The organism is Flintibacter sp. SJQ-8 (assembly GCF_054108085.1).
Genome location: NZ_JBPJWR010000016.1, coordinates 565,184 through 788,203 on the forward strand (window position 1 = coordinate 565,184; position 223,020 = coordinate 788,203).

Here is a 223,020-nt window from a genome sequence, read left to right on the forward strand (position 1 = left end):
CATTCACTACCTTTTCTACGATCAATTCGGCGGCCTGCTCCAGATGGCTCCGGGCGGCCTGCTTCATGGTCTGGCACTCCTGGGCGGCCTGGTCCAGCACCTGCTGCTTCCGCTGGGCCGCCTGGGCCTCGGCCTGGGCCATCATCTGGCGGGCCTGGGCCTCGGCATTGGTCCGGGCCTCCTCCAGCGTCCGCTGGGCCGCCCGCTGGGCCGTCTGCAGCTTCTGCTTGCTCTCCGCCGCCGCCGCGTCTTTGCGCTGCTTGGCCTCCTGCTCGGTCTGCGTCACCTTTTCAATGGCTTCCACTGACACGATTTTCACCACCTTTGTCTTTCGCTTGTTCTTTAGTTAGGAAAACTGCTGATAAACATATTCTATAGGGTATTGCCCAAAAATGCAAGTCTATTTAGGAAACTGCTGATAAACTATTTTCTATAGGATATTGCCCAAAAATGCAAGTCTATTTTTGCCTTTGATTCTTTTTCAACTTTATGTTTTCTAAAGGTTCTGTTATTTTTTCGTCGTTTTTGATTCTTTTCGGCGTTGTACTGGTTTACTTTTCCCTTTTCACCACAAACCAGACATTTTTACATCTTTGTCTAAAATGCTCGTGAAAGAAAGATAGTCTTTGACTGCATTTTCACAATCAAAGGCTATCAAATCTTCGTCTAATTTTCGTCGATGTGATTCCTTGCGCTTCAGGGCCTTCCGGCGCAAACTGCCCCGTCAGCGCGGCCAGCTTTTCCCGGGCGTTTGCCAAACCAAGCCGCTGGGCCAACTCGGCCCCGGTTTCTCCCGCTTCCGGGATGGTCCATATCCGCTGAATGTCGTTCTCCAGGCACTTCTCACTCAGGCCGCCGGTGGCCGCTGCCCCCTGATAGTTCTCTGGCAGACGGACAGACAGCCGGGTCCCATAGGGCTCTACCGCCTGGCTGAGCTGGGCGAACAGGTCCTCCACCGACTCCGCAAAGCGCCCGTCGGCATAGGAGCCGTTTTTCACGATCTGGTCCAGCTTGCCCTGGGTGGGGAACCAGCACTGGTCCAGCATGATCTCGTCAAAGCCCAACTGGGCCAGCTCCCGGCACAGCCCAATGAGATAGCTCCGGGCCTTCTCCGAATCTGGATTCAGCCACCGCAGCCCCAGTTCGTCCCGCCAGTTGCCGTAGCTGGCCTTTAAAGCCACGCTGTTGTTCTGATAGGGCACGGTGTTGTCCCGAAAGGCGCACACCCGGGCAATGGTATACACGTCCCCTCGGTTCCAGTCCTCCAAAGCGCCGTTGATGGTCTCATCCCCGGAGGACACCCGGGCAGCCAGGCTCTCCTCGCTCCGCCAGGCCAGATCGCCCTGGCTGTCCTTCATCTCTAAAATCAGGGCGTTGGCCCCCGCCTGCTCCAGCCGGGACCGGGCGGTGCCATCCTGCACCGCCGACAGGGGCAGCTCCACCGCCCGCAGGGCCTCGGTCTCGTCCGCCCCAGGTTTCTGGGCGCTCTGATCCTCACCGGACTGGTCCCCCTGGGGGCGGACCTCCAGGCTCACATCGCCGGGGTCTGGCTTCTGGTCGTCCTTCTGGTGGAAAAAGGGCAGCTCCAGCCGGACCCCCTGGTCCCGAAAGACCAGATAGCGCTGGCCAAACACCAGCACCCCCGCCAAAATGACCACCAGCACGGCCAGAATGGCCGCCACCCATTTCAGGATATCGTGAAAGGTCCTGCGGCCCCGATAGCCGCCGTATCCGCCGTTTCTCCGGCCCATGGTCCGACCTCCTTTGTATCGCCGCCGCCCACTAATAAAAGGGGCGGGCATATTTGATTCCATGCATCAATATCTATTGGAATGATAACAGCTTGTATCCCCGTTGTCCAGAAAAAAATGTCCCCGCCGAAAAAATCGGCAGAGACAGTAATAATAAGAGCCTTCCCCTGGGGCCGATTCCCCTTGTCAAGGGGAAATGTCCCGAAGGGACAAAAGGGATAGGGAAGGTGGCGCGGGCGAAGCCCGTGACGGATGAGGGGAAGGCCATCGTTCTCCTCCCGCCTGTTTTCAGATCACCATGCCCCCGTCCACCGGAAGGACCTGGCCGGTGACGAAGGCAGACTGGTCAGATGCCAGATAGAAGATGGCCCGGGCCGCCTCCTCCGCCCGGCCGATGCGGCCCAGGGGGGTCTCCTCCCCCAGGGCGTCCATGTCCGCCCGGGACAGGTGGGCGTTCATCTCCGTGTCGATGACCCCGGGGGCCACGCAGTTGACCCGGATGTGGGAGGGGCCCAGCTCCTTGGCCATGGCCTTGGTCAGGCCGATGACTCCGGCCTTGGCGGCGGAATAGGCCGCCTCGCAGGACCCGCCGGTGATGCCCCACATGGAGGAGACGGTGACGATACTGCCCTGCTGGCGGCGGACCATGTGGGGACAGACCGCCCGCATGGTGTAGAACACCCCGTCCAGGTCCACCCCCATCACCTGCCGCCACTGCCAGTCGGTGGTGTCGGTGAGCAGCTGCTGGGGCAGGGCGATCCCGGCGCAGCAGACCAGGGCGTCCAGGGGACCCATAGACGCCGCGGCCTCCACCAGAGCGTTGGCCTGGTCGGGATCGGACACGTCCCCCTCCAGGGCCACGGCCTCCACGCCCCCCGCCGACAGCTCCGCCGCCAGCGCCAGGGCCTGGTCCCGGCTGCGGCAATAGTTCAGGGCCACGTTCCAGCCCTCCGCCGCAAACACCCGGGCAGTGGCCGCCCCGATGCCCCGGGAGGCCCCGGTGATCAAAACATGCTTTGCCATGATTCCCGCCTCTTTTGTTTGAAATTTTATGATACCCGCCCTTTGTCAGGACGGGTATCGGAAAAAGTTATGCAAAGACCACTTGGACCAGGACCATGTAAAGGCCGGTGGCCCCAAAGATGGAGATCAGCTCGTTGCCCTTCCACAGGTGCAGCACCACCGCCGCCACCCCAGCAACGAGAGAGGGCAGCCAGCCCCCCAGGGTGGTGAAGGTCACGCCCTTCAGACAATAGACGATGAGCATGGCGATGACCGCCGGGGGCAGCACCCGGCCTAAGTACAGCACGATCTTGGGGGCGCTGTCCCCCCGGCCAAAGAGGACGAAGGGCAGCACCCGGGTGAGAAAGGTCACAGCGGCCATGACCAGAATGGTGGCCACGGCCTGACCGGTGGTCAGTGTCATACGCCCACCTCCTGCTTCTTGCCCGGCTTGGGCAGGGTGTCGTCCAGACGGGGACGCAGCAGCACCAGACCCAGGACAATGACACCCAAGGCAGGCAGCAGCATCTCGCCGGCCCCCACCAGCATCAGGCTGGCAATGGTGGCCACAGCGCCCAGCAGCACAGGCAGGTGGCTCCCCGCCGCCTTCCACTGGCCCACAGCGATGACCAGGAACAGGGCGGTCATGGCAAAGTCCACGCCGGTGGTGTCCATGCCCAGAGCGGCCCCCACCAGGGAGCCCAGCACCGAGCCCCCGATCCAATAGATGTGGTCCAGCAGGGCCACGGCAAAGTAAAAGTCGTGGTCCTTCACGCCCTGGGGGGGCTTGGCGGAGCTGAGCAGGGCATAGGTCTCGTCCGTCAGGGCAAAGATCACATACAGCTTTCGCGGCCCCATACCCCGCAGCTTTTCAATGAGGGACAACCCATAGACCAGGTGACGGAAGTTCACCATCAGGGTGAGGAAGGCCACCTGGGGCAGAGAGGCCCCTGTGGCCAGCAGAGACACCCCCAGATACTGTCCCGACCCGGCATAGATCACCAGACTCATAAAAAATGCCCACAGCACATTGTATCCAATGGACTGGAGCATCAGGCCAAAAGCCATGCCGATGGCCAGATAGCCCATCAGCACCGGAGCCGTCACGGGAAACGCGGCGGCAAACGTCCTCTTCATGTATATCCGTTCCTCTCTGTCTTGCGCAGTTTCCTCCTATTCTACCCGCTTTCTCCCCGCAATGCAAGCCTTTCTTCCCCGGTCTGCTAAGATTGGGTTAAGATTGGCGATTTTCGCCTTGATTTTCCCGGTACCCTCCGTATAATAAGAATTTGATACAGTTTCACCGCCAAAGGAGGCAATTTCCATGGAACCCCTTCTGCTCATCTACAACCCCACCGCCGGCAAGGGGCAGCTGCCCGACGAGCTGGCCGCCGTGCTGGATGAGTTTACAAAGGCCAATTGGCTGGTCACCGCCTATCCCACCCAGGGGAAGGGGGACGCCGTCCGGGCCGCCCGGGAGCTGGGGCCCCGCTTCTCCCGCCTGGTGTGCGCCGGAGGGGACGGCACCCTCAGCGAGACGGTCACCGGTCTGATGCAGCTGGAGGACCCGCCCATCCTGGGCTATATCCCCTTCGGCTCCACCAACGACTGCGCCGCTAACTTAGGGCTGCCCCGCATCCCTCGTCAGGCCGCCGCCATCGCCGCCGGACAGGGGGTCCCCCGGCCCAGCGACATCGGCAAGCTCAATGGCCGCCCCTTCGTCTATGTGGCCGCCTTCGGGGCCTTTACCAAGGTGGCCTACGAGACGCCCCAGGACCTGAAGAACACCTTCGGCCACCTGGCCTATGTGATGGCGGGCATCGCCTCTCTCCCCTCCATCACCCCCTATCACATGAAGATCGAATACGACGGGAACACCCTGGAGGACGACTTCTATTTCGGCATGGTCAGCAACGCCTATTCCATCGGTGGCATCCGCCTGCCCACCAGCGAGCACGTGGTGCTGGACGACGGGCTGTTTGAGGTGGACCTGGTCAAAAAGCCGGTGAGCCTGGCCGACGTGGCCAACGGCTTTCAGGCCCTGCTGGACCAGAACCAGCCCAGCGCCGGTTCCCGCATCCACTTCAAGGCCTCTCACCTCACCTTCACCTGTGAACAGCCCATCCCCTGGACCATCGACGGGGAGTTCGGCGGCAGCGAGTCGGTGAACGAGATCGTCAACTGTCAGCGGGCCCTGACCATCATCCGGGGCAGCTGAAGCGCTTCCAGTTTGATTTTTACAAAAGATCGCCGTACAGACGGGCAAGTCTGTACGGCGATCTTGTTTTGTGTCGGCGCGTTACTCTTTCACCAGGATATCGGACAGGTCCACCTCCTGGGCGTCGGCCCACAGGCGCTCCAGGTCATAGAACTTCCGGGCCTCGTCGGTGAACACGTGGACGATGACGCAGGAGAAGTCCATCAGCAGCCAGGCCCCGTCCCGGTGGCCCTCGATGTGGTGGACAGTCTCGCCCTGCTTCTCCATGGCCTCCTCACAGGCGTCGGACATGGCCTTGACCTGGGTGGTGGAGGTGGCGGTACACAGCACGAAGTAGTCGGCCAGGGTGGTCAGCTCCTGCGTCTTCAGCACCTTGATGTTCAGTCCCTTTTTGCTGTCCAGGGCCTTGGCCAGGCCCACAGCCATCTCATAAGAAGTCAATTCGTCGTTCTCCTTTGATCGTTTTTATTTTTAAGCCGCATCGGGCACGTCCTGGGACACGGGGTCGGTGGACGGCTCAGGCTGGGGGGTAGGTTCTGGGGTAGGTTCGGGAGTAGGCTCCGGTTCCGGGGTCGGCTCGGGCTCCGGGGTGGGCTCGGGCTGAGGGGTGGGTTCCGGGGTCGGGGTCGGCTCTGTGCTGGTCTGACCGCTGTTGTCCTTCGGCTCCTCCGGGGTGACGGGCTCGGAAGTGTCAGCGGGTTCCTCCTGGCTGGGTGTGGTCGTGGTGGTGTTGTTCTTCCCGCCGGAGGTGCTGGGCTTGCTGCTGCCGCTGCCGGAGGAAGAGGAGGTGGTGTTTCCGCTGAGCAGCAGCTTCCCGCTGGTCACGGCCAAGGTACCGCTGCCGGTCTTATACACCAGCTGCAGGTCGCTGCGCTGGATGTCCTGGTGATAGGGGTTCATGTGCTCGTTCAGGATCTGAAGCAGCTCGTCCGGGTCCAGGGTGACCAGCGAGGCCCCCTTATACATGAAGGAGCTGCCCAGAGGGGCGGTGGTGAAGTCCACATCTTTCTCCGCGTCCATGCCGCTGGCCAGCTGGGCAAAGGCCAGGATGTTGCCCACCGTCAGGTCGGTGGTCACGTTCTGTGAGAAGATCTTGGCCAGCTCCGGCACCTTCAGCAGGGTGGCGGGCTGGAGGCACTTCTTGGCCGCCGCCTTCAGGAAGGACTGCTGGACCTTCAGGCGGCCCACATCGCCGTCGGAGTGGCTTCCGTCGTTGTTCTTCCGGTGGCGGATGACCTGCATGGCGTCGTCGCCGCTGAGCAGGCGCAGGCCCGCCTTCTGGTGGATGTGCAGGTCCTGGCCGGGGGTGGGGTCGTCATAGTCCATGTCGAAGGGGACGTCGAACTCCACGCCGCCCACGGCATCCACCAATTTTCCGATGGCCTCCCACTCCACGATGACATAGAAGTCCGGGGTAATGCCCGTCAGGTGGGCCACCTCTTTCTTCAGGGCGGCCATGCCGTTTTTCACCTGGGTGCTCTTGTCCTTGCCCTTGTTATAGTTATACACCGCGTTCAGCCGCTTGCTGGTGGTGCTCACGTTGACCATGGTGTCCCGGGGCAGGCTGAGACCATACATCTTTTTGTTCACCGTGTCATAGGTGAGCAGGATCATGGTGTCCGTGTTGCCCCCTCCGGCGGTGTCCTTGCCCACTAAGAGGAAGGTATACACCCCGTCCTTTCGTCCGCTCTTGGCCACGTCGGGCATCTCACCGCTGACGTCGCCGGACAGAATGTCCCCGTTTTCGCTGTCCACGCTGGGCAGCTGGGGCACCCGTATCCAGCTTTGCAGAATGAAGAAAGCCGCGATGATGACCAGGGAGACGATCACCGCCGCCTGCAACAGGCGATAGCGGATGCGCTCTGCCCGGGTAAGCCCGGCCACCCACCGGCGGTACTGGGTCCAAAGGCCCGTCTTTTGATGGGGCTGTGCCATCCGCCGCCCTGATCTGTTTCTGTACTCGTTCATGTTCTCAGTCCTCTGTGGTAACTCCGTGCTGGCGCAGCCAGTCTCTGGCTTGCAGCGTGTTTTTGTGGATGGGGACCTGGCGCTGCTGCATCTCCTGGATGGTCATTTCCACTCCCAGCAGCATGGCCTTGTCCAGGTCGGTATAGGCCAGATGGCGCAGGCGCTCCACGCCGTCAAAGTCCCGGTTGGGCTCCATATAGTCGGCGATGTACAGCACCTTCTCCAGGGTGGTCATGTCCGCCTTGCCCGTGGTGTGCCAGAAGATGGCGTCATACACCGCCTGGGGCTGGCCGAACACTTCCCGGGCGATGCAGGCCCCGGTCTTGGAGTGGAGCAGCTTCACGGCCTTCTGCTCCAGCTCGTCCAGCTCCACCCCGTATTTTGCGCAGATCTCCAGCTGCTCGGGCAGTTCGTAATACTTGGTGCAGTCGTGGAGGATGCCCGCCCGGCGGGAAAGCTCCGGGTCGGCGCCCCAGCGCTGGGCCAGCTTCACCGCCTCCTCCTCCACGCCCATGACGTGGGGGATGCGCTTGGCCCGCATCATGGAATAGGAGCAGGCCCGCAGCTGCTTCAGATCCAGCCGGGTCAAATCGGCATTGGTGCCGTACAGCCGGTGCATCAGGATGTAGCCATAGACGGAGGGCAGCAGATACTTCCCGCCCCCGCCGTTCTCCAGCTGCTCCCGCAGGCGGGTGGAGGAGATGTCCACCAGCCCGGGCAGGGTAATGGTGGTGATCTTCGCGTCAAAGTTTTTTTGCAGATACTCCCGCTGGGGGGCGAACATGGCCTCCCCGTCCTGCTCCGTGCGGCCAAAGGCGCAGATGCCAGCCAGGGACAGGATGACCTCCGGCTCGTGCCACAGGTGCAGGGTGAGGAACATGTCCGTGCCCATGAGCAGCCACAGCTCCGCCTGGGGATAGGTCTGACGGATGGCGCGCAGGGTGTCGGAGGTATAGCTCTTGCCCTCCCGCTCCAGTTCCAGAGCGGACACCTCCACGTGGCCGCCCATCACGTCGGCCCACTTCTCCACCATGGCCAGCCGCTCCTCCTGGGGGGGCGTGCCGCTGGGCAGGGCCTTGTGGGGGGGGATGGCCGCCGGGATCAGCAGCAGCTTGTCAAGCCCCAGTGCCGCCACCGCCGCCTGGGCCGCCGCCATGTGCCCCAGGTGGGGGGGATTAAAGGTTCCGCCGTAAATTCCGATCTTCATGTTTACGCCGCCTTTCCGGGCAGGGTCCTCCCCCTGCCCTGTTCTGTTAACGGTCCGCGGGCTTTTTCTTCTTGTCCGGCACCAGAACGATCTTGTCCTTCTTGTCCTTATTGTGGGTTGGACGATACAGGACGAATTTTGTTCCGATGACCTGCACCACCTCGCTGCGGGTCAGGGGGGCCAGCTCCTGGGCCGCCTCACGGGGGGAGAGCATGGAGTTTTCCAGCACCCGGCCTTTGATGAGCTCCCGGGCCTCCAGCGCGTCGTTGGCCTGCTTGACCAGGTTGTCGCCGATGCCGTCCTTGCCCACGATGAGAATGGTGTCGATGTTGTTGGCCAGGCCCCGCAGCTGGGCCCGCTGTTTGCTTGTCAGTTCCATAAAGTCTGTGATTTCTCCTCTGATATTTTGTTTTTTTCGTCCCGCCCGGCAGGGCGGGGCGCTGGTTTTACTTTAAATAGTCTTTCAGCTTCTGCTGGAACAGGGCCAGGGCGCGGCCCCGGTGGGAGATGGCGTTCTTCTCCTGGGCAGACAGCTGGGCAAAGGTCTTTTTCAGCCCCGGGATAAAGAACACCGGGTCATAGCCAAAGCCGCCCTCCCCCATGGGGGCGAAGGCGATGGTCCCGGGGCACTCCCCCCGGGCGGTGATTACGTCCCCGTTGGGGAAGCAGCAGGTAATCACCGAGACGAACTTGGCCGTCCGGGGCGTCTGCCCCCGCAGGTTCTCCAGCAGCAGGCGATAGCGCCCGGCGTCATCCAGCTCCGGGCCGCCGTAGCGGGCGGAGTACACCCCCGGGGCCCCGTTCAGTGCGTCCACGCACAGGCCGGAGTCATCGGCGATGGCGGGCAGACCACTGGCCTCCATGACAGCTTTCGCCTTCAGCAGGGAGTTCTCCTCGAAGGTGGTGCCCGTCTCCTCCACGTCCACATCCACCCCGGCCTGGGCCTCGGAGCAGACCTCTACCCCCAGTTCCGACAGGATGGCGTTCATTTCCGCCAGCTTCTTTTCGTTTTTGCTGGCCAATACCAGTTTCATGTATTTCCTCCTCAGCGCTCCGCCGCCCGGTCCAGGGCCCGGTTGCGGAAGGTCAGGGCCAGGTCGGTGGAGACCATGGCGATGTCAATGATGTAAAAGGCCATCACATAGGTCACGTTGTGGCCCACGATCTTTCCGGCGATGCCGCACAGATAGCCCACGATGATAAACATTTCAAAACAGACGCTCTTGCCCTTGGCGGTGCGGGATCTCAGGGACTTGGTGATGTTGAAGGGCCAGGACAGGCCGAACGTGATGAGCATGAGCATCTCGAAAACCTGTGCCATAGTTTAGCCCTCCTCCCCCTGTCGGATGGCCGCCTGCTGGATGGCCATAATGTCCCGGATGCCCTTGGCGCACAGGTCCACCAGGCCCCGCTGCTCCTCAATGGTAAAGGAGCGGCCCTCGCCGGTGCCCTGGATCTCCACCAGCTGGCCCTGGTCGGTCATGACGCAGTTTAAGTCCACCTGGGCGGCGGAGTCCTCCTCATAGCACAGGTCCAGCAGCAGCTGGTCGTTCACGATGCCAGCGGACACGGCGGCCACGCTGCCAATCAAGGGGTCCTCCGTCAGCAGACCCTGGGCCATCAGCTTTTTGCAGGCCAGGGCCAGGGCCACATAGCCCCCGGTAACGCTGGCGGTGCGGGTGCCGCCGTCCCCCTGGAGCACGTCGCAGTCGATGGTGATGGTCCGCTCCCCCAGCTTCTTGTGGTCCACGGCGGCCCGCAGGGCCCGGCCCACCAGACGCTGGATCTCGGCGCTGCGGGGGGACAGCTTCAGCTTGGAGATATCCCGGCGGGAGCGCTCCCGGTTGGCCCGGGGCAGCATGGAATATTCCGCCGTCACCCAGCCCTCCCCCTCGGGGACGTGGGGCGGGGTCTTGTCCTCTACGCTGGCGCAGCACAGCACATGGGTGTTGCCGCAGCGGATGAGACAGGAGCCCTCCGCGAATTTGTTGATGTTGGGGATGATCTCCATGGGCCGCAGCTGGTCAAATGCTCTCTGGTCGATGCGTGCCATAGTGTTCCGCTTCCTCTCTTTTCATTCTAGTATGCCCCATCCCGGAAAAGGATGAACAGCATGTAAACTTTCTGTTTTTCCCGAAAATTCGACTTTGTTTCCACATTTCCCACCCTGGCGGTGGAAAACTTGTCTTAAATCAGCGCCTGGGCAAAGTCCATGGCGTCGAAGGGCTTCAGATCGTCGATGCCCTCGCCCACCCCGGCGTATTTCACGGGGACGCCCAGCTCCTTGGCGATGGCGATGGCGATGCCCCCCTTGGCCGTGCCGTCCAGCTTGGTCAGGACGATGCCGGTGACCCCGGCGGCCTGCTGGAACTGCTTGGCCTGGATCAGGCCGTTCTGGCCGGTGGTGGCGTCCAGCACCAGCAGAGTCTCCCGGGCACAGCCGGGCAGCTCCCGGTCCACCACACGGGAAATCTTATTCAGCTCGTTCATCAGGTTCTGCTTGTTGTGCAGCCGCCCGGCGGTGTCCACCAGCACCACGTCGCTGCGGCGGGCCTTGGCGGCGGAGGTGGCATCAAAGACCACGGCGGCGGGGTCGGCCCCCTCGTGCTGCTTGACGATGTCCACCCCGGCCCGCTCGGCCCAGATGGTCAGCTGCTCGGCGGCGGCGGCCCGGAAGGTGTCGGCGGCGCAGAAGAGGACCTTTTTCCCCTCATGCCGCAGCTGGGCACCGATCTTGCCGATGGTGGTGGTCTTGCCCACGCCGTTTACGCCGATGAACAGCACCACCGAGGGGGAAGTGGACAGATCCAGCGCCCCGTCCCCCACATTCATGGCGTCGGCGATGACCCGGCACATGCAGGCCCGGGCCTCCTCCAGGGTCTTGATGCCCTCGGCGCGCACCCGGCGGCGCAGCTCGGCCACCAGCTCCAATGTCACGTCCATCCCCGTGTCCGCCAGGATAAGGGACTCCTCCAGCTCGTCATAAAAGTCGTCGTTCAGCTCCGAGCCCAGGTGTGCCAGACTGGAAAAAATGTTGATCTTTTTCAGCTTGTCAAAAAAGCCCATGATTTCTGTTCCCTTCTGATTTTGGTGTCCCTCTCAGTCACGGCTTGCGCCGTGCCAGCTCCCCCGCAGGGGGAGCCAAGGGCAATTTTCGGTCATGCACCCCTTGCCTCCCCCTTTGGGGGAGGTGCCCAGTGCGCACACTGGGCGGAGAGGGTCAGCCAAAAAATTTATTTATCCCGTCCCACGTATACCTCTTCCGTGGAATACAGCTGTCCGTTCTGCTCTGCCAGCTTGTTGACCGCCTGCTCCCGGCCGTCCACGATGATGCGCAGGCGCACGCCCTGCCACTGGTTGGACTGGGTGCGCAGGCAAAACAGCTGACTGCCCGGCTCCACGCTCTCCCCCGTCTCCGGGGTGCGGACGCGGAGGACCAGGGCGATCATGCCGTCCGGGTCCCGCTCCTCGGTGGCGGTAAAGCTGCCCGGGGACAGGCTCCGGTCCTGGTCCGGCAGACAGAGGAGATAGTCGTCCTCCTCCAGCCGCACCAGCCAGTATGCCCCGGTGTCCGGCTCGGCCTGTTCCCGGGCCTGTTCCAGCCACTGCCGGACCTCGTCCGACTGGGCCTCCTCGTCGGTGAGCAGCCGCAGGCCATAGCTCACCTGCTGGCCCTCCCGGTTGTTCAGGGCGGTGAACTGGGGCTGGACATCCTCCGTCTTGGGGATGGCCCGGCCCAGTCCGGCAAAGACCACCTTGATGCCGATGAACAGCACCACGATCAGGGCCACATAGCCCAGAATGGGCAACCAGCCGTTTTTCTTCTCGTTTTCGTTCAATCTGATTTCCTCCGCTTACGGTCTTTCCCGCAGGTTCAATTCCCGCTCCATCTCGTTCAAGTTCAGGGACAGCATCCGGCTGACCCCCTGCTCCTGCATGGTCACGCCATACAGGGCGTCCGCCTCCTCCATGGTGCCCCGGCGGTGGGTAATGACGATAAACTGAGTTCTGTCCGCCATGGCACGCATGTATTGGGCGAAGCGGGCCACATTGTTGTCGTCCAGGGCGGCCTCGATCTCGTCCATGACCACGAAGGGGGTGGGCCTTACCTTTAAAATAGCAAAGTACAGGGCGATGGCCACGAAGGCCTTCTCGCCGCCGGACAGCAGGGTAATGGTCTTCAGGGCCTTGCCCGGGGGCTGGACCTTGATGTCGATGCCACAGTTGAGCACATCGTCGGGGTCCTCCAGCTCCAGTCTGGCCTTGCCCCCGCCGAACAGCTCCACAAACGTCTGGCCGAAGGCCTGGTCGATGAGGGCGAACTCCCGCTGGAAGATGGCCTTCATCTCCCCGGTAAGGCCGGAAATAATGCGCTCCAGCTCCCGTCTCGCCCGCTCCACGTCGTCCCGCTGGCCGGTGAGATAGGTATAGCGCTGGTTCACCCGGTCAAACTCCTCCACCGCGCCCACGTTCACCTGGCCCAGAGCGGAAATAGCTCGTTTCAGCTCCCCGATGCGCCGGTTGGCGGCGGGAACGGAGTCGAGTTCCTGCCGCTGCCGCCGGGCGGCCTCGTGGGAGAGGCCATAGGTCTCCCACAGCTTGTCCAGTAGCCGCTTCTCCTCCATGGCGGCGGCGGACTTCTTCTGGCTCAGGCGGGACACCTCGGCCTCCAACCGCAGCAGCTCGTCGCTGCGGGTCTGGCTCTCCCGGGTGGCCCGGACCCGCCGTGCCTCCAGTTCCAGCCGGGCGGCGTTCAGCCCCTCCAGCTGCTGGGCGCATTGGCGGCTCTCCTCCCGCAGGGCGGACAGGGCGTTCTGCTTCTCTTGGATCTCCTTGGAGAAGCCCTGGTTCTTCGTCTCATACTCGGCCACCAGACTCTGGCTCTGGGCCCGGTCCCCCGCCAGACTCTCCCGCAGGGCTTCCAGCTCACGGAGTCCCGCCTGGGTGGCCTCCCGCTCCGCTTCTAAAGCGGCCTGGGCGGCGGTGAGGCGGGACAGCTCCGCCGTCAGCGCCTCCGCCTGGGTCTTCAGGTCGCTCCGGCGGCGGTCCTGCTGGACCTGGGCGCTCTGGCTGTCCTGGGCCGCCCCCTCCAGTTGGGTCAGGCGGGCCTGGGCGGCTTTGGCGTCGGCGTCGATCTTGGCCGAACGGGCCTGGAGCTGCTCCAGCTCCCCCCGCAGGGCGGCCTGCCGCCGCTCCAGGTCCGTTTTCTCCCCCTGGGCGCGCTGAATGCGGCCCTGGGTGAGCAGGATGGCGTTTTCAAATTCCCGCAGCTGTTCTTGCGCGGTCTGGCGCTGATAGGCGGCAGCTGTTGCCTCCCGCTGGGCGTCGGCCAGCTGCCTGGCCCACTGGGCGGTGTGCTCGGCCAGCTCTGCCCGCCTGCCCTCCAGCTGCTCCAGCTCGTTGGCCCGACTGAGGATGCCCGCGCCCTTCACGGCGGAGCCGCCGGTCATAGAGCCGCCGGGATTTAGCATCTGCCCGTCCAGGGTGACGATCCTGAACTGATAGCCAAACTTCCGGGCTGCCGCGATGGCGTGGTCCAGGTCCTCCATCACCGCCACCCGGCCCAGCAGATTGGAAAAGATGTTCTGATAGCGCCTGTCAAAGGAGACCAGCCGGTCCGCCACCCCCACAAAGCCGGGCTGACGGGACAGGGCCTCCCCCTCCCGCAGGGCGTGGGGCCGAATTGTCGCAATGGGCAGAATGGTGGCCCGGCCGCCCTCCCGGCGCTTGAGGAACTGGATGACGGCCTTGCCGTCCTCCTCCCGGTCCACCACGATGTTCTGCATGGCCCCGCCCAGGGCGGTCTCGATGGCCAGGGCCACCCGGTCCGGGGCCTTCACCAGTCCGGCCACCGGGCCGTGGACGCCCTTTAACACGCCCCGGTCCGCCTGGTCCATCACCAGCTTCACCGCCCGTGAAAAGCCCTCCCGCTGCCGCTCCATGTCAGACAGCAGCCGGATACGGGCAGCCAGGGCGTTCTCCTCCATCTGGGCCTTCATGTGGGACTCTTTGCAGCCCTCCGCCTTTTTCCGGCGCTTCTCCTCCAGCAGAGCATAGCCCTGGGCGGCGTTGCGCCCCTGGTCCAAGGACTGCTTTGCCTCGTTCTGCTCTCTCTGGGCCTGGGCCAGCTGGGCTTCGGCATTGGCAGACTGCTCCTCCAGCTCTGCCAGCTCCCGGCGGACGGCCCCGTCCCGGTCCAGTACCTCCTGGGCCGCGGCGGCCAGGGCCGAGCGCAGGGCACGGGCGTCGGCGGCGTCCGCCTGGGCCAGGGCCTGGCTGTCCCGCAGGCGCTCCAGCTCCTGCTCCAGCTGTCCGGCGGACTTAGCGTTCTCCTCCACTTTCTCCCGCTGGACCTGGATGGCCTGGGAACCCGCAGATAGCTGGCCCTCGATCTCCTCCAGGCGGTCTTTCCGCTGGGCGATCTGTGCGGCCAGGGAATCTTCCCGGCCCTCCTGCTGCTGCAAATCGGCCCGGATGCGCCGGGCGGACTCGTCGTTGTGGGCGATGGAGCTGTTCAGCACGGCCACGGCAGACTCCAGCGCTCCCGCCTGCTCCTGGCGCTGCTGCTCCTGCCGGCGCAGGCCGTCGGCGGCCACGTCGTGCTCCTGCATCTGCCGGGCGCAGTCCTCCGCGTCGGCATAGGCGGCCTCCTGGGCGGTCTTGGCCCCGTCCCGCTGGGCCGTGGTGCTCTGCAGGTCGGTCTCCAGCTGGATGACCCCCGCCCGGATGTGCTCCAGGCTGTCCAGCCACACGGCGATCTCCAGCCCCCGCAGCTCGTCCCGCAGGGTCAGATACTTCTTGGCCTTGTCCCGCTGGACCCGCAGGGGCTCCAGCTGAAGCTCCAGCTCGTCCACCTTGTCGTTCACCCGCAGCAGGTTCTCGTCGGTGCGCTCCAGCTTGCGCTGGGCCTCCTCCTTCCGGTGGCGGAAGCGGGAGATTCCCGCCGCCTCCTCAAAGACCTCCCGCCGGTCGGTGGACCGCTGGGACAAGATCTCGTCGATGCGGCCCTGGCCGATGATGGCATAGCCCTCCCGGCCCAGGCCGGTGTCCATGAACAGCTCGCTTAAGTCCTTCAGGCGCACCGCATCCCGGTTGATGTAGTATTCGCTCTCCCCAGAGCGGTAATACCGCCGGGTGACCATGATCTCGTTCTCCTCCCGGGGCAGGCGGTGGTCGCTGTTGTCCAGCACCAGGGACACCTGGGCATAGCCCGTCTGCCGCCGCTTGGCGGTGCCGCCGAAGATCACGTCCTCCATCCGGCCACCACGCAGGGCACGGGTGGACTGCTCCCCCATGACCCAGCGCACCGCGTCAGACAGGTTGGACTTGCCGGAGCCGTTCGGCCCCACGATGGCGGTGATGCTCTGGTCAAAGGTCAGCACCGTCTTTTCCGGGAAGGACTTAAAGCCCTGGAGCATCAGCGCCTTGAGATACATGGACACACCTCGCTTTCGTGGGGGGATAAAATATCATTGTATTTTACCACACCCCCGCCCTGTTTTCAAGATTTCGCGCCGGAAGTCGACGGGAAAAGGGGAGAAAAAAATCAAGAGAGAACAGCGTATCTTTTTCGTCGTTCTCTCTTGCCAAGACATTTTTAATGTGTTATAATCAAACAAAAAAATTAAAAATTTTATATAAAAATCGTCATTTTAGACAAATGAATTTTCCGAAAATATCTTTTTTCTCATGTCCATCTGATTGGTTCCCTTCGCTCGTTGTGTATCGGAAAGGAAGTGATTCCAATGTTCTGATTTCGCCTGAAACCATCCATGTGCCGTTACTAACAACAAGCTGCATCAAGATAATAAATAAAGGAGCCTTATCATGAAGAGAAAAATGCTTGCACTGGTTATGGCATTTGTGCTTCTTATGCTGCAAGTGCCTGTCTCTGCTAATGTTTCTTCCGAAGACCCCTTTCCCGCCGATGTTATCCAGTCTGAGGCGATAGAACTTGTCAACATTGCGTTGGACCAGGGCGTCGTTCCTGGTCAGGATAGTAGCGAGATCACATCTCTGTATCTATCTGACAGCATCCCCATTTACGAGCTGCTGGCCGATAACACTTTTACTGAGGCCGACAATATCAAGTATTATGGGATTTTCGATCAGAATGATGTAGCCCGAGGCTTACTCATCGCTCGGATACAAGGTGATGATGAAACTTTGACCTGTGAGTACAATACTTTCTTCTGCGAAGAATTGACTGAGTATAAGCAGAGCGACGCTGAGATATGCTTCATTTTTGCTCAGACGGAAGTCACGATTTTTGACGGCCGCCAAAACCAAACAGTGATGCAAAGCGCGACGCTCCATGATGATTCCCGAGGTGTTTTCGGCGCGGAAACAGCAAGGACCTCTCAGCTTAAGTCACTAAACCGCAGCGTAATAAGCTCTATGACAGAGTTGAATCTTGTGAGCACGGCTGCCACCAACTCCACCGTCTCCGGTTCTGTAAGCGTACCTCTTGTCGCTCAGGCCCCGTGGGATAATGGATGCTGGGCAGCATGTGCGGTGAGCGTGGGAAGTTATCTAAAGCCGTCTGTCCACCTTACCGTTACAAATATTATGAACGATTATGCAAATGGAAAAGATGATGCAAAATCGTATAATACGATACAAGATGTGTTGGCATATGAATACGGATGTGAGACCACTCAACATGTCTTTTCAACACTCAATATGGGTACTGTAATGGATAACATTGGCGTTGGTACGAACAAGGGGAATCCAATTATTGCACGTGTTTCGTATAAAGGACTAGTCGAAGGACATTTCATTGTTGTGCGCGGTTATGTATACACTGCAGGAACGGGGACATTGGATCGCGCTACAATTATGGATCCTGCAGATGACAGCGGCGTCAGAATTTTGACTGTTACCGGAACAGGACGGTCAATGACGTTTAAGTATACACCAGTCACCAATTCTGATCCCCGTGATGTTGGTCTGTATATAACCATCGCCAAATAATAAGATAAATGAAAATAAACAGCTTGCCGAAAGATCGAATCTTGCCCATTGCCCGCCTACTGCTGGTGATTGCTGCCCCGTTCCTGTGGTATTGGCTCTTCGGTTGGGGGACTGTTCATATCATCGATTTTTCTGCCCAGGAAGTAGAATATGTTCAAATCAGCTGCTCACACTACCCTGAACGTGGGTCTATATATGATCCTGGGGAGATACAGGCACTGATTGATGAAGCAAATGCCATGCAAAACAAAGGGACCAGACTCAAGTTGCTTCTGCATGGAATCGGCATGGGTGGAAGTATTCTATATGACTGTGATTTTTACCTCACCGACGGCACAGAATTTTTATTGACCTTTGCCTCCGGCAAAAGCGGCGATCCGGTATCAGAGAAGGATCTAACTTGTTGGTATCGATTTTCGACCACCGAGGAAGACACAGTCGGTCCCATGTGTCGAGGCTCGATGGAGGTATATTTCCAGTTGTTTGAAAAATATAACCATCGTCCGGCACCGGGTGCTGAGCAAGACGCGAGATGAAGCCAGAAAGCCGTCCTCCAATGGGGGACGGCTTTCTGCACTTAAAGCAATGGAATTTCTGATTTACTGATTCAATTTCGTCCTTCTTCCGGCCCGCTCAACCGGCGATAGGTCCCCCGGATGAGGACGGCGGCCACGCAGAAGGCCAGCAGGTCGGACACGGGCATGGAGTACAGCACGCCGTCCAGCCCGAAGAACCGGGGCAGCAGCAGGGCAAAGCCCACGCCGAACACCACCTCCCGCAGCATAGACAGCGCCGTGGAGGCCCCCGCCCGGCCCATGGCTTGGAGGAAGATGAAGCAGGCCTTGTTTACGCAGGCCAGCACGATATTCACCGCCGCCCCGGCCAGGGTGGCCGCCATGGCAAACTTGGGGCTGCCGTCGGCCCGGATCACCGGGTTCATGGCCTGGCCGAACATGTAGAAGGGCAGGCCCAGGGTGATGTAGAACAGATATTCCTGGGCATAGCCAAAGGTCTCTTCGTTCACCCGGCCTCCGAACAGGGTGACGAGTGGGTCGGCAAAGGCCAGATACAGGGCGGTGAGGACCAGGCTGCTGACGATGGCCAGGGCCACAGCGCTGCCCACGCTCTTCCGGGCCCTCTCTATATCTCCCCGGCCCAGGCTGATGCTGACAAAGGCGCAGCAGCCGTCCCCGATCATCACCGCCACTGCCAGGGCCACCACCGTCAGGGGGAATACCACCGTGTTGGCGGCGTTGCCGAAGGAGCCCAGATAGCTGGCGTTGGCGATGAACAGCTGGTCCACAATGTTATAAAGCGCCCCCACCAGCAGAGAGATGACGCATGGCACGGCATACTGCCGCAGCAGCTGCCCCACCGGGCGCTGGCCCAAAAACTGATCGGATGTTTCCACAAAGCTCACCTTTTCCTTTTAAGATCAAGCTCCCGCTCCTGTCATGTGATATGGCCCCCGCCCCTGGGGGCGGGGACTGCGAAAGGAGATGGGAGAAATAAAAACAACGTGCCCCGCCCAAGCGCAACTGGAATTACGCATGGGTGCGACACGTTGTAACTTTATTTTACCGGAGCAAACTTCAAAAGGCAAAGGCAGTTTTGCACAAAGTTTCAGGCGGCTTTTTTACGCGGCTTTCCTTGTGGACCTAGTCCTGGCAATGCAAAATTTGCTCCTGCAACTCTTTTGAAAGAAGCTCACGCAGTTCAACGGGAATCACTTTTTCCGGGTCTTTATAGCGAAGTTCCGTGTACGCGTCTTCTTCCGCGGACTTTCCAAAAATAAAGTCGACAAATTCTGCATCTGTGCTGTTTTCAATCGCTTTATCATTGATCCGTAGTGTCATGGGAATAAACCTGGATGTGTCGTCGCTGGACTGGATGAGCCCTATCGTAAAGCTGAGATTTGTCACCCCCAGCTTGTATGTAATGGTCGGCGTTTTTAGATTTTTTACGACGCAGACGAGTTCCGATGTAATGGCAGGAAGCAATTCCAGATATCCAAGTTTCTTTTTTGCGTTGTTGTACGGGTGATTTTTGTCAAAAAATATTTGGTCGGTAGTCAGCGTCGCTTTCTTCGCTTTTTTATAAAAATCTTTCGCCGAAAGACTGGATTTTGTTCCCGTCAAATGCTTAAAGCGGTCCACCGGAAACGCCACCTCAAAGTGTTTATCTCCAACGACATACAGGAACACTTTTCCCGCCAGTTCTTCGCTGTAAACAGAAGCCGCATCTAAAATTTTCGTTCTGATCGCCAGTTTTTTCTTCTCTGGAAGGCGCATACTCTGACCTCTTTCGACATCTATGGTAAAAAAATGAGGAGTGATACGATTCACTCCTCAGAAATTTTAGAAAAGAGAGTTTTCTGCTGGTTGCCAGCCGCGGTGCCCAGTGAAAGCACCTAAAAGGTGTGAGTTTGTTAAGTCCCCCACATGGACTACAGCCCTTTCTGTCTGCTGCCGACCGCGATGCCCAGTGAAAGCATCTAAACGTTACGGGAGTTTACCCTGTCCCGTATCCAGCTCAACTTTTTGCGGTGCTCTCACACCGGAAGCATTGCTGCTTCTGTCTATAGTATACGCACTTTATGCCGTTTCGTCAACCAAAATCTTCAATTTTTCTCACATCTTGATCCAGCCCAAGGCGTTCGCCACGGAGCTGACCAGGATGATGGCGGCGAAGAGGGGGCAGAGGTATCGGATCATGAAGTTGAAGACCACTTTCCGGCGGAACTGGCCGCCGTTTTGGGTGACCTCCTCCTCGATCTTGTCCACGCCCACCACCCGGGACACCAGCAGGCAGGTGGCGATGGCGGCGATGGGCATCATCACGGAGTTGGTCAAAAAGTCGAACAGGTCCAAAAACTGCATCCCGAACACCGTGACCCCGGCCAGGGGGCCATAGCCCAGGGCGGACAGGCTGCCCAGGGCTACCATGATGACGCCGATGAGCAGGGTGGACTTGTGGCGCTTCCAGCCCAGCTCGTCCTCAAAGGTGGACACGGCGCTCTCCGTCAGGGCGATGGAGCTGGTCACGGCGGCAAACAGCACCAGCAGGAAGAACATCACGCCCACCACCGTGCCCATGCCCATGCTGTCGAACACCTTGGGGATGGTGATGAACATCAGAGCGGGACCGGCCTGAAGGGTGTCCGGGTCGCCGCCGGAGAAGGCGAACACGGCGGGAATGATCATCAGGCCCGCCATGATGGCGATGGCGGTGTCGAAGATCTCCACATTGGTGGTGGACCCCTCGATGGACACGTCTTTTTTCATATAGGAACCGAAGGTGATAAGGATGCCCATGGCGATGGACAGGGAATAGAACATCTGCCCCATGGCGGACACCACCGTCATCCAGGAGAAGTTGTCCAGATTGGGCACCAGGAAATACTTCACCCCCGCCAGGGCCCCGGGCCGGGTGACGGAGTAGACGGCGATGATAACGGACAGCACCGCCAGCACGGGCATCATGCACTTGGACACCCGCTCCACCCCGTTGCGCACCCCGGCATAGATGATGCCCAGGGTGAACAGGGTGAACACCACAAAGCACAGCTCCACCGACACGCCGCTGGAGATAAATTCAGAGAAATAGCCGTCCTGAGCCAGGGCGGAGCCGCCGCCCCGGAGATACTCCACCAGATACTTGATGACCCAGCCGCCGATGACCGAGTAATAGGGCACGATCAAAATGGGGATGATGGCGTTGATCCACCCGCCGAAGGCGAATCCGCCCCCCTTGCCAAAGGCGGCGAAGGCCCCCACGGGGCTCTTCTTGGTCATGCGGCCCAGGGCGGTCTCCGCCACGATCATGGTATAGCCGAAGGTAAAGGCCAGAATGATATAGATCAGCAGAAAAATTCCGCCGCCGTATTTGGCCGCCAGATAGGGAAAGCGCCAGATGTTCCCCAGGCCGACAGAGGCTCCCGCCGCCGACAGCACGAACCCCAGCTTCCCGGAAAAGGCGCTCCGCTTGTGATGATGCGTCTCCATAACTTCACATTCTCCTAAATCCGTTTTTACGCCTGGTTTTATTCCGCGCTTCCCCAGCTGATCGAATCTACCATGTTCCCCGCCCCCTGCGGGGGCGGAGGACCAAAAGAGAACCAGGCGTATTTTTCAAACAAGTTTGTTCAGTTTAACATAGTTATCCGAAGAACGCAATCTCTGTTTTATGGAACTTTTCAACTTTAGTAAGGCAGAGAGACTGAACACGTTTCCGCCTAAAAGCGCCCGATTTTCCAGTCTGAAATCGCTGTCCCGGCAAATCCGGCTCAGAGACTGAAAAAGCGTAGGGAAAATCCCCGCGCTTTTTCTCGGTCATTTCGCCCCAAACATCGCTGCATACAGCTGCTCCTTCGCCTGCTCCGGGGACTCTTCCAGAGCCACTGCGAATTCTTCGCTGAGCAGCTGCTCGGTCTTTCGTTTATATTGCTCGTCTGTGGTGGTCAGCCGCTTTCCCCTGTTCTGCTCGGTCTGTTCCTTCAAACTCAGCTCCTTCAGCAGCCGCAGCCGCCCGTTCAGGCCCTCTGCGGAAAGCAGCTCGTGGTAATACGAGACCAGCTCCTGGCGTTTTTTGATACCGGAAGGGCTGACCTCCAGCTGATTCAGACGGTCCAGGTAAGTATATGCCTCCTGCCGGGTGATGACGGACCGGAGATATTCCTCCTCTTTGGTGGGGACATAGCTGTGCTCGTCGCTGGTGGTAAAGGGCGGACGGAGGGTGTAATATTCTTCGTCGCTGTTTTGCAGAAAGCCCAGCTTTCCGATGGCCTCGATCCGGCAGACGCCGTTGTTTCGATACATCACATATTGGCCGACGTCATACTTCATGCAGTGGGCGCACTCCTTTCCCTGTATTTTTTCTTATTCTGTGACTATTTTATAACAAAATCGTTCTTTTTTCAAAGGCGATATTGTACGAAATCCGCGTAGAGAAAAGCGTGCAAAATGCCAAGAGCTTTATGTTTTTTCCCGCTCCGCCAGCAGTCCCACCGTTCCCCGCTGCGGGTCCCAGGCCGCATGGGAGATGCGGTCGCAGACCACGAAGCGGCTCAGGGCCGGGAGATAGTCATAGTGTAAGTCATATTTGGAGGGAACCGGGCGGCCCTGCCGCTCCAGCACGGTTCGAAAGCCCCGCAATATCGAGAGCGCGTGGGCGGCAAAGTCCAACTGCGTCTTCGCCGCCGCGTTTTTTATCCGAAGCGCCCGCATGACCGCCTGGGCGCTGTCCCCGCTGGCCGCACAGCCCAGGCCGGGCGCGTACAGACTGCCGCCCGACGGGATCATGGTATTCACCCCCGCCCTCGTCAGGGCTGCGATGGCCGCGTCATCTATGGTGATGGGGTTTCCGTCCTGGTCGCAGGGATAGGCCCCCCGAAGCTCGCTCTCTCCAAACACCTCCGGCCAATTCTTCAGGCCGGTCTCCCAGGCCCGCTTACTGGTCCACGCCTCGCTCTCCCCGCTGTCGGGGTGCTCCGCCACGTCCAGGAAATAGGCCCGGTCCGGCTCAAATCTGGCATACAGCAGGTGGCTCCCCGGCTTGGCAAAGCGTTTGCCCTCTTTCACCACCGGCTCAGTGTCGGTCTCCTTTGCGGACAGGTGCAGGTGGACGATGCCATACAGCATATTCTGATAGTCCCGGCTTCCCTGGCCATACAGCCCCCTGCTTTGAAAGCAGTTCACGTCCACGCCGCCGCGTACCCACTCCGCCAGCTTGTCCAGGGCCTCCCGGACGGAGGGCGGCAGCCGGGGCAGCTTCTCCTCCAGCTCCCGGGCCATCAAGACCTCCCGCTCTCGCGGCACGATGTACTTTTCAAAAAACGTGTATAATTTAATCAGCAAAGTGGTCAGATCGTCTTTCTTTCGATATTTCACGCCGTAATGCTCCAGCTGCTCCAGCGCAAACCGCCGCAAATCCGCTTGAAAGTCCATATTTCAGTGTCACCTCACAGTTGATTTTTTGATAAAATTCTGATAAAATTGCGATAGTATTGATAGGCCCATCATCACACAAGGAGGCGTTACCATGATCAATATCAGGCCCGTTTCGGACTTGCGCAACAAATTCCCCGAAATTGAAAACACGGTGCTGAACACCGGCGAGCCCGTTTATCTGACGAAAAACGGGTATGGCTCCATGGTCGTCATGAGCATCGAGCAGTATGCTGCCCTGACTGACGAGGTGGAACTGAAGCTGAACGAAGCAGACCGCGCCGCGGAGCGTACCGACGTTCGTTATTCCGGGGACGAAGTATTTGACCGCGTGCGGGGACGTATTCATGGACGGAAAACCTGAGCATTCTGCGCCTTTCTTTTTCCTCCTGGTCGTGATATACTTTGCTAAAGTGATTCTTGTCCAGGTCCACGTATGCCCGCAGCGATGCTGCGCGCCCGAGGTAGGGGTTTTTATGAGTAAGAACATGCAGGAAAACAGACTTGTCGAAGCGCTGACCCGAAATTCTCTTTATACCTTTGAATTCGATGTGTCCATCGGTCTGGTGGAAGAGGAGATCGTGGACAGAAACGGCGTCAACTTCACAAAGATATTGGGGCTCTCCGTCCCCTGCTCCTTCGACGCCATGATGGAGCGGGCCTTTGGCCAGGCTCTGGAGTGCCGCTATACCTCTGAGTCCTCCATCACCACTCTGTCCCGCCAGGCCCTGTTGGACGCCTTTGACCACGGGAAGACCAAGCTGGAGGCCAACCTCCACTACGCCGCCTGGGATAAATACGTGCGCATCACCTATCTGTTGTCCCGGGAGGCTGAAACCGGCCATGTCCTTGCCTATGTGATCTGCGACGACGTCACCGACCTGGAGCGGATGCGCGGCGACTCCCTCCATCTGGACAACACAAATTTAAAGCGGGAACGGGACGCCCTGACCAAGGAGCGAAACGACCTGACGGAAGAACGGGACGATCTGACCCACAAGAACACCGATCTCACCGAAGAGCGGGACGTGCTCAGCGAGGAGAACGGCGAGCTGACCCGCGCGGCGGACGCGGTACACTTCATTCTGAACGCCGGTTCCTTTGTGTGTACCTATAACTTGCAGGGAAACACCATGCTGGGCATCAAATACTCCCAGGCCATGCGCAGGCTGTATGGCTATTCCCAGGAGGGCGAGTTCCCCGACCTGTGGGACTCCTGGATGGACTGCATCCTGCCGGAGGACCGCAGCTATGTGGAAAACAGTTATTTTTCCGCTGTCAAGGACTACTCCGGCCAGACCCTGTACGACGTGACTTACCGTGCCCGGCAGAAGGACGGCGCCATCCGCTGGCAGCGCGCCGCGGCCTCGGTGCTGCGGCGGCCAGACGGGACGCCCATCGCCGGATACGGCCTGGTGATGGACATTGACGAGCAGAAGCGGGCGGCGGATCTGATCGACGCGGCGCTGGAGCAGTGCGACCTGTCCGGCGTTCAGGTCCTGCTGGTGGAGGACAACGACCTGAACATGGAGATCGCGGAGACCTTTTTGACCGACGCCGGGGCCTCCGTCACCAAGGCCTTCAACGGCCAGCAGGCGGTGTACGCCTTCTCCAAAGCGCCCGCCGGGACCTTTGACATCATCCTGATGGACGTGATGATGCCGGTGATGGACGGATACGAGGCGACAAGGCGCATCCGCAGCCTGAACCGCCTGGACGCCAAGACCATCCCCATCGTCGCCATGACGGCCAACGCCTTTGCCGAGGACGTGGAGGAGTCCCGCAGCGCCGGGATGAACGAGCACATCTCCAAGCCCCTGGACATCGGAAAAGTGAAAATGACCATTGCGCGCTACATCGGGCGGAAAAGATCATAACGCGCATAACGGCATAAGCAAAAGCGAGACATGAACGAATCATGTCTCGCTTTTTGGTGGACCTGATCGGATTCGAACCGACGACCCCTACAATGCGAATGTAGTGCGCTCCCAGCTGCGCTACAGGCCCGTATTTTCTTTTTGAAGGACTTTTATCATTATAGCAGATTTTCTGGAATTGTAAAGCAAAATTTTTTGCCCGGCCAAATTTTCGTCTGGCCGGGCAATTTTCAAGCTGTCTCTTCAGGCCGGATGTCCTGGGAGGGGGCCGGTTCCGGCTCCTGGGGCTGTTCCGGCTCTGCCGGGCTTTCCTGGGAGACGTCCGGGGGCTGGGCGCTCTCCTCGGGCTGCGGCGCAGGCTCCGGGAGCTGCTCCGGCTGCTGGACGGCCTCCTCCGGCTGGGGTTCGGGGGCCTGGCCGGGGCAGACGGCCTGGACCACCCAGCGGGTGGCGTGGCCGTTTCCCGTGCAGGTGGACAGGGTCAGCACCTTGTCATACGTGTGGGGCGTCACCCCGGTGTTCAGGGCGGACAGGGCCAGACAGCTGTCCAGAAAGCTCTGGCGGCTGCTGTCGCTGCGCAGCCCCAGGCGATAGACATCGCTGTCCACGCTCACCTCTCCGGCGGCGAAGATCTCATAGCGGTGGGTGCCGCTGTCATCGGTGAGGTACACATAGGGGTGGGCCTGCCAATAGCTGCGGCTTTTGTACTGGCTCAGGGTGCCGAACATGGAGCGGTTGTTCATCCGGTGGCCGTAAATAATGGTGTTGAAGTCGCTCAGGTCGCTGCTGTTCCGGCACTCCATGAAGATGGCCCCCACGGAGTTCTTCCCGCCCCGCCAGGTGTGGTCAAGATAGTAGCTGTTGTCCGTCCCCTGGACCACGGGATAGGACACCCGGGTGCCGGGGATGAGGATCCAGCCCAGCACGTCCGGGTTCTGCTGCCGCAGGGCGGAGAAGTCCATGTCTTTCAGCGCCTGGGCGTAGGGGTCCTGCCACACGGGGACCTCCTCCGGGGCCTCCCCCGCCCCGTCGGTGCTGGCGGAGCTTGAAACGCTCCCGCTCCCGCCGGTAAAGTCCACCACCGGCAGGTCGGACAGGTCGGGCAGCCCGGCCAGCTCCTCGGCCTGGGCGTATGTCTCGTCCCCCTGGCGGTACTGCACCAGCTGGAGGGCCGTTCTGCCCAGGCAGAGGGCGCAGATCACCGCCAGCAGGGCGGCCAGAGCTTTTCGGAATTTCGGTTTCATGGTCTCTCCTCCCGGGGGTACTGGAATAGCAAGGGCCCGGACCAAAGTCCGGGCCCTTGTTGTGCTTTGGTTTTGGCTTAGCCGTTGTCGTCCTTGCGCTTCTTGCCGGTCAGGTTCAGCCAGACCAGGCCAGCGCCGGAGGCCACAGCGGCCATCACCCACAGACCCATGGCGTCGCCGGTCTTGGGCACGTCGGCCTTGGGGGTATCCTCGTCGGGGATGTCCACAGGGGCCTGGGGCAGGTCGGTCTTGGGGGTATCCTCGTCAGGGATCTCCACGGGCTGCTCAGGCAGATCGCTCTTGGGCACGTCGTCGTCCTTGATCTCGGTGTCGGGGGTGGGCTTGGGTGCGGGCCGGTCGTCGTCCCGGTCATCCCGGCCGCCGCCGCCGTTGTTGTTCACGGTGAGCACATAGTTCACCACGAACTGGTGGGGGGCCTCCCGGGTGGTGCCGGTCAGGTCAGCGGTCTGCTCCGCAGGGCTGGCCAGGTCGAAGGTATAGCCGCCGTGGCTGGCAGTGGCAGACGCATTGATGGTCTGGCTGGCCTTGGTGGTATCCTGCACCTGGGTGGTCTCGCTGTCCTGATAGGTGACGGTGCCGTCCGTGGTCACGGTGTAGTTGTAGGTCACGGTGTAGAAGTAGTTCACGATGGTGGGAGCCTTGGGGGTCCACTTAGCGGTGAACACGGTGCGCTGGTCAAAGGTGCCGTTGGTCATGGCGTTACCGGGCTGGGCCTTCCAGCCGGCGAAGTCATAGCCGTTTCTGGTGGGCTGAGGCACGGGCTGCTGGTCGTTCAGGCCGGTGTTCTTGACCACAGTGTAGTTCACACCGTCCTGAGAGTTCTTCCAGGTGCCGCCCTCCAGGTCGAACACCACGGTCACCATGTGGCGCACATACTCGATGGTACCGTTGGCACCAGCGGGGAGGATTTTATCCTTGTGGCTGTAGCGCTCCGGATTGTAACCCTCGTAGCCAGCACCCTTCTTGGCGTACTCCTCCATGTTGGCGCTCTTGCCGTAGGTCACCTGGATGGTTTCAGTCAGGGTCTTGTCCTCATCCTTGGTCTCGGGGCCGTTGTCCAGCACGGTGAAGAACACGTGGTTCAGGGTGGTGGACTGGGGATTGTTCACGGTCTTCCGATACTCCAGCGTCACATCGTAGTTCTGGAACTTCTCCATCTTGGGCATCTCGCTCACGGGGTTGCCGTTGACCTTCAAGCTGTTGCTGACGAAGTCGTTGAAGGTGAAGCCGTTATAGTTGTCATAGTCCGCACGCTTGAAGGGGACGGGAGCGTCCACTTCTCCGGTTTGTTTGCCGGAACTCTGGGGAACGCTGCTGGGGGTCCCGTCGGTGACGGTGGTATAGGTGGCGGTGATGGAGTAGGTGGGCTTCAGGTAGTACTTGATGATAACGGTAGCGGTGGGCTGACCATTCTCGCTCTTCGTGATCGTACCGGTCAGCTTGTCGTGATTCACATCGAAGCTGGCGCCGCTGCGATACCAAGTGTTGCCCGCCTTGTCCACGATGATCTCGGGGACATACTCGTTGCCACTCACGTCATAGTTCTTACCCACATAGTCGGTATAGGTCTTCTCCATAACGTCCGCAGCCAGGGCAAATTTGGGGTCGTTGCTCTCGCTCTGATACTTCACGACTACGCTGTTCTTGTCGCGCTCTTTGTAGTACAGATCGATCACGGTCTTTTCCTGGAAAGTGCCGGTCATATTGGGCTCGCTCACCAGGTCATAAACCACATAGTCCTTGGTGATGGACTTGACAACATATTTTTCACCATTTTTTGCGGAACTCAAATCATAGGCAGTGCCAATGGTTCCAGGCACAGAAACGGATTTATTCAGTTCCTCGTTGGTGCCCTCTTTCAGGTAATTCACAATTACAGTGCCGTCGCCATTCTTCGCATAGTGGAAGGTGACCTCGGTATTCTTTTTGATCTTACCCTCAGCGGGGTCGCCAGTCGCTTCCACAAAGTGATAGCCAGCGGGGGCGGCCTTCTGTTCGGCCTTATAATCCTGGCCGTAGAAGTAGTCGTTCTTAACGATGGTGTCAAAACCGTCGTGGGTGCTCTTGTCGGAGAACTCATACTTCACAGTCAGGGTGTAGGGGATCTGCTCGGTCTTGATGTCTACATGGTGGTTGGCCTGGATGTTTCTGATGCTGTAGCTGTACACGCCGTTGGCATCCGCATTGGCGGTCACGGCCTTGGGCTCGTCAGTACCGGCCTGGTCGGTCACGCTCGCCAGCTTATAGCCGGGCTTCAGCTTGAAGTTCACAGAGCCGTTCTTGCCCTTGCTATAGGTGAAGTTGTCGCCATTGATTGCAGTCACACCAGCGCCACCGGTCACAGTCACTCTATATTCATAGTGCTTATAGGTGATGGTGATATTGGGCGTAGCCTCGGCGTTCTTATTCAGCTGAATGGACTCAGGGCTGCGGCCAGTCTCGGTGTAGGTATCCACATTCTTGGCAGGAACGCCAGCGGCCTGGATCGTCTCCTCGTGCTCACCACGATAGGTATCGACGGCGGTGTTGGCATCAACAAGGGTCTCATTGCTGTCGGGGTCCACGTTATAATACTTGTGGGTCACAGTGTACTCAACGGGGGTCTTGGTGTCGTGGTAGAAGTACAGGGTGACGGTGGTGGTTTCCTGGCTGGGGGTGATGTCGGTGACAACCTCGCTGCCCTTTTCCAGTTTGCCGGTGCTGCCGGGGGCCACGGCCACCTGGTAGTCATACACAGTCTTGCCGTCATACTTCGTATAGTCGCCGGACTGGATGTTATACTGAACATCCCCGTCCTCATCCACATAGACGGTGCCGGTCAGGCTGATGGCATCCTTGTTATCGGGCTCGGCTTTGGGCTTGCCGTCCACGCAGGTGTAGTAGTAAGCCTCAACCTGATAGCTGGGCTTGATGGTCCAGGAGCCCTCGAACACCACGTCGTCGGTCAGATCGAATGTTCCATTCTCCTTGAATTCCACATTGCCGCTCTTCACGGTCCAGCCGGAGAAGTTGTACTTGTCGGAGGTGGGATTCTCAATGCGGGTCTGCTCAGAACCCCGCTTGAACCACTGCTTCTCGGGCAGGTCCATATTGGGGTTCAGGTCCTCGGGGGTGTTGTCGTACACATACTCCACGCTGTTCACATACTCCTTGGCGTAGTAGTGGACCAGCGTGTGGGCATCGGCCTTGTCGGTCACGTCGAGCGTATCGCCCTCAAAGATGGGATAAGTGCCGTCCTCCTGGACTTCGGTCAGCTTCTTGCCGTCCAGCTCAGAATACTGATAGACATACTTCACATGCTCGTCGCTGGTATCCAGGGCCTGGTTGGGGGCGTACACCTCAAGATCGGTCATGCCGTAGTCCGTTACCTTGCTCTGGAAGGCGTGGGGCTTCTGGACAGAATCGGTGATCTCGCTTGCGTTGCCGTTCTCGTCAAGAACCTTGAACTGCTCCTCCAGAGTGGACACCTTGTAAAATCCCTCGGGGATGTTGAACTGACCAGTGTACGCGGTCTTATTGCCATTCTGCTCAATGCCATACTGGAGATAAGTGGGATTGTTCAGCTTGATACCGGTGTAGTTGCCAGCATCCTCACTGGGGTCCAGCTTCACGCGATAGGTGTACTGGATAACGGTATTGCTGAACGAATCCTTATTGGTGGGGGTCCAGCGCAGGGTGCGGCCATCGCTGTCCAGCGTAATGTTGCCCTTGACGGTCTCAAAGTCCTCGTTCTCCTTGGGGCCATCCTTGGCGCTGCCGCTGACATAGGTCATCTCGTCGCCCATGGGGTCCACGATCATGGCGGAAATGCGGGTGGACAGCTCGGTAAAGGCGGAGTTCAGCGCTTCGGCATTATTGGCGTAGATATACTCGCCGTCGCCCTTGGCCATTTCTTTCAGCTTCGGGTTGTCCAGGGCAAAGCCCACGGTGTACACGTCATTTTTCTTGTTTTTAATAAAGTCTCTATAAGTGCTAGAGGTGTATCTATTGCCATATTCGCCGCCAGCAGTTGCTTCGCCGTCGGACAGCAGGACCAGAACCTTCTTGGTCACGGTGCTCTGATTCTGATTCAGCAGGTCGATACCCTTGTCCACACCGGCCATGATGTTGGTGCCGCCATCGGCAACCACATCGTTCAGGCTGTTTTCCTGCTTGGCATCGTCAGAAAAAGAGACGTACTGAACGTTAGCGCCCGCGGGCAGAGAATTCTCCAGTGCGGTCATTGCCGCCTTGGCAGACTCCAGACGGGTCTCATAGTTGACCCACTTGCCGTTCTCGTCCTTATACCGGCAGGGCAGCCAGTCGGTAGCATCACCCCAGCCGCCTGGAACCTCGTGTCTGACTTCTTTCTTTGTGCAGGTCAGCTGCCGTTCATAATGGCCGCCCAAAAGGCTGTCATCCTCTACCCAAACGCGCTGGTAGCACCACATACTATGCTCGTGGTCGCCCTTGTCGTGGTCAGGGTCGGTGCAGAACATCATGGAGCCGGACTTATCCAGGACGAACACCACGTCCAGGGGCTGCTGCTTGATCCTAGTGTCGCCGATGTCGGCGCGAACCGTGACTTCCCACTCGGTGTCGCCCACCCGCTCGGCGGTCTTGGTCAGGTTAATGCCGTGGCCGTTGACGTTTTCAACCGTGTCGGGCTTCAGGGGGTCGGGCTGGTTCTCAGCAACGTCCTCCTCAGCGAAGGCGCTGATCTGGACCAGGCTGAGGGTCATGACCATGGCCATGAGCAGGGACAGACCTCTGCGTCCAAGGCCCTTGAGCGAATACGCTCTTTTCTTCAATCGTTTGTTTCCCATTATTTCGTTCTCCTCCTCATTTTTTGCAACAGGAACGGAATACTGGCGGCCGGGCTGGCATGGCGTAATGCTTTAGCCCCCATTGCTTTGCGTCCCGCTCTTTCGGGCGGTTTGCCGTGGTCAGTGTCTTTCAGTGGCCCTGTGGGCCGGGGTCGCTGGGGTTTTGCCTGGGGTGGGGTCAGCTGCTCTTTTCCATCTGGCTGGCGCTCTCTAGGGCGCTGTCCATGAGAAGCAGCAGCTCCAGCACGCTGCGGAATCGCTGTTCGCCGCCGCCCTCCAGCCAGGCCACAGAGCCCTGCCAGCTGGCGTTCTGCCGGAAGATGACCCTGACGGTGAAGGTGGCGATTTTGCCCGTCCTGGGTCCTGTTCCGACTGCTGCGCTGCCCTTTCCCGCGGCGCTTGCGCCGAAGGCCCGGGGGGTGCTGAAAGCCTGGGGAAACTTTGTGGCGTCCAGCAGCCGCTCCATTTTCCGCAGGAAGTGGATGGCGCTGTGGAACTGCTCGCCGCTGTGCAGCTGGGGGTGGTAGAGCCGCCCGTCCAGCACACCGTCTTCATAGGAGTCGATGCACACCAGGGTGTTCCGGTATTCATTCGCCTGGACTCGGTTCTGCACGCTGTCAAGTCCTCCCCTCTCTTTAGGATGGCAACAGTATATCATATGATGGTTACAAAACCCGTTACATTTTGCTTTTCAACTCGCGGGCACAGAAAAAATCCTGCACAAATTATACCCAAACTTTTTGGGCAACTGGTACAATTAGGGGGTGTTTTTTGTGAGTAGGGTGTCATTTGGGGGAATTGGGGGGATTTGTGGGTACAAAGGCTATGAAAAAGGCCCGCCAGACGGCGGGCCCTCTCTCCACACATTCAATTCCCCATTCTCCGCCGCAGCTGCTCCGGGTTATCGGCGTAATTCAGCGCCGTCTCTCGGGTGATGCGGCCGGCCTGATACAGGTCCAGGATGGACTGGTCCATGGTCAGCATGCCCTCGCTGCCCCCGGCGGCGATGGCGTTGTCGATCTGGTGGTTCTTCCCGTCCCGGATCATGCTGCGGATGGCGCTGTTCATCTGCATCACCTCGAAGGCGGGGACCTGTTCCCCGTCCACGTCGGGCAGCAGCTGCTGGGACACCACCGTGCGCAGCACCGAGCTCAGCTGTACCCGGATCTGGGCCTGCTGGGCGGGGGGGAAGGAGTCGATGATCCGGTCAATGGTGTTCACCGCCCCCCGGGTGTGAAGGGTGGCGATGAGCAGGTGGCCGGTCTCGGCGGCGGTCATGGCCGTCTGGATGGTCTCGTGGTCCCGCATCTCCCCCAATAAGATCACGTCCGGGGCCTGGCGCAGGCAGGCGCGCAGGGCGGAGAGATAGTCCTGGGTGTCGATGGCGATCTCCCGCTGGCTGACGATGCTCTTCTGGTCCCGGTGGAGGTACTCGATGGGGTCCTCCAGGGTGATGATGTGGCAGTTCCGGGTGCGGTTGATCCGGTCCAGGATACACGCCTGGGTGGTGGACTTGCCGCTGCCCGCCGTGCCGGATACCAGCACCATACCATAGGTCAGCTCGGCCAGATCCATCACCTGGGGCGGGATGTGCAGGGCCTGAAAATCCGGTATCTCAAAGGCCACCACCCGCACCACCGCGGCCATAGACCCCCGCTGGCGATAGGCGTTCACCCGGAACCGGGCCAGTCCCCGGACGGAGAAGGAGAAGTCGTCGTCCCCCCGGGCCAGAAAGCCGTCCATGTCCCGCCCGGCCAGCTGATAGATGGCCCGCAGCAGCTCCTCCGTCTTGGGGGGCAGCAGCCGCTCGTCGTCCAGGGGCAGTATCTGCCCCTCGACCTTGGCGCTGGCCGAGCCGCCGGCCACAAAAAACAGGTCGGACGCCCGGCGCTCCACCGACTGGGTCAAATAGTCCATCAGCTCCGCCATGGGGATCGCCTCCTTTTGAAATGTAAGATCATGTGCTCCCGTCCCAAAGGTCCAGGTCCTCGTCCGCCTGCCAGTCCGCCGTGAAGACGGCCTGCCAGGCGAGGATCTCATGGCTCTCCCCCGTCAGCCGCACCCGGACCTCCAACGTCTGGGCGTCGGAGATGGGGCAGGCATAGGAAAAGACGCCCTCCCCCTCCGCCGTCACGCCGTCGGGGCGCTCCCCGGCCCGGAGCTGGGACAGGATCTCCTGGGCCTGACAGTCGGCCTGGTAATAGCCGGTGACGGCGCTCCAGCTGTTCTGGGCCAGCCGCCGGTCCGCCTGGGCCTGGGTGAGGAACAGCATGGCGAACACCGTGAGACACAGCACGGCGAAGATCACCAGCAGGGAGCTGCCCCCAACCACGGGCGCGGGATTTTTTCCCTCTCTCATGCGCTCTCTCATGTTCCCGCCTCCTGCCAGCAGACCTCCAGGGAGAACAGGCTCTCCCCGTTTTTCTCCGCTATGTCGATCTGTGCCCTGCCCAGCAGGGGCTGATCGCTCTCAACGGGCTGAACGGTGAGGGTATAGGTCGGCTCCTCCGCCGTCTCCTGCCAGGTCTCGTCCAGAGGGATGATCCAGCGCTGGCCGTCCAAATTGCCGCCCAGCTCTGCCGCAGCCTGGGCCAGGTCGCCATTCCGGGCTTTCAAGGTGTCGGCGGCGCTCTCTGCCCACAGCACGGCCCGGTCTGTGGCCTCCACCCGGCGGGATATCCCGTCGGCCAGCACAAAGGCCCTTAAGCACAGGGCGGCGGCCAGGGCGAAGACCAGCACCATCACTGTCTGCTCCATCAGCGCCAGGGGCGCACGGCTTTTCATGGCGTCGCCTCCCCGTTCAGGGGCAGATACAGGGCCAGGTCGGCCCGCTCCCCCCCGTCATAGCACAGGGCGGCCCGCAGCAGGCCGTCCTCCCGGGACAGTTCTAAATCTTCCGCAGGCAGCACCTGGGCGCCGTCCTCCGGGCCCATGCCGCTGCCGGGCTGGGCGTACAGCTCCATGAGCCAGCCGTCGTAGCAATAGACCCAGGTGGTGTAGACCTCACCGCCCTCCTCCTGATCGAAGGCCAGGGCGGGCGTGCCCTGTAGATCGGTAATTGTCACCGGGCCCTCCGCCTGACGCACCCGGGTGGCCAGATATTGGGCCCCGGTGCGTCGCTGATAGCTGTCCTGGTCCCGCTGGGCCAGGCCCTTGTACACCTTGGCCCCCGTCAGCAGGACGGACAGCACACAGACCGCGAACAGGGCAAACACCCCCAGGGGCAGCAGAGCGGACATATGCAGTTTTGTGTTTTGCTCTCTCATGTCTCCCGCTCCAGCACGGTGATGTCGGGCATCAGATTCGACCCCTCCACCTGATAGAACACCGCATAGCGCGACCGGTCGATCTGCACGCCCCAGTGCTCCTCTATGTAATCCAGATCCGGGGGATAGGCCCCCTGAGCGGCGTAGCAGGCCACCGCCGCCCGGCGGAGGGTCTCCTCCAGCTGACGGCGGCTCTGCTCCCCGCTGTCCGCGTTCAAATTACCCATGGCCCCAAAGAAGATGGCCAGGGCGCAGCATACCGTGGCCGCTCCCCCCACCAGGGAGAGCACCGCCCGGCATCTCTCTCGTCTCGTTCCCATGGCCGCTCACCCGATGGCGGACATGATGTGCATCAGGGGCAGCATCACCGACAGGAGGATGACCCCCACCAGCACAGAGGTCACGCCCACCAAGGCGGGCTCCACCCGGCTGACCCGGTCCTCCAGGGCGTCCTCCCCGGCCTGACCCAGGCGGCGGGCGATGTCCTCCATCACCCGGTCGCCGGAGCCGCTGCGCAGCCCCAGGGCCAGCAATCGGCACTCCGCCGGGGGCAGCACTTCGGACTGGCGCACCGCCTGGGAGAGCTCCTCCCCCCGGTCCAGCCGGTCCAAGCAGTCCCGGCACCGGGCCTGGGCCCCGGGGACGTCCTCCAGCAGGTCGGCGGCCTGGGTGAGGGCGTCCTCTAAGGGCAGACCGCTGGCCATGCCCATGGACAGGGCCTGGGCAAAGCGGCCATCGCTGATCTTCCGGGACACGCCCCGGTCCCCAAAGCGCCGCCGCCACCGGGAGATTAGCCCCTGGCGGAAGCCTTCAGACAGGGAGAACAGGGCCAGAAACACCCCGGCGGCGGCCAGCAGCAGGCACAGCACAGGCATCCCCCGGTCCAGCACCCGGCCCAGGGCCAGCAGCCCTCCGGCCACGCCGGTCAAGCTGCCGCCCAGCCCGGCATAGACCTGGTCGAACACCGGCAGCACCTTCGTCAGCAGCACCACGATGACCCCCAGCATGATGAGCATCAGAATACAGGGGTACAGCAGGGCAGAACGCAGGCGGCGGTCCAGGCTCATGCGGCTCTCATAGTGCCGGGCCAGGGCGTTCAGGGCCTCCTCTGTCCGCCCGGCGGCCTCCCCCACCTCCGTCAGGGCGCAGAGGTAGTGGGGAAAGCGCCCGCTGTCTTCCAGGGCCTGGGCCAGAGAGGCCCCGTCATCCACCCGGCGGGCCAGGTCGGCCAGCAGCTTGGCCAGGGCCGGCTCCTCCTGCTGCTGGCCCAGCAGGTCCAGGCCGTCCGCCGTGCCCACCCCCGCGTGGAGCAGCAGGGCCAGCCCGCCGCACAGGTCCATTAAAGTTTGGTTGGAAAGGGGCTTCTCCCTCATAGCGGTCTCCTTCGCGTTTCCCGGCTGCCCGGGCAGAAATTTTGTTGCAGTTACGGTGATTATACCACCTTCGACCTGTTTCAACAATAGGCCGCAGGGAGAGACAGAAAAATCGGGCCCGCGGTGTTCCGCAGGCCCGATTCCAGAGTGTTATCTTTAATAGAAGTATTTCGCGGAGTAGTGGGAGCCGTCCCCGATGTAGGCCATGATGGACGCGCTCTGCTTTCCGGAGGAGGCGAAGGTGGGGTCCATGCGCTGCCAGGTGGAGCCGTCGAAGTAGATGGCTCCGTCCACCCAGCCGTTCTCCTTGGTCCACACGCTGATCCAGGCGTGATAGGCCGTTCCGGCGTAGCCCACCACCAGCTTGCAGGGGACGCCCTGGCTGCGGAGCATACCCGTCATCAGGGCGGCATAGTCAAAGCAGATGCCCGTCTTTTTGGCCAGCACCGTGTCCAGCACGGGGAGATATCCGCTCTTCACGCTGGCGGCCAGTTCCTTGTCATAGGTGATGTTCTTCACCACATAGTTGTACACCAGCTCCACCTTCTTCAGGGGGTCGGTGACGCCCTTGGTCAGCTCCGCCGCCTTGGCCACGGTGTTGGGGGCCTCGGCATAGTTCACATACTGGTTGGGGTGGGTGAAGGGGGCAAACTCGTCGGTCATGGTCGCGTTGAAGGTGGCGGAGACCACGGCGGCATACTTGCTGCCCTCGGTGTTCTGATACACCGTCACCTGATAGCTGCCGTTGCCGTCGGACAGGGGGAAGGTGGCCCAGCTGCCCGCCGTCAGGTTGTATGTATAGGTGGTGGTGGGGCCCTTCACCTGGGCCTTCAGCCGCTTGTCCGTCTGGGCGGTGTACTGTACCATCACATAGCCGTCCTTGGTGTTGGAGTAGTCCACCACCGCCTTGTCGTTCTTCTTGGCCAGGGTCCCGGGGGCGGAGGTGGTCAGACTGGGGTCGATGGCCCCCGGTCCGGCAGCTAGGGCCACCATCTCGTCCTCCAGGGTGACTTCCTGAGAGGACGCGTCTCCGCTCTGGTCGGCCGCAGAAGCGGCGGCCATGGCCTGCACCGCGTCTCCGGCGGTATTCTGGGCGCAGCCGGACAGCATCATGGCTGCCAGGGCCAGGGCCAGCACTCGTTTCCACATATTACGCATCGCACATTCCCTTCTTTATCTCTCACGGGAGGCTGTAAATCGACAGGATCTACTTTTTCTCTTATACTATACTATAGCTGCGGCAGAATGAAAAGAGGGTTTCCGCATTTTTGTTACATTTTTTATTTTTTCTTCCTTTTTCATGCTTTTTCGTATTTCTAGTTGTCATTTCCAATCTTTTGTAGTATATTAAAGTTGAATTTCGAACGATTCTCTAGGATGACCGGTCTGTCATGACCGTTTTCTTTTGTGGAGGTACTGGACCATGTGCATCACCTCGCTAAAAGTGAATATGCTGGGCGGCCTCTCCATCCAGTCCGGCGGCGCAGAGATCAACGACAGCGACAACCGCTCCCGCAAGGTGTGGCTGCTGCTGGCCTATATGATCTATTGCAGAAAGCGCCCCGTGACCCAGGAGGAGCTGGTCCGGCTGCTGTGGGATGACGGGGACAACGTGACCAACCCCGCCAACGCCCTGAAGACCATGTTCCACCGGGTGCGCACCACCCTGGACCGGCTGGGGGACTCCGCCGGGCACATCCTCATCGTCCGCCAGGGGGGCAGCTACGCCTGGAACTGCAAGGTGCCCCTCACCCTGGACGTGGAGGAGTTCGACGAGCTGTGCCAGGCAGCCTCTGACGCCACCCGCCCCAAAGAGCGGCTGGAGCGCTATCTCAAGGCCCTGGAGCTGTATAACGGGGACTTTTTGGCCCACTTCTCCTCCGACCCCTGGGTGGTGCCCGTGGCGGCCTATTACCACAACATCTATCTCCAGGTGGTCCACGAGGTACTGCCCATGCTGGAGGAGGCGGACCGCCGGGAGGAGGCCGCCCTGCTCTGCCGCCAGGCCATCCAGCTGGACCCCTACTGTGAGGAGCTCTATTGGCACCTGATGCGCAATCTGCTGGACCTGGAGCGGCAGAAGGAGGCCATCGTGGTCTATGAAGAGGTCACCCAGCTGCTCTATGACAACTTCGGCGTGAACCCCTCCGACGAGCTGCGGGCCCTCTACCGGGAGGCCATGAGCTCCGTCAGCGACCAGCCCCTGCCCCTGCAGGAGATCCAGGAGCGGCTCACCGAGGCCGACCCGGACCGGGGGGCCATGGTCTGCCAGTTCGATTTCTTCCGCACCCTGTACCAGATGCAATCCCGTTTAGTCGCCCGCAGCGGCGACGCGGTGCACATCGCCCTCATCTCCGTCCAGGGGGAGGACAACGAGCCCCTGCCCAAGCGCAGCCTGAACCGGGCCATGAAAAATCTGCTGGACCAGATCCGCTACAGCCTGCGCCGGGGGGATGTGGTGGCCCCCTGCAGCGTGTCCCAATACATCCTGATGCTGCCCCAGGCCAACTATGAAAACAGCTGCATGGTCTGCCAGCGCATCCTCCTCTCCTTCGCCCGCCGCTACCCCCACTCCCCCGCCAAGCTCCACTACAGCGTTCAGCCCCTGATCCCGCTGATGTGATATCTCCACGGACCGCCGATCTGGCGGTCCGTTTTTTGCGGAACGGATTGCCGCGTCGGGCGCTACCCTCCTCGCAATGACAAGAACGACAGCCGTCATTGCGAGGAGCAAAGCGACGTGGCAATCCGTCCCCCTTCCCGCAACTGTCTGTTGCTTGTGTCTTTCCCCAATATCTGCTATTCTGTGGAAAAGGAGGCGGATAATCATGGAACCGAAGGATGTGATCGCCGCGCTGCGGCAGAAGCACGGATTTTCTCAGCAGGCCCTGGCCGACCAGGTGTTTGTCACCCGCCAGGCGGTGTCCCGCTGGGAGAGTGGGGAGACGGTGCCCGGGCCGGACACGCTGAAACTGCTCTCCCGGCTGTTCAATGTGTCCATCAACACCCTGCTTGGCTCCCCTCAAAAGCTGATCTGCCAGTGCTGCGGAATGCCCCTGGAGGACAGTATCCTCAGCCGCGAGCCGGACGGGACCCCCAACCAGGACTACTGCCAGTGGTGCTATGCCGACGGAGAGTTTGCCTACACAGACCTGAACACCCTCATCGACTTCTGTGCCGGACACATGGCCAGCCCCGCCTGGCCGGAGGATCAGGTCCGGGCCTATTTACAGGCCACCCTGCCCACGCTCAAACACTGGAAACACCCCCAATAAGCGCGCAAAAGCAGCACCCGCCGAAACGGGTGCTGCTTTGCTGTCTTCTGCAAGAGAGTTGATTTCAGCCCTTGACCTCGGTCTCGAAGGGCTCGCCCAGAGTGACGGGGCCGCCGATGTAGGTCTTGACCACTTTGCCGCCCTCCCGCACCGCGGTGGCGGTGACGGTACCGGCGGGCTGGATGTAGCTGCGGCTGAAGGTGCCTTCGGTCATGTCCCGGCTCTGAGCCAGGGCGGAGGCCAGGGAGCCGGACCCGCAGCTGCCCTCCCACACCAGGGTGTTGGTGGCGGGCACCTTCACCAGGGGGGTCATGTGCAGGGTGTTGGTGTCCAGGAAGATGACGCCATAGGCGTCCAGGCCGGGGATGTCCTGGAACAGAGGCTCGGCCTGGTCAAAGATGGCCTGGCTGGGCTCCACGTTCTCCAGCACCAGGTGGGCGATGCCGCCCAGGTGGACCAGGGTGCCCTTGTGCCCGGCGAACTCCACATTCTTCAGCCACTGGGGCAGGGGCATCTCCGCCCGGGAGGTCCCGGCGGCCAGGTCGGTGTCCACGGTGACGATGTGGTCGCAGCCGCTGGTCTCGATGCGCACATGGGCGGGGGCGCCCAGCTTCTTGGCCGTCAGCAGGCCGAAGGCCCGGGTGGCGTTGCCGCAGAACTCGCCGCCCATCATCTCCATGCGCCCGTCGCCCCCCTCCTGGGGGGTGCAGACAAAGCCCACTTGCTCAGCTTTATATTCAGGCACGGCCATCAGCTGGGCGGCGACGTCCGCCCGGCGGCTCTTCTCCACGGGGTCCAGCACAAACAGGGTGATGTTGCCCGCCGGGTCGGCGCGCAGTACGTTCAGCTTCATAGTGACACACGCTCCTTCTCTTTTTCGGTCCCGCCCAAAACAGGGCGGGCGTTCAAACAAAAAAACGGGGGCAAGGGCAAAGCCCTTGCCCCCGAGGGGAAAACAAGTGTAAGGGGAGGATTACTGGAAGTCGGGGATATACTCCTTGATCAGCTCCAGCAGCTCGCCGCTGTAGATCATTTCCTTCACAGCCTGGATGTCGGGCCAGATCTCACGGTCGATCTCGAAGAAGGCGACCTTCTCGCGGACCTTGTTGTAGATGGCCTGGTGCAGGGGGGTGATGCCCTGGCCGTGGCTGTTCAGGCGGCGGCGGATGTCGATGGCCTGGCAGGAGGTCATCAGCTCCAGAGCCAGACAATCCAGGGTGTTCTTCACGATCATGCCAGCCTTACGACCAGCGGTGGTGCCCATGGACACGATATCCTCCTGGTTGGCGGAGGAGGGGATGGAGTCCACGGAGGCGGGGTGGGCATAGATCTTGTTCTCGGACACCATGGAAGCGGCGGCATACTGCACGATCATATAGCCGGAGTTCACGCCGCCCTCGACGGTCAGGAAGGGGGTCAGGCCGTTGGACAGAGCGGCGTTGACCATACGCTCGATACGGCGCTCAGAGGCGTCGGCCAGCTCGGAAGCGGCGATGCCCAGAGTGTCGAAGGGGATGGCCATGGGCTCGCCATGGAAGTTGCCGCCGGAGATAACAGCCTCGTCCTCCAGGAACATCAGGGGGTTATCGGTCACGGCGTTCAGCTCGATCTCCACCTTGTCCAGGACATAGTCCAGGGCGTCACGGACAGCGCCGTGCAGCTGGGGGATGCAGCGCAGGGCATAGGCGTCCTGCACGCGGTCGTGCTGGCAGTTGTCGATGATCTCAGAGCCCTCCAGCAGCTTGGCCATGTTCTCGGCGACCAGCATCTGGCCCTTCTGACCACGGACAGCGTGGATACGGGGATCGAAAGCGTTGCGCAGACCGGTCAGGCCCTCAAAGTCCAGAGAGCCGATGATGTCGCCCATCTGAGCGGCGCAGATGGTGTCATACAGAGCCAGGGAGCCGACGGAGGTCATGGCGCAGGTGCCGTTGGTCAGGCCCAGGCCCTCCTTGCTGACCAGGGTGTCCAGGGTCTTGATGCCAGCCTTGGCCATGGCCTCGGCGCCGGACATCTCCACGCCCTCGAACTTGGCGCGGCCACGGCCCAGCAGAGGCAGGGACATGTGAGCCAGAGGAGCCAGGTCGCCGGAGGAGCCCAGGGAGCCCTTCTGGGGGATGATGGGGGTGACGCCCTTGTTCAGCATCTCGATCATCATCTCGACCAGCAGAGGACGCACGCCGGACACGCCCACGCACAGAGCGTTGGCGCGCAGCAGCAGCATGCCGCGGGCCACCTCGTCGGCATAGGGCTCGCCCATGGCGGTGCAGTGGCTGAGGATCAGGTTGGTGGACAGCTGGTTGCTCATCTCGGCGCTGACGGCCACCTTCTGGAAGTCGCCGAAGCCGGTGGTGATACCATAGGCCACGCGCTTCTCAGCGGCGATCTTCTCGGCCAGGGCGCGGGACTTCTTCATGGCCTCCAGAGCGGAGGGGGCCAGCTCGACGGTGGCGCCGAAGCGGGAGACAGCGACGAAGCTCTCCAGGGTCAGGCTATGGCCGTCCAGGACCACATTCTTGATAGCTTTGGGGTTGTACAGCATTCTAAAATTACTCCTTCCAAATTGGGGCGGCATTTTTTTCTGCGCCGCCTTCGTCTGCAGTAACTAGCTTTGGTATCCCGCCCGGAAAATATCCGGGCGGGATACATGAGCATTTTAAGGAATTACACGAACTGGGACAGGACGATGGCGCCGATCATCAGGGGGATGTTATAGTGCAGGAAGGTAGGCACGCAGGTGTCCCAGATGTGGTTGTGCTGGCCGTCGGCGTTCAGGCCGGCGGTGGGGCCCAGGGTGGTGTCGGAAGCGGGGGAACCGGCATCGCCCAGAGCGGCGGCAGCGGACATCAGGATGATGGTAGCGGGGATGGAGAAGCCCATCCGCTGGCACAGAGGAACGTACAGGATGGCAACGACGGGCACGGTGCTGAAGGAGGAGCCGATACCCATGGTGACCAGCAGGCCGATCAGGGTGATCACGGTGGCGGCGATCCACTTGTTGCCGCCCATGACGGCGATCGCGGCCTCGACCAGCTCGTTAACAGCGCCGGTGGCCTTCATGACCTCGGCATAGCCGCCGGCAACCAGCATGATGAAGCCGATCAGGCCCATGATGCGGACGCCGCCGTCAAACTGCTCGTCGATCTTGTTCCACTTAACAGCGCCGCCGACGATCATGATGGCAACACCGGTCAGAGCGGCCAGAGCCAGGGAGTCGGCCAGGACCTGGACCACGACCACGCCCAGGATGGCGACCAGGGTCACGGCGTGAGCAGCGGTGAAGCGGTCGGAGGCGGCATCGGAAGCGGCAGTGTCGGCAGCGACCATCTTGTACTCACGGGGCTTGCGATAGGTGACGAACACGGCGATCAGCAGGCCGACCAGCATGCAGCAGCCCAGCATCCAGTTGTAGTGGGAAACTTCGCTGACGGAGGTCTCCATGCCGTTGGCGGTCATGTTGTCGGCGATGATGCCCATGAAGATGGCACCGAAGCCGAAGGGGATGGAGATGTAGGGGGCCTTCAGGCCGAAGGACAGAGCGCAGGCCACGCCGCGGCGGTCGACCTTCATCTCATTGAACATGGCCAGCATGGGGGGGATCAGGATGGGGATGAAAGCGATGTGCACGGGGATCAGGTTCTGAGACAGGCAGGCCACAGCGGCCAGGATCAGCAGCAGCACAGAGGCGCTCTTGCCGCCCATGATCTGGGACAGCTTCTTGGAGGCCATGTCGGCCAGACCGGTGGAGGCGATGGCGGTGGCGAAGGTGCCCAGCAGCACATAAGCCAGAGCGGTGTTGGCGTTTCCGGAGAAGCCGTCGCACAGGATGCCCATCGCGTCGGGGATGGAGATGCCGCCCAGAACAGCGCCGGTCATAGCGGCGATGATCAGGGACATCAGCACGTTCAGCTTCAGCAAGCACAGGACGCAAAGGACAACGACGGATACCAGAACGGGATTCGTTAATAATGACATGTTATTACCCCTCTTTTCAATTCGTTCTTTTCCCTTCTTCTAAAAACAGCGGTTTCATGCGTTTGCGATTCGACCCTTTGACCTTATCTCTCTCCCGCGCGGGCTAGCACCACCGGGCTTTGAGAGGCTTAAAATCTATCGGGTCTCCTCTCCTCTGTTCTTAACGATTTTTATTATAACCGATGTTTTAGATAAATTCAATAAAAACTTTTCGATTTTTACTTTATTCTTTATGCAACATCACAGCAATTAGGTGATTCACTAGTACACTGCATTGTGATATCGTCTATACAAGAACAGACCGGCAGAGAAGAGAACTCCGCCGGTCTGTTAGAAAACTCTGTTCTGTATTTATATTCACCCGTTCGCTGCCTGACGCAGCACCGCCAGCAGCTCCTCCGTCACGGCCCCGTTGGTGCCCATGACGTCGCCGCCCATTTTCAGGGAGGGGGCCGCTCCGTCCACCGTTACCACGGCTCCGCCGGCCTCCTGAACGATGAGAAGACCCGCGGCATAGTCCCAGGGCTTCAGGCTGTTCTCCACATAGGCGTCCAGCCGGCCCGCCGCCACATAGCACAGATCCACAGAGGCCGCCCCCACCCGGCGGATGTCGTGGCAGCGGTCATACACCGCCCGCAGACACCGGAAGGTCCGGTCCGCCGCCTCCCGCTGGCTGGGGTTGGTCCCCACGTCCACCAGGCAGTCGGCCAGGCGCTTCGCCCCGCTGACGTGGATGGGCTCCCCGTTCACAAAGGCCCCGCCGCCCCGCCGGGCGGAAAATAACTCCCCGGCATAGGGATCGTATACCAGGCCCAGCTCCACTTGCCCTTTATCCGCCAGGGCCAGGGACACGGCGCTGTGGCGGAAGCCGTGGACCAGGTTCATGGTCCCGTCCACCGGGTCTAAGATCCACATGGGCTTTTCAAAGTCCAGGCCGCTGTTGTCCTTCTCCTCCCCCATCAGCTGCACTTCCGGGGCGAGCTGAGCCAGCCGCTCCTTTAAAAAGGTCTGTACCGACAGGTCCACCTCGGTCACAAAGTCGGTGACCCCCTTGTGCTTCATGTGGCTGGCCTTGGTCCGGTCATAAAAGATCTGTCCGGCCTCCCGCACCGCCTGCTCCACCTGTGCCAGAAAAACGGGGTCCTGAATGTTCATATGGATTGCCTCCTATATAAAATGCTTCTCTTTATCTTTTTCTCTTTAACAGAAACAGGATAAACAACGGGATGAGATTTAGCAGCAGCAGCGACGGGATCTCTATGGTCAGCCTGTGGTATATTTTAGGAAGCATTTCCAGTTCCACTGCTTCTCCAAATTCGTACCACACGTTCACCATCTTGAGTTCCGTTAAAACTGCCAGCGCTCCAAACATCAAACTGCCAAATGTAAGAACATGGGGCATCATCTGCTTTTTCTTCCCTGCCGCAAAAACGTTGACACAGGCCAGGAAAAATGCGATCCGCATATAAATCCTCCAGGTGACATTCCACATAAAACCACCCCGTTTTTTATTTTTTATCCTCCTGGATCAGCAGCTTCAATGCCTCCACACCCACGTCGATGGCGGCGGAGGTGTCCAGGGATTCCTTCTGATCCAGTCCGGCGGCCTCCCGCTCCTGGTTCCAGATGACGTGGAACACCGCTCCGCAGCGCACACGGCGGGCGGCGGCCACAGTGAACAGGGCGGCCCCCTCCATCTCCGAGGCCAGCACCCCCAGCCGCTTCCACGCCTGCCACTTCTGCTCCAGGTCATAGGACACGGGCATCCGGCCCGGGGAGTGCTGGCCATAGAAGGAGTCCTTGCTCTGCACCACCCCGGCGTGCCAGGGCTTGCCCAGGGCCTTGCAGGCCCGGACCAGGGCATCCACCGCCTGATAGTCGGCCACAGCGGGCCACTCGATGGGGGCATACTCCCGGCTGGTGCCCTCCATGCGCACCGCCCCGGTGGCCACCACCACGTCGTCGCTCTGGACGGACAGCTCGATGCCGCCGCAGGTGCCCACCCGGATAAAGGTGTGGGCACCCAGATTGGCCAGCTCCTCCATGGCGATGGCGGCGGAGGGCCCGCCGATGCCGGTGGACACCACGCTCACCCGCTCCCCCAGCAGCTCCCCCGTCCAGGTCTCGAATTCCCGGTTGGTCTTTACATGCACCGCCCCGTCAAAGCGCTGGGCAATGGCCCTGCACCGGCCCGGGTCGCCGGGGAGGATGCAGTATTTGCCCACGTCCCCCTGGGCGCACTGGATATGAAACTGGACGGAACGTTCCTTTTCGTTCATGGCGGAGTCCTCCTTGTCTCTTTTTTCTCATGCTATCATATCTAGGTGGGGTTTTCAACGGCGGTTTTCAGACTTCTCCCCCTTTACGGCGATTTTGTTTGCTGATATAATAAAGAAAAGAAAATAGTCCCGGCCCACGGGCCGGGACCTGCTGTGATCTTCCATCTCATCAGGAGGTGTCCGCCGTGTCTATCCCCAGCTGGGCAAAGCGTATTTACCGCAGAGTCCGGGAGCAGTTTCTCCGCATCCCAGAGACGCCACGCAGTCTCATCGTCTCCGCCCTGTTCCTGTGCGGGGCCTATCTGGCCAGCGGCATTCTGATCAACCACACCGGGGGCGAAAACAACTCCGCCCTGGTCTTTGTGCTGGCGGTGGTCATGATCTCGCTGCTCACCGAGGGGTATGCCTATGGCATCGTCTCCTCCATCATCGGCGGCTTCTGCATCAACTTCTTCTTCATGGTGCCATACGCCGCCTTCTCCCTGAGCTACGCGGGCTATCCGGTGGCCATGATCTCCATGGTGGCCATCTCCTGCGTGGTGTGCGCCCTGACCACCCGGACCAAAAACCAGCGGGCGGAGGCCATCCGCCAGGAAAAGCGCACCAAATCCCTGTACGAGCTGAACGAGCGGCTCAACGCTGAAAAGGCGGCCATCCAGCTGGAGTCCGCCCGGGAGACCATCCGGGGCAACATCCTCCGGGCGGTGTCTCACGACCTGCGCACCCCCCTCACCTCCATCTCCGGCGCGGCCTCGGTGCTGCTGAGCAGCCCGGAGGTCTCCCCGCAAAACATAGCCATGCTGCGGGACATCAAAAACGACGCCGACTCCCTCATTATTATGGTAGAGAATCTGCTGTCCATCACCCGCATTCAAGACGGCAACATCCCCCTGAAAAAGCACGAGGAGATGCTGGAGGAGGTGGCCGGGGACGCCATCCTCACCACCCGCCGCCGCTTTCCCGACTGCCACGTGGAGCTGGACCTGTCCGAGGACATCCTATATTTTCCCATGGAACCCATGCTGGTCAAGCAGGTGATGGTGAATCTGCTGGAAAACGCCATCCGCCACTCCGGCGACACCCAGCACATCACCCTGCACCTGTTCCGCCAGGACGACTGGGCGGTGGTGGAGGTCCGGGACCGGGGCAAGGGCCTGTCCCCCGAGATCTGCCAGGCCGTGCAGGCCGGCAAGCAGCTGGACAAAAAGCTCTCCGGCGACACCTCTCGGGGTATGGGCATCGGCCTGTCCGTCTGTCAAAGCATCATCAAGGCCCACGGCGGCTTCTTCGCCGCGGGCAATAACCCGGAGGGCGGGGCGGTGTTCCGCTTCGGTCTCCCTATGGAGGAAACGAACCATGCCTGAAAAACGCGTCATCCTGGTCATCGAGGATGACCACGCCATCAGCAACTTTATCTGCCGCGCCCTCACCGCCAACGACTATAAGGCCATCCCCGCCGCCAGCGGCAAGGAGGGCCTGTCCCTGTTCTTCTCCCACAGCCCGGACCTGGTCCTCCTGGACCTGGGGCTGCCCGACATGGACGGGCTGGAGGTGCTGGAGCAGTTCAGCGACCTGCCCCAGGAGGTGCCCACCATCATCATCTCCGCCCGTGACCGGGAGTCGGAAAAGGTCAAGGCCCTGGATATGGGGGCGGACGACTATGTGGTCAAGCCCTTCGGCGTGTCCGAACTGCTGGCCCGCATCCGCACCACCCTCCGCCGGGCCGACCGCATCAAGGTCAGCCAGGGCATCCAGCGGGACGTGTATCAGGTGAAGGACCTGGTCGTGGACATCTCCAAGCACCAGGTCACCCTGGGCGGCCAGCTGATCCACTTCACCCAGAACGAGTTTAAGATCCTGGAGCTGCTGGCCATCCACGCCGGGAAAGTGCTCACCTATGACTTCATTTTGCAGCACGTGTGGGGCCCTTACAGCGGCAACAGCAGCAACCAGATCCTGCGGGTGAACATGGCCAACATCCGCCGCAAGCTGGGTGAGAACCCCTCCGAGCCCAAGTACATATACACCGAACTGGGCATCGGCTATCGGATGCTGGAGGATTAAGAGATTATTTTTCAAGCCGCGAAGCGTGTGCTTCGCGGCTTTTATTTTGGACGTTGGGAACGGATTGCCGCGTCAGGGCTGCGCCCTTCCTCGCAATGACAGCAAAACTGACCCGGATATGTCATTGCGAGGAGCGGAGCGACGTGGCAATCCGTCTAACTCATCCCTCCTAACTCCTAACTCATCACTTCCCGCAGCCTCCCCAGCGCTTTGCGCTCCAACCTGGACACCTGCACCTGGGACACGCCTACGATCCGGGCGGTCTGTACCTGGGTCATGCCCCGGTAATAGCGCAGCAGCAGCACCTCCCGCTCCCGCTCCGGCAGGGTATCTAAAGCCGTGCGCAGGGCCAGGCGCTCGATAAGACCCTCTTCCTCGTTTCCGGCGGTGAGCATCCCCTCTAAAGTCAGGCCGTTCTCCCCCGTCTCGCTCTGGAGGGAGAGGACGGGCTCTGCCGCCGTCTCCGCCGCGGCGATGTCCTCCGGCTCCAGCCCCGTCTCCGCCGACAGCTCGCTGAGGGTGGGCTCCCGGCCCAGCCGGGCGGACAGGCGGCTCTGGGCCCCACGCACGGCGGCGGAGCGCTCCTTCAGCCCCCGGCTCACCTTCACCGGCCCGTCATCCCGGAGAAAGCGGCGGATCTCCCCGGCGATCTTGGGCACGGCATAGGTGGAAAACTGGGTGCCGTAAGCGGGATCAAAGCCCCGCACCGCCTTTAAAAAGCCCAGGCAGCCCAGCTGATACAGGTCGTCCGGCTCCACCCCCCGGCCATAATACCGCCGGACCACGCTCCAGATCAGGCCGTTGTTCTCCCGCAGCACCTGCTCGCAAGCCGCGCTGTCCCCCGCCCGGGCCGCCGCCAGCAGCTCCCCCGCAGACAAGGCTGGGGCGTTCATCGCCCCGCCCGGCGGGCGATTCTCCGCCGCATGGTCACTGTGGTCCCCTTGCCCGGAGTGGAGCGCACCTTCACCGTGTCCATAAAGCTCTCCATAATGGTAAAGCCCATGCCGGAACGCTCCTGGCTGCCGGTGGTGAACAGGGGCGTTCTGGCCTGCTCAATGTCCGCGATGCCCACGCCCCAGTCCCGCACCACGATTTCCAGGATGTTGTCCTGGCGAATACGCAGTTTCAGGACGATCTTGCCCAGGGTGTCTGGGTAGGCGTGGACGATGGCGTTGGTCACCGCCTCGCTCACGGCGGTCTTCACGTCGTTCACCTCCTCCAGGGTGGGGTCCAGCTGGGCGGCAAAGCAGGCCGCCGCCGCCCGGGCAAAGCCCTCGTTGGCCGAGCGGCTGGGAAACTCTAAAAACGCATGGTTCTCCTCTTTCATGTATGTACCTCCTCTCTGCCGCCCCGGTCACTCGAACCGGAGCATCCGCTGCAGGCCCGCAGCATGGAACACCCGGGCCGCCTGGTCCGGGGTGTTCACGATCTTGATGGCCCCCCGGATGTGGATCATGCCCTTCCAGGCCCGCAGCAGCACCGCGATGCCCGAGCTATCGGTAAAGGTCAGCCCCGACAGGTCCAGCACCAGTTCCCGGGGCAGGGCCAGGTCGATCTGCCGGTCCAGCTCCTCCATCACCGCCCGGGCCCCATGGTGGTCCAGCTCTCCGGACAGCTCCGCCCCCGCAGCACGCGGCCCTCCTCTGTACACACCACCGGCACAGCGCTCTCCTCCTTTTCAAAATGCGGCCTTTGCCGCCTGTTTTCCGCCGAGTATAGGACAGGTCCCCTGTCTGAACCTGCCATTTTTTGTCTGTTGTTCTCTTCCGCTTTACAAAATTTTCATTCTGCCCTATGATGAAAGGGAAAGGGGGGCGCGCTCCCGTGTCCAAAGAGCTTCATCTCACCTCCGGTCCCATCCTGCCCCAGCTGCTTCAGCTGTGTCTGCCCCTGCTGTGCGCCAACGTGCTCCAGCAGCTTTACAACATCATCAACTCCCTGGTGGTCACCCGCTACATCGGCGACAGCGCCTTTGCCGCCCTGGGGGTGGCGGAGAGCGTGATGAACCTGTTCATCTATGTCATCACTGGGGCCTGCATGGGGGCATCCGTCCTCATCGCCCAGTTTTATGGGGAGCAGAACCTGCCCCGGCTGCGGCAGCAGCTGTATGTCTCCGCCGTGCTCATCGGCGGCTGTACGCTGGCTGCCGTCATTTTGGTCCAGCTGTTTCTCCCCCAGCTCCTGGCCCTTATCCAGACGCCAGAGGAGCTGATGGCCGACGTGGTCCTCTATCTCCGGGTGATCTTAATTGGGATGCTGTTCACCTTCACCTATAACTACCTGGCCGCCACCCTACGGGCGGTGGGGGACACCAAGTCCGCCCTGTACTTTCTGCTGCTCTCCCTGGGGTATAATCTGGCGGCGGCCTGGCTGCTGGTGGCTGTGTTAAAACTGGGGATTTTGGGCACAGCCCTGGCCACCGCCTCGGCCCAGCTGCTGTCCTCCGGGCTGTGCTTCGTCTATATCCGCAAAATGCGGCCCTTTCTGGCCGTCCACCGGGCCGACATGCGCATGGACCCCGTCCTCATCCACCGCACCAGCAGCTATGCCGCCGTGGCCGCCCTCCAGCAGTCCAGCCTGTATCTGGGCAAGCTGATGATCCAAAGCGCGGTGAACGGCATCAGTCTCGCCTCCACCGCCCCCATCTCCGCCTTCACCGCCGCCACCCGGGTGGAGAACTTCACCCAGGCCTTTGGCATCAGCGGCTGCGAGTCCATCGCCATCTTCGTGGCCCAGAACCAGGGGGCGGGGAAGCATCGCCGGGCCCTGAGCGGCTTTGTCCGGGGCGGCGCCCTGGTCATCTCCACCGGCCTTATTTTCTCCGCCCTGCTCCACCTGTTCGCCCCCGCCTTCTCCGCCGTCTTTCTGGAGTCGGGCAGCGGAGCCCTGGCGCTGTGCAGCTCCTATCTGCGGCTGATGGGCTGGTTCTACTGGCTGTCCTTCACCGGGCACACCTTTGTGGGCTGGTACCGGGGCACCGGGCGGATGAACATCACCTTTTGGGGCACCACCATCCAGATCGTCGTCCGGGTGGTGGGGGCCTATCTCCTGGTGGGCCGCCTGGGGCTGGACGCCGTGGCCCTGGCCACCGGCCTGGGCTGGACGGTCATCGTCCTGTTCCAGTTGACCGTGTTCGCGTTGGAGCGTCGGCGTGAGGGCGCGGACAACTAAAAAAGCACAAAAAATCAGCGTGGCTGCGTTTCTGACAGCCACGCTGATTTTTATCCTGTTTATTCCGTCCTTCCGGTGAGCTTGAACCGGTTTTTGTGGTACTCCAGCAGGCCCTCCTCCTGCATCCGGCCCAGCTCCCGGGACAGGGCGCTGCGGTCCAGGTTCAGATAGTCGGCCAGCTGCTGGCGGTCAAAGGGGATAGAGAACTCCCGGCGGCCTTCTAAAGCGGCCTGACCGGCGAGATAGGTGGTCAGCCGCCCCCGCACCGTTTTGGGGGTAGCGCAGAACATCCGCCGGGACAGGGCCAGGTTCTTCTGGGTGGACATGGCAAGCAGGCCCGCCAGCAGCTTCCGCTGCCAGATCTCCCCGGCGTACTGGGGCAGGAGCAGGGCGTGGACGTCCAGGAATAAGATTTGGCTCTCCTCCGCCGCCGTCACGTCCACCATCAGCACCTCCCGGCAGAAGGCATAGGTCTCAGCGAACACCTGGCCCCGGGGGATGTGCCCTAAGATACTTCGGCTGCCCGACAGGTCCACCGTCTCGATGTTCACGCTGCCCTGTTCCACCAGGCCCAGCTCTTTCCCCCGGTCCCCGCAGCGTAGCACCGCTTCCCCCTTGTGATAGCGCCGCCGTCTGGCGTTTGACAGCGCCAGCATCCGGGCCCACTCCTCCTGTGTCACGCCGCAGCGGCGGACGATCTCGTTTTCCTCCATGTCGCGCGCTCCTCTCTCTGTCACAGGCTCACGGTATTTCCGGGCAGGGCATACTCCTCCTCCCGGGCCCGGAAGCGCTGGGAGTGGATCATATCCTCCTGCAAAAAGTCCCGCACATAGTCCACAAAGGCCTCCATCAGCGGGGACAGTCGGTGCTCCCGCTCCCACACCAGCACATATTCCGCCTTGCGGGCGGGCTGGGTAATGACCTTAGACACCAGCAGGTCGTTGGGGGTATAGGTGGTCTGGGGGAAGATGCTCAGCCCCACTCCCTGCTCCACCAGGGCCACCGCGTCCATATAGTTGGACATCTCGCACAGGATGTCCGGCTCTGCCCCGATCTCCCCGAACCACTCGTGGATGGCCTCCACCCTTGACTTTCGGCTGGGCACGATGAGGGGGCAGCCCACCAGGCTCTTTAACGGCAGCTCGTTCCCCGGCTGCTTGGCCAGGGGGTGGTCCTTGGGGATCATAGTCACCCAGGGCTCCTGCCCCACGGGGATACCCTCCAGATGCTCAGAGTCATAGGGGGCGGCGATCACCGCCAGGTCGGCTAGGCCCCGGCGCAGGCGGTCCAGCACGTCGTCGCTGCTGCCGTTCCACAGGCTGTAGCGCACCCGGGGGAACTCGTCCCGGAACCCGGCGATCCACCGGGCGCACAGATAGGGGGCACGGCCCTCCACCATCCCCAGGCACAGCTTGCCCGAGATGCCGTCCTTCATGGTGGTCAGCTCCTGGCGGGTCTTGTCCTCCAGGTCCAGCAGCTGGGCCGCCCGCTGGAGCAGAAAGCTGCCCTCCTCCGTCAGGGTCAGCCGCCGCTTACCCCGGACGAACAGCGTCACCCCCAGTTCCTCCTCCAGGCCGTGGATCTGGTTGCTCAAAGGGGGCTGGCTCATGTTCAGCCGCTCCGCCGCCCGGGTGATATTCAGCTCCTGTGCCACGGTCAAAAAGTAACGCAGCTGCCGCAGTTCCATATGCCTCATCTCCTTGGGCTTATTATATCGAAAAGATATGATAAGCACAATGCAATATGTATTTTATTTTTTATCAAAGTGGTGCTATGATAAGACCATCAAAAGGGAATACAAAAATTTCAAAACAAAAAGTCACATGAAACAAAGGAAATAGGAGGTCTTGATTCATGAAACGGAACATTTGGAACGAGCTCACCGAGATGCTGCGGATGTATTATCAGACTTTCGCCGAGAATTTCTGATGTTTCATTTCCGCCATTCACTTCAAACAGAAAGGGAGTCTTGATATGAAAAAACTGGCTGAATTCCTGAAGGATTATTACCGTACCTTCGCAAAATAAGAAACCCGCTCCCCTCAAATCCATCTTCTTCAACAGAAAGGAAGTTTTCAATATGAAAAAGCTGTCTGAGTTCCTGAAGGATTATTACCGCACCTTCGCCAAGTAACAAGCAAGCATTCTCCTCCGGCCATCTGGCCAAACTGCTTTTGCAGGTTCCATCCAAACCTATCAAAAGCCATATAAAAATACGGACCTGCGGTTCTCTCCTGCCGCAGGTCCGTGTTTTGTGCCCTTCTCTTGACAAATCCGGTCAAACTCCATACAATTAAATTATTATTGTACTGTTCAAAACGCCCCCGAAAGCCGGGGAGAAAGAGAGACCCTAATGGGAAAATTTGATGGCGTGCTGCTGGTCAGCGATTTTGATGACACTCTTTACGACTCCCACCACCAGGTGCCCGAGCGCAACCGCCGGGCGCTGGACTATTTCCGCAGCCAGGGCGGGCGCTTCACCGTGGCCACCGGGCGGGCCAGACGGACCTTTGCCCCCTACCACGACCTGGTGCCTCTGGACGCCCCGGTGGTGCTGTCCAACGGCTCGGCCATCTATGATTTTTCCAAAAACGAGATGCTGGAGCAGACCTTTCTGCCCCCCTCCGCCCCGGCGGACTTTTCCGCCATTCTGGCCCAGTTCCCCTCGGTGGGCGCTGAGGTCTATCACGCCGAGGACATCTACGCCTGGAACCCCAACTACATCACCGAGGCCCACATGAAAAAGGTGGGCGGCGGCTACACTGTCCTCCCCTTCGACCAGATGCCCACCCCCTGGACCAAGGCTGTTTTGCAGCAGGAGCGGAACGTGCTCCGCCCGGTGCAGCAGTGGCTGCTGGAGCGGTGGGGGGACCGGTATGAGGCCATCTTCTCCAACGCCTATTACCTGGAGATCACCGCCAAGGGCAGCACCAAGGGGGACTTTGTGGCCAAGGTGGCGGACATGCTGGGCATCCGGCCGGAGAACCTCTATTGCGTGGGAGACAACCAGAACGACCTGTCCATGCTCCGCCGTTCCGCCATCCCCTTTGCCCCCGCCAACTGCGCCCAAGAGGTGAAGGACTGGGGGGCCAAAGTCCTCTGTCACTGTGACGACGGCGTCATCGGGGACATCGTGGACATCTTAGACCGGCGATATTCTTAAAATAGTGCGCAAAAAACCGCTCAGGTTTCTGTTGGAAGCCTGAGCGGTTTTCTTTGTTGTTTTAGGGCATGTGCAGCCCGTAAAAACCCACCAGGGCCAGGGCCATCAGCCCGGCGGTGATGAGGAGGATGGGCAGCCCCTGGAAGCACCGGGGGCAGTGGTGAAAGCTGACCTCCTCCCGCAGACTGGCAAAGCTGGCCATGGCCACCGTGGCCCCCACGCCGCCGAACAGGGCGAACACCAGGGCCGTGCCCAGGCCATAGCTGCGCTGGCTGATGAGCAGGGCACAGCCCAGGGCGGCGCAGTTTGTCCCGATGCTGGCCAGGTTGTCGTCCATCCGCCGGGACAGCTCTGGCAGGCACACCCGGACAAACTGCCGCAGCCCGGCGATGATGCCCGGAATGAGCAGGCACAGGAACAGCAGCCGGAAGTGCTGCCAGCCGAAGCGGGTGAGCACCAGAAAGTCGGCCAGCCAGGACAGCAGGGCGGAGAGGATCATCACCGCCGTGAGGCAATAGCCGGTGCGCAGGGCGTCGATGGGGTCCTGAAAGGCCCGAAGGCGGGTGCCGATGCCCATGCAGCTGACCAGCACAAAATTTTCAGACAGCAGGGCGGCCAGCGCCACCCCGGCAAGCTCGATCACAGCCATGTCAAAGTCTCCTTTATCTTGCGGGCGTTACACTTCGCCGTCTACATAGTCCACGCTGCCGTCCGCCGCATCCAGATTGGCCACGATGGCCAGGGCGCGGTTGACGCCTGCGGTGATGGCGTTGGAGGTGGCGGTGGCCCCACTGACGGCGTCCACGGCGTTCTCGCCGGTGGTGCGCAGGGTGCCATAGCGGCCTACATAGCGGCTGAGGGCGGCGGGGGTCATGGCCCGGGTGCCCACGCCGGTGGTCTCTTTATGAGAGGTGACGGCCACGCCGGTGACCTGGCCGTTTAAGTCCACGCCCACCTCCATGGTGATGACGCCGCCAAAGCCCTGGGCCTGGACCTCCACGCAATAGCCCACCAGCTCGTTCTCCTCAGAATAGCCCGCCAGGATGCTCAGGGCCCCGTTGGCCCGATAGGGCGTCTCAGAGCTGGAAGCCGCCGCGGGCATCACCTGGGCCAGGCGCTCGGTCTGCTGTTCGGCCTCTGTCCGGGCGGTGTCCAGGTCGGTGTAGCGGTGGACGAAGAAGATCATCACGCCCATGATGACCACCACCACGCACAGGTGGCCGATGACCTTGGCCTGCTCCCGGATCTGGTCCAGGTGGTCCTCGCCGGGGGCCTTGCCCCCGTGGCCGAAGTGGAAGGACAGCTGGGGCTTGACAAAGTGGATCATACCCACGCTGCGGCGGATGCGGCGCAGCAGCTTTCGGGTGGCATAGAACCGGCCCGCGCCAAAGCGCCGGGGCATACCCAGCCGGTCCAGCAGCCACACGCAGCAATTCATGGTGAGGATGGCCCAGCCAACCCCCTCGGGATAGGAGCTGCAGGTACGCAGCAGCATGGTCAAAGTCCCACAGCCCGCCCCAAAGAGCAGCTGTCCCCGGGGCGTGATGGGGGAGGTAGTGGGGTCGGTGGCCATAAACAGGGCCCCCAGCAGCAGACCGCCGCTGAGCAGCTCCATGGCCACCCACCGGGCGACGGAGACATCCGCCGGGGCGGTGAGGGCGGCAAAAAAGGCCGCCGTGGCCAAAAAGGCCAAGGGAATGCGGGGGGAGATCACCCGGCGCAGCACCAGATAGCCCCCACCCAACAGCAGCATAAAGGCGGAGACCTCTCCCAGACAGCCCCCCTGCTGGCCCAGCAGCAGCTGACCCAGGTTGAAGGGTGGGAGCGTCCCGCTGTGGAGATAGGACATAGGAGTGGCGGAGGCCACCGCGTCCACCCGGCCCAGTCCCAGCCAGTGCAGGGGGGTGGGCCACTTGGTCATCAGCATGGGGAAGGTGGCCAGCAGCATCCGTCCGGCCAGGGCGGGGTTCATAAAGTTTTTGCCCAGCCCGCCATAGAACTGCTTGACCACCACAATGGCGAATGCGGCCCCCAGCACCGGGGCCCAGTAAGGGGCGGAGGCGGGCAGGCTGAGGGCCAGCAGCAGCCCGGTGACGCAGGCGGACAGGTCCCTGCGGGTGTCGCTCTGATGGGTAAAGCGGCGGTAGGCCCCTTCAAACAGCACGCAGCTGACCACCGACACGGCGGTGAGGAGCAAGGCCCGGGGGCCGAAGAAGAACACGGCCATGGCCAGGGCGGGGGTGAGGGCCACCAGCACGTCCCGCATCATGGCCTGGGCAGAGTCCGGGTGGCCCGCCGGAGGGGGCAGCCGGAGAGAACGGGTCAGCTCGCTCATGTGGGTTCCCCTCCTTCCGATACCAGGGCTTTGGCCCGCTCCACCTGCTCCAGCAGGGGGATGCGGGCGGGACAGACAAAGGAACAGCAGCCGCAGGAGATGCAGTCCTGGGGGTGGAGGACAGGCAGCTTGCGGGGCTGGTCCTGCTCCAGGGCCCGGTGGATAAAGGCGGGGGCCAGGTGCATGGGACAGGCAGAGACGCACTTGCCGCAGCGGACGCATACCGTCCGCTCCCCCGCTCCCCGGCGCTCTGACCGGGTGAGACAGGTGAGGGCATTTGTGCCCTTGGTCACCGGGGCGGCCAGGTCATCCAGGGGCAGGCCCATCATGGGCCCGCCCAGCAGGACCTGGTCCGCCTGCTCCCGCAGACCGCCCACCGAGTCCAGCAGGTCCTTCAGAGGGGTGCCCAGAGGGACCCACAGGTTCCGGGGCCGGGCCACTGCCCCGCCGGACACGGTGACGGCCCGGTGGGTGAGGGCGCGGCCCTGGAACAGGGCCTCCTGAATGGCAAACACGGTGGCCACATTCAGCACCACGCACTTCACGTCCACCGGCAGCTTGCCCGGGGGGACTTCCCGCCCGGTGACCGTCTGGACGATCTGGCGCTCCGCCCCCAGGGGATAGCGGGTGCCCACGGTGCGCAGCTCCACCTTGCCGCTGCTGCGGCGCAGACGGCGCTCCACCGCCTCCACCGCCTTCAGCTTGTCCCCCTCGGTGACCAGCACGGCCCGCTGGGCCCCCAGGGCCCGGGCCAGCGTGTGGGCGGTGAGGAGGATCTTGTCGCTGCGCTCCAGCAGCAGACGATAGTCGGCGGTGACATAGGGCTCGCACTCGGCGGCGTTGACGATCAGGGTGTCCACGCGGCCGGCGGCCTGGCGCAGTTTCTCCGCCGTGGGAAAGCCGCTGCCGCCCATGCCGGTAATACCTGCCTCCCGCACCCGGCCCAGCAGCAGCTCCAGGGTGACCTGCTCGGGGATCAGGGGCTCGGGCCGCCCGGACCAGTGGGTGTCCTGGCCGTCGTTCTCGATGACGATGGCGGAGACAGTGCCCAGCTTGGCGTGGGGGCAGTCCTCAATGGCCGTCACCCTGCCGGAGACGCTGGCGTGGACGGTGGACTCCAGCCCCCGGCTGATGGCCACAGGCTGTCCCACCTGCACCGTGTCTCCCGGCTTCACCGCCGGCAGCAGAGCCTGGTCCCGGCCGGAGGTCAGGGGCAGATAGACCCGCCGAGGGGGCTGCTCCAGCTGAGCGATGGGCTTACGCCGGGTATTCTCTTTGTGTGGGGCGGGATTGACCCCGCCGAAGAAGGAATGAAACATGAAAAGACCTCCAAAGAAGTCATGGATGTAGAAAAAAGCGTTCTTCTGCATCCGCTCTATCAACGACGGGCCGACACAGAGGTCGGCCCCTACATACTTGCAGAGAGACCGCGCAGATAAAACAAACAGAAAATTCACCCTAATACGCCGTAGGGGCGGACCTCCGGGTCCGCCCGCAACGACGATTGAGCGCTATAAACGACATAACTATAATCCTAATGTCCGGTACTGTCCAGAGGAAGGGACAAAAGTTTACACTTTCGTCTCATTTCCGGCCGTTTTGGCCGCGCGTTTGGCGGTCAGGCGGGCCAGGGTCCGGCAGATGACGGGAATGGGCACAGGCTTGGACAGGTGGGCATCCATTCCCGCCTTCACCGAGCTGCCCATGTCCTCGGCAGAGGTGTTGGCCGTGAGGGCCAGGATAAACACCGATTTGGCATCGGGCCGGTCCAGCACCCGGATGGCCTGGGCGGCCTGACAGCCGTCCAGTCGGGGCATCTGCAGGTCCATGAGGATCACATCAAAGGAGAAGGGGGCCGAGCGGGAGAAGGCATCCACCGCCTCCTGCCCGTCGGCGGCCCCGGTGACGATGGCTCCCGCCTCCGTCAAAAGCTCGATGAGGATGTCCCGGTTAAACAGATTGTCCTCGGCCACCAGCACATGTTTTCCGCTGAGAGAGTAGTCGGCAGCGGCGGGAGCCGGAGCGGGATCGTCCTGGGCGGAGCTGGCGTGGACAAAGGGCAGGGTGACCCGGAAACAGGTGCCCTTCCCCGGGGCGCTCTCCACGGAGATGTCGCCCCCCTTCTGGCTGACCAGATTTTTCACGATGGTCAGTCCCAGGCCGCTGCCCGCAACAGAGTTGGCCCCGAAGCGCCGCTCCCGGGCATAGGGGTCATAGAGCCGTTTTAAAAACTCCTGGGACATGCCGATGCCCGTGTCCGCTACCACGAAGAGGTAGTTTTTGTTGTCCGCCCCCGCCTGGGACAGGGTGACGGAGATGCTGTCCCCCGGCAGGGTATACTTCAGGGCGTTGGACAGCAGGTTGTCCATGATCTGGGCCAGGCGGACCTTGTCCCCCAGGACCATGGGGTATTCCACATCCATGCGGAAGGTGAAGGGCTTGTTCTGCTGCTGCGCCTGGGCCTGGAAGGGGGCCACGTGGTCGGACAGGGCCTGACACAGGTCAAATTCGTGCTTTTCCAGGGACAGCTGGCCCTGCTCCATGCAGGACAGGTCCAAGATGTCGTTGATCAGACGAAGCAGCTGGCGCCCGGCCTGGTCGATCTCCCGGGTGTATTCCGCCCGCTTTTCTTTGGTGCAGTCGGGGCGGGCGGAGAGCTGGTTCATCCCCAGGATGATGTTCAGGGGGGTGCGCATGTCGTGGCTCATGCTGGCGAAGAACTGATGCTGGGCCCGCTGGTGGGCATCGGCGGCCGCCATGGCCTCTTTCACCAGGCGGCTGTGCTGCTGCCGGTCTGTGTCCGCCAGGCGAAAGGCCAGCAGGGCCTCGCCCCGGCTGAGGGGCTGGTCCACGATGACGTTTACATTGATCCACGTAAACCCGTCGTTCGAGATGCGCTGAAAGTCGCCGCCAAAGTTCTTTATCCGGTTTTGAGCCAGCTGGGACAGGTGCTCCAAAGAGAAGCAGTCGGAAAATTCCCTGGCGGTCTCCTCGTACATGTCGGATAGAAAAGCCTGCAGCATCTCCTGATAAGGGCCCTGTTTCTCCAGATGGAAGCGGCTGTCGTGGGATTGCTTGAGCACTTCGTACCGCCCATTTCTGATGTCCACCAAATATATGGCATAGAAGGAGTTGCACAGGGCCTGGACCATGGCGCTCACCCGGATCAGGTGCTGCCGCAGCTGGTGGCCCCTGCGCCACAAAAAGAGCATGACCGCCAGGGCGGCCAGAAGTACCAGCACATAACTCACCAGGACCTGGTGCATCCCGATGATGAGGGCGGAGCGGGGCACGGTGAGGACACAACTCCAGCCGTTGCTCACGGGGGCGGAGAAATAGGTGCGGGTCTTACCCTGGAAATCGGTGATGTCCTGGCCGTTTTTCGTGCTGTGGAGCTGATTCATAGACTTGGTATACGCCTCCACCTGTTCCTGAGAGACCTCGGAGAAGGGGGTGCTGGCATACAGCAGGTGACTGTTTTTGTCGAACAGATAATAGGCGCCGCCCTCCCCCAGGTTCAGGTCCTGGTGGATGTAGGCAAAGTCCTCTTCATGCAGATTGACCAACACGGCATAGCCCGTCTTGGGGGAGACGGCTGCCACCACCACCTCGTTGATATGCTCGATGGGGCAGACGAACCGGTCGGTAAAGACCACTTCACCCGGGACGGCGGCGGCCTGGGCGTACCAGGCGGAGTCCAGATAATTATAGTCCTCCGGCACAACTGCATCGGTGTCATAGGTGAGCTGCCCGTTCATAGCCAGGGACAAAGACAGCTCTGTGTCACTGAGAGCGTGGGAGGTGGCGTTCATATAGTCAATCAGGCGGCGGGAGACCTCCTCCATGGACAGGCCCTGGTCGGTGAGCTGGTCTAAATAGGTCACGCCCACCTTGACCAGGTTTTGATAGAGCAGCAGGTTGCGCTCCTCGTCGGCCACATAGCTCTGCACCAGCTCCTCTCCCATCTGAGTGGAGTTGACGATCAGGCCCCGATAGGTGCCGTACAGCCCACCCAGAAAAAGGAGGGCCACGGTGATGAGCAGCAGCAGGATGTTTCGGCTTCCGCTGCGGATATGCTTTTTTGTCGCGTTGAATACTTGCTCCAATCGGATCGAAGTCCTTTCAGATATATACATATAGTATATTTTGCATATATATGAATGCTGCGGGGGAGATACGGGGCAGAGAACGTGCCGGGATCAGCCCTGATGTTCCGCCAGATAGGTCCGAATGGACTGGGTCACCTGGGCATAGTCCGCATCAAAGCGGGCCAGCATGGCGGGGGTGGTGTGATCCTCGCCGCTGCGCAGAGCGTCGGTGACGGTGGCGCTGGACTCGCTCAGCCGGGTCAGGCACAGGTTGAGGCACACGCCCTTCAGGGTGTGGACGGCGCGGAAGGCCTCGGGCAGGTTGCCCGCATCCAGGAACTTGTGGAAGTTGGCATAGCTGCCGTCCTCCAGAAAACGGCCCAGAAAACGGGCCACCCGCTCGTCCGAGCGCCAGATATCCATCACAGTATCAAAGTCGCCGCCGCAGCAGGCATAGAGCTCTTTTAAATTCATGGTAAAGAGTCCTTTCTATCTTGTTTCTATCTCAAATCTTGTGCGTGTTCCCCGGGCAGAAGACCGGGAACACGCCAGAGAATTGGGTCATCTGTCATCGCTCCGAGCGCCGCTGGAGGGCGGCCAGGATGTCGGGGTGGTCGGCCACGTTGATGGTCTCGATGGCGCTGTTGTTCCGCTTGCCCTGATACATCAGCCGGTCTGCCATGGCCACGGCCTCCTCCACCGATTCCATGCCGTATACGCCGCCCATGGTGATGCCAAGGTGGATATGGGGGAAGCCCGGCGGGGTGGCCCGGGCCACCTTGCTCACGATCTCCTCCAGCTTGCGCTGGAAGGCGTCATAGGGGATGCTGACCAGCAGGAGGATAAACTCGTCCCCGCCATAGCGCACCAGCCGGTCTGTGGAGCGGATGCAGCCCAGCACCGTCTGGGCCACGGTGCGCAGGGCCGCGTCTCCGGCGGCGTGGCCGAACTGGTCGTTGATCTGCTTGAAGTGGTTGCCGTCGATCATCACCACGCCGTTATAGATGTGGTCGGTCTTGGCCTGCTCCTCGTAAAAGCGGCGGTTATAGGCCCCGGTGAGCACGTCCTGGTAGAACTGCTGGTTATAGCTGTTCACATATTCCATAAAGCTGGTGCGGCCATAGGCCTCCAGCAGCAGCTCCTCCCGGATCTTATACACCATCTCCAGCACCCGGCCCTGGCCGTTCAGCTGGACATACTTGGCAAAGACGGCATAGACGTTGTCGTCCACAAATTCCAGCTTCACCGCCTGGCTCCGGCTGTGCAGGACGTTCAGGGAGATGCAGTTTTTGCACCGGTCCCCCTTGCCCCATATGGCGTGGCACTGCTGATTTTTGCAGCCCCTGGCCCCGCCGCCGGTGCCGTCGTCCAGCACCTCCATCTTCTCCGGGTCCACCAGGCGGACCACATCGAACACGCAGCGCAGCTGGTCCATCAGGGCCTGCAGCTGGTCGTCCGAATAGCACTGGCCCGTCACCTTGCCGGCGCTGGGCAGGCGTGGATCCTGCTCCGGGGGCAGGATACGGCCCAGAAGGGAGGTATACACTGGTTTCCCCCCCCGCTCGGTGAACATCACCCGCAGGATGATGGTCCGCCAGTGCAGCTCCCCGTTGTGGTCGCACAGCAGACAGCGCACGTTCACCTCCGGCTGCTCCGGGGTAGCGGCGCGGACCTTCTCCCGAATGAGCTCCATGTTTTCGGGCCCCAGAAAGCTCTGGTCCTGGCTGGCCCGGTCCACAACGACCTCGCCAGTCCCCAACTGGGCGGCCCCCCTTAAGATGGTGGCCGTTTTCAGCTCGGCATCGTAGACGAACTGGATCTCCTGCACCCCGGCGGTGAAGAACTCCTGGCGCAGCCGTTCCTGTTCCAGCAGCTTGACCTGGGACAGGATGTGTTCGCCGGGGGCCTGCTCCAGCAGCTCCTCGGTGGTGCGCAGCACCGCCTGGCGGTCCGGCTCCTCCTGAGCGCCGTCGCTGCGCATGGCATCGGCCACCTGATATTGCACGTCCTTTAAACATTGCAGCAGCAGGGGGTTGAAGGCCCCGCACTGGCCGTCTAAGATCATCTCCATGGCCTTCTCGTGGGGGATGGCCGCTTTATAGCAGCGCACGCTGGTCAGGGCATCATATACGTCGGCCAGGGCGGTGACTTGGGCGGAGATGGGGATCTCCTCGCCCTTCAAGCCGTCGGGGTAGCCCCGTCCGTCATACCGCTCGTGGTGCCAGCGGCAGATCTCATAGGCGGCGTGGATGAGGGGGTTGTCCGAGTAAAAGGGCAGCTGCTCCAGTATCTCCGCACCGATGAGCGCGTGGGTCTTGATGATCTCAAACTCCTCCGGGGTCAGCCGCCCGGGTTTGTTCAGGATGTCGCCGTCGATGGAGATCTTGCCGATGTCGTGGAGGGCGGAGGCGGTGGAGTACATGGCGATGTCGCTCTCGCTTAAGGGATAGGCGTCGGTCATCTCCACCAGGTGGTGCAGCAGCAGCTTGGTGATGACCTGGATGTGGTGGATGTGCATCCCGCTCTCGCCATTTCGAAACTCCACGATGTGGCCCAGGACGTTGATCATCATCCGGCTGTTTTTCTCGTTTTCGTATACCTGCTCCTCCACCAGGCCCACCAGCCGCCGCTGGCGCTGGAACAGCCCCAGGGTGTTCATGATGCGCCGGTGGATGAGAAAGCCCTTATAGGGCCGCTGGATATAGTCCGAGGCCCCTAAATTAAAGGCCTTCTCGATGTAGGAGGAGTCCCCCTCAGAGGAGATCATAATGACGGGGATAAACTCCAGCCAGTGGCACTTTTTCATGTGGGCCAGCACGCCAAAGCCATCCAATTCCGGCATGACAATGTCCAGCAGCACCAGGTCCAGACTGCTCAGATTCTGGCGGATGAGGGCCAGGGCCTCCACGCCGTTAGAGGCCTCCAGAATGTCATACCGGTCCTCCAGCAACTCAGAGAGCATCATCCGGTTCATGCTGGAGTCGTCTACGATGAGAATGCGGGACTTGGCCTGTGCTTGCAGTTCAATACTCATGCGGTCATCACTTTCTCTCTATATGGCCGATATGGCGGCCAAGATCATGGGCAGGGGAATGGCCCAAGTGGCTAACACAAAAATCCAGGTTACATTTTATCACATTTGTTTCCGTTTGCCACCCTTAAATTTCACAAATTCCGCCCAAAGGGCAAAAAAATATCTGGCCCCGTCGCTTTGCCCGGCAAGGGGACACGATCAGGGACGAAATTCAGAGAATTTTAAGAAACAACATATTGAATTTTGCTGGAATTGTGGTATCCTCTTTAGGTACGAAACGCGTACATCTGTTTTATCTCTCTTCTGTAACCGAAAAGGAGCTATCCCCCATGACCAAAAAGTTCTGCGGCGCCCTTTCTGCCGCTCTTGCCATCGTCCTGACCCTGTCCGCCTGCGGAAAGACGGCTCAGCCCGCCTCCTCCAGCCAGAGCACAGGCAGCAGCGTTTCCTCCTCCAGTTCCGCCAGCCAGAGCGGCGGCGCGTCCTCTTCCGGCGGCGAGGACGCCCAGCAGCCCGACGGCAGCCAGCCGGACCAGTCCCAGCCCGACACATCCGCCCCGGCGCTCACCGCCCAGGGCAGCTATGACTTCAGCCAGCCCGCCCCGGCCCGGGAGGCGGTGGACAACAGCTATTTTGACGACGCCGCCTTTGTGGGCGACTCCCGCACCGACGGCTTTCTTATCTACAGCGGCATCGGCACGGGCAAGAACCTGACGTCCAACGGCCTGTCTATCTTCAAGCTGGAGGAGAAAAAGGCCCTGACCATCGACGGAAAAGAGTATACCCTGCTGGAGGCCCTGGCCCTTCAGCAGTATGGCAAGGTCTATCTGTCCCTGGGGGTGAACGAGCTGGGCTATTACGACGACCAGGGCTTTTACGACAACTATTGCAAGGCCATCGACGACATCCGCCGCATCCAGCCCCACGCCGTCATCTATGTCCAGAACCTGATCCCCCTGAATGAGGAGGTCATCGCCCAGACCACCAAGCGGAGCTATCTCACCAACGAGCATCTGCGGGTGTATAACGACCTGATCAAAAAGGCCGCCCAGGAGAAGCAGGTGGTCTATCTGGACCTGTACTCCGAGTTCGTCAACGAAAACGGGGAGCTGCCCGCCGAGGCCAGCAAGGACGGCGTCCACCTGCGCAGCGACTGGTGCAAGCAGTGGCTGGCCTATCTCCAGACCCACACCGTGGACTTTGACACCCTGTATCCCACCGGGGAGCAGCCCCAGATCTGATCGTTTTCCATTCCGATAGACATATAGACATAGAGAGAAAGGAAGTTTTCAATATGAAATTTTTGCGGATGATGCTGGCGGCGGCCCTGTGCGCCGCAGCGCTGACCGGCTGCGGCGGCAGCGGAACAGGCGGCAGCGCCTATACCACCGGCGACGTGGATAAGATCGCCCAGGCCGGGGCCTTCTCCGAGGAGCTGGAGAGCGTGGACGGGGACACCGCCTTTGCCCTGTACGGACTGGCCGACGCGGGCCTTGACCGGGCGCAGCTCACCGACTGCGCCGTGCTGCGCTCCGCCGGGGCCACCTGTGAGGAGGCAGCCGTGCTGATCCTGGACAGCGAGGATGCCGCCCAGACCACCATGACCGCCCTGGATGGCTATATCCAGAACCAGATCGACACCAACAAGGACTATCGCCCCGAAGAGATCCCCAAGCTGGAGAGCGCCTGGACCTCCGCCCGGGCCAACACCGTCCTGCTGGTGGTGGCCGAGGATGTGAATGCGGCCATGGATGCCGTGAAGAACTAAAGCTCCAGGAAATGCCCATCCCCCGGTTCAAAAACCGGGGGATGCTGCTTTTTTAACGCCTTTTTTACCAAAGTCCGGTTGACGGGACCGGAGAAAGGGTATATGCTGGACCTACCGATTTTCATTTCGTGAAAGTCTGCGACAGACTTTCCCCTGTTTTAGGAGGAACCATCATGAATCTTGATTTTAACGCCAAGCGCGGTTTCATCTGCGATATGGACGGCGTCATCTATCACGGCAACCGGGTCCTGCCCGGCGTGGCAGAGTTTATCCAGTGGCTCCACGACGAGGAGAAGGAGTTCCTGTTCCTGACCAACAACAGCGGCAACACCCCCCGGGAACTCCAGCAGAAGCTGGCCCGCCTGGGCCTGGACGTGTCTGAGGACCACTTCTACACCAGCGCCCTGGCCACGGCGGCCTTTTTGAAGGAGCAGTCCCCAGGCTGTTCTGTCTTCGCCATTGGCGAGGCGGGCCTGCTCAACGCCCTGTACGACGCGGGCATCACCATGAACGACGTGAACCCCGACTATGTGGTGGTGGGCGAGGGCCGGGCCTACTCCCTGGACACCCTGACCAAGGCCACCAACCTGGTGTATAAGGGGGCCAAGCTCATCGGGGCCAACTCCGACGTGTCCGGCCCCATCGAGGGCGGCATCGCCCCCTCCTGCGGCGCTCTGGTGGCCCCCATCGAGCTGGCCACCGGCAAAAAGGCCTACTTCTGCGGCAAGCCCAACCCCCTGATGATGCGCACCGGCCTGCGTCTGCTCAACTGCCACTCCGCCGACGCGGTGATGGTGGGGGACCGGATGGACACCGACGTGATCTCCGGCCTGGAGAGCGGCATGTCCACCGTCCTGGTCCTGTCCGGCGTGTCCACGGAGGAGACTCTGAATACTTACTCCTACCGTCCCTCCGTGGTCCTGCCCGGCGTGGGCGACATCGTGAAGCTGGCCCGGGGCCAGCAGTAAAGCAAAACGCGAACCGCCCCCAAGCTGTTCCATCGGAACAGCTTGGGGGTGGATTTTTTATCCCGCTTTGCGGTTGTTGCCCCGATTGGACCGGTTTCCCCGGTTCCCACGGGGGCCCCGGCGGCGGCGGTGGTAGCCCCGGGCCTTGACGCAGAGGACGGGCTCGTGCTTTTTGGCGGCGCGGTAGGCGGCGGTCTCGGTGTCCAGCTCCGGCAGGACCAGCTGGGTGCCCTTCCAGTTCCCGCCGGGGGCGTGGGCCACGTCCACCCGGCACAGCAGGCGGCCATGCTCCTGGCACTTCACCCGGCTGTAGTAGACGTCGTCGTCAAAGGGGTGCCACACGCTGACCCCATAGATCTTTTTGCAGGTGGGGCAGATCACCCGCCGGGCGGCCTTGGCGTTGAGCAGCAGAGACTTGTCCGTAAACGGTCCAGGCAGAGCCTTCGGCTGGCACAGGGGGGCCAGCTCCGCCAAGGGGGTAGGCTCGGCAGGGGGCACAGTCAGACAGTCCGGCCTCACAAACTCCCCCACCAGGGCGGTATAGAGGGAGTCGTGGAGGGCGTTGTGGAACTCGAACGTATAGGGGATGGCGCAATAGGCGGCGGCCTTCTCCAGGGCGATGCAGTTTGTTACGCCCAGGGTGCGGGAAAAGGCGGCCTGCAGGTCATACTCCTGCTCCACCGTGAGCTGGGGCAGGTGATAATACGCCGCACTTTTGGCCAGAGTGGGCACATCCTGGGTGCCCCACCCGGCAAACACGGCGTCCTGGCCGCACCAGTCGTAAAAGGCCCGGTAGGCGGAGGGAAAATCCAGGGGAGAGGTGAGATAAAGGTCCTTGTCCGGCAGCTCCTTGGCCTTGTGATAGAGCTTTTTATACACCGAGGGGTGGATATAGACGTTGAAGGTGTCGATGATCCGCCCGCCCAGCCGGTCCACCTTTACTGCGCCGATCTGTAAAATTTCATCCGGGAGCCGGGGCTTATAGCCGTGGTTCCACTCTAAGTCGAAAATAATCATGTGAGCCGCTCCTGTGTTGATATCCTGAACATCATATCACAAGTGCGGCGCAGATGCAACGAGACAAGAATACCCCCGTCCCGGAAAGGCTATAAAAAACAAGTACAGCGTGCCGCACTTGACAAAAACGGCTTTTTATCAGAGAATTAAAGCGACATAATCATGCAAAAGATTCATCAGATAGACAGAATCTGTCCATGGTACTGGATATGATATGATCAGAGCTTTGAAAAACAGATGTGTGGAACATTAGCGCAAGCCAGATTTTATTGGCACCGGCAGCGAGTCGCTGCTGGGAAGCACAGCTTAGTTTGATTCACTTCGTTCAGCCTAATCTGCTCCGCTGTATAAAAGGCACACGCCGTGTGCTTAAAATACAGCTGCGCAGCTTAGCATTCACATTGTTTTGTTCCACAAGGAGGACATAAGCATGGTCTGCAAAAGCTATTCTGATCTGGAACGTCTGCTGGGGATTTCGGTAAAAGCGCTCTATTCCGTCAGCAATGCGTCCTGGAAGCATTACCGCAGCGTAAAGATCCCCAAAAATGACAGGGGAGAGTTCCGGGAGCTGCATGTGCCGGATGAGTTTTTGAAAACAGTCCAGCGCAGGATCGCGGACAGACTTCTGTCTGCCTATCCCGTCTCACCCTATGCCACGGCATACCGTCCCGGCGGCAGTACCATTGTCAACGCAAGGCCGCATGTGGGAAAAAACGTCTTGCTCAAGCTGGATATTCACCATTTCTTTGACAATATCCTCTATGCCACCGTTAAGGAAAAGGCGTTTCCGGCGGAGGACTATTCTGAGTCCATCCGAATTTTGCTGACGATCCTCTGTGTCCATAAAGATGCGCTGCCCCAGGGCGCACCTACATCTCCGGTGATCTCCAACATCATTATGCGGGATTTTGACTGCACGGTGGGCGGGTGGTGCGATGCCAGAGGGATCGCCTATACCCGATACTGCGACGACATGACGTTTTCCGGTGATTTTGACAGCCGGGAGGTCGTCAGGCTTGTGCGGACAGAGCTGCGGAAAATGGGCCTGTTTCTGAACGAGAAGAAAACCGTTCGGGCGGTCCGGGGACAGCGGCAGAGCGTGACGGGATTGGTGGTCAACGAGGGCCTGCGTATTCCGGCGGCGTACCGGAAGAAGCTGCGCCAGGAGGTGTATTACTGTCGGAAGTTCGGCGTGGCTGCCCATCTGCAGAGGATGGGCAGCGGGGAAAGGGCCGAGGACTATCTGCCAAAGCTCCTGGGGCGGATCAACTATGCCTGCTCTGTTATGCCGGACGATCAGGAACTGAGGCAAGAGAGACGCTGGGTGATGCAGCAGCTGCATACGCTGGAGAGATGAGAATATATCCGCTGATAAAAGACAAAACACCCCCGGTTCCGCAGAACCGGGGGTGTTTGCTGTCATATTGTACAAAAAACTTACTTGCGGGGGTTCTTGATAGCAGCCTGAGCGGCAGCCAGACGGGCGATGGGCACACGGAAGGGGGAGCAGGAGACATAGTCCAGGCCCACATTGTGGCAGAACTCCACGGAGGAGGGGTCGCCGCCGTGCTCGCCGCAGATGCCCAGCTTCAGGTCGGGGCGGGTCTGGCGGCCCAGCTTGCAGGCCATTTCCACCAGACGGCCCACGCCGGTCTGATCCAGGCGGGCGAAGGGATCGCTCTCGTAGATCTTGTTGGCGTAGTAGGCATCCAGGAACTTGCCGGCATCGTCGCGGCTGAAGCCGAAGGTCATCTGGGTCAGGTCGTTGGTGCCGAAGGAGAAGAACTCGGCCTCCTTGGCGATCTGGTCGGCGGTGAGGGCGGCACGGGGGATCTCGATCATGGTGCCGACCTTATACTTCATGTCGGAACCGGCGGCCTTGATGATGGCATCGGCGGTCTCCACCACGGTCTTCTTTACGAAGGCCAGCTCCTTGACCTCGCCCACCAGGGGGATCATGATCTCGGGGACCATATCCCAGTCGGGGTGCTTGGCCTTGATATTCAGGGCGGCCTTGATGACGGCGCGGGTCTGCATGGCGGCGATCTCGGGGAAGGTCACGGCCAGACGGCAGCCACGGTGGCCCATCATGGGGTTGAACTCGTGCAGGGAGGCGATGATGGCCTTGATGTCGGCCACGGACTTGTTCATGTCGTGGGCCAGCTTCTCAATATCGGCCTCTTCGGTGGGCACGAACTCGTGCAGAGGGGGATCCAGGAAGCGGACGGTCATGGGACGGCCCTCCAGGGCCTCGTACATGGCCTCGAAATCGCCCTGCTGCATGGGCTCCAGCTTGGCCAGGGCCTTCTCCCGCTGCTCCACGGTGTCAGAGCAGATCATCTCCCGGATGGCGGGGATACGGTCGGCCTCGAAGAACATGTGCTCGGTGCGGCACAGGCCGATGCCCTCAGCGCCGAACTTCACGGCCTGAGCGGTGTCGCGGGGGTTATCGGCGTTGGTGCGGACCTTCAGCACGCGGTACTTGTCGGCCCAGGCCATGATGCGGCCAAACTCGCCGGAGATGGAGGCGTCCACAGTGGGGATGGCCTCGCCATAGATGTTGCCGGTGGAGCCGTCCAGGCTGAGCCAGTCGCCCTCGTGATAGGTCTTGCCGGCCAGCTCGAACTGCTTGTTGTCCTCGTCCATCTTGATGGCGCCGCAGCCGGAGACACAGCAGGTGCCCATGCCGCGGGCCACAACGGCGGCGTGAGAGGTCATGCCGCCGCGGACGGTGAGGATGCCCTGGGAGGCGACCATGCCCTCGATGTCCTCGGGGCTGGTCTCCAGACGGACCAGGACCACCTTCTCGCCGCGCTCGGCCCACTCCTTGGCGTCCTCAGCGGTGAAGACGATCTTGCCGCAGGCGGCGCCGGGGGAGGCGGGCAGGGCGGAAGCCACGGGGGTGGCCTTCTTCAGGGCGGCGGGGTCGAACTGGGGGTGGAGCAGGGTGTCCAGGTTGCGGGGGTCGATCATGGCCACGGCCTGCTGCTCGGAGATCATCTTCTCGTCCACCAGGTCGCAGGCGATCTTCAGGGCGGCGGCGGCGGTGCGCTTGCCGTTACGGGTCTGGAGCATATACAGCTTGCCGTGCTCCACGGTGAACTCCATGTCCTGCATGTCGCGGTAGTGATCCTCCAGGGTCTTGCACACAGACTGGAACTGGGCAAAGGCCTCGGGGAACTTCTGGGCCATCTCCTCGATGGGCATGGGGGTGCGCACGCCGGCCACCACGTCCTCGCCCTGGGCGTTGGTCAGGAACTCGCCCATCAGCTTCTTCTCGCCGGTGGCGGGGTTACGGGTGAAGGCCACGCCGGTGCCGCAGTCGTCGCCCATGTTGCCGAAGGCCATGGACTGGACGTTGACGGCGGTGCCCCAGGAACCGGGGATGTCGTTCATGCGGCGATAGACAATGGCGCGGGGGTTGTTCCAGCTGCGGAACACGGCCTTGATGGCGCCCATCAGCTGCTCCTTGGGGTCGGTGGGGAAGTCCTGGCCGATCTTGGACTTATACTCGGCCTTGAACTGACCGGCCAGCTCCTTCAGGTCCTCGGCGGTCAGCTCCACATCCTGGGTGACGCCGCGCTTGGCCTTCATCTGGTCGATGAGCTCCTCGAAATACTTCTTACCCACTTCCATGACCACGTCGGAATACATCTGGATGAAGCGGCGATAGCAGTCATAGGCCCAGCGGGGGTTGCCGGACTTCTTGGCGATGACCTCCACCACGTCCTCGTTCAGGCCCAGGTTCAGGATGGTGTCCATCATGCCGGGCATAGAGGCGCGGGCGCCGGAACGGACGGAGACCAGCAGGGGGTTCTCCAGGTCGCCGAACTTCTTGCCGGTGATCTCCTCCATCTTGGAGATATACTCCATGATCTGAGCCTGGATCTCGTCGTTGATCTGCTCGCCGTCCTCATAGTACTGGGTGCAGGCCTCGGTGGTGATGGTGAAGCCCTGGGGCACGGGCATGCCGAGATTGGTCATCTCGGCCAGGTTGGCGCCCTTGCCGCCCAGCAGCTCGCGCATCTTGCCGTTGCCCTCGGAGAAAAGGTATACGAATTTAGTAGCCATTTTCCATCAATCCTTTCTTCTTATCAGCAGTTTTTCCCGCAAAAGTCCGCCCCGTCTCTCTCCAGGGAGACCGGCGGAAAAGGCCGCTGAATGCAAACGATGCTCTGTCATTATCCTGTGTATCATTGCTACGGGACCATTATAATCATTTGCAGGAAATATTGCAATGCCCATATTTGATAAATTTTAAAAGAAGGGGGCCTTTTTCTTTTGTAACCGCAAGAAAAATAAAGAAAAACCGAAAAAAGTTGAAAAACCGGCAACAATCAGGCGGGCGAATCCGGCGTAAAAAAACTGTAAATTTTTTTCGTCCCCGGCCCGGCCTAAAATTCCACCCCGCACCGGGCGGGGACGCCCCGGTCATAGGGGTGCTTTTCCTTTTGAAAATGGGTGATATAGTCTGCCCGCTCTGTCAGCTCCGGGGCCGGGTCCCGCCCGGTGAGGACCACCTCCGCCCGGGCGCCGTCCAGAAGAGCGAGCAGGTCCGCCAGGGGGAGCAGCCCGGCGTTCACCCCGTCGCACACCTCGTCCAGCACCACCAGGCCGCAATCGGGGTCGGCGGCGGCCTGTCCGGCCTGGGCGAGCAGCTCTTGGGCCCGCCGGGCCTCCTGCCGCCGCTCTTCTTCCGTCATGGCAAAGAGAAATTTCAGCTTCTCCGGCACGGGGAGCAGCGTCACCTGGGGCAGCCGGGCCAGGGCCAGACGCTCGCCGCTGTCGGCTCCCTTTAAAAACTGGGCAATAACTACGGGTCTGCCCCGCCCGGCCATGCGCAGGGCCAGGCCCATGGCGGCGGTGGTCTTGCCCTTGCCGTTGCCGTGATAGAGATGGATCATGATAGCACCCCCTTAACAGTCTTTTTCGGCCATGATCCCGCAGGAGACGGCAAAGGACACCGCCAGGGCCACCCCGGCCAGCAGGAGATAGGGGAGCAGGAGCAGCAGGGGCGGCAGCTCCTCCAGATGGGTCACCTGACTGCCGGACCACAGTTCGCCCTTGATGGAGACAAAGAGGGCGGCCACGGGCAGCAGGAGGGTGACGTACAGGGCTATCCGGGCCCGCTCCGGCCCCAGGCGATAGTTCAGGGGCATGGACACCGACAGGGCCAGCACCCCCAGCAGCAGGGTGGCGGCGATGCTCATGCCGCACTCCCACACCGCGTCCCAGTCCCCGGAGAAGGACACCACCACGCACATGGCCGCCCCAAAGGCCGCAGCGCACAGCAGCACCAGCAGGGTGAACAGATACCGGGCGGCCACCAGGTCCCGGCGGCTGAGGGGCAGGGCGGCGGCATACCGGTCCCAGTGGGCCTGCTCGTCAAAGGCGAAGGCGGACATGGGCAGCATCATGGCGATGACCTCTAAAAAGGCGGCCACAAAGCTTATCGAGAATAGGCCGGTGACGGTCAGCACCGCGTACACGGCCAGCAGAAGCAGATAGCTCTTCAGGCTCTTTTTCAGCACCAGGGCATCTTTTAAGATCAAGCCGGTCATACGGCCTCCCCCTTTCCCACAAACAGCATGATATCGTCCAGGGTCACCGGCTCCACAGAGAGCTCCGGGTGGACCCGCTGAAAAGCCGCCCGGTCCGCGACCAGGGCGTGGCAGCCAAACTCCCCCCGGCGCACCCGGGTCAGCAGCTCGGGTTCCAGGGCGGAGAGCTGGGCGGCGGAGCAGCCCACCTGGCCGTATTGCTCCAGAATATCGTCTTTGGGGGCGGACAGGATGACCTGCCCCCGGTGGAGGTAGGTGATGTAGTCGGCGATCTTCTCCAGGTCCCCGGTGATGTGGCTGGACAGGAGGACGGCGTGCTCCTCGTCGGAGACGAAGGAGAGCAGCTCCTCCAGAATGCTGTCCCGGACCACCGGGTCCAGTCCGGCGGTGGCCTCGTCCAAAATGAGCAGCCGGGGCCGGTGGGCCAGGGCGGCGGCCAGGGACAGCTTCATCTTCATCCCCCGGGACAGCTCCTTTACCGTCTTTTTCTCCGGCAGCTGGAATTTGTCCAGATAGTCCCGGAACAGCCCATCGTCCCAGGCGGGAAACACGGGGGCGAGGATGGTGGAGATGTCTTTGAGACGGAGGCTGTCGTGGAAAAAGCAGTCGTCCAGCACCACGCCCACCTCCGCCTTGGCCTGACGGGGCTGGCTCCAGGGGTCGCAGCCCAGCAGGGAGACGGTCCCCTCGTCCCGGCGGATCGTCCCCAGCAGGCATTTCAGGGTGGTGGTCTTGCCCGCACCGTTCTCCCCGATAAGGCCCATGATACAGCCCCCCGGAAGGGTGAAGGAGACGTCTTTCAGGGCAAAGCCGTCGAAGGACCTGCACAGCCCCTTGACTTCAATACAATTTGTCATAATATATCCCCTTTATACAAAATGGTGAGCATTTCTTCCAGCTCCTCCAGGGTGATGCCGCCCTTACGGGCCTCCTCCACCGCCTGACTGAGAAATTCCTCCGTCCGGCGCAGCTGGGCCTCCCGCAGCAGCTCCCGGTTTTGTGGGGCCACAAAGCAGCCCTTGCCGGGAACGTTCTCCAGAAAACCGTCCCGCTCCAGCTCCTCATAGGCCCGCTTTGTGGTGATGACCGAGATGCGCAGCTCCTTGGCCAGCAGACGCATAGAGGGCAGGGCCTCCCCCGCCGCCAGCGCCCCGGAGCAGACCTGCTCCTTCACCTGGTCGGCGATCTGCTGATAGATGGGTTTTCCGCTGGAGTTGCTTAGTATAATATCCATGTTCCGCCCCTTTCAACACGCCCGCCGCCCCCGCCCGGGGCTGGACGGAGACAGTCGGTGTGTTTGTTGGTATTATCGTATATATACTATATATACGATATAACACGCAGTGCCCTTTGTCAAGGGGGATCTCGGGGATTTTTTGCCTAAAAGAAAATACACCCGGTATCAACATGTCCTGTCAATACCGAGTGTATCGTATGATCTACTTTTTGGTGCTCTTGTTTACTCCTTGTGGTCCTCCGTCACCGCGCCGGCGCGATAGGCCTCCAGCAGGCGGCGCAGGTCGGCGGCCTGGTGTTTCAGCTCCTTGCCGATGTCCGTCTCGGCGATCTTCACCCGGTTCTCCATCCGCTCGAAGATCACGCTGTCGTTGGCGATGTCGTGGTTGTGGAGGATGGCCTCCTCCCGCCCGGCGAAGGGCTGGTGAGAGACGATGCGGATGTTCCGGGAGTTATAGATCAGGGTATACCCGGCGATGCCAGAGGTGGGCTGATAGGCCTTGCAGAAGCCGCCGTCGATGACGATCAGCTTGCCGCCGCCCTTGATGGGGCTCTCCCCCTTCTTGGTCTTCACGGGGATGTGGCCGTTGATGATGTGGCAGTGGGGGCCCTCCAGGCCAAACTCCTTCAAAATGGCCTCGCACACGGCGGGGTCGTTGTACAGGGTGTAATAGCTGTTCTTGGGCTCGGTCCAGGCGCTCTCGTCGGCGATGAGCCGCCGCTCGAAGGTGGTCATCCGGTCACGGCCAAAGATGGGGCTATTCCGGCCCGCCCATAACCACCACAAAAAGTCCATGCCGAACTGCCGCTCTGCAGAGCCGGGCTTGTCGTAATAGGCCCGGCGGGCAGTGGTCTGGGCATAGTCCAAAAACGCCCGGCCCGCGCGCTTTTTGCCCCCGATGGTAAAGGTCATCAGCTCCCCGTCGGCGGTCATGGGGATGCAGCCGTGGAAGAGCAGGTTGCCGTTGAATACCTTATACAGCCCGCCCTTGGAATACAGGAAGCGGATGTGCTTTTGCAGCTTTTCGCTGCGCTGGAACGACGCGGTGAGCTGGTCGATGACCTGGCTCTCCTCCGGGGTCAGGGTATAGGGGTCGGCGGGGTCCACGGTGGGGAAGTCGCAGTCCTCCAGAGGATACGTCTTTTCCCCGATGGTCACCGTCTTGTTTTCATAGTCGATCTTGTCCAGCAGCAGCCGGTCGTTCATGCCAAACTCCGGGCAGCGCATGACCTTCTGCCCCTCCAGCTTGAAGAGGATGACGGTGATGGCCTTGTGCATCCGGGCGGAGAGCAGCTTGTCCTTCTCGGTGTACTGGTCGGCGTCCGCCCCGGTTAGCTTCACGGCAAAGCGGTGGGTGTCGCAGTCCTTATACACCTCGTTGGCGAAGATAGACAGGGGGCGCAGGGAGATACCATAGCCCGTCTCGATGACCTCCAGGTTGTTATAGTGGATGGAATTGGCCAATACTGTGGCTACCAGGGTGCGGGAGCCGGAGGCGGCGCCCATCCACAGGATGTCGTGGTTGCCCCACTGGATGTCCACGCTGTGATACTTCCGCAGGGCGTCCATGACGATGTCCGCCCGGGGGCCGCGGTCAAAGATGTCGCCCACGATGTGCAGCCGGTCCACCGCCATGCGCTTGATGACCCCGCACACGGCGATGATAAAGCCTGGGGCCTGGTCGATGTCGATGATGGTGTCGATGATGTTCTCGTAATAGTCTCGCTTGTCCGCCTCGTCATAGTTGACGTGGAGCAGCTCGTCGATGATATAGGCGTAGTCACGGGGCAGGGCCTTGCGGACCTTGGACCGGGTATAGACCGAGGCGGCCCAGCGGCACACCTCGATGAGGCGGTGGAGGGTGATGCGGTACCACTCCTTCAGGTCGTCCCCCTGGGCGGTGATGAGCTTCAGCTTCTCCTCCGGGTAATAGATGAGGGTGGCCAGCTGGTCCCGCTCCGCCCGGGTCATGGTGGTGCCGAACAGCTCGTCCAGCTTCTCCTTCACCACGCCGGAGCAGGAGTTCAGGATATGTAAAAAGGCCTCATACTCCCCGTGGATGTCAGAGATAAAGTGCTCCGTCCCCTTGGGCAGACCCAGAATGGCCTGGAGATTGATGATCTCGGTGCTGGCCGCCTGCACCGTGGGGTATTGCTTTGCCAGCAGCCGGAGATACTCCAGCTCCTGGGGTTGAAACGTGCTCTTCGCGTTCAAAAAAAGCGCCTCCTTTTCAGGTGTGCGCGGGCGTCTTTCGCCCGCTGAAAAACAGGTCTTGCTATTCTTATTGTACACGACTGTCCCGTAAAAATACATAGAAATCAAGCAGGGATACTATGCAAAAATTGCCCAATTTGTCAACCCGTCACGGGTGCTGATCTAAAATCTCCGTCAGAATGTCCAGTGCCTGGGCCAGATGCTCCAGGTCGGTGCCGGGGTAGTTCACCACCAGGGTGTGGGGCCGGGCGGCGGCGCGCTGCTGATAGTCCGACAGAAAGGCCAGCCGCAGCCCCCGCTCCTCCGCCTGTCGGGCCAGGACCTCGTCGGGCACCTCCGTGTCCAGCTCCAGCAAAAAGTGCAGCCCGGCGTTCTCCCCCATCACCCGGCACCGCCCGGCCAGGGGACTTTCCTCAATGGCCTGGAGCACCGCGTCCCGCCTGGCCCGGTAGAATACACGCATCCGGTTCACGTGGGCGTCGAAGTGGCCGTCCTCCAAAAAGCGGGCCAGGGTATACTGCTCCATGGCGGGCACGGTGCAGGAGTAAAAGCCCAGCCGGGCCTGATATGCCTCCAGGAGAGGCCGGGGCAGGACCATATAGGCGATACGCAATGAGGGGGCCAGAGACCGGGAAAACGTGTTCATGTAAATGACCCGGTCCGCCTGGTCGATGCTGCGCAGGGTTGGGATGGGCCGCCCGGTAAAGCGGAACTCGCTGTCATAGTCGTCCTCGATGAGATAGCGCCCCGGCGCTTCCCCGGCCCATCTGAGCAGGCTCTGCCGCCGGGCGATGGGCATCACCGCCCCGGTGGGGAACTGGTGGTTGGGGGACAGGTGGAGGATGTCCGCCCCGCTGCCCTCCGCCTGGGCCGGGTCCACCCCCTGGCCGTCCACGGGGAGACAGACGCACGCCGCCCCGTTCAGGGCATACACCCGCCCGGCCTTGGAGTAGCCCGGGTCCTCCACCCCATAGACCCGGTCACGGCCCAGCAGTTGCACCAGCAGGTTATAGAGATACTCCGTCCCCGCCCCCACCACGATCTGCTCCGGGTCGGCGGCGATGCCCCGGAACTGATAGATGTGCCGGGCCAGGGCCTGGCGCAGGGGCAGGGCCCCGCTGTGGGGCATAGAGCGCATCAGCCGCTCCCCCTCCTCGGTGATGACCCGGCGCATCAGCCGCGCCCACACTGAGAAAGGAAAGCCCTCCGTTCCGCTGCCGCCGCTGGTCATGTCCAGCAGCCACCGCCGCTGGGGGGCGGCCTGCCTTGGCCGGGTCTCCGCCGCCGGGGGCCGGTCTGGCCGCACCTCCACCGGGCAGACGAAATAGCCCCGCTTCTCCTCTGGCCGGAGATAGCCCTCCGCCGAGAGCTGGGCATAGGCGTTTTCCACCGTGACCACCGCCGTCTCCAGATGCCGGGCCAGGGCCCGCTTAGACGGCAGCTTCTCCCCGGCGGCCAGCCGCCCGGACAAGATATCCTCTTTGATGCAGCGGTAGAGATAGTCATACCGGGCCAGGCTCCCCCGGCGCTCTAAGTCATATGTCAGCATGTGCCCCTCCATCTGGTCCTAGAAAAGAGTTTTGTTTTGGTCCTTTATTTCATGTCAGATATGATTAAAATACAAGTCAAGGAAAAAAGCAAGAACAAATCTTCCTGCTTTTGAAGGAGCGAGAGAGTATGACTGATTCCAAGATCCGCAAGCTGGTGCTGGCCGCCCTGATGGCCGCATTGTGCACCATTATGACCATGGTCATCCAGGTCCCCTCCCCCATGCAGGGCTATGTGAACCTGGGCGACTGCGCCGTGCTCATGTCCGCCTGGGTGCTGGGCCCCCTGTACGGCGGGGCCGCTGCCGGCATCGGCTCTGCCCTGGCCGACCTGCTGTCCGGCTATGCCCACTATGTCCCCGGCACCTTTGCCATCAAGCTGGTGATGGCCGTGGCCGCCGCCCTCATCTTCCGGGCCGCCACGAAGAAAGGCCTGTCCGCTTCCTCTGTCCTGCTGGGCCAGATCGTCGGCGGCGTGGTGGCCGAGGTCATCATGGTCCTGGGCTATTTCGCCTATGCCAGCCTGTGGCTGGGCAAGGGCCTGGCCGCCGCCGCCTCCATCCCCGGCAACATCGTCCAGGGCGTATTCGGCCTGGTGGCCGCCACGGTGGTCTACACCGTGCTCAGCCGCAGCAGAGCCGTGGTCAAAGTCTGATCTTTCCCGATACGCAAATTGCCGCCAGACGCAAAAACGTCCGGCGGCAATTTTTTATGCCTGTTTGTTGTCTTTTTCCGCCTGCTCCTCCAGCCACTGGACCATCTGGTCCATGCCCTCCAACGTGCGAGGGAAGCTGTTGGTGGCCGTGATCTGGCTCAGCGCCTTTGTCAGCGGGCCGGGCCACACCTCCACATCCAGGGTGTAGTATACCTCCCCCTCCGGCTGGTCCTCCGGCGGCGAGTGCTTCACGGGCTGGATGAAAAACCGGGTGTTCCCCTTGCTGCCATACCACACGTTGCCGTTCTCCCAGAACAGCAGAGTTGGCATCTCCATGTGTTCACTCATTGATATCCTCCTGGTTATTTAGAACGGAATCCCCCCGCCGCTAACGCGGCCCTCTTGCCCTACCCCTTTTGTCCCTCCGGGACATTTCCCCCTGACAGGGGGAATCGGCCCTTTCACAGGGGGCTGTTTTTCTCTTCTATCAGGCCCCCTTGTCAAAGGGGGCTGGCATCGCCGCAGGCGATGACTGGAGGATTCTACAACAGCATTTTTATTATGCCAAAAAAGCCGCCGGATGTAAAGCCCGCAGCATTCTTTCAGACACACCCCGCGCCCGGATGCATAGAATGGATCGTGGCACTGCCACAGTGATACGCATGTTTCGGCAAAGGAGCGCGTTTATGAAACAGTATTATCCTTCCGATTGGGAGCGGCGCTGCAGCGGCGGCGTGTACGCCTCCCTCACCGGCGGCTGCTGCCGCCCGGAGCCTCCCTGTCCTCCGCCCCCTGCGCCGCCCGGGCCTCCGGCTCCGCCGCCCTATCCTCCCTATCCCCCCATGCCCGGCCCCATGGGGCCCACCGGTCCCCAGGGGATCCCCGGGCCTGACGGGGCCACTGGGCCCACCGGCCCACAGGGTATCCCCGGCCCACAGGGCGCACAGGGACCCCAGGGACCTCAGGGCATACCCGGCCCTTCCGGGGCTGTCGGAGCCATCGGGCCTGTCGGCCCCACCGGGCCCACCGGAGCGACCGGTGCGATTGGGCCTGTCGGCCCTGCCGGCCCCACCGGGGCGACCGGAGCCACGGGAGCTGCGGGAGCCATAGGCCCCACCGGCCCTGCCGGTCCTGCCGGGGCAACCGGTGCTGTCGGTCCTGTCGGCCCCACCGGGCCCACCGGGGCGACCGGAGCCACGGGAGCTGCGGGAGCCATAGGCCCCACCGGCCCAACCGGTCCCACCGGGGCCGCGGGCCCTGTCGGTCCTGCCGGAGCCACGGGGGCTGCGGGCGCCACAGGGCCCACCGGCCCAACCGGTCCCACCGGGGCCGCAGGCCCCGCTGGAGTCGTTACCCCCGGAGAAGCGGTGACGGATCTGGCCACCGATGCCAGCCAAGCCGACATCATCCTGAAGATCAACGAGCTGCTGGGCTCCCTGCGGGGGGCCGGACTGCTGGCCAACTGACCGTCTGAACTGCGGCGCTCTCAACCAGGGAGCGCCGCAGTTTCCACAGGGAGGGAGCAAAATGGGGAACTATCGCGTCTGCGTCTACGCCATCTGCAAGAACGAGGCCAAGTTTGCCCGCCGCTGGATGGCGTCCATGTCCGAGGCGGACGACATCGTGGTGCTGGACACCGGCTCCACCGACGGCACGCCGGAGCTGCTGCGCAGCCTGGGGGCCAGCGTCACGGAGGAGACCATCTCCCCCTGGCGCTTTGACACGGCCCGGAACCGCTCCATGGAGCTGATCCCGCCGGAGGCAGACATCTGCGTCTGCACCGACCTGGACGAGGTGTTCCACCTCGGCTGGCGGGAACTGCTGGAGCGGGCCTGGTCCCCCGGCGCCGGTCAGGCGACTTATCGCTACACCTGGTCCTTCCGGCCCGACGGTTCGGAGGGGGTGGTCTTCTGGTATGAGAAGGTCCACGCCCGCCATGGCTATCAGTGGGTCCACCCGGTGCACGAGGTGCTGTGCTGGACCGGGCCGGGCAAGCCGGGACCCACGGTGGTGGCCGACGGGGTGCAGCTGGACCACCACCCGGACCCAGAGAAGTCCCGGGGGCAGTATCTGCCCCTGCTGGAGCTGTCGGTGGCGGAGGACCCGGAGGATGACCGGAACGTCCACTATCTGGGCCGGGAGTATCTGTACTATGGCCGCTGGGACGACTGCATCGCCACCCTGAAGCGGCACCTGGCCATGCCAAGGGCCGACTGGCCCGACGAGCGGGCGGCCTCTATGCGGTATATCGCCGCCGCCTATGACCGCAAGGGACAGCCGGACAAAGCCCGGGACTGGTATCTCCGGGCGGTGGCCGAGGCTCCCCACCTGCGGGAGCCCTATCTGGACCTGGCCCAGCTGCTCTACCGCCAGGAGGCGTGGGACGGGGTGCTGTATTTCACCGGCTGCGCCCTGACCATCACCCGCCGCCCCCGCACCTATATCTGCGAGGCCGCCCCCTGGGGCAGTCTGCCCCACGACCTGCGGTCCATCGCCTTTTACGCCACAGGCCGCCTGCCCCAGGCCTTAGAAGAGGCCCGCCAGGCCCGGGCGCTGGAACCGGACAACACCAGGATACGGGAAAACGTGTCCCTGCTGGAAACGCTGACCCATCCAAACTAACAACAAAAGACCGCAGCGTTTGCCGTCAGCGAGGGAGACGGATTGCCACGTCGTGGCTTCGCCCCTCCTCGCAATGACAGACACTGCGGCCTTTTCAGCGACCCCCTAACTCCTAACTCATCCCTCCTAACTCCTAACTCATCTCTCCTAACTCCTAACTCAAATTCATCCCCAGCCCCCGGAATATTTCTGTTCCAGCTGCTCTAAGTCCTTCACCACAAACAGCTCATACAGCCGGGCCAGGGCATCCCAGGTGGCCTGATCCATCACGCCGGTGACGGGCAGCCCGGCCCGCTCCTGCAGCCAGCGCACGTTCTGCTCCGAGGCCGTCCCGTGCCGCCCGTCGGGCAGGTCAGGGGACACCCCCTCCAGGTAATAGGACAGCAGCCGGAACATCAGCTGAGGCAGGGCCATGAACTCCCGCTCCTGACCCGGAGCCACCTGGCACCCCTCCCCGGGAAAAGCCCTCAAAGCCCTGGGGTCGGCCTGCTCCCGCTCCAGCCGGCTCCAGGCCCGGCTGATCTCGTCCCAGGTCCTTCGGTCCACCACCCCGGTGACGGGCCGGAGCAATTCCCGCTGGAAGAGCATCACCGCCTCCAGCGTCTTCTCCCCGAACACCCCGTCTGGGGTGAGCCTGGGCAGAAAAGGGTGCTTCTCCGCCAGTCGGGACAGCATATATTGCAGGCCCCACACCGGGCGGACCATCTGGGCGTTGTGTTCCATGTCATCCTCTCCCCTTTCGATCTGTCTGTCCCAGCCGCAGGGCATAGCCCGGGTATTGGCCCAGGTGCGCCATTTCCTCCTCCAGGGCGTCCTCCTCCCGGATAAAGCGCTGGAACATGGCGTTCCAGGTGGCCTGGCCAACCACGCCGTCTGCCGTCAGCCCCGCCCAGCGCTGGAAATTCCGCACCGCCCGCTCTGTGGCCGGGCCGAACACCCCGTCGGCTGCGACCGGGGATAGGGCATCGTCAAACTCCGCCAGCAGGGAGAGCATATCCTGCACCGCCGTCACTCCGTCTCCCCGGTCCCCCAGGCGCATGGTCCCCGGAAACTGAAACCTCAGGCGGTACATGGTCTGCCCCTGGCTGACCAGCTCGGCCAGACCGGTGACCCCCACATAGAGATAGACCAGCCGGTACCAGGTCCCCTTGCCGATGACCCCGTCCGGGGTCAGGCTGAACACCCGCTGAAACTCTTTCACCGTCTCCTCCATCTCTCGGGTGAACAGGCCGATGGTGGGATATATTTTAGGGATCGCCGGATAATTCTGTGCCACCCGGTTGAGCATCACCTGGGCGGTGAGCACCTGTGGGCCGAAGTCCCCCCGGCGCAGGGGCGTGCCGGGATAGGAGCCCGCCAGATCCCGGACGGGGGCATCCAGCACCAGTTCGATGTCATCCCCATAGTACCGCCGCAGGATGTCCATAAAGTTGTAGCCCGCCTGGGCCAGCTCCTGGCTGCCCCACTGGGACAGGCCGTCGCATTTTGTGGTGGTGCCGTTGCAGAATTTTGCACTCAGCGGCTCTACAAAGCCCACCCGGCGGATATAGTCGTCGAAAAATTCGTCCACCACCTGGCTGATGGGCTGAAAGATGTCCCTCCCCCGGATAAATTTCTGGTCATAGGCGGTGGTAGAGGTGATCTGAAAATCATAGCCCCGGCTGGGATAGAACTCGGTATACACCCGGTTCAGGGCAAAGGAGACGATGGCCAGCACGTTGGCCCGGATGGCCGCCGGCTCCCAGGTGGGGTAGATCTCGCTGGAGGCCACGTTTTTCACATAGTCGGGAAAGCTCACCGTCACGTTCTCCGCCGCCTGATCCGGGGCACCCAGATGGACGGTGATGGTGCGGGGGATATAGGGAAAGATCACCGGCATCCCGTCACCTCACAGATCCTGGGCGGGAATATCCCGCACCGTCCGCTGCTGCAGGCTGCTCTGTCCCCGCTCCAGCGGAGTCAGCTCCATGTTCTGTACCGTCTCCACGCCGGGGAATATCTGCACCCCGTCCACCTGCAGCATGGCATAGCCCGGGTGCTCGGCCCACACGCTGCACACCGAAAAGCACTTCGGGCCGTCCGCCGCCCCGGGGGCAATGCTCTCCTCAGCCGCCGGGGCCGGGATGTCCACAGAGGTAATGCGCCCGCTGCTGTCTGTGGTCTGAAGACTGAGCAGGCGGTATCGCCCGCCCTCCCCCTTCTGCAGCACCGCCACCGTGGACCCCTCCAGCGGCAGCTCCGCCTGGGTGGTGTACACCCGCACGCTCAATCTGCCCGTCCGTTGTTCCATAGTCTCTCCTCCCGTTCTGGCAGTTTGCCCATGCTATGCCCCAGAAGGCCCGTTTGTGCCGATTCTACAAAAGACAGCAAAAAGCTCCGCCGCCCCACAGACCTGCTGCGGGGCGGCGGAGCTTGATTTGATTCGGGTGAGAGAGGCGCGGCGGCTCAGCTCAACTGGAACTGGCCGGTGTACAGGCGGTAATACCGGCCCTGCTTTTCCAGCAGCTGCTCGTGGTCGCCCTTCTCCTCGATCTCGCCGTGCTCGATGACCACGATGCAGTTGGAGTTGCGCACGGTGGACAGGCGGTGGGCGATGACGAACACCGTGCGGCCCTCCATCAGGGCGTCCATGCCCTTTTGGATGAGCGCCTCGGTGCGGGTATCGATGGAGGAGGTGGCCTCGTCCAGGATCATCACCGGCGGGTCGGCCACCGCCGCCCGGGCGATGGACAGCAGCTGCCGCTGGCCCTGGGACAGGCTGGCCCCGTCCCCGGTGATGACGGTGTCATACCCCTGGGGCAGGCGGCGGATGAAGGAGTGGGCGTTGGCGCTCTTGGCGGCGGCGATGCACTCCTCGTCGGTGGCGTCCAGGCGGCCATAGCGGATGTTGTCCATAATGGTACCGGTGAACAGGTGGGTGTCCTGAAGCACCGCGCCCAGGGATCGGCGCAGGTCGTCCTTGCGGATGGAACGGACGTCGATGCCGTCGTAGGTGATAAGGCCGCCCTCGATCTCGTAAAACCGGTTGATGAGGTTGGTGATGGTGGTCTTGCCCGCGCCGGTGGAGCCGACGAAGGCGATCTTCTGGCCGGGGTTGGCGTAGACGGACACGTCGTGGAGGACCCGCTTGCCGGGCACATAGGAGAAGTCCACGTGGTTAAAGCGCACCGCGCCCTTCAGCTCCACATAGGTGGCGTCCTCCCCCTCCACGCAGCGCACCGCGCCCCGGATGGGGTGCAGGCCCATGCTGCCGTCGGGGCCGGGGTATTTCCAGGCCCAGCCCTTGTTCTCTCCGGCAAGGTCGGCGTCGGTGGGCAGTTCCACGGCGGTCTTGTCGGGCAGATTCAGCACCCGCACCAGACGCATGGGCTGGGACTTGGGCACCTTCCAGGCCCAGGTGCCCGTGCGGGCCTGACCGGAGGCCAGAGGGGTGAGCACCCCGTTTTCTTTTCTGGCCCGGACCAGGGTCACCTGGCCCTGGTCAGCCTCGGGCTGGGTGTCCATCACCTCGAAGATGCGCTCCGCGCCCGCCATGGCGGACAGCAGGGTGGTCATCTGCTGGGAAATCTGGTTCATGGGCTGGCCCACCTGCTTGGAGTAGTTCAGATAGACCACCAGGCCGCCCAGGTCAAAGCCCTGGAGGATGGACAGCAGGCCGCCCACCGCCGCTGTCAGGGCATAGCTGATGTTCATCAGGTTGCCGGACACGGGCATGATCATGGTGGAATAGAAGTTGGCCTTTTGGGCAGAGTCCCGATAGGCCTCGTTCAGCTTTTTAAAGTCGGCCTTGGCCTGCTCCTCGTGGGTGAAGGCTTTCACCACCTTCAGGCCCTCGATGGTCTCCTGAATGCTGCCGTTGACCTTGCCCAGGGCGGCCTGCTGCTGCTGATAGAAGCGGCGGCTGCGCCCGCCCAGCTTTTTGAACAGGGTCATGGTCAGGGCCAGCACCAGGGCGGTGACGATGAACAGCTTCCAGTTGATGATGACCATCATGGCCACCAGGCCCACAAAGGTGAAGCAGCTGGACAGCATAGACACCACGCTCTGCTCCAGGGCCAGCTGCACGTTGTCCGCGTCGTTGGTGAAGCGGCTCATCAGCTCGCCGTGGGGGTGGCGGTCAAAATAGGACAGGGGCAGGTTTTGCAGCTTGTCAAACAGGTCCCGGCGCAGGCGGTTCACGCCACGCTGGGCCAGCTGGACCATAATGGCCGACTGGCCATAGGTGGCCGCCGCGCTGAGCAGCTCCACGGCGATGAGCACCAGAACCGCCTTGCCCAGCCCGGCAAAGTCGGTGCAGCCCGACCAGACAAAGTCGTTGATGATGCCCCGCATCATATAGGAGCCGCCGATGTTGGTGGCCACGGACAGCAGCAGAAAGGCCAGCACGGCCAGCAGAGGCAGCTTGCTGCGGGTGAGATAGCCCAGCAGACGGCTCACCGTCTTTTTCAGGTCCTTGGGCTTTTGATAGCCCCCACGGGGGGCGCGATTGGGTCCCGGCATTATTCACCCACCCCTTCCTGCTGAGAGCGATAGATCTCCTGATAGATGCTGTTGCTGGCCAGCAGCTCCTCATGGGTGCCCTGTCCGGCAATGTGGTCGTCGTCCAGAATGATGATCTCGTCGGCATACTGCACCGAGGAGATGCGCTGGGCGATCATGATAACGGTGGTGCCCTTCAGATTCTTGGCGAAGGACTCCCGGATGGCCGCGTCGGTGGCCGAGTCCACGGCGGAGGTGGAGTCGTCCAGGATGAGGATGGCGGGCTTGCGCAGCATGGCCCGGGCGATGCACAGGCGCTGCTTCTGGCCGCCGGAGACGTTCACGCCCCCCTGGTCCAGCACGGTGTCGAACCCGTCGGGGAAGGACATGATAAAGTCATAGGCCTGGGCGTCCTTGGCCGCCTGGATCATGTCCTCCTCGGTGGCGTTGGGGTCGCCCCACAGCAGGTTCTCCCGGATGGTGCCGGTGAAGAGCACGTTGGTCTGGAGCACCATGCCGATGCGCTCCCGCAGCTCCTCCAGGGGATAGTCCCGCACGTCCACCCCGTCCACCAGCACCTGGCCGCCGGTGACGTCGTAGAAGCGGGGGATCAGGTTGACCAGGGAGGACTTACCCGTGCCCGTGCCGCCCACGATGGCCAGGAACTTGCCCGGCTCGATGGAAAAGCTGATGTGAGAGAGCACGTCGTCCCCGGTGCCGGTGGCCTGATATTTAAAGGACACATCCCGGAACTCCACCGCGCCCCGGGGGGCGGGCAGGGCGTTCTGCTCAGCCTGGGGCCGGTCCTGGATGGAGGGCTGGGTGTCCAGCACCTCCTGGATGCGGGCGGCGCAGGCCTGAGCCCGGGAGAGCTGAAGCAGGGACATGGCCACCATCATCACGCTCATCAATATCTGGAACACATAGTTCAAAAAAGCCTGAAGACGGCCCAGGTCAAAGGCGCCCCCCATGACCATCTTGCCGCCGAAATACAGCCCGGCCACGGTGGCCGCGTTCATGGCGATGATCATCACGGGCATGATGGCGATGATGCGCATGCCCACGGACAGTCCGGCCCCGGTCAGGTCATCGTTGGAGGTTTTGAACTTTTTCCGCTCGTGGTCCTCCCGGACAAAGGCCTTTACCACCCGGATGGCCACCAGGTTCTCCTGGAGGGTGTTGTTCAGGTTGTCGATCTTGGTCTGGAGGACCTTGAACAGGCGGGTGCAGGTGTACATCAAAAGGCCGATGACGATCATCATCAGGGGGATGATGACCACCAGGATCAGGGCCAGTTTAGCGTTGAGGTAGCAGCTGACGGCGGCGGCCACAATAAGCATCACCGGGGCCCGCACCAGCATCCGCAGGCCCATGGCCAGCATCATGGTCATGTTGTTCACGTCGTTGGTCATGCGGGTGATGAGGGAGGCGGAGGAGAAGCGGTCAATGTCCGCAAAGGAAAACTCCTGCACCTTGTCAAACAGGCACTGGCGCAGATTGGCACCAAAGCCCTGGCTGGCAAAGGCCGCGTATTTCGAGGCCAGCACGCCGCAGGTCATAGACGCCGCGGCCAGCACCAGCATCAGCGCCCCCAGCTTGAAGATCAGCGCCACATCCCCGGCGGGGATGGCCGTGTCCACGATCTGGGCCATGACCAAGGGGAGCAGCAGCTCGCAAATGACCTCCAGGACGATGAGAATGGGCGACTTCAGCGCCTCCTTCTTATATCCCTGGAGGTGGGTCATAAACAGGGAAAGCAAATTAAGATTCCTCCTTTTTGACTTGGGGCGCGTCAGACGCGCAGGGGCGGCGCAGGTTCTCCAGCATCCGGCGGCGCAGGGCCAGCAGCTGGTCCCGCTCCTCCCGGGTGAACCCGGCCAGCATCCGCTCAGACACGGCCTGAAAGGCCGCCTGACAGCCCTCCACCGCCGCGCGTCCCTTGTCTGTCAGCATCACCCGGTTGCGCCGGGCATCCTTCTGCCCCGGCTCCCGGCGGACATAGCCCCCTCGCTCCAGGGATTTCAGGGAGTTTGCCACGGCGGCGGGGGAGATATGCAGCAGCTCGGCCAGGTCCCGCTGGGCGTGACCCTCCGGGTCGTCGCTCTGATAGCCCTCTAAAATGGTCAGCAGCATGGGGTGGCCGATCTCACTTAACCCCCGGCGGCTGAGCTCCTCGCTTACGGCGCTGCGGTGGGCGTGGTTGATCTGCTGACTGAGCAGCTCCAGCTGATCGCTGGGTATGGGCATGACGAAGCCTCCTTTCACCGGCGGGACGGCCGTCCCGTCTTTTTCATTAACCTATTTATCATTAAGGTGCTTATCATTCTACCACGCAGTTTTTCAATGTCAACGGCTTTTCCCCATCGTTCAAATTTTGTTTATATTTTTCGGACAAGCGCCGAATCTGCCCCAGTGACCAGGGAAAAAGGTCAGCTATTTGCCCACAGATTGGGGGCTGTTCCGGCATAAAATATCCCCGGGAACGCACAGCGGCGCGCCCGGGGATGGCTTGTGTGGATGTTCGGTTTACTCCACCGTCAGCTGGCCGTCCTTGCAGTCCACGGTGAGGACCTGGCCGGGGTTCACCTGGTCGGCGATGATCTTCCGGCTGATGAGGGTCTCCACCGTGTGCTGGAGATAGCGGCGCAGGGGACGGGCGCCATAGACGGGGTCATAGGCCTCGTCGATCACGTGGGTCTTGGCCTGGTCGGTGAGGCGGACGGTGAGCTGCTTGTCCTCCAGACGGCGGTTCAGCTCGTCCACCATCAGGTCGATGATGTGGGTGACGTTGTCCTTCGTCAGGGGCTTGTAGAACACGATCTCGTCCAGACGGTTCAGAAACTCGGGGCGGAAGGAGCGCTTGAGCAGTTCGTTCACCTGGTCCCGGGCCTGCTGGCTGATCTCGCCGTCGGGCTGGATGCCGTCCAGCAGGAACTGGCTGCCCAGGTTAGAGGTGAGGATGATGATGGTGTTCTTAAAGTCCACCGTGCGGCCCTGGCTGTCGGTGATGCGGCCATCGTCCAGCACCTGGAGCAGGATGTTGAACACGTCGGGGTGGGCCTTCTCCACCTCGTCGAACAGGATGACGGAATAAGGCTTGCGGCGCACCGCCTCGGTCAGCTGGCCGCCCTCCTCATAGCCCACGTATCCCGGAGGAGCGCCGATGAGACGGGACACGGAGAATTTCTCCATATACTCGGTCATGTCGATGCGGACCAGGTTCTTTTCAGAATCGAACAGGGCCTCGGCCAGGGTCTTGGCCAGCTCGGTCTTGCCCACGCCGGTGGGGCCCAGGAACAGGAAGGAACCGATGGGCCGCTTGGGGTCGGCGATACCGGCCCGGCTGCGCAGGATGGACTCAGACACCAGGCGCACGGCCTCGTCCTGGCCCACCACGCGCTTGTGGAGGATGTCCTCCAGGTGGAGCAGCTTCTCCCGCTCCCCCTCCATCAGGCGGGAGACGGGGATGCCGGTCCAGCGCTCGATGATGCGGGCGATTTCCTCCTCGGTGACCTTATCCCGCAGCAGGGAGCGGGCCTTGCCCTCGTTGGCGATCTTCTCTTCCTCCTCCAGCTGCTTCTTCAGCTGGGGGATCTTGCCGTATTGCAGCTCGGCGGCCTTCTCCAGGTCATACTCCCGCTGGGCCTTCTCCAGGGCGGCGTTGGCCGCCTCCAGGTCCTCCCGGAGCTTCTGGACCTTGCCGATGGCCCCCTTCTCGTTGTCCCACTGGGCCTTCTTGGCCTTAAACTCCTCCCGCATGTCGGAGAGCTCCTTCTGGATCTCGGCCAGGTGCTCCTGCGACAGCTTGTCGGTCTCCTTCTTCAGGGCGGCCTCCTCGATCTCGTGTTGGATGATCTTCCGCTGGATCACGTCCAGCTCGGTGGGCATGGAGTCCATCTCAGTGCGGATCATGGCGCAGGCCTCGTCCACCAGATCGATGGCCTTGTCGGGCAGGAACCGGTCGGTGATATAGCGGTTGGACAGGGTGGCGGCGGCGATGATGGCCCCGTCGGTGATCTTCACGCCGTGATACACCTCATAGCGCTCCTTCAGGCCGCGGAGGATGGCGATGGCGTCCTCCACCGTGGGCTCATTGACCATAACGGGCTGGAACCGGCGCTCCAAGGCAGCGTCCTTTTCGATATACTGGCGGTACTCGTTCAGGGTAGTCGCGCCGATGCAGTGCAGCTCACCACGGGCCAGCATGGGCTTGAGCAGGTTGCCCGCGTCCATGGCGCCCTCGGTCTTGCCCGCGCCCACGATAGTGTGCAGCTCGTCGATGAACAGGATGATGCGGCCCTCAGACTTCTTCACCTCGTTGAGCACGGCTTTCAGCCGCTCCTCAAACTCGCCCCGGTACTTGGCGCCGGCGATCAGGCTGCCCATATCCAGGGCGAAGATGGTCTTGTCCTTCAGACTGCCGGGCACGTCGCCCTTCACGATCCGCTGTGCCAGGCCCTCGGCGATGGCCGTCTTGCCCACGCCGGGCTCACCGATGAGCACGGGGTTGTTCTTGCTCTTCCGGGACAGGATGCGGATGACGTTTCGGATCTCGTCGTCACGGCCGATGACGGGGTCCAGCTTGTTCTGGCGGGCCCGCTCCACCAGGTCGGAGCCATATTTCTTCAGGGCGTCATAGGTCTCCTCCGGGTTGTCGCTGGTGACCCGCTGGTTGCCCCGGACGGAGGCCAGGGCCTGCATCACCTTTTCCTTGGTGACGTTATAGGTGCGGAACAACTCCTTCAGGGCGCTGTTGGCGCTGTCCAGCAGTCCTAAAAACAGGTGCTCCACAGAGATATATTCGTCCTTCATGGACTTGGCCGTCTCCTCGGCGGCGTTCAGGGCCCGGTCCACATCCTGGGCCACATAGACCTTGTCCGCCTCCCGGCCGCCTCCGGAGACCTTGGGCAGCTTGTTTACTTCCGCCTGCACCGCCGCCAAAAAGCTGGGCACGGTCATGCCCATGGCGGTGAGCAGCTGGGGGATAAAGCCCTCCTGATCGGCCACCAGGGCAAGCAGCAGGTGCTGCTGCTCGATCTGCTGCTGGCCATATTGCTGGGCCAGGCTCTGAGCGCCCTGGATGGCGGCGAGGGATTTTTGCGTCAGTTGGTTCATATTCATGGAAGAAACCTCCTTGGTTCTGGTTTCCGAATGGATCTTAAATTTTAGCACTCGTTAACTTTGATTGCTAATTTCATTGTATAACAAAACCCTCTCGCTGACAAGAGGGTTTTGTAAAAACCTTCGTGGGTTTGTGGGGAAAATTACTGGGTAATCACTGGATGGAGATGCTGCGGCGCTCCGGCTTCACGGCGGAGGCCTTGGGCAGGGTCAGCACCAGCACGCCGTTTTCAAAGGCGGCTCGGATGCCCTCCTGCTGGATGGCGGACACGTCAAAGCTCCGGCGCACGTCGCCGGCCCGGCGCTCCCGGCACACATACTGGCCCACGTGCTGCTCCTCCTCCCGGTGGGCGGCGATGGTGAGCACGTCCTCCTTAATCGTCAGGGAGATGTCCTCCTTGCGGAAGCCGGGCAACTCGGCCTCCATGCGGTAGCCCTCCCCCTGGTCCAGAATGTCCACACAGAAGGGGACGGGCTGCTGGGGCTGGTTGGAACTATATTGTCCGGCGCGGTGGTCGGTGGGGATCAAAGTATAAAACATGGAAAAAACTCCTTTCAAGCTCTGGCCCGGCAGCGTCTCGCGGCTTTTCCCGGCCCGGAGGCCTTCTTAACTTTGTCCACAGTATACCGCCCGCCTGTGAACAATTCTTGCAGATATTATGTCTAAATTGTAAACATTAGCAGTCTCGTAATTTGAGTGCTAATATCGCAAGTGAGCCTTTCCGGCTCCCGGGGGATTTCTTTTTGGAAAAGTGTTGACATTCCCTGAAAAACATGCTATGATAGCCAACGTCCTCTGATTAGACAAGATGAGGAGAGATGTCCGAGTGGTTTAAGGAGCCGGTCTTGAAAACCGGTGACTCGCAAGAGCCGTGGGTTCGAATCCCACTCTCTCCGCCACTTTTTATCTCACAACTTCATACAAGCGCAATTGCTTGTAGCCATGCAGAAGTACCCAAGTGGCTATAAGGGGCTCCCCTGCTAAGGGAGTAGACGGAGAAATCCGTGCGAGGGTTCGAATCCCTCCTTCTGCGCCACGTCGGAGCAAGGTTTCACTTTGCTCCGACGTTTTTTAACCGTCTTTGACAAAGGTATAATAATAAATCACAACAAAAACCGAGCCAACCTACACTAAAACGCCACTTTTTGTATCAACAAAAGGGGCGTTTTTTTCATGGCTCGACAGGGAAAGGAGTGGTATCAATCAAAAATTAAAAATGGAAAGGGGGAATATTTTTCGCTGGCCGGGCCGTATGGTCTGGCCTTTTTTCATGCCACAAAAAAGGAGGTTAGCGAATGGCAGATGAAACATTGAACAAGGGCCCGGAGGGAGAAAAGCTCCCGGAGTCCCCAGCCCCGGATGGGCCCGGCGCACCGCCCGCGCCGGAACAGGCCGAACAGGTGACGCTCCCCGGTATGGGCGAGGGCGGCCCTGCTCCGTCTGGTAAGGTCATCAACCTGTCGGATGTGCGGGGTGATGATGATAAGGGCGGCAAGGCTCCCGCCGTTGAAGCGGAAAAGCCGGAAAAGCGCCGGGGCCGTCCGCCAAAGGAACAGGCGGAGCCGAAGTCTCCAAAAGCGGAAAAGACGGCCAAGCCCCGCGCAGGCCGCCCACCCAAGGGGGACAAGGCGGCCCGCGCCGAGGCTCAGCCGTCCACGCGAGACAAAGTGTCCCAAAGTAAAAAGAAAACCCCGGAAAAGGGCTCCGGCGGGATGGGCCCGCCCAAGTCTCCGCCAAAGGGCAAGGCCGGGCCCGTCAAAGCTGCGGCGGCCCCTGTCCCGGAGATCAACCTGCCGCCTACACCAGCCGAGCCGCCCCGCCCGGTTGAGGAGGGCAAGGTTGTCTATTTGAAATTGTCCGAGCTCCATGCGTTCCACACGTTCCGGGAGCATCCCTACAAGGTGCAGGACGATAAGGCGATGGATGACCTGGTGGGGACGATCAAGGAGCATGGCGTTATGACCCCCGCCACCGTCCGCCCGGAAAAGGACGGCCAGGGCTATGAGATCATCGCGGGCCACCGCCGTCATCATGGCAGTGAACGGGCCGGGCTGGATGAAATGCCCTGTATTGTCCGCAACATGACGGACTTTGAAGCCGTCCGGGAAATGCGGAACAGCAACAAACAGCGCGGGGAGCCCCTCCCCAGCGAGTTGGCCCGCCTGCTGGATTTGGAGGTGGAGGCTATCAAGCACCAGGGGGCCCGCCCCGGCAACAGCCAGGAGGAGCAGGCCCTGGGGAAACGCTCTGTTGAGATTGTGGGTGCGGATCACGATATGAACTATAAAAAAGTCATGCGTTATATCCGGCTTAATTCTCTTGTCCCGGAGCTCCTGGATATGACGGACGCCAAAAAGCTGGGCTTTATGCCTGCGGTTGAGCTGTCCTATATCCGCCCGGAAAACCAGCGATTGATCGCTGTTTCCATTGAGGGGGAGCAGTCCTCCCCCTCGGTCAACCAGGCCAAGCGGCTCCGGGAGCTTGACAAGGAGGGCAAGCTCAACGGCGATGTGATTGACGGGATTTTGAGTGAAGAAAAGAAGGAGGATCGCGGCGTGATTATTTCAACATCTGAACTGTCGAAGTATTTTGGCAAGGAGGTCACTCCCGCCAAAATGAAAGAACAGATTATGGCCCTGCTGGACGACTGGAAAGAGAAACAGCCGCCCGAACTGGCAAAGCCGGAGAAAAAGAACACTCTGGAAAAGTAACGGGGCTTTGCTTCGAGACACTTTGTCCCAAGGTGCCGGGCCCCGGAAAAGCAGGGCTCTGTGGTGATATATCCCCCGTCGCCGGGGATAAAAAAGCACAGTCGGAGGTGGGCTGTCAAGGGGGCGGAACGCCCCGCCGCTTGCGGTGGCTTGCCCTTGACGGCCTGCCCCGGCTGTGCTATCTCCGGCCACGTGGCGGGGGTATATCCTCCAGAGCCGCTCCCTTTCCCTGGATAGGGAAAGGGCGGGGGGATAGGGTTGACCCGGCCCAACAATTCAGTTACGGAGGTTTTGACGATGAAACGACCCCTTGCTTATATTACCGCCGCATGGTGCGGCGATGACGATGACAATATGGAACGGGCGGCGCGGTACTGCCGCATCGTGTACGAGGCGGGCTTTTCGCCTGTCTGCCCCGCGCTGTATCTGCCCCTGTTTCTCAATGATGCGGTGCCGGAGGAGCACAAGAACGGCATCGACATGGCCCGCGACCTGCTCCGGCGTTCCCGTGTGCTGGTGGTGTGCGGCCACTCTATCACCGAGGCGATGAAAAATGATATTGCGGTGGCCCAGCGGCTGGGGATCACAGCGACCACCCTGGACGGCATTTTGACGGTCAAGGGCCAGGGCCGCCACTAACGCGCCGGGCCCAGAGAACGGCGGCACTTGGAGACACTTTGTCCCAAGGTGCGCCGGGGAAAGGAGGGATATAGCTGGTTGACGAGGATGTTTCCAGACGTACCATAGCACTATCCATAAAGGCCAGCAAGCTGACGGCGCGGGTGCTGGCCCAGGCGCTCCAAGCGGCGGGCCGCAAAATTGCAAAGACCCGCCGGGAGCACCAGACGCCCCACGGCAGGCAAACGGTGCGCCAGCTCATGGCCCACGGAGCCGCCACAAACAGCATTGAAATTGAAGCTCCCCGGCAGTTTGACCGGGTGGCCCGCCGCTTCAATGTGGATTATGCCTTTTATAAAACCGGGCCGGACAAATACCTGCTGTTTTTCAAAAGCGGCCAGGCGGACGCGGTGACAGCTTGCTTTTCTGAATACTCCAAACGCCTGTTGAAGCGTTCCAAGTCCAGCCGTGTCCCCATCCGGGAACAGCTCAAACGGGCTGAGGATCAGCTTGCAAAGGAAAAGCCCCGGAAGAAAGAACGAGTAAAGGAGGCGGCCCGTGAGGACAGATAAACTCAAAAAGTATTTGATACCTAACATCCCCTATCTGTTTATCCTGTGGGCCTGTCTGAAACTGGGGACGGCCTACCGGCTGGCGGCGGGTGCGGATGTTGCTCATAAGCTCATGGGGCTGGGCCAGACCATTGGCCCGGCCTTTGCCGACTTTGCGCCGGGGCTTGCTCCCTTTGACTGGCTCGTTGGCATTGTGGGCGCGGCGGCGTTCCGTCTGCTGATCTACACGAAAAGCAAAAACGCCAAAAAGTACCGCCGGGATGAGGAGTATGGCTCCGCCCGCTTTGGAACGGAAAAGGATATAAAGCCCTTTGTCGATCCCAAGTTTGAGAATAATGTCATTCTCACCGGGACGGAATTTCTTACCATGAACACGCGCCCGAAAAATCCGGCCAACGCCCGGAACTTGAATTGCTGTGTCATCGGCTCGTCCGGCTCCGGCAAAACCCGGTTTTGGCTCACGCCCCAGCTTCTCCAGGCTCATTCCTCTTTCGTGGTGGTTGATCCCAAGGGCGGGGTGCTCTCCCAGGTAGGCCGCTTTTTACAGCGGCGGGGGTATAAGATCAAGATTTTTAACAGCATTGATTTTTCTAAATCCATGCACTATAACCCGCTGGCCTATCTCAAAAACGAGGCGGACATTCTCAAATTTGTGGATACGCTCATAGCCAACACAAAGGGGGACGGCAAGGAGGGCGATCCGTTCTGGACAAAATCGGAAACGCTTTTGTATTGCGCCCTGCTGTCCTATATCATTTTCGAGGGCCCCGCCGAGGATCGGAACATGAATACGCTGGTGGATATGATTTCCGGCATGGAGGTCAAGGAGGATGATGAAAACTTCCTAAACACCGTGGACTATATGTTTAAGGGCCTGGAAAAACGCAAGCCGAATTGCTTTGCTGTCAAGCAATACAAAAAATACAAGCTGGCCAGCGGCAAAACCGCAAAAAGCATTTTGATTTCCTGCGGAGCTCGTCTGGCTCCGTTTGACATCCCCCAGCTCCGGGAAATTATGAGTTATGACGAGCTGGAGCTTGACCGCATCGGAGATCGGAAAACGGCGGTTTTCTTTACTATTTCCGATACCACGCCCACCTATAACTTTATTGTGGCCCTGGCCTTTTCGCAGATGTTTAATCTTCTTTGCGAGAGGGCGGACAACGTACACGGGGGCCGTCTGCCCCATCATGTGCGGGTGCTGTGGGACGAGGCGGCCAACACGGGCCAGGTGCCAAACCTGGAAAAGCTGGTGGCGGTGATCCGCTCCCGCGAGGTGAGCCTGTGCCTGTTCTATCAGCAGTTGGCACAATGCAAGGCCATCTATGATAAGCACGCGGAGACCATTCTCGGAAATATGGACAGCGTGATCTTCCTGGGTGGCCGGGAGGCCAGCACAATCAAGGAAATTTCCGAGAACTGGCTGGGAAAGGCCACAATCTCCATGCAGACCGAGGGCCGCTCCCGCGGCCAGTCGGAAAGCTACAACCAGAATACCCAGCGGCTGGGCCGGGAACTGATGACCCCCAGCGAACTGGCGACCATGCCGGGCGACAAGTGCATTTTGCAGTTGCGGGGCCTGCCCCCGTTTTTCTCGCCCAAATACGATTTGAAGCAGCATCCCAACTATAAGCAAACGGCGGAAGCCGATAAAAAGAAAAACGCCTTTGACCTTGATAAACTCATAAACCGCCGCAGGCGGCCTGGGCTGAACGAGGCTTGTGAGGTGTACAAGGTGGCCGTGTCGGAAACTTCGCTCACAGACGAGGACGAGGACATCCTCAACTATGACGATGTGGACGATCCGGACGCTTTTGTATAAATATCGCTTCGGGACAAAGTGTCCCGAAGTGGCAACCTGCCGCCAGGAATGGCGGCTTTTTTCATGGCCGGGGCATCTCCCCGGAGAAAAGGAGGCTCTATGCAGTTTTTCGCATCTGCTATCGACACTTTACAGACCCTTGTTGTGGCCCTCGGCGCTGGCCTGGGCGTGTGGGGCGTAGTCAATCTGCTGGAGGGTTACGGTTCAGACAATCCGGGCTCCAATGCTCATGTGCGGTAAAGTAACAAATGATAATTTGATAGACAGCAGCCACTATTTCCGAAACACAGACCAATACGAAAAGCTGATGTGGGGATTTTCCTATATCAGCTTTTGTCTTTCTAAGCATTTTGGGGAAAGTGATGTATTTGTATCTTTCCTATTGACAGCCAGCCTTTGAAGTGATATATTTATCTCGACAAGCGACAAATACATCTCATCGGAGGACACCATTATGAAAAAAAGAACGAAACTCACAATTTGCCTGGGCGTGATATGCGCTCTGCTGGTAGCAATATCTTCATGGTACACGATAGCATTTAACAATTCAAGGTTTATTGTGCCTATGGATTTATCTGAATATGTTTTCAGAGTGCAAGACCTGCCTATGATTATTTCCGGCGTACTTCTTACCTTGTATATTGTGAATATTGTTGTGTTGTTTTTGGAATCTATTAAAACAAACAGGCGTAGGGAATTAACCTTGCAATCCACCAGAACAATAAATCCAAAACTGGGTTTTTTAGGTTTATTAGGATTTGCCGGATTTTTGGGATTTTGGACTTACAGCGTTGACAAGACAATTTTTCCTTTTGTGTTTTTCCTGTTTTTCGGCTTTTTCGGATTTTTCTATGAGGGAAAAATGTCAAATACTCTTATAGATGAACGATACAAAGAAAACAAAATGAAAGCGCAAAGTGTAGCGAACAAAACTTCTCTGTCCATTATTTTTCTTGCAATACTCATTTTGGGACAGGGAAAGCTCATGGATAACCTTGAATATACCTTAATTGCTCTTGTTATTGTTATAGCTCTCTCCATAGCACTTGAAATATTCCTTAGCGAATATCTGCTATATCATTATGATAACGATGAACAGTTTGATGAAAGCGAGGAATAAGCGTGCCGGATTTTGAATGTAGATTAAAAAAGTACAGGCTATTAAAGGATTTGACACAAGAGCAGTTAGCGGCACAGGTAGGCGTGCGGCGAGAAACAATTATGCGGCTGGAAAAGGCACAATACAATCCCTCACTTAAACTGGCGATTGATATTTCAAGAGTTGTTGAAGCACCGATTGAAGAAATATTCGTTTTCAAGTGATTTGTGCGGAATTATGCTTATTTTATAGGCAGTTGCGCTAATGTTAATCTGCATTGCTTGCCGCATAGCAGCTATCATGCTATTTTTGATTTACCAAGACAAAGGAGTGGAACGCATCATGTTTCTATGAAATCTAAAAACTCTCAGAAAACAGAAAGGCTTTTCACAGGAAGAATTAGCAACCAGACTTCATGTAGTCAGACAGACTATCTCCAAATGGGAGAAAAATTTGTCCGTTCCCGACGCTGATACTCTTATTCGTCTGGCTGAAATATTAGAGGTATCTGTCAGTGAATTGCTGGGTACGAAAATTGAAAATGAAAATGTCGCCAGTGATGTTGCCGAACAACTATCCAGAATAAACGAGCAACTGGCAATCAAGAACCGCCGCTCACGTCGTATCTGGAAAATTGTTGCCATTATATTAGCAGTAATCGTTCTTGTGAATATTTTTATTGCTGTCTTTTTCAGCGTTCCAGACCTCAACAGCAATACCCAGAATAACCCGCTAGCAATAAGTGATGAAACGATAAGCATAGATGAATGAAGTCGCTAAAAATAGCAAAACCAGCCGAGCCAGTCAACGGCAAGTAAATGGGCTGCACCCACCGTTGACAGCCCCGCCTGTCCTTGCCGGTGGGTAATCAAGGGGCGACAGCAGAAAATGCTGCCGCCCTTTCCCATAATTGAAGAAAGGGGGATTTTCCATGACCGAACAGGAAGCCTATCAAGAACATATCCGCTATACCCATGATACCTATTGCCGGATTGTTATTCGCCATGCGTCCTTTGACGCTGCCCGTATGCTGGCGGCGAGGTGGAGACGGGAAATCTCTCTTGAATATTTGACCGAAGAAAAGTTTGTCCCACTAAGCACCACAGACGAGTATTTTCAAGTGCCGGACTATGGCGAAACTTATCTGTTTTCTGTCCGGGGGCAGACGATATTTTTAGATAGCTGTTCCCTTGCGGCGGCTCTTGCCGGGCTGCCGGAACAGACACAAGAGGAAATCTTTTTATATTACTTCCAGCACTTGACACAGAAAGAAATCGGAGAACAAAGCGGCTGGACACGCAGCACAATCGGGCGGCATATTCAGCTTGCCTTGAAGCGGCTGAAAGAGGAAATGGAGGTGTTGTCCCATGAGTAACCGACTTCTCCCCTATGACACTATCATAAAGGCACATGAGGGCGACCCCATAGCGATACAAGCCGTCCTTGACCGATACGCTGGATATATCCGCTACTTCTCCAACATGAACGGTTATTATAACTCTGATATGGAGGACTACATCAGAACAAAGCTGATTGAAAGCCTGTTCAAGTTTCGGCTTGACCGATAACATAAAAACTGAATATCCCGCCGCCCCGCAGCGGCACATGAAGCAGTAAATCCGAAAAAGATTTGCTGCTTTTTTTGCGCCCATTTTTGGCAAATTTCCAAATGTTCCGTATTAGACAGTGAAGCCAAAAAAGATTGCCGTTTTTTTTCAGACGGCGAGCAAAACACAGTTTCCAAAACGCCTTATTGTCGGGAAAGACCACGCCGCAGGAAAAGTTCTTGCCGGAAAGTCCGTCATTTTTGCTTTTTGCGGTGTTGTAGGGAGTAAGGGGAGAACGCCGCCCGCAGCCTTTTATAAAAAAGCTGGTTATAGATTTCCCGAAAAAGTGGCAGTAGCAAGTGAACGGCAGTCCGGCAGTTTCTTAGAGCAAGATTCTACCGCAGTACCAAAATTCGCTTTTCGCTCATTTTGCTCCTGCGGGAATCTTGTTGGGGAGTGCCTTCCCCAAACCCTGCTTATGCGGCTTACGCCGCTTATCCCGCCGCAGCCATGCGGCAGCCGAAAGGAGGTTTTTACCATGCGAAAACGATACAACACGCCGCACCGCAGCCGGGTAGTCAAGACACGCATGACCGAGGAAGAATACGCCGAGTTTGCGGAAAGGCTTTCTGCTTACAACATGAGCCAAGCCGAGTTTATCCGGCAAGCCATAACCGGGGCAGCCATACGCCCCATCATAACCGTTTCCCCCGTCAATGACGAGTTGCTTGCCGCTGTCGGGAAGCTGACCGCCGAATACGGCAGGATCGGCGGCAACTTAAACCAGATAGCCCGGACGCTGAACGAGTGGCACAGTCCCTACCCGCAGCTTGCCGGGGAAGTACGGGCGGCGGTTTCCGACCTTGCTGCCCTAAAGTTTGAAGTCTTGCAGAAAGTGGGTGATGCTGTTGGCAACATTCAAACATATCAGCTCTAAAAATGCCGACTATGGCGCAGCGGAAGCCTACCTCACATTTGAGCATGACGAGTTTACCATGAAGCCCACCCTTGATGAAAACGGGCGGCTGATACCGAGGGAGGACTACCGCATTTCTTCCCTTAACTGCGGGGGCGAGGATTTCGCCGTTGCCTGTATGCGAGCCAATCTCCGCTATGAGAAAAACCAAAAACGGGAAGATGTGAAAAGCCACCACTATATCATCAGCTTTGACCCACGGGACGGGACAGACAACGGCTTGACCGTAGACCGGGCGCAGGAGCTGGGCGAGCAGTTCTGTAAAGAGCATTTCCCCGGACACCAAGCCCTTGTATGCACCCACCCGGACGGGCATAACCACAGCGGGAATATCCATGTGCATATCGTCCTCAACTCCCTGCGGATTTATGAAGTCCCGCTTCTGCCCTACATGGACAGACCAGCCGACACACGGGAGGGCTGCAAGCACCGCTGTACCAACGCCGCTATGGAATATTTCAAGAGTGAAGTTATGGAGATGTGCCACCGGGAGGGGCTTTACCAAATCGACCTCTTGAACGGCAGCAAGGAACGGATAACAGAACGGGAATACTGGGCGGCAAAGAAAGGGCAGCTTGCCCTTGATAAAGAGAACGCCGCCAGAGAAGCCGCCGGACAACCGACCAAGCCCACCAAGTTTGAAACGGACAAGGCGAAGCTGCGCCGGACGATACGGCAGGCACTTTCCCAAGCTACCAGCTTTGACGAGTTTTCTTCCCTTTTGCTGCGGGAGGGCGTGACCGTCAAGGAGAGCCGGGGGCGGCTTTCCTACCTCACGCCGGACAGAACAAAGCCTATCACAGCCCGGAAGCTGGGGGACGATTTTGACAAGGCTGCTGTCCTTGCCCTGCTCACGCAGAACGCCCACAGAGCCGCCGAAAAGCCTAAAGCCATACCGGAATACCCACATACCCAAAAGGGACGCTTGCAGGAGGAAAAAACCGCAAAAACCGCCCCGGCAGACAACACCTTGCAGCGCATGGTTGACCGGGAAGCCAAGCGAGCCGAGGGCAAGGGCGTGGGCTATGACCGCTGGGCGGCAAAGCACAACCTAAAGCAGATGGCGGCTACCGTTACCGCCTACCAGCAGTACGGCTTTTCCTCCCCGGAGGAACTGGACGAAGCCTGTTCTGCCGCCTATGCCGCCATGCAGGAAAGCCTTACAGAGCTGAAGCAGGTGGAAAAGACGCTGAACAGGAAAAAGGAGCTGCAACGGCAGGTACTTGCCTATTCCAAGACCCGCCCTGTCCGGGACGGGCTGAAACAGCAGAAAAACGCCAAAGCAAAAGCAGCCTACCGACAGAAGCACGAAAGCGACTTTATCATAGCAGACGCAGCCGCCCGTTATTTCAGGGAGAACGGCATTTCCAAGCTGCCGGGCTATAAAGCCTTGCAAGCAGAGATTGAAAGCCTTATCAAAGAGAAAAACAGCGGCTACAACGATTACCGGGCAAAACGGGAGGAATACCGCCGCTTACAGACTGTCAAGGGCAATATCGACCAGATTTTACGCCGGGAGCGCAAGCCTGTGAAAAGGCAGGAACAGGAACGATAAAAACCACCCCAAAATGTACCCGAACCCATACAGAACAAGGGGGCTGCCCCGTACTCTACCCGCAATACCAAAGGATTTTTTAACGGGCTTACAGGGCAGAAAAAACCCGAAAATGATACCGAGATGATACAGAATTACCGTCGATACCGCCACACCAGCGGAAACGGCAGAAAGGAGCGCACCCATGCCAAGAATGAGCAAGAAACGGCGGCTGGAATGGTCTTTTTTCCTGCGGCAAGTAAAAGTCGGGAATACCACCTGCGACCGTATCACATACAACGACCTCTGCCGGGGCTGTACCCATAGCTGTAAGCAGAGCTTCCGGGCGGTTATCATACTTTGCCCCCGCTACTACTCCAAACGCCGGAAAAAGGAGGACAGGGACAATGGCAGATAACCGCAAGTATTACTACCTCAAGCTGAAAGAGAATTTTTTTGACAGCGACTCCATTGTGCTGCTGGAAGATATGAAAGACGGGATTTTATATTCCAATATCCTCTTGAAGCTGTACTTAAAATCTCTGAAAAACGGCGGGAAGTTGCAGCTTGACGAGCATATCCCCTACACAGCGCAGATGATAGCGACACTGACCCGCCACCAGATAGGGACGGTTGAAAGGGCTTTAGAGATTTTCCGGCAGTTGGGGCTTGTGGAGCAGCTTGACAGCGGGGCTTTTTATATGACCGATATTGAGCTGATGATAGGACAGTCCTCTACCGAAGCCGAGAGAAAACGGGCTGCAAGGCTGGAAAACAAGGCACTTTTACCGCCCCGGACAAAAGGCGGACATTTGTCCGACATTCGTCCACCAGAGATAGAGATAGAGTTAGAGAAAGAGATAGAAAAAGAGAGAGAGGGAGAAACGGGACACCCCGCCCCCGCCGATTATGGCAGATACAACAATGTGATACTGACCGATACAGAGCTTTCCGGGCTGAAAACAGAGCTGCCCGACAAGTGGGAGTATTATATTGACCGGCTTTCCTGCCATATCGCTTCCACCGGGAAGCAGTACCAGAGCCATGCAGCCACCATTTACAAGTGGGCGCAGGAGGACGCTGCCAAAGGCAAGGCTGCCCCGAAACAGGGCATACCCGATTATTCATGTAAGGAGGGCGAGAGCTTATGAAAAACGAGATTGAAGCTATGATTACGGATATTACAACCACTACCGCCGAAGCGGAGGACTACACAGGCGAGGACGGGCTTTTATACTGCGGCAAGTGCCATACGCCCAAAGAAGCCTACTTTTCAAAAGAAACCGCCCAATGGTTAGGGCATGACCGACACCCAACAGACTGCGACTGCCAGCGGGCAGCCCGTGAAAAGCAGCAAGCCGCCGAAAGCCGACAGAAGCACCTTGAAACAGTGGAGGACTTGAAACGCCGGGGCTTTGCCGACCCCGCTATGCGGAACTGGACATTTGAGCATGACAACGGCAGAAACCCACAGACCGAAACCGCCCGCTTTTATGTGGAGAGCTGGGAAACCATGCAGGCTGAAAATATCGGCTACCTGTTTTGGGGAGGCGTGGGGACAGGAAAAAGCTACCTTGCCGCCTGTATCGCCAACGCCCTTATGGAGCAGGAAGTCCCGGTGTGCATGACAAACTTTGCAACGATACTGAATGACCTTGCCGCCAGCTTTGAGGGCAGGAATGAGTATATTTCCCACCTTTGCAGCTACCCCCTGCTGATACTTGATGATTTTGGTATGGAGCGAGGGACGGAATACGGGCTGGAACAGGTTTACAGCGTGATTGACAGCCGTTACCGAAGTGGCAAGCCGCTGATCGCCACGACCAACCTCACGCTGGAGGAATTGCAGCACCCGCAGGACACGCCCCACGCCCGTATCTATGACAGGCTGCTTTCTATGTGCGCCCCCGTCCGCTTCACGGGCAGCAATTTCCGAAAGGAAACCGCACAGGAAAAGCTGGAACGATTAAAGCAACTGATGAAGCAGCGAAAGGAGAGCCTATGACAGAAACGAAACAGACAAGCACCACCAAAACAGACCGCCGTCCGGACTGTGTAACGGAAATCCGCATGGGCAACTCCGTCCTTACCGTTTCCGGCTTCTTCAAGCAGGGCGCAACCGATACCGCAGCCGACAAGATGATGAAAGTGCTGGAAGCGGAAGCTGCTACACAAAAAACAGCGATTTGACCGACCATAAAGAAGCAGATTTGACGCTTTTGCCGCTATACAGACAGCCGCCCCATGTGGTACAATCAAGGTACGGAATAGTGGGGCTGGCTGTCGGAAACGGAGGATTTTATGTTAAGACAGACCACCCAGAAAATCACTGCCCTTTATCCAAGACTATCCCATGAGGACGAGCTGCAAGGCGAAAGCAATTCCATTTCCAACCAGAAGCGTATTCTTGAAACCTACGCAAAGCAGAACGGCTTTTGCAATCTGCGCTGGTACACGGACGACGGTTATTCTGGTGCGAACTTTCAAAGACCCGGTTTTCAAGCCATGCTTGCGGACATTGAAGCCGGAAAAGTCGGGACAGTTATCGTCAAGGATATGTCGAGGTTAGGGCGAAACTACCTACAAGTGGGAATGTACACAGAAATGATTTTCCCACAGAAAGGCGTCCGCTTCATTGCTATCAATGACGGAGTGGACAGCGCACAGGGCGACAATGACTTTGCCCCGCTGCGGAATATCTTTAACGAATGGCTGGTGAGAGATACGAGCAAGAAAATCAAAGCAGTGAAACGCTCAAAAGGCATGAGTGGCAAGCCTATCACAAGCAAGCCTGTGTATGGCTACCTCATGGACGAGGACGAAAATTTCATCATTGACGAGGAAGCCGCACCCGTAGTCAAGCAGATATACAACCTCTGTCTTGCCGGGAATGGTCCGACCAAGATTGCCCGTATGCTCACAGAGCAGCAAATCCCCACGCCGGGGACGCTGGAATACCGCAGGACGGGCAGCACCCGCCGCTACCACCCCGGCTATGAGTGCAAGTGGGCGACCAATACCGTTGTGCATATCCTTGAAAACCGGGAATACACGGGCTGTCTGGTAAACTTCAAGACGGAAAAACTCTCTTACAAAGTCAAGCACAGTGTAGAAAATCCCCTGGAAAAGCAAGTGATTTTCGAGAACCACCACGAGCCTATCATAGACACTCAGACATGGGAACGGGTGCAGGAGCTACGCAAGCAGCGTAAACGCCCCAACCGCTATGATGAAGTGGGCTTGTTCTCTGGTATACTGTTCTGTGCAGACTGCGGCAGCGTCATGTATCAGCAGCGATACCAGACGGACAAGCGCAAGCAGGACTGTTATATCTGCGGCAACTACAAGAAGCGCACCCATGACTGTACGGCGCACTTTATCCGCACCGACCTCTTGACCGCCGGTGTACTCTCCAATCTGCGGAAAGTGACCAGCTATGCGGCAAAGCATGAAGCCCGGTTTATGAAGCTCTTGATTGAGCAGAACGAGGACGGGGGCAAACGCAGGAACGCCGCCAAGAAAAAGGAACTGGAAGCCGCCGAGAAACGCATAGCCGAGTTATCCGCTATCTTCAAGCGGCTGTATGAGGACAGCGTGACCGGGCGCATATCAGACGAGCGTTTCACAGAACTGTCGGCAGACTATGAAGCAGAACAACGGGAACTGAAAGAAAGAGCCGCTGCTATCCAAGCGGAGCTTTCCAAAGCACAGGAAGCCACCGTGAACGCAGAAAAGTTTATGAATGTTGTCCGGCGGCATACCAGCTTTGAAGAACTTACCCCTACTCTGCTGCGGGAGTTTGTAGAGAAAATCGTTGTGCATGAGTGCAGCTATGACGAGAACAAGACCCGCAGACAGGACATTGAGATTTATTATTCTTTTGTTGGCAAGGTGGACTTGCCCGAATAAACGCCCGACCTATCCGACACAATGCGCAAGTGCCGGATAGGAACGGCAAAATTTTTTACACTTCTATTACTTCTTTATCGCACATAAGCAAAAAGCCAGGGCATGAAACAGCTCATGGCGGGCGGCGGCATCATCCTGCTGGGCACAACGCTGATCCCCCTGCTCTCTGGCCTGTTTTAAGGTAGCGGCTTATGGATTTTCTCACCGACTGGCTCACGGATTGGCTCAAGGAGCTTTTAATCAGCGGGATCATGGGGAACCTTTCGGGGCTCTTTGATAACGTAAACGCCCAAGTCGGAGAGATTGCGGTACAAGTGGGAACAACCCCGGCGGCATGGCACGCCGGGGTGTTCTCCCTGATCCGCCAGCTTTCCGAAACGGTAATTTTGCCGATTGCCGGAATGGTGCTGACCTTTGTTGCGACCTATGAACTGATCCAGATGCTTTTGGAAAAAAACAATATGCACGAGTTTGATGTGGCGAATATCTACAAATGGATGTTCAAAACGTCCTGTGCCATCCTTATTCTGTCAAACACATTCAATATCGTAATGGCCGTGTTTGACGTGTCCCAGAGCGTGATTGCACAATCGGCGGGGCTGATCCAGGGTTCCACGGACATTACGCCGGATATGCTGACCCAGCTTGAAACGACGCTGGAGGGTATGGATTTAGGGCCGCTGTTGGGCCTGTGGCTCCAGTCCTCCATTATCGGCGTTACCATGTGGGCGCTGAATATCATTATTTTCGTGCTGGTCTATGGCCGCATGATTGAAATATATCTGCTCACCAGCCTGTCCCCCATCCCTGTGGCGACCCTTGCCAACCGGGAATTGGGACACACGGGCCAGAACTATCTGCGCTCGCTGTTCGCCGTGGGATTCCAGGGGATGCTCATTCTGGTGTGCGTGGCAATTTACGCGGTGCTTGTCCAGGGGATCGCCACAGGCGGAGATCCCATCGGGGCGATATGGGGCACCGTTGGCTATACGGTATTGCTTTGCTATATGCTGTTCAAAACGGGCAGTATCTCCCAGCGCATTTTCGGCGCGCATTAGAGGGGAGGCGCGTATGGCAGAACATTCAACCTTGGGACAAAATGGTGCTGTTGACAAAGTCTCGCTCCGCTCCGCCCTACCAACAAAAAAAGACGCCCACTGGCGTCATCCGGCGTATTTTATCATCCGTTTCAGGTTCAATGCGGTCGCCGACAAGAGGCAGTGGTCCTCCGCTGCCTCTAAGCCTCGTCGCAAAACGCGCGCTAAGTTGTGCTCGCGCTTCTGCGCGGAAAACGAGCCCTCGCACCAGACCTGCCGCAATTTCAGCGCCTCCCGGTATTCCGGGATGGAACGGCGTTCCAGGTTGCGCTGTCGGTCTGCCGCAAAGTAGCTGACGGACACCTTTCTTGCGCCGCGTTTGTCGCTCTCGCGCAGGCATTTTTCCCGCAGCGGACAGAGCGCACAGTCCCGCTTATCCGCCTGATACTCCCAAAACAGGCCGCTGGCGCTGCGGGCCAGCCGCCTTAAACACAGATCTTTTCCAATGGGACAGAGGTACACATCACGGTTCTCGTCGCGGCAAAAATCGTCCCGCGTAAACTGGACAGACACCCGCGCGGCGGCCTTTTGCGGCCGCACGAAAAAGCCGATCCCCAGTTCACCCAGCGCCCGATGGGCCAGCGGAAAATCGTAGGCGGCGTCCGCCGTGGCAGCCTGAATTGGTACAACATTTTCATGAATATGCTCGATCAGGCCCAAAAACGGCACGGAATCGTTCACATCTCCGGCAGTCACGGTCTGGCCTACGATGATGCCGTAGTCGCTGTCCACCGCCTGATGGGCGAGGTAATGAGGCCCCTCCGGTTTCCCCGGGCGCTTCAGATGACCCGACTCCGGGTCTGTGCGGCTGACGCGCTTGTAGGTGCGGCGGTTGTCCCGTTTGATCTGCTTTGTCCGCTTTTTGCGGCGCTTTCCGGTTCGCCGCTCAAGTTCCTCCAACCCTTCCTCCTCATAATCGTCCAGCCGTTCCCAGTAAACGCCGGCCTCCTCCGCGACTTCCACCAGTTCTTCCGACGCACGGGAGGCGTTGGCCCTCACATGGGTCGAGTCCGCCCCCACCACGCGCCCGCTGACCAGACCTTTTTCGATGCACTGCCCCACGACTTCTTCAAATAACCGCCGAAACACCTTGCGGAAGGACGGTTTCCGGCGGCGCAGCTGCGAGACGGTGCTGTGATCCGGCACCCGGTCGAAGAGGTCGAGGCCCAGGTACCAGCGCAGGGCGATGTCGGTCTGGACGCGTCGCTCGATCTGCCGCTCCGACGGGATGCCGTACAGGAAACCCACCAGCAGATACTTCACGATGACCACCGGGTCGATGGCCGGACGGCCGAGTTTACGGCTGTAAAGCCGCGCCGTTTCCTCGTATACGAAAGACAGGTCCAACGCTGCCTCCAGCTTCCGCAGGAAGTGTCCCTGTGGCATCAGATCCTCGATCGTTACCATGTGCATCGCCAGCTGCATCTGCATGTTCCTCCGTTTTACTCCGCCTTGACTGCGATCCGAATCTTGCTGTAGTCGTAGCCAACCATGTCCAGAATTCTTGTCGTCAGAATCCGCATGAGTGTTTCGGCATCATAGTGTGTCTCTATGTATAGAGCTTCATCGATCTTTACCGGGCTGCGCATTTTCCCGGTCTCACTCCCTAGCAGAACCCGATTTCGTCCCAACACTTTCCCCCGCAGATCCATGAGTGCCTGACGCTGATCCGAATCTTTGCAGCAATCTTTCAGCAATTCCTCCGCAACGCTTTTCCATGTGGGGTTCTCTGTTCTACGTCCATCTGCAAAAATAACTCCGGTCGGTCGTTTTCCCTTGAATATCCCTGCACCTACATTCAACGGATATATGATCTCGTAATTCCTCGGTTTACGGCTCTCTTTTTGCCGAGACGGTACACTTTCTTTTTTCACCTCGTCGATGATCCAATCGAATTTTTCATCGATCTCGCGGATCAATTCTTCCCTAAGCTTTTGCAGTTCCTGTATGGTATTCATCCGTTTGCTCCTTCCATTATATGGCGCACGTGCTAAATATACTATACCGGAACACTTCCCTTTTGTCAACCACTTTGTCAACACGTCCAAAATGTCCCGAAGTCCCCGGCTCCCCCGGAGGGGCTGTTCCTTATGGACGGCATCGAGGGCCTGCGCTCCCTGCCCCAACACTCGGTTGATATGCTCTTGACCGATCCGCCCTATGGCACGACCCGCAACTTTTGGGATGTGCCCCTGCCGCTCCCGGAGCTTTGGGAGGCGGTGCGCTGGGCGGTCAAGCCGGAGGGTGCGGTGCTGTTCTTTGCTCAATGCCCCTATGATAAGGTGTTGGGGGCCTCCAACCTCCCTATGCTCCGCTATGAGTGGGTATGGTACAAGAGCCGGTGTACTGGCTTTCTCAACGCAAGGCGGGCCCCCTTGAAACGGACGGAGAACATTCTGGTATTCTATCAAAAGCTCCCCTATTACGATCCGCAGTTCGAGCAGGGCAAGCCCTATAAGAAAACCGCTGACCGGGGCGGCAACAGCCCCAACTATGGAAAATTTGTCCGTTCCGGCGGCGGCTCCGAGGACGGCCTGCGCTTTCCCGGAAACCTGCTGACATTCCCATCGGTACAGCGCACCGTCCACCCCACGCAAAAGCCCGTGGAGCTGTGCGAGTATTTCATCAAGACCTACACCCGCCCCGGCGAGGTGGTGGCGGACATCTGCGCGGGCTCCGGCACAACTGCCGTGGCCGCCGTCAACACGGGCCGCCGCTTTATCTGCTTTGAAACCGCCCCGGCCTTTTACGCCCCGGCCACGGAGCGCATCCGGCTGGCGCAGGCGGCTGCGGAGGCCGGGGAGAAAGGAGTCTGACTATCGGAAACTATTCTATCATCTACGCCGATCCGCCCTGGCGGTATTCTGCAAAGAACGTACAGGGGGCGGCGGAAAATCACTACCCCACAATGGGGATCGAGGAGCTATGTGCGCTCCCGGTGGCTGATCTGGCGGCCCCGGACAGCGCACTTTTTTTGTGGGCCACGTTCCCGCAGTTGCCGGAGGCCCTGCGGCTCATTAAGGCGTGGGGCTTCACTTATAAAACCGTGGCTTTTGTCTGGCTGAAGAAAAACAAAAAGGCGGACAGTTGGTTTTACGGCCTGGGCTTCTGGACGCGGGGCAACGCGGAAATCTGCCTGCTGGCGACCAGGGGCCATCCCAAACGGCAGGCCACGAATATCCATCAGTTTATCATTTCCCCCGTTGAAGCCCACAGCAAAAAGCCGGACGAGGCCCGCGACAAGATTGTTTCCCTCCTGGGCGACCTGCCCCGCGTGGAGCTCTTTGCGAGACAGACCCCGCCCGGCTGGGACGTGTGGGGAAACGAGGTGGAGAGCACCGTCCCGGACTTCGGGACACTTTGTCCCAAGGTGGGCGGCCCGAAAGGAGGTCTTTCATGCCCTATGTAAATGTACCCAACGACTTATCCAAAATCAAAACGAAAATGGCCTTTAACCTAACCAAACGCCAGCTTGTCTGCTTTGGCGGCGCGGCGGCGGTGGGTATCCCCTCCTATCTGCTGGCCCGCAGCTCTATCGGCAACACCGGGGCCATGTTCCTTATGCTGGCCGTTATGCTCCCGGCGTTTTTGCTGGCGATGTATGAGCGTGACGGGCTCCCCTTTGAAAAGGTGATTAGAAATATCATCCGGGCCCGTTTCCTGCGGCCCGGCGCGAGGCTCTATCAGACGCAGAATTTATACGCCCCGTTTACCCTGCGGGGCTCCGTGGGAAAGGAGGATGCGATTGCAACAAGCAAAAAAGCAAACACCCAGGCGCGGCCCCGCCGCAAAGGGTAAAAAACGGGCGGCCCTGTCCGCCCAGCAGACAATCCCCTATGTGCGGATGCTCCCGGACGGCGTGTGCCAGCTCCCCGGCGGGCTCTATACAAAAACCGTGGAATATGAGGACATCAATTATTCTGTGGCAAGCACCGAGGATCAGACGGCTATCTTTAGCGGCTGGAGCTCATTCCTCAATTACTTTGACAGCTCTCTGCCGTTCCAGCTTTCTTTCATTAACCGCCGTTCCCACTCCCGGAGCCGCTACAAGGTGAACATTCCCCAGGCCGAGGATGACTTTAACAGCGTCCGGGCCGAGTTTACCGGGATGCTGAAAAATCAGATTGCCCGGTCAAACAATGGGATTGAACGCTCAAAATATATTACCTTTGGCATCCCGGCGGAAAGTCTGGACGAGGCGCGGCCCCGGCTGGAGCGCGTGGAGGCGGACGTTATGAGCAACTTTAAGCGGCTGGGCGTGCCCTCCGAGCCTATGGACGGGCGGGCGCGTCTGGCCCTGCTTCACGGCCAGATGCATCCTGGGAGCCGGGAGCCGTTCCGCTTCTCCTGGGGGGATATTGCAAAGACGGGGCTCGGCACAAAGGACTTTATTGCCCCCGACAGCTTTGACTTCCGCCAGCCCCGGCTGTTCCGCATGGGCCAGTATTGGGGCGCGGCCTCCTACTTGCAGATTTTGGCGTCGGAGCTCTCTGACAAGCTCCTGGCGGAAATTTTGGAGCTTGACGCGGAAATGACCGTGACCCTCCATATCCAGACCGTGGATCAGCTAAAGGCGATTAAAACCATCAAGGGGAAAATTTCTGACATTGGAAAAATGAAAGTGGAGGAACAGCGCAAAGCTGTCCGGGCCGGATATGACCCCGACATTCTGCCGCCCGACCTTATCACATTTTCCAAGGACGCGGCGGAGCTTCTGGCCGACCTCCAGTCCCGCAACGAGCGGATGTTCCTCTTGACCTTTACCGTGGTAAATCTGGCCCCCACCCGCCAGCGGCTGGAAAATGATATTTTCACGGTGGGCGGTATCGCGCAGAAATACAACTGCACATTGAAGCGGCTGGACTGGCAACAGGAGCAGGGCTTTGTTTCCTCCCTGGCCCTGGGCGGGAATGAGGTGGAAATCCAGCGGGGCATGACTACCAGCTCCACGGCGATCTTCATTCCCTTTATGACCAGGGAGCTCCGCATGGCCGGGCCGTCCCTCTATTACGGCATGAACGCACTTTCCCACAACGTCATTATGGCGGACAGGAAAAAGCTGAAATCCGCGAATGGGCTCTACCTGGGCTCTACTGGCTCCGGCAAGAGCTTCGCGGCAAAGCGGGAGCTGCTCAACGTCTTTCTTACCATTCCCCAGGATCGGATTATCATTGTAGACCCGATGGGCGAATATGCCCCGCTGGTGCGGCGGCTGGGCGGCCAGGTGATTGAGATTGCCCCGGACAGCCCTAATCACATTAACCCTATGGACATCCAGATGGGCGGCAACGACGAGGACAGCCCCCTTTCCATGAAAGCTGATTTTCTGCTGTCCCTGTGCGAGCTGGTGGTGGGCGGCAAGGAGGGCTTACAACCGATTGAGAAAACCGTCATAGACCGCTGTGTGCGGTTGGTCTACCGGGATCTGGCCCTGGGCGTGGGGGACGGCAGGATGCCCTTGCTCCAGGACTTGTACGAGGAACTTTTGAAACAGCCGGAGCCGGAGGCCCGGCGCGTGGCGACGGCCCTGGAGCTCTACTGTACAGGCTCCCTTAACCTGTTCAACCATCCCACGAATGTCAAAACCGACTGCCGTGTGGTGTGCATCGTGCTCAAGGGCATGGGAGACAATCTCCGAAAAATTGCGATGCACGTCACAAATGAGTTTGTCAATTCCTCGGTCAATACCAACTATCAGAGCGGCATCTCGACTTGGTGCTACTTTGACGAGTTCCATGTTCTGCTCCGGGATCAGCTCACCGCCAGCTATTTTGTTTCCATCTGGCAGATGCTCCGCAAACGGGGCTGTGTGCCCAGCGCGTTGACGCAGAACGTCAAGCACCTGCTGGCCAGCCCGGAAATCCAGAATATTCTGGACAACACGGATTTTATGATCCTGCTGTCCCAGGCGCAGAGTGACCGGGCAATTCTGGCAAAACAGCTCGGCATTTCCGAGCATCAGCTTTCCTATATCACACACAGCAATTCCGGCGAGGGCCTGCTGTTCTATGGGAATGTGACCATCCCCTTTATGGATCGTTTCCCCCGTGGGGAGATTTACGATCTTCTGACCACCCGCCCGGAGGATTTGAAAGATGGCGCGGCGGGATAAGGCTGGCCCTGGGCCCCGTGTGCGCCCGGAGCAGGCCGCGCCCCAGGGGGCTCCGGGCCCGGAGGCCGGGGCTGGCACGAAAGAACAGGCCGGGGGCACTTCGGGACAAAGTGTCCCAAAGTCCAAATTCCGGCAAAAGAGCAGGCAGGAACAGGCCGCCGCGTCCAAGCTCCGTATGGAAAAGCGCGGGGAGAAGCTGGAGGCGGCAAAGGGCAAGCTGGCAAAGCAGAAACCCCAAAAGAAACCCGGCCCCGTCAAACGGGCGGGCGGGGCCCTGGGGGGCTCCGCCCACGGCTTTGTGCATGGGAAGATTTACGAGGTAGAGCAGGAAAATGTAGGCACCGAGGGGGCCCATCACTCCGAGCTTTTGGGCGAGTCCGCGTTCCGCCAGGGCTCCCGCTTCGTGGGGCGGCGCATACGGGAGCACCCGGCGCGGGCCGTCCGGAGGGCCGAGGCCCGGTATGGCAAGGCTGCGGCGGACTATCAATTTTACACCGCCGCCCAGGAACACCCGGAGCTCTCGAAAAATGCCCTGTCCCGCTACTGGCAGAAACGGCGGCTCCGCAAGCAGTACCAAAAGCGGGCAAAGGAGGCCGCCCGCCAGGGGGCCGTGGCCGCTGAAAAGACCGCCGCCGCCACCGAAAAGCTGTCGGCCCAGGCGGTGGGCTTTGTGAAGCGGCATCCCCTGGGCGTGCTCCTGGCCCTGGCCTGTGTCCTGCTCATTCTGTCTATGCAGTCCTGTTCGTCCGCATTGGTTTTGCTCGGCAACGCCGGGGCCGGGGCTGTTGGGGCTACCACCTACCCATCCCCGGACGGGGAAATCCTGGCGGCGGAGGCGGCCTACCTCAATCTGGAGGCGGAGCTCCAAAACTATCTTGATACCTACACCAGCACCCACAACTATGACGAGTACCATTTTGATCTGGATGAAATCGAACACGATCCCTATGTGCTGATCTCCATTCTCTGTGTGCTCCACGAGGGGGAATGGACGGCGGCCCAGGTGCAGGGTACGCTGGGGATGCTCTTTGACCGCCAGTATATTCTCACAGAGCGCGTGGTGGTGGAGACACGGTATGACAGCGACGACGAGCCCTATTCCTGGTATATCTGTTATGTAACGCTGGAGAATTTTGACCTGTCCCATCTGCCTGTGTATTTCATGGGCGAGGAGCAGTTGGCCCGGTACTCCCTCTATATGTCTACCCTGGGAAACCGCCCCGACCTGTTCCCCGGCTCCGCCTATGTGGATCGCTATGTGACAAACCTGCCCGCCGGATATGAGGTGCCGGGGGAATATCTGGACGATGAAACATTCGCCGCTATGCTCTCCGAGGCGGAAAAATACCTGGGCTATCCCTATGTATGGGGCGGGAGCTCCCCGGCCACGTCCTTTGACTGCTCCGGCTTTGTGTCCTGGGTAATCAATCACTCCGGCTGGAATGTGGGCCGCCTGGGGGCCCAGGGGCTCTATAACATCTGTACCCGCACCAGCTCCCCGCGTCCCGGTGATCTGGTCTTTTTCAAGGGCACCTATGACACGCCGGGCGTTTCCCATGTGGGCATCTACGTTGGGGACGGAATGATGATCCATTGTGGCGATCCCATCAGCTATGCAAACTTAAATACCAGCTACTGGCAGTCTCATTTCTACGCCTACGGGCGTTTGCCTTGAATGGAGGTTTTGAATGGCAACAGCAAAAAGTATGAAAATCCAGGCCGAGATTGATAAGGTCAAGGCCAAAATCAGCGAACAGCAGGCCCGGCTGAAAGAATTGGAGCAGAAGAAACTGGAGGCCGAAAACAGCGAGATCGTGGACATCGTGCGGGGCATGAGCATCCCCCTTGCGGAGCTCCCCCTGGTGCTCCAGAAGCTCCGGGACGATGGCACTTTGGGACAAAGTGTCCCGAAGTCCGAGCCCGCGCCTGTTACCGAGGGAAAGGAGGACAACTGAATATGAAACGCTTTCGAGTCTTGACGGCGGCGCTTTGCGCCGCTGTTCTTTTATGCGGCTTTACCCCCGCAACGGCCTACGCCGGGGGCGGCGAGGACTGGGAGGGGCTTGACCCCGTGGAGCCCGCTGTCACGGAGGAGCCGGTGATTGAGCCCGGCGAGGGCTTTTCTGAGGACGGCAATCTTGTGACCCGTGATCTGCTCTATGACAAGCATACCAACAAGCAGTTTATTACCGTCCAGACCAGCGGCGGGGCCACCTTTTACATTGTCATTGACTACGACAAGCCCGTGGACGAGGACGGCGAACAGTACCAGACCTATTTTCTGAATACGGTGGACGAGGCCGACCTGCTGGCCGCTGCCGAGGCCGCTGGCGTAGAGCTGGCCTCCTGCTCCTGCTCGGACAAATGCGCGGCGGGGGCCGTCAATACCGACTGCGCGGTGTGCGCCGTCAACATGACCGAGTGCGCAGGTGTGGAGCAAAAGCCGGAACCAGAACCGGAGCCTGTGGCCGAGCCCGACGCCGAGCCGGAAACAGAAAAAGGCAACGCCGGGATGCTCCTGCTGGTGCTGGCCGTGGCGGTGCTGGGCGGCGGGGCCGCGTTCTATTTCAAGGTGTACCGCCCCAAACAGCAGGCGGCAACAGAGCCGGAGGAGGACTACGGCGAGGAACTGGAGGACTATGACGGCGAGGAGGACGGCCCGCCCTGGGATGAGGACGAGGACGAAAACGAGGATACGGAGGACGGGGAATGAATTTCACAGCAAGCTCTTTTGAACGGATGATGAAACAAAAGCCCCGGCCCCAGGCTCCCGGCCCGGCCAAACCGCCCAGAGGCTCCGCCTGCTCCGGCTGTCCCTACTGGCGGGGCCTGCGCTGTGTCTGCTGTTATCAGAAACTTTCTCCCAGGCCGGGCGGCGGGAGGTGACGCTTTGGCCCGCGAACTGACACGGGAGGAAAAGGCGGCCATCCGCTCCCTGGTGGTGAAATGGTGCGCCAACTATGACCGGGCCTGTGGATGCCTGCCCCTGGACTGTGAGTGCTATATGCTGGGAAAGTGCTGGACAGGTGCCTATTGCCGCTACTTCCGGGAGGCCGTCCTGCCCCTTGATCCAGCTCTGGAGGCCGCCCTTACTACTGTGGGCCCCAGGCCGGATTTCAAGCCCTGCCCCATCTGCGGCGGGGCCGTGGCCCCGGACAGGCGGCAGGCATATTGTTCAGAGGCTTGCGCCTTAAAAGCCCACCGCCGCCAACAGCGGGAATATATGCGCCGGAAACGGGGGTGATCTGTTGACAATTAGCCCCCGGAAAACCCGCTGATTTCAAGGCTTTTTGGGGCCGCTTTTGGGGCGGGCCGTAGTTTTATATGCCCGGCCCTGGAATGGCCGAAATGTTGTCAACATGGAAAAACGGGACTTTGGGACAAAGTGTCCCGAAGTCCCAGGCTGTTATGCTTGAGGAGGTGTCTATGGAAAAACAGAAAGACCAGGAATTTGCACATCTGGAGGTCAAACGTCTTTGCGGCGTGTTCGGCGCGCCCCTGCCCCCTGTGGAGGAAAAGCCCGTGGATAAGGTCAAGGAGCCGCCCCGCCCCTATCGGAGTCGGGAACGGGAGGAGCGGTGACAAAGAAACGCCGCCGCCCTGTCCATCTTCATGTCATGGTGTCTGAGGAGGAGCAGGCGCTGATCCGGGAGCGCATGGCCGAGGCTGGCATCCGCAACATGGGGGCCTATATGCGGAAAATGGCCCTTAACGGCTATGTGCTCCACGTTGACCTCTCGCCCGTCCGGGAGCTGGTGTCGCTCCAGCGGCGGTGCTCAAACAATCTAAACCAGGTGGCGATCCAGGCCAACACCTACGGCGGCATCTACCCGGAGGAGATCGCCGCTCTGCAAAGGGACTATGCGGCCTTATGGGGGCCGCTGTCTGATTTACTGGAAAAGGCTCTCCGCCGTGGTGGAGCTTTGACCCTCCGGGGAGCGGTGTTTTACCGCTCCCCGGTTTTCACGACTTTGGGACACTTTGGACCTGTTGACAAACGCCTATTTTGAAAAAAGGCTTTGATTTTCCTGCCCGGTCTTTGCCAATTTTATGGCAGAAACGGCTTTTTCCTGAACTTTTTTCAAGACGGTTTTTTTAGAAAACCACTTTGTCAACAGCCCCACTTTGTCCCAAGGTGGCGAAAGCCGCATACAGAGAGGAGGGGTATTCACGGCCACAACCTACATCCGGCCTTACAAGGTAGCGGCTGGAAAAAGCGCAATCCAGACGATGGAGGAGCGGTTTGATTATGGGCTCAATCCCAAAAAGCTGGGGGCCGTGTCCGCTTATCTCTGCGACCCGTCCACAGCTCCCGCCGAGTTCCTGCTGGTAAAAAGCCAGTACCAGGCGGAAACGGCCCGGCCCGTGGAGCGCGGGGCCCTGTTCTTCCAGATCCGGCAGGCGTTCCCGCCCGGCGAGGTGACGGCGGAGGAGGCAAATAAAATCGGCTATGAAACGGCGATGCGCTGGACGAAAGGCAAATACCAGTTTTTTGTCTGCACACATACCGACAAGGGCCACATTCACAATCACATTTATTACAACTCCACGGCCTTTGACCGCTCCCGGAAATTCCATAATTTCATCGGCTCGTCCTTTGCCCTGCGGCGGCTGTCTGACCGGGTGTGCATTGAGCACGAGTTGTCCTATATCCAAAATCCCAAACTGCACAGCAAGGGCCGTTTTCTCCATTACGGTCAATGGATCGGGGAAAAGCCGCCCTCTGCCCAGCAGAGGGTGCGGCTGGCTGTCATCGCGGCCCTGGAGAAAAAGCCCGCCGACTTTGCGGCGTTCCTGCGGCTCATGGAGGAGTCCGGCTTTGCCGTCAAGCATGGGCGGGGCGGCGTGATCTCGTTCCTGGCTCCCGGCCAGGATAAACCGACCCGGCTCCGGGCTTCTACCCTGGGCGCGGGCTTTGACCCGGAGGACATCCGGGCGGTGATTGCCGGGGAGCGGCCCATCCCGGAACTCCCCCAGGACGCTCCGGCCCCGCCCCGGCGCGTTGATCTTGTGATTGACATTCAACAGCGCATGGCCCAGGGCAAGGGCCCGGCCTATGCGCGGTGGGCCAAGGTCTACAATCTAAAGCAGATGGCCGCCGCGCTCCAGTATCTGCGGGAGCAAGAACTGGCCGACTATGCCGCGCTGGAGGCCAGCACCGAGACGGCGGTGGATCGCTTTCACAAGTTGGCCGGGGAGCTGCGGGACACGGAGGCCGCCCTCTCCAAAACGGCCCGGCTTATGGAGGCCACGGTGGACTATGCCAAGACCCGGCCTGTGTTCGATGGTTACAAGGCGGCCCGGTACAGTAAAAAATACCTGGCCCAGCATGAGGCGGAGCTGGCCGCTTATCGGGCGGCAAAGGCGGCCATGAATGAAATCCTGGACGGGGCAAAGCTCCCCAAAATAGACACGCTGAAAAAATCCCGCCGGGAGCTGGCGGAAAAGAAAAAGGCCCTCTATGCCGAGTACCGCCAGGCCCAGGCGGATATGCGGGAGGCCGTGGCGGTCAAGGCGAATATTGACCACCTGCTCGGCGTGACGGACGGGCGGGAAAATAAGGCCCAGGAGCGGTAGCGACAGGCCGCAGACAACAGGCGCATAGCGCCGGGACTTTGGGACACTTTGGACCTGTTGACAAACGCCTATTTTGAAAAAAGGCTTTGATTTTCCTGCCCGGTCTTTGCCAATTTTATGGCAGAAACGGCTTTTTCCTGAACTTTTTTCAAGACGGTTTTTTTAGAAAACCACTTTGTCAACAGCCCCACTTTGTCCCGAAGTCCTGCGGGTTTGGGGAGCTCCCCAACAAGCATTTTTGCGGGCCTGCGGCCCGGCAAAAATTTCGGAGTGTGGACACACTCGAATTGCTTGCCAAAACGTGCGGGCCTCGGAAGTACCCGCGTTAAAACATCGGACTTATGTCATTTCACTCTTGTATTGTTCTATTGGATGTGCTAAAATAAAGTTGATTTTTAGAATTTGTTTTTATTTTGCAGGGAAGAGGTGACGGGATGCCAAAGGTAGCTTATTCTGAGGAGGATAGAGAGCGCATCAGAACGGAACTCGTTGCAGTTGGTCTTGAACTGATGGCAAAACAGGGCATACAGCATACTACTGTGGAGCAAATATATAAAAAGGTTGGTATTTCACGAACTTTCTTTTACTCTTTCTTTGCAACGAAAGAAGATTTGATCGTTGAAACGCTGTACTTGCAACAGCCTAAAATTATTGAGCAAGTGCAAAGACTGATGGCCGATCCTGCTTTAAGCTGGCGTGATGCCGTGAAACAATTTCTCTATGCCTGTTGTTACGGAGAGAAAAATGGCATCGCTGTTTTAACGATTGAAGAACAGCAACTCATTTTCAAACGTTTGTCAAAGGAAAGCTATCAAATATTCCGTCAAAAGCAGCTCCGTCTTTTTGGAGAAATTTTAGAAAACTTTGGTATAAAGGCGGACGCGGCAAGGATCAATTTATTTACGAATTTGAGTCTGACAGCGATGGTTGTACGCAAGGCAATTCCTGATACGTTACCTCTGTTTGTTCCCGAAGTTGCCGATGAAACAGTTGACTTTCAAATAAACGCTATTGTGGATGCCCTGGAGAAATTAAAAGCAACACCTACCGCTTGAGTGATTGAAATGAGATAATCCGTCCGAATATCATGTTTCGGCCATATATTCAGACGGATTTCTTTTTAGCCAGGATAAAAACAAATTTGGTTTTTTGCTCTTATTTTTGAGAGATAAAACCTAAAATAAAACACAAAGGAGAACACGCGATGAAAGTATTTGATCTGTTCGTAAGCAAATATCCACCGGGTAATGATTTGAGAAAACCTACTGCGGAAACGCTGGAGCAATTTCAAGAGAAAGTGCCAGCGGAGCTTCTGAACTTTTGGCAGGAATATGGTTTCGGAAATTATGGCGGAGGTTTGCTAAAAATTATTGATCCAACCGATTATATTGATACGCTCACTCTTTGGCTGGGCGAACAGGAGGGGTGCCTTCCCATTCTAATGACTGGATTTGGAACGCTTTTTATTTACCGCAAGCTGTCTGATACAGCCGATGATATGTGCCTGCTTGATATTCACAACCGCAGATCGGGCAGTTTCTCTACCAGCTTTTCCGATTTTTTTGAGCGTATTATTCCTGCCGAAAATTTTGCGGCGCAGTTTCTGAGAGTGGGTCTATTTCAAGAAGCATTTGCTAAACATGGCGGCCTTTCAGAAAACGAGATTTTCTTCTTTGCTCCGGCTTTGGCTTTTGGGGGAACTGAGTCCATTCAATATGTCGAAAAGGGAAATGCCGTTGTTCATCAGCACTTGTTGTTTGAAATGGGGGCGGATCATTCCGATGATACAGAACCGGATGATATGTGGTCGCAAGCCTATGAAGCAAATCCCCATGTGTTTGAATTGGATAATGGCGGGCTTATGGTTAGCTTCACCTTTTCGGAAACTGTGGATACCATCCTGCCAGTAGCACCAGAAACGCTATATGAGATTGAGGGAGAGACTATTTCTCTATGGGCGCTGACTTTCGTTAGTCTAACAAAAGAGGAAAACCTTGGCTTTTCGGAGTACCACAAGGCTTTGAAACAATTACAACCCTACATTGTGGAAACGAGAGGAGATCACATATTAGTTCGCGGCCTGAGTTTGGCAGAGATGGAGCATATTCTGGCAAAGCAATAAATTTGCTTTACCGCTACTTTGGGACAAAGTGTCCCGAAGTGATATAGCTACTATCAAAATTATTTCATTTATGATGCTGTGGGTATTGCCCCATCCAGTTTCATATAAACACATTCAAACATTTAGGAGGAAAAGTCATGGGATTTTTTAGCAAGTTATTTAAGGGCCCTGAAATTGACATGGAAAAGAGCAACGCAAATGCAAAGAAAATGCGTGCTCTATTTAATCAGGTTGTAGAGAACGGGGACAATTACAGACTGATTTTCGGATATACCGAGGATGTGAGCCGGTTTAACTATGGCTTTGTTCATGGGAGCAAAACAAAGATCGGAAATTTAATTGTCGGCTGGAACGAAGCCAGCCAGACGATTGTGGTTGTTCCCACAGTACCCGATCTTTCCGGCTGTGGCGATCCGACCTACTATCGCCGTTCTGAAATTTTGAAAGCCTATCGGAACAAATACCCTACCGATGCTTTTATCATTTATCCAGACAAAAAAGGATACATTGGCATCAATGCCTATGACTGGCTGGAAGATGAAAAGCTGTATGTTTATGTATCACAGGATGATGAATTGGCCGCTTTTACCGACTTCTTTATGAATCGCTTTGCAACAAAGTGAGGTAAAAGATGCCTATTGGAGAAATCGGAGCGTTCCTGCTGTTTCTTGTGATCGTGTTTATAGTTGGAAATCTATGGTTTCATTTCGTAGAAGCAATTCTGCGGCAGATTAAAAAGCTATTTACACGTCACAAAAAACCTCCGGCATGGCATCCGCTCCCCCCGGACAAGGAGGATTGAAAATGTTCGATATAGACGAGATTAGGAAACAGGCACTCGCTTCTATGAGAGAAACCATGGAAAAGAACGAGGAACGAATTAGCAAAATTGAGGTTCCCAGCTCTGAAAAAGGCGCATCTGTGTCTGCCGCCGAAGTGGAAGAACAGATTGCCGCTAATACTCAACGTCAAGTAGAAATTCTTGGACAGATGTTTGGGCCAGATAGTATGGCTCAAATGGCTGTTAATGAGGAATTGCTGCAAAAGATGGTAAATGATAAAGTTGCTGAGGCAACTTCAGCTACTGCTGGGGACTTGATGGGACAGCTTTTCGGAGAAGATATGGGCATACTTGCGGCTGCTCTGGAAACGCTGGAAATGGAAGATGCGGACGATGAGGAAGAACTCTCATTCGATCTGGAACTGGAAGAAAAGCTCTATACTACCTTGGAAGAAACAATGGCCCGGCTTGAGGCCATGCCTGAGCCAGAAGCGATCCCATATCAAAAAGACGATGTAAAATGGGAACGCTTTGGCATCCTGCTGTCCGGTATTTTATCGACCCTTAACAGTCACGATCTGGATAGTATGGATGTGGAGGAACATATTCCTGTTATGGAGCAGAAAATCGTGTCCCTTGTGCGCCGCTCCTGGGGGATAGATGGCCGGAGTGATCTGCTGGACATGATCCGTTATCTGGCGCAGGAGGGTTATATCCTGCGGTATCAGCTTTATAGTGAGGCATCTTCGCCGGAGGAACTCATGGACGAAACTATGGACGAGGATGACCGTGAGTCTACCTGCCGGGCATGGAGGTTTGCACAACGGTATAAAGGTCAATATGCTCCCGGTTTTATGGCTGGATGGGATATTGGCCGGGCGGCGATGCTGACACGCTGGGGATGCTATTTAGGCTGGCTCACAGAAAGCGAGGCTGTTGGTATTCTGTGGGATCTCTCCCAAAAGGTTGTTGAGGAACTGCATAGCTGGCGCGAATTTGCGCAATCTTATCTTTTTGGCGGTCTGATGTGGAAATTGCTATGCGGTGACAGCTCCGCAGGAAGTTACCTGGGTTATCTTGCAGACGCCGCCACAGACCTATTGACTGGAAAAGCAGAGCAGGATAACGGACAATGGCGTGATTGCCCTTGGCCTGCACAGAGAAAAATTGGTTTCACATTATAAATCTTTTTGAAAATTTGTTGCTATTCATCAGCCGCCAACGGAAACGGCATATAAAAAAACCGTTGGCTTGGCGGCTGTGTTGATGCACGCCTAAACTAAAGTTAAGCGGCGGTTTTGAAATTAACCATTTCAAGGCCGCCGCCTTTTTATATCACACGGCGGTAACAAAGGAGGTACGTCGTGTCCCGCACAATCCTTACCCGCCCCTCTAACTTATCAAAAAAAGCCAGGGCCCCGGACAAGGATATTTTAACCGTAGTTGCGAAAATTGTTATAATGTAGGTGAATATCTCAATTTATGCGCTTGCGCGGCTTTATGTCGTGCAGGCGCATTTTGTTATCCGTACTTTGAGACAAAGTGTCCCAAGGTGCGGGACGGCCCTCCCAGGTGCCGCTCCCCGCCGGCCCTCCATTTCGTTTCCCCTCAACCCGAACAAAACGAAATGGAGGACAAGCTATGACAACCATCAATCTGAAAGATTTTTATTATTGGTACATACAGGATCAATTTATCGAGGTTGCTGACGAGGTGGCCGAGGCTCTCACCGCCAGCAGACGCCAGGAGGCCGCCTATGTGGAGCGGGCCCGGTACAACAAGGCATATTATTCCCTGGACTGTGATGACGGGATCGAATATTCCGCCTGCCAGCATGAGCCCAGCCCCCAGGAGCTCCTGGATCGCAAGGAAATGTTTTTCCGGCTCTGGAACGCGCTCAACTCCCTGCCGGAGCTCCAGGGCCGCCGGGTGGATGCCCACCTCATTCTCGGTAAAAGCTATCGGGAGATCGCCCGCGAGGAGGGCGTGGATAAAAGCGCCGTTAGGTGCTCCGTCCTCTGCGGGATCAAACGCATGAAAAAATATTTGCGGGAAAATTTCTAAAAAGCATCTCCATTACCCCCTGTTTTTCTGGTGGTATATGAGAGGTAGGTTGCCTACCTCTCCACAGCAGGACGGCGGCGGCTCCGAGCATAGCGCGGGGAGCCAGGCGGCGGGTGCGCGGTGACTTCTCCACAAGAGAACGAGCGACCAACACCTGCGCCGCAGGTGGGCCGGGCCATCCCACGGCCACGATCCGCCACAGGACAGGCTGGCCGCCTGTCCCTCCGGGCCGCTGTCTCCTGCTGTGTGGGAGTGCTGCGCCGAGTATGGTTGTCTTTGGACAGGTCAAGGAAACGGGCGCGGCCTCCCTCTATCTTATGAAAGCGGGGCCTGCTTTATGAGCAGGGCTCCGGCTGGCTTCGAGACATTTTGTCCCGAAGTCCCGGTCAAAACAAGGGCCAGCACTTTCGCGGTGCTGGCCTTTGTCATTTCTGAAATAGGAGGTATTCTATGCACGCACAGACCAAATACAAAAGCGAAATGAAAACGGCTGTACTTGGTGATCGGACAATTACTATTAAAAATCTTACTCCCATTCTGCCCCCGCAGGAACGGGAAAAGCGCAGGCGCGAGGTGGAACAACAGCTTTTTGACGTGTTCCGCAAATATGCCGGACAGCGGGGGTAGTCAAAGGCATCCTTGTTGAATGGGGGCGGCAGAGGTATAATATAATTGTAGGTTGGCTCCCGTATAAACGGAAGGGAGCTAATTATGGATAATAGAATAGATGCAATTTACGGGCGGCAGTCGATTGACAAAAAGGATAGTATCAGCATTGAAAGTCAATTTGAATTTTGCCGGTATGAACTAAAAGGCGGTGAAGCGAAAGAATACAAAGACAAGGGATATTCCGGGAAGAACATAGAACGCCCCGACTTCCAGCGGCTTCTGAAAGACATCCGGGCCGGACTGATCCGGCGGGTGATTGTTTACAAACTGGATCGGATTAGCCGCTCCATTGTGGACTTCGCAAAGCTCATGGAACTGTTCAAGCAGTACAACGTGGAATTTGTCTCCTGCACCGAAAAATTTGATACGTCAACCCCGATGGGCCGGGCGATGCTCAATATCTGCATCGTGTTCGCCCAACTGGAACGGGAAAGCATCCAGATGCGTGTGCAGGACGCTTTTTATTCCCGGTGTGCCAAGGGCTACTATATGAGGGGCCGGGCTCCATACGGTTTTGATACGGAGCCCATCGTCATGGACGGTATCAAAACAAAGCGGCTGGTTGAAAACGCTGAGATGGACTACGCCGAGCTTATGTATGAAATGTATGCCGAGCCGGAGAACTCCTACGGCGACATTACCCGGTATTTTACCGAGAATGAAATCATGGTGTATGGAAAGACATTGAAGCGCGGCTTTGTGGGCCAGCTTTTGAGAAATCCGGTTTACGTCCAGGCCGATATGGATATTTACGAATATTTCAAGGCCCAGGGCGCGAAAATCGAAAGCCCGCCGGAACTGTTCACAGGTGAATTTAGCTGTTACTTGTACCAGGGCCGCGAGGGGGAGGAAAACATTCTGGTGATTGCGCCCCACAAGGGCCGCATCCCCTCGTCCCTCTGGCTGGCCGTCCAGCACAAGCTGTCCCAAAATACCACGTTCCAGAATGGCCGCAAATGCCACAATACATGGCTGGCCGGGAAAATCAAGTGTGGATGCTGTGGGTATGCGCTGGCCAGTCTGAACGCTCCAAACGGTGTCACTTATATGCGGTGCAAGCAACGCATGGAAAACAAAAGCTGTCAAGGGCCCGGCACTCTCACAAAGCACGACTTGGAAAAATCGGTCTATGAGGAAATGGTTAAGAAGATGCGGGAATTTCAAACGCTGAAAGGTAGTAAGGCGGAGGGGTACAATCCCAAACTGACCGCCGCCCGCGCTAAACTTGCCAAAATCGAGGGCGAGATTGAAAAGCTCATTGACACGCTGACCGGGGCAAACCCGCTTTTGTTGCAATACGCAAACAGCCGGATTGAAGAACTGGACGCGGAACGGCAAAAGCAGTTAAAGCTGGTGGCCGACCTCACCGCTAACTCTGTTTCTTCCTCACAGGTCGATAGCATAACGGGATATTTAAGCCATTGGGAAGATGTGAGCTTCGATGACAGGCGGCGCGTTCTTGACACGCTGGTTTCAAAAGTTGAGGCCACTCGCACCGAACTTGCTATTGAATGGAAGATCTAAAACTTTTCACTTTGCATTGTACCCTTGTCAAGAACGCTTATCTATGAAAAAGAACGCATCTGCCCACATGCTATTCCGTTAGGGCTACGGATACAAGGAGACAGATATGAAAAAGAACGATCTCGAAAAAAACAGAAGGGCCATCCGCAACAGTACAGTCGATTTTCTTATATTTACTAAGGATGCTAGTGAAGACAGCATCGAAGTCCGAGTTCAGGATGGCGAGGTCTGGCTCACTCAGGATGGTATCGCGCAGCTTTTTGATGTAGACCGAAGCGTAGTGACCAAGCATCTCAAGAACATCTTTCAGGACGGGGAGTTGACGGAAGAAGCAACTCGTGCAAAATTTGCACAAGTTGCGGATAACGGAAAAACCTATCAATATAATTTCTACGCGCTCCCTGCGATCATTGCAGTTGGCTACCGCACCAATTCTTCAAGGGCGATGCAGTTCCGGCAGTGGGCAACAAAGGTTCTGGAAACCTTTACGAAACAGGGATATGTGTTGGACAAGGATCGTCTGACCAACGGTCAGATTTTTGACGAATCCTATTTCGATCACCTGATCTCTGAAATTCAGGAGATTCGCGCCAGCGAACGCCGCTTCTATCAGAAAATCACAGATATCTATGCAACCGCCGTGGATTACTCTCTGGACAGCAAAACAACTAAGGACTTCTTCGCCACCGTCCAGAACAAAATGCATTATGCGGTGCACGGCAGCACTGCGGCAGAAATTATCATGTCCAGAGCGGATCATACCAAAGAGCATATGGGGCTGACGTCATGGAAAAACGCTCCGAACGGCAAAATCGTGAAAGCAGATGTATCCGTCGCAAAGAACTATCTACTTCAGGATGAGATGCAAGAGCTTAACGAGATCGTTACCATGTATCTCGATTATGCGACCAGACAAGCCAGACGGCACATTCCCATGACGATGGAAGATTGGGCGTCTAAGCTGGACGCATTTCTGCAATTCAACGACGCTGAGATTTTTGCAGGATAAAGGAAAAGTCACAGCAGCCATAGCCAAGGCATTTGCAGAAAGCGAATTTGAAAAGTATCGCGTCATTCAGGATAAAAATTATCAGAGTGACTTCGACCGATTGATGGCCGAAACGGATGAAACAAAACATCCAAATTGAAGCTGCCCGCCACGTCGGAGCAAAGTTCGCTTTGCTCCGACGTTTTTTATCTCTGAAAAAGAACGATGTCGAAAAAAACAGAAGGGCCATCCTCAATAGTTAAAGTAGTATTTGCATAAAAAACACTATTTTGATATAATACTATCAAGAAATTGATAAGGAGGGCTTTCCATGAAAATCAGACCATCCTCTGCTCTGCGGAATGAGTACACGCAGATATCCGAGCTGGCAAAGGCATCCGGTGAACCGATCTTCATTACAAACAAGGGCGAAGATGATGGTGTTTTTATGAGCATGGCAGCATATGAGGATCGGGAAAAAATGTTCCGACACCGCGACAAAATTTATGCTGCGGAACTCAGCAGACTGAGTGGAGAGCCTGTCTGCACGCCGGAGGAGCTTGATGTGAGGATGGAGGAGCTGTTCCGTGCCTACGAAAAGTAAACTGGTCTATCTTCCTCCTGCTCAACATGACTTCGAGGAGATTGTGAAGTATCATATTACAGAGGCAGGAACTCCCTACGCACGAAAAATCTACAGCACGATGAAAACGACCATGAACCGTCTGCGGGATTTTCCATTGATGGGGCAAACCCACCCAGATCCGATCCTTGCAGCAAGCGGCTACCGTAAACTTGTGCTGACGAAGACTTATGTTGCCATCTATAAATTGATCGGTGACACCGTCTACATTTATGCGATCGTCAATGGCGTAACAGATTATCCGCGGCTTCTGAAGTAAGCGCTGCCATCAGACGTGACATAAAATGATCTGTGCAAGGGGCGCGTTGCAAAAAGTACGCTGAATAAAAAAGACGAGCAGGCTGCCCCGAAAGAGGTCGCCTGCTCATCTTATAGATATCGTTTTTTACAGGGAGTCGCACAGCATGGCTGCGCCCACCACTCCGGCGTCGTTGCCCAGGGAGGCGCGGACCAGGCGGGTGGGCATGGTCTTGTCGAAGGAACCCTGGCGGACAAGCTCCCGCACGGGGTCCAGCAGCAGGTCGTCATCGGCATTGCTCACGCCGCCGCCCATGCAGATGACCTCCGGCTGGAGGATGTTCACCAGGTTGATAAGGCCAATGGCCACGCCGGAGCGATAGGAGTACAGCACCCGGCGGGCGGCCTCGTCCCCCTGGCGGGCGGCCTGGAAGGGGGTGCGGCCCTGGACCTTGCTCTTGTCCCCCTCGCACAGCTGCCACAGCAGGCTGTCACGGCTGCGCTCCATCTCCCGCAGGGTCATCTGGACCAGGGCGGTGGCCGAGCCATACTGCTCCCAGCAGCCCCGGCTGCCGCAGCCGCACAGGTGGCCGTTGGGGTGGATGATCATGTGGCCCACCTCCATGCCGCTGCCGCCGATGCCGGTGAACAGCTTGCCGTCCACCACCATGCCAGCGCCGATGCCCGTGCCCAGGGTCACCGTCACTGCGGGACTGCATCCCTTGGCCGCTCCGCTGCGGTATTCCCCGATGGCAGCACAGTCGGCGTCGTTGCCCAAAAAGACGGGCATATCCCACTGCTGCTGGAACAGCTGCCGCACGGGTGTGTTCTGAAAGGGCATGTTGGGGGTGCGCACTACAACGCCCGTCTTGTTGTTCACCTGGCCGGGCAGGCCGATGCCCACCGCCTTGACCTCTTTTTTCGTCACGCCGCCGGACTGGCACACCTGCTTGGCCAGGCGGACGATCTCGCCGCACAGCTGCTCCGGCGTCTGGCTGTGGTCCACCAGGTGGCTGGCCTTGTCCAATATCTCGCAGTCCTCGTTCATCAGTCCGGCCACCAGGTTGGTCCCGCCTACGTCCACGCCAATGTAATACATGCTCAGTCCTCCTCGTCGGGTTCTTCGCTCATGCTGTTCTGCTCAAAGTGCCGGTCCATGCGCTGGGTCAGCTCTAACGCAGCGTTGTGGCCCATCTTCCGGTTGCGGTTGTTCATGGCGGCCACCTCCACGATGCTGGCCAGGTTCCGGCCGGGCTTCACCGGGATGGTGATGGAGGGCAGCTTCACCCCCAGCACCTCCGTCTGCATCTGGTCCAGGCCCAGACGGTCATACACGGTGTTGTCGTTCCAGGGCTCCAGATTGATGACCATGTCGATCTGCTGCTTCAGCTTGATGGCCCCCATGCCGAACAGGCGGCGCACGTCGATGACGCCGATGCCCCGCAGCTCCATATAGTGGCGGATCAGCTCGGGGGCGTTGGCCTCCAGAGTCCCGTGGTTGGTCTCCCGGATCTCCACCGCGTCGTCGGCGATAATCCGGTGGCCGCGCTTGATGAGCTCAATGGCCACCTCGCTCTTGCCCACGCCGGACTCCCCCTGGATGAGCACGCCCTCGCCGTAAATCTCCATCATCACGCCGGAGCGGGTGATGCGGGGGGCCAGATAGTTATAAAGGCTGCCGATGAGGGCGCTCATAAAGGCGGAGGTCTGGGCCTTGGTGCGCAGCACCGTCCGCCCGTGGGCCCGGGCGGCCTCCAGACACTCGGGGAAGGCCACCAGCCCCCGGGTGATGATCAGACCGGGGACGGGATACTCCAGCAGCCGCTCAAAGCTCTCCTTGCGCTGCTCCGGCGTCATCCCCGCCACAAAGGCGGTCTCCGTCAGGCCCATCAGCAGCAGGCGCTTGGTGTCAAAATGCTCGAAAAACCCGGACAGGGGCAGACCGGGGCGGTTCACGTCCACCGTGTGCAGGGGCACTTCCTCATAGTTGGGGGCGGCACACAGGACCTCCAGGTCAAACTCCTTGATGATCTGGCCCAGGGTCACGCTGTACTTGCTCTCGCTCACGCAAAACCCTTCCTTTCCTTCGCCGCACCTAGCCGGGAGCGGCGTTTTTTTCGTCTTTCAGTATAGACGAAATCCCCCCGCCCCGCAAGATGTCCTGCAAAAAAAGCAGGATTGTAAACACCCCCATCCCCGTAGTATAATAATATAATATAGAAAAGGTGTCCGCGCATGGCGGGCAGAACGCAAGGAGAGAGGAACTATGCACACCATCGACCCCCAGAGCTGGAAGCAGGACCTGCCCGCCTTCCGGGAGAAGACGGACGAATTTTATGCCGGGACCCTGGACAAGGGCGCCTATAAGGGCTTTTCCGGCCTTTACGGCAGCTATGCCCAAAAGGGCGGCAAGGCCAGTATGCTCCGCCTGCGCATGACCGCCGGGCGGGTCACCCGGGAGAAGCTGGCCTTTGTGGCCCAGGCCATCCGCACCTATGCCGTTTCCCGGGCCCACTTTACCACCTGCCAGTCTATTCAGCTCCACGACCTGCTGCCCCAGGCCCTGTACCCCATCATGGAGCAGGCCCTGGACCACGGCATCGTCACCATGGGCGGCGGCGGCGACTTCCCCCGGAACACCATGTGCTCCCCCCTGTCCGGCGTGGAAGTTGGCGAGTATTTCGACGTGATGCCCTATGCCGAGGCGGCGGGCAATTATGCCATGAACTTTATCAAGGCGGAGAAGATGCCCCGCAAGCTGAAGATCTGCTTCTCCAACTCCCCGGCCAACCTGCCCCACGCCACCTATCGGGACCTGGGCTTTGCCGCCCGGCCTGACGGGAAGTTCGACGTATACTCCGCCGGCGGCCTGGGCAACAACCCCAAGTTCGGCGTGAAGGTGGCCGAGGGGGTCGCGCCCGACAAGATCCTCTACTACGTCCAGGCCATGTGGCAGACCTTCCGGGCCCACGGCAACTATGAAAACCGGGGCAAGGCCCGCACCCGCTATATGCAGGACGTCTGCGGCGGGCCGGAGGGCTACGCCCGGGCCTATCAGGAGCAGCTGGACGCGGTGTTCGCCTCTGGGGTGGACCTGGACCTGCACCTGACCCCTGCCCCTGTCACCAAGCAGGGGGACGGCGTGGCGGTGGCCGGGCCCCGGGTCATTCCGCAGAAGCAGCCCGGCCTGTATGCCGTGGCCTGGCACCCCATCGGCGGCCAGCCCGACCTGAACACCCTGTGCGCCCTCAGCGACGCCCTGGCGGACATGGACGGAACTGAAATGCGCCTGGCCCCCGACGAGACGGCCTATATCATCAACCTCACCGGCGCCGAAGCTGAGAAAATTCTGGCTCTCACCGGCGACGGAGCACAGACCCTGTTCGAGACCTCGGTGAGCTGCATCGGCGGCGCCACCTGCCAGGTGGGCATGTGGGACTCCCAGGCCCTGCTCCATGCCTGCGTGGACGCGGTGCGCAAGGCCGATATCCCCGACGGTGCCCTGCCCCAAGTCCACATCTCCGGCTGCCCCTCCTCCTGCGGCACCCACCAGACGGGGGTGCTGGGCTTCCGGGGAGCCTCCCGCTTAGTGGACGGCAAGCCCCAGGCCGGTTTCCTCCTCTTCGTGGGCGGCAACGCCCATCAGGGTCAGGAGACCATGGGCCGGGAAGTGGGCGTGCTGCTGGAAAAAGACGTGCCCGCCTATCTCGTAGACCTGGGCCGCACCGTGGCCGCCGCCGGACAGGATTTCAACGCCTGGTTCCAGGCAAACCCTAACGGGCCGGATGCGATTGCGGAGAAATATCTGTAATTTTTAAGCCTTCCCCTGGGGGAAGGCTAACTCCTAACTCCTCACTACAAGAAAGGCGGAACCACATGTCCTTTGTCCACTTACATCTGCATACCGAGTTCTCCCTGCTGGACGGGGCGTGCCGCATCAAAAAGCTGGTCCAGCGGGTGAAGGAGCTGGGCCAGACGGCGGTGGCCATCACCGACCACGGGGTGATGTACGGCGTCATCGACTTCTACCGGGCCTGTAAGGCCGAGGGCATCAAGCCCATCATTGGCTGCGAGGTGTATGTGGCCCCCCGGGGCCGCACCCGGTTCCAAAAGGCCCACGAGTTTGATTCCGAGTCCCGCCATCTGGTCCTCCTCTGCCGCAACGAGGAGGGCTATCGCAACCTGTCCTATATGGTCTCCCAGGCCTTTCTGGAGGGCTTTTACATCAAGCCCCGCATCGACATGGACCTGCTGCGGGAGCACTGCGGCGGGCTGATCGCCTGCTCGGCCTGTCTGGCGGGGGAGCTGCCCCGGCTGCTGCTGGCCGGGGAGTATGACCAGGCCAAGGCCGTGGCGTTGGAGATGCAGTCCCTCTTCGGCCCCGACGGCTATTATCTGGAGCTTCAGGACCACGGCATCCCCTCTCAAAAGCAGGTGAACGCCGGGCTGCGCCGCATCCACGAGGAGACGGGCATCCCCCTCATCGCCACCAACGACGCCCACTATCTCCGCCGGGAGGATGCGGAGATGCAGGACATCCTCATGTGCATCCAGATGGGCAAGACCCTGGACGACCCGGGGCGAATGAAGTTCGGCACCAACGAATTTTACGTCAAATCCGAGGAGGAGATGTCCGCCCTCTTCCCCGACTGCCCGGAGGCCATCGAAAATACGAACAAGATCGCTCAGCTGTGCAACGTGGAGTTTGAGTTCGGCAAGTATCACCTGCCTCACTTCCAGCTGCCCGAGGGCTGGGACGACGGGGAGGCCTATTTCCGCCACCTGTGTCTGGAGGGCTTTGCCCGCCGCTACCCGGGCCAGCCCCCGGAATATTTAAAGCAACTGGAATATGAGATGGCCATGATCCGCAAGATGGGCTTTGTGGACTACTTCCTCATCGTGTCCGACTTCATCGCCTTTGCCAAGGGCAGCGGCATCCCTGTGGGTCCCGGGCGCGGCTCGGCGGCGGGTTCCATGGTGTCCTACTGCCTGAATATCACCGACCTGGACCCCATGAAGTACAGTCTGTACTTCGAGCGCTTTCTGAACCCGGAGCGGGTGTCTATGCCCGATATCGACATCGACTTCTGCATCCGCCGCCGCCAGGAGGTCATCGACTACGTCAACCGGAAATATGGCCACGACCACGTGGCCCAGATCGTCACCTTCGGCACCATGGCCGCCCGGGGCTCCGTGCGGGACGTGGGCCGGGTGCTGAACATGCCCTATGCCGAGGTAGACGCCATCGCCAAGCTCATCCCCAGCGGCCCCGGCGCCCTGCACATCACCCTGGAGGAGTCCCTGAAGCTATCCAAGCAGCTGAAGGACGCCTACGACGGCTCCCCCCAGGTGAAAAAGCTCATCGACACCGCCATGGCCATCGAGGGGATGCCCCGGAACACCTCCACCCACGCCGCCGGTGTGGTCATCACCAGCCGCCCGGTGTGCGACTATGTGCCCCTGGCCACCAACGACGGCCTGCCCGTCACCCAGTACATCATGACCACCCTGGAGGAGCTGGGCCTTTTAAAGATGGACTTTTTGGGTCTGCGGAACCTGACCATTCTGGACGACGCGGTGAAGATGGTGCAGAAGCAGCAGCCCGGCTTCTCCCTGAAAGACATTCCGGAGAACGACCCCCAGGTGATGAATATGCTGTCCGAGGGCCGCACCTCCGGCGTGTTCCAGATGGAGTCCACCGGCATGACCGGGGTGTGCGTGGGCCTGAAGCCCCAGACCATCGAGGACATCACCGCCATTATCGCCCTGTACCGCCCCGGCCCCATGGACTCCATCCCCCGGTTCATCGCCTGCAAGCAGAACCCGGAGAAGATCATCTATAAGCACCCCTCCCTGCGGCCCATCCTGGCCAACACCTATGGCTGCATCGTCTATCAGGAGCAGGTCATCCAGATCTTCCAGCAGCTGGCGGGCTATTCCCTGGGCCAGGCCGACATGGTCCGCCGGGCCATGTCCAAAAAGAAGCTGAAGGACATCCAGCGGGAGCGGGCCGCCTTCCTCCACGGGGACCCGGAGCGCAGCATCGCCGGCTGCGCCGCCAACGGCATCCCCCAGGCGGTGGCCGAGAGCATCTATGACGAGATCACCGACTTTGCCAACTATGCCTTTAACAAGGCCCACGCCGTGTGCTACGCCGTGGTGGCCTATGAGACGGCCTGGTTCAAATTCTACCACCCCAAGGAGTATATGGCCGCCCTGCTCACCTCCGTGCTGGACTCCACGGAAAAGGTAGCCGAGTATATCGCCGAGTGCCGGGACATGGGCATTCCCCTGCTGCCCCCGGACGTGAACGAGTCCTATGCCGACTTCACTGTGGTGGGGGAGGGCATTCGATTTGGCCTGGTGGCCCTGAAGGGCGTGGGCCGGGGCGTGATCCAGAGTCTGCTGGAGCAGCGGGAGGCCGGGGGGCCCTTTGCCGATTTTATGGACTTCTGCGACCGGATGTTTGACTATGACCTCAACCGCCGGGTGGTGGAAAGTCTCATCAAGGCTGGGGCCTTTGACCGCATGGGCTATCGCCGCTCCCAGCTGATCCAGGTCTATGGCCAGGTGCTGGACGGCATCGCCGCCAGCCGCAAGCGGAACGTGGAGGGCCAGCTGGACCTGTTTTCTCTGGGCGGCGGCGAGAGCCAGAATCCCGCGCCCCTGCCCGCCCTCCATCTGCCCGACCTGCCCGAATACAGCCCCCAGGAGCTGATGAGCATGGAGAAGGAGACCACCGGCCTCTACCTCTCCGGCCACCCCATGGACCAGTATCGGGAGGCCGCCCGGCGGCTGGGAGCGGTGACCATCGGCTCTATCATGGCCGACTTTGACCGGGACGACGGCCCCCAGAGCTATCAGGACAACCAGCGGGTGGCCATCGCCGGGGTCATCTCCGCCTACCGCACCCGCACCACCCGGAACAACACCCTGATGGCCTATGTCACCCTGGAGGACGGCACCGGCACCATGGAGCTGCTGTGCTTCTCCCGGGTGCTGGAGGAGAGCGGCAGCTATATCCGGGAAAACAACGCCGTGCTGGTCCAGGGCAAGATCTCCGTCCGGGACGAAAAGGAGCCCCAGCTCATGGCCGACGGGGTCCAGCCTCTCAGCCAACTGGAGCTGACCCCGGTGACCGACCACGTGAATACCCTCTATCTCCGCCTGCCCAGCCGGGAGGACCCCCGCCTGCGCAAGGTCCGCCTGGCCCTGTCCTTCTTCCCCGGGGAGGAGAACGTGGTGCTCTATTTTGAGGACTGCAAAAAGCGGGTGGGCTCCCGCTGCGCCATCCGCTCCTCCCTGCTCCAGGACCTGAGGGAGCGGCTGGGCGAAGAAAATGTGGTGGTGAAATAAACCCACAAATTCTGCCCTGGCGGTGGATAATTTGGCCGCTTTCGGGCGAAATCAGGAGCTATCCCGTGGAAAAGGGCGGGCAATTCCCCGCGGCCCCACTTGCTTTTTCCACAGAAATATGCTAAATTAGTACAACACGCAGCGGTACATGCCGGTGCGGGAAGGAGGTGTCCCCCGTGGCCGAGGCCGTAAAGCAGGTGGCAAGAAACCAAAAAGCCTATCACGACTACTTCATCGAGGAGAAGTTCGAGGCCGGCATCGAGCTGGCGGGCACCGAGGTCAAGTCCATCCGCATGGGCAATGTGAACCTGAAGGACTCCTTCTGTCTCATCAAGGACGGGCAGCTGTCTGTCCTTGGGATGCACATCAGTCCCTATGAAAAGGGCAACATCTTCAACAAGGACCCCCGCCGTCCCCGCCGCCTGCTCATGCACAAGCGGGAGATCATGCGGCTGTTTGCCCGCATCAAGCAGGACGGCTACTCCCTCATTCCCCTCAGCGTCTACTTCAAGGGCCCCCGTGTCAAGCTGAGCTTGGGGCTGGCCCGGGGCAAAAAGCTCTATGACAAGCGGGAATCGGCGGCCAAACGGGACGCCAAGCGGGAGATGGACCGGGCCATGAAGTCCCGGAATCGATAAGCACTTTACGAAAAGAAAGGAATGACGCCCAATGGCTCAGAACCCTGTTGTGACTTTTGAAATGGAAAACGGCGGCATCATCAAGGCCGAGCTCTACCCCGACGTGGCCCCCAACAGTGTGAACAACTTCATCAGCCTGGTGAAGAAGGGCTTTTATAACGGCCTGATCTTCCACCGCTGCATCCCCGGCTTTATGATCCAGGGCGGCTGCCCCAACGGCAACGGCATGGGCGGCCCCGGCTACTCCATCAAGGGCGAGTTTTCCCAGAACGGCGTGAAGAACGACCTGGTCCATGACCGGGGCGTGCTGTCCATGGCCCGTGCTATGGACCCCGACTCCGCCGGCAGCCAGTTCTTCATCATGGTGGAGAAGGCCCCCCACCTGGACGGCCAGTATGCCGCCTTCGGCAAGGTCATTGAGGGCATGGACGTGGCCGACGCCGTCGTCTCCGCCAAGACCGACTGGAACTGACCGCCCCCGTGAGGACCAGCGCATGAAGTCCGTCACCGTGGACACCTTCGGCGTGGACTACCCCGAACCCGAGAAGGTCTGATTTGACGTTTCACCGCAGATAGCGGTTGAAGCCCATGTTGTTAGATTCTTGTCATTCCGAGGAGCGCAGCGACGTGGGAATCCGTTTTCCTGAACGAGGGGTACGGATTGCCACGTCGGCCCGATGGGCCTCCTCGCAATGACAGGACATGGACGGCGTGATACAAGCGGCCAAAGGCCGCTCATCCCCAAATCGAAGCCCAGCCGCAGGCGGGTTCGATTTGGAGAGGAGGCGCAAGGGAGCGGCGTGAGGAATGCCCGAAAGGGCGTTCCGAACAAAGCGGACTTTGCGCCGACGAGGGGGCGTACCGGTTTCGACGGGGACGCTGAAGCAGGAATAGCGGGCGGTGGCGCCTGGCCACCTTAAAACGGGCATTCTTTATAAATTAAAGAACAACAACGAATACGCTTACGCTGCCTAATTAAAGGCGGCCGTCTGACCGGGAAGGGCCACGAGCCCGGATCAGGCGTCGTTTAGTGGCGGACGTGCGTGCGGTAAGCTTTTGCCCGCACCATGAATCATGAAGCTCACCCGACCCCCAGGCGTGACGGCTTGCCGGGGGGAAGGGGAACAGGGAGAGCAAGACTCCCAGGATAACCGTCTGCGCCCGGAGAAGTTTTTGTGGATGTGTTTTCGGACGGGGGTTCAACTCCCCCCGCCTCCACCATAACGTCGGAGCAAGCGAGTAAGCCGCTTGCTCCGACGTTCCAATAAAAATATATATGATATGCCTCCGTAGCTCAGCTGTATAGAGCGACCGCCTCCTAAGGTTGCGTTACAACGGCCACCTCAAAAAAAACTAAATAAGGGATTGCAGTTCGACTTTGATCGGGCTATAATCATATATCAGACACGTCCATATAGCTCAGCTGGATAGAGCACACGCCTCCTAATAATCAGGTCATCAAAGTCCTGGGAGGCGGATCGCTCCATCCTTGACCATGAAAAATCGAATATGTCTCCGTAGCTCAGTTGGATAGAGCACACGCCTCCTAAGCGTGGGGCCGGCAGTTCAAATCTGCCCGGGGACGCCATAAATGCCGTAACCGCAAGAGGTTGCGGCATTTTCCTTATCTTTTTTCGCTACGAGGATTAGAACAGATTTCCTTTTTATCATTGGTTAGAGTGGAGACTTCTTACTCCCATCTGCTCAAATTTCCATCACAGGACTCGAACGATTTTTATGCCAAACTTGAAAAAACTGCTCATTTTGCTAATGAGCACTGCCGCAGCGTTTTATGTCGTCTCATGCTTTCCTGTGTATTTATGCACCAATCAGTTTTTTTGCTAACTGATTCATAATCTGTTCTCCATACTGCTCAACAAACTTTTTCGTGAAGGCATCCATGAGTTCGGGTTTAGCCTCCAATTGCTTCAGCAGAATTTCAGAGTCAGGTTCAGCAACGGCGCTTTCTGCGCGAAGCCTTTGCTCAACGCCACGCAAATCCGCGTTCGCATAAAAGGCCATTTCGAATTTCTGGGCGTTGACCTTCCGATCCTCATCCAAGATGTGTGCGTAAACTTGGGTAACCATGTCGCTTTGTGCATGACCGGTATCACCCTGCGTTGCCTTAACATCTCCCTTATTGATTTTCAGCTTATAAGTTGTGCTGGAGTGACGGAGAGAATGAAAAACAACATTTGGAAGACCAGCGGATTTTTTCAATCGTTCAAACTGATTTCCAATAATCCGATCTTCACAGGGGCGGCCCGTTTCCTGCGCCAAAACCAGATTGTAGTCGATATAGTCATCGCCCATAAACTCCTTGAGCTTGTCCTGCTTCTCTTTCCATTCCCGCAAGATAAAGGCAAGAGTTCGCGGAATCCAAACCTTACGAATGCTGCTTTCTGTTTTAGGCTTTTTCAAAACGAGCCGCGTAGAAGACTTCCCGCCCATCAAGCGCGGGAATACAAAGAGGATGTCCTTTTCGCCAACTGCGTTGATAGCCTTCTGGTCAACACGGGCCAGCTCTTTTTCAATCCAGACGAAGGCATCATCCCGAGCGATTTCTTCATCTGATATATGAACACAGTCCCATGTAAGGCCGGTGATTTCGCCCATCCGCATGGAGCAGGCAAAGGCCAGGTTGATTGCGACATACAGCTTTCCATCCGAGCAGTGGTTGAGAGCATCTCGAATAATATCGGCAGTCCAGATGGCTCTGACCTTTTTCTCCCGCTTGGGCAAGATTGCATCCTCGAACGGATTTTTACCAATAATGTCCCAGCGGACAGCCTGATGAAATGCACAGCGCATCAGCTTAATAATCTTTTCAATGGTGCATGGCGTAACAAAGTCTGTCCGTGCATGTCTGTATGGAGTTTCGATTGGAGGCGTTTTCTGCAGCTTCTGGATGAATTGGTCCACTGACCTGCGATTGATGTCCTGCACAATTTCGTCCCCAATCAACGGGTTAATGTAATTGCTGATTAAGCCATTATTAGAAGCATAAACAGACAGTCCCCATCTTTTGGTTCCATATAGTTCTACAAAGTCTCGCAGAAAATCTTTTACGGTCAGTTCACTGGGCGGAATAAAAGTGCCGTTATTGATCTCATTTTCCACCGCGGCTTTCCGCTTCAACGCCTCTTTTTTGGTTATAAAAGTTTCCCACTTCTGTTTCTTCTCACCTTTTGAGTCATCATAGGTGTAGACAACAGCATATTTCTTACCGCGTTTCTGTATTGATGCCATAGTTGTAGGCTCCCTTCCAAATCAATCGGAACCATCAAGCCATTCGTCAAAGGACTTTCTGGAAATCCTCAATTTAGTCCCTATGCGTACAGATTTGAATGCTCCGCTGGCGCACAGGTTATAAATGGAGCGTTTGCTGACGCCCAGGATCTCAGCAGCCTCTGAAACGGAATAGCTCCGTTTTTCTGCATTATTCCGATCTGTGTTTTCAAGAAATTGTTTATCAGCCACGAATAGCCTCCTTTCTGTGTGGCCGACAAAGAAGCCTACGATTCCCTACATATATCATATACGCTTTCTCTGCCGCCACATCAACAAAAAAGTAAAAAACAAGGCGTTCGATTCCAAATATTTAAGTAAGCTGTCCCAGGTCACTTCCTGCGCCGGGGCTTTCCGCCGCGTATTGCCAGGGCCTGCTATGCAGTATTTCAACCGTGGGTGAGCACACAAAGTCTCCGCACACTATCCGCGCTCCCTGTATAACCCCTGAAACAGAGTTATTCTTTTTTCAAAGTACAAAGGCGTACAGATCAGCATGGAACATCCTGCTATATCTGTACGCCCTATAAATAGGAAAATGGTGCAGGAATTTCTGCACACATTACATGCTTTCTCAAAAACTTTTGAGAAAGTAAAAGCACGCGCCCGAAACACCAAATATAGATATTCATTCTTGACTAAATCAATATATTGTGCTATCCTGTACTTGTAATTGATTTTTGTGCGTTCCCCATGTGGGATACAGATCTTGTATCTGTACGGCAAGGCTCAAAGCCCTGCATTGCACACGCAGTTAAGATTGTATTTGTGCCAGTAGTATTGCTGCGCCCATTCGGGCCAGTATATTACTGGCTTTTTTTATTTTTCGGGGTTTCCCCATCAGCGAGGATGACATTGGTTCATAGGCAACTATGGACAACAGGCGTTTTGCCCTTTGTCATGCTCGCTTTTTTGTCGCCCAAATGCCGGAAACGGCTTTGAGGATATATCAAACTACAGAAAGGCAGGTAACACGCATGAATGTAAAAAAGCGAAGGCAGGAGCCTAGGGCAAAAAGGAAATGGCCTTTGGAGAACTGGCAGCATCAGAAGGTGCCCAAATCCAGCCAAGTCCATAGTCCAATGATTCGAGTACACGCTATTCCCCGCCGAACACGGAGGGGGTGCTAAAGATGCCGGCGAGCAATGTAGCCGCCGAAAAGCGAAGTCAACCCCAAATTTTGGTGGAAACGGCGGGCCTGTCCGAAGAGAAATGGCTTGCATACCGCCGGAAAGGGATTGGCGGCAGTGATGTGGCGGCTCTGCTGGGAATTTCACCCTGGCGGACGGCAAGAGACCTCTACTTTGACAAGTTGAATATTGTAGCGGTCGAAGATAATGAGGACAACTGGGTTGCTCTGGAAATGGGGCACCTGTTGGAGCCGTTGGTGGCGAAGATATTCCAACACCGCACAGGGTACAAGGTCTATCAGATCAAAAAAATGTTCCAGCACCCACAGTATTCGTGGATGCTGGCCGATGTGGACTATTTTGTGGAATTGCCGGATGGCAGTACCGCAATTCTGGAGATTAAAACGACAAATTATAACGCAAGGGATAACTGGTGGCTAAACGGTGAAGAAACTGTTCCCGTCTATTATGAAACCCAAGGGCGGCACTATATGGCTGTCATGAATGTGGATCGCTGCTTCTTCTGCTGCCTGTATGGCAACAACGAGGAAGAAACCATTATTCGTGAAATCCGGCGGGATGAGTCCTATGAGGAGGAGATGATTTTCCTGGAGCAGTATTTCTGGGAAAACCATGTTCTTACCAGGACGCCGCCGCCTTATACCGAAGATGGTGATCTGGTGCTTGAAAGCGTGCGCCGGCATACGGGCTCCGCGGATCAGGATGCCCCCGTTGTAACGCTTGATTTGAGCCTGACAGCCAAATTGATGCGCTATCTCCAGCTCCAAGAGCAGAAGAAACTCACGGAAGCAGGCAGCAAAGAGATCGAGGCGGATATGAAGCGGCTGAAGGCGGCGCTGGTTGCGGAAATGGGCAAGAGCTGCAAGGCCGTTTGCCAACAGGATGGGGTGAACTATATTGTCACCTACAATCCAGTGAGAACGCCCGGCATTGACAAAGACAATCTGATACGGCTGAAGCTGGACCACCCTGATATTTACGAGCAGTATGTAACCGTTTCAGAATCCCGAAGGTTCAGTGTGAAAATTGATACCAAGACGGCATGAGAAAGGAGGAAAATGATTTGATCCATAGAGGAACTTATGATGGGACAATTTACTATAATCCTGCAAATAAGTTCTGCATCATCAGTGTAAAAACCGCGGAGAAGGATGTACCCGAAGAAGCCAGGTCTATCCGCCGACGCAAGGATCATCTGATTCGGTTTGTGGCAACCGGCTACGAACTGCCCCGCACAGATGCGGTAGAACTGGAACTGGATGGCGAATGGAAAAAAGGAAAGTATGGGATGCAGCTTCAGGTGGAGCAGTGGCATGAAATTGTCCCTCAAACCAAGAGTGGAGTGGAAGGCTATCTGGCCTCTGGCCTTATCAAAGGCATTGGGCCGGCGCTCGCCAAACAGATCGTATCACGCTTCGGCGTGGAGACACTGGACATTCTGCAAAATCGCCCGGAGCGGCTGCTGGAGATCAAGGGCATCACGGAGAACAAGCTGGAGGCCATCAAGACCTCATATGCAGAGAGCCGGATGTTGCAAGACCTGATGACGCTGCTCTCCCCGTTCAAGATTACACCGAAAACAGCGCAGAAGATTTATCAGTTTTTCGGCCCGGCCAGCGTGGACATTTTGAAAAAGAGTCCGTTTGAGCTTTGCCAAATATCCGGTTTTGGCTTTTTAAGGGTGGATGCCATCGTTCAGAAAAACGGAGGCGACCTGCGCGCCCCTATGCGAATCAAAGGCGCCTTGTTCTGGGCGTTGGAGGATAGCAAGGGGAAAAACGGACATTTGTTTTTGACCAGTGAGGCTTTGCAAAAAGAGGCGCTCCAATTACTCAACGCTAAAATCCCTATTCCTTCGCTTCGGCTCCATGCACAAGAGGTCAGCGATGTCCTCGAAGATATGATCCTGCATGGAGAGGTCGTATCCGTCAAAGGAGACATTTATCTTCCCCGTGTGTTTGCACAAGAGGATGAAACCGCCCGCCGGATTGCGATGCGTGTGGTGGAGCCTCCTGCTCCGGAGAAGATCGAACAAATTTTGGAGCAGGTCAAACGAGAAATTGGATTGGCGCTGTCCTCAAAACAGGAAGCGGCTGTGTATGCAACCTATCGCCACAATCTTTCCATCATCACAGGCTCCCCGGGCACCGGCAAGACAACCGTGCTGAAAACAATTTTGGAGGTCTACCGCCGCCTGCATCCCCAGGGAGAGATCGCCTTGATGGCGCCGACAGGCCGAGCCAGCCGGCGTATGGCGGAAAGCACCGGGGTTGATAAGGCCAAAACGCTGCACAGCATTTTGGGGCTCGCCAGCGAGGAAGATGAAATAAAACGCAACAACACCCAAGAGCCGCTTTCGGCCGATTTGATCATTGTGGACGAGTTTTCCATGGTGGACATGTGGCTGGCAAATAAATTTTTCTCACGCATCAAAGGTGGAGCACGGGTCATTCTTGTCGGAGACCCGGATCAGCTTCCCAGTGTAGGCGCCGGGAATGTGTTCCGCGAACTGATTGACTGCGGCCTTATCACCGTGACGGTGCTGGATCAGATTTTCCGTCAGTCCAAGGACAGCCTGATCGCCTACAACGCCAAATTCATTAACGAAGGCAACACCAAGCTGTACTACGGCCAGGATTTCGTTTTCATGGCAAGCAACAATCAGGCGGAAGCCGCTGAACGAATTGTTGCCCGCTACTGCCGGGAGATCGAGGAAAGTGGGATTGACCGGGTGCAGATCCTGTCGCCTTTCCGCTCGGATGGCGCGGCCTCTGCGGAACAGCTCAACGAAGCGATCCGCGAAGTGGTTAACCCGTTCCGTTCCGCCGAGGAAGAAATCAAAATCGGTGTCAAGGTATTCAGGGTCAATGACCGGATCATGCAGACCAAAAACACTGCCAAGGTATCCAATGGCGACCTGGGATTCATCCGCTATATCAAAAATGATGAAGATGGAACTCGCGTTGGACTTGACTTCGGTGTGGGCCGTGAGTTGGAGTACGGCATAGAGGATATGGTCAATCTGGACCTCGCCTATGCCACCACGATTCATAAAGCAATGGGCAGCGAGTACGATACGGTCATTATGCCGCTCTTAAAGGCACATACTGTCATGCTCTATCGAAATCTGCTCTACACTGGCATTACCCGCGCAAAAAAGCGTGTGGTGCTCATCGGTCAAAAGCAGGTACTGTTCATGGCAATCCATCGCAACGAGATCGGCAAACGCAACACGCTTCTGGGTGAGCGCATCCACCTGTACTATAAGGCGTACGCCCGGCGGGCCGGTATTCCCGTTCCGGCGGACTTGGAAAAAGAATTGAAGCACGCAGGCTAAAAATGTGACGCAAGGTGCAGAAAAATGCCCGGCGTCCCCTATTTATTATACAGGAAGGAGTTTATGAAGATGAGTGACAACAACAATAATGCAAAAACGATGTACGAGGCCGTTCCTGCCGCTGCGGAACTGAACAAGGTACCGGGGTTTGATCCGCTGAAGTTCCTCCGGCGTGCCGGGGACTCCATGAAATTGGACTTACCCTATCAGAAACTCTGGTTCCGAATGGCACACCCCAACGGGCGTATGCGTCTGACGGCCATGAGGATCACAGAGCAGATGGCGATTTTCGAGGCCAAGGTATTTCTGGACCGCAGTGACGCGGAGCCGTTCAGCGTGAGCGTTGCCCAGCAGACCATGCAGGATAGCAGGGACTTTGTGAAGGCAGCTCAAAATGAGGCGTTGAGCCAGGCCCTTTCGGACGCTGGATTTGGCATCCAGCTTGTGAGCGCCGACACTCATGCCGCTTCCGTACAGAAAGCGGCGCCTGTGAGTAAAACGCAGCCCTCTGCCATTACTCCGCCTGTGAGCACTGTGTTGCCGCAGGAGCCCTCCAGCGCCTCGCAGAAGGCCGCTGTTCTTTCCGAGGGTAATTCCGTTTCCGGGGGCACACAAACGCCACAGAGGGCATCTGAAAACGCAGAAACAGCAAGAACGAAGATTCAGCCTGCAGCAACTCCGGCCCATGAGCAGAGTTTGCCGGTAAGCCCTACTACAAACACGGATACGCTGCCAGCGGATTCCGCGCCAACGACAGAGCAGCCGGAAAACAGCAAGACAGCGGAGGAATTGCCAATTCATCTCCCTGCGGAAGAACTGCCAGTTCAGCGCCCTGCGGAGGATCTGACAGTCGCCAAGGAGGCACAGGAGGTCCCCGAAGCCAAAGTCGTACAAGAGGCCCCTGCATACACCCCGGATATGCCAGTAGAGGATATTCTGAAGGTGATGACGCTGGAACAGGCACAGGAGGTCGTTGTGGACAGCGGCGTATGCCGGGGGCTGACTATCGCAGAGGTGGCGAAGAAGCGGCCTGTCAATCTGCGTTTCTATTTGACTCCGGGCAACAAAAGCAAGGACAACATCGTTCGGGCTGCTGCCCAACTGGTCCTCAATTCACTTCAAAAGGCTGGTTGATGCGAAGCCCTGGCTCGGGTATGAAGGGAGGAATGACAAATGGGCTCATACCCGGATGAATTTCCTTTCGGCATCATGGAAGTTGTCAATCTATTAAACCTACGCATCAGGCGTCAACAGGCGAACAGCGTCTATGTGGACTGCCCGTTCTGCGGTGACCGCCGGGGACGGATGAATGTCAATTTCGTCAAGAATGTCTGGCGGTGCAACTACTGCGATGCACATGGCGGAATGCTGGCGCTGTATGCTGAACTTAACCATACGACTACATCCGATGCCTACTGGGAGATTGCAGAAGCTCTGTGTGACAATATCCAAGAGGAACACGCACGCTCCGGGAATGAAGCCCAACAGCGGCCGGCCAGCCCAAGCCCTTCAACTTCAGGGGCCTGGGCTGCCCCTGCCGGCCATTCTTCTTCCGAGCGAAAAACAGTACCACAGTCGAATAAGGCCAGTCCAGCGGAGATCCACCAGACGCTATCCCTGCTGCTTGCTCAACTTACGCTGCGGCCGGCACATCGGGAACATCTGCGCTCCCCTAAACGCGGGCTGTCTGATGAACAGATTGACGCACTGGGATTTAAGAGCACCCCACCGCCTTTTCTATGCCGGTCTATTACAGAACGGCTGATCAAGCAGGGCTGCAAGGTGCAGGGAGTGCCGGGCTTTTACCAGGATAACGGTGGACATTGGACTATGGCTTTTTATCAAAAGACAGCCGGCATCCTGATCCCTGCCATCGGCTTTGACGGCATGTTGCAGGGATTCCAGATCAAACTGGATATACCGCTGAAAAACAAGGATGATCCGCCGGAAAAGCCGGGAGCAAAATATATCTGGTTTTCGTCTTCCTCAAAAAAGGGCGGGACAGGATCGGGCAGCCCGGTACATCTGGCAGGAAATCCATCTGCCCGTGTCGTTTATGTGATTGAAGGTCTTTTGAAAGCAGACATCTCCCATTGCCTGACCGGGCGCACTTTCGCCGCGATTGCCGGCGCCAATAACACCAGTCCGTTGGACGCTATGTTCGCGTTGCTGGCGCAGAGTGGTACAGAGGAGATTATCGAAGCCCATGACATGGACAAGTACAACAACAAAATGACCATGGCCGGGGCATCCAAAATTTACTTAATGGCGCAAAAGCACGGCATGAATTGCCGGCGGTTGACTTGGAATCCCAATTATAAAGGGTTTGATGACTGGCAGCTGGCTTTGCGCCAGGGCAGTCAGCGGCAAAAGGAAATTGAAAAGTTGAGTTTCAAAGAGCAGTATCTGCGCGGGCTGTGCAAGCTGGCCCACATTGAGGACTGCGTGGAACAGTGGCAGCACCGGGCCGAGCAAGACATCGGACTGACAGAGTATCTGGGGCTGACAGGGGAGGAACATAAAACCTTCCTGTGCGGCGGCCGGGACGCTCTTGCCGCCCTGTTGGAGCCACAGCGGCGAAAACAAAGGTTTGTACTTTATCAACTTCAACTGGACGAAGAGAACGCGATCCCATTTGCTTTCAAGGATATTACAGCGTTAAAAGCGGCTGGTTATGAACAGCCGCCTGCGGCGATGTACTATGTGGCAGGAAGTGGAGAAATCTACTGCCCAGCGGAGGAATCGGATGACACACTTTTGAAGCGCCTGTTTGCCGACTGCCGGGAGCGGCTGCCTGAAGGCTGCCGCGGGCGGCCAATGGCGGTTTCCGATGTAGTGGAACTGAATCACGGTGCCAAGCGGGCGTATTATTATGTAAGCGGACAAGACCAGTTTAGACAAGTAAAGTTTTCCCCTATGCTCGCAAAGAAGGAAATTCCAGAAAAGACACAAGAGAGGTTTTGATGGTTGTCGTGAGTGAGACAAAGGAGAGCCAGCTTTTGGCACTCCTGGAGCAATGCGTCCATCTGGACGCTGATGTGCGGCCCCGTACAGAAAAAGGCTTTTTCACGGTGACGGTTCCGCCGCCGTGGAACGGTTCAGCGCGCAGGGCGGCTCAAGCAATACAGGATCAAATCAAGGAATGGTCAAAGCAATATCCGAATGTGGTGTGTTACTGCTTTGACGGTTACAGTACATTGGTTTATGTGCTGTAAAACAATGTGGCAAAGGCATGGGATGGGCATTGGCCTGTTCCGTGCCTTTTTATGAAACGACGGAAAGGAGATCACTATGGGATATTTTTCAGAAATGGCGCTGAACAAGCAGGAGGAGCTCGGACTTCCCGCAGAACAGGTATCGGCAGGAAACGCCTTTGAGGATGAGGAAACTTTTGACGAGCTGCCGGTGCCGTCGGCCAGCCATTCAGCGGCTTCCCCTACCGTGGAAACGCCGTCATCGCCCGCATTTGATGCAGACGATGGGGCCGAGGAATTGGCGGAAATGAACGGAGACGATGCTTCCGAGGCAGCGGACACGGATGGGGAGGATGCCGGTAAAGAGCAGGAGGCACCCGCCAAGGCCGATGCAACCACCGATGCGGACGAGGAAAAACGCCGTGCCGAGCATGAGGCGGCTGAAGCCAAGCGTAAAGCAGAATGGGAAGCCCGGCAGGCTGAAAAGAAAAAGGCCGAGCAGGAGCAGCTGGAGCGTCTGGCCGCGATGAGCGACGACGAGGTGGTGAACGCCTCCATGCAGCGGGTCAACGCAGATACAGAAAAACTGACCCGGCGCAACATGAAAGAGTGTGTGGCAGAATTTATCCAGACCAAGTGCCTGGAGGATATTGCTTTCGCACGCCTCACCATGCACCCGCGCAAGTCAATGATCCACTGTTTCCAGTACATCAGCCGCAAGGCGTGGGACTACATTCAGGATGAACTCAAAGCAAGCGGCATTCAGCCAGGTCCGGGCAGCCAAGGGTATGGCTGTGATGTTCCGGACGATTTGTGCTACCAGTGGGCAGAGGATTATTTCCGCGACCCAGACGCCAAAGAGGATCATAAGGAAGAAGAAAAGTTTGTACCGAACCCCTACTATGGAAAAGATTTCGCCAGAACCACCAAAAAGAAGCAGAAGGAAAAGAAAAAGGCAGAAGCCAAACCGAAGCCTGTGCAGAAGGAAAAGCCTGCCAACGATGGTCAACTATCGCTGCTGGATCTCGGCATGACAAAGGCAGGTTAAGGGGGGTGCAGCATGATTGCATATAAAGGATTTCTTCCCGGCCTGATTTGCAGAGGTTACCAGTTCAGGATGGGACTCAATGTAACGGAAAAGGCCAACTGCGCTCATAATGGCTTTCACTGTGCTGAGGACCCGCTGGATTGCTTGCGCTATTACGGAGATATAAACCACGCAGAATACTATATTGTCGATGCTGGCGGAGACATTGACGAAGATGGCGTCGATTCCAAAATTTCCTGTACAGAGTTGACAATTTTGAAACGGCTGACAAAAAAAGAACTCTTCCTCCATGGCCTTGCTTTTATGGCAGACCACCCGAAGCGGAAGTGGAACAGCAATATAAAAGGTGGACAAAGCTGAAGCGTGGAATGGCTATGCAGCGGTGCGCGGCGCCGACCCTATTGCAAAAGGGACTCGGAACGGCGATGTACTTGCTTTTGCAAAAGAGGACGGCACTACCGGCGGCATCCAGCAGATCGTGGTGGCGGAGATTGACGGGAAAACGCTCCAACCAGGAATTTGGTATGGAGTGGAGCTTGAAAAAAGGATGGTGAACTAAATTGAAGAAATCTGCACTTCTGGCAATGCCGAAATTGACGGCAACGCCGGAGATGAAACAGGCAGCAATAGCGGATGAGCCGAAACAGCATGAAGGCCCCTATGGCTATCGCTATGTTGAACGGACCTACTATCCATATATGAACTGCGTCGTTCAGGATGGCATCCTCAAAGCGGCTTTTTATCTGCCGGAACATCTGCGGCTGGATGGCAACAATCCTGCTTATGAAGTGTTCCTTGACAAGAAAGCGCACCAGTTTCTGACTTACGACCATTTAAGAGAAAAAATGGCGGGACGCCAAACTGGACAGGCTGAATTGGCCGGGGAGAAACTATTATGCCACCTGCTGGGCCAGTGAGAAAGATGCTGCCGTAGTACAGGACTATCTTTGTGGGGAACGCGGCGGTGATCTCGGTATCCTTGATTTTCAGAGAAATGTACGGGACGAACAGTTGGAGCAGAGGCATAAACGAATTACCGGCGCGTGGGATCAGGATCTGGCTCAGGTGCCTGAACTGCCCAAGGATTGGATGCGCTGGATTGATAAGGTGGCTGTGCGGGAAAATTTCATCTTCTATCGCTATAAACGCGGCGGAGCCCAAAACGGTTATTGTACCTTTTGTGGGAAAGAGGTCCCTATATCCGGGCATCCATATCACAATAAGAAAGGACGCTGTGCCTGCTGCCGGCATCCCATTGTATTCAAAGCCCTGGGGCGCGCCGGGTATATTCGGACAGAAAAGGACTATGCTTATCTGATTCAGCGGTGCAAGGATGGCTTTGTTCTCCGTGAATTCTGGGCAGAGAGGACTTACTGGAAAGACAGTCTGCCCTCTGGAAAGCCTTACTGGCATGAGTTTCGCCGTTCGATTTATGACCGCAGTGGAGAAATACGCTCTTACTATTGGGGCGTGTATTGCCAGCGGGAAACACGCTGGATTTCCGGTAATCCCTGCTACTATAGTTACTGTGGCAATCAGACAGGCAGGGTCTATGGCAAGAGCCTTCCCTGCATGGAACAGAAGGAGCTGTTCGGCACTGGCCTTGTGCAGTGGATACGCACCCATCCGGTGACTGATCCGGAAAAGTATTTGGCTGTTTGGAAGCGGATGCCGAAGATGGAGCAGATTTGGAAGGCAGACTTGCCGAGGCTGACAAAAGAATGCTTTGAACATTGTGATTCTGTGCGGGAACGGATACTCTATCCAAATGAGACGCGACTGATTCGAGCATTGGGATTAGACGGCCCCAAATTCCGCCGTCTGCGGCAGATAAATGGCGATACGGAAGACCTGGCATGGTTGCAGCTTGAAAAGCGGACCAATCAACGCATACCGGATGAACTGTTTCGCTGGTTTAAAAAAGAACGGATCAGCGCCAAAGATATTCTGTTCATCGCGGACCGCATGAGTCCGATTCAGATCCGAAACTATCTGCAAAAACAGAAGCCGTATTTTGACGGAAGTTGTCGGCAGGCGTTGACCACATGGCAGGACTACCTTGCTATGGCAGAGCGTCTGCATATCGACACCAGCGATGAAATTATCTATCGTGCGCGTAAATTGCGTCAGCGGCATGATGAACTGGTTATCCAGTGTGAGGCTGGAAGCCTGGAGCTTCAAGCAGAGAACATGGACAAGAAGTACCCCCATGTTCGCTCCATCTGCGAGGAATTGCAGAAAAAGTATGCCTATGCAGATGAAGATTATCTGGTCATTGCCCCTCAAAATACTTTTGATATTATCAAAGAGGGACGGATGCTTCACCATTGTGTCGGAAATGACGGCGCCGGCGAACGGTACTATGACCGCATCGAGCGCCGGGAGAGCTTCATCATGTTTCTGCGCCGAGCGGAGGAACCAGAAGATCCCTATTACACACTGGAGATCGAGCCGGACGGCACTGTGCGTCAAAAACGCACGCTGTTTGACCGCCAGCACGAGGACATCGAGCAGGCGACGGAATTTCTGCAGAAGTGGCAAAAAGTCATTGCGGCACGGCTTACAGGCCAAGATTTGAAGCTGGCCGCGCAGAGCCGCGTCCTGCGCAACGAGGAGTTTATCCAGATGAAGAAAGATCGGGTGGTCATCCATACCGGGCACCTTGCCGGCCATTTGCTGGCAGATGTGCTTTTGGCTGACTTGATGGAAAACAAAGAAATCGTGCAGCAGCAGGAGCTCCCTGCGGCTGCATGATACAGGTGCAATGGCCGGGCGTCCTTTGAGGGCGTCCGGCCAACTGTTGCAAGGAGGCTTTATGAGAAAAACATCTTTTGAGTACCACATCCACGGTTACCGCTATGCACCGGAGAGCTTCCACATCTATAAAGGACTGCCGGGGCAGGAAAAGACGGAACTCCCCCTGTCGGATGAGCAGCGTTATCAGATGGGGTATCTTTATCTGACACAGGGCATCAAGAGCGCCGTAGACTATGTGAAGCATATCGAGCGGGAGCGGGAACGCAAGTGCCGCCTGTATATGACCTACGGCTTTATGCTCAAAGAAAATCCGCGCAGTTATGTGTACTGTGCGGACCTGCGATGCAGGGAGAACGACCCGCCGGCGGTGCGCCTGCAGACCCTGCGCGCATTCCGGGAGCATCTGGCCCAGAGCGAAGGCCGTATTGAGCAGAGCGTGGAGTGCGAACTGGATGGGCGTTACCGCCCTATCCATATGCGAAAGAATTATGTGACTGCGGACTTTGACCGGCCCATTGTGGCCTGGCTGAATATCAGATAGAAGGAGAAGAAAATGAAACAGATTGGAAATTTAGCAATCGTCTGCGCCCAGCGGCCTGATGTGTTGATGCAGATTTACGGTGGGACCGTGAGCATCCATGCGGGCGAAGGGCCGGAGCGGGCCACCCTCTCCACTGCGTGGGAGGATGACGACGCCATTCAGGACATGATCAGGGAATTAAACTTTGGGCGCTATGCCGCCCATCCACGGAAGAAGGAAGAAGGTGCAGCATGATTAAAAATTTGAATCAGCTCAAACGCAGGCTGCGGCCGGGCACACGCCTGGAGGTCACCGGCCACTGCCGGCCCGGATGCATCGGCCAACTGCGGGAGGTCACATGGGTCAATACCCAGGGTGTTTACACCAAAATCCTCAATCCGCCCGATCCGCGCATCAATGCGGCAAACGATGGGCGGGGCTCCATAATGTGGTGGGGTGCAGCCAGCACCTGGTCATTTGAGGACGGTGTGTGCAGTTCATATATGAATCAAACAAAGACGGCGGAAACGCTGATTATGGCGTTCCGCGTTTTGGATGAGGAGGCGGCCTGATGGAACAGAATACTTTGAGAAAGCAGCGGGAGCTGACCGACCGGCTCAACCGCTACCGCAACGAATACTATAACTACAACAATCCCAGCGTCAGCGATGAGGTCTATGACCGGCTCTTTGACGAACTTCACAAACTGGAACAGGAGACGGGCATCCAGATGTCGAACTCTCCCACTGTCACCGTGGGCTATCCCGTGGTAGGCAAGTTAGAGAAAACCGCCCATAAAATCCCGCTTCTTTCTCTGGATAAAGTAAAAAGCAGCGTGGATTTGTGCCGGTTTATGGGCGAGCATCAGGTGATGATCATGCTCAAGTTGGACGGCCTTACCATCAAACTGACCTATGAGAACGGCGAACTGGTGGAAGCGGCCACACGGGGCGATGGTGATGAGGGTGAGATCGTCACTCACAACGCCAGAGCAATCAGTGGGATTCCAGCCCATATTCAGTACCCGGGGCGTCTGGTAGTCACCGGTGAGGCGTTTATCCGTCCCCGTGATTTCGAGCGTCTGAACACTTCGATAGTGGATGAGAATGGTGAAACCTACAAGAATGGCCGTAATCTGGCGGCTGGCTCGGTGCGCCTGCGGGATGCCGGCGAGTGCATGGAACGGTGTGTGACCTTCATGCCCTTCAATGTTCTGGAGGGTTTTGATGACCTGCCCCGCAAGTCGGAACGCCTCAAAGAAATTCGGCCGCTGGGCTTTACTCCGTGCAAGTATCTGGTGACGAAGCGGCCATTGACGCAGGCGGAGACCGAGGACGGCATCAAGCAGCTGCAGCAGTATGCAAAAGACAGCGATATTCCCATCGATGGCATCGTTGTAACCTACAATGATATTGCCTTTTCCAAAAGATGCGGGCGCACAGGACATCACTATAAGGACGGTCTGGCGTTCAAATTTGAGGACGAGCTGTTTAAGACAACACTTCGTTCCATCGAGTGGACGCCGGGACGGACTGGTGAGATTGCGCCTGTAGCCATCTTTGCTCCAGTAGAAATCGAAGGATGCGAAGTGACACGGGCCAGCCTGCACAATCTGTCCTTCATTGAGGATCTGGAGCTGATGCCGGGCAACCGCATACTGGTCAGCAAGCGGAATATGATCATTCCGCATGTGGAGGAAAACATGGACAGGGGCGGTTTCAATCTGGAAGCGGCGTTCCCGCACCAGTGCCCCTGCTGCGGTCAGCCTACCCGCGTTCATGAAACCAAAGGGCGGGATGAAAACGGCAAGGAGCGGATCATCAAGACTCTGTTCTGCGACAATGCCACCTGCGAGACACGGAAACTCAAAAAGTTTGTCCATTTTGTCAGCAAGAAGGCGATGAACATTGAGGGGCTGTCCGAGGCGACGCTGGAAAAACTGATTGGCCGTGGATGGATTCACAGCTATCTGGATCTATACCGGCTGGATCAGCACCGGGATGAAATTATCCGCATGGAGGGCTTTGGCGTAAAGTCCTGGCAGCGCCTGTGGGATGCTGTCCAGCAGAGCCGCAACACCACCTTTGAACGGTATGTGATTGCCATGGACATTCCCATGATCGGCAACACAGCCAGCGGTGTTCTCTGCCGGGAGTTCCATGGCAGTCTTGAAGAATTTCGGGACGCGGTTTATACGGGCTATGACTTCCGCCAGCTCCCGGATTTTGGAGAGACGCTGCACAACAATATCCATGAATGGTTCTGCAATGAAGAAAATTTTTGTATTTGGGAGGAATTACAGATGATGATGAACATCCAGAAGCCGGCCGCGGCCAACAATCAGGCAGTCGGCCAGGACACTCCATTTGCCGGGAAGAACATTGTGGTGACAGGCAAAGTAGAGCCCTATACCCGCGATGAGATGAACAGCCTGATCGCCTCTCTGGGCGCTGTGGCCGGCAGTTCGGTGAGCCGCAAGACCGATTATCTGGTCTGCGGTGAGAAGGCCGGCAGCAAACTGTCCAAGGCACAGGAGTTGGGCATTCGGGTGCTGACGCCGAATGAGTTTTTCAATATGGCTGGTGTGGCTTAAAAGAAAACAGGTCAAAAAATAACAAGGGAGAGGGCTGCGGGTGCGGTCCTCCCCTTCTTTATCGGCAAAGGAGATGTTTCAGCATGAAAGGCAGTTACTTTGTTCCGCAGGTGGGGCAGGTTTATCAAAACCGAAATGACAGGAGTTATCTATGCCTGTCTGTGGAAAAAAGGCCCCTATTAAACGATACCACCGCACAGATGCGGCGAACTTCTGATGGATGGACTCTGACGGCTCATGGTCTTATCCGTTATGAAGATGGAACGATTGAGTGGAATTACTCTACTGGAGGCAGATGGAGCGAATCAAAGTGAGGAGGGAGCGAAGATGAATAACGAATTTCTGCCAGCCTACAAGGTATATCAACAGGTCATTGATCTTGAACTGTACTATGCGTTTGTAGATCTTGTCGTACACACCTCTCAAGAAGAAAAAGCCTGGGAGATCTATCGAAATATTGTGGACACGCAAATCTGGCAACAAAAGGCAGAAGGACAGAATTATTTTGAAGCCTATAACCTCCGTTACCCCGGCGAGGTCCTGGAACGGTTTGAAGAGAAGCTGGGAAAAGATGTCCGCATTATTCGTGCGTTGGCGCTGGCACTGGGGAAAACCCGTGCGCTTCAGTTAGACAATATGTTTGTTGGAAATCAGCGCGGCAGTTTTCTCCAGATGATCCGGCGGACTTCCAATGGAGATGTGTACCTGCAAGGGGCTCTTTATCTGTTGGAAACAGATATGCCCCGCCGACACGCCCTGCTGGATGAACTGGCTGCCACAGAATATGCCAAGACCGAGGATGCCTTGTTTGTCCTGTCTCTGTTCGATGACCAGGAGGAAGGGTACCGCACTATGCACAGCCAGCTTCTCCGATTGCTGGGGAAAGAACGCACGCTTTCCCTGCCTGAAAACTGCGGCGTGCTGGAATGGCTGGTCCAGCATTATGCTCCGTATATCAAGTCGTATCGCGGAAAGTCAGATCTTGTTTTGCGAACACTGACGAAGTTTTTCAGAATGAACATGAAACCGGACAGCCGGGAGTTTTCAATCCTGACAGATGCCGGCTACAGCGGTGAGGAAATTATACTGACCAATTCCCTTTGTGTGTGGGCAGACAGAATCCCGGACAGGATCTCCTGGAACGGGACCACCGCAGAAAAAATCGCATCGGCGTGCTGCCAAATGCTCTTAAACCAACCGGATGGACTGTCGGAAGGGCTCTATGCCTATGTTGGATGGTTGTTTGGCCGCTATGAAAGGTTTGCTGTCCAGTACAATGGGTATCCAAATCTCTGGGAGGCGATTAAAAAAGAACTCATACCATCCGCACCACAGACAATGATCTGGATGCTGAAAACCGTCAAAAAGGAATTCCCGTATCGCTTTGACGCCTTTGACCCCCAGTACGATATTCTGGCAAAAGAAGTGCCGCAAGGCGATTACTGGGAACTGTTTACAGATCAGATGCTCTGCTCTTGTGGAAAAACGCCAATTATTCAATGGCTGGCAAGATACCGGGAATTAACGGGCGCTGATTACTGTGATGGCTTCCAGGAATGGCACCGTTCCTCCGATAGAGCTTTTGCTCTGCTGGTAGAGAGAAAAGAAATCCGGCTGTGGCAGTTTTTTGAACAGCATCAGGAAGACGGCCCCTCTGCGCAGTCGATGAAACTGCTCTTGGGATATGCCATGAATATCTCCAGCTGGCAGGGCTTCCGTTTTGTCCGGCGTCTGCTGCAGAAATACACTCCAGTGCAGCTCCAGAAGTTTTTTGGGGAGCGGTTTTTCTTTCATGAACTTTTTGTAAGGGGTAATCGGTACAGCAGCAGAGACTATGAGTTTTTTATCAAACGCTCTTTCCTGACAGAAGAGCAGCATCGGCAGCTCTTTGAATGGATCGAGGCTTCTTTTTTCCAAATGGAGCCGAAATGCTATCAAGAGTTTATCTGGTGCGCTTTACAAGATTCGGATGTGCAGCGGCTATACGACAGGCGGCTGCTTGCGTCCGTTTTGCGAAGCCTTTTATCCAGCGGGAAGTACACAGGTGGCCGTGCGGACCATCTAAAGGAAAAATTCTACAGTAAGGAAGAGCTGGAAGCCGATCAAAAAGCCGACGCTGAAAAAGCGGAACGGGAGGAACGCCTTCGCCGGGAGCAGGAGCACCAGAAGAAATGCGAACGGTTGGAGCAGACCTATGACGGTACGATGTCTTCTCTAAAAGAGTTTACAAAAAGTTTCTATTACGATAGGGATGTGAAAGAAGCCCTGGATATGGTGTACGAAAAGCTGCGGGAACAGCCTGCGGGCTGCGCGGCGGCATTTGCAGCGGACGAATTAGAACAATTTTTCAAGTTGTGCGGTGATTTGGCACGATACAATCCAGGAGACGAACAGAAAATTTTGAATATGGCAAGAACAATGATGGGAGGTCTTGCGGCATGATCTATGCGGAAAAGCATTTATCTTTGTTGTCCCGAATGGGGCGCGATGGGCTGCAGCTGCGTTTCACTGGAGAATTTCCAGAAGAAATACTGGATCAGACCTGTAAAAAAATCGAAGATATGGGTCTGCAAGAGCAGATTCGCAAGGAAGAAGCCACGCAAATCCAGAGGGAATTGATTCAAGTTCCAGAATTTGCGGAATTATATCAGGCTCTGTGCGCACATGGAATAGCGGTATCTGTTATTCAGACGATGCTCCATGCGGCAAGCAGCTATCAGGAGCACTTGTCCCAATATCCGAAGGAGCAGGTGCTGGAGGCGGCGGTGCTGGATCTCAAGCCTTCCCTGAAATTTGAGTACATGAAACACTACCAGCCGCTGGTGCGGTATGAAGAAGAGGAGCAGGCCGTCGCAGACAACCTGGATACCTTCCCTGTTCTGGAGTGGCAGGAAATCTCTCCGCTGACGGAACATCAGCGTTCAATGATGCGTCTGCCGTTTCTTGGCACTTATCTATTCAACTGGCACGACCATGAGCGGAAGGCTGTAGAGCTGTTGGAGCAGAATCTGCCCCTCCAGAAAATCCTGATGATGAACTATGTGTGGGGAGTGGAGTTGTTTCTGGATGCGGACAGTCTGAAAAATCTCAAATGGCTACAAATGCCGGATGTAGAAAAATTCCGCCGGCTGATGGAAGCCTTCGAGTATGATGCGGAAGATTTATCGGAATTCTGGACGCTCTGGCTGGAAAACCGGGCCGGACAATATGATGTCGAATGGTGGCTGAGTCAGCTGTTGCCCATCAGCAAAGAGCGGCGGCAGAAAATCCTGCAAAGCAGGCTGAGTTATCTCAATGCCCTTTACGCTGGCTGCCTTCACATCAATTTTGAACAAGTAGAGTATTTTCAAGTCCAGCTCCTTATCTATGCGGTGGAGCACAAGAAAAAGCATTTTTTGAATCTGGTGAATCAGAACAGCGAACTATTTTTCTCGCTGGGGCGGTATTCGCTTTTATTTGTGAGTGGCTTCTGCGAACGCTGTAATCTCAATTCACTGACGGTTAAGAACTTAAAGGACAGTGATTCTATTGAACGGACAACCAGCTACTTTGAACTTTTGGAAGAGGGCCAGCAATATACCTTTGAGGAGCTGCGCCTGTTGTGGCACCAAGAGGAAGTATATGTAAGACTGTACGCCAAACTCTCCCCGCTCTCCGTGGACCAGAGGATGCTCACGATCCGGCAGCTGATAAAGCGGGATCTTGTCAGCCAGAATATCGGAGACGAGGCGCTGGAACAGGTAACTCAATGCTTGCTGGAAAAGCCGTTTGGAGCTTGGTATGAGAAAGATTTCGGACACATCCGGGGACTGACGCGGCAGACTGCAATGCTTATGCTGCAGCACTATCCGGAGATTCAGGCATTTATCCCGGAATTTCGGGCAGAGGCGGATGCGGTTTTCGCGGTCAGCAACGCTTCCAAGATCACAGGCTTTTCAAACTGGAGTCAGGTGTGCGGCTCAATACTGGTTACCGATCAGAATTGGGCCTATCTGAAAGAAAACATGGGCTTTTCCGAGGAGTTCGTCCGCGAGTATCAGCCGGGGATTGTGAATTTCCTGCTCCGGGGCGGCAGCTCGATGGTCCGCCCGCTGTATAACGAATTGCAGTATAGGAACGAAAGTGAAAAAAACTGCGAGGCGCTCCGGCGTATTGTACAGGCAGAGCTGATGGGCCAGTTCTATAAACTGAAATACTTTGCTGGTGATTTGAAGCAGGAAATCCATTACCCAATTCAAGAGGCGCGGGAAGATGTCTGGAAACAGAATCTCTCTTTGACCAGACTGGGCCTTATGGCGAAAGAGGTGGATGATTTTTACCACACAATCCGCATGGGCGAGCTTCCGCACTTTACCTGCTTATCCTGCTATCAGGGCAGCCAGAGGGACTGCCTTTTGGCCGCATTCGATAGCAACAAAAAAATCATTCTGGTTTACAAAGACGAGAGCGTAGTAGCACGGGCGTGTCTCCGGCTGACGAAAGGCTCTTTCCAGCAGCCATCAACGCTCAATTTTGAATTTGCTGATCTGTCCAAAGAAGATGTTCCCACAGGCAGTCACGCATACAGTGAGAAGCTGGTGCTGTTTCTGGAACACATTTATACCTCTGGATTGAAGAAAAGTGAAGAGACGGCGGCAAAAGAAATGGTAGTGGCACTGGCAACGCAGAAAGCGGAAGAACTCGACGCAGTTGCGGTGCTGTCAAATCAGTATCGCGGATGCTATCCCAGTGGGCGGTATGTCAGCGCCCCAATCTATATCTACATCTCAAAGTCCAAAAATGGGCGCCAGTATCTTGACTCTCTGGGAGGCGCTGCAGTGACTTTGGCAGAGGAACAGTATAAGCAAGAATCGTTTTTTGTAGAACGGGCCGCACTGGACCGAGCCCATGCGGCATGACAGGAGGTTTCTTTATGATGTTTGACAGTATTTTGGTAAAAGTATCCTGCAGTGAAGAACTGCTGTATCTCCACACCATATCCCGGAGGCATAAATCCCCGTACCGCTTTGCAATCCTGCGTGATACGCTGGAGCAGTTGGAGCGGGAGCCGGGGCGTCAGATTATCGTGGCTGACTGCGGCTGCTATGCCGCCCTTCGGCTCACACGGGCACTGGACGGCGAGATGCTGGTGATCCGCTTTTCCTGGCTGCAAAGCGCCGGTGCGGACAGCCTGCGCGGCTATGAGGAGTGGGTGCGGCTGCCCTACCGCCGCTTCCACGAGTGTGTGGAGGCCGGGACGGATATGGCCGGATGGAACTGGAGCCAGCTCTCCGTGCCGGAGAAGGTGACCCGCCGCTTTGAATTTCACAGCAGGCAGAATCTCCATCAAATCGCCCAGCGACCGCTCCTGCGGCACAAGCTGGGGAAAACTCTGGAACACCATTTCCAGTGGCGGGATGCGGAGAAGATCCTCATTTATGATGACGGTGCGCCGTACAGCTTCTTCTTTGAAGAGGTCACGCCCCGGGGCACGGGAATCTGCGGCGGCATCATCCTGCATGGTGCGGATAACCTGCAGAAAGCCCAGTACAGCGTCCACACCTAATTATAGCAGGGAGGTACATACCATGACGATCATTAAAATAAATGGCGGCTTCTGGGGATGGGAGCCAATAGAGACGCTGGAACGGCTTTATCCGCTGTTTGAGCAGTACACATTGGACCCGATCTATGAGTGGTACGGGAATTTTGTAAATCGGAAGCCGGAGTGGCAGCGGTCAGAAGAGCGTCAGGCTTATCAGGGCTGCACGGTAATTTCGGGGCGGTTTCTGCATTATGGGAACTTTTTCTATATCGTCACCGATGAGGAAGAACTGATCCAGCGTTTTGAGCGCCTGGTGGCGGACAACAAGGCCACACAGGCATACCAGGACGAGAGGAAAGTCTGCTTCCCGTGCAGCGAGTGCAACCAGTGGTCGGCTGCCAGCGGGCTCTGCGGACTGACTGGCCGTTATAGACAACCCCAGTGGGAGTGTTTTGCGCGATATGTTCTGCCGAAGGGGAAAGTCGAAGGTGACGGCGCAAATATGCGCATTGAACTTCCGATCCCGGAAAAGGCAGGAAAGAAAGCGGTGCTTATCGGCCGCGGCCAATGGGAGGTTTAACAATGGATTGGAGCAAAGTCCACAGGAAACTCGCTGGCCGCTTCAGGCTTCTGGAGCGTCGAAATGAGGATGGAGATTGTGTGATCCACTGTTTCGGCTCTTTGGGCCAAACGGGAGTGAATAACGATGATGTTCGCTATATATGCGGCTTCTATAGTCTTCCCTATAGAGAGGACTGGCGCAGAGAAGAAGCCCGCGACGCCGGCGACAGTTTTTATCTCCTGATTAAGACGGATGACTGAAAAAGTGCTTTGTCTGCCCTTATCAAAAGCATAGGGCAGAATCTGTGTAAATTCATAACAGGGCCGGGCAGAGGAATATTCCTCTACCCGGCCCTTCTTTTTGGGGCTGACATGGCCCGTGTTAAATCAATCGGAATCATTTTACAGTATTTTATAATCTGATAACTGTATGTCCTTTTGAACCCAATTTTCTACTATGCTTCGACTTCATCTTCTTGTGTTTTGACATACAATATGATACTCTTTTACCATAAGCACATCTCAATTAAGCACAAAAGAAAGGTGATCTTAAAATGGCAGAAGCCGAGAGCAAGCGTCAGCGCCGTACCCCGCAAGAGAGAGCGAATGAACTGGATGAAAAAATCACGAAGATAAATCAGTCCATCAATGAGCTGGAGGAGAAAAAGAAAACTGTTGTAGAAGAGTACGATGCGAAGATCACCGCAGCAAAGGAACGCATCAAATCTCTGGAGGCAAAAAAGCAGGAGATCCTTGCTCCCAAGGCTCCCCGAAAGCCCCGTAAGACGAAAAAGCAGAAAATTCAAGAGATTGTGAAGCTGGCAATGAAAAATGGTATGTCGGTAGAGGAAGTCGCCAGCCAGCTCCATGTGGAAGTTGAAAGCTAAACAGTTTTGATAGAAAAGCAGCATCGCCTCGAATGTATCAGGACGATGCTGCTTTTTATGGTGCAGGCCGACTATTCCACGCCCCTGATTTTTCGATGATACCGTTGTAGATAAAAACTTTCCTGCTTTTTTGTTGAGAAAGGCGTCATACAGGCGTAAAGGATATGTATAAAGCAAAAAAGGAGGCAATTATCTATGTTAATTGGTGTCGATCATGGCAACAAACAAATCAAAACCGTTCATGGCGAGCCCTTTGTGTCTGGACTGCAGCAGAGTCTGACCCGGCCGTTCGGCCAGAGCCTGCAATACTGTGGTACTTATTACACACTGTCCAATGAGCGTATTCCGTTCCACAAGGATAAGACGGAGGATGACCGATTTTTTGTCCTTACACTGATTGCTATTGCAGAAGAGATAACCGCCCGGGGAATTGGTGAAAAAGAACAGCAGCACATCCAGTTGGCTGTTGGTCTGCCCCCGGCACATTTTGGCTCTCAAGCAGAGAAATTCACCGCCTACTTTCAAGGCCGCGGGCTTGTTGAGTTTATGTATGGAGACAAACACTACACCATCAGCATTGAGGATGTGGCCTGCTATCCCCAGGCATACGCAGCTGCGGCCACAATGCTACACGCCCTGTTGGATGACCCAAAGGCAGTCGTATTGGATATTGGAGGCTTTACAGCGGATTATCTGTTGTTGAAAAACGGAAAAGCCGACCTCGCTTCCTGCGATTCGCTGGAAAACGGCGTTATCCTGTTATACAATAAAATCAGGTCCAGAGGAAATGCAGAGTTGGATTTGCTGTTGGATGAGGGCGATGTGGATGCCATCCTCATGGGCAGACGGACACAGTATCCGGCCGAGGCTATACAGCTTGTGGAACGACTGGCGCAGGAGTTTGTCAACGACTTGTTCAGCACTCTACGAGAGCGGATGTTGGATTTGCGCTATTGCAAAGTGGTGTTTGTGGGCGGCGGCGCTATTCTGTTGCGCCGGCAGATCGAGGATTCCGGCAAGGTGGGAACGCCTCTGTTCGTCACGAACATCAACGCCAATGCAGCTGGATTTGAATACCTGTACCGGCTTGAAACAGTGGGCAGGTGACAATCATGACGGCCAAAAAAGAAAGGGGGCGCTTCTCCCTGCGGTTCAATATCGGTGACCCAGTGCAGCGGGCCGCAGTTGAACTGCTGGAACTACAACCGCCCCACAGTAAAGCCCAGTATATTGCAAATGCGCTTGTGTACTATAACACTCATTTTTCTGACGATCCGCAGCCGTTAAAAGTGCCAGCCATTGACCGTGCGGCCATTGAAGCGATAGTGCGAGAAATTATGCGTCAGGATGAGCAGGCTTCGGATAAGGCAGTTTCGACCGGGGAATCCTCTCCTCCAAAGAAAAATAAAATAGCCCTGCCGCCGCAGGAACAGACGACAGAGCCATCAGAGGGAGCATCCGAAGTTGATGATATGACCCGCAATCTGATCGCCAGCACCATGGCGGCTTTCCGTAGAAATGGCTAAAAAAGAGGTATGGGAGCGAAGCTGTGCCGACTCTCATACCTCTTCCTTTTCCTGTATGGCAGCAATAAAGTGATCGATAATCTGTTCCAAGTGGCGGTATTGGCTGGGTGTCAATGTGGAAATCTTCTGCTGGAGCAACGAAGTGTCTGCTTCAAGAATTTTACCACGCAGTAAATAGTCTGCGCTGATGCCAAGTGCTTCACAGATCTTCAGCATGGTTTCCGGGCGCATCGCTTTTTGCCCCATTTCCGCATACGAGATGGTTTGCGATGTGAGATGCGTCAAATTTGCCAAAGTCTCCTGTGTCATATTTAATTGTTTTCTTCGCTCCAGAATCCGCTGGCCCATTTCTTTCAAAAGCTCACTCATTCGCAATCCTCCATACTATAGTTACATTTTATCCACTATAGCATGAAAAATTAAGCGACTATAGTTGAGTTTAATCAACCATAGCATATATAATGATCGTAAGATGAAAAATTTGGAGGAAAAACAAGTGAAAATATGTTCGTGTGCGGTGATTGGTCAACACCCTACCCGCTTCAAATTCAAATACAATGAATATATGACCTCATGCAAGCGCATAAAAAAGCGGATGCATGATGTATTTGTGTCACTTTACCAGAGCGGTGTGCGCTGCTTTTTCGTTGGGGGAGCTCTGGGAGTAGACATGTGGGCAGGCGAAATCCTGTTGGATATGCAGCGCCAGGTAGAATATCGGGAATTGGATGTTGTGATGGTCTGCCCCTTCCCCGGCCATGATGTCCGATGGGACCCAAAGAGCCAGGCACGGCAGCGAAAACTCCGAGAGGGCTGTGCCAAGGTGCTGATGGGATCAGAACACCCAGGAGCCGAAGGGTATAAAAAACGCACGGAATATATGATGGGGCAGGCCGACTATGTTGTAGCTGTTTATGATAATGATCCGAAACATTACAGCGGAGTGGAGACAGCGATAGGGATCGCTGAAAAAAGAAACTTGTCAATAGTGTTGATTCATCCAGACACAGGAATTATAAACATAGTAGATCATTACAGAGAGAGGCATACGGATTAGGCAAAATATGTTACTGTTTCTCCAAAAAACTAAAAAGGTGTGCGGTTTTGGTAATACGAAGCCACCTTGACTGTCGAGGAAAAATCGGGTATCATCTGATTAGCGATAGCTAACTTGAACGAGTTAGAAAGAGGTGGGTTATGTCACATAGCAGTCTATATCTTACCAATCTTTATAACGATTTGATAACCAATACCCCTCAGACAATCACTATGGACATTCCTTCAGAAGTCGGGCAAGGCCAAATTTCTCAAACAAAAATCAAGCACGGCGTTATCCTCTCAGACTGGAAAATGTGCTATCAATCCGATATGAATGTGCAGGGTCCTGTTAGTGGAGAATATATGCAAATCATTTTCTGCCTGAATGATGGAATTTCATGGGGGATAATGAATGAGAATCGTTCTATTACTATACAGAAAAATGAGTCTTGTATCTATGCTGGACATGATGGCACAGAATATATCTGCTACAAAAAAGACAGTAACTTCTCATTCAAAAGCATTAAAATCCCAATTCCCTACTTTTCACAACTCCTTGCTGATTACTTTGACGGACAGGAAATTACAGTCTATGAAAAGAAGCTCCTGAATGGTATTGCCAAAGTCTCTGTCACACCAATTATGGAGCAAATACTGTCGGAAACAAGCAAATTTTCTCAATACCGCGGGGGGCTGGGCTATCTCTATTTGGACGGCAAACTGTTGGAGCTGCTGTCCATCTATCTGGGAGAAGTTTTGGAATTGGACATTCTGATGGGCAAAAATATTTCCATGTCCCGGACGGAGCGGACTGCCATCATGGAAGCAAAACGGATCATCGACAGCCAGCTCGCCTTTGCCCCCTCTTGTGAAGAACTGTCTCAACAGGTACATCTGAGTCTGACCAAGCTGACACGGGGATTTTCTTCCTTCTACGGTATGCCGATCCATCAATATGTTATTGAGCAGCGGTTGACACAGGCGGCGCAACTGCTGTTGGACGGAGACTGGAATGTGGGGGAGGTCGCTGCGATTGTAGGGTATGGAAAACCGAGCAACTTTGCGGCGGCCTTCAAGAAAAAATACGGTGTTGCACCCAAACATTACAGGGAGACACGCTTCAACCACACAAAGCAGTGACCTTTAACTGCTTTTGGGTGAAAATGGGCAGGTTTTGGGTCGAATTAGAAAGGCATAACTGATACAATATGCGTTGAGGTTAGTAAGTGCTAACCTCAACGCATATTGTTGTTTAGAGGAGGCAAAGCATGAAACAGAAGTTGAATGCGAAAGATTTTATCCTGATTGGCGTCCTGACCGCCCTCATGTGGATCATCTGCATGATTATCAGCACCATTATGAGTGTGGCCGGCCCAGTGACCAATGTGTTCTATCCATCCGTTGTCGCGATCCCCAATGGCATCGTGATGATGCTCTTACTGGCAAAGGTACCGAAAAAGGGCGTTTTCACCATCTGCTCCGCAATCCAGGCTATCCTGTTCCTGCTGGTGGGCGCTTTCTGGTTTATCCCCATCGGCTTGGTGATTGGCGGTGTGATCTGCGATTTCCTGGTCATGGGCCGGAAAGAAATCACCATGAAGTCCATGACCGTGGCCTACGCCCTGTTCAGCGCCATTTTTGCCTTCAGCGCCATCTGCCCCATCAAGTTCCTCCAGAGCGCCTTTGTGGGAGCCATGGAGAAGAACAATATTGCCCAGGAATACATAGACGGGATGCTGAATATCACCTCCGTCCCCATGCTGGTGGTCATCGTTGCGGCCGGCTTGGTAGGTGGACTGATTGGCGCCGTGATTGGGCAGAAGGCTTTGAAGAAGCACTTTATAAAGGCAGGGCTCGTTTCAGTCAAATAACAAGGCACAGCCCCTCGGCAGTCAATCAGACAAGCGCAGGCAAGCGGGCTGCCTGATCTCAGGGCGCGGGGCTGAAAATGGCCCCGCGCTTTGATTTGGATAGGGAGGCATTGGAATGGAAGAATCACAAATCAAACAAATCATTGAACAGCAGCCCCTTCATGGATCGGCACTGTTAGATCCCCGCTGCAAGATTTTACTTCTGGTCTGTATCGGGTTTGTCAGTTACTTTTTGGCTGGGGAGGTGGTCAGCCTTGCGCTCATGCTGGTGTATGGCCTGTTTATTGCCGTGGGGAACGGCGGAAAGTGGGCCTTGAAGATGATTGTGGTCTACATCATCGTTGCCTATCTCAACGCCCTGCTCCGCTATGTGCAGGTGCCGGTACTGAGCGTGATTATGAGCGTGTTCGGCGTGACGCTTTTGAAGCTGATTCCCATTGTGATGATGGGCCTTTGGATTTTGCGGACCACCTATATGGACGACCTGATGGTGGCGCTCCAGCGGATGCGGCTTCCCCAGGCGGTGACGATCCCGCTGGTGGTCATGTTCCGCTATATCCCCACCCTGCGGATTGAATACAGGCAGATCCGTAGCACCATGGACATCCGGGGGATCAGCGACACCTTGTGGAAACGGGTATCTCATCCTCTTGCCACCATTGAGTATATTTTAATTCCCCTGCTGATGCGGTGCCTGAAGGTCACGGACGAGCTGGCGGCCTCCGGCACCACCCGGGGGCTGGAGCTGGAGTGCAAACGGTACGCCCTGCGCCCCATTCGCTTCTCCTGGCCGGAGGTCCTGGTGTCCCTGCTGGGCGTTGTCTTTCTGGCGGCGCTGCTGTTCCTGGACCAGACCCGAATCGGGGAAATCATCTTGTGGAGGGTGTGACATGATCTCGTTTCAGAATTTCAGCTTTCGCTATGAAGAGAGCAAGGACTTTACCCTCCGTGGCATTGATATGACGGTGCAGACCGGCGAATTTATCCTCCTGACCGGGCGAAGCGGCTGTGGCAAGACCACGCTGATCCGCTCACTCAACGGCCTGATCCCGCACTTTTATCCCGGTGAGATACAGGGCGACCTTGTGATGGATGGGCGCTCCCTGCTGGAAATGAAGCCCGCACAGCTGGCCGGGCAGGTGGGGACGGTATTTCAGGACCCGCGCTCCCAGTTCTTCATGACGGACACTACGCGGGAACTGGCCTTTGGCTGCGAAAATATGGGCCTCCCCCGTGAGGAAACCATTGACCGCATCGCAAAAGCCGCAAAGGATCTGGAACTGGCGGACTACCTAAACCGGAGTATCTTTGCCCTGTCCAGCGGAGAGAAGCAGCAGATCGCCGTGGGCTCGGTCTACGCGCTTTCACCGAAGGTCTATATCTTCGATGAGCCCTCCGCAAACCTGGATTATGCGGCCACCAAACGGCTTGCGGAGATTATGGGAAAATTGAAGCGGGACGGATACACCATCTTTGTGGTGGAGCATCGCTTTTACTATCTGCGTGATTTAATCGACCGGGTATTTCTCATACAAAACGGAAAAATCGAACAGGAATTTACAAGGGAGCAGTTTTGCTCCTTACCGGAGGGAACGCGCATATCCTATGGGCTGCGGACTGCATATCCGGAGCGGGATGCGGAGCATTATCAGGAAAAAGAACGCCGCCCAATGGGGAAACACCTGCTGAGTGTGCAGGGCCTTTCCTTTGCTTATCCGAAAGAGCAGGAGGTCTTTCGGAATGTCAGCTTTGAAGCCCACGCCGGGGATGTGATCGGCATCCTGGGCCACAACGGAGCGGGCAAGACCACCCTCTTGTCCATCCTGACCGGCCTCTTGAAGCAGCGGAACGGCGAGATCACCTTTGACGGCAGAAAGCTCACCCCACGCCAGCGCCGGGCGCTGTCCTATTTGGTCATGCAGGACACGGATTACCAGCTCTTTGCCAGCAGTGTGGAGGAAGAACTCTCTCTTGGGATTCGGGAGGACTGCAAAGAGAAGGTGGACGCCGCGCTGGAGGCGCTGGAGCTGTCCGAATACCGGGAACAGCACCCGGCGGCCCTCTCCGGCGGGCAGAAACAGCGGGTCACCATTGGCGCGGCCATCGTCAAGGACAGCCCAGTGATCTATTTTGACGAGCCCACCAGCGGCCTGGACTATGACTCCATGGTGCGGGTCAGCCGCCTGATTGAGCAGTTGTCCGCTTCCGGCGTGATCGTGTTTGTGGTCTCTCACGACTTTGAGTTTATCGTCCGGACCTGTACGGAGGTGGTCCAGCTGGACGACCAGGGGGCCGTTCAAAACCACCGGCTCACGCCGCAGATGTTGAAAGCTCTGTCGGAACAGTATTTTCATTGATGGGAGGTTGAAATCATGTTTCAAAAGGTATTTGAATACGCGGGGCCGCATAAAAAGGGCCTCTATGCGGCCACAGCGGTGGTGCTGGTCAGCGTTTTGATGGGCGTCCTGCCCTTTGTGCTGGCCTACCAGGTAATTGCTCCGCTGGTGATGGGAGCGGAACTTGACGCTTCGTTTCTTATCCTGCGGGTGGCTTTGGTGCTGGTGTGCCTGGTCTTGCAGGCTGTTCTCTATGGCTGGGGGCTCAATCTTTCGCACAAGGCCGCCTATGACACGCTGCTCCGGCTGCGGACTGCCCTGCAAAAGCGGTTTGAGAAACTGCCTCTGGGCGTGATCCAGGACAAGGGCACCGGCACGGTCAAAAAGCTGTTTGTCGATGATGTGGACAGTCTGGAGGTCCTGTTGGCCCACTCCATGCCAGAGGGAATCGCAAACCTGATGGTCCCCATCGCGGTCTATGTGGCTATGTTTTTCGTGGACTGGAAGCTGGCGCTGCTGTCTCTGGCCTCCATCCCCATCAGCCTGATCGCCATGATGACCATGTACTCGGTGGGCATGAAGAAAATGGGCCCCTACTATATGGCCGGCCAGAAGATGAACAACACCATCATTGAGTACATCAACGGCATGGAGGTCGTCAAGGTATTCAACAAGGACGCGGACTCCTATGAGCGGTTTCGCAAGGATGTTTCGGATTACCGGGATTACACCTTGGCTTGGTACAAGGCGGCATGGCCCTGGATGGCAATTTACAGCAGCCTCCTTCCCTGCACTGTGATTTTGACTCTGCCGCTGGGGGCGTGGTTTGTCTTCGCCGGCTGGTCGGCTCTGCCAGACCTGATTTTGGTGCTGTGCCTCTCCCTGAGCATCGGGATGCCGCTCCTCAAATCCCTGGGCTTCCTGCCCACCATGCCCCAGCTCAACTACAAGATTTCTGCGCTGGAGCAGGTTTTGGATGCGCCGGAGCTTCAGCAGACGCCGGACAGCTTCCACGGCAAGGATGATACCATCGTTTATGACCATGTTTCCTTTGGCTACACCAAGACACAGCCCGGCCCGGACGGAAAGCCCATGGTGGTGGAGGATGAAGTGCTCCACGACATCAGCTTTACGGCCAAGGCCGGACAGAAAACGGCCCTGGTGGGAGAGTCCGGCTCGGGCAAGAGCACTCTGGCAAAGCTGTTGATCCACTACTATGACGCGCAGAAAGGCAGCATCTCCATTGGCGGACAGAAACTGTGTGACATGAGCCTGGAGGCGCTGAACAGCCGTATTTCCTATGTAGCGCAGGATCAATACCTGTTCAACACCTCTCTGCTGGAGAATATCCGCATGGGACGGTTGAACGCTACCGATGAGGAGGTCCTGGAGGCAGCGCGAAAAGCCCAGTGTATGGAGTTTCTGGAAAAGCTGCCCCAAGGTATCCACTCCATGGCGGGGGATGCGGGCAAGATGCTCTCCGGCGGTCAGCGCCAGCGTATTTCTCTGGCCCGTGCCATCCTGAAGGACGCCCCTATTGTGGTGCTTGATGAGGCCACCGCCTACGCTGACCCCGAGAACGAGGAGAAGATGGAGGCGGCGATTGCGGAACTGGTGAAGGACAAGACTCTGGTTGTTATCGCCCATAAGCTGCCTGCTATTATGAACGCCGACCAAATCTGCGTCGTAGACCACGGCAAACTGGTTGCGGCAGGAAAGCATCAGGACCTGATCCAGTCCTGCCCGGAATATCAAAAGCTGTGGAAGGCGGCCCAGGACAGCGCCGAATGGAACATACATACCGCAAAGGAGGGGAACTAAATGTTTGCACTGTTTTCAAGGATTTTGAAACTTGCTGGTCCATATAAAGGGCGTATTCAGGGCGCTTTTGCCTGCGCGTTTGTGGAGTCGATCCTGTCTAAAATGCCGATCTTCCTGGCCTTTGTGGTGTTGAGCGGCTTTGCCGCCGGAACATTGACCGGACAGACCTGCCTCTATGTGGGTCTTGGCCTCACGGCGGCCGTGCTGGTGCAGATGCTGGTCCACTACCTCAGCGACAGCCTCCAGAGCGCGGCGGGCTACCTGATGTTTGCCGAGAAGCGCATGGAGCTGGGCGGACACCTGCGGAAACTGCCTATGGGTTACTTCACCTCCGGCAATATCGGCAAAATCAGTTCTGTCCTCAGCACCGATATGGTGTTTATTGAAGAAGTCGCCATGAGCACGCTGGGCAACATGATGAGCTATCTGCTGTCCTCCCTGGTCCTGCTGGGGTTCATGTTCTATCTGAATTGGCAGCTGGGCCTGATCGCGGCCCTTGTGACCATCCTGGCGTGGCTGGTTTCCAGAGGGATGAACAAGGTTTCCCTGCGGGAAGCCGCTGGCCGCCAGGAACAGAGCGAACGGCTGACGGACGCGGTGCTGTCCTTTGTGGAGGGCATCGGGGTCATCAAGAGCTATAACCTGCTGGGTGAGAAATCGGAAGAACTGACCGGCAATTTCAAGCGGTCCAGAAATACATCCCTCGCCTTTGAACGGAAGATGACCCCGTGGACCATGGGGTTGAATGTCCTTTATGGAATCGGGATTGCCGCGATTTTTGGCCTGTCGGTCTTTCTGGAGCGGAGCGGTGTCCTTTCTCTGGCCTATGTGCTGGGCGTCCTCCTGTTCGTCTTTGACCTGTTCGGGCCGCTCAAGGCGCTTTATGGCGAGGCGTCCCGCCTGACTGTGATGAACGCCGCCCTGGACCGCATTGAGGCTGTATTGGATGAGCCGGAGCTCCCGGACACAGGGAAACAGCATATCCCGGCTCAAGCGCAGCCAGGCCAGCCGGAGGTGCAGTTCAATGATGTAGCCTTTGCCTACCAGGACAAAGAGGTGCTGCACCACATCAGCTTCTCGATGTTCCCCAATAGCATGACCGCTCTCGTGGGCCCCTCCGGCGGCGGGAAGTCCACCATCGCCAATCTGCTGGCCCGGCTGTGGGATGTGAAAAGCGGCAGTGTTGCCATCCGGGGCGTGGACACCCGACAAGTCCCCCTCGCGGAGCTAATGGATCACATCAGCATGGTATTCCAGCGCGTGTATCTCTTCCAGGACACGATCTATAACAACATCAGTATGGGCAAGCCAAACGCCACCGAGGAGGAGGTCTATGAGGCGGCGAGGAAAGCCCGCTGCTACGATTTCATCATGGCTCTGCCTGACGGATTTCAGACTGTGGTGGGAGAGGGCGGCGCAACCCTCTCCGGCGGTGAGAAACAGCGTATCTCCATCGCCCGCTGTATTCTGAAAGACGCTCCTATTGTAATTTTGGACGAGGCGACCGCCAGCGTGGACACTGACAATGAGAGCTATATTCAGGAGGCTATCTCCGAACTGGTAAAGGGTAAGACCCTGCTGGTCATTGCCCACCGTTTGAATACCATCCAGAACGCCGACCAGATTTTGGTCATCAGTGACGGACATATCTCGCAGCATGGCACCCATGAGGAATTGATGGAACAACCCGGTATTTATCAGGATTTCGTCCGTATCCGTATGAACTCTGCCGGTTGGAGCCTGTCTTGATGGAGAGGAGCTCCCCATGAAACAATTACACGCATCTGGCGAAGATTATCTGGAAGCAATCCTTGTCTTAAAGAGGAAGAAAGGCATGGTGCGCTCCGTAGATGTGGCCCGGCACCTTGATGTATCGAAACCCAGCGTGTGTCATGCGGTAGCCACCTTGAAAGAGGGCGGGTTTCTCACCATGGACGAAGACTCTTTCCTGCACCTGACCGATGTGGGCCGAGAGGTTGCCGAAAGAACTTATGAGAAGCACTGCTTTTTCATCCGTCTGCTGGTGGATGCAGGTGTAGAGCCAAAGACTGCCGAGCAGGATGCCTGCCGCATGGAGCACGCAATCAGCGATGACAGTTTTCAAAAAATTAAATCAGGGCTAAAGGACAAGTAAAAGTGGTCTGGCAGTCGAGGTTATCGGAGGTGATGTAGTGGGAAAACTGTTCATATTATCAGTCGAAGAAGATGATCTTGAAACCGCAGAGAAAATCATGGCCTTCATAGAGTCAACAGAACTGGTCATGTGTACGGATCTTTCCTCTGCCCCTCTGCGCTATAAGGCTTTATGTATCGACGCTGCGTGCCGTCAAGTGTTTTGGCAGGGCAAATTCATAGAGCTGACTCCTATGGAGTTCGATGTGTTTCATTTGCTTGCCCGGCGGCCCGGACGGGTATTTTCAAAAAGGGAGATCTATGAGTTCGCCGCCCCTGATTCGTTTGACAGCAGTTGGACGGGGATTTCCAGCATCATTTACAAGCTGCGCCATAAGCTGAACGCTGACTTTATCCAAACCGTGTATGGGAAGGGCTATAAATTCTTGCCACCGTAACACTGTTGACCATTAAAGACAAGACAATAGAAAGGCCGAATTTTAGGTAAGTAATACTTTATACATGGAGTAAATCGACAAGATTAGAGTAACGCCAGCCAGCAAGCAGATATAAAAAACGACGCTTTGGTGTGAGCAGTAATGCCCTCAAAGCGTCGTTTATATTTTGTCTGGAATGTGGCGAAGAACATCTTCTACCCTGCAAGAAAGAATGTTGCAAAGGTCATTCAGTGTTGCGGTTGAGATATTCCGGTTTTGTTTCAAAGAATCCAATGTCCCCTTGCTGAAGGAATAATCCTTTATTAAAGAATAGGTCGTAATTCCTTTTCGACGCATGGTATCCCAGAGCGGATCGTAAGTAATAATAGAGACCACCCCTTTGTGATTCCTATTATATTTGACATGTTGCATCTTGAATATTCCCGGTATGTCGGGTATAATATCTTAATTACATGATTTCATGTCCATCAATTTTTCTCATTCAAGCGCCTGACCATCAGCAGAACAGCTTCTAAATCCTGATCGTTCATCGACTTGATGCCATCTATAATCTCCTGAACTAAAATTGGATTTCGGTATTCTGTTTCCTCATCGAAAAACAAACGGGGCGTGATACCGAGCGTGTCAATCAAATAGAGCAGTTCTTTCACAGATGGCTGGGAATACCCCGTTACAATGTTATGAATATAGTTCTTGCTATGCCCTAAATCATAGCTTAACTGATACTCGGAAATCCCCTTTTTTACCCGTAACTCTGTAATACGGTTTCTAATAAAGTCCATCTCCATATACGATTCCTCCACCACCATTTCCCTCATGGTACACTTTTGTGGTGTGACATTAGGGTGCGCGTGGTGTGCTTTTTTATGCAATAGCACTTTAATGGTGTTATAATTGAGTAAAACGCCACACGGGAAAAGAGAGAAACGCATGGATCGAGAAAGAGAATCACCCCCGGAGAGGCTGCCGTTCTGTTTAGACGACACAGTTGGTGGAATAGTAAGGGCATGTCAGGAGTGCCCCGGCGTCTACTATATCGCGGCCCGGAAACAGGACGGCAGGTTTTTAGCGGACGAATACTATGTGGTGGAACGCTCCTCGCCAGCCATATCAAAAGAGGCTATGGCATACGGAAGAATGTCGGAAGAGGACTCCCGTGTGCTGCTCTATCCGTTTGCGGAGGAACGACATGGGTATAAAATTATTGAGTATGAGATCTATCGGTATCAGGTCCGGCACGGAATGTACGCAGACGGACAAACCTCGCTTCGTGATGTTGCTTTTTTCAATATGGAGTATCATCCGGAATACTTTGGGCCCTACCCGGCGCCCCTTGCCACGCCGCGGGGCCGTACTGCACGCTACAAGCCGCTGATGAACGGCGTCTTCTGGATCGAAACAGGTACAGGAGAGGAAGTCCTCGCTGTCTGCTATCCTATTTGGAACTGCGACTTCTCGGAAACCGTATTGAAGCAATCGGAGCAGTCCGAAGAGGATGTACGGGAAGGAATTGACAATACCTTGGGGTATCTGTTCTTTTCCAAGCGGGCCAGCAGTCTCGCCTTGTTTGAACTATGGGGGCAGTACGAGGAGTTAAGGACTGGCGGCCTAATCAACTACCCCGCATTGATGAACTATATCTGGGCCTATTTTCCGGAGTACGCCGCCACATACAATATGCAGAATCAGCTGGGGATGCACGATACCTTCGGCCTGTTGATGAGCGCACTGGGGACGGAGGTGGAATTGCAGAACAACCCAAATGAAGTAATTGCAATGTCAACGGCCGCCGGGCTTGATTTCCTGAATTTTTAATTGGGCTAAAAATGACAGATCAGGTGGAACAATGGACTGGGATCAAAATGAAGAGCTGGTAGAACAAATCCTTCGTACCGGCATGTACGCAAAGCTGTATGATGAAGAAACAACATACGGGTACCTGACCTATTTAACCTACCGGGTGGAGGACACGCTGTTCACTTGGAAAAAGAAAAGCGATGTGGACGGGTTTTGGGCCGACCTCACATGGGAGGAATATATCTCCTTTTTGCGGCGAGAAAAAACATTGCTCCTGGCAGCTCAAAGGGTGCTGTTCAACACTGTGATGGCTTTCCCGGCCTCCGCATTTGACTTTACATTGTCAGAGGCAGAAGTGGACTTTCCCGTAGCGCGTTATGACAGCGCCGGGATGCTCCATATGGCAAAGCTCTATTCCTTCGAGAACTGTATCTCAATCGTAGAGTTTCTGATGTTCCGAGCAGAGAGGGCGTATTATCCGCTGTGGAAGAAACAGCGGGGACCCCACTACACATGGGAGCTTTATATCGTGGAACTGCTTCACAGCCGAAGGGAATTTGTAGACCCACTATCGAGGGCCTTCCGCAACGCGCTGGTTCAACTGGACTTTCTCCCGGCGTGGCAGATGATCTATCCGACTATTCAAGAGGATGCAGAAATAGAATAACATGAAAAGACCCCGCAGATTCGGTCTGCGGGGTCTTTCGCTCTCTTATTCTGAGCTCCCCTCTTGACAAATGAAAACCGTAGTGCTATATTCAAAACAGCGTTATAAAACATTGTTTTGAATGAGGAGGAATGGCAGTGGCAAAACAAAAGGTGGGCGTCTATGACCGGGTGCTGGAGTGCGCCAAGGAGGAGTTTTTGTCCAGGGGATTTCTGGACGCTTCCTTGCGTACCATCGCCCAGGAAGCGGAGACCAGCACCGGGTCAATCTACACCCGCTTTGGGGACAAAGAGGGGCTGTTCCGCGCCCTCGCGGAGCCGGTGGTGGATGAATTTAAGGCCATGTTCCGCAAGGTCCAGGAGGACTTTCACCAATTCCCGGAGGAGGAGCAGAGGGCCGAGATGGGCCAGTACACTGCCCGCCATCAGGAAGACCTGTTGGACTACATCTACGACCACTTTGATGTATTCCGCCTGCTGCTGGACGGGGCCCATGGTACCCGGTTTTCGCGCTTCCTGGACGAACTGGTGGACATCGAGGTGGAGTACACCTACAAGTACATGGAGGTCATCGGTTGCGAGAGCGTCAAATCCGGCCTGGTGACGGAGGAGTTCATCCATATCATCGTCACCGCCTACTTCAACGGCATGTTCGAGGTGGTGCGGCACAACATGGACCGCGCCGCCGCCCACCGCTATGTCAAGATGCTCAACCGCTACCACATGGCAGGTTTCGGCACCGTGTTTGACCCTCAGCCCTGACAAAAGAGGCTGTGCCCTTGGGTGCAGCCCTCCTGTTTGCACAAAAGTTAGCAATTACTAACCAAAAGGAGGAATTTATATCATGAAACAACAAAGCCCCATGCTCCGTTTGTGGGAGCTGGGAGAGGGACAGCAGGGCGGCCTGAAGCGGGCGGTCCTGTCCGCTGTGGTGGGGGTACTGTTTGGGATGCTCCCTTACTTCGCCGCGGCGCAGATCACCCTGGGCCTGCTGAAAGGGGAGCAGAGTATGCAATACTACCTGATATGGTGTGTTGTGGCGCTCGTGGGCTTCCTGCTCCGGGCCACCCTGTATTCCCTGGCCCTGTCCCAATCCCACAAGGCCACCTTTGCCATCCTGAAATCCATCCGGGAGCGGGTGCTGGAGAAGCTGCCAAAGATGCCTCTGGGTACGATTCTGGACACCTCCAGCGGCCAGATGAAGCAGATCATTGTGGACCAGGTGGAGAGCATGGAACGGCCCCTGGCCCATCTTCTGCCGGAGATGACCGCCAATGTGCTGGGGCCAGTGTGCATCCTGATCTACCTGTTCGTACTGGACTGGCGGATGGCCCTTTTAAGCATGGTGTCCATCCCGGTGGGCATGGCTTTCATGATGGCGGTGATGGCTGGCTACGGCAAGCAGTATGAGGGCTCGGTCAAGACCACCCAGGCCATGAACAGCGCCATTGTGGAGTACATCGGCGGCATTGAGGTCATCAAGGCGTTCAACCAGGGCAAGCAGTCCTATGCCCGCTTCTCCGACAGCGTAAAGGCCAACGCCTCCTACTTCTACCACTGGATGAAGAGCTGCCAGATGCCGGTCTCTCTGGCCCGTGCCATCTCACCTACCACCATGATTACTATTCTGCCGGTGGGCTGGCTTCTCTACACCGGAGGGAGTCTGCCCATCGAGACCTTTATCACCACCATCGTCCTGTCCCTGGGCATTGCCGGGCCTCTGCTGGCCGCTATGGACTTTGTGGACAGCCTTGCCAAAGTGGGCACCATCGTGGGCTCGGTGGACGCCATCCTGAACGGGGCGGAGCAGGATCACGGGGAAGCGTCGGTGGAGTTCCGGGGCCGGGACATCAAGCTCTCCCATGTGTCTTTCGGCTACCACGCGGACAAGGAGGTGCTCCACGATGTGTCCCTCACCATTCCCGCCGGGAGCATGACCGCCTTTGTGGGGCCCTCTGGCTCGGGCAAGTCCACCATCGCCAAGCTGATCGCCGGCTTTTGGGATGTAACCTCCGGCTCCATCACCTTGGGCGGACAAGACTTGAAGCGGGTCCCACTGAAGCAGCTCTATGACCAGGTGGCCTTTGTCTCCCAGGACAACTACCTCTTTGACGAGAGCATCCGGGAAAATATCCGCATGGGTCGCCCGGCGGCCACCGACGCCGAGGTGGAGGCCGTGGCAAAGGCCGCCGGGTGCGACGCCTTTATCCGGGGCCTGGAACGCGGCTACGACACCGTGGTGGGCGGAGGCGGCGCCCATCTGTCCGGCGGCGAACGCCAGCGCATCGCCATCGCCCGGGCCATGCTCAAAGACGCGCCCATTGTGGTGCTGGACGAGGCGACCGCCTACATAGACCCCGAGAACGAAGCTGTTGTTCAGCAGGCCGTGGGTAAGCTGGTGGCGGGAAAGACCGTTCTGGTCATCGCCCACCGCCTCAGCACCATCACGGGAGCGGATCAGATCGTGGTAGTCAATGGCGGCCGCATCCAGGATGCGGGCACCCACGAAGAACTTTTGAAAAACTGCCCGCTGTATCAAGAGATGTGGCGGGCTCACATGGGCGCAAAGGAGGGAGAGCAGGCATGATCGGCGTTCTGAAAAAAATCTGGCACTTTGCCGGCGAGGAACAGGGCAATATCCGAAAGTCCATGATTTTAGGCTTCTTTTACGCGGTGTTCCACATGTTCCAGATCGCGGCCATCTATGTGGTGGTGCTGGCCCTGGTGGGCGGCTCCACAGACCCCGCCCCGGCATGGCAGGCGCTGGGGCTTCTGCTGGCCAGCATTCTGGGCCGGGCGGTCCTCAACCGCTTCAGCCAGCTCCAACAGACCCACGCCGGCTACTTCATGGTGGCGAATAAGCGTATCTCCATCGGCGACAAACTCAAGCGGGTCCCCATGGGCTATTTCAACGACCAGAGTTTGGGGGAGCTCACCGGCATCACCACCACCGTTCTGGACGAGGTGGAGAGCACCGGCCCTATGGTACTGGTTGGTATCCTGGGCGGCCTGATCAATTCTGCCGTCATGCTGCTGTGCATCCTGTTCTGGGACTGGCGGATCGGTCTGCTGGCCCTGGCGGGGATGCTGGTGTATCTGGCCCTTCTCTCCGGAATGGAGAAACAGTCCGCCAAAATCGCCCCCAAGCGCCAGCGGGACGAGGCCCGGCTGGTGGAGGCGGTGCTGGAACAGCTCCAGGGCATGAGCGTCATCAAGTCCTTTAACCTGACCGGAAAGGGTGACAAGCGGGTGCGGCAGGCTCTGGAGGACAGCCGGGCGAACAATCTGGCGGTAGAGAAGCTGTTCACTCCCTATATCTGGGGCCAGGAGATGGTTCTCCACCTGTTCAGCGTTCTGATCCTGGCCGCGTCGGTGGGGCTGTGCCTGACAGGAGCCATGTCCCTCGCCAATGCGCTGATGGCGGTCATCGTCTCCTTCCTGATTTTCTCCCAGATCCAGTCCGCGGGCAGCGGCGTGTCCGCCCTGCGTCTGGTGGGCAGCTCCATCGACCATGCAAACCAGGTGGACGACATCCCGGAGATGGATCAGCGCGGCACGGTAATCCGTCCAGAGGACCACGAGATTGTATTCGACCATGTGAACTTCTCCTATGGAAGTCGCCCCATCCTCAAGGATGTGTCTCTGACCATCCCAGATCGAACGACCACCGCCATTGTAGGGCCCTCCGGCTCGGGCAAGACCACTCTCTGCAACCTGATCGCCCGGTTTTGGGATGTGGACGGCGGCCGTGTGACCATCGGCGGCCGGGATGTGCGGGAGTACACACTGGAATCCCTCATGGAGCAGGTGAGCATGGTGTTCCAGCGGGTGTACCTCTTTGCCGACACGGTGGAGAACAATATCAAGTTCGGCTGCCCGGACGCTACCCATGAGCAGGTGGTGGAGGTTGCAAAAAAGGCGTGCTGCCACGACTTTATCTCCGCCCTGCCGGATGGATATAATACGGTAATTGGCGAGGGAGGAGCCACGCTCTCTGGCGGAGAGAAGCAGCGCATCTCCATCGCCCGGTGTCTCTTGAAGGACGCGCCCATCGTCATCTTCGACGAGGCCACGGCCAATGTGGACCCCGAGAATGAGGATCAGCTCCAAAGGGCTATGGAAGCCCTGACGAGGGAGAAGACCGTGCTGATGATCGCCCACCGGCTCAAGACCGTGCGGGGTGCGGATCAGATTCTGGTGCTGGACCAGGGCAGCGTCGTCCAAAAGGGTACCCACGACGAACTGATCCAGCAGGCGGGCATCTACCGGGATTTCGTGTCCGAGCGCACGGAGTCCAGCCGATGGACACTTTGATTGATCGCAAAAGACAAAACTGCAGTACAGATATTTGCACTGTGATTTTTGGGTGGCTATGGCATTTGCAGCAAAAAAATCGCCATGCGCAGATATGGGGAACGCTATAAAGAAAGCGTGCAGTTCCAAAACTAAAGTGGAGCTGCACGCTTTCTATTCTACTTCTTTCCTACCTTCCTAAACTCTCCCGGTAACAGTCCAGTGCTCTTTCGGAACAGCTCCGCAAAGCGGCTGGAGGTAGAATAGCCCACAGTCTGCGCAATCTGTCCAATGGACAAATCAGTATTGGTGAGAAGGTACTCCGCCTGGCTCATGCGGCGCTGCTGGATGTACTCGGTGATGGTGCAGTCGTAGACCTTCTTGAAACTGCTCTTGAGTTTTGTTGTCCCCATGCAGGCAATCTGGGTCAGACGCTCCATGGGAACTTCCGCGGCGTAATGGTCGCTCAGGTAGGTAGCGACTGTCTGAATATTCTCAATATCCTGGGTTGCCAGCCGCCCAGTGGCCGCCGGACGCTTTTTCTGATACTCCACCACCAGCGACAACGCTTCGGCTACCTTGCTCTCATAAAACAGTTTGGCGGCGATCCCATCTCCGCGGTAATTTTGAAGCTCTGTAAGGAGCCTGGACATTTCCGGGAAGTCTGTTGTCTGGTCGATCTTTCGGAATGCCTCCACCGGGTTGTGGTATTCGTCCGGATACTGCTTTTTGAGATAATCCTCATAGTAGGCGGGCATGATCTCAACGCCGATGGAGCGAATGGGAATATTTTTGTGGATCAGCACCCGGTAGGGCGAATAGCCACCGATATAGGTTTTGATACACCCGGCGGACAGCCGGCGGTACGGAGCCAATTCCTCGCCGGAGATGGAATCATAGCGGGTGATGCTCAAACACTCTGGCAGGGAGAATTCCAGCAGAGAGTCCTCGTGAAAGGAAAAGTTATGGATCTTGATGTCGTACAGATCCTTTTGCCCGTAGGTCCAGTAGGACCCCTCTCCGATTTCGGGCGATAACTTCCACGAGATACCTAAAGAACCATACTGCTGATTATCCGGGTCGGGAATAAAACCGTGCCCTTTCAACAGCGGCGCATAGTATTGCTCAATGATTTCGGGCATGACAAAAGACTCGCCTCCTCTTTACAACGATTGGACGAACTTTTGAAACGAAAAGACGAACCTCGTTTCAAATCATTGAAAGCCGCCCCAATCGAGTGTATGTTATAGGTGACGGTTAGCGAACTCTAACCAAAGAGTAGCATATCACAAAGAAAAAGTCAACATGACGCAAAAACAGGAGGAGCAAAATGAGTAATCAAGTCAATTCACTGAAGAAGGGCCTTACGGTCAAGGATCTTGTGACAACGGGTATTTTCAGTGCCATCTTTTTTGTGTTTACCCTGGTCGGCGGACTTCCGTTCGCCCCGAATCCAGTCCTGACCTTCTATATGCCGATGGGGGCGGCGCTGCTGTGCGGCCCTATTTATCTGCTGATGGTGGCTAAAGTGCAGAAGCGGTGGAGCGTCACAATCCTCGGCATCATCATGGGGATCATCTGGTTTGCCACCGGAATGCACTGGGCGTTTTCCCTGGGCTATATCGGGATGGGACTCATTGCGGACTTGGTAGCCGGCGCCGGTCACTACCGCAACAAGGCCATCAATCTGCTGTCCTATATGCTGATTTCCCTGGGAGGCATCTATACTTATGTGGTATTCTTTCTTGACCCGGACGGCTGGGCCAGCACCATGCTGAACAATGGCACGGAACAGTCCTACATCGACACCATGAACGCCTCCGCACCCTCCTGGCTCCTCGTGGTCATCATCGCCGGCACATTGACGGTGGCGGCTCTCAGCGGCTGGGTCGGCGGCAAGATGCTGAAAAAGCAGTTTGAAAAGGCTGGGATCACCGCATGATGGGCGGAGCGTCATCCCGGCGCGGGCTGTGGCTGGACCCCAGGACGAAGATATTGCTGCTGCTGTTCTGCATCCTTTCCGCTATGATGGCCCCGTCCCTATTCTACGAACTGGGCCTTGTGGTGCTGATCGGGCTGCTCGGCGTCTGCTTCGGGAAGTGGAAATATGCCTGGAAGGGTGTACTGTTCTATGCGCTGATTGTCCTGCTCACCCTCTGGATCATGGACACCATGACGGGCACTTGGCGCACCATGTTTATCGCCTTTTTGGGGCTGTTCCATAAGGTCTATCCCTGTGGGATGCTGTCCGGCATTGTCCTCTCTACCACGAAGGTCAGCGAATTCTTATCCGCCATGAACCGCATCCACGCACCGAAAAAGCTGGTGATCCCGCTGGCTGTCATGCTCCGCTATGTCCCCACCATCCAGGAGGACTGGCGGTTTATCAAGGACGCCATGCGGATGCGGGATGTGTCGCCGTCTCCCAAGGGACTGCTGACGCACCCGGCCATGACGGTGGAGTGCATTTATGTCCCGCTGATGATGGCGGCATCCAAGGCGGCGGATGAGTTGTCCATCGCCTCCATTACCCGCGGGATCGAAAACCCGAAGCCCCGGACCTGTCTGGTGCAGATTCACATAGGACCCGCGGATCTTCTGGCGGGCGTCTGCTTCGCGGCGTACCTCGCTGTGGGGCTGTACTGGAAGGGGGTGTTCGGATGATTGAACTGAAGCATGTGTCGTTTGCCTACCAGGGCCAGGAGCATGACGGCCTGCACGACATCAATCTGACGATTGCGGATGGAGAGTGCGTCCTGTTCTGCGGCCGGAGCGGATGCGGCAAGACCACCATCACAAGGCTGGTCAACGGCCTGATCCCACAATTCTATGCGGGAGAATTGACGGGCAGCGTACTGGTGGATGGACAGGAGATCAGCAAGCTGCCCATGTACCAGATCGCCGCTAAAGTCGGCTCTGTGTTCCAAAACCCCAGGACGCAGTTTTTCAATGTGGACACGGACAGCGAAATCGCCTTTGGGATTGAAAACGAGGCCCGGCCGCCCGTGGAGTTGGCGGAGCGGGTGGAGCAGGCCACCGACGACCTGCATATCAGTCCGCTCCGAAACCGCAATATCTTTGAATTGTCCGGGGGCGAAAAGCAGAAGATCGCCTTCGCTTCGGTCTATGCCATGAATCCAGAGATTTACCTGCTGGATGAGCCGTCCTCCAATCTGGATATGACATCTATCCAGGAGTTAAAAGGCCATTTGCGGCTGCTTCAAAAGCAGGGCAAGACCATCCTGATCGCGGAGCACCGGCTCTATTATCTGATGGATCTGGCGGACCGGATCGTGTACTTGGAGCAGGGCCGGATCGAGAAGGTTTTTACGCCGGAAGAGTTCCGCGGATTACCAAGGGAGGCCCGGGAACGCATGGGATTGCGGGCGGCGGACTTGGCGGAGGTGCGGCCTCCGCAAGTCCACTCGCCGGCATCTTCCCCTGTCCTGGAGCTTCGGAATGTCACGCTCCGGTATAAAAAGCGGACGATCCTGCACCGCATCAGCCTTGCCGCCGCAAAGGGTGAGGTAATCGGCGTGGTGGGCCACAATGGGGCCGGGAAAACGACCTTTTCCCGCGCCCTGTGCGGGCTCCACAAGGACTGCGAGGGGCAGTTTCTGTGGGATGGACAGGCGATGGAGCGGAAGAACAGGCTGAAACGCTCCTACATGGTGATGCAGGATGTGAACTACGAATTATTTGCCGAGAGTGTGGAGGCGGAGTGCTCTTTCGGCATCCGCAATCCGGACTTGACCTTGGCCGCCTCGACTCTGGAGGAATTGGGGCTGGCTCCCTATCGGGAGCGCCACCCCAATACGCTGTCCGGCGGGCAGAAGCAGCGGGTGGCCGTAGCGGTCAGCATGATCTGCGGAAAAGACCTGCTGGTGTTTGACGAGCCCACCAGCGGCCTGGACTTTGACAGCATGACCCAGGTGGCGGGGCTGATCCGGCGGCTGTCTGAACTGGGAAAGGTCATTTTCATTGTCACCCATGATTTTGAATTTGTCTGCCGCACCTGCTCCCGTGTTCTGCATTTTGACGAGGGCGAGATGCCCGATGATATACCCGTTGTGATGGACGCCCTCCCGAAGCTGAGAGAGCTGTTCTCTGTCAAGGTGAATGGCTCCGAAGGAGACAGAGAAGGTGGCCTGGGCCATTCAGATGGAAAGGAGAGGTAGTCTATGAAACAGAAGAAAACCAATCGTGTGGCCTTGCTGCTCCACTGGGCCGGGGAGCAAAAAGTATGGCTGTTCCTGGCCGTGCTTCTGGCGATGGCCGGGGGCCTGTGCATTGTGGTGCCCTATATTGAAATTTACCGGCTGATGGACGCCGCCTTTGGCGGAACCTGTACCGAAGAACTGGTGGTGCGGGTCGTGGCTGCTGTGGCTGCGGCGGTGGTGCTCCGCTTTGTGCTGTTCGGGGCATCTGGAGTGGTATCCCACAAGGGAGCCTACGGCGCGCTGTTCAAGGTGCGCTGTATGGTAGCGGAACACATGGCTAAGGTGCCGCTGGGGGCGCTGAACGAGCGGCGGACCGGAGACATCAAAACCGTGCTGAATGAGGACATTGAGAAGCTGGAGCTGTTTCTGGCCCACAACCTGCCGGATCTGGTGTGCTATCTGGTGGGGCCGGTGGTGGTTTTTGCCTACCTGATGACCGTCAACATCCCGCTGGCTCTGATTTCCCTGGTGCCGCTGGTGCTTGCGGCCGTGGTGATGGCGGTCATGTTCCGCAACACGGACGACCTGATGGACCGGGCCAACCGTTCCATCACCGCGCTGAACTCGGTCATGATCGAGTATATCAGCGGCATGAAGCTCATCAAGGCATATAACATGGGGAGCAAATCCTTCCAGAAATTCTCCTCCGCCATCCATGATGAAAACGCCATGTGGAACGAGACCTCCCGCCGCATGGGGCCCCCCTACGCGGCCTTTGTGGTCATCATTGAGTGCGGAATGCTGCTCATGGTGCCGCTGGGCGGGATGTTTTTCCTGAAAGGCTCCCTAACAGCCAGCGCATTCCTGCTGTTCCTCTATGTGGGGTCCATGTACCTGACGGAGATCCGTCCGCTGCAGGAGTTGGGGACCAATTTCGCCAATGTGCTGAACGCGGTCACCAAAGCGAAGGAAATCCTGGATGTCCCCATCTATGAGGGCGGCACGGATTTCCCCCAATGCCATGATATTGAACTGCGGAATGTACGGTTTTCCTACGATGACAAAACCGATGTGCTGCAAGGCGTCAATCTCAAGATCAGGGACGGAGAGAGGCTGGCCCTGGTGGGACAGTCCGGCGCCGGCAAGAGCACCATAATCGAACTGATCTCCCGCTTCTATGATGTGCAGGAGGGCGAGGTGCTGATCGGCGGAAAAAATGTCAAGGAGCTGGACTACGACACCATCTTGAGCAATGTGGCTATCGTATTTCAAAAGACTTTCCTCACCCGCGACAGTGTACTGGAGAACATCCGCATGGGGAGCAGCGCCAGTCTGGAACAAGTGAGGGCCGCCGCAAAGGAAGCCCAGATCGACGACTTCATCATGTCTCTGCCGGATGGCTACGATACCAAGGTGGGGAGCTTCGGCTCCCGGTTTTCAGGCGGAGAGAAGCAGCGGATCGCCATTGCCCGCGCCATTTTGAAAAATGCCCCAATCCTGATTTTAGATGAGGCCACCAGCGCCTCCGACCCGGAAAACCAGATGGAGATTGACAGGGCCATCCAAAATCTTTGTAAAGGCAAGACCGTCATTGTGGTTGCCCACCGCCTGAGCGCCCTGAAGATGTGTGAACGGGTCGCAGTGGTGGAGGACCACACCATCACCTGCGCCGGCACCCATGAGGAAGTCCGCAGGGATAACGCTTACTACCGGAAAGCCTGGGAGGACTATGAAAAGGCCCGGAACATTACCTATCAGTTGGAAGGGGGGCGAGGAGAATGAGAGAACACGATGTCTTGAAAAAGAACAAAAATTTTTATATTGGCGTTGGGGGAACTGTTTTGGAGGGCCTGCTCTCCGGCAGCCTGTTCCTGCTGCTTTACTCGGTCATGCAGTTTTTGTGGGCGGGACAGTTTGACCTGAACCGGGTGTTGATGCTGACCGGGGCGATTGCCGGCATCTTCCTGCTCCGTATCCTGATTTACAGCTATGGCTACACCAAAGCCCAGATCGGCGGCGCGGAAGTCAGCCAAAATATCCGGCTGTTTATGGGGGATCATCTCAAGCGTATCCCCCTGTCCCGGTTTACCCAGGGGCAGACAGGCGACTACATCAACACCATCACCAGCGATGTCAATAACTATGAAAAGATCCTGACCCACAAAATCGGGGACCTGGCGAAAAACTTTGCCTTGTCTATCATGCTGATTGTGTTTGTCATGACGATCTATGTCCCCGCCGGGCTGATCCTGCTGGTGGCGGATCTGCTGCTGATTCCCGGTTTGTGGCTTTCTTTCCGTATGGTGAAGAAGTACGGCAAAGAAAAGAATGACATCTGTGCGGAGAATGTCAGCAGCATCGTAGAGTATGTATCCGGCATCCAGACCTTCCGGGCTTATGGCGTGGGTGGCTTGAAAAACAAGACGGTCATCAGCGCCATGCGGGACTTCTGCCGCATCAGCTTTGTATATGAGGCCAAGGTGCTCCCTGTAGGAGCCGGGCTGGGCATCCTGATCTGGCTGTCCTGCCCGCTGGTCATCTGGAACGCCTATGCGCCGTGGGCAGCCGGGGCCATCGACACGGTTTCCTATCTGTTGGTCTGCATGTTGCCGCTGTTCTGTTCCAAACTTGCCAACGCCATTTTTGTAGACCTCACCAGTTACAAAAACCTGATGATCTCCAAAGGAAAAATCTTGGGCGTGATGGATGAGCCGGAGGAGAGCGGCAGTATGGAGGCACTGCGGCCCGCTACCCATGAGATTGTCTTTGACCATGTGGACTTTGCCTATGTTCCCGGAGAGCCGGTGCTGAAGCAGGCGTCCTTTACGGTGCCGGATCAGAAGCTAACCGCCATTGTGGGCGATTCCGGCTCCGGCAAATCCACCATCCTGAATTTGATTGCAAAATATTATGAGCCAGCCAGTGGCGTCATCTCCATCGGAGGGAAGCCCATCAATCATGTGGCGGCGGAGCGCGTGCTGGAGCAGGTTTCCATGGTAGATCAGGATGTGTTCCTCTTTGACGACACCATCCGGGACAACATCCGTCACGCCCGCCCCGGCGCATCAGACGCGGAGATTGAGGCAGCCTGCCGGGAGGCCAACTGTGACGGATTTATCCGCAGGATGGAAAAGGGCTATGATACCCCTACCGGCGAGAACGGCAATCTGCTCTCTGGCGGGGAGCGCCAGCGGCTGTCCATCGCCCGTGCCATTCTGAAGGACAGCCCGATTCTGCTGTTGGACGAGGCCACGGCATCCCTGGACATCGAGAACGAGCTGGCGGTCAAGCAGGCCATCGCCAATCTGCTCAAGGCGAAAAAGACCGTGGTAATGATCGCCCATACCCTTTCCATCGTCAAGAATGCGGATCAGATCCTGGTAGTGGCAGACGGAACGATCAAGGAATCCGGTACCCACGAGGAGCTGCTGGCTATGAACGGCAAGTATGCGGCCATGTGGAACGCAGAACAGAAAATCACTGTATAAATGAGAGGTCGCGTCTATGAAAAAACTCCATGCGTCGGGCGAGGACTATCTGGAGGCCGTGTTGGTACTCCAAAAGGAAAGAGGGATGGTGCGCTCCGTAGATGTGGCCCGGCACATGGGGGTATCCAAGCCCAGCGTGTGCCATGCTGTAGCTACCTTGAAGGCGGGCGGTTTTCTTACCATGGACGAGGACTTCTTTCTCCGCCTGACCGATGTAGGCCGGGAGGTAGCAGAGCAGACCTATGAGAAGCACTGCTTCTTCACACGCCTGCTGATAGAAGCCGGTGTAGAGCCGAGGATCGCGGAACAGGACGCCTGCCGCATGGAGCATGTGATCAGCGAAAGTAGCTTTCGGCATCTGAAGCAGAATATGGACAAAAAGAAATAGTCGCGGGAGGTGAAGCTGGTGACCGGGATGGCTGTGCTGCAATATGGGAATTTGTGTATTGACCCAAATCAACGCAGGGTCTATGTAAATGAACAAGTTGTGGAGTTGACCACGATGGAGTTCAATATCTTATACTATCTGGCTTTGCATCCCGGCTGGACCTTTACCCGGGAGCAGCTTTACCGATATGCGATGCCTGATGATTTTGCTTCCGGCCTCGAAAGCGTCACCAGCCGGATCTACAAGATACGGAAAAAACTAAATATCAATGCGATTCAAACTGTACATGGATACGGTTATCGCTTTCAAAAATAAAAATAATGGCTGTGAATAGATTGCCTCTAATCACAGCCATTATTCTATATTCATCAGTTATAGATGCCAGCCAGTTGCCCTTGTGCGTAGAGATAAAAATTTTCGATATATCCCATCCTTTTGTAGTAATTCGTTATGTTTCCCTTGTTGAACAACTCGCCCTTGGTCTATTACAATAATCTGGTCGGCGTTTCGGACAGTGCTCAGACGGTGGGCAATCGAGATCAGCGTCTTATCCTTTGTCAGCTCCTGGATGGCAGATAAAAGCGCCTGCTCATTCTCCGGGTCCACGCTGGAAGTCGCTTCGTCCAGAATGATGATGGGAGCATCTTTCAAAATGGCCCTGGCGATGGAAATACGCTGCTTTTCTCCTCCGGAGAGAGTGGAGCCGCCCTCTCCGATGATTGTGTCGTATCCTTCAGGGAGGGACAAAATGAAGTCGTGGCAGCAGGCCCGTTTTGCGGCCGCTACCACCTGCTCATGGGTGGCTTCCGGCCGGCCAAACCGGATGTTGTTTTCCACAGAGTCGTGAAAGAGGTACACATTCTGAAAGACCATGCTGATGTATTCCAGCACGCTGTCCGCAGTATAATCCCGCACATCTTTTCCGCCAATCCGAACGGTCCCTTCCTGCACATCCCAAAAGCGGGCAATCAGATTGCAGAGTGTGGTCTTGCCGCTGCCGGAGGGTCCTACAATCGCGCAGGTGGTGTGCTCCGGGATTTCCAGCGAAATATCATGGATCACCCGGCGGTCCCCATAGCCAAATGAGATATGTTCCAGAGAAATATCATAGTGGGACACAACCAGTTTCTCCGAGCTGGCATCCATCTTTGGAATGTCGGTGACTTCCTCCAGCCGGTCCAGTTCCGTATTGATCTTCTTGCTCAAAAAGGCGCTGTTGCCCATCGTCTCCAAGTCGGAATAGACTGTGAAAGCGCAGAACAGGAAAGTCAAGCAATAAGGCAGGCTGATCTGCCCTGCCAGATACAGCAGAGCCGCCGCCGCAATCAGCACACAGCTCATGAGCTTAAAGGTCACCCCATAGAAACGGAGGACGCCAGCCGTAGCCTTTTCCTGTCCGTAGTCCGCATCCCATTTTTCCTGGAACGCAGCGCGGACTTCCCGCTGTCCTTCGTCACCTTTAGAGAAAGAACGCAGCACCGAAATACCCCGTATGTATTCCATCACCTTACCGACCAGATGCTCTTGGGCCTCTTGGTAAATAGGGGCATATTGGGCGGCACGAAGCCTCACCCAGCGGAGAACCAGCATCCCAAGCGCCAGCCCCACAAGGCTCAATCCCGCAATCACCGGGCTGAAAAAGAACATCATCACGGACATCAGCACAGCCATGGCCACACCGCTGGTCATCTGCTCAATCGCCAGCATGGAGTACCCCTCCAAATCGGCAATCGTGGTGGTGAGCATGGCCTGAATGGTGCCCAGATTTTGTTCTGAGAAATATCCCATGGGTGCCTGTTTCAGCCGTTCTCCAATCTCCAGCCGGTAGTCCCGGAAAATGTCATAGCCAGATCCGCTCATGGTACGGTCATACATCCACTGGAAAAAGAAGCGGCCCAGTACACTGCCCAGAATTACGCCAAAAGCCTGCCCGATGATGACCGGAGAGAGTCCATCCAGATGGAGCAGAATCCAGAATACACCGAACATCATAAACCCGTTGAAGAATGATTTCAGAATATTGCAGACAATCCCTGCCACGATTTTTCCCCGGCTGTTTCCCGCAATTTTAAAGATACGGCGAATCATTTCAAACATCTTCTACACCTCCTTCCGTAGAGCCGGCGTAGTCCTGCCACATTTTCCGGTAAAGGGGGCAGTTCTCCAGAAGCTCCTCCTGAATGCCCCGGCCCACAATCTCGCCATTGGCAACAACCAATATCTGGTCGGCATTGCGGATCGTATTCAGCCGGTGGGCCACGACAATCAGAGACTTTCCCGCCACCAGCTTACTGATAGCCTGCTGGATCAGCGCCTCGTTCTCGGGATCGGCATAGGCGGTCGCCTCGTCCAAAATGATGACGGACGCCTGCTTGAGCATGGCCCGCGCAATGGTGATGCGCTGCCGCTCTCCGCCGGAGAGGCGGTCCCCGGCATCACCGGCCATGGTATCATAGCCCTGCTCTAACTGCATGATAAAGTCGTGGCAGTTGGCAGCCTTGGCCGCAGCCTCTACTTCCCCGTCGCTGGCATTAGGGTTTCCCATGCGGATGTTTTCCCGAATGGATTTATCAAAGAGAAAATTGTCCTGGGCTACATAGCTGATCTCGCCCATGAGCTGCCCGAACGGAATGTTGCGAATATCCTGCCCGCCAAAGCGGACTGTACCGGAGGTTACATCCCAGAAGCCGGCCATCAGCTTGGCAATCGTAGACTTCCCGGAGCCGGATGGACCGACTATGGCGGTCATGGTACCGGGCTGTGTCTGGAATGAGATACCGTGGAGAACTTCGGCTTCATTGTAAGCAAAATGGACATCCTCAAATTGATAACGCCGCTCCCCAAGCTCTGCGGGCTTTGTGGGGCGGACAAGTTCCGGTGTTTTCAAAAAAGCTGTGACCTGTTCCAGATTGCCCTTGATCATGCTGACCTGCTCCATGGCTTCGGATACCTTCATCAGAGGCGCAATAAACCCCAGAGGCACCACCAAGGCCACCAGAAAGACAGGGAGAGAAAGACTTCCCTCCATGTAGAGCCACGCTCCCACTGGAAGGGTCCCCAGAAGCGTAGAAGGGAGGACTGCCCGGGCCGCCGCGTTCCAAAGCCAGCACTGGCTCCACCATGCCATGGTGGAATCGTGGAAATAGCGGACAGAATCAGCATACTTTCCATAGGAAGCTGCGGATCGGTTGAACGCCTTGATGACCTGAATACCGTTGACATACTCCACCAAGGCACTGTTCATCTCGTTGGCAGAGCGCATATAGTTCTCCATGCGGGGCCCATATCCCCGCATCATGGCGGCAAAAAAGAGGGTGCCCAGCGGAATTGTCACCAGTGCGGCCAGCCCCATCCGCCAGTCCAGCAGGAAAATCAGAAGAATACTGCATAGGGGTGCGGCGATGTTGGATGGCAGTTCCGGCATGAAATGGGCCATGGAGTCCTCCAACTTCGCCACATTGTCCACGATCAGATTTTTGAAAGCCCCGGTAGGTGTTTCCAGCATGACGCCCATGGGGACCTTCGCCATCCGGTCTGTAATGGCCTCCCGGATATTTTTCAGTATGGTAAAGGAAATTTTGTGGGACATCAGGGAGGACCGCCAGGTAAGCAGCATTTTTATGATCTGGCAAACTGCGGCGCCTCCGCAGAGAAACAATACCAGCGTGGGCGTTGCAGTCCCCCGGTACAAGGCGTCCGCGAGGACAGCCACCATTAAAAATGGGCCCATGCCAAAGAGTTCTCCCAAAACAGCCAGGAAGATGGAGAGGAGCATTTTACCGTTGTTTTCTCCCACGAAAGCAAAGAGCTGCCGAATCGTTCCCGGTTCTTTCGACTTCATAACCAGCCTCCTTTCAGGCCACAAAAAATACAAGGAGGGTATTGCAATTTCAAGTGCCCTGTGCTAAAATCTGAATTACATCGTAATATTACAGTGTAATTTTAGTATAGGACGGAGGGACAGCGAATGTCAAGAGACTTTCAGCAGACACACGAAAATCTTTTGCTCTGCGCCCAAAAGCACTTTCTGGAATATGGCTTTGAGCGGGCCAGCATCCGGGAGATCTGCAAGGACGCCCATGTGACTAACGGAGCTTTTTATAACCACTTTGACGATAAGGAAGCTCTGTTCGGCGCGCTGGTGGAGCCTGTTGTCCAGGAGGTCAAGGCCATCTATGAGGCGTCGGTAAATGAGCACATGGAACTGGCAAAGACGGACGACTTGAAATCCCTCTGGAAACTGTCGGAGGAAACGCTGTCGGTCATTATCGAATACATCTATGAGCATTTTGATGTATTCCGGCTGCTTCTTATGCGGGCGGAGGGCACGCGGTATTCCTCCTTTTTGGATGATGTTGTCTGTCTGGAAACCCGGGTCACGCTGAAGTTCTTTGCAGAATTGAAATCTCGGGGCATCCAGGTCCGCGAATTGGCGGAAGAGGAGTGGCATATTCTGCTCCATGCGTATTTTGCGTCCCTGGCTGAAGTGGTCATGCACAACTTCCCCAAGGAGGCCGCGCTGAAATATGTTCACACGCTTGTCTCTTTTTTCAACTCCGGATGGCAGACAGTTTTGGGGATCTGATCCCCAAAATTTTTGCGCAATAGTTAGCATCTACTAACCAAATGATGTGGAGGTGAAACCGCAGCGTCCCCTTTGCACGGGGTTTTGCAACACTTAATTCTTTTCAGAAAGGACATATTAAAAATGGAAAACACAAAGAAGCTCACAGGTAAAGACCTAATCAATGTCGGCATTTACACAGCCATGACCCTCGTTATTTTCTTTGTTGTCGGCCTGCTTACTGCGCTGCCGGTGGTTTACCCGTTCCTGTTCATAATTTGGCCTATCGTCTGCGGCATTCCTATGATGCTCTACTATACCAAGATTCAGAAGTTTGGTATGCTGACCATCACAGGTATCATCGGCGGCATCTTTTTCTATCTGATCGGCTATGGCTGGATCGGCCTGCTCGGCTGGGTACTCGGTGGCATTCTAAGCGATGTCGTGCTCAAAATCGGCGGCTATCAGAAATTCAAGGCCACTGTTCTGAGCTATGCCTGCTTTTGCCTTGGCATCATGGGCTGCCCCGCCAATCTCTGGTTTGCCGGCGAAGCGTATTGGGAAAACATCCACACCTCCATGGGCGATCAGTACGCAAACACCTTGCAATCCCTGATGCCCTCCTGGATGCTGTATGTGGGCTTTGCGCTGCTGTTTGTGGGCGGTATTCTGGGCGCGCTGCTGGGTCATAAAATGCTGAAAAAACACTTTGAGAGAGCTGGAATTGTGTAATGGAGCAGCTTCAAGCGGTTGTTGAAAACAGAACAGGCTTTTGCTTGGACCCACGAACCAAGCTGTTGCTGATGGCCGTTGTCGCTACCGCAGAATTTCTATATAGCCACACCGCCTTTATGATCGCGGTGGCGATGATTCCCTTTGTCCTGCTGCTGACTAACCGGCAGTATAAGACGGCAACGGTGTTCTTCTGCCTGTTCGCAGCGGGGCTGTTTGTGCAGGCTATCCAGAACTCCGTCCAGTTTCCCATGATCGTCAATATGCTGGTAGTCCTGTTGGTGGGACTGGTCCTGCGGCTGTTTCCGGCCTTTGTGATGGGGGCCTACATCATCAAATCCACCACGGCCAGCGAGTGCATTACTGCGCTGGGTCGGATGCACATTGGGCGGCAGATCACCATTCCGCTCTCCGTCCTGTTTCGCTTTATCCCTACCATGCAGGAGGAGTCGGCCGCCATCAAGGACGCCATGCGGATGCGGGAGGTCCAGTTCGGGACAAAGAAATTCTGGCAAAACCCCGCCGCCCTGATTGAATACCGTTTTATTCCCCTGATGATCTCGGTGGTCAAAATCGGGGATGATCTCTCCGCGGCAGCCCTGACCCGCGGCCTGGATAACCCGGTCCGGCGCACCAATATCACAAAGGTCGGTTTTACTGGCTGGGATCTGCTGGCGGTGCTGATTGCCGGAGTTGCACTGCTCTCCACATACTTTTTCAGTCCGTGGTAAGGAGGTGATACCGTGATCGAATTGAAAGATGTTTCCTTTACTTATGAGAGCGGAGAAACCCAAAATAACCTGAACCATATCAATCTGACAATCCAGGATGGCGAAACCATCCTGCTCTGCGGAGAGTCCGGCTGCGGCAAGACGACGCTGACCCGGCTGATCAACGGCCTGATCCCGCATTATTACGGCGGGAAGCTGACCGGGCAAGTCCTTTTAGATGGGAAAGAGTTAAAAGACTATCCTCTTTATCAAATCGGTCAACGGGTAGGGTCTGTATTCCAAAACCCAAGGACGCAATTCTACAATGTAGATACGACCAGCGAGATCGTTTTCGGGTGTGAAAACATGGCCCTGCCGGTCCCAGAGATGCGGGAGCGTCTGGAGGAGACTGTCCACAGCCTCAAGCTGGAAAAACTGCTGAATCGGAGCTTGTTTGCTCTGTCCGGTGGAGAAAAGCAGAAAATCGCCTGCGCCTCTGCCGACGCAATCCACCCGGACATCTTTGTATTGGACGAGCCATCCTCCAACCTGGATATTGCCACCATCGAAGATTTAATTGGCGTGATCCGGCACTGGCAGTCTGAGAAAAAGACCGTGATCGTCGCGGAACACCGGCTTTATTATCTCGTTCCCTACGCAGATCGAATTCTCTACATGACGCACGGAAGTATTACGCAGGAGTTTACCAAAGCAGAGTTTCAAAAATTACTGCCTGATGAATTACAGGGAATGGGGCTACGGGCACTGGACCCATTCCACCTGCCTCCAGAGGCCTCGCCCAAGCCTTCCGCCCCGCAATTACATATCAAGGGGTTCCAGTTCTCCTATGAAAAGCACGGCCCCCTCAATGTGGATATTCCAGACCTGATCCTGCCCCAAGGGGAGATCATCGGCATTATCGGAAACAACGGCGCGGGAAAATCTACCTTCGCCCGGTGTCTGTGCGGTCTGGATAAGAAGGCGAAAGGTGTGCTTGAAATGGATGGGGCCTCCTATGACGCAAAGCAGCGCAGGCACATTTCCTACATGGTCATGCAGGATGTAAACCACCAGTTGTTCACGGAAGATGTGCTGGATGAACTGCTGCTCAGTATGGACATCGAGGACGAGAAAGCGGACACGGCCCACGCCAGTGAGATTCTGGACAGTTTGGATCTGTTGGACAAGGTAAAGCTGCATCCCATGTCCCTGTCCGGCGGAGAAAAACAGAGGGTGGCGATTGGCAGTGCAATAGCATCAGACAAAAAGCTCTTGATATTCGACGAGCCTACCAGCGGATTGGATTACCGGCATATGCTGGAGGTATCGGACAACTTAAACCGCCTGAAAGAGATGGGAAAGAGCCTGTTTCTGATTACACATGACCCCGAGCTTATTTACAAATGCTGCACCTATCTGTTGTTCATTCAGGGAAGCAAGGTGCTGTGGCATCGGCCGATGGATGGGAAAGCTGTAGAGCTCTTGCGGACTTTCTTCTCCCACGAGCAAGAAACAGGTGCGGTCAATGCTTCCTGATAAAAAACTGCACGCTTCCGGCGAGGACTATCTGGAGGCTGTGTTGGTACTCCAGAAAAAGAAAGGCATGGTACGCTCTGTGGATGTGGCCCGGTATATGGAGGTGTCTAAGCCCAGCGTGTGCCATGCGGTAGCTACCTTGAAGGCGGGTGGCTTCCTCACCATGGATGAGGATTTCTTCCTCCGCTTGACCGATATAGGCCGCGAAGTAGCGGAGCAGACCTACGAGAAACATTGCTTCTTCACTCGCCTGCTGGTGGAAGCCGGTGTAGAGCCCAAAACCGCCGAACAGGAGGCCTGCTGCATGGAGCATGTGATTAGCGAGAATAGCTTTCGGCATCTAAAGCAAAGTATGGACAAAAAGAAATAGTCGCGGGAGGTGAAGCTGTTGACGGGGGTAGCTGTACTGCAATATGGGAATTTGCGTATTGACCCCAATGAACGCAGGGTCTATATAAATGAACAATTTGTGGAGTTGACCACAATGGAGTTCAATATCTTATACTGTCTGGCCTTACATCCTGGCTGGACCTTTACCCGGGAACAGCTTTACCGATATGCGATGTCCGATGATTTTGCCTCTGGCCCTGAAAGCGTTACCAGCAGGATCTACAAGATACGGAAAAAACTAAATATCAATGCGATTCAAACGGTACACGGATACGGTTATCGCTTTGAGAAGTAGAAGTAAAAGGGAGCGGCCTTTGTTGATCAATGAAGGTTGCTCCCTTTTGCCATGTTGAAAATTGGAATTAAAATGGAAAAAGTGAAAACTCAGTCAGAATTTGGTCAGATTTACCGAATACAATGGAGATAAATTCTAACCATATAGGCGACTTTGAAAAACGGGAGGAATGTGTATGAAAACTAAAAATCGAAATAGCAGAGGGAATTTCAAGTTGCGTTAGGCGGTCTTATTCTTAAATGAATGAGGCCGCCTTTTCTTTTAATTCCCGACAAAATTCTACAAAAAAATCAAATTACTGAACCTGGATCATTGGCAGACCTGCTGCCCGCTCTAATGGACAATGCAGGTTCGTGTGCAAAGTGCGGTTCAGATGGCAAGGAGCCAAATGCGCATGGAGAATTTGAAACCCATGCACATAAAAAGGTTCGTCGCCCATCTGCTTACATTTCGACACACAGTTTACTATCGAATATGGTTCTTCTGCCGCCCTTTTCGGAGGACAGGGCGGGAACATCACAAGACAAGCGACAAGCCTCCTCCTGCGGGCGTCGGAAGTCGTGACGGACTTCTTTATGTGTATCACACAGCCGATTGCTCACCTTTGTGGTGCGTGGCCGGCTGTGTTGTTTTATATAGAACACAAAGACGCCCATTAGTTCGGTGCCGGTCCCCTCCAAATGTTCAAGATTCCCAAAAATTCTTGAACGATTTGGAGGACAAGACCATGCGGTATCGAAATAATGGACAGATAGAGGAAGAACTACAAATCAGATTTACAGGTTACTTAATCCAGGCAGTAAAACGCACACGGCGCGATTACCTGAACATGCTCAACCAATACAGCAACAGTGAAATACTGACCGATACAACCTATACCACAGGACAGACTTTGGAACAAGAGGTTACAGAGCACCTTCCTCTATGGGATGTGATCGAAAGTAATGCGCTCTTCTATGCCCTCAAGCGGTTGAATGAACGCGAGCGGTATGTGTTCCTGGCGCATGTTTTGGACAACTGCCCTTTTGACTTGATTGGTGTAAGACTGGGCCTGACTTATAAAGGTGCAGCCGCAGTCTATTACCGTGCTGTTCAAAAGTTGAGAAAAAGTATTGAGGGGGTGGAAAAACATGATATTTGAACAACTGTTGTTTCAGGCAAAGGAAGGTGATCTGGAGTCAATTACCGATATTTTGAATATGTATCGGCCCTTACTGCTCAAATATTCTGTAATTGACGGCCGGCTGGATGAGGATCTATACCAGGAGCAGTGCATTACATTGATGCGAGCCATCAAACTGTTCCGAATTTGAATTTATGAGAAAGGCTCCGAGACCTTTTGATCTCGGGGCCTTTCCCGTGGATTCAAACAGGATGTACTAAGAGGAAAAAAACAAGCGCACAGTAGTAGTTGGATGCTGCTGTGCGCTTATTCCGACATAACCTGTGGGCCTCACCCGAAAAGGTGAGGCCACACTGCGGTAAAACTTATCCTACCACGATTTCCTTTTTACCAGATCGCTCCGAAAAGAATCTCTGCAAAATGCTTATTGCAATTTTATTGCTCCTCTCCAGCGGCAGCCTTATCATAGTAGTAGATATAGGCGTTGTAATCCCGAAACCGAGTGATCAGCCGAATCCGGATGTACAAATGTGCCGTTTCAGAATAGAGGTTAAATTCAGTCGGATCACTGGTAGTCCCGGCATATCGGCAGAAGCGTTTCATGGTTTCCAGCGTCTTAAAGGCCGGCAACTTGAATAGGGCATTTTGAAACTCATCGATTTCTTTTACCAGCTCTGGCGGCGTCTTTTTGCCGCTCTCATTGTGCCAGGTTGTCCACCAGCGGTATCCATCGTAATCCGAACGGGAATAAGCAAGTTCGCTGACAGGGCGTTCGATGAGCTGCATTGGAGGCTTGTAGGTGTGCTTGAACACTTCTGAAAAAGTGCAGTTCTGCACCAGATAACAGGTGGACTTTTCTGCGCTTTTCTTCAGATGTCCAGACTTGACGGCATCCCACTCCGCAAGGGGCAGGGGCGTATGGGCGGCATCCCGAAGGGCCTCATCCATGCCGCAGGCTTCACAGATCTGCACATCCGCATAGCGGCTGAGGGCATTGACCATCAGGTGGGCTGCCAGAGGAGAGCCACACCGCAGGCATTTGGGAGGGGCCGCTGCATCGCCATGAGCATAAAGCTTTTTGTCTTGCTTCCAAGCGGCTTCCAGTAATTCTTTGGGGTATAATTTGATTTTCATGGTAATGTCTCCTGATTTTGAATTTATGTTCAAAATTATATCGAGGTCTTCCCCCTGCTTCATAAATTGTTCAATCTATGCAACAGATTCGCTCATCGAAAAAAGAGTTCGCAGAGTTGCAGCCAGTTCTGTGCGGTTTTTGCAGGGGAGGCGATGACTGACGCCACAGTTATGCCCTTCTGAATTCATTTTGCAGATGGTGACACTCAACGCAGAGCCGTCGTGGCAGATCCACATCCGTCTGCCAGCAGCCGGGTCTTCTGCCACAATCCAGAGCGGGCGCTGGCGGGTCATATAAGACTGATTGGCAGCCTTCCACCCGCTGTAATCAGAGTAGTGGAAGCCTGGAGCATCTAATTTGCGTTGGTTTAGCGCCAAATAGACTTCCTTGTACTTCATGCGCTGCGCCTCCCTTCCTGCAACGATAGATATTCAGCGTATCCCTCCGGGTCCAGTTCACGCAGGCGGTCTGCCCGGAAGCGGTACTCTGGATACTCACAGTAACCACTGCGCTGCGTTGCCCCGGTAGGGATAGCCAATCCGTGGCGGATCAGCCAGACCGGGAAATCGGCATCGCCATTGGTATCGATGAACGCGCAGTCTTTCCCCCGTTCCCCGTCCAGATTGACCGTCAGAGAGGCCCAGGGCTCCGCATAGCCATTTTCCCATGTGTGCATGGCAATCGCCAGGTTGCCGTCCATATAGGCAGATACCTTTAGCTGTATGGGATGTGTGGAGCCGTACTTTTCATAAGGGAAGGTAATAGGCCCTTGCCTACCCATGGCCGGCATTGGCCTTTGGGCCGGAGCTGTACTGATGTTTGGCGTCAGATCCAGTTCCCAGCATATAGCGAGAATATCAGAATCGTCCACACGGTAGTTATATTTTTTGGCATACTTGGGGTGGAAGAGAAGCTGACCGTTCTCCACAACAAATTTGCCTTCCTTGGTGCCATAGGTGTACTGGCGGCCATCCAGAAGATGTTGCACCTTTTTGGCGTCCGCTTTGATCTTTCCTTTGTCGTACCATGTGGTGTACTGCACCGCAACCTCAAGATTAGGGTTTGAATGAAAGCGGGTTTCTAAAAACTGCAGGACACGCCCGCAGACTGCCGCCCGCTGTTCGACGGTTTGGGCTAAATTAAAGGACAGTGTGAAATACGAATAGTCACGCCCGGACAACCCATAGCCGTGAAGTGTATTGCTGAAGTCGTTGCACCAGAAAAACAATTCCCAACGGGAACTTCCATAAGGCGCCGGATCTTCGGATTCATACTGATAGCAGATAAACTCCCTGGCAATGGCCGCCATGACAGAGGCCATCACAGCGTTTTTTGACTCAGCTGCCCGTTTGATCCTGCGGTGCGCCTCGTCAGGGCCGTCATCGCAAATCTGACGGTTTGCCTCCCGCTGCTCTGGGGTGTAGACATATTGGAGTCTAAGCGAATGGACATCTTCCCGGGCATAACCCCGGTCAATCCATTTTGCGCTGGAACTTTTGACAGAAGATTTGTCATGTAATATATTCATGGTGATTCTCCTTTTTGATTTGATGTAAATGCTTGTCGATAACTCGGCGAAGGCAGTCAATGAAAATTTTCATCGCAGTGACGGCCGGCCCCGCCATATTCCAGCAGGGCATAGCCGATACACCGGGCCGTCTCGCCCAAAGTGTTTTTCACGGCTTCTTCCACCACATCATCCGTATCTGGGCACTCCTGTTCGTTGTTAAGGCGTGTCAGCTCGTGGTGCAGCTCTTTCATCTGCTCTGGCGTTACCGGCTGGTCAGTTTGGACCAGTACATCAGCAAAGTCGCCGCAGCCATCAACATTCAATTCTCGGATCAGCAATACTCCCATAAACGATCCTCCTTCAACGGTCCTCGTGCCAATCATAAAGCAAAAGGTCATGGCTGGAGGCATTCGGCTGGAGGACTGCCGCCCGAAAACGATAATTTGTAAATACAAAGCCAGTGGGTTTGTGCGTGTACTGGACGGCAAGAATGTGATACTCCCGACCCATCCAGTCGGCAGATTCCAGGACCTGTTCGGTTTCATTCCCAAAATCAAGGGCAAAAATCCAGTTATCCTGACAGCTGCTCGGGTCAGAGTAAGGCTCCCCGCTCGGCAGGAACAGAAGCTTTTGTTTCATATCTTCATAACTGTGGACCCCCGGGTGTTTATTCAAGAACGCTTGTGCCAGTTGTTCCCTAAAGGTATAGAAGGGGATGAATGGCTTTTTTCCCTCGAAGTCCCCGTTTCCATCCAGAGCGATCACCTGCCCATCCGAGATGATCTCGATGATAACATCCTTTCGGATGCGGCAATCATTTTGATAATCATCCGGGGTAGAAGTGTACCATGTGCCATCAACTGTATCACGGTTGCAGTAGTAATAGGGCTGGTTTACAGATTGGAACACATCCTTGCAGAAGCCTGTGTCTTCAAACAGAAAAGTGAGCTGGATCGTTTTCATTCGAGTTCCCTCCGTAGTAATAATCATAGATTTTTCTTAGACCGCACCGTATTTTGGCTTTGGTAGGACTGCCGGTGGCGATTCTCTGACCAGAGCCAAACGCTGGCCCGAAAAACCAAATTTCGTAGTGGGTGCAGAGATGCCGCCCTTTTGTGTGGGCGCTTGAAACCGACCACATATAGGCGTCGCCGGACACCGTAAACTCCTTGGGATAGCAATATTCCCGCATTCCATCCGGCGAGAAATCATCCAGCGCCGCGGCATTCCCGGAACGGGGGTCTGCTTGCGGCTGAACGACCTCCCGGAGCCAGAGAAGAAAAGAAGGCTCCCCGGCGCTCATACCGATTCCTCCGGCTTGCCGGCCTTTTCATAGTAGACCTTGCGAGTGCCGGCGCCGCGAACTTGGAAGATAAAACCGGGCACCATCTCAGCCAGCTTGTCAGCATACATTTTGGCGCGGCCACAATCTGGGATCAGCGTAGCATAAACCAGGCCGACTCCAACTTTTCCTTCATGCAAATTTATAGCGCCATAACAGCGGGCTCCAATTTTCTTCCCATAGACGATATAGTTCATCGCTTCCCGCCCTTTCTGTTAATACCAGATGAAAGTCTGGCCGCATAATACCTGAATACGGTCCATAATGGCATCAACTTTCTTTTCGGAGAGGGGAACATCTGCATTATTCCAGTGCCGAATCAATTCTTCCAGTGTACGGTCTGGAGCTGATACACAGAAATCACAGCAAAAGTTATAGAGCGGCTGCCCGGTATAGGCTTCAAAGACGCTTTCAGTACCATCAGCAATCCGCTGTCTCTGGTTCCCACTGTAGTTGATACGGCCTAAATAGGCGGTACCATAGCGTTCACGGTAGGCATTGATGATTTTGCGGTTTAAGTCATTGTAAGTATCATCGGCTTCATCAATCCTGAGATACCCTTCACGAGCGAGGGCATACTCCCGCTGCACTTGCAGGTAGTAGGAGAGGGCGTCCATGGGTTTCGGATCATGCGTGGGATGTTTTAGTTTCATCAAAAAATCCTCCTAAAAAACAAGGGACCGGCAAACAGCAAATGCGCTGTTTGTCGATCCCTTTGTGATAGTGTCCCTTGCCAAATAGCAAGGCATTTGTCAAATAAGAAAAAGTGTAGAGTTTTATTTCTGTGGAGCAACATTGAAAGTATCAATGATACAATACTGGCAGATCAATCAGAAAAATCTTTTAGGTGCTGAATGATCCATGCTTGCAGCTCGTGTTCTCCCGCACTGCCATTTGCAATAGAGATAAACATATCCGCAAGTTCGCCGGGCTTCAGTTCAAGAACATAGCCGTTCCATTTCAGCAGCAACTGCGTCATCATTGCGCCAATCCGTTTGTTACCATCAAGAAAGGCATGATTGGAGGCCAGTCCAAACCCTATTCTGGCTATTTTCGCAAGGTCCGTTTCAAAAAGATCAAAACCGGCAAAGGTTTGCAACGGAGCATTGACTGCGGCTTCCAGACTATTTCGGTCCCGAATACCGTCCAACCCACCTGAAGCTTTGATGATCCTGCTATGGACGGCGATAACATCTTCAACCGTCACCCAAATCATTCCGCCATCCTCTTATAGTCATCAGCGAAAGAACTTAAAACCGCATCGGTATCCGCCAACATCTGCTCCCTTGAAATTTCTGCAGATGGTGTGTTAAGAGTTAAGGGAAACGGCATTCCATTATTGCGGACAAAGGCATTTGCAAAAATGTTGAATGCGGTGGATGTGGATATGCCCAGCTGCTCGCAGATGGCGGCCATTTGCGCTTTGACCTGACTATCTATTCTAAATGTCATATTGGTATCCATATAATCGACCTCCTTGCACTACAATTATACTACATATCATGTACAAATGCAACGAGTAGGATGCTTAATTGAAGAAGGCCACGGGAACCAATCGTCTTTGAGGGAGTGCTGTATCATCTATGCGGCAGCTTCTGCGGGAGGCAGCTCGTTGATGATGGGAGCGGAAAGTAAAATGGCCGTTTCGGTATCTTCCATTAACAGCCACGCACCATCGCGCCAAACACAAGAAGTTGCCTTGTTGTAAATCTCCGGGACCTTATTGGGATCGTCGATGCACTCGCGGGTAACGAGCAGGCACATGTGATCGAGATAGAAATAGTGAAGAGATTTTTCAATTTCCTCTCGTAAGGTATGGGCCAGGGCTGCAATTTCATCCATATCCTGCCGCTGAAAAGCAGCCTCGGAAATCTTTTTCAGGCACTGTGTTTGCTGAATCGCTGCATCAATGTAGGTTTTGGCCTCGTTAAACAGGCTGTGCCGGATACGAATATCACATAGAGCTACATGACGGGTGTATTCGGTGGCTGCTTTGCAGATTTGCCCCCGCAGTTCTTCATAAGGTTTTTGGTACTTTGTTTTCAGCACTTCCAGCGATACAACTTCCAGATTTCTCCGAAGGGTATCCAAATGAATTTCAAGTGCCTTGCGTAATTCTTTTTCGTCCATAGTTTTCCTCCATTTCACAACAGAAATTACTTTTGTGGGGATGCCTGCTGATCCTCCTGTAAAATATCCTGTGCGGCCTTGGATACTGCATCCCAGTAACACTCCCAATAGGTATCGCAGAGATCCAGGTAGTGGCTGATGCGCCCTTTGATGTCCGCATTGTGCAGCAGTTGTTTTTTCTGATCTTCTGTCAGAGCCAGATACTCCGGCAAAGCTTGAGCTTTATCAAGAAAATCCTCCCGTGCGCACTCATCTTCATAGGCTGCCGCCACGGTGCGTATAAATTCAGGAGCCAGCGGCAGAGGCCGTTTTTCAATGGAGAGGTAAAAGTGGTTTTCGCAGTATTCCCCATCCAGATAGCACTCATAGCTTTCTGCGGTTTCTTCCTCTGCAAACTGACTCTTTTCACGCCATTTCTCAATGCAGCCGCTCTCCAGTTCGTTTTTCAGATCGTCATGAAATTGCCGCTGGGCATCCGTTAAATTAGTGAACGGAGCCTCATAAGAGCCAAATTCCCCGTCAGTGGCCCAATGCGAGACGACGACATAAAGCGTACCTTGGGGATACGCCTGCTCGGGAACGGCCAGAGGCGTCAACATTTCAGGCGCCATGATGACCAGTTCCAGCCCTAAATCCTCCACACGCTTTGGCGCACCATAGAGTTCAGAAAAAGTCTGCTCCAGTGCGCGGCGGGCAGCGGAAAGGCACGGCGGGTCAAATTCACAATAGATGTCCGGCGTATCATTTTCAGTTTCCCGGTCATCATCCGTGCGAATTTCAAGGATGCGCCCGAAGAGCCCGCTGTACTCACTCGCTTCATTGGCGAGGACGCGGCTGCCTACTGTGTAGGTGATGTTCTCATGTGAGAATTTCTCATCCGGTTTCTTATAAATCATAGTCCATTCCTCCCTTGAAGGGGAAAAGCAAGTCCCCTTGATTCATCAATAAATGTGCCTTTATTATCCGCGTCGAAAATGACGGCACCGCTCGTAAACATGAAAATGAGCAGTGGAATAAAAGCGATATGCCTGCTGCTTTTTAGGCGGCAGCAGCCAACGGCGGATGGGCCGCTTGGCAGTACCGCAAACTGCAGGCTTTTGGCTTTTGAAGATTTTCATCATCCATATCCTCCTTGATAGACTGTACGCGAAATGGTGATCACCCTTCCTCCATGTCCTCGCCGGCCTCGATGATACCGCGCTTCCGTTTCAGCTCCGCGATTTTTCGCTTCCACTCTTTCTGCGACTGCTCGGCCCGTGCCCGTTCCGCTTGCTGATCTTCCGGGGAGAGTGCAGAAAACTCCCACTCCCGGCGATCTGCGTCAATATCCGCCATGATGCGGCGCACCAGGCGCAGAGCCAGTTCGCTCTTTGTCGGCGGCAGCTGCTCCATGGCAGCCTGCCCCTGCTGAAAAAGAAGCCGGTACCGGTCGTATTGAGCCTCGGTGATGAAACCCCATCCGAAGTCATCCTGGAGTTCCCGCTCGCTGTGGTATTGCATCACTTTCTCAAATTCAGCCTGCCGGACAGAGCATTCTTTCTCCACCGTCCGGGCATATTTTGCTTCTATGCGGCGCAGATCTTCCAGCACCTTTGTACAGGCTGCCGCCTCCATCAAATAACCATGGTCCCGCGGTTTCAGATACCTACTCATCCAGCACCTCCGTTTGCTCATCATCACAGCTTACCAAAGGGCAGGCGTAACTCTTATCAATGCTGGGCATGGTACAGCCCATATCAGGATCATGACAATCACAATTCAAGCAGGGAACCAGTGGCTCCGGCTGAAGCCGGATTCCCAAAACGATGAATTCACTCCATCTTCCGCAGTGTGGGCAGGGGATTGTCCCGTTGTACGCATGGTCGATCTGCTCTTGTGTAACGGGGGAAATCTTATGGCAGCATTCGTTCCGCACATATACGATATGAGCGGCTCGCCAGACTTCTGGACGGTATCTCTTATTGAAAGGAAGGTAGCCGCCCCATTGCGGATTGTCGAAAACCCGATCAATGTGTAGCTGAAGGGCTTCTTTTCGCAGTTCAGCGGCTGATGCCCCGATATAATTGTGTTCGCTGCACCATTGGATCAGATGCTTTAGCAGATGTGTCTCCCCATCGCGTTCGATGACAGCATCCGCCAGCCTGCACCAATCCTTTTCTTCAATCTCTCCAAGATTGGTTTTTACACCGTCCCACGGCAAATGCTTTTTATCCCGGCCGGAGCCCGTGCTGTTACAGCGGAATACGCCGTATTGCCAGCGAATATCCTCGTATGTGATAGAAGAGAAGTCTACTCCACTGGGCAGATGATAGTCCCCATATTTCATAGTTTTCAATGCCTCATAATTTTCACGACTGGTCAGACCTTGTTTTACACAGTCTGACTGCTATTGTGAATCTCTCCGGTTTGCGCGGGGCCAGCAGACGCATTGGTGTCTTGGCAGGAGCTGTCCGATGGAGGAATCTCGCCTCTCAAAACAAAAGGAAGAACTGCGTTCCAACTGGTCAGGGGAACTGGATTGCCGTCTATTTCCCGCAGAGCCTCATCCATCCAGCACTTTTCGCAGATATATACATGAGCGTATCTGCTCAAACTGTTCAGGAAAAAATACAGCCCGGAGTATAATTCGTTGCGGCCGCACCGCGGGCAGAGAAGCTGCTGTTCCGTCTCCTGCAGAGGGCAAAGACGCTCAAGAAATCTCTTTGCTTCGTCTTCAGAAAGTTTCATATTGTGTCCTCCATTGCATTTCTTAAAATTTTATTGGCACCAACTTGGCCGATGCCGGTATAAGGTCAAGCCTGTTATGAGATGGATCTCTTTGTCATTAGTGACTTGAATGAATCCTTTTTTGCGGGCCACAACCCTGACCTCCTCATTCATGTCAAGACAAAATACTTGTTCCCCGTCCATCTTCCGGAGCTCTTGCGTGGTAAGGGGAACTTCAGCGGCAAATTTGTTTTCAGGCGGTATAAGCCCAGCTACCAGCATTTGTACTGCGGTCTGAAAACCGGACTCAAAAGCCTGCTCGGCCACAATGCTGCTGCACTCACCGGCGGCAAGCTGGTACGCTTCCAAGGCGGCTATGGCTTCCGGGGAATTGCCCATTTTCTGGCGCAGGAGTTCCTCTGCCATTGAAGCATTATGGTTAAGCTGCTTCTGGTGCTCGCTTTGTGTTTTGAACACGCTCGGCTCATAATCTCCATAGTAGAGATCATGAAGAAAATCAGGGTCAGCGACAAAATCGGCTGATAAGGACTGCTTGGGCGCAGACAGACTTTCGGCGATTCGTTCCAGAGCCTTGATGAGACTGGGCAGCTGGGAATTAAAAAATCTGCGGCCATATTCTGTTTCGTGCAAATTCAAAATTCGTCACCTCCATATAGAGAAAAACCGCCAGTGCCTTCGGGCCTGTAGCGGTTTATGTGAGGCCCCAGAACAGGGACCGGCTTCTTGGTTGTTCATGAGGACAAACCGCCTGCTCCTTTAGGCGGCAGAGGTATCTGTCCCTGCAAAGTCACAACATACGATTTCGCATATTGGCGCGGTGCAATGCCAGTCATTTTTATAGTAGGCCGTGTCGATCCCTTGGTTAAACTCCAATAAAATCCCAGTCCTTTTTTCAAATGTTCTGGCACGCCCTTCCTGAAGCCAGCGATGGTCTTCCGTTCCGCTATATACGAATGGCGCGCTCATTTGCGGTATTATGAACGCACCTTCCTTTGCAATACGGGAGGCCGCCTCTATTACCATGTATTCAAATTCGCCGCTCATGTAGCTTTTGCGGTAATTGTTTGCAATTCGGCCAAACGGCGGATTTGCAATCGCGAAGTCAAATTGGCCCAAGAGGTCAGGCAGAAAGGGATCAAGAACATCCGCGCATATCCATGTGGCCTCTGGCACAACTTTTTTACCAACCTCAACATAGTGCGGATTCAGTTCTACACAGGTAATATCGGCATAGCAGCGGCTGCGGTCACTGCATTCCAGCTGTGCCGCATAGCTCAGTACGCCGATTCCAGCACACAGGTCGATAATTCTGATCGTCTTTCCGTATAGGCACGGAATCTGGAGAGTAAAATCGTTGGCAAGTCCAAAAGGAGTAAAAAATGCACCGGACTTGCTATTGATGTGCTCCGCGTCTTCCCGGAAATTTTCAAAGATAAAAAGCTTATCTTCGTGGGAAAGGTGTTCTTTCTGCAGGAGACAAACCGCCTGATCATGGAGCTGAATTTCTCTTTTGGTCAGCTTACTCATGGGTATCCTCCATTTATGTGGTTTGGTACAGTTTAGACAGTGAAACCTTCCATACTGCAGCGAAGAATGCAGTAGTCGGTCCGAAGGCTTTTCATGTGCCGCAGAATATCTTCTTTGGACTGGTAGCCCTCCAAATTCAACACCTGCCGTTCTGGACACCCCTTCTCGCTGGTCAGGTTGCAGTACCAGTACCCGCTTTTGGTCTGGTAGACCTTCCGATTTCTCTTGTGACCGGGAATCGTGAGCGTCAAATGCAGACCGCCGACGCCATACTCTGCATGAACGAGCATAAAAGTCGCTTTATACAGCTCGCGTTCTTCCTTTTCTACAAAACCGCAGAGATCAGGCAGCCTGGGGCACCTTCCAGATGTGTGGGGCATATTGCGCCGATTCCGTTGGAATTTTCCCCGGCACCAGCAATCCCGCACCTCGCATTTTTCACAATCCACAGCGCCATGAAGCGGTGGGAAATAGTGTTGCTGCTCCATCACATGGCCTCCTTAAAAACAGTCATTCTGCATTACTTTTTGGCAGGCCAAGTCCAAACCAGCTTTCAGCTGAGGCATGGCCTCCATGTATTGGGGAGTGATACCCAGGGCATCAAGCGTGTCTTGAACATCGCCGGTATAGCCGTATTCGTGGTTGGAAAGTTCAGTCAGGAACATTTCATAAATGAAATTATCTCCAGCTTTATCAGCGGCAATGGCCTCATCAAGCTCCTTGCGGTGCCGGGCAAACATTTCATGTAGCTTCGGCGCATCGCTTTTGCGGTAAAATCCACCGGTGCCAGCGATAGCATACACCTGATTCATGTCGGAAGGGCGCAGGCCGAGCCGGCGCATTCCCTCTGCGAACTGCCGTTGATCGAACGCAAAAAACATGGGAAAGGCGTTGACCTCTTCCTGCTGGCGATCCCGTAACTCCTGATAGTGGTTTTTCATACTATGCGGCCTCCTTTTTCATCCGCTGTACAGACAGCCTGACACGCCATTCATCCGGGCGGGGCTGACTGCGGCAAATCCGTTCTAAAAGGTCTTTATTCGCACAAACAGCATATTGCTTCCACTGAGGCCCTGGCCCTTGACGGGTCAGGTGCTCCAAGGCATACATCATCACAGCACCCTACCTTTCCACCTCGAATTGCCGAAGCTTTTCTAACAGCAGACGGGTGTTCTGCGCGTATTGCTCAAGGAACGGCTGATCCAAATCGAAGTTATAATATCGGTAAAACAGCACTTGGAAGGTCATCTGTTTGCATAGTTCCGGAGAGATCGAGCGCATCCGCTTACCGATTTCCGTGATAGCGGCATATTCCTGTTTCAAATACTCTTTCTCCATTCTGGGGAAATTGCGATAAAACCAGTCTTTGACGGAAACCTTTCCGCCGTTGAAATGGTACTGCTGATTGTGGTCAAAGCAGAGGCAGTATTCAAAATCACGGCCCCGCTCGCCGGGTCCTACAGAAAAGGGATAGAGCCGGCAGGTCCGTGGGCGTGCCTCGTAGATGCTGCATAATCCATCCTTCAGGAAAATACAGGAATCGTCCGGCCCCGTGGTTTTCAGCATGAAGATGGGAAAGCACTCTTGGGTCAGCGGCATAGGCTCGCAGTATCGGGTCAACACATCGTCTATGGTGCAGATGTTGGGATCACAGCCACGCAAATAGTTTGCCAACCGGTAGGCGTCCATGCTCTCCACCATCACAGCATCTTTGATATGGCGGCAGCATTGACCGCATCTGCGGCACTGATAGTCCACACAGTCTTTGGCGTGAACTGAAACTACCATTGTTTTTTGATCATCCATGACAATCCTCCGAAAAAAGGCCGTGGCGGAAAATCCGTCACGGCCCAAAACATATAGGACAAGCTCTGTTGTCCCGGTATCTTCTTACAACCGCTTTACGCGCACGCGGCCAGGCTCACCATCGGGAGCGGGTTGCAGGCCGCCAGCGGAAAAGGGGCCATTGAGAGGCAGTAATTGGAGTTAAGCGTTTCAAAGCGTACCATATCATCCGACTGATCGTGGATGGCTACCACACGGGAGGTATGATAGATCTTACCACCTGCATGAAGAAGTGCGCCCTGCCCAATCACCAGCGGACGCAGAAGTGCTCCGCGCATCACAATAGATTTTTTTGATTTCGTCATATACTTCGACCTCCATTCTGTTTGTGGTAGATAGAGGGCTACTCGCGGCATAACCTCAAAAACACAGTATGGACCTCCTCAAGAAGTTCCTGGATGCGCTTCATCGGTATTTTTTCGTGGCTGGAAATCTCCTTAATGCCATAGCCGTAACCCTTCATGCGGACAATTTTCATCTGTTGTTCAGAAATATGGGAAGCCAGATCATGGAGCATCTGCTGCATTTCAAATTCCTGCATGAGACGGTCCTGACCCGGCAGCACCTCTTCCAGCGGAACGCCATCCGAGTATAGGCCCAGATGGATGCTGATGACTTCTGTATTACGCTTGCGGCGCGCCTGTGTACGGAAATAATCGTATAAGCGAAATTTCATTTGTCGAATCGCAATAGTGCTAAAAGAATACTTTTGTGCAGATGCGCTATTACAGTAGTCCTGCACAGCCTTCAAATACGGGAAAATAACCACATCATAGAATTCATTCTCTGGAAGATGGTTGTCATTGAGAAATTTATAGACCAGGCCATGGTGTTCAGCGGCAAAATCCTGCTGCTCCTTTGTCAACGGTACTTCACACAACATAAATTTTCCTCCGTTCTAAATAAAAAAGGGATACCTCCGACTTACGCCGGAGGTGTCCCTTGATGATGTATCATGCGGCATTGCCGCAACAAAAACAGTTACGCCGGCAACTGTTCATAGTCGCCGTTGATCTCGCCGACCACATAGCTTCCATCCGGACCCGGGGCCGCAGTGGCAGATTCCGGGATCTCATAGTCGCAATCGTTGGCCCGCTGTTCCTCATTGATCAGCGCCCGCTGAATGTTGATAGTTTTGATTTGCCCCTTGAAGACATTGGCATAGGCGCGGATCTGGGCCAGCTCTTCCCCCTGGAAATCACGCAAAAGGCGGAAAGTTGCAACGCTGTAATCATTGCTGCCGTTGCTATCTTTCTTGAGGCCGATCTGGACCAGACTGCCATAGGTGGCACGCTGGCGATAGACAAAAGCCCTGTTCAGGAACTCCTTGAACGGCCTGATGCTGGTGGGCGGCAGGGAGACCAGCAGAGGCATATATTCACCACTGCGCAGCAGATAGAGATGCCTCATATTCTTGCACGCCTTGCCGCGGCCGCCATCCTTGGCCGATCCATACGCATTCATGGGGCAGGTAGCACACGCACCTCCCGGTACGCCGATCCCTGTTTTGCCATCTACAGAGGAGCAGAGCGGTTTGGTGTCTTCGTCATACTCGCTGCCTTCCGGCCACAGAGTATAGGCAGAGTGGTTGTAGAGGATGATGCCCTCCAGCGTCCGGGTATAATCCGGATTGTCGGGATCTTCCGTGGGAACTTCAAACTGCAGGGCGCCGCCGGCGGGAATCTTCACCCGCTGGAAGCTCATCATCTGAAGCCCATCCGCATCTTCTGCGATCTCATCGCGGCTGAAGTCGCCCTCCACCATCGCCGGAAGCAAGAATTTGTTCTGCTCGTTTGCGGCCACCATAGAAGTGTTCTGTTCGTACATAGTTCATTCCTCCTGTTAATTTTTTGATGGATGGCAGCCATTTAAGCGGCCATCTGGTTAATTCGGCTCCACTGCCGTGCCGGCATGGAGAGAATGTTGTAGCCGATGCCTTCCAGCGCGGTTGCCCGGTCATAGTCCTTAACATCCTGGCTGTGGCGCGTTACGGCGTTGGACAGACCATATAAGGTCAGATCGTTGCCTTCAATCAACCGCTGCAGCACACCGGAGCTTTCATCGTCCGTGATGTGAAAATCCTTGCTTACGAGCTTCACAATGCCAGGGACAGCGGCAGTATTCATGGGGGCATCCTTGGCTTCCCGCATCATGTTGACCACACGGGTAAAGCGTACCTCGTCTACTACGGCCCGCACCGTGTCCTGGATCTTCATGGCGAAGGCTTTGTCATCGGCCTCCAGCGTCTTTTCCGAATACAGCTGGTAGTTCTCCGAAGCCTCATTGACACGGCCTACATGGTTGCGGCGCGTCTGGGCGTCGTTTACCACCATACCGTTGCTGCATACCAGACGATAGACCAGCGGCTGGATGCTCACCGAGCCCAGGCCTACCTCGCTATTGCTGATAATAATACCGGACTGCACGATGTCGCCGGGTACGACCTCTGCCTCCAAGCGGGTGTTGACAACCTTGATGTACATACGGCTGTCGGTGAGCTGGCAGCTCTCGAAGTGCATCCCTTCCATCTCCTGAAGGACTGGAAGGACAATCCCGGCAATATCGAGGTTGTCTATACGCCGGTAGCGGTTGCTGAGAAACGCCCGCGCTGTGCCGTCTATGGTGCGAACCATACGCACAGCCGGCTCCCGCTGGAACCAGGCATTCACATTCTGCGCCAGCAGCTCGGGGTATTCCTCCAGCATCTTGTCATAATAGGCTGCCGGGATCTTGAGGTGCGTTCCGATCTGCCTGTGTGCGATGGCGTTGACCTCCAGCGGCTCCACGGCATAATCACCGGATTGGTCGTAAGCGTTGAGATACAGCCCGCCACCAAAAGGCTCCAACCGGAGACTCCGGGTGTCCAGCATATAATCGGCCTTCAAATCGTTCTGCCGCTGGATTTCCTGTGCCATTTCCACAAGACTGATCCCTGATTTCATGTTATTTCACTCCCTTCTCATGACGATGGCGGTCACCAGGAGACCTGGATGCCCTGCGCTGTTGTTTCAGCAGCCAGACCGTTGCTCTCAAACACTTCCACCAGACGAGGCCAGTAGACCTTTGCCGGAAAGTTGGAAAGATGTTCCTGCGGGACAAGCTCTTCACCCTGCTGGATGCAGATGTCCCCGTTCTCTTTCAGTGTGAGTTTGCTGTGGCCGCGTGAGTTCAGGTCGGCAATCAGCGTCTCCATCACTGTGCGCCCGTTATTCTCGTACCAGATACGCGGGTCGATGGGCTGCTTGTTGGGTGGGATGTCGGCCTGATCTTCCTGCTCTGTCCCTGCTTTGGACAGAGGGACGATTTTGAGCAGGTCACAGCGGATCGTCGCATCCTTGCCGAAGGTGATGTCCGCATGGTCGAACGCCTCCACATTGTAAAGGCGGATACGCCCTGTGCCGTTGCTGCGGATCAAATCCGCCGGTCTCTTTTCACACCACTCAAAGCAGGCGTTGGGAAAAGAGGAACGCAGATAAGTCAAAATCCGGTGGTTGGCATAGCGGAGCAGCAGATCGTCTGGTACAGGCCCTTCAAGCTCCGGCACCGTAAAGGTGTTCTGCGCGACACCCTCGGCATGGAGCTGGCGTTCCCTCTGCTGACGCTGACGGCGGCGCCTGGCCTGCTGCATATAGGGGAGCAGGAGGATCAGCACGACCCAAAGCCCCCAGAGGGTAAATACCCCTATCAGAAGCCACGCTTGCCAGGGTCCGCGTACCAAAGCCATGATAGCGATGACAGCACCGATCAGGATTGTGATGCTGCCGCTCAAAAGTCCTTTGTCGTTACTCATGTTGTTACCGTCCTTCCTTTTAAGTTTTGCTTGAAAACAAAAAAAGGGACCGCACCAAGCTTCAGTTCATTCTGAAAACTTGATACGGTCCCTCTTGCAGTGCCGGATTTTATTCCGGCAGGGATTCGCGGTCGCCGTCCATTACCTCGGAGGGGGCTGGAGCGGTTGCCGCCGCGTCAGAGTCATGCTGCTCATGTTCCGCTTTTGCTCTGGAAGATTGCCCAGGAAGAAAGCCAAAGTCCGTCAGCCATACTTTCAACTTTTTGACTGTGGCCCCGTCCTTTTGCCGTACATCCACCAGTTTCTGCGATCCAGTGAGCCAGATCATGCTTCCCTTTTTGACCTTGAGCCGTGTGAGCCGGGCAACCTGGTCGCCGCGGGCCCATACTTGATAGAAGTTCGGATGTTCACCTCCGGAGCGTTCCACCAAATCAAAACAAACATACGGCTGCTTTGACTGGCTCTCTTTGGGAGTAAGCTCGTGCATGACTCGGCCAAATACATAGATTTGTGCCATAACACTCCTTTCTTCGCCATCGGCGTTACTATCTATATATAAAAAGTGCCAGCGGATACCAACCCGAAAAGGGCGTGGCAATACCACTGACACTTGATACAGCATACAAACTTAACTGCGTGTGCAATGCAGGGCTTTGGGCCTTGCGGTACAGATGTTTCATCTGTATCCCACATGGGGAACGCACAAAAATCAATTACAGGTTAAGTGTAACACCGTATCTTGTGTTTGTCAAGTGATATAATACTATATATAGATATTTTAGCCCGGCGAGTTACAATATGTGGTTCATGTGGCGGTAGTAATCGTCCAACAGGTAGAATTTCAGTTCCTTGGCCCGGGGTGTACCATAGTTGAAGGTCAGCGCATAGAGATTGCCTGTTCCATCTATACCGAGGGGGCCGAGCCAGCAGTCGGCAGTGTTGCCGTTGAGATACCAGAGCTGAATGTCCTGGTAAGCATCTTCCGAAACAAGCCCTGATGCGGCCAGACGCTGGGCGTCTTCGTCTTCAATCAGGGTGGAGGAAAGAAAACGGCGGTAAAGTTCATCCGGCAGACCGAGAGCCTGTTGGTAGGTCAGCGGATTCGGGTGATTCAGCCACCAGCGGGTGACATCTTCAAAGGTGCGCAGATGTGGTTTAGCTCCAAGCGCCCGAAAGCTGCGGATGAACGATTTCACCTTGTCCGGGGATGGCGCAGAAGGGATTGGGATTTCACGCACTTCGTTGTCTGAAAAGGAAAAGGCAATCCGCTCACCGCATCTGTCCTCCAGCATGAGTGCGGAGCGGGATAATGGAGAGACCAGAAAGTGCTCCATAGCAAAGGTATGATCCAGAAACTGTTGGATTTTGTATTGCTCAATCGTGTGTGGTTTGTACATGGGGGTAGCCCTCCTTTTTAGATTCTACCTATTAAATAGGAAAAATCCCCCGTTTTTCTGCAGCAAATCAAACTTTGTAAAAATAGTGGATAGAGGAGTAAGAAAAAGAGATACGATGCTGTGGTTATGTAGCCTGCACCGTATCCCTTTCCTATTTTGCCGTAGGTTTAGCCGTTCTCCTTAGCCTGTTCCTCTTGGACAGCCGGCTCGCCAAGGGCCTCATATCCCAGGAAGCTGTTGGTGGAGAGAGCCGCGTCCAGATAGTCGTTTCCAACAGTGGGGTGGTTGCTGCTTTGAAAGTAAAAACGATACCGGGCGCCAATCTGGAACTTGGCGGACTTACTTAACAGTAAAGTGCGCTCCGCACCTTGTTCGTCTATTAGTTGGATCTTGCGATACTGCCGCATCATAGGCGAGACAACGCTGGAGCAGACGCCTTCTACGATCTCATACTGGCCCCGGGCGATGGTGCTCCATAAGCTCCTAACCAGTACCAGAGAGGCAAGAAAGATTATGCTGCCCAGTACCAGCAGGATATGGTCTGTGGTAATAATGAAGATGATTAGGCTGAGGGCAATGCTTGCGAGCCCGGCCAAAAAGGTCAACAAAATCTTTCGCCGTAGCACGAACGGGAATTGGTTCCATTGATTCTTCATGTGGTAATCCTCTCAAAAATGATTTGCTGGCGCAGGTAGAGGTTGGCAACGGCCAGCGTTACTGCCTGACTGCTCCGGCTGTTTTTCATTATGCCGGCGATATTATAGCAGGTGGTTTCGTCGTCGCCGTACACGGCCTCCATCAAGAACTGCTCATTGGGAAGATAGGCAACATCCTGCTCTACACACTTGATGATCTCGGCGGTGGACAGCAGAGCTTGCTGGGCCAGCCTCATAACACGGGTCTCATAGTCGGTACGCCGGTCTTTTTGGAATAATTTTAGCGCCTGTTGAATAGGGACTCGGCGGCCTGCCACCAGTTTGACAAATGAGATGCTCCTCATCAGCATTGATCCGCTGGCTGGAATAATGCCGAGAGAACTCAACAAATCATACAGAGCATCGTATTCCGTTTCACCACAGCCAGATACCAGCAGACCTCGGGTGAGCAGCCGATTTACGCAGGCATCCCAAGAGCGGGAAATACAATCTCCCAGAGAGGACACCAGCTTGTCACACTGGAGGGAAATATCCTCTCGTTTAGAAATTCGCCAGTTTAGGGCAGTCCAAACGACCATTTCCTGCATATCCACCATGTAAGTTTGCCCGCCCAGGCGGATGACCGGGCAGGACCGGCCACAGCCATTCGTTTCCCGATCCAGACGGCCGATTGCAGTATATAGGGTATTCTGTTCCATTCATCAGTACCTCCTTCTTTTATATATCCTTTACTGCGGAAAGGCCGCGGTTTTCAACAAATTCAGAGCAGGCTTTTCAGAAACTTGGAGTCTCTGCGCAGTTTTGCGGTGGAACGCGAGATCCATGCCCCCACATGGGAGGGCGGCACCTGATAAAGCTCCGCAATGTCTGTGACCCGCATTCCTTGAAGTTTGAGGGCAAGCGCCTCAATACCAAGCCGGGTTACACCATCGTAATCTTTTTTACAGGCATCCAGCAATGACAGAGTTTCTATCAGAGATACTTGGGTGTCAAAGGCGTCGGGCCGGGACTCCAGGGCCTCTCCGTCTGCCGCCAGTTCTCCATGTTCTCCAATAATAAGCCTGCTGAATTTTTTCTTCCTGTTGCAGATCGCCCGGCAATAGGACAGAAGCCCGTTTTTAACGACCGTTTTGGCGTAGGTAGAAAACTGGGCCCGTCCGTCATTCTTATAAGTAGACGCGGCTTTACAGAGCCAAAGGCACCCCTCTTGGAACAAGTCTCCATATTCCATACCGCAAATAGTTGGATTAACATGGATGTAGTCACAAATAACCCAATGTACGATGGGAAGATTCTGGGCAACAAGTTCCTGCTGCTGTTCTGTTAAACTGGTCATCGTTTCACCCCCCTTTAAGCGGCCGAATGCAGATTGCCCAAAGGAGCAGCGGCTTTGTAACAGAGGCGAATTACCTCATCACACATCCCGTCAGAAAACATGCCAATATGTGCCTGCTGGTCATTTAGTCCCAGTTTGGCCTGGAGCCAGATGTAGACCTCCCATTTTTCCATGTGCCGGCTCTGCTGCAGATGCTCCAGCGCCCGGTGAGCCAGGATTCGTTTGTGCCGGAGATCCCCATTTGCCAGAGTCCCCATAGGCCGGTGTGTCCGGTCATGGGCACTCACATAGGCATCACAAGCCGGCCAGCGATCACAGAGATAGATATATTTGCCCTGGGAACGGCGGTTACAGCCATAGACTGTGCTGGCGGGGCGAAGAGAGGCGTTAGCATGGCAATAAGGGCATTGGATATGTTTTTGCTTCGTCATAAAAATCATCACCTCCAAATGCGTATAGATGACGGCGCAAAGGCGTCTTTCAGTGTGAAAAAACAGTGTTAATTGCAGCCCGGGTCCAGAGAAAGTTGTCTGAGCGCACAGGCGGAAGGCTCCGGTGTGTGCCATTCGATGTACTTGGAAAAGGCGGCGTCAAAGGCGCGCCGGGACAAAATGGCAATGCACTCAGACGAATCTACAGTTTCTCCGGATAGTCTTTGGATGTCCTCGGCAGAAAGCAGCATAACCTGTCCGCACTCATCCACAGCCAGAAGAAAACCGGAACAGGGCGTTGTCCGGCCGCACATGCAGTTGCCGCAATCGCAGCTTACAAAGATAGCGTTGCGCCAGTTGCCGCGAACGGCCCGCAGAAAAGAATAAATTTTGCAGGATGATTTCATCCTCTACCTCCGTTATTCGTTTTTTCAAAAACTAAAAAAGCGGGGACCGGCCGTGGAAACCCACAGACCGATCCCCGCCGGTGATTTTAGCCAAACAGGCCCTCGATCTCGCTGGTGATACGCGGAATCACCGTGTCGTTGAAAATGAGGGTCAGGGCCGCCAGAAGAAGGGCGCCCAGCACCACGGCGATGATGATCTTAACAGCGTCCGAAATGTAAAAATCGCCGCGCTGGTTGGAAAGCGCCATACGGGCACGAAGGGCCAGTGCATTCGCCTTGTTCTGGATACGGGTGGTAAAGTTTCTCATGGTAAGACCTCCTGAAATTTTATTGTTTTGATGTTGATGGTTTTATAAAAAGACTGCTCACCGCTCAAGAACGACGAATCGGTTTGAGCATGTCCTTTTTATTGGAAATGGGCCGGCTGGGGTAGGCTTTCGACTTTTGATACAGAAGCCATCGGAAACGGCGCTTTTCTTCCCGTGCGCCGCCAGACGGGGAAAATTTTTTCTTAGGCATAAAAGTCTCCTTAAAACAAGGGCCGGCCTGTATATGACAGGCTGGCCCAGAAATAAATGACGGCAGCTGACTACCGCTACAAAAATCCGCTATAGAACAAGCACTTACCTCCTTTACACTGCAAGAGGTAGAAAAATGTGTTTTTTCTGCTTCATACATTCAGAAAAATATGAAAAAATGAATTGCAAAACAAAGAAAAATGTGGACGCCTCGAATGTGCATCATCATTTATCACGAATCTTCCGCTGTATCTTGCAGAGAAAACCATAGAGCTCTTATAGGAAACGGCCCTCACATTCAGATGTGGGGCCGTTCCATTCGCAGTCCGATTATCCAAAGAAAGCGCCCAAGGAGCCCATAACCTCGGTACAGAGGACCACCAGGTAGATAATCATGATACAGATGAGCATCATCATGGAGTAACGCTGGATCTTCTTGGGGCGCTTGGCCGCTTCCTTTTTTAAGTTGTTCTGCTCAATCTGCCTCATGTCAAAACAGATCATTTTAAAGTACATCCTCTGATCGTCGCCTCGCAATACGCCAATCAGTCCCCGGATCACATCGGACAGCATGGGGCTGCCGATGCGGGTTTCAAAATGGATGAGGGCGTTTTCATAGTTGCCGGTCTTCATATCGGCAATCGTCTGGTCCAACTCCGCGCCGAAGTCCTTGCCCGCCACCCGGCGGTAGGAAGTAAGGATCTTCAACACATCCCGGTCATTTTCCAAATTCTGCCCGATGGTAAGGGCAAAGCGAGGGATCTCATTCTCAATGAGCTTGCGCCGCTTTTTCACAAAGTCAAAAACCTTGTAATAGGTTGAAAACCACAGAGCCACGGCCAGACCAATCAGAACAGGCACCATAAGCGGTATCAAAAACGCCATCAGCAGAGAACTGAGGCCGACTGCCCCGGCTGTGACCCAGGCCCGGGCGGTGTAGACTTCCGGTGTCAGCTCCATGCCGGCAATGTCCAGCGCCCGCTGCAGTTTATTCCGCTTGAGCTTATCCAGCTTCAGGTACGGGGCGATCAGGCCGGCGATTTTGGTGAGATAGACATCCAGCAGTTTCTCGGCCTTTACGCCCTGCTGCTTGCGGGCCAGAAGCATCATACGGGAGGTACGCTTCGTGGGAATGTCTGCAAAGGCACAAGTCAGGTTATAGACAGCAAAGCCGAAACAAATCACTGCTGTGAGAGCTAAAAGCGTCATGCGCTGTCACCTCCATATTCAATGGGCCTGCTCAGTTTCATGATCTGGGTCAGGGCAAACAGGATAATGGCTGCGCAGATTGCCAAAGCGATTTTGCCCGGCGTGGTGAAGAGCAGCGTGTGAAACCAATCTTCATTCAGGAAATAAAGCAGCGGTACATTGGCGATCACAAGGAACATCATCGTGATCGCCTCCCGGCGCGGCCCCTGCATCATAGCCTCCAGCTCCGACTGCACCACACGAACATCAGAAAACTTCTGGGCGATGGTAGGCAGCGTATTTTTCATGGCCCGGTCAGACTGGCACTGAATGAGGATGTTAGCCCACTCATGGAAAACACGGTTTGGAATCTTCATTTTGAGCGAATTGATGGCACTCGTAGTATTTGCGTTAATCAACTCTGCCTCATAGACAAATGCCTCAAAATTGGCCTTCACCGGCTCATTGATGTAGGGCAGGTTTTCCTTGACTGCCCGGATCAGGTCCTCTGTGCGCAGGTAGGAAGTGGTGATGATGGAGATGGCCGTTTCCAGTTCTTCGTTCAAATGCTTTTTATAACTGGCTGCGGTGCTGCGCAGATACCAAATAGGAGCGAGTGAAAATCCGATCCCTAAAATCGGGACCATGTACACATTGCCAATCAGCAGCGCCAGGGCGCCGCCCACCGCGAACAGGATCAGAGTCAGCCGTTTGACTGCTTCATACCGGTCAGCCCGCCCGGTGCCTTTGAGGATTTGCTTTAATTCAAAGTCCTGATTAAAGAAGCCTTTGGCCGGAGTACCCATCAGAACATTCAATTCATCGGTCAGAGTGGCCGACTTGCGCTGTGACCGGAAAAGCGCATCAATGAAATCGCCCGGCCGCACACCAAACAGCGTTAGGAGTCCAGCGGCGATGAGGGCGAAGCATATGATGTAAACCCACGGCATCCGTTCAACACCTCCTTGTCGTGCTCAAGAAATTCATCCAGCTCCTTATGGGAAATCCCATTGTCCAGGAGACGCTTCTGCAATGAGCTGGACATCTCGGAAACTTTTTTGTGGCGGCCGACCACAAGGGGCCGTCCATCTGCATCAACAGTGTTGTCCAGCACATTGTAAGAGTAGAGGGTGCGGTAAATCAGCCGTTCGCCCTCACAGCATTCCCCCTCGATGATCTCCATGATTTTACGGCTTCGGTCTTCCAGCTGCTTTGTGAAGACGATGATTGGATAGGCTTCGACCATGATCTGCATCAAAACATCATCGCCCATCATATACTTTCGCTTTGCGAGCGTCATCATGCGCCGGTAAGTAGAAGCGCAGCTGTTAGAGTGGATTGTGGTGCAGACAGTATGGCCGGTACGGGAGCTTTCTGCAGCGGACAGGCTTTCTGCCGCAGACCGCATCTCACCGACGCCGATCACATCCGGGTGCTTACGAAGGACCCGCTCCAGCAGGAAGTCCTGGTTGATGTTCAAGGAAGGATTTTCGCTGGGCCGGGTGAGCAGATGGACTACGGAATTCAGAATGTTTCCATTTTCGTCCCGCTTAACCAGATCAAATTCGCGGCTGCCCTCCTCAATCGTGATGAGGCGTCGGTTGTCAGGGACCTGGGACAACAGCCATGCCATGATGGTAGTTTTGCCGGAGCCGGTGGCCCCGGCAATGCAGACGGATACGCCATAGCGGATGCAGGCGGTCAGAAAATGAAGCATTTCCGCTGTTGCACTGCCGGAGTCCAACAGCTTCTGTGCAGAAACCGTTTGTTGATTTACGATACGGATGGAAGCGTTGATCCCCACCTCCGGGTCAACAATCGGCGTCTTATCCACAGAGATACGCACATTCTTATCCAGGAATCCGATCACGCTGGGCATGGTATCGTCTATGACCATGCCGCAGGCGTTGAGCATGCGCCGGACCACATCAATAGCGTGCTGTGGAGAGGAAAACTTGTCCGGGATTTTAACGCTGCGCCCGCCGGCTTCAATCACCTCAATGTCGTTGTAGGCATTGATGTTGACCTCCTCAATACCGGGTTTGTAGATCCACTTTTTCAGGAAGGAGTACCCGGCCATGTCCTCATAGAGCTTCTCGCACAGTTCCTCCGTGGTCAGCCCCTCGATGGCGTATTTTCGCTTGACGATGTACTGCACCATCAGTTCTTTCAAAAGGGAGGAGGCGCGGTCGGTATTTCCATCGCCGGCCTCTGCAATCGTGGCGGCGTGGTTTTCCGCAAAATACCGCTGTACATCTTCCAGAATCTGTTCATAGGTAAGGTCCTGATTGGCCGCAGGAGCGAAGAAAATGTCATTGAGATTATTCATCGGCAGTTTCCTCCTCAAAATGCTCGGTTTCGTTTCCATCATCCTCTGCGGCATGGTCAGCCAGCTCCATCTGCTCCAGCGCATCCAAAACTTTGTTGAGCGAAGCTGTGTATTTGGGATTGCAGTATTTGATGGCCTGGAACATCCCGCCTTCGGTGGCGCAGCGGTCGATCTCCTTGCCATAGGGCAGAAGGCCATCCCATCCGCCGATGATATGGCCCATCTCATCCAGCGCGTGGAAAGGGCGGGCCATGCCGGCAAAGGTCATGTGCTGATCGTAGTGGAAACGCCCATCTCCCAACAAGGGCTGATGGGCCTTTAAGTAATTAACGCCCTTGAGATCAGGCGTCAGGATGCGAATGACCAGATCCCCTGACTCAATGGCGGCAGGCGTGAACACATTCGTCATATTGGAACTGCAGTCCAGAATGACGAAATCCACAAGCCTTGCGGCGGCGTTGACCAGCTGGAGTACCATGGCGTACTTGACTTCCGGGTAACTCAACGGATTTTCACCGGCAGCATAGCCCATCACTCCAATGAAGGGATAACTTTTGAGCACGGTAACATGCCCTGCCACCAAAGAGGTATCGATTTCCACGCTGCTCAGTACCTGCCCTACAGAGGCATTGGTCTGAATGATCTGCTCCGGCAGCCACACCGGAAGCATAGGAACACTGATTTCCGCATTGATGATGATCGCTTTCCGCTTGTCGCGGGTCAGGGCTTTTGCCAGAATGCAGGAAAACATACTTTTTCCGCTCCCTGGGCTGCCCCAGACGGTAATGACTTTTCCCATAGGAAACTCCTTTCCCAAGGGCGGAATGCCCTTGATTGTGCGGTAATATAATTTCGATTATCATAATCAAAATTATCAAACTGGTTTCATTCACCGCTTTCCGGTGTATTACTGGTAGGTGTCGATTGGGTATTCTCACCCGAATCTTCTGCAGAGGCGGGATCACCAGTTGCATCTGTCCCTTCGTTCTCGCCATCCTCTGTCAGCGTTTCCGGGAAGTAAATTTCCTGGAGCGTCTTGTCCTGTTCGGCCAGCAGTTCTTCAGCCAGCTGGTCATTGTTGCGGGAGATCAGGGCCACATGAGCTACGCCGTCGTTCTCCAGCTCAGTGATGATGCGGGCCTGCTCCGGGCTTGCCAGCACTGTGATGGTAGCAGACTGCTGCGGCTCTTCATCTTCTGTGGGCTCCTTGGTATTGTCCACATTGATGCCATCAGAATCCGTGACGGAAAGGACCTTGACAAAACGCAGTTCGGGTACTTCCTCCGCAGTCTCCAGGAAGTGATAGATGCGGACAATATCATTGGGCTGGAGCTTATCCGACAGTCCGGAGGCCAGCGTTTTTACGGTCAGGGAGATAGCAACCTTACCAGAGGGGATGTCGTTGAGCGCCACATCGGAGGAAATCGGGACGCTGCTCACCTTACTGGTGAGAATATAGTCGCCCGCAGCCAGATCCGCCGTCACATACAGCCCCTCCACATCCTCAAGGCTGTGAGCCACATTGGTGGGAAGGTTATAGCCGCCTACCTCCACAACCTCGGCGTTTTCTTTGGTGACCTGTTCGCCTTTGAGCACAGGCTGGGTGATGCGGACAATTTCCGTTTTCCCGTTGGTCTGCCGGGCAATGGTGGGCAGAGCCACAAAAGCAATGACTGCTGCCAATACCAGGGACAAAATACCGAAAATAAATCGGTTGTTGAGTTTCATAAGCACATTCTCCTGTCATAAAAATAGTTCAGCCAGCGTTGCAACAGAGCAGCCGCAGGCAAGAAAAGGTAAGAACGGGATGGCGATGGGCTGGCGGAGCCGGGAAAGCCTTCGGAACAGAAGGACCATCGGCATGGCAAAGACTGCGGCCACAAAGAAAACCAGAGCCATCCCGGAAGGGCCGTAAATCAGCCCAAGTATCCCACAGAATTTAATATCGCCTCCTCCAAGCCCAGTTCCACCCGTTGCCATGGCAGCAGCCAGAGGGATGCAAAAGCCAAGCAATGCCCCCGCCAAAGCCTCGGCAACGGTGGGCCAGAGCTGCCCACCGTCCCCGGCAAGGCAGACCTTGAGCAACGGAGCCAGAGCGGCGAAGGGCATAAAAAAGGCGAGCGCCCGATCCGGCACCCGCCTATACAGAATATCATAAACAGCAAAACCAGCCACAACAGAGAAAACGGTGAGCAGGTATGCCGGCCACAGGCTACTCGCGGTTGGTGTACCAATCATCATAAAGGCTCCCATCGATTGAAACATAGTCGTTCAGGTTGATGCTCAACATTCCATCAGGGGTCCAAGTGTCCCAGACCTGGGTGAAGACGGTATAATCTGTGGAATCCGGGAACCATAGCGGACTGAAATGCACAGCCCGGTTATAGGTAGAGAACTCATTGGGCTGGAAGGTGAATTTGGCGCTCCGGCCGCTGGACACCCGCTGCAGAAGGCGCAAGTATGTTTCGTACTGGAACTCGGGAAACACGGAAAATGCCGTCTGCGGATGGGTGATATGGCTGGTGGGCGCGTCGGTGGAAAGGGTGGCTGTCACATCCTGCTTGACGCCATACCCGCTCTTCATTGACTTCCCGGAGGCCGTGGGCACAATATCATCCGGCATCAGGGACATCACACCGCTGATGGAGGCAGAATAGCCGGTGTACTCGTACTCCCAATAGCCTTCATCGACCCAGTGCCCCCAGTCATCGTGGTCACACCAAACCCAAACCGGTACCCAGTAGCAGCTCCATATACCCCAGTTGGCAGTGAGCTTCTGCGGCTCATTGGGGAGTGAGGGCACGGTGTAGTTGGGGTTGGTATCCGTTGCTGTCGGATCTGGAGGGATATGTTCGTTCAAGTCCACGATCTCCGCAACAAAGGTATCTTGTGCGGTATAGGCCCCGCTGACGGAAACCGTGATGGTTACCGACTGTGGAGTGGAGGGCGTGTGCCATTTGACCCAGACCACCTGGCTGTCGCCTGCCGGGATGACTATATCGTTGACCCGGTAGGTGGTGCCGAGAATATGGAAGGTCACCGAGGCCGGATTGTCCGGTGTTAAATCTGTATCCGTCCGCAGAGTAACGGATGTGATCACATCCGTGTCTACCCGATATTCTACATCGGGCGCTTCAATTTCCCCTTCGGGCGGGCGCTCATCAAACCAGACAATGCCGACGCCCAGACTGCTGATGATGTCAGCGTTGCTCTGCTTGCTTGTGGTGCTGCCTGTCCATGCGGGCAGGCCGAGATCGCTAAATTCCAAAAACATCGACAGAGGCAGATTCTTGTGGGTGAGGGAAGTCATGGTTTTCCGAAGCGCCCCGCCAGATTTTTGGTCATACAGCGCCGCCTCTGTAGCGGTCATACAGTAATACTGGCCGTTATGCGTAAAGTATGCAATGGGCTCGATCAGCAGCTTATAGTCGCCAGCGATCATCCGCTCATAGTCCACACCGGCCGCCTGGGCAACCATCTGGCAGGCATATTCCGAACAAAAATACCGCTTGATGGCCTCAATATTGCTCTGCCCCTTACTGCTGACGATGGTGGGCATAGACTGTATTGGCCTTGTATAGTCATAACCTGCGCCTGATTGGGGAGTAAGTGCAGTGCCGGCAAGATACTGCAACTTGTTCACTTTTCCAAAGTGAACGACATTATTTTGAGATCGATTTGTAAAATCAATCGGTGAGGATATTGCGTTTCCGCTATCGGCATCCACAACGGTGATTCGCACACCATCATTTCCAGGATTCCAGAAAT

At 56.6% G+C, this 223,020-nt stretch carries 226 protein-coding genes, 4 tRNA genes, 1 other RNA gene, 6 pseudogenes and 1 riboswitch (2 of these 238 only partly in view); of the genes and pseudogenes, 118 read left to right on the top strand and 119 right to left on the bottom strand.

Going from position 1 to position 223,020, the window contains the following annotated elements; all coding sequences use genetic code 11:
- The 5 genes from ACSAMP_RS14220 to ACSAMP_RS14240 all read right to left on the bottom strand — a co-directional run.
- Positions 1–310 carry the 5' portion of a hypothetical protein gene (locus ACSAMP_RS14220; protein WP_457800888.1) on the bottom strand. 5 nt of this gene lie to the left of the window's left edge, so 310 of the gene's 315 nt are visible here — the first part of the coding sequence; it begins with the start codon at positions 308–310; its stop codon lies beyond the left edge, outside the window.
- 334 nt (positions 311–644) lie between these two features.
- Positions 645–1,751, bottom strand: a complete 1,107-nt coding sequence (locus ACSAMP_RS14225) for a putative glycoside hydrolase (protein ID WP_457800889.1) — start codon at positions 1,749–1,751, stop codon at positions 645–647.
- A 288-nt stretch (positions 1,752–2,039) separates the two neighbouring features.
- Positions 2,040–2,774 (bottom strand): elongation factor P 5-aminopentanone reductase, encoded by a 735-nt coding sequence (gene ymfI, locus ACSAMP_RS14230; RefSeq protein ID WP_457800890.1) that lies wholly within the window; start codon positions 2,772–2,774, stop codon positions 2,040–2,042.
- Between the two features lie 67 nt (positions 2,775–2,841).
- Complete coding sequence (locus ACSAMP_RS14235) at positions 2,842–3,177, bottom strand: branched-chain amino acid transporter permease (protein WP_457800891.1); 336 nt, start codon at positions 3,175–3,177, stop codon at positions 2,842–2,844.
- Positions 3,174–3,890 (bottom strand): AzlC family ABC transporter permease, encoded by a 717-nt coding sequence (locus ACSAMP_RS14240; protein WP_457800892.1) that lies wholly within the window; start codon positions 3,888–3,890, stop codon positions 3,174–3,176. Before ACSAMP_RS14240 ends, ACSAMP_RS14235 begins: the two co-directional genes overlap by 4 nt.
- A gap of 187 nt (positions 3,891–4,077) precedes the next feature.
- Between ACSAMP_RS14240 and ACSAMP_RS14245 the strand changes: the two genes are divergently transcribed.
- Positions 4,078–4,971, top strand: coding sequence for a diacylglycerol/lipid kinase family protein (locus tag ACSAMP_RS14245; RefSeq protein ID WP_457800893.1), 894 nt, complete (start codon positions 4,078–4,080; stop codon positions 4,969–4,971).
- A gap of 81 nt (positions 4,972–5,052) precedes the next feature.
- Here ACSAMP_RS14245 and rsfS read toward each other — a convergent pair whose 3' ends face one another.
- The 10 genes from rsfS to smc form a co-directional block, all read right to left on the bottom strand.
- Positions 5,053–5,412 carry a ribosome silencing factor gene (gene rsfS, locus ACSAMP_RS14250; RefSeq protein WP_457800894.1) on the bottom strand — a complete coding sequence of 120 codons (360 nt, stop codon included), beginning with the start codon at positions 5,410–5,412 and terminating at the stop codon, positions 5,053–5,055.
- A 30-nt stretch (positions 5,413–5,442) separates the two neighbouring features.
- Positions 5,443–6,939, bottom strand: coding sequence for an LCP family protein (locus ACSAMP_RS14255; RefSeq protein ID WP_457800895.1), 1,497 nt, complete (start codon positions 6,937–6,939; stop codon positions 5,443–5,445).
- 4 nt (positions 6,940–6,943) lie between these two features.
- Positions 6,944–8,146, bottom strand: a complete 1,203-nt coding sequence (gene nadD, locus ACSAMP_RS14260) for a nicotinate (nicotinamide) nucleotide adenylyltransferase (RefSeq protein WP_457800896.1) — start codon at positions 8,144–8,146, stop codon at positions 6,944–6,946.
- Between the two features lie 46 nt (positions 8,147–8,192).
- Entirely contained in the window at positions 8,193–8,525 is a 333-nt protein-coding gene (locus ACSAMP_RS14265) for a YhbY family RNA-binding protein (protein ID WP_441795355.1), read from the bottom strand.
- 67 nt (positions 8,526–8,592) lie between these two features.
- Complete coding sequence (locus tag ACSAMP_RS14270; RefSeq protein WP_441795354.1) at positions 8,593–9,180, bottom strand: XTP/dITP diphosphatase; 588 nt, start codon at positions 9,178–9,180, stop codon at positions 8,593–8,595.
- 11 nt (positions 9,181–9,191) lie between these two features.
- Entirely contained in the window at positions 9,192–9,467 is a 276-nt protein-coding gene (locus ACSAMP_RS14275; RefSeq protein ID WP_457800897.1) for a hypothetical protein, read from the bottom strand.
- A 3-nt stretch (positions 9,468–9,470) separates the two neighbouring features.
- Complete coding sequence (gene rph / locus ACSAMP_RS14280) at positions 9,471–10,199, bottom strand: ribonuclease PH (protein WP_457800898.1); 729 nt, start codon at positions 10,197–10,199, stop codon at positions 9,471–9,473.
- 134 nt (positions 10,200–10,333) lie between these two features.
- Entirely contained in the window at positions 10,334–11,212 is an 879-nt protein-coding gene (gene ftsY, locus ACSAMP_RS14285; RefSeq protein ID WP_457800899.1) for a signal recognition particle-docking protein FtsY, read from the bottom strand.
- A 167-nt stretch (positions 11,213–11,379) separates the two neighbouring features.
- A complete protein-coding gene (locus ACSAMP_RS14290) occupies positions 11,380–11,985 on the bottom strand; it encodes a hypothetical protein (protein WP_457800900.1) in 606 nt (201 codons plus the stop codon).
- Positions 11,986–12,000: 15 nt separating this feature from the next.
- Positions 12,001–15,582, bottom strand: a complete 3,582-nt coding sequence (smc, locus tag ACSAMP_RS14295) for a chromosome segregation protein SMC (RefSeq protein WP_457800901.1) — start codon at positions 15,580–15,582, stop codon at positions 12,001–12,003.
- 391 nt (positions 15,583–15,973) lie between these two features.
- Between smc and ACSAMP_RS14300 the strand changes: the two genes are divergently transcribed.
- Positions 15,974–17,119, top strand: coding sequence for a C39 family peptidase (locus ACSAMP_RS14300; RefSeq protein WP_457800902.1), 1,146 nt, complete (start codon positions 15,974–15,976; stop codon positions 17,117–17,119).
- A 23-nt stretch (positions 17,120–17,142) separates the two neighbouring features.
- A complete protein-coding gene (locus ACSAMP_RS14305) occupies positions 17,143–17,655 on the top strand; it encodes a hypothetical protein (protein WP_457800903.1) in 513 nt (170 codons plus the stop codon).
- 71 nt (positions 17,656–17,726) lie between these two features.
- On the opposite strand, the gene ACSAMP_RS14310 is transcribed toward ACSAMP_RS14305, so the two are convergent.
- From ACSAMP_RS14310 to ACSAMP_RS14330, 5 genes are all read right to left on the bottom strand, one after another.
- Positions 17,727–18,530: an MATE family efflux transporter gene (locus ACSAMP_RS14310; protein ID WP_457800904.1), complete on the bottom strand. Its 804-nt coding sequence runs from the start codon at positions 18,528–18,530 to the stop codon at positions 17,727–17,729.
- A 247-nt stretch (positions 18,531–18,777) separates the two neighbouring features.
- Positions 18,778–19,410 carry a PBECR4 domain-containing protein gene (locus ACSAMP_RS14315; protein WP_457800905.1) on the bottom strand — a complete coding sequence of 211 codons (633 nt, stop codon included), beginning with the start codon at positions 19,408–19,410 and terminating at the stop codon, positions 18,778–18,780.
- A 339-nt stretch (positions 19,411–19,749) separates the two neighbouring features.
- Positions 19,750–21,123 (bottom strand): sodium-dependent transporter, encoded by a 1,374-nt coding sequence (locus ACSAMP_RS14320; protein ID WP_457800906.1) that lies wholly within the window; start codon positions 21,121–21,123, stop codon positions 19,750–19,752.
- A gap of 327 nt (positions 21,124–21,450) precedes the next feature.
- Positions 21,451–21,963 carry a CarD family transcriptional regulator gene (locus ACSAMP_RS14325; RefSeq protein WP_457800907.1) on the bottom strand — a complete coding sequence of 171 codons (513 nt, stop codon included), beginning with the start codon at positions 21,961–21,963 and terminating at the stop codon, positions 21,451–21,453.
- A gap of 129 nt (positions 21,964–22,092) precedes the next feature.
- Entirely contained in the window at positions 22,093–23,064 is a 972-nt protein-coding gene (locus ACSAMP_RS14330; protein WP_457800908.1) for a hypothetical protein, read from the bottom strand.
- A gap of 94 nt (positions 23,065–23,158) precedes the next feature.
- Between ACSAMP_RS14330 and ACSAMP_RS14335 the strand changes: the two genes are divergently transcribed.
- Together ACSAMP_RS14335 and ACSAMP_RS14340 are read left to right on the top strand one after the other, a co-directional pair.
- A complete protein-coding gene (locus tag ACSAMP_RS14335) occupies positions 23,159–23,428 on the top strand; it encodes a type II toxin-antitoxin system Phd/YefM family antitoxin (RefSeq protein WP_457800909.1) in 270 nt (89 codons plus the stop codon).
- Between the two features lie 112 nt (positions 23,429–23,540).
- A complete protein-coding gene (locus ACSAMP_RS14340) occupies positions 23,541–24,941 on the top strand; it encodes a response regulator (RefSeq protein WP_457800910.1) in 1,401 nt (466 codons plus the stop codon).
- A gap of 54 nt (positions 24,942–24,995) precedes the next feature.
- Here the strand turns inward: ACSAMP_RS14340 and ACSAMP_RS14345 are convergent.
- The 11 genes from ACSAMP_RS14345 to ACSAMP_RS14395 form a co-directional block, all read right to left on the bottom strand.
- Positions 24,996–25,071, bottom strand: a tRNA-Ala gene (locus ACSAMP_RS14345).
- 100 nt (positions 25,072–25,171) lie between these two features.
- Positions 25,172–26,185: a class B sortase gene (gene srtB, locus ACSAMP_RS14350; RefSeq protein WP_457800911.1), complete on the bottom strand. Its 1,014-nt coding sequence runs from the start codon at positions 26,183–26,185 to the stop codon at positions 25,172–25,174.
- A 77-nt stretch (positions 26,186–26,262) separates the two neighbouring features.
- Complete coding sequence (locus tag ACSAMP_RS14355; RefSeq protein ID WP_457800912.1) at positions 26,263–31,011, bottom strand: vWA domain-containing protein; 4,749 nt, start codon at positions 31,009–31,011, stop codon at positions 26,263–26,265.
- A 41-nt stretch (positions 31,012–31,052) separates the two neighbouring features.
- Positions 31,053–31,137, bottom strand: a riboswitch (cyclic di-GMP riboswitch).
- Positions 31,138–31,189: 52 nt separating this feature from the next.
- Positions 31,190–31,624 carry a hypothetical protein gene (locus tag ACSAMP_RS14360; protein ID WP_457800913.1) on the bottom strand — a complete coding sequence of 145 codons (435 nt, stop codon included), beginning with the start codon at positions 31,622–31,624 and terminating at the stop codon, positions 31,190–31,192.
- 254 nt (positions 31,625–31,878) lie between these two features.
- On the bottom strand, positions 31,879–32,940 hold the full coding sequence (locus tag ACSAMP_RS14365) for a type IV pilus twitching motility protein PilT (RefSeq protein ID WP_457800914.1): 1,062 nt from the start codon (positions 32,938–32,940) through the stop codon (positions 31,879–31,881).
- A 28-nt stretch (positions 32,941–32,968) separates the two neighbouring features.
- A complete protein-coding gene (locus ACSAMP_RS14370; protein WP_457800915.1) occupies positions 32,969–33,382 on the bottom strand; it encodes a hypothetical protein in 414 nt (137 codons plus the stop codon).
- The gene (locus tag ACSAMP_RS14375) at positions 33,379–33,795 is read right to left on the bottom strand and encodes a hypothetical protein (protein ID WP_457800916.1); all 417 of its coding nucleotides are present in this window, start codon (positions 33,793–33,795) and stop codon (positions 33,379–33,381) included. The genes ACSAMP_RS14370 and ACSAMP_RS14375 overlap by 4 nt, the downstream gene beginning before the upstream one ends.
- Positions 33,792–34,277, bottom strand: coding sequence for a DUF4860 domain-containing protein (locus tag ACSAMP_RS14380; protein WP_441795337.1), 486 nt, complete (start codon positions 34,275–34,277; stop codon positions 33,792–33,794). The genes ACSAMP_RS14375 and ACSAMP_RS14380 overlap by 4 nt, the downstream gene beginning before the upstream one ends.
- Positions 34,274–34,597, bottom strand: a complete 324-nt coding sequence (locus ACSAMP_RS14385; protein ID WP_457800917.1) for a hypothetical protein — start codon at positions 34,595–34,597, stop codon at positions 34,274–34,276. Before ACSAMP_RS14385 ends, ACSAMP_RS14380 begins: the two co-directional genes overlap by 4 nt.
- A 6-nt stretch (positions 34,598–34,603) precedes the next feature.
- Positions 34,604–35,650, bottom strand: a complete 1,047-nt coding sequence (locus tag ACSAMP_RS14390) for a type II secretion system F family protein (protein WP_457800918.1) — start codon at positions 35,648–35,650, stop codon at positions 34,604–34,606.
- Positions 35,651–35,806: 156 nt separating this feature from the next.
- Positions 35,807–36,808, bottom strand: a complete 1,002-nt coding sequence (locus ACSAMP_RS14395) for a transglutaminase-like domain-containing protein (protein ID WP_457800919.1) — start codon at positions 36,806–36,808, stop codon at positions 35,807–35,809.
- A gap of 265 nt (positions 36,809–37,073) precedes the next feature.
- On the opposite strand from ACSAMP_RS14395, the gene ACSAMP_RS14400 reads away from it, so the two are divergent.
- Together ACSAMP_RS14400 and ACSAMP_RS14405 are read left to right on the top strand one after the other, a co-directional pair.
- Positions 37,074–38,273, top strand: a complete 1,200-nt coding sequence (locus ACSAMP_RS14400; RefSeq protein ID WP_441795333.1) for an AfsR/SARP family transcriptional regulator — start codon at positions 37,074–37,076, stop codon at positions 38,271–38,273.
- 205 nt (positions 38,274–38,478) lie between these two features.
- The gene (locus ACSAMP_RS14405; protein ID WP_457800920.1) at positions 38,479–38,925 is read left to right on the top strand and encodes a zinc ribbon domain-containing protein; all 447 of its coding nucleotides are present in this window, start codon (positions 38,479–38,481) and stop codon (positions 38,923–38,925) included.
- A 64-nt stretch (positions 38,926–38,989) separates the two neighbouring features.
- On the opposite strand, the gene ACSAMP_RS14410 is transcribed toward ACSAMP_RS14405, so the two are convergent.
- From ACSAMP_RS14410 to udp, 6 genes are all read right to left on the bottom strand, one after another.
- The gene (locus tag ACSAMP_RS14410) at positions 38,990–39,778 is read right to left on the bottom strand and encodes a histidine racemase CntK family protein (RefSeq protein ID WP_457800921.1); all 789 of its coding nucleotides are present in this window, start codon (positions 39,776–39,778) and stop codon (positions 38,990–38,992) included.
- 120 nt (positions 39,779–39,898) lie between these two features.
- Positions 39,899–41,467, bottom strand: coding sequence for a histidine ammonia-lyase (gene hutH / locus ACSAMP_RS14415; protein ID WP_457800922.1), 1,569 nt, complete (start codon positions 41,465–41,467; stop codon positions 39,899–39,901).
- A gap of 122 nt (positions 41,468–41,589) precedes the next feature.
- Positions 41,590–42,900: a Na+/H+ antiporter family protein gene (locus ACSAMP_RS14420; RefSeq protein ID WP_457800923.1), complete on the bottom strand. Its 1,311-nt coding sequence runs from the start codon at positions 42,898–42,900 to the stop codon at positions 41,590–41,592.
- Between the two features lie 357 nt (positions 42,901–43,257).
- Positions 43,258–44,055, bottom strand: a complete 798-nt coding sequence (locus ACSAMP_RS14425; RefSeq protein WP_457800924.1) for an inositol monophosphatase family protein — start codon at positions 44,053–44,055, stop codon at positions 43,258–43,260.
- Between the two features lie 31 nt (positions 44,056–44,086).
- A complete protein-coding gene (locus ACSAMP_RS14430; protein ID WP_457800925.1) occupies positions 44,087–44,365 on the bottom strand; it encodes a hypothetical protein in 279 nt (92 codons plus the stop codon).
- Positions 44,366–44,408: 43 nt separating this feature from the next.
- Positions 44,409–45,179, bottom strand: coding sequence for a uridine phosphorylase (udp, locus tag ACSAMP_RS14435; RefSeq protein ID WP_457800926.1), 771 nt, complete (start codon positions 45,177–45,179; stop codon positions 44,409–44,411).
- 185 nt (positions 45,180–45,364) lie between these two features.
- Between udp and ACSAMP_RS14440 the strand changes: the two genes are divergently transcribed.
- Complete coding sequence (locus tag ACSAMP_RS14440; protein ID WP_457800927.1) at positions 45,365–46,543, top strand: sensor histidine kinase; 1,179 nt, start codon at positions 45,365–45,367, stop codon at positions 46,541–46,543.
- A complete protein-coding gene (locus ACSAMP_RS14445) occupies positions 46,536–47,243 on the top strand; it encodes a response regulator transcription factor (RefSeq protein WP_457800928.1) in 708 nt (235 codons plus the stop codon). The genes ACSAMP_RS14440 and ACSAMP_RS14445 overlap by 8 nt, the downstream gene beginning before the upstream one ends.
- A gap of 176 nt (positions 47,244–47,419) precedes the next feature.
- On the opposite strand, the gene ACSAMP_RS14450 is transcribed toward ACSAMP_RS14445, so the two are convergent.
- Genes ACSAMP_RS14450 through ACSAMP_RS14460 form a run of 3 tightly spaced genes read right to left on the bottom strand, consistent with a single transcriptional unit; the run spans position 47,420 to position 48,894 of the window.
- Positions 47,420–48,136, bottom strand: coding sequence for a sigma-70 family RNA polymerase sigma factor (locus tag ACSAMP_RS14450; protein WP_457800929.1), 717 nt, complete (start codon positions 48,134–48,136; stop codon positions 47,420–47,422).
- Complete coding sequence (gene spoIIAB / locus ACSAMP_RS14455; protein ID WP_457800930.1) at positions 48,133–48,570, bottom strand: anti-sigma F factor; 438 nt, start codon at positions 48,568–48,570, stop codon at positions 48,133–48,135. Before spoIIAB ends, ACSAMP_RS14450 begins: the two co-directional genes overlap by 4 nt.
- Positions 48,571–48,597: 27 nt before the next feature.
- Entirely contained in the window at positions 48,598–48,894 is a 297-nt protein-coding gene (locus tag ACSAMP_RS14460) for an anti-sigma factor antagonist (RefSeq protein WP_457800931.1), read from the bottom strand.
- Between the two features lie 173 nt (positions 48,895–49,067).
- Here ACSAMP_RS14460 and ACSAMP_RS14465 point away from each other — a divergent pair, with 173 nt between their 5' ends.
- Positions 49,068–50,414: an MATE family efflux transporter gene (locus tag ACSAMP_RS14465; protein ID WP_457800932.1), complete on the top strand. Its 1,347-nt coding sequence runs from the start codon at positions 49,068–49,070 to the stop codon at positions 50,412–50,414.
- A 59-nt stretch (positions 50,415–50,473) separates the two neighbouring features.
- Here ACSAMP_RS14465 and ACSAMP_RS14470 read toward each other — a convergent pair whose 3' ends face one another.
- The 3 genes from ACSAMP_RS14470 to ACSAMP_RS14480 all read right to left on the bottom strand — a co-directional run bounded on the left by ACSAMP_RS14470 (position 50,474) and on the right by ACSAMP_RS14480 (position 52,551).
- Positions 50,474–51,127 carry a Crp/Fnr family transcriptional regulator gene (locus ACSAMP_RS14470; RefSeq protein ID WP_457800933.1) on the bottom strand — a complete coding sequence of 218 codons (654 nt, stop codon included), beginning with the start codon at positions 51,125–51,127 and terminating at the stop codon, positions 50,474–50,476.
- Positions 51,128–51,147: 20 nt separating this feature from the next.
- Positions 51,148–52,101 carry a LysR family transcriptional regulator gene (locus ACSAMP_RS14475; protein WP_457800934.1) on the bottom strand — a complete coding sequence of 318 codons (954 nt, stop codon included), beginning with the start codon at positions 52,099–52,101 and terminating at the stop codon, positions 51,148–51,150.
- A 264-nt stretch (positions 52,102–52,365) separates the two neighbouring features.
- A complete protein-coding gene (locus tag ACSAMP_RS14480) occupies positions 52,366–52,551 on the bottom strand; it encodes a hypothetical protein (protein ID WP_457800935.1) in 186 nt (61 codons plus the stop codon).
- Positions 52,552–52,767: 216 nt separating this feature from the next.
- On the opposite strand from ACSAMP_RS14480, the gene ACSAMP_RS14485 reads away from it, so the two are divergent.
- Positions 52,768–53,577, top strand: coding sequence for an HAD-IIB family hydrolase (locus ACSAMP_RS14485; protein ID WP_457800936.1), 810 nt, complete (start codon positions 52,768–52,770; stop codon positions 53,575–53,577).
- Between the two features lie 61 nt (positions 53,578–53,638).
- Here the strand turns inward: ACSAMP_RS14485 and ACSAMP_RS14490 are convergent, their stop codons facing one another.
- The 6 genes from ACSAMP_RS14490 to ACSAMP_RS14515 form a co-directional block, all read right to left on the bottom strand.
- Positions 53,639–54,226, bottom strand: a complete 588-nt coding sequence (locus ACSAMP_RS14490) for an Rnf-Nqr domain containing protein (protein ID WP_441795316.1) — start codon at positions 54,224–54,226, stop codon at positions 53,639–53,641.
- A gap of 27 nt (positions 54,227–54,253) precedes the next feature.
- Complete coding sequence (locus ACSAMP_RS14495) at positions 54,254–55,912, bottom strand: RnfABCDGE type electron transport complex subunit D (protein ID WP_457800937.1); 1,659 nt, start codon at positions 55,910–55,912, stop codon at positions 54,254–54,256.
- Positions 55,909–57,231, bottom strand: a complete 1,323-nt coding sequence (rsxC, locus tag ACSAMP_RS14500; RefSeq protein WP_457800938.1) for an electron transport complex subunit RsxC — start codon at positions 57,229–57,231, stop codon at positions 55,909–55,911. Before rsxC ends, ACSAMP_RS14495 begins: the two co-directional genes overlap by 4 nt.
- A 252-nt stretch (positions 57,232–57,483) precedes the next feature.
- The gene (locus ACSAMP_RS14505) at positions 57,484–60,018 is read right to left on the bottom strand and encodes an ATP-binding protein (protein WP_457800939.1); all 2,535 of its coding nucleotides are present in this window, start codon (positions 60,016–60,018) and stop codon (positions 57,484–57,486) included.
- 93 nt (positions 60,019–60,111) lie between these two features.
- Positions 60,112–60,474 (bottom strand): Hpt domain-containing protein, encoded by a 363-nt coding sequence (locus tag ACSAMP_RS14510; RefSeq protein ID WP_441795311.1) that lies wholly within the window; start codon positions 60,472–60,474, stop codon positions 60,112–60,114.
- 94 nt (positions 60,475–60,568) lie between these two features.
- Positions 60,569–63,034: a GGDEF/HDGYP domain-containing response regulator gene (locus tag ACSAMP_RS14515; protein WP_457800940.1), complete on the bottom strand. Its 2,466-nt coding sequence runs from the start codon at positions 63,032–63,034 to the stop codon at positions 60,569–60,571.
- Positions 63,035–63,363: 329 nt separating this feature from the next.
- On the opposite strand from ACSAMP_RS14515, the gene ACSAMP_RS14520 reads away from it, so the two are divergent.
- The 3 genes from ACSAMP_RS14520 (at position 63,364) to ACSAMP_RS14530 (ending at position 65,770) form a co-directional block, all read left to right on the top strand.
- A complete protein-coding gene (locus ACSAMP_RS14520; protein WP_457800941.1) occupies positions 63,364–64,275 on the top strand; it encodes a GDSL-type esterase/lipase family protein in 912 nt (303 codons plus the stop codon).
- Between the two features lie 53 nt (positions 64,276–64,328).
- A complete protein-coding gene (locus ACSAMP_RS14525) occupies positions 64,329–64,802 on the top strand; it encodes a DUF4358 domain-containing protein (RefSeq protein WP_457800942.1) in 474 nt (157 codons plus the stop codon).
- 173 nt (positions 64,803–64,975) lie between these two features.
- A complete protein-coding gene (locus ACSAMP_RS14530) occupies positions 64,976–65,770 on the top strand; it encodes an HAD-IIA family hydrolase (RefSeq protein ID WP_457800943.1) in 795 nt (264 codons plus the stop codon).
- 57 nt (positions 65,771–65,827) lie between these two features.
- Here the strand turns inward: ACSAMP_RS14530 and ACSAMP_RS14535 are convergent, their stop codons facing one another.
- Positions 65,828–66,787, bottom strand: a complete 960-nt coding sequence (locus tag ACSAMP_RS14535; RefSeq protein WP_457800944.1) for an exonuclease domain-containing protein — start codon at positions 66,785–66,787, stop codon at positions 65,828–65,830.
- 430 nt (positions 66,788–67,217) lie between these two features.
- Here ACSAMP_RS14535 and ACSAMP_RS14540 point away from each other — a divergent pair, with 430 nt between their 5' ends.
- A complete protein-coding gene (locus tag ACSAMP_RS14540; protein WP_457800945.1) occupies positions 67,218–68,144 on the top strand; it encodes a reverse transcriptase family protein in 927 nt (308 codons plus the stop codon).
- Between the two features lie 80 nt (positions 68,145–68,224).
- Here ACSAMP_RS14540 and ppdK read toward each other — a convergent pair whose 3' ends face one another.
- The 7 genes from ppdK to pdxR all read right to left on the bottom strand — a co-directional run bounded on the left by ppdK (position 68,225) and on the right by pdxR (position 77,348).
- Positions 68,225–70,858: a pyruvate, phosphate dikinase gene (ppdK, locus tag ACSAMP_RS14545; RefSeq protein ID WP_457800946.1), complete on the bottom strand. Its 2,634-nt coding sequence runs from the start codon at positions 70,856–70,858 to the stop codon at positions 68,225–68,227.
- A gap of 323 nt (positions 70,859–71,181) precedes the next feature.
- Positions 71,182–71,691, bottom strand: coding sequence for a cob(I)yrinic acid a,c-diamide adenosyltransferase (locus ACSAMP_RS14550; protein ID WP_457800947.1), 510 nt, complete (start codon positions 71,689–71,691; stop codon positions 71,182–71,184).
- 12 nt (positions 71,692–71,703) lie between these two features.
- Complete coding sequence (locus ACSAMP_RS14555) at positions 71,704–72,348, bottom strand: ABC-2 transporter permease (protein ID WP_457800948.1); 645 nt, start codon at positions 72,346–72,348, stop codon at positions 71,704–71,706.
- Positions 72,345–73,205, bottom strand: coding sequence for an ABC transporter ATP-binding protein (locus ACSAMP_RS14560; RefSeq protein WP_457800949.1), 861 nt, complete (start codon positions 73,203–73,205; stop codon positions 72,345–72,347). The genes ACSAMP_RS14555 and ACSAMP_RS14560 overlap by 4 nt, the downstream gene beginning before the upstream one ends.
- The gene (locus ACSAMP_RS14565; RefSeq protein ID WP_457800950.1) at positions 73,202–73,582 is read right to left on the bottom strand and encodes a GntR family transcriptional regulator; all 381 of its coding nucleotides are present in this window, start codon (positions 73,580–73,582) and stop codon (positions 73,202–73,204) included. The genes ACSAMP_RS14560 and ACSAMP_RS14565 overlap by 4 nt, the downstream gene beginning before the upstream one ends.
- A 225-nt stretch (positions 73,583–73,807) precedes the next feature.
- Positions 73,808–75,799 carry a fructose-1,6-bisphosphatase gene (locus ACSAMP_RS14570; RefSeq protein WP_457800951.1) on the bottom strand — a complete coding sequence of 664 codons (1,992 nt, stop codon included), beginning with the start codon at positions 75,797–75,799 and terminating at the stop codon, positions 73,808–73,810.
- A gap of 148 nt (positions 75,800–75,947) precedes the next feature.
- Positions 75,948–77,348 carry a MocR-like pyridoxine biosynthesis transcription factor PdxR gene (pdxR, locus tag ACSAMP_RS14575; RefSeq protein ID WP_457800952.1) on the bottom strand — a complete coding sequence of 467 codons (1,401 nt, stop codon included), beginning with the start codon at positions 77,346–77,348 and terminating at the stop codon, positions 75,948–75,950.
- Between the two features lie 128 nt (positions 77,349–77,476).
- Between pdxR and ACSAMP_RS14580 the strand changes: the two genes are divergently transcribed.
- Positions 77,477–78,001, top strand: coding sequence for an ECF transporter S component (locus ACSAMP_RS14580; RefSeq protein WP_457800953.1), 525 nt, complete (start codon positions 77,477–77,479; stop codon positions 77,999–78,001).
- Between the two features lie 54 nt (positions 78,002–78,055).
- Here ACSAMP_RS14580 and ACSAMP_RS14585 read toward each other — a convergent pair whose 3' ends face one another.
- Positions 78,056–78,349 (bottom strand): hypothetical protein, encoded by a 294-nt coding sequence (locus tag ACSAMP_RS14585; RefSeq protein ID WP_441795293.1) that lies wholly within the window; start codon positions 78,347–78,349, stop codon positions 78,056–78,058.
- A 338-nt stretch (positions 78,350–78,687) separates the two neighbouring features.
- Between ACSAMP_RS14585 and ACSAMP_RS14590 the strand changes: the two genes are divergently transcribed.
- On the top strand, positions 78,688–79,467 hold the full coding sequence (locus tag ACSAMP_RS14590; RefSeq protein ID WP_457800954.1) for a collagen-like domain-containing protein: 780 nt from the start codon (positions 78,688–78,690) through the stop codon (positions 79,465–79,467).
- Between the two features lie 61 nt (positions 79,468–79,528).
- Entirely contained in the window at positions 79,529–80,623 is a 1,095-nt protein-coding gene (locus ACSAMP_RS14595; RefSeq protein WP_457800955.1) for a tetratricopeptide repeat-containing glycosyltransferase, read from the top strand.
- Between the two features lie 165 nt (positions 80,624–80,788).
- On the opposite strand, the gene ACSAMP_RS14600 is transcribed toward ACSAMP_RS14595, so the two are convergent.
- The 8 genes from ACSAMP_RS14600 to ACSAMP_RS14635 form a co-directional block, all read right to left on the bottom strand.
- On the bottom strand, positions 80,789–81,346 hold the full coding sequence (locus tag ACSAMP_RS14600) for a peptidoglycan-binding domain-containing protein (protein ID WP_457800956.1): 558 nt from the start codon (positions 81,344–81,346) through the stop codon (positions 80,789–80,791).
- Between the two features lies 1 nt (position 81,347).
- Positions 81,348–82,502, bottom strand: a complete 1,155-nt coding sequence (locus ACSAMP_RS14605; RefSeq protein ID WP_457800957.1) for a peptidoglycan-binding domain-containing protein — start codon at positions 82,500–82,502, stop codon at positions 81,348–81,350.
- 9 nt (positions 82,503–82,511) lie between these two features.
- Positions 82,512–82,913, bottom strand: a complete 402-nt coding sequence (locus tag ACSAMP_RS14610; protein ID WP_457800958.1) for a spore cortex-lytic protein — start codon at positions 82,911–82,913, stop codon at positions 82,512–82,514.
- Positions 82,914–83,068: 155 nt separating this feature from the next.
- Positions 83,069–85,123 carry an ABC transporter ATP-binding protein gene (locus ACSAMP_RS14615; RefSeq protein WP_457800959.1) on the bottom strand — a complete coding sequence of 685 codons (2,055 nt, stop codon included), beginning with the start codon at positions 85,121–85,123 and terminating at the stop codon, positions 83,069–83,071.
- Positions 85,123–86,862, bottom strand: a complete 1,740-nt coding sequence (locus ACSAMP_RS14620) for an ABC transporter ATP-binding protein (protein ID WP_457800960.1) — start codon at positions 86,860–86,862, stop codon at positions 85,123–85,125. The genes ACSAMP_RS14615 and ACSAMP_RS14620 overlap by 1 nt, the downstream gene beginning before the upstream one ends.
- A 1-nt stretch (position 86,863) precedes the next feature.
- Entirely contained in the window at positions 86,864–87,349 is a 486-nt protein-coding gene (locus ACSAMP_RS14625; protein ID WP_457800961.1) for a MarR family winged helix-turn-helix transcriptional regulator, read from the bottom strand.
- A gap of 279 nt (positions 87,350–87,628) precedes the next feature.
- Positions 87,629–90,223 carry an ATP-dependent chaperone ClpB gene (gene clpB, locus ACSAMP_RS14630; protein ID WP_457800962.1) on the bottom strand — a complete coding sequence of 865 codons (2,595 nt, stop codon included), beginning with the start codon at positions 90,221–90,223 and terminating at the stop codon, positions 87,629–87,631.
- 154 nt (positions 90,224–90,377) lie between these two features.
- A complete protein-coding gene (locus tag ACSAMP_RS14635) occupies positions 90,378–90,764 on the bottom strand; it encodes an Hsp20/alpha crystallin family protein (RefSeq protein WP_441795283.1) in 387 nt (128 codons plus the stop codon).
- A 272-nt stretch (positions 90,765–91,036) separates the two neighbouring features.
- On the opposite strand from ACSAMP_RS14635, the gene ACSAMP_RS14640 reads away from it, so the two are divergent.
- From ACSAMP_RS14640 to ACSAMP_RS14745, 22 genes and pseudogenes are all read left to right on the top strand, one after another.
- Positions 91,037–91,123: transfer RNA gene (locus ACSAMP_RS14640), tRNA-Ser, on the top strand.
- 45 nt (positions 91,124–91,168) lie between these two features.
- Positions 91,169–91,260 (top strand) — tRNA-Ser (locus ACSAMP_RS14645).
- A gap of 137 nt (positions 91,261–91,397) precedes the next feature.
- Positions 91,398–91,538 carry a hypothetical protein gene (locus ACSAMP_RS14650; RefSeq protein ID WP_158552718.1) on the top strand — a complete coding sequence of 47 codons (141 nt, stop codon included), beginning with the start codon at positions 91,398–91,400 and terminating at the stop codon, positions 91,536–91,538.
- Positions 91,520–92,935: a ParB/RepB/Spo0J family partition protein gene (locus ACSAMP_RS14655; protein ID WP_195463646.1), complete on the top strand. Its 1,416-nt coding sequence runs from the start codon at positions 91,520–91,522 to the stop codon at positions 92,933–92,935. The genes ACSAMP_RS14650 and ACSAMP_RS14655 overlap by 19 nt, the downstream gene beginning before the upstream one ends.
- A gap of 297 nt (positions 92,936–93,232) precedes the next feature.
- Entirely contained in the window at positions 93,233–93,574 is a 342-nt protein-coding gene (locus ACSAMP_RS14660) for a DUF7768 domain-containing protein (protein WP_117570308.1), read from the top strand.
- Between the two features lie 143 nt (positions 93,575–93,717).
- Positions 93,718–94,125, top strand: coding sequence for a PcfB family protein (locus ACSAMP_RS14665; protein ID WP_233511520.1), 408 nt, complete (start codon positions 93,718–93,720; stop codon positions 94,123–94,125).
- Positions 94,112–95,947: a VirD4-like conjugal transfer protein, CD1115 family gene (locus ACSAMP_RS14670; protein ID WP_118478831.1), complete on the top strand. Its 1,836-nt coding sequence runs from the start codon at positions 94,112–94,114 to the stop codon at positions 95,945–95,947. Before ACSAMP_RS14665 ends, ACSAMP_RS14670 begins: the two co-directional genes overlap by 14 nt.
- Positions 95,948–96,046: 99 nt before the next feature.
- Positions 96,047–96,175 (top strand): annotated as a pseudogene (locus tag ACSAMP_RS14675) (Maff2 family mobile element protein); the annotation flags it as partial.
- A gap of 226 nt (positions 96,176–96,401) precedes the next feature.
- Positions 96,402–97,067, top strand: a complete 666-nt coding sequence (locus ACSAMP_RS14680) for a DUF2178 domain-containing protein (protein WP_050540877.1) — start codon at positions 96,402–96,404, stop codon at positions 97,065–97,067.
- Between the two features lie 2 nt (positions 97,068–97,069).
- A complete protein-coding gene (locus tag ACSAMP_RS14685) occupies positions 97,070–97,270 on the top strand; it encodes a helix-turn-helix transcriptional regulator (RefSeq protein WP_032747079.1) in 201 nt (66 codons plus the stop codon).
- A gap of 142 nt (positions 97,271–97,412) precedes the next feature.
- Positions 97,413–97,817 (top strand): annotated as a pseudogene (locus tag ACSAMP_RS14690) (helix-turn-helix domain-containing protein); the annotation flags it as partial.
- A gap of 160 nt (positions 97,818–97,977) precedes the next feature.
- On the top strand, positions 97,978–98,421 hold the full coding sequence (locus ACSAMP_RS14695; RefSeq protein ID WP_007054578.1) for an RNA polymerase sigma factor: 444 nt from the start codon (positions 97,978–97,980) through the stop codon (positions 98,419–98,421).
- Positions 98,414–98,614: a helix-turn-helix domain-containing protein gene (locus tag ACSAMP_RS14700; RefSeq protein WP_118300895.1), complete on the top strand. Its 201-nt coding sequence runs from the start codon at positions 98,414–98,416 to the stop codon at positions 98,612–98,614. The genes ACSAMP_RS14695 and ACSAMP_RS14700 overlap by 8 nt, the downstream gene beginning before the upstream one ends.
- Before the next feature lie 517 nt (positions 98,615–99,131).
- Positions 99,132–99,530 (top strand): plasmid mobilization protein, encoded by a 399-nt coding sequence (locus tag ACSAMP_RS14705; RefSeq protein ID WP_002569238.1) that lies wholly within the window; start codon positions 99,132–99,134, stop codon positions 99,528–99,530.
- Complete coding sequence (locus tag ACSAMP_RS14710; protein ID WP_118021152.1) at positions 99,502–101,124, top strand: relaxase/mobilization nuclease domain-containing protein; 1,623 nt, start codon at positions 99,502–99,504, stop codon at positions 101,122–101,124. The genes ACSAMP_RS14705 and ACSAMP_RS14710 overlap by 29 nt, the downstream gene beginning before the upstream one ends.
- A 184-nt stretch (positions 101,125–101,308) precedes the next feature.
- Entirely contained in the window at positions 101,309–101,521 is a 213-nt protein-coding gene (locus ACSAMP_RS14715) for a hypothetical protein (RefSeq protein WP_005927784.1), read from the top strand.
- On the top strand, positions 101,511–102,254 hold the full coding sequence (locus ACSAMP_RS14720; protein ID WP_457800963.1) for a phage replisome organizer N-terminal domain-containing protein: 744 nt from the start codon (positions 101,511–101,513) through the stop codon (positions 102,252–102,254). Before ACSAMP_RS14715 ends, ACSAMP_RS14720 begins: the two co-directional genes overlap by 11 nt.
- Entirely contained in the window at positions 102,251–103,108 is an 858-nt protein-coding gene (locus ACSAMP_RS14725) for an ATP-binding protein (RefSeq protein ID WP_457800964.1), read from the top strand. Before ACSAMP_RS14720 ends, ACSAMP_RS14725 begins: the two co-directional genes overlap by 4 nt.
- On the top strand, positions 103,105–103,293 hold the full coding sequence (locus ACSAMP_RS14730; protein ID WP_002569233.1) for a transposon-encoded TnpW family protein: 189 nt from the start codon (positions 103,105–103,107) through the stop codon (positions 103,291–103,293). The genes ACSAMP_RS14725 and ACSAMP_RS14730 overlap by 4 nt, the downstream gene beginning before the upstream one ends.
- Positions 103,294–103,404: 111 nt before the next feature.
- Positions 103,405–105,012, top strand: coding sequence for a recombinase family protein (locus ACSAMP_RS14735; RefSeq protein WP_457800965.1), 1,608 nt, complete (start codon positions 103,405–103,407; stop codon positions 105,010–105,012).
- A gap of 87 nt (positions 105,013–105,099) precedes the next feature.
- Positions 105,100–105,192: pseudogene (locus tag ACSAMP_RS14740) on the top strand (Maff2 family mobile element protein); the annotation flags it as partial.
- A gap of 11 nt (positions 105,193–105,203) precedes the next feature.
- A complete protein-coding gene (locus ACSAMP_RS14745; protein WP_117536713.1) occupies positions 105,204–106,070 on the top strand; it encodes a VirB6/TrbL-like conjugal transfer protein, CD1112 family in 867 nt (288 codons plus the stop codon).
- Positions 106,071–106,175: 105 nt separating this feature from the next.
- On the opposite strand, the gene ACSAMP_RS14750 is transcribed toward ACSAMP_RS14745, so the two are convergent.
- Positions 106,176–107,534: an IS1182 family transposase gene (locus ACSAMP_RS14750; RefSeq protein ID WP_457800323.1), complete on the bottom strand. Its 1,359-nt coding sequence runs from the start codon at positions 107,532–107,534 to the stop codon at positions 106,176–106,178.
- A 17-nt stretch (positions 107,535–107,551) separates the two neighbouring features.
- Positions 107,552–108,067, bottom strand: coding sequence for a hypothetical protein (locus tag ACSAMP_RS14755; RefSeq protein WP_291019628.1), 516 nt, complete (start codon positions 108,065–108,067; stop codon positions 107,552–107,554).
- Between the two features lie 132 nt (positions 108,068–108,199).
- On the opposite strand from ACSAMP_RS14755, the gene ACSAMP_RS14760 reads away from it, so the two are divergent.
- The 21 genes and pseudogenes from ACSAMP_RS14760 to ACSAMP_RS14860 all read left to right on the top strand — a co-directional run bounded on the left by ACSAMP_RS14760 (position 108,200) and on the right by ACSAMP_RS14860 (position 126,848).
- A complete protein-coding gene (locus tag ACSAMP_RS14760; RefSeq protein WP_457800966.1) occupies positions 108,200–108,925 on the top strand; it encodes a DNA-methyltransferase in 726 nt (241 codons plus the stop codon).
- The gene (locus tag ACSAMP_RS14765) at positions 108,922–109,518 is read left to right on the top strand and encodes an MT-A70 family methyltransferase (protein WP_117570333.1); all 597 of its coding nucleotides are present in this window, start codon (positions 108,922–108,924) and stop codon (positions 109,516–109,518) included. The genes ACSAMP_RS14760 and ACSAMP_RS14765 overlap by 4 nt, the downstream gene beginning before the upstream one ends.
- The gene (locus tag ACSAMP_RS14770; RefSeq protein WP_117536716.1) at positions 109,506–109,907 is read left to right on the top strand and encodes a PrgI family protein; all 402 of its coding nucleotides are present in this window, start codon (positions 109,506–109,508) and stop codon (positions 109,905–109,907) included. Before ACSAMP_RS14765 ends, ACSAMP_RS14770 begins: the two co-directional genes overlap by 13 nt.
- Complete coding sequence (locus ACSAMP_RS14775) at positions 109,849–112,221, top strand: VirB4-like conjugal transfer ATPase, CD1110 family (protein ID WP_199484335.1); 2,373 nt, start codon at positions 109,849–109,851, stop codon at positions 112,219–112,221. Before ACSAMP_RS14770 ends, ACSAMP_RS14775 begins: the two co-directional genes overlap by 59 nt.
- Positions 112,205–113,896, top strand: a complete 1,692-nt coding sequence (locus ACSAMP_RS14780; protein WP_457800967.1) for a C40 family peptidase — start codon at positions 112,205–112,207, stop codon at positions 113,894–113,896. Before ACSAMP_RS14775 ends, ACSAMP_RS14780 begins: the two co-directional genes overlap by 17 nt.
- Before the next feature lie 13 nt (positions 113,897–113,909).
- Positions 113,910–114,176: a DUF4315 family protein gene (locus tag ACSAMP_RS14785; protein WP_117536714.1), complete on the top strand. Its 267-nt coding sequence runs from the start codon at positions 113,910–113,912 to the stop codon at positions 114,174–114,176.
- Between the two features lie 2 nt (positions 114,177–114,178).
- Positions 114,179–114,934, top strand: a complete 756-nt coding sequence (locus tag ACSAMP_RS14790; protein WP_117570332.1) for a DUF4366 domain-containing protein — start codon at positions 114,179–114,181, stop codon at positions 114,932–114,934.
- Positions 114,935–115,111: 177 nt separating this feature from the next.
- Entirely contained in the window at positions 115,112–115,465 is a 354-nt protein-coding gene (locus ACSAMP_RS14795; RefSeq protein ID WP_117570331.1) for a cysteine-rich VLP domain-containing protein, read from the top strand.
- 182 nt (positions 115,466–115,647) lie between these two features.
- Positions 115,648–115,803: a hypothetical protein gene (locus ACSAMP_RS14800; RefSeq protein WP_022180498.1), complete on the top strand. Its 156-nt coding sequence runs from the start codon at positions 115,648–115,650 to the stop codon at positions 115,801–115,803.
- Positions 115,800–116,148 (top strand): annotated as a pseudogene (locus tag ACSAMP_RS14805) (plasmid mobilization protein). Before ACSAMP_RS14800 ends, ACSAMP_RS14805 begins: the two are co-directional and overlap by 4 nt.
- Positions 116,149–116,451: 303 nt before the next feature.
- Entirely contained in the window at positions 116,452–117,798 is a 1,347-nt protein-coding gene (locus ACSAMP_RS14810) for a relaxase/mobilization nuclease domain-containing protein (RefSeq protein WP_117579872.1), read from the top strand.
- A gap of 434 nt (positions 117,799–118,232) precedes the next feature.
- Positions 118,233–118,853: a TetR/AcrR family transcriptional regulator gene (locus ACSAMP_RS14815; protein WP_118478835.1), complete on the top strand. Its 621-nt coding sequence runs from the start codon at positions 118,233–118,235 to the stop codon at positions 118,851–118,853.
- Between the two features lie 149 nt (positions 118,854–119,002).
- Positions 119,003–119,920: a DUF4299 family protein gene (locus ACSAMP_RS14820; RefSeq protein ID WP_457800968.1), complete on the top strand. Its 918-nt coding sequence runs from the start codon at positions 119,003–119,005 to the stop codon at positions 119,918–119,920.
- Between the two features lie 137 nt (positions 119,921–120,057).
- Positions 120,058–120,543, top strand: a complete 486-nt coding sequence (locus tag ACSAMP_RS14825) for a hypothetical protein (protein WP_117536690.1) — start codon at positions 120,058–120,060, stop codon at positions 120,541–120,543.
- Positions 120,544–120,724: 181 nt separating this feature from the next.
- A complete protein-coding gene (locus ACSAMP_RS14830) occupies positions 120,725–121,885 on the top strand; it encodes a DUF1266 domain-containing protein (RefSeq protein WP_457800969.1) in 1,161 nt (386 codons plus the stop codon).
- 457 nt (positions 121,886–122,342) lie between these two features.
- Positions 122,343–122,765 carry a sigma factor-like helix-turn-helix DNA-binding protein gene (locus ACSAMP_RS14835; protein WP_117536688.1) on the top strand — a complete coding sequence of 141 codons (423 nt, stop codon included), beginning with the start codon at positions 122,343–122,345 and terminating at the stop codon, positions 122,763–122,765.
- Positions 122,766–123,215: 450 nt separating this feature from the next.
- Positions 123,216–123,392, top strand: coding sequence for a hypothetical protein (locus tag ACSAMP_RS14840; protein ID WP_022180503.1), 177 nt, complete (start codon positions 123,216–123,218; stop codon positions 123,390–123,392).
- An 84-nt stretch (positions 123,393–123,476) separates the two neighbouring features.
- Positions 123,477–124,958 carry a recombinase family protein gene (locus ACSAMP_RS14845; protein WP_117536610.1) on the top strand — a complete coding sequence of 494 codons (1,482 nt, stop codon included), beginning with the start codon at positions 123,477–123,479 and terminating at the stop codon, positions 124,956–124,958.
- A 106-nt stretch (positions 124,959–125,064) separates the two neighbouring features.
- Positions 125,065–126,106 (top strand): annotated as a pseudogene (locus ACSAMP_RS14850) (virulence RhuM family protein).
- Between the two features lie 171 nt (positions 126,107–126,277).
- Positions 126,278–126,550 carry a type II toxin-antitoxin system Phd/YefM family antitoxin gene (locus ACSAMP_RS14855; protein ID WP_441795282.1) on the top strand — a complete coding sequence of 91 codons (273 nt, stop codon included), beginning with the start codon at positions 126,278–126,280 and terminating at the stop codon, positions 126,548–126,550.
- On the top strand, positions 126,534–126,848 hold the full coding sequence (locus tag ACSAMP_RS14860; RefSeq protein WP_441795281.1) for a type II toxin-antitoxin system RelE/ParE family toxin: 315 nt from the start codon (positions 126,534–126,536) through the stop codon (positions 126,846–126,848). Before ACSAMP_RS14855 ends, ACSAMP_RS14860 begins: the two co-directional genes overlap by 17 nt.
- 126 nt (positions 126,849–126,974) lie before the next feature.
- On the opposite strand, the gene ACSAMP_RS14865 is transcribed toward ACSAMP_RS14860, so the two are convergent.
- Positions 126,975–127,925, bottom strand: coding sequence for an ROK family protein (locus tag ACSAMP_RS14865; RefSeq protein ID WP_441795280.1), 951 nt, complete (start codon positions 127,923–127,925; stop codon positions 126,975–126,977).
- 2 nt (positions 127,926–127,927) lie between these two features.
- Positions 127,928–128,893, bottom strand: coding sequence for an HPr(Ser) kinase/phosphatase (gene hprK, locus ACSAMP_RS14870; RefSeq protein WP_441795279.1), 966 nt, complete (start codon positions 128,891–128,893; stop codon positions 127,928–127,930).
- 199 nt (positions 128,894–129,092) lie between these two features.
- Between hprK and ACSAMP_RS14875 the strand changes: the two genes are divergently transcribed.
- From ACSAMP_RS14875 to ACSAMP_RS14900, 6 genes and pseudogenes are all read left to right on the top strand, one after another.
- On the top strand, positions 129,093–130,637 hold the full coding sequence (locus tag ACSAMP_RS14875; protein WP_457800970.1) for a nitrite/sulfite reductase: 1,545 nt from the start codon (positions 129,093–129,095) through the stop codon (positions 130,635–130,637).
- 65 nt (positions 130,638–130,702) lie between these two features.
- Entirely contained in the window at positions 130,703–134,182 is a 3,480-nt protein-coding gene (locus ACSAMP_RS14880) for a DNA polymerase III subunit alpha (protein WP_457800971.1), read from the top strand.
- A 176-nt stretch (positions 134,183–134,358) separates the two neighbouring features.
- Entirely contained in the window at positions 134,359–134,820 is a 462-nt protein-coding gene (smpB, locus tag ACSAMP_RS14885; RefSeq protein ID WP_147562211.1) for an SsrA-binding protein SmpB, read from the top strand.
- Between the two features lie 31 nt (positions 134,821–134,851).
- A pseudogene (locus ACSAMP_RS14890) lies at positions 134,852–135,374 on the top strand (peptidylprolyl isomerase).
- A gap of 298 nt (positions 135,375–135,672) precedes the next feature.
- Positions 135,673–136,041: a transfer-messenger RNA gene (gene ssrA / locus ACSAMP_RS14895) on the top strand.
- A 290-nt stretch (positions 136,042–136,331) separates the two neighbouring features.
- Positions 136,332–136,408: transfer RNA gene (locus ACSAMP_RS14900), tRNA-Arg, on the top strand.
- 230 nt (positions 136,409–136,638) lie between these two features.
- Here the strand turns inward: ACSAMP_RS14900 and ACSAMP_RS14905 are convergent.
- Together ACSAMP_RS14905 and ACSAMP_RS14910 are read right to left on the bottom strand one after the other, a co-directional pair.
- Positions 136,639–138,069: a site-specific integrase gene (locus ACSAMP_RS14905; RefSeq protein WP_009257964.1), complete on the bottom strand. Its 1,431-nt coding sequence runs from the start codon at positions 138,067–138,069 to the stop codon at positions 136,639–136,641.
- A 21-nt stretch (positions 138,070–138,090) separates the two neighbouring features.
- The gene (locus ACSAMP_RS14910; protein WP_009257965.1) at positions 138,091–138,300 is read right to left on the bottom strand and encodes a helix-turn-helix domain-containing protein; all 210 of its coding nucleotides are present in this window, start codon (positions 138,298–138,300) and stop codon (positions 138,091–138,093) included.
- Positions 138,301–139,240: 940 nt separating this feature from the next.
- On the opposite strand from ACSAMP_RS14910, the gene ACSAMP_RS14915 reads away from it, so the two are divergent.
- The 22 genes from ACSAMP_RS14915 to ACSAMP_RS15020 all read left to right on the top strand — a co-directional run bounded on the left by ACSAMP_RS14915 (position 139,241) and on the right by ACSAMP_RS15020 (position 161,206).
- Positions 139,241–140,305 (top strand): YqaJ viral recombinase family nuclease, encoded by a 1,065-nt coding sequence (locus ACSAMP_RS14915; RefSeq protein WP_009257966.1) that lies wholly within the window; start codon positions 139,241–139,243, stop codon positions 140,303–140,305.
- A 17-nt stretch (positions 140,306–140,322) separates the two neighbouring features.
- The gene (recD2, locus tag ACSAMP_RS14920) at positions 140,323–142,596 is read left to right on the top strand and encodes an SF1B family DNA helicase RecD2 (RefSeq protein ID WP_009257967.1); all 2,274 of its coding nucleotides are present in this window, start codon (positions 140,323–140,325) and stop codon (positions 142,594–142,596) included.
- Between the two features lie 69 nt (positions 142,597–142,665).
- The gene (locus ACSAMP_RS14925) at positions 142,666–143,730 is read left to right on the top strand and encodes a hypothetical protein (RefSeq protein WP_009257968.1); all 1,065 of its coding nucleotides are present in this window, start codon (positions 142,666–142,668) and stop codon (positions 143,728–143,730) included.
- Between the two features lie 39 nt (positions 143,731–143,769).
- The gene (locus ACSAMP_RS14930) at positions 143,770–145,560 is read left to right on the top strand and encodes a YodL domain-containing protein (RefSeq protein WP_071698921.1); all 1,791 of its coding nucleotides are present in this window, start codon (positions 143,770–143,772) and stop codon (positions 145,558–145,560) included.
- Between the two features lie 35 nt (positions 145,561–145,595).
- A complete protein-coding gene (locus tag ACSAMP_RS14935; RefSeq protein ID WP_227144128.1) occupies positions 145,596–145,811 on the top strand; it encodes a hypothetical protein in 216 nt (71 codons plus the stop codon).
- A 76-nt stretch (positions 145,812–145,887) separates the two neighbouring features.
- Positions 145,888–146,838, top strand: a complete 951-nt coding sequence (locus tag ACSAMP_RS14940) for a Cas9 inhibitor AcrIIA9 family protein (protein WP_009257971.1) — start codon at positions 145,888–145,890, stop codon at positions 146,836–146,838.
- Between the two features lie 12 nt (positions 146,839–146,850).
- On the top strand, positions 146,851–147,198 hold the full coding sequence (locus tag ACSAMP_RS14945) for a DUF7666 domain-containing protein (RefSeq protein ID WP_457800972.1): 348 nt from the start codon (positions 146,851–146,853) through the stop codon (positions 147,196–147,198).
- Entirely contained in the window at positions 147,185–147,397 is a 213-nt protein-coding gene (locus ACSAMP_RS14950; protein WP_457800973.1) for a hypothetical protein, read from the top strand. Before ACSAMP_RS14945 ends, ACSAMP_RS14950 begins: the two co-directional genes overlap by 14 nt.
- A 1-nt stretch (position 147,398) precedes the next feature.
- The gene (locus tag ACSAMP_RS14955) at positions 147,399–147,755 is read left to right on the top strand and encodes a hypothetical protein (protein WP_457800974.1); all 357 of its coding nucleotides are present in this window, start codon (positions 147,399–147,401) and stop codon (positions 147,753–147,755) included.
- 148 nt (positions 147,756–147,903) lie between these two features.
- Positions 147,904–149,592 (top strand): PcfJ domain-containing protein, encoded by a 1,689-nt coding sequence (locus ACSAMP_RS14960; protein WP_457800975.1) that lies wholly within the window; start codon positions 147,904–147,906, stop codon positions 149,590–149,592.
- 61 nt (positions 149,593–149,653) lie between these two features.
- Entirely contained in the window at positions 149,654–150,136 is a 483-nt protein-coding gene (locus ACSAMP_RS14965) for a hypothetical protein (RefSeq protein WP_009257974.1), read from the top strand.
- Positions 150,137–150,148: 12 nt separating this feature from the next.
- Positions 150,149–150,370 (top strand): hypothetical protein, encoded by a 222-nt coding sequence (locus ACSAMP_RS14970; protein ID WP_009257975.1) that lies wholly within the window; start codon positions 150,149–150,151, stop codon positions 150,368–150,370.
- Positions 150,367–150,687 carry a hypothetical protein gene (locus ACSAMP_RS14975; protein WP_009257976.1) on the top strand — a complete coding sequence of 107 codons (321 nt, stop codon included), beginning with the start codon at positions 150,367–150,369 and terminating at the stop codon, positions 150,685–150,687. Before ACSAMP_RS14970 ends, ACSAMP_RS14975 begins: the two co-directional genes overlap by 4 nt.
- Complete coding sequence (gene ligA / locus ACSAMP_RS14980) at positions 150,687–152,708, top strand: NAD-dependent DNA ligase LigA (protein ID WP_009257977.1); 2,022 nt, start codon at positions 150,687–150,689, stop codon at positions 152,706–152,708. The genes ACSAMP_RS14975 and ligA overlap by 1 nt, the downstream gene beginning before the upstream one ends.
- 327 nt (positions 152,709–153,035) lie before the next feature.
- Positions 153,036–155,150, top strand: coding sequence for a hypothetical protein (locus tag ACSAMP_RS14985; protein WP_009257978.1), 2,115 nt, complete (start codon positions 153,036–153,038; stop codon positions 155,148–155,150).
- Positions 155,147–157,606 (top strand): hypothetical protein, encoded by a 2,460-nt coding sequence (locus ACSAMP_RS14990; protein ID WP_009257979.1) that lies wholly within the window; start codon positions 155,147–155,149, stop codon positions 157,604–157,606. The genes ACSAMP_RS14985 and ACSAMP_RS14990 overlap by 4 nt, the downstream gene beginning before the upstream one ends.
- 14 nt (positions 157,607–157,620) lie before the next feature.
- Positions 157,621–158,253, top strand: coding sequence for a hypothetical protein (locus tag ACSAMP_RS14995; RefSeq protein WP_009257980.1), 633 nt, complete (start codon positions 157,621–157,623; stop codon positions 158,251–158,253).
- 22 nt (positions 158,254–158,275) lie between these two features.
- Complete coding sequence (locus ACSAMP_RS15000; protein WP_009257981.1) at positions 158,276–158,812, top strand: hypothetical protein; 537 nt, start codon at positions 158,276–158,278, stop codon at positions 158,810–158,812.
- Positions 158,813–158,814: 2 nt separating this feature from the next.
- Positions 158,815–159,054 (top strand): hypothetical protein, encoded by a 240-nt coding sequence (locus ACSAMP_RS15005; protein WP_009257982.1) that lies wholly within the window; start codon positions 158,815–158,817, stop codon positions 159,052–159,054.
- Positions 159,055–159,347: 293 nt separating this feature from the next.
- Positions 159,348–159,680 (top strand): pantoate--beta-alanine ligase, encoded by a 333-nt coding sequence (locus ACSAMP_RS15010; protein WP_071698923.1) that lies wholly within the window; start codon positions 159,348–159,350, stop codon positions 159,678–159,680.
- Between the two features lie 195 nt (positions 159,681–159,875).
- Positions 159,876–160,787 carry a ParM/StbA family protein gene (locus ACSAMP_RS15015; RefSeq protein WP_071698924.1) on the top strand — a complete coding sequence of 304 codons (912 nt, stop codon included), beginning with the start codon at positions 159,876–159,878 and terminating at the stop codon, positions 160,785–160,787.
- Between the two features lie 5 nt (positions 160,788–160,792).
- Positions 160,793–161,206, top strand: a complete 414-nt coding sequence (locus ACSAMP_RS15020) for a hypothetical protein (RefSeq protein WP_009257985.1) — start codon at positions 160,793–160,795, stop codon at positions 161,204–161,206.
- A gap of 33 nt (positions 161,207–161,239) precedes the next feature.
- On the opposite strand, the gene ACSAMP_RS15025 is transcribed toward ACSAMP_RS15020, so the two are convergent.
- Complete coding sequence (locus ACSAMP_RS15025) at positions 161,240–161,575, bottom strand: helix-turn-helix domain-containing protein (RefSeq protein WP_009257986.1); 336 nt, start codon at positions 161,573–161,575, stop codon at positions 161,240–161,242.
- A gap of 103 nt (positions 161,576–161,678) precedes the next feature.
- Between ACSAMP_RS15025 and ACSAMP_RS15030 the strand changes: the two genes are divergently transcribed.
- The 9 genes from ACSAMP_RS15030 to ACSAMP_RS15070 all read left to right on the top strand — a co-directional run bounded on the left by ACSAMP_RS15030 (position 161,679) and on the right by ACSAMP_RS15070 (position 170,842).
- Positions 161,679–162,263 (top strand): SLOG family protein, encoded by a 585-nt coding sequence (locus tag ACSAMP_RS15030; RefSeq protein WP_071698999.1) that lies wholly within the window; start codon positions 161,679–161,681, stop codon positions 162,261–162,263.
- 140 nt (positions 162,264–162,403) lie between these two features.
- Positions 162,404–163,384, top strand: a complete 981-nt coding sequence (locus tag ACSAMP_RS15035) for a helix-turn-helix transcriptional regulator (protein WP_044940849.1) — start codon at positions 162,404–162,406, stop codon at positions 163,382–163,384.
- Between the two features lie 128 nt (positions 163,385–163,512).
- Positions 163,513–164,115 (top strand): MptD family putative ECF transporter S component, encoded by a 603-nt coding sequence (locus tag ACSAMP_RS15040; RefSeq protein WP_044940852.1) that lies wholly within the window; start codon positions 163,513–163,515, stop codon positions 164,113–164,115.
- Positions 164,116–164,230: 115 nt separating this feature from the next.
- Complete coding sequence (locus tag ACSAMP_RS15045; protein ID WP_071698925.1) at positions 164,231–165,004, top strand: energy-coupling factor transporter transmembrane component T family protein; 774 nt, start codon at positions 164,231–164,233, stop codon at positions 165,002–165,004.
- Position 165,005: 1 nt separating this feature from the next.
- A complete protein-coding gene (locus ACSAMP_RS15050) occupies positions 165,006–166,472 on the top strand; it encodes an ABC transporter ATP-binding protein (RefSeq protein ID WP_071698926.1) in 1,467 nt (488 codons plus the stop codon).
- 15 nt (positions 166,473–166,487) lie between these two features.
- Positions 166,488–168,272, top strand: coding sequence for an ABC transporter ATP-binding protein (locus tag ACSAMP_RS15055; protein WP_071698927.1), 1,785 nt, complete (start codon positions 166,488–166,490; stop codon positions 168,270–168,272).
- The gene (locus tag ACSAMP_RS15060) at positions 168,273–170,021 is read left to right on the top strand and encodes an ABC transporter ATP-binding protein (protein ID WP_071698928.1); all 1,749 of its coding nucleotides are present in this window, start codon (positions 168,273–168,275) and stop codon (positions 170,019–170,021) included. It begins immediately after the preceding gene.
- Between the two features lie 16 nt (positions 170,022–170,037).
- Positions 170,038–170,406 carry a metal-dependent transcriptional regulator gene (locus tag ACSAMP_RS15065; protein WP_071698929.1) on the top strand — a complete coding sequence of 123 codons (369 nt, stop codon included), beginning with the start codon at positions 170,038–170,040 and terminating at the stop codon, positions 170,404–170,406.
- A 37-nt stretch (positions 170,407–170,443) separates the two neighbouring features.
- Positions 170,444–170,842 carry a winged helix-turn-helix domain-containing protein gene (locus ACSAMP_RS15070; protein WP_058722710.1) on the top strand — a complete coding sequence of 133 codons (399 nt, stop codon included), beginning with the start codon at positions 170,444–170,446 and terminating at the stop codon, positions 170,840–170,842.
- Positions 170,843–171,001: 159 nt separating this feature from the next.
- On the opposite strand, the gene ACSAMP_RS15075 is transcribed toward ACSAMP_RS15070, so the two are convergent.
- Together ACSAMP_RS15075 and ACSAMP_RS15080 are read right to left on the bottom strand one after the other, a co-directional pair.
- The gene (locus ACSAMP_RS15075) at positions 171,002–171,253 is read right to left on the bottom strand and encodes a helix-turn-helix domain-containing protein (protein ID WP_207731714.1); all 252 of its coding nucleotides are present in this window, start codon (positions 171,251–171,253) and stop codon (positions 171,002–171,004) included.
- Between the two features lie 56 nt (positions 171,254–171,309).
- A complete protein-coding gene (locus ACSAMP_RS15080) occupies positions 171,310–171,630 on the bottom strand; it encodes a helix-turn-helix domain-containing protein (protein WP_058722745.1) in 321 nt (106 codons plus the stop codon).
- Between the two features lie 142 nt (positions 171,631–171,772).
- Between ACSAMP_RS15080 and ACSAMP_RS15085 the strand changes: the two genes are divergently transcribed.
- From ACSAMP_RS15085 to ACSAMP_RS15105, 5 genes are all read left to right on the top strand, one after another.
- The gene (locus ACSAMP_RS15085) at positions 171,773–172,657 is read left to right on the top strand and encodes a hypothetical protein (protein ID WP_058722711.1); all 885 of its coding nucleotides are present in this window, start codon (positions 171,773–171,775) and stop codon (positions 172,655–172,657) included.
- A gap of 31 nt (positions 172,658–172,688) precedes the next feature.
- Positions 172,689–173,306 carry a hypothetical protein gene (locus tag ACSAMP_RS15090; RefSeq protein ID WP_058722712.1) on the top strand — a complete coding sequence of 206 codons (618 nt, stop codon included), beginning with the start codon at positions 172,689–172,691 and terminating at the stop codon, positions 173,304–173,306.
- Between the two features lie 131 nt (positions 173,307–173,437).
- A complete protein-coding gene (locus ACSAMP_RS15095) occupies positions 173,438–174,067 on the top strand; it encodes a TetR/AcrR family transcriptional regulator (protein ID WP_207731715.1) in 630 nt (209 codons plus the stop codon).
- Positions 174,068–174,149: 82 nt separating this feature from the next.
- Positions 174,150–175,892 carry an ABC transporter ATP-binding protein gene (locus ACSAMP_RS15100; RefSeq protein WP_058722713.1) on the top strand — a complete coding sequence of 581 codons (1,743 nt, stop codon included), beginning with the start codon at positions 174,150–174,152 and terminating at the stop codon, positions 175,890–175,892.
- Complete coding sequence (locus tag ACSAMP_RS15105; protein ID WP_058722714.1) at positions 175,889–177,619, top strand: ABC transporter ATP-binding protein; 1,731 nt, start codon at positions 175,889–175,891, stop codon at positions 177,617–177,619. The genes ACSAMP_RS15100 and ACSAMP_RS15105 overlap by 4 nt, the downstream gene beginning before the upstream one ends.
- A 158-nt stretch (positions 177,620–177,777) precedes the next feature.
- Here ACSAMP_RS15105 and ACSAMP_RS15110 read toward each other — a convergent pair whose 3' ends face one another.
- Entirely contained in the window at positions 177,778–178,740 is a 963-nt protein-coding gene (locus ACSAMP_RS15110; protein ID WP_058722715.1) for a helix-turn-helix transcriptional regulator, read from the bottom strand.
- Positions 178,741–178,928: 188 nt separating this feature from the next.
- Between ACSAMP_RS15110 and ACSAMP_RS15115 the strand changes: the two genes are divergently transcribed.
- The 7 genes from ACSAMP_RS15115 to ACSAMP_RS15145 are packed head-to-tail and all read left to right on the top strand — an operon-like array spanning position 178,929 to position 185,949.
- Positions 178,929–179,540, top strand: coding sequence for an MptD family putative ECF transporter S component (locus ACSAMP_RS15115; protein WP_058722716.1), 612 nt, complete (start codon positions 178,929–178,931; stop codon positions 179,538–179,540).
- Entirely contained in the window at positions 179,537–180,262 is a 726-nt protein-coding gene (locus ACSAMP_RS15120) for an energy-coupling factor transporter transmembrane component T (RefSeq protein WP_425503789.1), read from the top strand. The genes ACSAMP_RS15115 and ACSAMP_RS15120 overlap by 4 nt, the downstream gene beginning before the upstream one ends.
- A complete protein-coding gene (locus ACSAMP_RS15125; protein ID WP_082670659.1) occupies positions 180,259–181,776 on the top strand; it encodes an ABC transporter ATP-binding protein in 1,518 nt (505 codons plus the stop codon). Before ACSAMP_RS15120 ends, ACSAMP_RS15125 begins: the two co-directional genes overlap by 4 nt.
- A 3-nt stretch (positions 181,777–181,779) precedes the next feature.
- On the top strand, positions 181,780–183,540 hold the full coding sequence (locus ACSAMP_RS15130; RefSeq protein WP_118438869.1) for an ABC transporter ATP-binding protein: 1,761 nt from the start codon (positions 181,780–181,782) through the stop codon (positions 183,538–183,540).
- Complete coding sequence (locus ACSAMP_RS15135; protein WP_058722718.1) at positions 183,537–185,246, top strand: ABC transporter ATP-binding protein; 1,710 nt, start codon at positions 183,537–183,539, stop codon at positions 185,244–185,246. Before ACSAMP_RS15130 ends, ACSAMP_RS15135 begins: the two co-directional genes overlap by 4 nt.
- A 16-nt stretch (positions 185,247–185,262) precedes the next feature.
- The gene (locus tag ACSAMP_RS15140; RefSeq protein ID WP_058722719.1) at positions 185,263–185,634 is read left to right on the top strand and encodes a metal-dependent transcriptional regulator; all 372 of its coding nucleotides are present in this window, start codon (positions 185,263–185,265) and stop codon (positions 185,632–185,634) included.
- Between the two features lie 27 nt (positions 185,635–185,661).
- Positions 185,662–185,949 carry a winged helix-turn-helix domain-containing protein gene (locus tag ACSAMP_RS15145; RefSeq protein ID WP_058722746.1) on the top strand — a complete coding sequence of 96 codons (288 nt, stop codon included), beginning with the start codon at positions 185,662–185,664 and terminating at the stop codon, positions 185,947–185,949.
- Positions 185,950–186,006: 57 nt separating this feature from the next.
- On the opposite strand, the gene ACSAMP_RS15150 is transcribed toward ACSAMP_RS15145, so the two are convergent.
- Complete coding sequence (locus tag ACSAMP_RS15150) at positions 186,007–187,731, bottom strand: ABC transporter ATP-binding protein (RefSeq protein WP_058722720.1); 1,725 nt, start codon at positions 187,729–187,731, stop codon at positions 186,007–186,009.
- The gene (locus tag ACSAMP_RS15155; protein ID WP_058722721.1) at positions 187,724–189,475 is read right to left on the bottom strand and encodes an ABC transporter ATP-binding protein; all 1,752 of its coding nucleotides are present in this window, start codon (positions 189,473–189,475) and stop codon (positions 187,724–187,726) included. The genes ACSAMP_RS15150 and ACSAMP_RS15155 overlap by 8 nt, the downstream gene beginning before the upstream one ends.
- A 126-nt stretch (positions 189,476–189,601) precedes the next feature.
- Here ACSAMP_RS15155 and ACSAMP_RS15160 point away from each other — a divergent pair, with 126 nt between their 5' ends.
- The 8 genes from ACSAMP_RS15160 (at position 189,602) to ACSAMP_RS15195 (ending at position 195,174) form a co-directional block, all read left to right on the top strand.
- Complete coding sequence (locus ACSAMP_RS15160) at positions 189,602–190,219, top strand: TetR/AcrR family transcriptional regulator (RefSeq protein WP_058722722.1); 618 nt, start codon at positions 189,602–189,604, stop codon at positions 190,217–190,219.
- A 123-nt stretch (positions 190,220–190,342) separates the two neighbouring features.
- The gene (locus tag ACSAMP_RS15165; protein ID WP_009259481.1) at positions 190,343–190,930 is read left to right on the top strand and encodes an MptD family putative ECF transporter S component; all 588 of its coding nucleotides are present in this window, start codon (positions 190,343–190,345) and stop codon (positions 190,928–190,930) included.
- 44 nt (positions 190,931–190,974) lie between these two features.
- Entirely contained in the window at positions 190,975–191,661 is a 687-nt protein-coding gene (locus ACSAMP_RS15170; protein ID WP_238043914.1) for an energy-coupling factor transporter transmembrane component T, read from the top strand.
- A 12-nt stretch (positions 191,662–191,673) separates the two neighbouring features.
- The gene (locus ACSAMP_RS15175; RefSeq protein WP_058722724.1) at positions 191,674–193,176 is read left to right on the top strand and encodes an ABC transporter ATP-binding protein; all 1,503 of its coding nucleotides are present in this window, start codon (positions 191,674–191,676) and stop codon (positions 193,174–193,176) included.
- A complete protein-coding gene (locus tag ACSAMP_RS15180) occupies positions 193,166–193,546 on the top strand; it encodes a metal-dependent transcriptional regulator (RefSeq protein ID WP_058722725.1) in 381 nt (126 codons plus the stop codon). Before ACSAMP_RS15175 ends, ACSAMP_RS15180 begins: the two co-directional genes overlap by 11 nt.
- An 18-nt stretch (positions 193,547–193,564) precedes the next feature.
- Positions 193,565–193,861 (top strand): winged helix-turn-helix domain-containing protein, encoded by a 297-nt coding sequence (locus tag ACSAMP_RS15185; RefSeq protein WP_243260193.1) that lies wholly within the window; start codon positions 193,565–193,567, stop codon positions 193,859–193,861.
- A 727-nt stretch (positions 193,862–194,588) separates the two neighbouring features.
- Positions 194,589–195,002 carry a sigma-70 RNA polymerase sigma factor region 4 domain-containing protein gene (locus ACSAMP_RS15190; protein ID WP_118438868.1) on the top strand — a complete coding sequence of 138 codons (414 nt, stop codon included), beginning with the start codon at positions 194,589–194,591 and terminating at the stop codon, positions 195,000–195,002.
- Positions 194,992–195,174 carry a helix-turn-helix domain-containing protein gene (locus ACSAMP_RS15195; RefSeq protein WP_009258011.1) on the top strand — a complete coding sequence of 61 codons (183 nt, stop codon included), beginning with the start codon at positions 194,992–194,994 and terminating at the stop codon, positions 195,172–195,174. The genes ACSAMP_RS15190 and ACSAMP_RS15195 overlap by 11 nt, the downstream gene beginning before the upstream one ends.
- 245 nt (positions 195,175–195,419) lie before the next feature.
- Here the strand turns inward: ACSAMP_RS15195 and ACSAMP_RS15200 are convergent, their stop codons facing one another.
- From ACSAMP_RS15200 to ACSAMP_RS15400, 41 genes are all read right to left on the bottom strand, one after another.
- Positions 195,420–196,118, bottom strand: a complete 699-nt coding sequence (locus ACSAMP_RS15200) for a hypothetical protein (protein ID WP_176833109.1) — start codon at positions 196,116–196,118, stop codon at positions 195,420–195,422.
- A 75-nt stretch (positions 196,119–196,193) separates the two neighbouring features.
- Entirely contained in the window at positions 196,194–196,517 is a 324-nt protein-coding gene (locus ACSAMP_RS15205) for a hypothetical protein (protein ID WP_071698938.1), read from the bottom strand.
- On the bottom strand, positions 196,514–197,647 hold the full coding sequence (locus ACSAMP_RS15210; RefSeq protein ID WP_071698939.1) for a DUF4313 domain-containing protein: 1,134 nt from the start codon (positions 197,645–197,647) through the stop codon (positions 196,514–196,516). The genes ACSAMP_RS15205 and ACSAMP_RS15210 overlap by 4 nt, the downstream gene beginning before the upstream one ends.
- A 56-nt stretch (positions 197,648–197,703) precedes the next feature.
- Positions 197,704–197,976: a hypothetical protein gene (locus ACSAMP_RS15215; RefSeq protein ID WP_058722727.1), complete on the bottom strand. Its 273-nt coding sequence runs from the start codon at positions 197,974–197,976 to the stop codon at positions 197,704–197,706.
- A 13-nt stretch (positions 197,977–197,989) separates the two neighbouring features.
- A complete protein-coding gene (locus tag ACSAMP_RS15220; protein ID WP_058722728.1) occupies positions 197,990–198,592 on the bottom strand; it encodes a hypothetical protein in 603 nt (200 codons plus the stop codon).
- Complete coding sequence (locus tag ACSAMP_RS15225; protein ID WP_071698940.1) at positions 198,561–198,932, bottom strand: hypothetical protein; 372 nt, start codon at positions 198,930–198,932, stop codon at positions 198,561–198,563. Before ACSAMP_RS15225 ends, ACSAMP_RS15220 begins: the two co-directional genes overlap by 32 nt.
- Positions 198,929–199,168, bottom strand: a complete 240-nt coding sequence (locus ACSAMP_RS15230) for a hypothetical protein (protein ID WP_058722729.1) — start codon at positions 199,166–199,168, stop codon at positions 198,929–198,931. The genes ACSAMP_RS15225 and ACSAMP_RS15230 overlap by 4 nt, the downstream gene beginning before the upstream one ends.
- A gap of 18 nt (positions 199,169–199,186) precedes the next feature.
- A complete protein-coding gene (locus tag ACSAMP_RS15235; RefSeq protein ID WP_058722730.1) occupies positions 199,187–199,624 on the bottom strand; it encodes a hypothetical protein in 438 nt (145 codons plus the stop codon).
- A gap of 173 nt (positions 199,625–199,797) precedes the next feature.
- Positions 199,798–200,187, bottom strand: coding sequence for a type II toxin-antitoxin system death-on-curing family toxin (locus tag ACSAMP_RS15240; protein ID WP_009258020.1), 390 nt, complete (start codon positions 200,185–200,187; stop codon positions 199,798–199,800).
- Entirely contained in the window at positions 200,184–200,435 is a 252-nt protein-coding gene (locus tag ACSAMP_RS15245) for a type II toxin-antitoxin system RelB/DinJ family antitoxin (RefSeq protein ID WP_009258021.1), read from the bottom strand. The genes ACSAMP_RS15240 and ACSAMP_RS15245 overlap by 4 nt, the downstream gene beginning before the upstream one ends.
- A 117-nt stretch (positions 200,436–200,552) precedes the next feature.
- Positions 200,553–201,101: a hypothetical protein gene (locus ACSAMP_RS15250; RefSeq protein ID WP_058722731.1), complete on the bottom strand. Its 549-nt coding sequence runs from the start codon at positions 201,099–201,101 to the stop codon at positions 200,553–200,555.
- Positions 201,102–201,127: 26 nt separating this feature from the next.
- Positions 201,128–201,997, bottom strand: coding sequence for a hypothetical protein (locus ACSAMP_RS15255; RefSeq protein ID WP_118438867.1), 870 nt, complete (start codon positions 201,995–201,997; stop codon positions 201,128–201,130).
- 63 nt (positions 201,998–202,060) lie between these two features.
- Positions 202,061–202,222 (bottom strand): hypothetical protein, encoded by a 162-nt coding sequence (locus tag ACSAMP_RS15260; RefSeq protein WP_157838658.1) that lies wholly within the window; start codon positions 202,220–202,222, stop codon positions 202,061–202,063.
- Positions 202,223–202,259: 37 nt separating this feature from the next.
- Complete coding sequence (locus ACSAMP_RS15265) at positions 202,260–202,754, bottom strand: adenylosuccinate lyase (RefSeq protein ID WP_118438866.1); 495 nt, start codon at positions 202,752–202,754, stop codon at positions 202,260–202,262.
- Entirely contained in the window at positions 202,747–203,427 is a 681-nt protein-coding gene (locus ACSAMP_RS15270; RefSeq protein WP_071698944.1) for a hypothetical protein, read from the bottom strand. The genes ACSAMP_RS15265 and ACSAMP_RS15270 overlap by 8 nt, the downstream gene beginning before the upstream one ends.
- Positions 203,428–203,471: 44 nt before the next feature.
- Positions 203,472–203,828, bottom strand: coding sequence for a hypothetical protein (locus ACSAMP_RS15275; protein WP_058722735.1), 357 nt, complete (start codon positions 203,826–203,828; stop codon positions 203,472–203,474).
- Positions 203,829–203,858: 30 nt separating this feature from the next.
- The gene (locus ACSAMP_RS15280) at positions 203,859–204,464 is read right to left on the bottom strand and encodes a DUF6809 family protein (protein ID WP_058722736.1); all 606 of its coding nucleotides are present in this window, start codon (positions 204,462–204,464) and stop codon (positions 203,859–203,861) included.
- 120 nt (positions 204,465–204,584) lie between these two features.
- A complete protein-coding gene (locus ACSAMP_RS15285; RefSeq protein ID WP_009258028.1) occupies positions 204,585–205,355 on the bottom strand; it encodes a methyltransferase in 771 nt (256 codons plus the stop codon).
- A gap of 32 nt (positions 205,356–205,387) precedes the next feature.
- The gene (locus ACSAMP_RS15290; RefSeq protein ID WP_009258029.1) at positions 205,388–205,843 is read right to left on the bottom strand and encodes a hypothetical protein; all 456 of its coding nucleotides are present in this window, start codon (positions 205,841–205,843) and stop codon (positions 205,388–205,390) included.
- Between the two features lie 12 nt (positions 205,844–205,855).
- Complete coding sequence (locus tag ACSAMP_RS15295; RefSeq protein ID WP_009258030.1) at positions 205,856–206,296, bottom strand: DUF7659 family protein; 441 nt, start codon at positions 206,294–206,296, stop codon at positions 205,856–205,858.
- A 181-nt stretch (positions 206,297–206,477) separates the two neighbouring features.
- Positions 206,478–207,161, bottom strand: a complete 684-nt coding sequence (locus ACSAMP_RS15300; RefSeq protein ID WP_009258031.1) for a YkgJ family cysteine cluster protein — start codon at positions 207,159–207,161, stop codon at positions 206,478–206,480.
- A 95-nt stretch (positions 207,162–207,256) separates the two neighbouring features.
- Complete coding sequence (locus tag ACSAMP_RS15305) at positions 207,257–207,505, bottom strand: hypothetical protein (protein WP_009258032.1); 249 nt, start codon at positions 207,503–207,505, stop codon at positions 207,257–207,259.
- 38 nt (positions 207,506–207,543) lie between these two features.
- Positions 207,544–208,083, bottom strand: coding sequence for a sigma-70 RNA polymerase sigma factor region 4 domain-containing protein (locus ACSAMP_RS15310; protein WP_009258033.1), 540 nt, complete (start codon positions 208,081–208,083; stop codon positions 207,544–207,546).
- Between the two features lie 98 nt (positions 208,084–208,181).
- Positions 208,182–209,027 carry a hypothetical protein gene (locus ACSAMP_RS15315; protein WP_009258034.1) on the bottom strand — a complete coding sequence of 282 codons (846 nt, stop codon included), beginning with the start codon at positions 209,025–209,027 and terminating at the stop codon, positions 208,182–208,184.
- 41 nt (positions 209,028–209,068) lie between these two features.
- Positions 209,069–210,142 carry a DUF932 domain-containing protein gene (locus ACSAMP_RS15320; RefSeq protein WP_009258035.1) on the bottom strand — a complete coding sequence of 358 codons (1,074 nt, stop codon included), beginning with the start codon at positions 210,140–210,142 and terminating at the stop codon, positions 209,069–209,071.
- Between the two features lie 32 nt (positions 210,143–210,174).
- Positions 210,175–210,990 carry a hypothetical protein gene (locus ACSAMP_RS15325; protein ID WP_009258036.1) on the bottom strand — a complete coding sequence of 272 codons (816 nt, stop codon included), beginning with the start codon at positions 210,988–210,990 and terminating at the stop codon, positions 210,175–210,177.
- 109 nt (positions 210,991–211,099) lie between these two features.
- Positions 211,100–211,507, bottom strand: coding sequence for a single-stranded DNA-binding protein (locus ACSAMP_RS15330; protein WP_009258037.1), 408 nt, complete (start codon positions 211,505–211,507; stop codon positions 211,100–211,102).
- 274 nt (positions 211,508–211,781) lie between these two features.
- The gene (locus ACSAMP_RS15335; RefSeq protein ID WP_009258038.1) at positions 211,782–212,387 is read right to left on the bottom strand and encodes a hypothetical protein; all 606 of its coding nucleotides are present in this window, start codon (positions 212,385–212,387) and stop codon (positions 211,782–211,784) included.
- A 167-nt stretch (positions 212,388–212,554) separates the two neighbouring features.
- Positions 212,555–212,995 carry a hypothetical protein gene (locus ACSAMP_RS15340; protein ID WP_432489917.1) on the bottom strand — a complete coding sequence of 147 codons (441 nt, stop codon included), beginning with the start codon at positions 212,993–212,995 and terminating at the stop codon, positions 212,555–212,557.
- 44 nt (positions 212,996–213,039) lie between these two features.
- Positions 213,040–213,741, bottom strand: coding sequence for a hypothetical protein (locus ACSAMP_RS15345; protein ID WP_009258040.1), 702 nt, complete (start codon positions 213,739–213,741; stop codon positions 213,040–213,042).
- A 62-nt stretch (positions 213,742–213,803) separates the two neighbouring features.
- Positions 213,804–214,379 carry a sigma-70 family RNA polymerase sigma factor gene (locus ACSAMP_RS15350; protein WP_009258041.1) on the bottom strand — a complete coding sequence of 192 codons (576 nt, stop codon included), beginning with the start codon at positions 214,377–214,379 and terminating at the stop codon, positions 213,804–213,806.
- 14 nt (positions 214,380–214,393) lie between these two features.
- The gene (locus tag ACSAMP_RS15355; RefSeq protein ID WP_009258042.1) at positions 214,394–214,810 is read right to left on the bottom strand and encodes a zinc-finger-containing protein; all 417 of its coding nucleotides are present in this window, start codon (positions 214,808–214,810) and stop codon (positions 214,394–214,396) included.
- Positions 214,811–215,303: 493 nt separating this feature from the next.
- Positions 215,304–215,525 carry a DUF6133 family protein gene (locus tag ACSAMP_RS15360; RefSeq protein ID WP_009258044.1) on the bottom strand — a complete coding sequence of 74 codons (222 nt, stop codon included), beginning with the start codon at positions 215,523–215,525 and terminating at the stop codon, positions 215,304–215,306.
- Positions 215,526–215,589: 64 nt separating this feature from the next.
- Entirely contained in the window at positions 215,590–215,736 is a 147-nt protein-coding gene (locus ACSAMP_RS15365) for a hypothetical protein (protein ID WP_165858840.1), read from the bottom strand.
- A 329-nt stretch (positions 215,737–216,065) separates the two neighbouring features.
- On the bottom strand, positions 216,066–216,944 hold the full coding sequence (locus tag ACSAMP_RS15370) for a type II secretion system F family protein (RefSeq protein WP_009258045.1): 879 nt from the start codon (positions 216,942–216,944) through the stop codon (positions 216,066–216,068).
- Positions 216,941–217,873 (bottom strand): type II secretion system F family protein, encoded by a 933-nt coding sequence (locus ACSAMP_RS15375; protein ID WP_009258046.1) that lies wholly within the window; start codon positions 217,871–217,873, stop codon positions 216,941–216,943. The genes ACSAMP_RS15370 and ACSAMP_RS15375 overlap by 4 nt, the downstream gene beginning before the upstream one ends.
- On the bottom strand, positions 217,822–219,252 hold the full coding sequence (locus ACSAMP_RS15380) for an ATPase, T2SS/T4P/T4SS family (protein WP_009258047.1): 1,431 nt from the start codon (positions 219,250–219,252) through the stop codon (positions 217,822–217,824). Before ACSAMP_RS15380 ends, ACSAMP_RS15375 begins: the two co-directional genes overlap by 52 nt.
- Positions 219,245–220,051, bottom strand: coding sequence for a CpaE/TadZ family protein (locus tag ACSAMP_RS15385; protein WP_009258048.1), 807 nt, complete (start codon positions 220,049–220,051; stop codon positions 219,245–219,247). Before ACSAMP_RS15385 ends, ACSAMP_RS15380 begins: the two co-directional genes overlap by 8 nt.
- 86 nt (positions 220,052–220,137) lie before the next feature.
- Positions 220,138–220,980, bottom strand: coding sequence for a Flp pilus assembly protein CpaB (cpaB, locus tag ACSAMP_RS15390; protein WP_009258049.1), 843 nt, complete (start codon positions 220,978–220,980; stop codon positions 220,138–220,140).
- Positions 220,981–220,995: 15 nt separating this feature from the next.
- Complete coding sequence (locus ACSAMP_RS15395; RefSeq protein WP_009258050.1) at positions 220,996–221,493, bottom strand: prepilin peptidase; 498 nt, start codon at positions 221,491–221,493, stop codon at positions 220,996–220,998.
- Positions 221,465–223,020, bottom strand: the 3' portion of a protein-coding gene (locus ACSAMP_RS15400) for a DUF8193 domain-containing protein (RefSeq protein ID WP_044943950.1). It continues 139 nt past the right edge of the window; the window shows 1,556 of its 1,695 coding nt (coding positions 140–1,695); its start codon lies beyond the right edge, outside the window; the stop codon is at positions 221,465–221,467. The genes ACSAMP_RS15395 and ACSAMP_RS15400 overlap by 29 nt, the downstream gene beginning before the upstream one ends.

What these genes read in the sequence shown, in the direction of transcription:
- ACSAMP_RS14225 (WP_457800889.1), bottom strand. Translation starts at nt 1,751, where the DNA reads ATGGGCCGGAGAAACGGCGGATACGGCGGCTATCGGGGCCGCAGGACC.
- ymfI (WP_457800890.1), bottom strand. Translation starts at nt 2,774, where the DNA reads ATGGCAAAGCATGTTTTGATCACCGGGGCCTCCCGGGGCATCGGGGCG.
- ACSAMP_RS14235 (WP_457800891.1), bottom strand. Translation starts at nt 3,177, where the DNA reads ATGACACTGACCACCGGTCAGGCCGTGGCCACCATTCTGGTCATGGCC.
- ACSAMP_RS14240 (WP_457800892.1), bottom strand. Translation starts at nt 3,890, where the DNA reads ATGAAGAGGACGTTTGCCGCCGCGTTTCCCGTGACGGCTCCGGTGCTG.
- ACSAMP_RS14245 (WP_457800893.1), top strand. Translation starts at nt 4,078, where the DNA reads ATGGAACCCCTTCTGCTCATCTACAACCCCACCGCCGGCAAGGGGCAG.
- ACSAMP_RS14255 (WP_457800895.1), bottom strand. Translation starts at nt 6,939, where the DNA reads ATGAACGAGTACAGAAACAGATCAGGGCGGCGGATGGCACAGCCCCAT.
- nadD (WP_457800896.1), bottom strand. Translation starts at nt 8,146, where the DNA reads ATGAAGATCGGAATTTACGGCGGAACCTTTAATCCCCCCCACCTGGGG.
- ACSAMP_RS14265 (WP_441795355.1), bottom strand. Translation starts at nt 8,525, where the DNA reads ATGGAACTGACAAGCAAACAGCGGGCCCAGCTGCGGGGCCTGGCCAAC.
- ACSAMP_RS14270 (WP_441795354.1), bottom strand. Translation starts at nt 9,180, where the DNA reads ATGAAACTGGTATTGGCCAGCAAAAACGAAAAGAAGCTGGCGGAAATG.
- ACSAMP_RS14275 (WP_457800897.1), bottom strand. Translation starts at nt 9,467, where the DNA reads ATGGCACAGGTTTTCGAGATGCTCATGCTCATCACGTTCGGCCTGTCC.
- rph (WP_457800898.1), bottom strand. Translation starts at nt 10,199, where the DNA reads ATGGCACGCATCGACCAGAGAGCATTTGACCAGCTGCGGCCCATGGAG.
- ftsY (WP_457800899.1), bottom strand. Translation starts at nt 11,212, where the DNA reads ATGGGCTTTTTTGACAAGCTGAAAAAGATCAACATTTTTTCCAGTCTG.
- smc (WP_457800901.1), bottom strand. Translation starts at nt 15,582, where the DNA reads ATGTATCTCAAGGCGCTGATGCTCCAGGGCTTTAAGTCCTTCCCGGAA.
- ACSAMP_RS14300 (WP_457800902.1), top strand. Translation starts at nt 15,974, where the DNA reads ATGAAGAGAAAAATGCTTGCACTGGTTATGGCATTTGTGCTTCTTATG.
- ACSAMP_RS14315 (WP_457800905.1), bottom strand. Translation starts at nt 19,410, where the DNA reads ATGCGCCTTCCAGAGAAGAAAAAACTGGCGATCAGAACGAAAATTTTA.
- ACSAMP_RS14320 (WP_457800906.1), bottom strand. Translation starts at nt 21,123, where the DNA reads ATGGAGACGCATCATCACAAGCGGAGCGCCTTTTCCGGGAAGCTGGGG.
- ACSAMP_RS14325 (WP_457800907.1), bottom strand. Translation starts at nt 21,963, where the DNA reads ATGAAGTATGACGTCGGCCAATATGTGATGTATCGAAACAACGGCGTC.
- ACSAMP_RS14330 (WP_457800908.1), bottom strand. Translation starts at nt 23,064, where the DNA reads ATGGACTTTCAAGCGGATTTGCGGCGGTTTGCGCTGGAGCAGCTGGAG.
- ACSAMP_RS14335 (WP_457800909.1), top strand. Translation starts at nt 23,159, where the DNA reads ATGATCAATATCAGGCCCGTTTCGGACTTGCGCAACAAATTCCCCGAA.
- ACSAMP_RS14340 (WP_457800910.1), top strand. Translation starts at nt 23,541, where the DNA reads ATGAGTAAGAACATGCAGGAAAACAGACTTGTCGAAGCGCTGACCCGA.
- srtB (WP_457800911.1), bottom strand. Translation starts at nt 26,185, where the DNA reads ATGAAACCGAAATTCCGAAAAGCTCTGGCCGCCCTGCTGGCGGTGATC.
- ACSAMP_RS14355 (WP_457800912.1), bottom strand. Translation starts at nt 31,011, where the DNA reads ATGGGAAACAAACGATTGAAGAAAAGAGCGTATTCGCTCAAGGGCCTT.
- ACSAMP_RS14365 (WP_457800914.1), bottom strand. Translation starts at nt 32,940, where the DNA reads ATGGCGGAGCTGATGGACTATTTGACCCAGTCGGTGGAGCGCCGGGCG.
- ACSAMP_RS14370 (WP_457800915.1), bottom strand. Translation starts at nt 33,382, where the DNA reads ATGAGAGAGCGCATGAGAGAGGGAAAAAATCCCGCGCCCGTGGTTGGG.
- ACSAMP_RS14375 (WP_457800916.1), bottom strand. Translation starts at nt 33,795, where the DNA reads ATGAAAAGCCGTGCGCCCCTGGCGCTGATGGAGCAGACAGTGATGGTG.
- ACSAMP_RS14380 (WP_441795337.1), bottom strand. Translation starts at nt 34,277, where the DNA reads ATGAGAGAGCAAAACACAAAACTGCATATGTCCGCTCTGCTGCCCCTG.
- ACSAMP_RS14385 (WP_457800917.1), bottom strand. Translation starts at nt 34,597, where the DNA reads ATGGGAACGAGACGAGAGAGATGCCGGGCGGTGCTCTCCCTGGTGGGG.
- ACSAMP_RS14390 (WP_457800918.1), bottom strand. Translation starts at nt 35,650, where the DNA reads ATGAGGGAGAAGCCCCTTTCCAACCAAACTTTAATGGACCTGTGCGGC.
- ACSAMP_RS14395 (WP_457800919.1), bottom strand. Translation starts at nt 36,808, where the DNA reads ATGCGTAATATGTGGAAACGAGTGCTGGCCCTGGCCCTGGCAGCCATG.
- ACSAMP_RS14400 (WP_441795333.1), top strand. Translation starts at nt 37,074, where the DNA reads ATGTGCATCACCTCGCTAAAAGTGAATATGCTGGGCGGCCTCTCCATC.
- ACSAMP_RS14405 (WP_457800920.1), top strand. Translation starts at nt 38,479, where the DNA reads ATGGAACCGAAGGATGTGATCGCCGCGCTGCGGCAGAAGCACGGATTT.
- ACSAMP_RS14410 (WP_457800921.1), bottom strand. Translation starts at nt 39,778, where the DNA reads ATGAAGCTGAACGTACTGCGCGCCGACCCGGCGGGCAACATCACCCTG.
- hutH (WP_457800922.1), bottom strand. Translation starts at nt 41,467, where the DNA reads ATGCTGTACAACCCCAAAGCTATCAAGAATGTGGTCCTGGACGGCCAT.
- ACSAMP_RS14420 (WP_457800923.1), bottom strand. Translation starts at nt 42,900, where the DNA reads ATGTCATTATTAACGAATCCCGTTCTGGTATCCGTCGTTGTCCTTTGC.
- ACSAMP_RS14425 (WP_457800924.1), bottom strand. Translation starts at nt 44,055, where the DNA reads ATGAACATTCAGGACCCCGTTTTTCTGGCACAGGTGGAGCAGGCGGTG.
- ACSAMP_RS14430 (WP_457800925.1), bottom strand. Translation starts at nt 44,365, where the DNA reads ATGCGGATCGCATTTTTCCTGGCCTGTGTCAACGTTTTTGCGGCAGGG.
- udp (WP_457800926.1), bottom strand. Translation starts at nt 45,179, where the DNA reads ATGAACGAAAAGGAACGTTCCGTCCAGTTTCATATCCAGTGCGCCCAG.
- ACSAMP_RS14445 (WP_457800928.1), top strand. Translation starts at nt 46,536, where the DNA reads ATGCCTGAAAAACGCGTCATCCTGGTCATCGAGGATGACCACGCCATC.
- ACSAMP_RS14450 (WP_457800929.1), bottom strand. Translation starts at nt 48,136, where the DNA reads ATGAACGCCCCAGCCTTGTCTGCGGGGGAGCTGCTGGCGGCGGCCCGG.
- spoIIAB (WP_457800930.1), bottom strand. Translation starts at nt 48,570, where the DNA reads ATGAAAGAGGAGAACCATGCGTTTTTAGAGTTTCCCAGCCGCTCGGCC.
- ACSAMP_RS14470 (WP_457800933.1), bottom strand. Translation starts at nt 51,127, where the DNA reads ATGGAGGAAAACGAGATCGTCCGCCGCTGCGGCGTGACACAGGAGGAG.
- ACSAMP_RS14475 (WP_457800934.1), bottom strand. Translation starts at nt 52,101, where the DNA reads ATGGAACTGCGGCAGCTGCGTTACTTTTTGACCGTGGCACAGGAGCTG.
- ACSAMP_RS14485 (WP_457800936.1), top strand. Translation starts at nt 52,768, where the DNA reads ATGGGAAAATTTGATGGCGTGCTGCTGGTCAGCGATTTTGATGACACT.
- ACSAMP_RS14490 (WP_441795316.1), bottom strand. Translation starts at nt 54,226, where the DNA reads ATGGCTGTGATCGAGCTTGCCGGGGTGGCGCTGGCCGCCCTGCTGTCT.
- ACSAMP_RS14495 (WP_457800937.1), bottom strand. Translation starts at nt 55,912, where the DNA reads ATGAGCGAGCTGACCCGTTCTCTCCGGCTGCCCCCTCCGGCGGGCCAC.
- rsxC (WP_457800938.1), bottom strand. Translation starts at nt 57,231, where the DNA reads ATGTTTCATTCCTTCTTCGGCGGGGTCAATCCCGCCCCACACAAAGAG.
- ACSAMP_RS14510 (WP_441795311.1), bottom strand. Translation starts at nt 60,474, where the DNA reads ATGAATTTAAAAGAGCTCTATGCCTGCTGCGGCGGCGACTTTGATACT.
- ACSAMP_RS14515 (WP_457800940.1), bottom strand. Translation starts at nt 63,034, where the DNA reads ATGAGTATTGAACTGCAAGCACAGGCCAAGTCCCGCATTCTCATCGTA.
- ACSAMP_RS14520 (WP_457800941.1), top strand. Translation starts at nt 63,364, where the DNA reads ATGACCAAAAAGTTCTGCGGCGCCCTTTCTGCCGCTCTTGCCATCGTC.
- ACSAMP_RS14525 (WP_457800942.1), top strand. Translation starts at nt 64,329, where the DNA reads ATGAAATTTTTGCGGATGATGCTGGCGGCGGCCCTGTGCGCCGCAGCG.
- ACSAMP_RS14530 (WP_457800943.1), top strand. Translation starts at nt 64,976, where the DNA reads ATGAATCTTGATTTTAACGCCAAGCGCGGTTTCATCTGCGATATGGAC.
- ACSAMP_RS14535 (WP_457800944.1), bottom strand. Translation starts at nt 66,787, where the DNA reads ATGATTATTTTCGACTTAGAGTGGAACCACGGCTATAAGCCCCGGCTC.
- ACSAMP_RS14540 (WP_457800945.1), top strand. Translation starts at nt 67,218, where the DNA reads ATGGTCTGCAAAAGCTATTCTGATCTGGAACGTCTGCTGGGGATTTCG.
- ppdK (WP_457800946.1), bottom strand. Translation starts at nt 70,858, where the DNA reads ATGGCTACTAAATTCGTATACCTTTTCTCCGAGGGCAACGGCAAGATG.
- ACSAMP_RS14550 (WP_457800947.1), bottom strand. Translation starts at nt 71,691, where the DNA reads ATGATCCATCTCTATCACGGCAACGGCAAGGGCAAGACCACCGCCGCC.
- ACSAMP_RS14555 (WP_457800948.1), bottom strand. Translation starts at nt 72,348, where the DNA reads ATGACCGGCTTGATCTTAAAAGATGCCCTGGTGCTGAAAAAGAGCCTG.
- ACSAMP_RS14560 (WP_457800949.1), bottom strand. Translation starts at nt 73,205, where the DNA reads ATGACAAATTGTATTGAAGTCAAGGGGCTGTGCAGGTCCTTCGACGGC.
- ACSAMP_RS14565 (WP_457800950.1), bottom strand. Translation starts at nt 73,582, where the DNA reads ATGGATATTATACTAAGCAACTCCAGCGGAAAACCCATCTATCAGCAG.
- pdxR (WP_457800952.1), bottom strand. Translation starts at nt 77,348, where the DNA reads ATGCTGACATATGACTTAGAGCGCCGGGGGAGCCTGGCCCGGTATGAC.
- ACSAMP_RS14580 (WP_457800953.1), top strand. Translation starts at nt 77,477, where the DNA reads ATGACTGATTCCAAGATCCGCAAGCTGGTGCTGGCCGCCCTGATGGCC.
- ACSAMP_RS14585 (WP_441795293.1), bottom strand. Translation starts at nt 78,349, where the DNA reads ATGAGTGAACACATGGAGATGCCAACTCTGCTGTTCTGGGAGAACGGC.
- ACSAMP_RS14590 (WP_457800954.1), top strand. Translation starts at nt 78,688, where the DNA reads ATGAAACAGTATTATCCTTCCGATTGGGAGCGGCGCTGCAGCGGCGGC.
- ACSAMP_RS14595 (WP_457800955.1), top strand. Translation starts at nt 79,529, where the DNA reads ATGGGGAACTATCGCGTCTGCGTCTACGCCATCTGCAAGAACGAGGCC.
- ACSAMP_RS14600 (WP_457800956.1), bottom strand. Translation starts at nt 81,346, where the DNA reads ATGGAACACAACGCCCAGATGGTCCGCCCGGTGTGGGGCCTGCAATAT.
- ACSAMP_RS14605 (WP_457800957.1), bottom strand. Translation starts at nt 82,502, where the DNA reads ATGCCGGTGATCTTTCCCTATATCCCCCGCACCATCACCGTCCATCTG.
- ACSAMP_RS14610 (WP_457800958.1), bottom strand. Translation starts at nt 82,913, where the DNA reads ATGGAACAACGGACGGGCAGATTGAGCGTGCGGGTGTACACCACCCAG.
- ACSAMP_RS14615 (WP_457800959.1), bottom strand. Translation starts at nt 85,123, where the DNA reads ATGCCGGGACCCAATCGCGCCCCCCGTGGGGGCTATCAAAAGCCCAAG.
- ACSAMP_RS14625 (WP_457800961.1), bottom strand. Translation starts at nt 87,349, where the DNA reads ATGCCCATACCCAGCGATCAGCTGGAGCTGCTCAGTCAGCAGATCAAC.
- clpB (WP_457800962.1), bottom strand. Translation starts at nt 90,223, where the DNA reads ATGAATATGAACCAACTGACGCAAAAATCCCTCGCCGCCATCCAGGGC.
- ACSAMP_RS14635 (WP_441795283.1), bottom strand. Translation starts at nt 90,764, where the DNA reads ATGTTTTATACTTTGATCCCCACCGACCACCGCGCCGGACAATATAGT.
- ACSAMP_RS14650 (WP_158552718.1), top strand. Translation starts at nt 91,398, where the DNA reads ATGGCTCGACAGGGAAAGGAGTGGTATCAATCAAAAATTAAAAATGGA.
- ACSAMP_RS14655 (WP_195463646.1), top strand. Translation starts at nt 91,520, where the DNA reads ATGGCAGATGAAACATTGAACAAGGGCCCGGAGGGAGAAAAGCTCCCG.
- ACSAMP_RS14660 (WP_117570308.1), top strand. Translation starts at nt 93,233, where the DNA reads ATGAAACGACCCCTTGCTTATATTACCGCCGCATGGTGCGGCGATGAC.
- ACSAMP_RS14680 (WP_050540877.1), top strand. Translation starts at nt 96,402, where the DNA reads ATGAAAAAAAGAACGAAACTCACAATTTGCCTGGGCGTGATATGCGCT.
- ACSAMP_RS14695 (WP_007054578.1), top strand. Translation starts at nt 97,978, where the DNA reads ATGACCGAACAGGAAGCCTATCAAGAACATATCCGCTATACCCATGAT.
- ACSAMP_RS14700 (WP_118300895.1), top strand. Translation starts at nt 98,414, where the DNA reads ATGAGTAACCGACTTCTCCCCTATGACACTATCATAAAGGCACATGAG.
- ACSAMP_RS14705 (WP_002569238.1), top strand. Translation starts at nt 99,132, where the DNA reads ATGCGAAAACGATACAACACGCCGCACCGCAGCCGGGTAGTCAAGACA.
- ACSAMP_RS14715 (WP_005927784.1), top strand. Translation starts at nt 101,309, where the DNA reads ATGCCAAGAATGAGCAAGAAACGGCGGCTGGAATGGTCTTTTTTCCTG.
- ACSAMP_RS14720 (WP_457800963.1), top strand. Translation starts at nt 101,511, where the DNA reads ATGGCAGATAACCGCAAGTATTACTACCTCAAGCTGAAAGAGAATTTT.
- ACSAMP_RS14725 (WP_457800964.1), top strand. Translation starts at nt 102,251, where the DNA reads ATGAAAAACGAGATTGAAGCTATGATTACGGATATTACAACCACTACC.
- ACSAMP_RS14730 (WP_002569233.1), top strand. Translation starts at nt 103,105, where the DNA reads ATGACAGAAACGAAACAGACAAGCACCACCAAAACAGACCGCCGTCCG.
- ACSAMP_RS14735 (WP_457800965.1), top strand. Translation starts at nt 103,405, where the DNA reads ATGTTAAGACAGACCACCCAGAAAATCACTGCCCTTTATCCAAGACTA.
- ACSAMP_RS14745 (WP_117536713.1), top strand. Translation starts at nt 105,204, where the DNA reads ATGGATTTTCTCACCGACTGGCTCACGGATTGGCTCAAGGAGCTTTTA.
- ACSAMP_RS14750 (WP_457800323.1), bottom strand. Translation starts at nt 107,534, where the DNA reads ATGCAGCTGGCGATGCACATGGTAACGATCGAGGATCTGATGCCACAG.
- ACSAMP_RS14755 (WP_291019628.1), bottom strand. Translation starts at nt 108,067, where the DNA reads ATGAATACCATACAGGAACTGCAAAAGCTTAGGGAAGAATTGATCCGC.
- ACSAMP_RS14760 (WP_457800966.1), top strand. Translation starts at nt 108,200, where the DNA reads ATGGACGGCATCGAGGGCCTGCGCTCCCTGCCCCAACACTCGGTTGAT.
- ACSAMP_RS14770 (WP_117536716.1), top strand. Translation starts at nt 109,506, where the DNA reads ATGCCCTATGTAAATGTACCCAACGACTTATCCAAAATCAAAACGAAA.
- ACSAMP_RS14775 (WP_199484335.1), top strand. Translation starts at nt 109,849, where the DNA reads ATGCGATTGCAACAAGCAAAAAAGCAAACACCCAGGCGCGGCCCCGCC.
- ACSAMP_RS14780 (WP_457800967.1), top strand. Translation starts at nt 112,205, where the DNA reads ATGGCGCGGCGGGATAAGGCTGGCCCTGGGCCCCGTGTGCGCCCGGAG.
- ACSAMP_RS14785 (WP_117536714.1), top strand. Translation starts at nt 113,910, where the DNA reads ATGGCAACAGCAAAAAGTATGAAAATCCAGGCCGAGATTGATAAGGTC.
- ACSAMP_RS14790 (WP_117570332.1), top strand. Translation starts at nt 114,179, where the DNA reads ATGAAACGCTTTCGAGTCTTGACGGCGGCGCTTTGCGCCGCTGTTCTT.
- ACSAMP_RS14800 (WP_022180498.1), top strand. Translation starts at nt 115,648, where the DNA reads ATGGAAAAACAGAAAGACCAGGAATTTGCACATCTGGAGGTCAAACGT.
- ACSAMP_RS14810 (WP_117579872.1), top strand. Translation starts at nt 116,452, where the DNA reads ATGGAGGAGCGGTTTGATTATGGGCTCAATCCCAAAAAGCTGGGGGCC.
- ACSAMP_RS14815 (WP_118478835.1), top strand. Translation starts at nt 118,233, where the DNA reads ATGCCAAAGGTAGCTTATTCTGAGGAGGATAGAGAGCGCATCAGAACG.
- ACSAMP_RS14820 (WP_457800968.1), top strand. Translation starts at nt 119,003, where the DNA reads ATGAAAGTATTTGATCTGTTCGTAAGCAAATATCCACCGGGTAATGAT.
- ACSAMP_RS14825 (WP_117536690.1), top strand. Translation starts at nt 120,058, where the DNA reads ATGGGATTTTTTAGCAAGTTATTTAAGGGCCCTGAAATTGACATGGAA.
- ACSAMP_RS14830 (WP_457800969.1), top strand. Translation starts at nt 120,725, where the DNA reads ATGTTCGATATAGACGAGATTAGGAAACAGGCACTCGCTTCTATGAGA.
- ACSAMP_RS14835 (WP_117536688.1), top strand. Translation starts at nt 122,343, where the DNA reads ATGACAACCATCAATCTGAAAGATTTTTATTATTGGTACATACAGGAT.
- ACSAMP_RS14840 (WP_022180503.1), top strand. Translation starts at nt 123,216, where the DNA reads ATGCACGCACAGACCAAATACAAAAGCGAAATGAAAACGGCTGTACTT.
- ACSAMP_RS14845 (WP_117536610.1), top strand. Translation starts at nt 123,477, where the DNA reads ATGGATAATAGAATAGATGCAATTTACGGGCGGCAGTCGATTGACAAA.
- ACSAMP_RS14855 (WP_441795282.1), top strand. Translation starts at nt 126,278, where the DNA reads ATGAAAATCAGACCATCCTCTGCTCTGCGGAATGAGTACACGCAGATA.
- ACSAMP_RS14865 (WP_441795280.1), bottom strand. Translation starts at nt 127,925, where the DNA reads ATGTATTACATTGGCGTGGACGTAGGCGGGACCAACCTGGTGGCCGGA.
- ACSAMP_RS14875 (WP_457800970.1), top strand. Translation starts at nt 129,093, where the DNA reads ATGCACACCATCGACCCCCAGAGCTGGAAGCAGGACCTGCCCGCCTTC.
- ACSAMP_RS14880 (WP_457800971.1), top strand. Translation starts at nt 130,703, where the DNA reads ATGTCCTTTGTCCACTTACATCTGCATACCGAGTTCTCCCTGCTGGAC.
- ACSAMP_RS14905 (WP_009257964.1), bottom strand. Translation starts at nt 138,069, where the DNA reads ATGGCATCAATACAGAAACGCGGTAAGAAATATGCTGTTGTCTACACC.
- ACSAMP_RS14915 (WP_009257966.1), top strand. Translation starts at nt 139,241, where the DNA reads ATGCCGGCGAGCAATGTAGCCGCCGAAAAGCGAAGTCAACCCCAAATT.
- ACSAMP_RS14925 (WP_009257968.1), top strand. Translation starts at nt 142,666, where the DNA reads ATGAGTGACAACAACAATAATGCAAAAACGATGTACGAGGCCGTTCCT.
- ACSAMP_RS14930 (WP_071698921.1), top strand. Translation starts at nt 143,770, where the DNA reads ATGGGCTCATACCCGGATGAATTTCCTTTCGGCATCATGGAAGTTGTC.
- ACSAMP_RS14940 (WP_009257971.1), top strand. Translation starts at nt 145,888, where the DNA reads ATGGGATATTTTTCAGAAATGGCGCTGAACAAGCAGGAGGAGCTCGGA.
- ACSAMP_RS14945 (WP_457800972.1), top strand. Translation starts at nt 146,851, where the DNA reads ATGATTGCATATAAAGGATTTCTTCCCGGCCTGATTTGCAGAGGTTAC.
- ACSAMP_RS14965 (WP_009257974.1), top strand. Translation starts at nt 149,654, where the DNA reads ATGAGAAAAACATCTTTTGAGTACCACATCCACGGTTACCGCTATGCA.
- ACSAMP_RS14970 (WP_009257975.1), top strand. Translation starts at nt 150,149, where the DNA reads ATGAAACAGATTGGAAATTTAGCAATCGTCTGCGCCCAGCGGCCTGAT.
- ACSAMP_RS14975 (WP_009257976.1), top strand. Translation starts at nt 150,367, where the DNA reads ATGATTAAAAATTTGAATCAGCTCAAACGCAGGCTGCGGCCGGGCACA.
- ligA (WP_009257977.1), top strand. Translation starts at nt 150,687, where the DNA reads ATGGAACAGAATACTTTGAGAAAGCAGCGGGAGCTGACCGACCGGCTC.
- ACSAMP_RS14985 (WP_009257978.1), top strand. Translation starts at nt 153,036, where the DNA reads ATGAATAACGAATTTCTGCCAGCCTACAAGGTATATCAACAGGTCATT.
- ACSAMP_RS14990 (WP_009257979.1), top strand. Translation starts at nt 155,147, where the DNA reads ATGATCTATGCGGAAAAGCATTTATCTTTGTTGTCCCGAATGGGGCGC.
- ACSAMP_RS14995 (WP_009257980.1), top strand. Translation starts at nt 157,621, where the DNA reads ATGATGTTTGACAGTATTTTGGTAAAAGTATCCTGCAGTGAAGAACTG.
- ACSAMP_RS15000 (WP_009257981.1), top strand. Translation starts at nt 158,276, where the DNA reads ATGACGATCATTAAAATAAATGGCGGCTTCTGGGGATGGGAGCCAATA.
- ACSAMP_RS15005 (WP_009257982.1), top strand. Translation starts at nt 158,815, where the DNA reads ATGGATTGGAGCAAAGTCCACAGGAAACTCGCTGGCCGCTTCAGGCTT.
- ACSAMP_RS15010 (WP_071698923.1), top strand. Translation starts at nt 159,348, where the DNA reads ATGGCAGAAGCCGAGAGCAAGCGTCAGCGCCGTACCCCGCAAGAGAGA.
- ACSAMP_RS15015 (WP_071698924.1), top strand. Translation starts at nt 159,876, where the DNA reads ATGTTAATTGGTGTCGATCATGGCAACAAACAAATCAAAACCGTTCAT.
- ACSAMP_RS15020 (WP_009257985.1), top strand. Translation starts at nt 160,793, where the DNA reads ATGACGGCCAAAAAAGAAAGGGGGCGCTTCTCCCTGCGGTTCAATATC.
- ACSAMP_RS15025 (WP_009257986.1), bottom strand. Translation starts at nt 161,575, where the DNA reads ATGAGTGAGCTTTTGAAAGAAATGGGCCAGCGGATTCTGGAGCGAAGA.
- ACSAMP_RS15030 (WP_071698999.1), top strand. Translation starts at nt 161,679, where the DNA reads ATGAAAAATTTGGAGGAAAAACAAGTGAAAATATGTTCGTGTGCGGTG.
- ACSAMP_RS15035 (WP_044940849.1), top strand. Translation starts at nt 162,404, where the DNA reads ATGTCACATAGCAGTCTATATCTTACCAATCTTTATAACGATTTGATA.
- ACSAMP_RS15040 (WP_044940852.1), top strand. Translation starts at nt 163,513, where the DNA reads ATGAAACAGAAGTTGAATGCGAAAGATTTTATCCTGATTGGCGTCCTG.
- ACSAMP_RS15045 (WP_071698925.1), top strand. Translation starts at nt 164,231, where the DNA reads ATGGAAGAATCACAAATCAAACAAATCATTGAACAGCAGCCCCTTCAT.
- ACSAMP_RS15050 (WP_071698926.1), top strand. Translation starts at nt 165,006, where the DNA reads ATGATCTCGTTTCAGAATTTCAGCTTTCGCTATGAAGAGAGCAAGGAC.
- ACSAMP_RS15055 (WP_071698927.1), top strand. Translation starts at nt 166,488, where the DNA reads ATGTTTCAAAAGGTATTTGAATACGCGGGGCCGCATAAAAAGGGCCTC.
- ACSAMP_RS15060 (WP_071698928.1), top strand. Translation starts at nt 168,273, where the DNA reads ATGTTTGCACTGTTTTCAAGGATTTTGAAACTTGCTGGTCCATATAAA.
- ACSAMP_RS15065 (WP_071698929.1), top strand. Translation starts at nt 170,038, where the DNA reads ATGAAACAATTACACGCATCTGGCGAAGATTATCTGGAAGCAATCCTT.
- ACSAMP_RS15075 (WP_207731714.1), bottom strand. Translation starts at nt 171,253, where the DNA reads ATGCAACATGTCAAATATAATAGGAATCACAAAGGGGTGGTCTCTATT.
- ACSAMP_RS15080 (WP_058722745.1), bottom strand. Translation starts at nt 171,630, where the DNA reads ATGGAGATGGACTTTATTAGAAACCGTATTACAGAGTTACGGGTAAAA.
- ACSAMP_RS15085 (WP_058722711.1), top strand. Translation starts at nt 171,773, where the DNA reads ATGGATCGAGAAAGAGAATCACCCCCGGAGAGGCTGCCGTTCTGTTTA.
- ACSAMP_RS15090 (WP_058722712.1), top strand. Translation starts at nt 172,689, where the DNA reads ATGGACTGGGATCAAAATGAAGAGCTGGTAGAACAAATCCTTCGTACC.
- ACSAMP_RS15095 (WP_207731715.1), top strand. Translation starts at nt 173,438, where the DNA reads ATGGCAGTGGCAAAACAAAAGGTGGGCGTCTATGACCGGGTGCTGGAG.
- ACSAMP_RS15100 (WP_058722713.1), top strand. Translation starts at nt 174,150, where the DNA reads ATGAAACAACAAAGCCCCATGCTCCGTTTGTGGGAGCTGGGAGAGGGA.
- ACSAMP_RS15105 (WP_058722714.1), top strand. Translation starts at nt 175,889, where the DNA reads ATGATCGGCGTTCTGAAAAAAATCTGGCACTTTGCCGGCGAGGAACAG.
- ACSAMP_RS15110 (WP_058722715.1), bottom strand. Translation starts at nt 178,740, where the DNA reads ATGCCCGAAATCATTGAGCAATACTATGCGCCGCTGTTGAAAGGGCAC.
- ACSAMP_RS15115 (WP_058722716.1), top strand. Translation starts at nt 178,929, where the DNA reads ATGAGTAATCAAGTCAATTCACTGAAGAAGGGCCTTACGGTCAAGGAT.
- ACSAMP_RS15120 (WP_425503789.1), top strand. Translation starts at nt 179,537, where the DNA reads ATGATGGGCGGAGCGTCATCCCGGCGCGGGCTGTGGCTGGACCCCAGG.
- ACSAMP_RS15125 (WP_082670659.1), top strand. Translation starts at nt 180,259, where the DNA reads ATGATTGAACTGAAGCATGTGTCGTTTGCCTACCAGGGCCAGGAGCAT.
- ACSAMP_RS15130 (WP_118438869.1), top strand. Translation starts at nt 181,780, where the DNA reads ATGAAACAGAAGAAAACCAATCGTGTGGCCTTGCTGCTCCACTGGGCC.
- ACSAMP_RS15135 (WP_058722718.1), top strand. Translation starts at nt 183,537, where the DNA reads ATGAGAGAACACGATGTCTTGAAAAAGAACAAAAATTTTTATATTGGC.
- ACSAMP_RS15140 (WP_058722719.1), top strand. Translation starts at nt 185,263, where the DNA reads ATGAAAAAACTCCATGCGTCGGGCGAGGACTATCTGGAGGCCGTGTTG.
- ACSAMP_RS15145 (WP_058722746.1), top strand. Translation starts at nt 185,662, where the DNA reads ATGGCTGTGCTGCAATATGGGAATTTGTGTATTGACCCAAATCAACGC.
- ACSAMP_RS15150 (WP_058722720.1), bottom strand. Translation starts at nt 187,731, where the DNA reads ATGTTTGAAATGATTCGCCGTATCTTTAAAATTGCGGGAAACAGCCGG.
- ACSAMP_RS15155 (WP_058722721.1), bottom strand. Translation starts at nt 189,475, where the DNA reads ATGAAGTCGAAAGAACCGGGAACGATTCGGCAGCTCTTTGCTTTCGTG.
- ACSAMP_RS15160 (WP_058722722.1), top strand. Translation starts at nt 189,602, where the DNA reads ATGTCAAGAGACTTTCAGCAGACACACGAAAATCTTTTGCTCTGCGCC.
- ACSAMP_RS15165 (WP_009259481.1), top strand. Translation starts at nt 190,343, where the DNA reads ATGGAAAACACAAAGAAGCTCACAGGTAAAGACCTAATCAATGTCGGC.
- ACSAMP_RS15180 (WP_058722725.1), top strand. Translation starts at nt 193,166, where the DNA reads ATGCTTCCTGATAAAAAACTGCACGCTTCCGGCGAGGACTATCTGGAG.
- ACSAMP_RS15190 (WP_118438868.1), top strand. Translation starts at nt 194,589, where the DNA reads ATGCGGTATCGAAATAATGGACAGATAGAGGAAGAACTACAAATCAGA.
- ACSAMP_RS15195 (WP_009258011.1), top strand. Translation starts at nt 194,992, where the DNA reads ATGATATTTGAACAACTGTTGTTTCAGGCAAAGGAAGGTGATCTGGAG.
- ACSAMP_RS15200 (WP_176833109.1), bottom strand. Translation starts at nt 196,118, where the DNA reads ATGAAAATCAAATTATACCCCAAAGAATTACTGGAAGCCGCTTGGAAG.
- ACSAMP_RS15205 (WP_071698938.1), bottom strand. Translation starts at nt 196,517, where the DNA reads ATGAAGTACAAGGAAGTCTATTTGGCGCTAAACCAACGCAAATTAGAT.
- ACSAMP_RS15210 (WP_071698939.1), bottom strand. Translation starts at nt 197,647, where the DNA reads ATGAATATATTACATGACAAATCTTCTGTCAAAAGTTCCAGCGCAAAA.
- ACSAMP_RS15215 (WP_058722727.1), bottom strand. Translation starts at nt 197,976, where the DNA reads ATGGGAGTATTGCTGATCCGAGAATTGAATGTTGATGGCTGCGGCGAC.
- ACSAMP_RS15220 (WP_058722728.1), bottom strand. Translation starts at nt 198,592, where the DNA reads ATGAAAACGATCCAGCTCACTTTTCTGTTTGAAGACACAGGCTTCTGC.
- ACSAMP_RS15225 (WP_071698940.1), bottom strand. Translation starts at nt 198,932, where the DNA reads ATGAGCGCCGGGGAGCCTTCTTTTCTTCTCTGGCTCCGGGAGGTCGTT.
- ACSAMP_RS15230 (WP_058722729.1), bottom strand. Translation starts at nt 199,168, where the DNA reads ATGAACTATATCGTCTATGGGAAGAAAATTGGAGCCCGCTGTTATGGC.
- ACSAMP_RS15235 (WP_058722730.1), bottom strand. Translation starts at nt 199,624, where the DNA reads ATGAAACTAAAACATCCCACGCATGATCCGAAACCCATGGACGCCCTC.
- ACSAMP_RS15240 (WP_009258020.1), bottom strand. Translation starts at nt 200,187, where the DNA reads ATGATTTGGGTGACGGTTGAAGATGTTATCGCCGTCCATAGCAGGATC.
- ACSAMP_RS15245 (WP_009258021.1), bottom strand. Translation starts at nt 200,435, where the DNA reads ATGGATACCAATATGACATTTAGAATAGATAGTCAGGTCAAAGCGCAA.
- ACSAMP_RS15250 (WP_058722731.1), bottom strand. Translation starts at nt 201,101, where the DNA reads ATGGACGAAAAAGAATTACGCAAGGCACTTGAAATTCATTTGGATACC.
- ACSAMP_RS15255 (WP_118438867.1), bottom strand. Translation starts at nt 201,997, where the DNA reads ATGATTTATAAGAAACCGGATGAGAAATTCTCACATGAGAACATCACC.
- ACSAMP_RS15260 (WP_157838658.1), bottom strand. Translation starts at nt 202,222, where the DNA reads ATGATGAAAATCTTCAAAAGCCAAAAGCCTGCAGTTTGCGGTACTGCC.
- ACSAMP_RS15265 (WP_118438866.1), bottom strand. Translation starts at nt 202,754, where the DNA reads ATGAGTAGGTATCTGAAACCGCGGGACCATGGTTATTTGATGGAGGCG.
- ACSAMP_RS15270 (WP_071698944.1), bottom strand. Translation starts at nt 203,427, where the DNA reads ATGAAATATGGGGACTATCATCTGCCCAGTGGAGTAGACTTCTCTTCT.
- ACSAMP_RS15275 (WP_058722735.1), bottom strand. Translation starts at nt 203,828, where the DNA reads ATGAAACTTTCTGAAGACGAAGCAAAGAGATTTCTTGAGCGTCTTTGC.
- ACSAMP_RS15285 (WP_009258028.1), bottom strand. Translation starts at nt 205,355, where the DNA reads ATGAGTAAGCTGACCAAAAGAGAAATTCAGCTCCATGATCAGGCGGTT.
- ACSAMP_RS15290 (WP_009258029.1), bottom strand. Translation starts at nt 205,843, where the DNA reads ATGGAGCAGCAACACTATTTCCCACCGCTTCATGGCGCTGTGGATTGT.
- ACSAMP_RS15295 (WP_009258030.1), bottom strand. Translation starts at nt 206,296, where the DNA reads ATGAAAAACCACTATCAGGAGTTACGGGATCGCCAGCAGGAAGAGGTC.
- ACSAMP_RS15300 (WP_009258031.1), bottom strand. Translation starts at nt 207,161, where the DNA reads ATGGATGATCAAAAAACAATGGTAGTTTCAGTTCACGCCAAAGACTGT.
- ACSAMP_RS15305 (WP_009258032.1), bottom strand. Translation starts at nt 207,505, where the DNA reads ATGACGAAATCAAAAAAATCTATTGTGATGCGCGGAGCACTTCTGCGT.
- ACSAMP_RS15310 (WP_009258033.1), bottom strand. Translation starts at nt 208,083, where the DNA reads ATGTTGTGTGAAGTACCGTTGACAAAGGAGCAGCAGGATTTTGCCGCT.
- ACSAMP_RS15315 (WP_009258034.1), bottom strand. Translation starts at nt 209,027, where the DNA reads ATGTACGAACAGAACACTTCTATGGTGGCCGCAAACGAGCAGAACAAA.
- ACSAMP_RS15320 (WP_009258035.1), bottom strand. Translation starts at nt 210,142, where the DNA reads ATGAAATCAGGGATCAGTCTTGTGGAAATGGCACAGGAAATCCAGCGG.
- ACSAMP_RS15325 (WP_009258036.1), bottom strand. Translation starts at nt 210,990, where the DNA reads ATGAGTAACGACAAAGGACTTTTGAGCGGCAGCATCACAATCCTGATC.
- ACSAMP_RS15330 (WP_009258037.1), bottom strand. Translation starts at nt 211,507, where the DNA reads ATGGCACAAATCTATGTATTTGGCCGAGTCATGCACGAGCTTACTCCC.
- ACSAMP_RS15335 (WP_009258038.1), bottom strand. Translation starts at nt 212,387, where the DNA reads ATGTACAAACCACACACGATTGAGCAATACAAAATCCAACAGTTTCTG.
- ACSAMP_RS15345 (WP_009258040.1), bottom strand. Translation starts at nt 213,741, where the DNA reads ATGGAACAGAATACCCTATATACTGCAATCGGCCGTCTGGATCGGGAA.
- ACSAMP_RS15350 (WP_009258041.1), bottom strand. Translation starts at nt 214,379, where the DNA reads ATGACCAGTTTAACAGAACAGCAGCAGGAACTTGTTGCCCAGAATCTT.
- ACSAMP_RS15355 (WP_009258042.1), bottom strand. Translation starts at nt 214,810, where the DNA reads ATGACGAAGCAAAAACATATCCAATGCCCTTATTGCCATGCTAACGCC.
- ACSAMP_RS15360 (WP_009258044.1), bottom strand. Translation starts at nt 215,525, where the DNA reads ATGAGAAACTTTACCACCCGTATCCAGAACAAGGCGAATGCACTGGCC.
- ACSAMP_RS15365 (WP_165858840.1), bottom strand. Translation starts at nt 215,736, where the DNA reads ATGCCTAAGAAAAAATTTTCCCCGTCTGGCGGCGCACGGGAAGAAAAG.
- ACSAMP_RS15370 (WP_009258045.1), bottom strand. Translation starts at nt 216,944, where the DNA reads ATGACGCTTTTAGCTCTCACAGCAGTGATTTGTTTCGGCTTTGCTGTC.
- ACSAMP_RS15375 (WP_009258046.1), bottom strand. Translation starts at nt 217,873, where the DNA reads ATGCCGTGGGTTTACATCATATGCTTCGCCCTCATCGCCGCTGGACTC.
- ACSAMP_RS15380 (WP_009258047.1), bottom strand. Translation starts at nt 219,252, where the DNA reads ATGAATAATCTCAATGACATTTTCTTCGCTCCTGCGGCCAATCAGGAC.
- ACSAMP_RS15385 (WP_009258048.1), bottom strand. Translation starts at nt 220,051, where the DNA reads ATGGGAAAAGTCATTACCGTCTGGGGCAGCCCAGGGAGCGGAAAAAGT.
- cpaB (WP_009258049.1), bottom strand. Translation starts at nt 220,980, where the DNA reads ATGAAACTCAACAACCGATTTATTTTCGGTATTTTGTCCCTGGTATTG.
- ACSAMP_RS15395 (WP_009258050.1), bottom strand. Translation starts at nt 221,493, where the DNA reads ATGATGATTGGTACACCAACCGCGAGTAGCCTGTGGCCGGCATACCTG.